At 43.3% G+C, this 230,686-nt stretch carries 217 protein-coding genes (2 of these 217 running past the window's edge); 209 read left to right on the forward strand and 8 right to left on the reverse strand.

All coding sequences use genetic code 11. From position 1 onward, the window contains the following. Positions 1 to 75, forward strand: the end of a protein-coding gene (locus AC0VX7_RS08490; protein ID WP_215031853.1) for a TraR/DksA C4-type zinc finger protein. Its footprint begins 213 nt before the window's first position; only the last 75 of its 288 coding nucleotides appear in the window; its start codon lies off the left edge, out of view; it ends in the stop codon at positions 73 to 75. Between the two features lie 81 nt (positions 76 to 156). On the opposite strand, the gene AC0VX7_RS08495 is transcribed toward AC0VX7_RS08490, so the two are convergent. Further along, positions 157 to 339 (reverse strand): hypothetical protein, encoded by a 183-nt coding sequence (locus tag AC0VX7_RS08495; protein WP_475427467.1) that lies wholly within the window; start codon positions 337 to 339, stop codon positions 157 to 159. A 134-nt stretch (positions 340 to 473) separates the two neighbouring features. On the opposite strand from AC0VX7_RS08495, the gene lspA reads away from it, so the two are divergent. The 13 genes from lspA to AC0VX7_RS08560 all read left to right on the forward strand — a co-directional run bounded on the left by lspA (position 474) and on the right by AC0VX7_RS08560 (position 14,615). Beyond that, the gene (gene lspA, locus AC0VX7_RS08500; RefSeq protein ID WP_023614969.1) at positions 474 to 965 is read left to right on the forward strand and encodes a signal peptidase II; all 492 of its coding nucleotides are present in this window, start codon (positions 474 to 476) and stop codon (positions 963 to 965) included. Next, a complete protein-coding gene (locus tag AC0VX7_RS08505) occupies positions 937 to 1,848 on the forward strand; it encodes an RluA family pseudouridine synthase (RefSeq protein WP_215031849.1) in 912 nt (303 codons plus the stop codon). The genes lspA and AC0VX7_RS08505 overlap by 29 nt, the downstream gene beginning before the upstream one ends. A gap of 230 nt (positions 1,849 to 2,078) precedes the next feature. Beyond that, positions 2,079 to 2,621 (forward strand): bifunctional pyr operon transcriptional regulator/uracil phosphoribosyltransferase PyrR, encoded by a 543-nt coding sequence (gene pyrR / locus AC0VX7_RS08510; RefSeq protein ID WP_215031847.1) that lies wholly within the window; start codon positions 2,079 to 2,081, stop codon positions 2,619 to 2,621. 145 nt (positions 2,622 to 2,766) lie between these two features. Further along, on the forward strand, positions 2,767 to 4,086 hold the full coding sequence (locus tag AC0VX7_RS08515; RefSeq protein WP_475427468.1) for a solute carrier family 23 protein: 1,320 nt from the start codon (positions 2,767 to 2,769) through the stop codon (positions 4,084 to 4,086). A 177-nt stretch (positions 4,087 to 4,263) separates the two neighbouring features. After that, on the forward strand, positions 4,264 to 5,208 hold the full coding sequence (locus AC0VX7_RS08520) for an aspartate carbamoyltransferase catalytic subunit (protein ID WP_475427469.1): 945 nt from the start codon (positions 4,264 to 4,266) through the stop codon (positions 5,206 to 5,208). Further along, positions 5,171 to 6,454 carry a dihydroorotase gene (locus AC0VX7_RS08525; RefSeq protein ID WP_475427470.1) on the forward strand — a complete coding sequence of 428 codons (1,284 nt, stop codon included), beginning with the start codon at positions 5,171 to 5,173 and terminating at the stop codon, positions 6,452 to 6,454. Before AC0VX7_RS08520 ends, AC0VX7_RS08525 begins: the two co-directional genes overlap by 38 nt. Next, positions 6,451 to 7,548 (forward strand): carbamoyl phosphate synthase small subunit, encoded by a 1,098-nt coding sequence (locus AC0VX7_RS08530; protein ID WP_475427471.1) that lies wholly within the window; start codon positions 6,451 to 6,453, stop codon positions 7,546 to 7,548. Before AC0VX7_RS08525 ends, AC0VX7_RS08530 begins: the two co-directional genes overlap by 4 nt. Further along, positions 7,535 to 10,747 carry a carbamoyl-phosphate synthase large subunit gene (gene carB / locus AC0VX7_RS08535; protein ID WP_475427472.1) on the forward strand — a complete coding sequence of 1,071 codons (3,213 nt, stop codon included), beginning with the start codon at positions 7,535 to 7,537 and terminating at the stop codon, positions 10,745 to 10,747. The genes AC0VX7_RS08530 and carB overlap by 14 nt, the downstream gene beginning before the upstream one ends. Further along, positions 10,744 to 11,517 carry a dihydroorotate dehydrogenase electron transfer subunit gene (locus AC0VX7_RS08540; RefSeq protein WP_475427473.1) on the forward strand — a complete coding sequence of 258 codons (774 nt, stop codon included), beginning with the start codon at positions 10,744 to 10,746 and terminating at the stop codon, positions 11,515 to 11,517. The genes carB and AC0VX7_RS08540 overlap by 4 nt, the downstream gene beginning before the upstream one ends. Next, a complete protein-coding gene (locus tag AC0VX7_RS08545) occupies positions 11,514 to 12,455 on the forward strand; it encodes a dihydroorotate dehydrogenase (protein WP_475427474.1) in 942 nt (313 codons plus the stop codon). Before AC0VX7_RS08540 ends, AC0VX7_RS08545 begins: the two co-directional genes overlap by 4 nt. After that, entirely contained in the window at positions 12,427 to 13,143 is a 717-nt protein-coding gene (gene pyrF, locus AC0VX7_RS08550; protein ID WP_475427475.1) for an orotidine-5'-phosphate decarboxylase, read from the forward strand. The genes AC0VX7_RS08545 and pyrF overlap by 29 nt, the downstream gene beginning before the upstream one ends. Further along, the gene (gene pyrE / locus AC0VX7_RS08555; RefSeq protein ID WP_475427476.1) at positions 13,140 to 13,778 is read left to right on the forward strand and encodes an orotate phosphoribosyltransferase; all 639 of its coding nucleotides are present in this window, start codon (positions 13,140 to 13,142) and stop codon (positions 13,776 to 13,778) included. Before pyrF ends, pyrE begins: the two co-directional genes overlap by 4 nt. 189 nt (positions 13,779 to 13,967) lie before the next feature. Then, positions 13,968 to 14,615: a VTT domain-containing protein gene (locus AC0VX7_RS08560; RefSeq protein WP_475427477.1), complete on the forward strand. Its 648-nt coding sequence runs from the start codon at positions 13,968 to 13,970 to the stop codon at positions 14,613 to 14,615. 54 nt (positions 14,616 to 14,669) lie between these two features. Here the strand turns inward: AC0VX7_RS08560 and AC0VX7_RS08565 are convergent, their stop codons facing one another. Further along, entirely contained in the window at positions 14,670 to 16,379 is a 1,710-nt protein-coding gene (locus AC0VX7_RS08565; RefSeq protein ID WP_475427478.1) for an Rqc2 family fibronectin-binding protein, read from the reverse strand. A 155-nt stretch (positions 16,380 to 16,534) separates the two neighbouring features. On the opposite strand from AC0VX7_RS08565, the gene AC0VX7_RS08570 reads away from it, so the two are divergent. The 17 genes from AC0VX7_RS08570 (at position 16,535) to spoVM (ending at position 35,161) form a co-directional block, all read left to right on the forward strand. Continuing rightward, complete coding sequence (locus tag AC0VX7_RS08570) at positions 16,535 to 19,225, forward strand: calcium-translocating P-type ATPase, SERCA-type (protein WP_475427479.1); 2,691 nt, start codon at positions 16,535 to 16,537, stop codon at positions 19,223 to 19,225. Between the two features lie 410 nt (positions 19,226 to 19,635). Then, the gene (locus tag AC0VX7_RS08575) at positions 19,636 to 20,511 is read left to right on the forward strand and encodes a YicC/YloC family endoribonuclease (RefSeq protein WP_475427480.1); all 876 of its coding nucleotides are present in this window, start codon (positions 19,636 to 19,638) and stop codon (positions 20,509 to 20,511) included. A 56-nt stretch (positions 20,512 to 20,567) separates the two neighbouring features. Next, positions 20,568 to 20,831 (forward strand): extracellular matrix/biofilm regulator RemA, encoded by a 264-nt coding sequence (remA, locus tag AC0VX7_RS08580; protein ID WP_023614949.1) that lies wholly within the window; start codon positions 20,568 to 20,570, stop codon positions 20,829 to 20,831. A 9-nt stretch (positions 20,832 to 20,840) separates the two neighbouring features. Next, positions 20,841 to 21,455, forward strand: a complete 615-nt coding sequence (gene gmk / locus AC0VX7_RS08585; RefSeq protein WP_102262146.1) for a guanylate kinase — start codon at positions 20,841 to 20,843, stop codon at positions 21,453 to 21,455. Then, positions 21,456 to 21,680, forward strand: coding sequence for a DNA-directed RNA polymerase subunit omega (gene rpoZ, locus AC0VX7_RS08590; protein ID WP_041965989.1), 225 nt, complete (start codon positions 21,456 to 21,458; stop codon positions 21,678 to 21,680). It begins immediately after the preceding gene. 631 nt (positions 21,681 to 22,311) lie between these two features. Further along, on the forward strand, positions 22,312 to 23,523 hold the full coding sequence (gene coaBC / locus AC0VX7_RS08595; RefSeq protein ID WP_475427481.1) for a bifunctional phosphopantothenoylcysteine decarboxylase/phosphopantothenate--cysteine ligase CoaBC: 1,212 nt from the start codon (positions 22,312 to 22,314) through the stop codon (positions 23,521 to 23,523). Beyond that, positions 23,520 to 25,934 (forward strand): primosomal protein N', encoded by a 2,415-nt coding sequence (priA, locus tag AC0VX7_RS08600; protein ID WP_475427482.1) that lies wholly within the window; start codon positions 23,520 to 23,522, stop codon positions 25,932 to 25,934. Before coaBC ends, priA begins: the two co-directional genes overlap by 4 nt. A 139-nt stretch (positions 25,935 to 26,073) precedes the next feature. After that, positions 26,074 to 26,559, forward strand: a complete 486-nt coding sequence (gene def / locus AC0VX7_RS08605; protein WP_041965986.1) for a peptide deformylase — start codon at positions 26,074 to 26,076, stop codon at positions 26,557 to 26,559. Beyond that, on the forward strand, positions 26,556 to 27,509 hold the full coding sequence (gene fmt, locus AC0VX7_RS08610) for a methionyl-tRNA formyltransferase (RefSeq protein WP_475427483.1): 954 nt from the start codon (positions 26,556 to 26,558) through the stop codon (positions 27,507 to 27,509). Before def ends, fmt begins: the two co-directional genes overlap by 4 nt. Further along, positions 27,502 to 28,851 carry a 16S rRNA (cytosine(967)-C(5))-methyltransferase RsmB gene (rsmB, locus tag AC0VX7_RS08615; protein ID WP_475427484.1) on the forward strand — a complete coding sequence of 450 codons (1,350 nt, stop codon included), beginning with the start codon at positions 27,502 to 27,504 and terminating at the stop codon, positions 28,849 to 28,851. The genes fmt and rsmB overlap by 8 nt, the downstream gene beginning before the upstream one ends. A 1-nt stretch (position 28,852) precedes the next feature. Further along, positions 28,853 to 29,944, forward strand: coding sequence for a dual-specificity RNA methyltransferase RlmN (gene rlmN / locus AC0VX7_RS08620; RefSeq protein ID WP_475427485.1), 1,092 nt, complete (start codon positions 28,853 to 28,855; stop codon positions 29,942 to 29,944). Between the two features lie 4 nt (positions 29,945 to 29,948). Next, a complete protein-coding gene (locus tag AC0VX7_RS08625; RefSeq protein ID WP_475428110.1) occupies positions 29,949 to 30,701 on the forward strand; it encodes a Stp1/IreP family PP2C-type Ser/Thr phosphatase in 753 nt (250 codons plus the stop codon). Positions 30,702 to 30,706: 5 nt separating this feature from the next. Then, positions 30,707 to 32,656: a Stk1 family PASTA domain-containing Ser/Thr kinase gene (gene pknB, locus AC0VX7_RS08630; protein ID WP_475427486.1), complete on the forward strand. Its 1,950-nt coding sequence runs from the start codon at positions 30,707 to 30,709 to the stop codon at positions 32,654 to 32,656. 18 nt (positions 32,657 to 32,674) lie between these two features. Then, positions 32,675 to 33,556, forward strand: a complete 882-nt coding sequence (gene rsgA / locus AC0VX7_RS08635) for a ribosome small subunit-dependent GTPase A (RefSeq protein WP_475427487.1) — start codon at positions 32,675 to 32,677, stop codon at positions 33,554 to 33,556. Between the two features lie 2 nt (positions 33,557 to 33,558). Continuing rightward, positions 33,559 to 34,203 (forward strand): ribulose-phosphate 3-epimerase, encoded by a 645-nt coding sequence (rpe, locus tag AC0VX7_RS08640; RefSeq protein ID WP_475427488.1) that lies wholly within the window; start codon positions 33,559 to 33,561, stop codon positions 34,201 to 34,203. 93 nt (positions 34,204 to 34,296) lie between these two features. Further along, positions 34,297 to 34,944, forward strand: a complete 648-nt coding sequence (locus AC0VX7_RS08645; protein ID WP_475427489.1) for a thiamine diphosphokinase — start codon at positions 34,297 to 34,299, stop codon at positions 34,942 to 34,944. Between the two features lie 136 nt (positions 34,945 to 35,080). Then, positions 35,081 to 35,161, forward strand: coding sequence for a stage V sporulation protein SpoVM (gene spoVM / locus AC0VX7_RS08650; protein ID WP_144475002.1), 81 nt, complete (start codon positions 35,081 to 35,083; stop codon positions 35,159 to 35,161). Positions 35,162 to 35,358: 197 nt separating this feature from the next. On the opposite strand, the gene rpmB is transcribed toward spoVM, so the two are convergent. Beyond that, the gene (gene rpmB / locus AC0VX7_RS08655) at positions 35,359 to 35,547 is read right to left on the reverse strand and encodes a 50S ribosomal protein L28 (RefSeq protein WP_023614934.1); all 189 of its coding nucleotides are present in this window, start codon (positions 35,545 to 35,547) and stop codon (positions 35,359 to 35,361) included. A gap of 293 nt (positions 35,548 to 35,840) precedes the next feature. On the opposite strand from rpmB, the gene AC0VX7_RS08660 reads away from it, so the two are divergent. The 125 genes from AC0VX7_RS08660 to AC0VX7_RS09280 all read left to right on the forward strand — a co-directional run bounded on the left by AC0VX7_RS08660 (position 35,841) and on the right by AC0VX7_RS09280 (position 169,049). Beyond that, positions 35,841 to 36,203 carry an Asp23/Gls24 family envelope stress response protein gene (locus AC0VX7_RS08660; RefSeq protein WP_041965977.1) on the forward strand — a complete coding sequence of 121 codons (363 nt, stop codon included), beginning with the start codon at positions 35,841 to 35,843 and terminating at the stop codon, positions 36,201 to 36,203. Between the two features lie 15 nt (positions 36,204 to 36,218). Then, complete coding sequence (locus AC0VX7_RS08665) at positions 36,219 to 37,889, forward strand: DAK2 domain-containing protein (protein ID WP_475427490.1); 1,671 nt, start codon at positions 36,219 to 36,221, stop codon at positions 37,887 to 37,889. Positions 37,890 to 38,380: 491 nt separating this feature from the next. After that, complete coding sequence (gene recG / locus AC0VX7_RS08670) at positions 38,381 to 40,429, forward strand: ATP-dependent DNA helicase RecG (protein ID WP_475428111.1); 2,049 nt, start codon at positions 38,381 to 38,383, stop codon at positions 40,427 to 40,429. A 169-nt stretch (positions 40,430 to 40,598) separates the two neighbouring features. Further along, positions 40,599 to 41,168: a transcription factor FapR gene (gene fapR / locus AC0VX7_RS08675; protein WP_475427491.1), complete on the forward strand. Its 570-nt coding sequence runs from the start codon at positions 40,599 to 40,601 to the stop codon at positions 41,166 to 41,168. 13 nt (positions 41,169 to 41,181) lie between these two features. Continuing rightward, positions 41,182 to 42,162, forward strand: a complete 981-nt coding sequence (plsX, locus tag AC0VX7_RS08680; RefSeq protein ID WP_475427492.1) for a phosphate acyltransferase PlsX — start codon at positions 41,182 to 41,184, stop codon at positions 42,160 to 42,162. 62 nt (positions 42,163 to 42,224) lie between these two features. Beyond that, a complete protein-coding gene (fabD, locus tag AC0VX7_RS08685; protein ID WP_215031766.1) occupies positions 42,225 to 43,172 on the forward strand; it encodes an ACP S-malonyltransferase in 948 nt (315 codons plus the stop codon). After that, entirely contained in the window at positions 43,169 to 43,912 is a 744-nt protein-coding gene (gene fabG, locus AC0VX7_RS08690) for a 3-oxoacyl-[acyl-carrier-protein] reductase (RefSeq protein WP_475427493.1), read from the forward strand. The genes fabD and fabG overlap by 4 nt, the downstream gene beginning before the upstream one ends. A 328-nt stretch (positions 43,913 to 44,240) precedes the next feature. Beyond that, on the forward strand, positions 44,241 to 44,474 hold the full coding sequence (locus tag AC0VX7_RS08695) for an acyl carrier protein (protein ID WP_041964501.1): 234 nt from the start codon (positions 44,241 to 44,243) through the stop codon (positions 44,472 to 44,474). A gap of 370 nt (positions 44,475 to 44,844) precedes the next feature. After that, positions 44,845 to 45,618, forward strand: coding sequence for a ribonuclease III (rnc, locus tag AC0VX7_RS08700; protein ID WP_475427494.1), 774 nt, complete (start codon positions 44,845 to 44,847; stop codon positions 45,616 to 45,618). Between the two features lie 62 nt (positions 45,619 to 45,680). Then, complete coding sequence (smc, locus tag AC0VX7_RS08705) at positions 45,681 to 49,247, forward strand: chromosome segregation protein SMC (protein WP_475427495.1); 3,567 nt, start codon at positions 45,681 to 45,683, stop codon at positions 49,245 to 49,247. Between the two features lie 107 nt (positions 49,248 to 49,354). Then, positions 49,355 to 50,359, forward strand: coding sequence for a signal recognition particle-docking protein FtsY (gene ftsY, locus AC0VX7_RS08710; protein WP_475427496.1), 1,005 nt, complete (start codon positions 49,355 to 49,357; stop codon positions 50,357 to 50,359). A 100-nt stretch (positions 50,360 to 50,459) separates the two neighbouring features. Continuing rightward, a complete protein-coding gene (locus AC0VX7_RS08715) occupies positions 50,460 to 50,789 on the forward strand; it encodes a putative DNA-binding protein (protein ID WP_215031751.1) in 330 nt (109 codons plus the stop codon). Between the two features lie 13 nt (positions 50,790 to 50,802). Beyond that, on the forward strand, positions 50,803 to 52,155 hold the full coding sequence (gene ffh / locus AC0VX7_RS08720) for a signal recognition particle protein (RefSeq protein WP_041964496.1): 1,353 nt from the start codon (positions 50,803 to 50,805) through the stop codon (positions 52,153 to 52,155). A gap of 109 nt (positions 52,156 to 52,264) precedes the next feature. Next, positions 52,265 to 52,537: a 30S ribosomal protein S16 gene (rpsP, locus tag AC0VX7_RS08725; protein WP_041964495.1), complete on the forward strand. Its 273-nt coding sequence runs from the start codon at positions 52,265 to 52,267 to the stop codon at positions 52,535 to 52,537. 14 nt (positions 52,538 to 52,551) lie between these two features. After that, a complete protein-coding gene (locus AC0VX7_RS08730) occupies positions 52,552 to 52,782 on the forward strand; it encodes a KH domain-containing protein (protein ID WP_023614919.1) in 231 nt (76 codons plus the stop codon). Between the two features lie 266 nt (positions 52,783 to 53,048). Then, complete coding sequence (locus tag AC0VX7_RS08735) at positions 53,049 to 53,441, forward strand: YlqD family protein (protein ID WP_475427497.1); 393 nt, start codon at positions 53,049 to 53,051, stop codon at positions 53,439 to 53,441. 7 nt (positions 53,442 to 53,448) lie between these two features. Continuing rightward, positions 53,449 to 53,967 carry a ribosome maturation factor RimM gene (rimM, locus tag AC0VX7_RS08740; protein WP_475427498.1) on the forward strand — a complete coding sequence of 173 codons (519 nt, stop codon included), beginning with the start codon at positions 53,449 to 53,451 and terminating at the stop codon, positions 53,965 to 53,967. Further along, positions 53,967 to 54,707, forward strand: coding sequence for a tRNA (guanosine(37)-N1)-methyltransferase TrmD (gene trmD, locus AC0VX7_RS08745; protein WP_475428112.1), 741 nt, complete (start codon positions 53,967 to 53,969; stop codon positions 54,705 to 54,707). Before rimM ends, trmD begins: the two co-directional genes overlap by 1 nt. 130 nt (positions 54,708 to 54,837) lie before the next feature. Continuing rightward, positions 54,838 to 55,182, forward strand: a complete 345-nt coding sequence (gene rplS, locus AC0VX7_RS08750; protein WP_102262175.1) for a 50S ribosomal protein L19 — start codon at positions 54,838 to 54,840, stop codon at positions 55,180 to 55,182. Positions 55,183 to 55,349: 167 nt separating this feature from the next. Further along, entirely contained in the window at positions 55,350 to 55,904 is a 555-nt protein-coding gene (gene lepB / locus AC0VX7_RS08755) for a signal peptidase I (RefSeq protein WP_102262176.1), read from the forward strand. A gap of 60 nt (positions 55,905 to 55,964) precedes the next feature. Beyond that, complete coding sequence (ylqF, locus tag AC0VX7_RS08760; RefSeq protein WP_475427499.1) at positions 55,965 to 56,852, forward strand: ribosome biogenesis GTPase YlqF; 888 nt, start codon at positions 55,965 to 55,967, stop codon at positions 56,850 to 56,852. 78 nt (positions 56,853 to 56,930) lie between these two features. After that, entirely contained in the window at positions 56,931 to 57,701 is a 771-nt protein-coding gene (locus AC0VX7_RS08765; RefSeq protein WP_475427500.1) for a ribonuclease HII, read from the forward strand. Between the two features lie 22 nt (positions 57,702 to 57,723). Then, positions 57,724 to 59,580, forward strand: coding sequence for a hypothetical protein (locus tag AC0VX7_RS08770; protein ID WP_475427501.1), 1,857 nt, complete (start codon positions 57,724 to 57,726; stop codon positions 59,578 to 59,580). Next, positions 59,577 to 59,861, forward strand: a complete 285-nt coding sequence (locus tag AC0VX7_RS08775) for an EscU/YscU/HrcU family type III secretion system export apparatus switch protein (RefSeq protein WP_215031736.1) — start codon at positions 59,577 to 59,579, stop codon at positions 59,859 to 59,861. The genes AC0VX7_RS08770 and AC0VX7_RS08775 overlap by 4 nt, the downstream gene beginning before the upstream one ends. 322 nt (positions 59,862 to 60,183) lie before the next feature. Next, entirely contained in the window at positions 60,184 to 61,344 is a 1,161-nt protein-coding gene (gene sucC, locus AC0VX7_RS08780; RefSeq protein WP_475427502.1) for an ADP-forming succinate--CoA ligase subunit beta, read from the forward strand. Positions 61,345 to 61,366: 22 nt separating this feature from the next. Further along, positions 61,367 to 62,269: a succinate--CoA ligase subunit alpha gene (gene sucD, locus AC0VX7_RS08785; RefSeq protein WP_475427503.1), complete on the forward strand. Its 903-nt coding sequence runs from the start codon at positions 61,367 to 61,369 to the stop codon at positions 62,267 to 62,269. A 62-nt stretch (positions 62,270 to 62,331) separates the two neighbouring features. Then, the gene (gene dprA, locus AC0VX7_RS08790) at positions 62,332 to 63,186 is read left to right on the forward strand and encodes a DNA-processing protein DprA (protein ID WP_475427504.1); all 855 of its coding nucleotides are present in this window, start codon (positions 62,332 to 62,334) and stop codon (positions 63,184 to 63,186) included. Positions 63,187 to 63,763: 577 nt separating this feature from the next. After that, positions 63,764 to 65,839: a type I DNA topoisomerase gene (gene topA / locus AC0VX7_RS08795; RefSeq protein WP_475427505.1), complete on the forward strand. Its 2,076-nt coding sequence runs from the start codon at positions 63,764 to 63,766 to the stop codon at positions 65,837 to 65,839. Between the two features lie 294 nt (positions 65,840 to 66,133). Further along, positions 66,134 to 67,441: an FADH(2)-oxidizing methylenetetrahydrofolate--tRNA-(uracil(54)-C(5))-methyltransferase TrmFO gene (gene trmFO, locus AC0VX7_RS08800; protein WP_475427506.1), complete on the forward strand. Its 1,308-nt coding sequence runs from the start codon at positions 66,134 to 66,136 to the stop codon at positions 67,439 to 67,441. A gap of 60 nt (positions 67,442 to 67,501) precedes the next feature. Beyond that, positions 67,502 to 68,404: a tyrosine recombinase XerC gene (xerC, locus tag AC0VX7_RS08805; protein ID WP_475427507.1), complete on the forward strand. Its 903-nt coding sequence runs from the start codon at positions 67,502 to 67,504 to the stop codon at positions 68,402 to 68,404. 20 nt (positions 68,405 to 68,424) lie between these two features. Continuing rightward, on the forward strand, positions 68,425 to 68,967 hold the full coding sequence (gene hslV / locus AC0VX7_RS08810; RefSeq protein ID WP_215031698.1) for an ATP-dependent protease subunit HslV: 543 nt from the start codon (positions 68,425 to 68,427) through the stop codon (positions 68,965 to 68,967). A gap of 19 nt (positions 68,968 to 68,986) precedes the next feature. After that, positions 68,987 to 70,393: an HslU--HslV peptidase ATPase subunit gene (gene hslU, locus AC0VX7_RS08815; RefSeq protein ID WP_475427508.1), complete on the forward strand. Its 1,407-nt coding sequence runs from the start codon at positions 68,987 to 68,989 to the stop codon at positions 70,391 to 70,393. 128 nt (positions 70,394 to 70,521) lie between these two features. Continuing rightward, on the forward strand, positions 70,522 to 71,301 hold the full coding sequence (codY, locus tag AC0VX7_RS08820; protein ID WP_041964478.1) for a GTP-sensing pleiotropic transcriptional regulator CodY: 780 nt from the start codon (positions 70,522 to 70,524) through the stop codon (positions 71,299 to 71,301). Between the two features lie 502 nt (positions 71,302 to 71,803). Further along, on the forward strand, positions 71,804 to 72,199 hold the full coding sequence (flgB, locus tag AC0VX7_RS08825) for a flagellar basal body rod protein FlgB (protein ID WP_475427509.1): 396 nt from the start codon (positions 71,804 to 71,806) through the stop codon (positions 72,197 to 72,199). Positions 72,200 to 72,201: 2 nt separating this feature from the next. Next, positions 72,202 to 72,651 (forward strand): flagellar basal body rod protein FlgC, encoded by a 450-nt coding sequence (gene flgC / locus AC0VX7_RS08830; protein ID WP_475427510.1) that lies wholly within the window; start codon positions 72,202 to 72,204, stop codon positions 72,649 to 72,651. A gap of 45 nt (positions 72,652 to 72,696) precedes the next feature. Then, positions 72,697 to 72,975, forward strand: coding sequence for a flagellar hook-basal body complex protein FliE (gene fliE / locus AC0VX7_RS08835; RefSeq protein ID WP_233435016.1), 279 nt, complete (start codon positions 72,697 to 72,699; stop codon positions 72,973 to 72,975). 76 nt (positions 72,976 to 73,051) lie between these two features. Next, entirely contained in the window at positions 73,052 to 74,647 is a 1,596-nt protein-coding gene (gene fliF, locus AC0VX7_RS08840) for a flagellar basal-body MS-ring/collar protein FliF (RefSeq protein ID WP_475427511.1), read from the forward strand. Between the two features lie 11 nt (positions 74,648 to 74,658). Beyond that, complete coding sequence (gene fliG, locus AC0VX7_RS08845; RefSeq protein WP_023614895.1) at positions 74,659 to 75,675, forward strand: flagellar motor switch protein FliG; 1,017 nt, start codon at positions 74,659 to 74,661, stop codon at positions 75,673 to 75,675. Continuing rightward, a complete protein-coding gene (gene fliH, locus AC0VX7_RS08850; RefSeq protein WP_475427512.1) occupies positions 75,659 to 76,429 on the forward strand; it encodes a flagellar assembly protein FliH in 771 nt (256 codons plus the stop codon). Before fliG ends, fliH begins: the two co-directional genes overlap by 17 nt. Further along, entirely contained in the window at positions 76,429 to 77,742 is a 1,314-nt protein-coding gene (fliI, locus tag AC0VX7_RS08855) for a flagellar protein export ATPase FliI (RefSeq protein WP_475427513.1), read from the forward strand. The genes fliH and fliI overlap by 1 nt, the downstream gene beginning before the upstream one ends. Positions 77,743 to 77,749: 7 nt before the next feature. Then, entirely contained in the window at positions 77,750 to 78,196 is a 447-nt protein-coding gene (gene fliJ, locus AC0VX7_RS08860) for a flagellar export protein FliJ (RefSeq protein WP_475427514.1), read from the forward strand. Between the two features lie 5 nt (positions 78,197 to 78,201). Next, a complete protein-coding gene (locus AC0VX7_RS08865) occupies positions 78,202 to 78,789 on the forward strand; it encodes a MotE family protein (protein ID WP_475427515.1) in 588 nt (195 codons plus the stop codon). 29 nt (positions 78,790 to 78,818) lie between these two features. Continuing rightward, positions 78,819 to 80,045: a flagellar hook-length control protein FliK gene (locus tag AC0VX7_RS08870; protein WP_475427516.1), complete on the forward strand. Its 1,227-nt coding sequence runs from the start codon at positions 78,819 to 78,821 to the stop codon at positions 80,043 to 80,045. 10 nt (positions 80,046 to 80,055) lie between these two features. Then, positions 80,056 to 80,685 (forward strand): flagellar hook assembly protein FlgD, encoded by a 630-nt coding sequence (flgD, locus tag AC0VX7_RS08875; protein ID WP_475427517.1) that lies wholly within the window; start codon positions 80,056 to 80,058, stop codon positions 80,683 to 80,685. A gap of 17 nt (positions 80,686 to 80,702) precedes the next feature. Continuing rightward, positions 80,703 to 81,092 (forward strand): TIGR02530 family flagellar biosynthesis protein, encoded by a 390-nt coding sequence (locus AC0VX7_RS08880; RefSeq protein ID WP_475427518.1) that lies wholly within the window; start codon positions 80,703 to 80,705, stop codon positions 81,090 to 81,092. A gap of 81 nt (positions 81,093 to 81,173) precedes the next feature. Next, the gene (locus AC0VX7_RS08885) at positions 81,174 to 82,376 is read left to right on the forward strand and encodes a flagellar hook protein FlgE (protein ID WP_475427519.1); all 1,203 of its coding nucleotides are present in this window, start codon (positions 81,174 to 81,176) and stop codon (positions 82,374 to 82,376) included. A 54-nt stretch (positions 82,377 to 82,430) separates the two neighbouring features. Next, the gene (locus AC0VX7_RS08890) at positions 82,431 to 82,652 is read left to right on the forward strand and encodes a flagellar FlbD family protein (protein WP_475427520.1); all 222 of its coding nucleotides are present in this window, start codon (positions 82,431 to 82,433) and stop codon (positions 82,650 to 82,652) included. Next, positions 82,642 to 83,070, forward strand: coding sequence for a flagellar basal body-associated protein FliL (gene fliL / locus AC0VX7_RS08895; protein ID WP_475427521.1), 429 nt, complete (start codon positions 82,642 to 82,644; stop codon positions 83,068 to 83,070). Before AC0VX7_RS08890 ends, fliL begins: the two co-directional genes overlap by 11 nt. Before the next feature lie 44 nt (positions 83,071 to 83,114). Then, positions 83,115 to 84,116, forward strand: a complete 1,002-nt coding sequence (gene fliM / locus AC0VX7_RS08900; RefSeq protein WP_041967241.1) for a flagellar motor switch protein FliM — start codon at positions 83,115 to 83,117, stop codon at positions 84,114 to 84,116. Continuing rightward, the gene (gene fliY, locus AC0VX7_RS08905) at positions 84,103 to 85,374 is read left to right on the forward strand and encodes a flagellar motor switch phosphatase FliY (RefSeq protein ID WP_475428113.1); all 1,272 of its coding nucleotides are present in this window, start codon (positions 84,103 to 84,105) and stop codon (positions 85,372 to 85,374) included. The genes fliM and fliY overlap by 14 nt, the downstream gene beginning before the upstream one ends. 18 nt (positions 85,375 to 85,392) lie before the next feature. Continuing rightward, complete coding sequence (locus AC0VX7_RS08910; RefSeq protein ID WP_023614882.1) at positions 85,393 to 85,755, forward strand: response regulator; 363 nt, start codon at positions 85,393 to 85,395, stop codon at positions 85,753 to 85,755. 21 nt (positions 85,756 to 85,776) lie between these two features. After that, entirely contained in the window at positions 85,777 to 86,442 is a 666-nt protein-coding gene (locus AC0VX7_RS08915; RefSeq protein ID WP_475427522.1) for a flagellar biosynthetic protein FliO, read from the forward strand. Further along, positions 86,435 to 87,100, forward strand: coding sequence for a flagellar type III secretion system pore protein FliP (fliP, locus tag AC0VX7_RS08920; protein ID WP_475427523.1), 666 nt, complete (start codon positions 86,435 to 86,437; stop codon positions 87,098 to 87,100). The genes AC0VX7_RS08915 and fliP overlap by 8 nt, the downstream gene beginning before the upstream one ends. 14 nt (positions 87,101 to 87,114) lie before the next feature. Next, a complete protein-coding gene (gene fliQ, locus AC0VX7_RS08925; protein ID WP_023614879.1) occupies positions 87,115 to 87,384 on the forward strand; it encodes a flagellar biosynthesis protein FliQ in 270 nt (89 codons plus the stop codon). A gap of 4 nt (positions 87,385 to 87,388) precedes the next feature. Beyond that, on the forward strand, positions 87,389 to 88,165 hold the full coding sequence (fliR, locus tag AC0VX7_RS08930) for a flagellar biosynthetic protein FliR (RefSeq protein ID WP_475427524.1): 777 nt from the start codon (positions 87,389 to 87,391) through the stop codon (positions 88,163 to 88,165). Continuing rightward, positions 88,166 to 89,251 (forward strand): flagellar biosynthesis protein FlhB, encoded by a 1,086-nt coding sequence (gene flhB, locus AC0VX7_RS08935; RefSeq protein WP_475427525.1) that lies wholly within the window; start codon positions 88,166 to 88,168, stop codon positions 89,249 to 89,251. Positions 89,252 to 89,285: 34 nt separating this feature from the next. Continuing rightward, on the forward strand, positions 89,286 to 91,322 hold the full coding sequence (flhA, locus tag AC0VX7_RS08940; protein WP_215031624.1) for a flagellar biosynthesis protein FlhA: 2,037 nt from the start codon (positions 89,286 to 89,288) through the stop codon (positions 91,320 to 91,322). Positions 91,323 to 91,436: 114 nt separating this feature from the next. Then, complete coding sequence (gene flhF / locus AC0VX7_RS08945; RefSeq protein ID WP_475427526.1) at positions 91,437 to 92,495, forward strand: flagellar biosynthesis protein FlhF; 1,059 nt, start codon at positions 91,437 to 91,439, stop codon at positions 92,493 to 92,495. Then, on the forward strand, positions 92,488 to 93,354 hold the full coding sequence (locus AC0VX7_RS08950) for a MinD/ParA family protein (RefSeq protein WP_475427527.1): 867 nt from the start codon (positions 92,488 to 92,490) through the stop codon (positions 93,352 to 93,354). The genes flhF and AC0VX7_RS08950 overlap by 8 nt, the downstream gene beginning before the upstream one ends. 7 nt (positions 93,355 to 93,361) lie before the next feature. Further along, complete coding sequence (locus AC0VX7_RS08955) at positions 93,362 to 94,450, forward strand: protein-glutamate methylesterase/protein-glutamine glutaminase (RefSeq protein ID WP_475427528.1); 1,089 nt, start codon at positions 93,362 to 93,364, stop codon at positions 94,448 to 94,450. 19 nt (positions 94,451 to 94,469) lie between these two features. Next, a complete protein-coding gene (locus tag AC0VX7_RS08960) occupies positions 94,470 to 96,527 on the forward strand; it encodes a chemotaxis protein CheW (protein WP_475427529.1) in 2,058 nt (685 codons plus the stop codon). A gap of 45 nt (positions 96,528 to 96,572) precedes the next feature. After that, the gene (locus AC0VX7_RS08965) at positions 96,573 to 97,028 is read left to right on the forward strand and encodes a chemotaxis protein CheW (RefSeq protein ID WP_475427530.1); all 456 of its coding nucleotides are present in this window, start codon (positions 96,573 to 96,575) and stop codon (positions 97,026 to 97,028) included. Positions 97,029 to 97,045: 17 nt separating this feature from the next. Next, positions 97,046 to 97,687: a chemotaxis protein CheC gene (locus AC0VX7_RS08970; RefSeq protein ID WP_475427531.1), complete on the forward strand. Its 642-nt coding sequence runs from the start codon at positions 97,046 to 97,048 to the stop codon at positions 97,685 to 97,687. Next, the gene (locus AC0VX7_RS08975) at positions 97,680 to 98,177 is read left to right on the forward strand and encodes a chemotaxis protein CheD (RefSeq protein ID WP_475427532.1); all 498 of its coding nucleotides are present in this window, start codon (positions 97,680 to 97,682) and stop codon (positions 98,175 to 98,177) included. Before AC0VX7_RS08970 ends, AC0VX7_RS08975 begins: the two co-directional genes overlap by 8 nt. 61 nt (positions 98,178 to 98,238) lie before the next feature. Next, a complete protein-coding gene (locus AC0VX7_RS08980; RefSeq protein ID WP_102262212.1) occupies positions 98,239 to 99,000 on the forward strand; it encodes a FliA/WhiG family RNA polymerase sigma factor in 762 nt (253 codons plus the stop codon). A 19-nt stretch (positions 99,001 to 99,019) separates the two neighbouring features. Further along, positions 99,020 to 100,402, forward strand: coding sequence for a DUF342 domain-containing protein (locus AC0VX7_RS08985; protein ID WP_475427533.1), 1,383 nt, complete (start codon positions 99,020 to 99,022; stop codon positions 100,400 to 100,402). Position 100,403: 1 nt separating this feature from the next. Next, entirely contained in the window at positions 100,404 to 100,718 is a 315-nt protein-coding gene (locus AC0VX7_RS08990) for a hypothetical protein (RefSeq protein ID WP_286180754.1), read from the forward strand. A 9-nt stretch (positions 100,719 to 100,727) separates the two neighbouring features. Beyond that, positions 100,728 to 101,312 carry a DUF6115 domain-containing protein gene (locus AC0VX7_RS08995; RefSeq protein ID WP_475427534.1) on the forward strand — a complete coding sequence of 195 codons (585 nt, stop codon included), beginning with the start codon at positions 100,728 to 100,730 and terminating at the stop codon, positions 101,310 to 101,312. A 144-nt stretch (positions 101,313 to 101,456) separates the two neighbouring features. Continuing rightward, positions 101,457 to 102,167 carry a 30S ribosomal protein S2 gene (rpsB, locus tag AC0VX7_RS09000; protein WP_041967225.1) on the forward strand — a complete coding sequence of 237 codons (711 nt, stop codon included), beginning with the start codon at positions 101,457 to 101,459 and terminating at the stop codon, positions 102,165 to 102,167. Positions 102,168 to 102,316: 149 nt separating this feature from the next. Beyond that, positions 102,317 to 103,201, forward strand: a complete 885-nt coding sequence (gene tsf, locus AC0VX7_RS09005; RefSeq protein ID WP_475427535.1) for a translation elongation factor Ts — start codon at positions 102,317 to 102,319, stop codon at positions 103,199 to 103,201. A 129-nt stretch (positions 103,202 to 103,330) separates the two neighbouring features. Continuing rightward, on the forward strand, positions 103,331 to 104,056 hold the full coding sequence (pyrH, locus tag AC0VX7_RS09010) for a UMP kinase (RefSeq protein ID WP_041967223.1): 726 nt from the start codon (positions 103,331 to 103,333) through the stop codon (positions 104,054 to 104,056). Beyond that, positions 104,056 to 104,613, forward strand: a complete 558-nt coding sequence (frr, locus tag AC0VX7_RS09015) for a ribosome recycling factor (protein WP_041967222.1) — start codon at positions 104,056 to 104,058, stop codon at positions 104,611 to 104,613. The genes pyrH and frr overlap by 1 nt, the downstream gene beginning before the upstream one ends. Before the next feature lie 422 nt (positions 104,614 to 105,035). Further along, the gene (locus AC0VX7_RS09020) at positions 105,036 to 105,812 is read left to right on the forward strand and encodes an isoprenyl transferase (RefSeq protein ID WP_475427536.1); all 777 of its coding nucleotides are present in this window, start codon (positions 105,036 to 105,038) and stop codon (positions 105,810 to 105,812) included. Between the two features lie 19 nt (positions 105,813 to 105,831). After that, positions 105,832 to 106,620, forward strand: a complete 789-nt coding sequence (locus AC0VX7_RS09025) for a phosphatidate cytidylyltransferase (RefSeq protein WP_215031588.1) — start codon at positions 105,832 to 105,834, stop codon at positions 106,618 to 106,620. Positions 106,621 to 106,728: 108 nt separating this feature from the next. Next, positions 106,729 to 107,871 (forward strand): 1-deoxy-D-xylulose-5-phosphate reductoisomerase, encoded by a 1,143-nt coding sequence (gene dxr / locus AC0VX7_RS09030; protein WP_475427537.1) that lies wholly within the window; start codon positions 106,729 to 106,731, stop codon positions 107,869 to 107,871. Positions 107,872 to 107,922: 51 nt separating this feature from the next. Further along, positions 107,923 to 109,185 (forward strand): RIP metalloprotease RseP, encoded by a 1,263-nt coding sequence (rseP, locus tag AC0VX7_RS09035; protein ID WP_215031582.1) that lies wholly within the window; start codon positions 107,923 to 107,925, stop codon positions 109,183 to 109,185. Positions 109,186 to 109,474: 289 nt separating this feature from the next. Next, on the forward strand, positions 109,475 to 111,178 hold the full coding sequence (locus AC0VX7_RS09040) for a proline--tRNA ligase (protein WP_475427538.1): 1,704 nt from the start codon (positions 109,475 to 109,477) through the stop codon (positions 111,176 to 111,178). Positions 111,179 to 111,526: 348 nt separating this feature from the next. After that, positions 111,527 to 115,852, forward strand: a complete 4,326-nt coding sequence (locus AC0VX7_RS09045; RefSeq protein WP_475427539.1) for a PolC-type DNA polymerase III — start codon at positions 111,527 to 111,529, stop codon at positions 115,850 to 115,852. Between the two features lie 203 nt (positions 115,853 to 116,055). Further along, on the forward strand, positions 116,056 to 116,526 hold the full coding sequence (rimP, locus tag AC0VX7_RS09050; RefSeq protein ID WP_475427540.1) for a ribosome maturation factor RimP: 471 nt from the start codon (positions 116,056 to 116,058) through the stop codon (positions 116,524 to 116,526). 203 nt (positions 116,527 to 116,729) lie between these two features. Then, entirely contained in the window at positions 116,730 to 117,839 is a 1,110-nt protein-coding gene (nusA, locus tag AC0VX7_RS09055) for a transcription termination factor NusA (protein WP_475427541.1), read from the forward strand. A gap of 16 nt (positions 117,840 to 117,855) precedes the next feature. Then, the gene (gene rnpM / locus AC0VX7_RS09060; protein WP_041967254.1) at positions 117,856 to 118,137 is read left to right on the forward strand and encodes an RNase P modulator RnpM; all 282 of its coding nucleotides are present in this window, start codon (positions 117,856 to 117,858) and stop codon (positions 118,135 to 118,137) included. Beyond that, complete coding sequence (locus AC0VX7_RS09065) at positions 118,137 to 118,439, forward strand: YlxQ family RNA-binding protein (protein ID WP_041967213.1); 303 nt, start codon at positions 118,137 to 118,139, stop codon at positions 118,437 to 118,439. Before rnpM ends, AC0VX7_RS09065 begins: the two co-directional genes overlap by 1 nt. Before the next feature lie 19 nt (positions 118,440 to 118,458). Beyond that, positions 118,459 to 120,750 (forward strand): translation initiation factor IF-2, encoded by a 2,292-nt coding sequence (gene infB / locus AC0VX7_RS09070; RefSeq protein WP_475427542.1) that lies wholly within the window; start codon positions 118,459 to 118,461, stop codon positions 120,748 to 120,750. Next, positions 120,750 to 121,031 carry a DUF503 domain-containing protein gene (locus tag AC0VX7_RS09075; protein ID WP_041967211.1) on the forward strand — a complete coding sequence of 94 codons (282 nt, stop codon included), beginning with the start codon at positions 120,750 to 120,752 and terminating at the stop codon, positions 121,029 to 121,031. Before infB ends, AC0VX7_RS09075 begins: the two co-directional genes overlap by 1 nt. 19 nt (positions 121,032 to 121,050) lie before the next feature. After that, positions 121,051 to 121,431 carry a 30S ribosome-binding factor RbfA gene (rbfA, locus tag AC0VX7_RS09080; RefSeq protein ID WP_215031564.1) on the forward strand — a complete coding sequence of 127 codons (381 nt, stop codon included), beginning with the start codon at positions 121,051 to 121,053 and terminating at the stop codon, positions 121,429 to 121,431. A gap of 256 nt (positions 121,432 to 121,687) precedes the next feature. Beyond that, a complete protein-coding gene (gene truB, locus AC0VX7_RS09085; RefSeq protein ID WP_475427543.1) occupies positions 121,688 to 122,605 on the forward strand; it encodes a tRNA pseudouridine(55) synthase TruB in 918 nt (305 codons plus the stop codon). 87 nt (positions 122,606 to 122,692) lie between these two features. Then, on the forward strand, positions 122,693 to 123,646 hold the full coding sequence (gene ribF / locus AC0VX7_RS09090) for a bifunctional riboflavin kinase/FAD synthetase (protein WP_475427544.1): 954 nt from the start codon (positions 122,693 to 122,695) through the stop codon (positions 123,644 to 123,646). Positions 123,647 to 123,768: 122 nt separating this feature from the next. Beyond that, positions 123,769 to 124,038, forward strand: coding sequence for a 30S ribosomal protein S15 (rpsO, locus tag AC0VX7_RS09095; RefSeq protein WP_023614845.1), 270 nt, complete (start codon positions 123,769 to 123,771; stop codon positions 124,036 to 124,038). Positions 124,039 to 124,332: 294 nt separating this feature from the next. Beyond that, positions 124,333 to 126,450 carry a polyribonucleotide nucleotidyltransferase gene (pnp, locus tag AC0VX7_RS09100; protein WP_475427545.1) on the forward strand — a complete coding sequence of 706 codons (2,118 nt, stop codon included), beginning with the start codon at positions 124,333 to 124,335 and terminating at the stop codon, positions 126,448 to 126,450. Positions 126,451 to 126,701: 251 nt separating this feature from the next. Further along, positions 126,702 to 127,667: a polysaccharide deacetylase family protein gene (locus tag AC0VX7_RS09105; protein ID WP_475427546.1), complete on the forward strand. Its 966-nt coding sequence runs from the start codon at positions 126,702 to 126,704 to the stop codon at positions 127,665 to 127,667. Positions 127,668 to 127,751: 84 nt separating this feature from the next. Then, positions 127,752 to 128,984: a M16 family metallopeptidase gene (locus tag AC0VX7_RS09110; protein WP_475427547.1), complete on the forward strand. Its 1,233-nt coding sequence runs from the start codon at positions 127,752 to 127,754 to the stop codon at positions 128,982 to 128,984. Between the two features lie 606 nt (positions 128,985 to 129,590). Beyond that, positions 129,591 to 129,836, forward strand: coding sequence for a YlmC/YmxH family sporulation protein (locus AC0VX7_RS09115; protein WP_023614840.1), 246 nt, complete (start codon positions 129,591 to 129,593; stop codon positions 129,834 to 129,836). Between the two features lie 690 nt (positions 129,837 to 130,526). Further along, positions 130,527 to 131,429 (forward strand): dipicolinic acid synthetase subunit A, encoded by a 903-nt coding sequence (gene dpaA, locus AC0VX7_RS09120; protein ID WP_475428114.1) that lies wholly within the window; start codon positions 130,527 to 130,529, stop codon positions 131,427 to 131,429. Beyond that, on the forward strand, positions 131,426 to 132,022 hold the full coding sequence (locus AC0VX7_RS09125; protein WP_475427548.1) for a dipicolinate synthase subunit B: 597 nt from the start codon (positions 131,426 to 131,428) through the stop codon (positions 132,020 to 132,022). Before dpaA ends, AC0VX7_RS09125 begins: the two co-directional genes overlap by 4 nt. A 396-nt stretch (positions 132,023 to 132,418) precedes the next feature. After that, complete coding sequence (asd, locus tag AC0VX7_RS09130) at positions 132,419 to 133,468, forward strand: aspartate-semialdehyde dehydrogenase (RefSeq protein ID WP_475427549.1); 1,050 nt, start codon at positions 132,419 to 132,421, stop codon at positions 133,466 to 133,468. 41 nt (positions 133,469 to 133,509) lie between these two features. Further along, on the forward strand, positions 133,510 to 134,754 hold the full coding sequence (gene dapG / locus AC0VX7_RS09135; protein ID WP_475427550.1) for an aspartate kinase: 1,245 nt from the start codon (positions 133,510 to 133,512) through the stop codon (positions 134,752 to 134,754). 58 nt (positions 134,755 to 134,812) lie between these two features. Continuing rightward, positions 134,813 to 135,679: a 4-hydroxy-tetrahydrodipicolinate synthase gene (dapA, locus tag AC0VX7_RS09140; protein ID WP_475427551.1), complete on the forward strand. Its 867-nt coding sequence runs from the start codon at positions 134,813 to 134,815 to the stop codon at positions 135,677 to 135,679. Between the two features lie 359 nt (positions 135,680 to 136,038). Continuing rightward, positions 136,039 to 137,709, forward strand: a complete 1,671-nt coding sequence (locus tag AC0VX7_RS09145) for a ribonuclease J (protein WP_475427552.1) — start codon at positions 136,039 to 136,041, stop codon at positions 137,707 to 137,709. A gap of 128 nt (positions 137,710 to 137,837) precedes the next feature. Continuing rightward, on the forward strand, positions 137,838 to 138,578 hold the full coding sequence (locus tag AC0VX7_RS09150; RefSeq protein ID WP_192473270.1) for a ClpP family protease: 741 nt from the start codon (positions 137,838 to 137,840) through the stop codon (positions 138,576 to 138,578). After that, positions 138,575 to 138,784: a YlzJ-like family protein gene (locus tag AC0VX7_RS09155; RefSeq protein ID WP_215031505.1), complete on the forward strand. Its 210-nt coding sequence runs from the start codon at positions 138,575 to 138,577 to the stop codon at positions 138,782 to 138,784. The genes AC0VX7_RS09150 and AC0VX7_RS09155 overlap by 4 nt, the downstream gene beginning before the upstream one ends. Positions 138,785 to 139,042: 258 nt before the next feature. Next, positions 139,043 to 141,379 (forward strand): DNA translocase FtsK, encoded by a 2,337-nt coding sequence (locus AC0VX7_RS09160; RefSeq protein WP_475427553.1) that lies wholly within the window; start codon positions 139,043 to 139,045, stop codon positions 141,377 to 141,379. A 307-nt stretch (positions 141,380 to 141,686) separates the two neighbouring features. After that, complete coding sequence (locus AC0VX7_RS09165) at positions 141,687 to 142,412, forward strand: GntR family transcriptional regulator (RefSeq protein ID WP_475427554.1); 726 nt, start codon at positions 141,687 to 141,689, stop codon at positions 142,410 to 142,412. Positions 142,413 to 142,498: 86 nt separating this feature from the next. Further along, a complete protein-coding gene (locus tag AC0VX7_RS09170) occupies positions 142,499 to 143,593 on the forward strand; it encodes a BMP family lipoprotein (protein WP_475427555.1) in 1,095 nt (364 codons plus the stop codon). Positions 143,594 to 143,861: 268 nt separating this feature from the next. Next, entirely contained in the window at positions 143,862 to 145,385 is a 1,524-nt protein-coding gene (locus AC0VX7_RS09175; protein WP_475427556.1) for an ABC transporter ATP-binding protein, read from the forward strand. Continuing rightward, positions 145,382 to 146,461: an ABC transporter permease gene (locus AC0VX7_RS09180; RefSeq protein ID WP_475427557.1), complete on the forward strand. Its 1,080-nt coding sequence runs from the start codon at positions 145,382 to 145,384 to the stop codon at positions 146,459 to 146,461. Before AC0VX7_RS09175 ends, AC0VX7_RS09180 begins: the two co-directional genes overlap by 4 nt. Before the next feature lies 1 nt (position 146,462). Next, positions 146,463 to 147,416, forward strand: coding sequence for an ABC transporter permease (locus tag AC0VX7_RS09185; RefSeq protein WP_475427558.1), 954 nt, complete (start codon positions 146,463 to 146,465; stop codon positions 147,414 to 147,416). Positions 147,417 to 147,797: 381 nt separating this feature from the next. After that, complete coding sequence (locus AC0VX7_RS09190) at positions 147,798 to 148,886, forward strand: GGDEF domain-containing protein (RefSeq protein WP_475427559.1); 1,089 nt, start codon at positions 147,798 to 147,800, stop codon at positions 148,884 to 148,886. A 212-nt stretch (positions 148,887 to 149,098) separates the two neighbouring features. Continuing rightward, positions 149,099 to 150,376, forward strand: coding sequence for an EF-P 5-aminopentanol modification-associated protein YfmF (gene yfmF, locus AC0VX7_RS09195; RefSeq protein ID WP_475427560.1), 1,278 nt, complete (start codon positions 149,099 to 149,101; stop codon positions 150,374 to 150,376). Beyond that, positions 150,376 to 151,671 (forward strand): EF-P 5-aminopentanol modification-associated protein YfmH, encoded by a 1,296-nt coding sequence (yfmH, locus tag AC0VX7_RS09200; RefSeq protein WP_475427561.1) that lies wholly within the window; start codon positions 150,376 to 150,378, stop codon positions 151,669 to 151,671. Before yfmF ends, yfmH begins: the two co-directional genes overlap by 1 nt. 72 nt (positions 151,672 to 151,743) lie before the next feature. Beyond that, positions 151,744 to 152,466, forward strand: a complete 723-nt coding sequence (gene ymfI / locus AC0VX7_RS09205) for an elongation factor P 5-aminopentanone reductase (RefSeq protein ID WP_475427562.1) — start codon at positions 151,744 to 151,746, stop codon at positions 152,464 to 152,466. 101 nt (positions 152,467 to 152,567) lie between these two features. Then, positions 152,568 to 152,825, forward strand: a complete 258-nt coding sequence (locus tag AC0VX7_RS09210) for a DUF3243 family protein (protein ID WP_475427563.1) — start codon at positions 152,568 to 152,570, stop codon at positions 152,823 to 152,825. A 209-nt stretch (positions 152,826 to 153,034) separates the two neighbouring features. Next, on the forward strand, positions 153,035 to 153,826 hold the full coding sequence (locus tag AC0VX7_RS09215) for a DUF3388 domain-containing protein (protein WP_041966667.1): 792 nt from the start codon (positions 153,035 to 153,037) through the stop codon (positions 153,824 to 153,826). Between the two features lie 20 nt (positions 153,827 to 153,846). Beyond that, a complete protein-coding gene (locus AC0VX7_RS09220; RefSeq protein WP_475427564.1) occupies positions 153,847 to 154,725 on the forward strand; it encodes a helix-turn-helix domain-containing protein in 879 nt (292 codons plus the stop codon). Between the two features lie 210 nt (positions 154,726 to 154,935). After that, positions 154,936 to 155,514 (forward strand): CDP-diacylglycerol--glycerol-3-phosphate 3-phosphatidyltransferase, encoded by a 579-nt coding sequence (pgsA, locus tag AC0VX7_RS09225; RefSeq protein WP_041966666.1) that lies wholly within the window; start codon positions 154,936 to 154,938, stop codon positions 155,512 to 155,514. 24 nt (positions 155,515 to 155,538) lie between these two features. Continuing rightward, positions 155,539 to 156,789 (forward strand): competence/damage-inducible protein A, encoded by a 1,251-nt coding sequence (locus AC0VX7_RS09230; RefSeq protein WP_475427565.1) that lies wholly within the window; start codon positions 155,539 to 155,541, stop codon positions 156,787 to 156,789. Positions 156,790 to 157,065: 276 nt separating this feature from the next. After that, positions 157,066 to 158,106 carry a recombinase RecA gene (gene recA / locus AC0VX7_RS09235; RefSeq protein ID WP_215031472.1) on the forward strand — a complete coding sequence of 347 codons (1,041 nt, stop codon included), beginning with the start codon at positions 157,066 to 157,068 and terminating at the stop codon, positions 158,104 to 158,106. Positions 158,107 to 158,437: 331 nt separating this feature from the next. After that, complete coding sequence (rny, locus tag AC0VX7_RS09240) at positions 158,438 to 160,000, forward strand: ribonuclease Y (protein WP_475428115.1); 1,563 nt, start codon at positions 158,438 to 158,440, stop codon at positions 159,998 to 160,000. 225 nt (positions 160,001 to 160,225) lie between these two features. Beyond that, positions 160,226 to 161,023: a TIGR00282 family metallophosphoesterase gene (locus AC0VX7_RS09245; RefSeq protein WP_475427566.1), complete on the forward strand. Its 798-nt coding sequence runs from the start codon at positions 160,226 to 160,228 to the stop codon at positions 161,021 to 161,023. 635 nt (positions 161,024 to 161,658) lie between these two features. Continuing rightward, positions 161,659 to 161,919, forward strand: coding sequence for a stage V sporulation protein SpoVS (spoVS, locus tag AC0VX7_RS09250; protein WP_079508506.1), 261 nt, complete (start codon positions 161,659 to 161,661; stop codon positions 161,917 to 161,919). 131 nt (positions 161,920 to 162,050) lie between these two features. Next, positions 162,051 to 162,986, forward strand: a complete 936-nt coding sequence (locus tag AC0VX7_RS09255) for a dipeptidase (protein ID WP_475427567.1) — start codon at positions 162,051 to 162,053, stop codon at positions 162,984 to 162,986. A 297-nt stretch (positions 162,987 to 163,283) separates the two neighbouring features. Then, complete coding sequence (locus AC0VX7_RS09260) at positions 163,284 to 165,017, forward strand: 2-oxoacid:acceptor oxidoreductase subunit alpha (RefSeq protein ID WP_475427568.1); 1,734 nt, start codon at positions 163,284 to 163,286, stop codon at positions 165,015 to 165,017. Between the two features lies 1 nt (position 165,018). Then, on the forward strand, positions 165,019 to 165,885 hold the full coding sequence (locus AC0VX7_RS09265; RefSeq protein ID WP_215031462.1) for a 2-oxoacid:ferredoxin oxidoreductase subunit beta: 867 nt from the start codon (positions 165,019 to 165,021) through the stop codon (positions 165,883 to 165,885). 353 nt (positions 165,886 to 166,238) lie between these two features. Continuing rightward, positions 166,239 to 167,783, forward strand: a complete 1,545-nt coding sequence (gene miaB, locus AC0VX7_RS09270; protein ID WP_475427569.1) for a tRNA (N6-isopentenyl adenosine(37)-C2)-methylthiotransferase MiaB — start codon at positions 166,239 to 166,241, stop codon at positions 167,781 to 167,783. Between the two features lies 1 nt (position 167,784). Next, positions 167,785 to 168,222, forward strand: a complete 438-nt coding sequence (locus AC0VX7_RS09275) for a YlbF/YmcA family competence regulator (RefSeq protein ID WP_102262259.1) — start codon at positions 167,785 to 167,787, stop codon at positions 168,220 to 168,222. Between the two features lie 284 nt (positions 168,223 to 168,506). Then, positions 168,507 to 169,049: an outer spore coat protein CotE gene (locus tag AC0VX7_RS09280; RefSeq protein ID WP_041966656.1), complete on the forward strand. Its 543-nt coding sequence runs from the start codon at positions 168,507 to 168,509 to the stop codon at positions 169,047 to 169,049. Positions 169,050 to 169,182: 133 nt separating this feature from the next. On the opposite strand, the gene AC0VX7_RS09285 is transcribed toward AC0VX7_RS09280, so the two are convergent. Continuing rightward, entirely contained in the window at positions 169,183 to 170,064 is an 882-nt protein-coding gene (locus tag AC0VX7_RS09285; RefSeq protein ID WP_475427570.1) for a 4Fe-4S binding protein, read from the reverse strand. 337 nt (positions 170,065 to 170,401) lie between these two features. Between AC0VX7_RS09285 and AC0VX7_RS09290 the strand changes: the two genes are divergently transcribed. From AC0VX7_RS09290 to AC0VX7_RS09310, 5 genes are all read left to right on the forward strand, one after another. Further along, the gene (locus AC0VX7_RS09290) at positions 170,402 to 171,031 is read left to right on the forward strand and encodes a TorD/DmsD family molecular chaperone (RefSeq protein WP_475427571.1); all 630 of its coding nucleotides are present in this window, start codon (positions 170,402 to 170,404) and stop codon (positions 171,029 to 171,031) included. A 214-nt stretch (positions 171,032 to 171,245) separates the two neighbouring features. Next, the gene (locus tag AC0VX7_RS09295; RefSeq protein ID WP_475427572.1) at positions 171,246 to 173,441 is read left to right on the forward strand and encodes a molybdopterin-containing oxidoreductase family protein; all 2,196 of its coding nucleotides are present in this window, start codon (positions 171,246 to 171,248) and stop codon (positions 173,439 to 173,441) included. Further along, positions 173,441 to 173,977 carry a 4Fe-4S dicluster domain-containing protein gene (locus AC0VX7_RS09300; RefSeq protein WP_041966653.1) on the forward strand — a complete coding sequence of 179 codons (537 nt, stop codon included), beginning with the start codon at positions 173,441 to 173,443 and terminating at the stop codon, positions 173,975 to 173,977. The genes AC0VX7_RS09295 and AC0VX7_RS09300 overlap by 1 nt, the downstream gene beginning before the upstream one ends. Positions 173,978 to 173,982: 5 nt before the next feature. After that, positions 173,983 to 174,879 carry an NrfD/PsrC family molybdoenzyme membrane anchor subunit gene (gene nrfD / locus AC0VX7_RS09305; protein WP_475427573.1) on the forward strand — a complete coding sequence of 299 codons (897 nt, stop codon included), beginning with the start codon at positions 173,983 to 173,985 and terminating at the stop codon, positions 174,877 to 174,879. Positions 174,880 to 175,256: 377 nt separating this feature from the next. Beyond that, the gene (locus tag AC0VX7_RS09310) at positions 175,257 to 175,766 is read left to right on the forward strand and encodes a hypothetical protein (protein WP_475427574.1); all 510 of its coding nucleotides are present in this window, start codon (positions 175,257 to 175,259) and stop codon (positions 175,764 to 175,766) included. Between the two features lie 99 nt (positions 175,767 to 175,865). Here the strand turns inward: AC0VX7_RS09310 and AC0VX7_RS09315 are convergent, their stop codons facing one another. After that, on the reverse strand, positions 175,866 to 177,320 hold the full coding sequence (locus AC0VX7_RS09315) for an aldehyde dehydrogenase family protein (protein WP_475427575.1): 1,455 nt from the start codon (positions 177,318 to 177,320) through the stop codon (positions 175,866 to 175,868). Positions 177,321 to 177,468: 148 nt separating this feature from the next. Here AC0VX7_RS09315 and AC0VX7_RS09320 point away from each other — a divergent pair, with 148 nt between their 5' ends. From AC0VX7_RS09320 to AC0VX7_RS09370, 11 genes are all read left to right on the forward strand, one after another. Further along, positions 177,469 to 177,924, forward strand: coding sequence for an NUDIX domain-containing protein (locus tag AC0VX7_RS09320; RefSeq protein ID WP_475427576.1), 456 nt, complete (start codon positions 177,469 to 177,471; stop codon positions 177,922 to 177,924). A gap of 217 nt (positions 177,925 to 178,141) precedes the next feature. Beyond that, positions 178,142 to 178,285, forward strand: a complete 144-nt coding sequence (locus AC0VX7_RS09325) for a hypothetical protein (protein ID WP_214902193.1) — start codon at positions 178,142 to 178,144, stop codon at positions 178,283 to 178,285. 28 nt (positions 178,286 to 178,313) lie between these two features. Beyond that, on the forward strand, positions 178,314 to 178,640 hold the full coding sequence (locus tag AC0VX7_RS09330; RefSeq protein ID WP_475427577.1) for a hypothetical protein: 327 nt from the start codon (positions 178,314 to 178,316) through the stop codon (positions 178,638 to 178,640). Between the two features lie 259 nt (positions 178,641 to 178,899). Beyond that, a complete protein-coding gene (locus AC0VX7_RS09335; RefSeq protein ID WP_475427578.1) occupies positions 178,900 to 179,943 on the forward strand; it encodes a sensor histidine kinase in 1,044 nt (347 codons plus the stop codon). Continuing rightward, positions 179,921 to 180,547, forward strand: a complete 627-nt coding sequence (locus AC0VX7_RS09340; RefSeq protein ID WP_475427579.1) for a response regulator — start codon at positions 179,921 to 179,923, stop codon at positions 180,545 to 180,547. The genes AC0VX7_RS09335 and AC0VX7_RS09340 overlap by 23 nt, the downstream gene beginning before the upstream one ends. A gap of 531 nt (positions 180,548 to 181,078) precedes the next feature. Continuing rightward, on the forward strand, positions 181,079 to 182,020 hold the full coding sequence (locus AC0VX7_RS09345; RefSeq protein WP_475428116.1) for an ABC transporter ATP-binding protein: 942 nt from the start codon (positions 181,079 to 181,081) through the stop codon (positions 182,018 to 182,020). A gap of 13 nt (positions 182,021 to 182,033) precedes the next feature. Next, a complete protein-coding gene (locus AC0VX7_RS09350; protein WP_475427580.1) occupies positions 182,034 to 183,224 on the forward strand; it encodes an ABC transporter permease in 1,191 nt (396 codons plus the stop codon). Then, complete coding sequence (locus AC0VX7_RS09355) at positions 183,217 to 184,347, forward strand: ABC transporter permease (RefSeq protein WP_475427581.1); 1,131 nt, start codon at positions 183,217 to 183,219, stop codon at positions 184,345 to 184,347. The genes AC0VX7_RS09350 and AC0VX7_RS09355 overlap by 8 nt, the downstream gene beginning before the upstream one ends. A 504-nt stretch (positions 184,348 to 184,851) precedes the next feature. After that, entirely contained in the window at positions 184,852 to 187,512 is a 2,661-nt protein-coding gene (mutS, locus tag AC0VX7_RS09360) for a DNA mismatch repair protein MutS (RefSeq protein WP_475427582.1), read from the forward strand. Between the two features lie 212 nt (positions 187,513 to 187,724). Next, positions 187,725 to 189,656: a DNA mismatch repair endonuclease MutL gene (mutL, locus tag AC0VX7_RS09365; protein WP_475427583.1), complete on the forward strand. Its 1,932-nt coding sequence runs from the start codon at positions 187,725 to 187,727 to the stop codon at positions 189,654 to 189,656. A 281-nt stretch (positions 189,657 to 189,937) separates the two neighbouring features. Beyond that, positions 189,938 to 190,285: a hypothetical protein gene (locus AC0VX7_RS09370; RefSeq protein WP_286180738.1), complete on the forward strand. Its 348-nt coding sequence runs from the start codon at positions 189,938 to 189,940 to the stop codon at positions 190,283 to 190,285. A 254-nt stretch (positions 190,286 to 190,539) separates the two neighbouring features. On the opposite strand, the gene mreBH is transcribed toward AC0VX7_RS09370, so the two are convergent. Further along, a complete protein-coding gene (gene mreBH / locus AC0VX7_RS09375; RefSeq protein WP_475427584.1) occupies positions 190,540 to 191,547 on the reverse strand; it encodes a rod-share determining protein MreBH in 1,008 nt (335 codons plus the stop codon). A 278-nt stretch (positions 191,548 to 191,825) separates the two neighbouring features. Here mreBH and miaA point away from each other — a divergent pair, with 278 nt between their 5' ends. The 5 genes from miaA (at position 191,826) to AC0VX7_RS09400 (ending at position 196,717) form a co-directional block, all read left to right on the forward strand. Next, on the forward strand, positions 191,826 to 192,779 hold the full coding sequence (gene miaA / locus AC0VX7_RS09380; protein WP_475427585.1) for a tRNA (adenosine(37)-N6)-dimethylallyltransferase MiaA: 954 nt from the start codon (positions 191,826 to 191,828) through the stop codon (positions 192,777 to 192,779). 29 nt (positions 192,780 to 192,808) lie between these two features. Next, entirely contained in the window at positions 192,809 to 193,039 is a 231-nt protein-coding gene (gene hfq, locus AC0VX7_RS09385) for an RNA chaperone Hfq (protein ID WP_041966638.1), read from the forward strand. Between the two features lie 1,028 nt (positions 193,040 to 194,067). Further along, positions 194,068 to 195,027 carry a stage V sporulation protein K gene (gene spoVK / locus AC0VX7_RS09390; RefSeq protein ID WP_215031414.1) on the forward strand — a complete coding sequence of 320 codons (960 nt, stop codon included), beginning with the start codon at positions 194,068 to 194,070 and terminating at the stop codon, positions 195,025 to 195,027. 84 nt (positions 195,028 to 195,111) lie between these two features. Beyond that, positions 195,112 to 195,342 (forward strand): glutaredoxin family protein, encoded by a 231-nt coding sequence (locus AC0VX7_RS09395; protein WP_041966636.1) that lies wholly within the window; start codon positions 195,112 to 195,114, stop codon positions 195,340 to 195,342. 355 nt (positions 195,343 to 195,697) lie between these two features. Continuing rightward, positions 195,698 to 196,717: an STAS domain-containing protein gene (locus AC0VX7_RS09400; RefSeq protein WP_475427586.1), complete on the forward strand. Its 1,020-nt coding sequence runs from the start codon at positions 195,698 to 195,700 to the stop codon at positions 196,715 to 196,717. A 201-nt stretch (positions 196,718 to 196,918) separates the two neighbouring features. Here AC0VX7_RS09400 and AC0VX7_RS09405 read toward each other — a convergent pair whose 3' ends face one another. Beyond that, positions 196,919 to 197,524 (reverse strand): trimeric intracellular cation channel family protein, encoded by a 606-nt coding sequence (locus AC0VX7_RS09405; protein WP_475428117.1) that lies wholly within the window; start codon positions 197,522 to 197,524, stop codon positions 196,919 to 196,921. A 181-nt stretch (positions 197,525 to 197,705) separates the two neighbouring features. Here AC0VX7_RS09405 and hflX point away from each other — a divergent pair, with 181 nt between their 5' ends. The 19 genes from hflX (at position 197,706) to AC0VX7_RS09500 (ending at position 216,954) form a co-directional block, all read left to right on the forward strand. Further along, a complete protein-coding gene (hflX, locus tag AC0VX7_RS09410; RefSeq protein ID WP_475427587.1) occupies positions 197,706 to 198,962 on the forward strand; it encodes a GTPase HflX in 1,257 nt (418 codons plus the stop codon). A 412-nt stretch (positions 198,963 to 199,374) separates the two neighbouring features. Further along, on the forward strand, positions 199,375 to 200,646 hold the full coding sequence (locus AC0VX7_RS09415; protein WP_475427588.1) for a methionine gamma-lyase family protein: 1,272 nt from the start codon (positions 199,375 to 199,377) through the stop codon (positions 200,644 to 200,646). A gap of 144 nt (positions 200,647 to 200,790) precedes the next feature. Beyond that, positions 200,791 to 201,195, forward strand: a complete 405-nt coding sequence (locus AC0VX7_RS09420) for a MerR family transcriptional regulator (RefSeq protein WP_102262287.1) — start codon at positions 200,791 to 200,793, stop codon at positions 201,193 to 201,195. Between the two features lie 45 nt (positions 201,196 to 201,240). Beyond that, entirely contained in the window at positions 201,241 to 202,581 is a 1,341-nt protein-coding gene (glnA, locus tag AC0VX7_RS09425) for a type I glutamate--ammonia ligase (protein ID WP_475427589.1), read from the forward strand. 460 nt (positions 202,582 to 203,041) lie between these two features. Next, positions 203,042 to 204,367, forward strand: a complete 1,326-nt coding sequence (locus AC0VX7_RS09430) for a phenylacetate--CoA ligase family protein (RefSeq protein WP_475427590.1) — start codon at positions 203,042 to 203,044, stop codon at positions 204,365 to 204,367. A 19-nt stretch (positions 204,368 to 204,386) separates the two neighbouring features. Continuing rightward, positions 204,387 to 205,346, forward strand: a complete 960-nt coding sequence (gene paaA / locus AC0VX7_RS09435) for a 1,2-phenylacetyl-CoA epoxidase subunit PaaA (protein ID WP_475427591.1) — start codon at positions 204,387 to 204,389, stop codon at positions 205,344 to 205,346. 49 nt (positions 205,347 to 205,395) lie between these two features. Then, positions 205,396 to 205,743: a 1,2-phenylacetyl-CoA epoxidase subunit PaaB gene (gene paaB / locus AC0VX7_RS09440; protein WP_215031395.1), complete on the forward strand. Its 348-nt coding sequence runs from the start codon at positions 205,396 to 205,398 to the stop codon at positions 205,741 to 205,743. Continuing rightward, positions 205,740 to 206,558 (forward strand): 1,2-phenylacetyl-CoA epoxidase subunit PaaC, encoded by an 819-nt coding sequence (gene paaC, locus AC0VX7_RS09445; protein WP_475428118.1) that lies wholly within the window; start codon positions 205,740 to 205,742, stop codon positions 206,556 to 206,558. Before paaB ends, paaC begins: the two co-directional genes overlap by 4 nt. A gap of 6 nt (positions 206,559 to 206,564) precedes the next feature. Next, entirely contained in the window at positions 206,565 to 207,047 is a 483-nt protein-coding gene (gene paaD / locus AC0VX7_RS09450; RefSeq protein ID WP_475427592.1) for a 1,2-phenylacetyl-CoA epoxidase subunit PaaD, read from the forward strand. A 115-nt stretch (positions 207,048 to 207,162) separates the two neighbouring features. Continuing rightward, on the forward strand, positions 207,163 to 207,471 hold the full coding sequence (locus tag AC0VX7_RS09455; RefSeq protein WP_041966625.1) for an EthD family reductase: 309 nt from the start codon (positions 207,163 to 207,165) through the stop codon (positions 207,469 to 207,471). Then, the gene (locus AC0VX7_RS09460) at positions 207,464 to 208,243 is read left to right on the forward strand and encodes an enoyl-CoA hydratase-related protein (RefSeq protein WP_475427593.1); all 780 of its coding nucleotides are present in this window, start codon (positions 207,464 to 207,466) and stop codon (positions 208,241 to 208,243) included. Before AC0VX7_RS09455 ends, AC0VX7_RS09460 begins: the two co-directional genes overlap by 8 nt. A 14-nt stretch (positions 208,244 to 208,257) precedes the next feature. After that, on the forward strand, positions 208,258 to 209,031 hold the full coding sequence (locus tag AC0VX7_RS09465; RefSeq protein ID WP_475427594.1) for an enoyl-CoA hydratase-related protein: 774 nt from the start codon (positions 208,258 to 208,260) through the stop codon (positions 209,029 to 209,031). A 37-nt stretch (positions 209,032 to 209,068) separates the two neighbouring features. Further along, positions 209,069 to 210,586: an aldehyde dehydrogenase family protein gene (locus AC0VX7_RS09470; protein WP_475427595.1), complete on the forward strand. Its 1,518-nt coding sequence runs from the start codon at positions 209,069 to 209,071 to the stop codon at positions 210,584 to 210,586. Positions 210,587 to 210,652: 66 nt separating this feature from the next. Continuing rightward, the gene (locus AC0VX7_RS09475; RefSeq protein ID WP_475427596.1) at positions 210,653 to 211,516 is read left to right on the forward strand and encodes a 3-hydroxyacyl-CoA dehydrogenase; all 864 of its coding nucleotides are present in this window, start codon (positions 210,653 to 210,655) and stop codon (positions 211,514 to 211,516) included. A 12-nt stretch (positions 211,517 to 211,528) separates the two neighbouring features. Next, positions 211,529 to 212,737 carry a 3-oxoadipyl-CoA thiolase gene (gene pcaF, locus AC0VX7_RS09480; RefSeq protein ID WP_475427597.1) on the forward strand — a complete coding sequence of 403 codons (1,209 nt, stop codon included), beginning with the start codon at positions 211,529 to 211,531 and terminating at the stop codon, positions 212,735 to 212,737. Continuing rightward, positions 212,738 to 213,514 (forward strand): enoyl-CoA hydratase-related protein, encoded by a 777-nt coding sequence (locus AC0VX7_RS09485; RefSeq protein ID WP_475427598.1) that lies wholly within the window; start codon positions 212,738 to 212,740, stop codon positions 213,512 to 213,514. It begins immediately after the preceding gene. Positions 213,515 to 213,645: 131 nt separating this feature from the next. Further along, the gene (paaX, locus tag AC0VX7_RS09490; RefSeq protein WP_475427599.1) at positions 213,646 to 214,521 is read left to right on the forward strand and encodes a phenylacetic acid degradation operon negative regulatory protein PaaX; all 876 of its coding nucleotides are present in this window, start codon (positions 213,646 to 213,648) and stop codon (positions 214,519 to 214,521) included. A gap of 652 nt (positions 214,522 to 215,173) precedes the next feature. Then, positions 215,174 to 216,217 carry a DmpA family aminopeptidase gene (locus AC0VX7_RS09495; RefSeq protein WP_475427600.1) on the forward strand — a complete coding sequence of 348 codons (1,044 nt, stop codon included), beginning with the start codon at positions 215,174 to 215,176 and terminating at the stop codon, positions 216,215 to 216,217. A 62-nt stretch (positions 216,218 to 216,279) separates the two neighbouring features. After that, positions 216,280 to 216,954, forward strand: a complete 675-nt coding sequence (locus AC0VX7_RS09500; protein WP_475427601.1) for an NAD(P)H-dependent oxidoreductase — start codon at positions 216,280 to 216,282, stop codon at positions 216,952 to 216,954. 51 nt (positions 216,955 to 217,005) lie between these two features. Here the strand turns inward: AC0VX7_RS09500 and AC0VX7_RS09505 are convergent, their stop codons facing one another. Further along, positions 217,006 to 217,527 (reverse strand): gamma carbonic anhydrase family protein, encoded by a 522-nt coding sequence (locus tag AC0VX7_RS09505; protein WP_286180729.1) that lies wholly within the window; start codon positions 217,525 to 217,527, stop codon positions 217,006 to 217,008. Between the two features lie 73 nt (positions 217,528 to 217,600). Between AC0VX7_RS09505 and AC0VX7_RS09510 the strand changes: the two genes are divergently transcribed. From AC0VX7_RS09510 to AC0VX7_RS09570, 13 genes are all read left to right on the forward strand, one after another. After that, complete coding sequence (locus AC0VX7_RS09510) at positions 217,601 to 218,548, forward strand: NAD(P)H-dependent flavin oxidoreductase (RefSeq protein WP_475427602.1); 948 nt, start codon at positions 217,601 to 217,603, stop codon at positions 218,546 to 218,548. Positions 218,549 to 219,001: 453 nt separating this feature from the next. Next, positions 219,002 to 220,000, forward strand: coding sequence for an ABC transporter substrate-binding protein (locus AC0VX7_RS09515; protein ID WP_475427603.1), 999 nt, complete (start codon positions 219,002 to 219,004; stop codon positions 219,998 to 220,000). 18 nt (positions 220,001 to 220,018) lie between these two features. Beyond that, a complete protein-coding gene (locus AC0VX7_RS09520) occupies positions 220,019 to 221,050 on the forward strand; it encodes an ABC transporter permease (protein ID WP_215031323.1) in 1,032 nt (343 codons plus the stop codon). Continuing rightward, positions 221,025 to 221,819: an ABC transporter ATP-binding protein gene (locus AC0VX7_RS09525; protein WP_215031320.1), complete on the forward strand. Its 795-nt coding sequence runs from the start codon at positions 221,025 to 221,027 to the stop codon at positions 221,817 to 221,819. Before AC0VX7_RS09520 ends, AC0VX7_RS09525 begins: the two co-directional genes overlap by 26 nt. 194 nt (positions 221,820 to 222,013) lie before the next feature. After that, on the forward strand, positions 222,014 to 222,403 hold the full coding sequence (locus tag AC0VX7_RS09530) for a thioesterase family protein (protein WP_475428119.1): 390 nt from the start codon (positions 222,014 to 222,016) through the stop codon (positions 222,401 to 222,403). A 61-nt stretch (positions 222,404 to 222,464) separates the two neighbouring features. After that, a complete protein-coding gene (locus tag AC0VX7_RS09535) occupies positions 222,465 to 223,571 on the forward strand; it encodes a Leu/Phe/Val dehydrogenase (protein ID WP_475427604.1) in 1,107 nt (368 codons plus the stop codon). A 33-nt stretch (positions 223,572 to 223,604) separates the two neighbouring features. Then, positions 223,605 to 224,672 (forward strand): pyruvate dehydrogenase (acetyl-transferring) E1 component subunit alpha, encoded by a 1,068-nt coding sequence (gene pdhA / locus AC0VX7_RS09540; RefSeq protein WP_475427605.1) that lies wholly within the window; start codon positions 223,605 to 223,607, stop codon positions 224,670 to 224,672. Continuing rightward, on the forward strand, positions 224,672 to 225,667 hold the full coding sequence (locus AC0VX7_RS09545; protein ID WP_475427606.1) for an alpha-ketoacid dehydrogenase subunit beta: 996 nt from the start codon (positions 224,672 to 224,674) through the stop codon (positions 225,665 to 225,667). The genes pdhA and AC0VX7_RS09545 overlap by 1 nt, the downstream gene beginning before the upstream one ends. A gap of 11 nt (positions 225,668 to 225,678) precedes the next feature. After that, complete coding sequence (locus AC0VX7_RS09550) at positions 225,679 to 227,055, forward strand: dihydrolipoamide acetyltransferase family protein (RefSeq protein ID WP_475427607.1); 1,377 nt, start codon at positions 225,679 to 225,681, stop codon at positions 227,053 to 227,055. 128 nt (positions 227,056 to 227,183) lie between these two features. Further along, entirely contained in the window at positions 227,184 to 228,299 is a 1,116-nt protein-coding gene (hppD, locus tag AC0VX7_RS09555) for a 4-hydroxyphenylpyruvate dioxygenase (RefSeq protein ID WP_475427608.1), read from the forward strand. Between the two features lie 71 nt (positions 228,300 to 228,370). Further along, positions 228,371 to 229,462, forward strand: a complete 1,092-nt coding sequence (gene hisC, locus AC0VX7_RS09560; RefSeq protein WP_475427609.1) for a histidinol-phosphate transaminase — start codon at positions 228,371 to 228,373, stop codon at positions 229,460 to 229,462. A 3-nt stretch (positions 229,463 to 229,465) separates the two neighbouring features. Beyond that, positions 229,466 to 230,077, forward strand: coding sequence for a flavin reductase family protein (locus AC0VX7_RS09565; protein WP_475427610.1), 612 nt, complete (start codon positions 229,466 to 229,468; stop codon positions 230,075 to 230,077). Between the two features lie 8 nt (positions 230,078 to 230,085). Beyond that, positions 230,086 to 230,686: the 5' portion of a fumarylacetoacetate hydrolase family protein gene (locus AC0VX7_RS09570; RefSeq protein ID WP_475427611.1), read on the forward strand. It continues 323 nt past the right edge of the window; 601 of the gene's 924 nt are visible here — the first part of the coding sequence; its start codon is at positions 230,086 to 230,088; its stop codon lies off the right edge, out of view.

Below are 230,686 nucleotides of genomic sequence, written 5' to 3' on the forward strand. Positions count from 1 at the left end.
AGAATTCCTACAGCTAGATCAGCGAGTGAATTGGAGCAAATAGAACAATACTGTCGAAAACCAATCTATTCGTGAGTTTTCATGCATTCCGAATTTATTGGTTCAAGAAAAAATGCTCGGCAAGAAAGCTTTTAAAGCTGAGTATTTAGATTTCACTCAAAGTGTACTGGAAAAAATCATTGAAAATTTCCAAGTCGCCAATAAAAATTGATTTTCGCCAATAAACAGCTCATTATCGCCAATAAAAACAATTTTTCGCCAATATAAATTGAAAATCGCCAATAAAAATATTTTTTCGCCAATAAACCATTTTGACAGTTCAGTTTCTGTTAAAATCATGATCCTAAACCGCTATTTTTAGTTATAACTTTTCTGTTAGTAGGTGTTTTTTTACTAAAACTTATAATATCTGTCGTTTTAAACTTATATGTGCTAAAATTCAAAGGTAATGAATTGATGTGGAGGTTACCTTTGTGTTTTATTACATAATTGCACTGTTTGTTATTTTGCTTGACCAGGTTACTAAATGGTTTATTGTCAAAAACATGGAGCTTGGAGAGAGCATAAAGGTCATAGAGAATTTCTTGTATATTACTTCGCACCGTAACCGTGGTGCTGCATGGGGAATCCTGCAGGGACAAATGTGGTTCTTCTATGTCATTACCATTATCGTGGTAATTGGCCTTGTCGTCTATATTCAAAAAGCAGCTAAAGGTAAACTTCTGCTGGGTGTTTCGCTTGGTTTCATGCTGGGCGGGGCCATTGGGAATTTTATCGACAGGGTATACCGAAAGGAAGTTGTTGATTTCATCAACACCTATATTTTTGGATACGATTTTCCTATCTTCAATATCGCGGATTCTGCGCTGGTGATCGGTGTAGGATTACTGATGATTGACATGATCAGGGAAGAGAGAGAGGCGAAAAGAAAAGCTTATGGAGAAAATGGAACACATCATCAGTGAGGAACAGGCTGGTGACAGAATAGATAAAGTAATTTCGACACTTGATGCAGAATGGTCGAGGAGCCAGGTGCAGCAATGGATCAAGGATGGAAGCGTCCTTGTCAATGGAGCTAAAGTCAAAACAAATTATAAATGCAGCTTGAATGACAAGCTGGAAATTACCATTCCGGAGCCAGAAGTGTTAGATGTAATTGCTGAGGAAATGGACCTTGAGATTTATTATGAAGATGCAGATGTTCTTGTTGTGAACAAACCTAAGGGAATGGTCGTCCATCCAGCGCCTGGACATATGACGGGAACGCTTGTTAACGGGCTGATGGCGCATTGCAAGGATTTATCAGGCATTAATGGCGTTCTCCGCCCGGGAATCGTCCATAGGATTGATAAGGATACATCTGGACTCTTGATGGTTGCCAAAAATGATATGGCACACGAGAGCCTGGTAAACCAGCTCGTAGCCAAAAGTGTTACTCGCAAATACAAGGCACTCGTTCATGGAATTATCCAGCATGATCATGGTACAATCGATGCTCCGCTTGGGCGCGATCAAAAAGACCGCCAGAGCATGACAGTAGTCGATAATGGCAAACATGCTGTCACACATTTCAATGTACTCGAACGTTTTAAGGACTTTACTTTTGTTGAGTGCCAGCTTGAGACAGGCAGGACACACCAAATTCGTGTTCATATGAAATACATCGGTTATCCCCTGGCCGGTGACCCTAAATACGGCCCGAAAAAGACGCTCGATCTTGGCGGACAGGCATTGCATGCTGGACTGCTTGGTTTTGATCACCCAAGGACAGGGGAGTATATAGAGTTTGAAGCTCCGCTTCCTGGATATTTCGTTGAGCTTTTAAACGATTTCAGAGAAAATCGTTGACAAAGTTCAACATCTATTTTAAGATGACTATAGTTTAATAAGTCCTTTAAAGACAGTCCCGTGAGGCTGAGAAGGAAACGGATTTGCAACAGGCATATTGTATGCTTTGCTGCATGCTAACACCACACGTTTACCCTCTTGCCGATGCAGACAAGAGGGTTTTTTATATGAAACATAAGACGTGCTGAACTTCCGTTTTCATACCACAGACAGAGAAGGAGTGAAAACAAATGGCTGAAAAAGCGGTTGTGCTCGACAACCAGGGAATCCGCAGGGCACTGACGAGGATTGCCCATGAAATCATCGAAAGAAACAAAGGGATCGAAGACAGCGTCATTGTCGGTATCCGAACCAGAGGGATTTATATCGCCCAAAGGCTTGCGGAAAGGATCCGTGAGATCGAAGGTGCAGATATCCCGGTAGGTGAGCTTGATATCACCCTGTATCGCGATGACCTGACGAAGAAGACGGATGACCAGGAGCCTGAGGTAAAAGGCTCGGATATCCCAGTCGACATCTCGAATAAAAAAGTGATTCTGGTGGATGATGTCCTTTATACAGGCAGGACAGTCCGTGCGGCGATGGATGCATTGATTGACATCGGCCGGCCGGCGACGATCCAGCTTGCTGTGCTGGTCGACAGAGGACACCGGGAGCTGCCGATCAGAGCAGACTTTGTGGGCAAGAACATCCCGACCTCAAGTGCGGAAAGAATTGTCGTTGAACTGCAGGAAGTAGATGAAGAAGAACGCGTAAGCATCTTTGAAAAATAAATAAAGCCCTTTTAAATGCAGTCCAGAGAGGCTGAAAAGGGGGAACGCATCGCTGATGGCTTTGTGCGGGTTTTTTTAGACCCATACCCTCTTTGTATCTACTGGCAAAGAGGGTTTTTTTGTACAAAAGAGAGGAGATATAAAAATGAATAAACCAATCCTAGACATAAAAGATGTACCATCACCATTCCAATGGTTCACACTTAGTCTTCAGCACTTATTCGCCATGTTTGGCGCGACAATCCTTGTACCTTATCTGGTCGGCTTAAGCCCGGCAATCGCTTTGATCTCAAGCGGACTTGGAACGATCGCATTCCTGATCATCACAAAATTCCAGGTTCCGGCTTACCTTGGATCATCCTTCGCTTTCATTGCTCCTGTAATAGCGGCTAAAGCAGGCGGCGGTCCCGGTGCCGCGATGATCGGAACATTCCTTGCTGGACTGGTTTATGGAGTTGTAGCTCTAATCATCAAGAAGGCGGGCTACCGCTGGATCATGCGCTTGTTGCCGCCAGTTGTAGTCGGCCCGGTCATCATTGTCATCGGACTCTCACTGGCAGGAACAGCTGTCAGCATGGCAATGAATGTCCCTGGAACTACAGAGTATAGCTTGATTCATTTCTCTGCGGCTTTAGTAACTCTTGCAGCGACAATCGTCTTCTCGATTTACGGAAAGGGAATGCTCAGCATGGTCCCAATCCTTGCCGGAATCATTGTGGGTTATCTTTACTCAATGGCAATAGGCATCGTAGACTTCAGCGGAGTAAAAGAAGCAAATATTTTCGAGATGCCAGACTTCATCTTCCCATTCGTTCATTACAATGTAAGCATCAGCTGGGAAATTGTCATGCTGATGGTTCCAGTAGCAATCGTTACATTGTCCGAGCATATCGGCCACCAGCTTGTCCTGAGTAAGGTTGTCGGCAGAGACTATATTAAAGAACCGGGTCTTCATCGCTCCATCATGGGTGACGGAATGGCTACGATGATTTCGGGTTTGATTGGCGGACCGCCAAAGACTACTTACGGCGAAAACATTGGTGTCCTTGCGATTACGAGAGTGTACAGCGTGTATGTCCTGCTTGGCGCAGCAATTATCGCGACAATATTCGGATTCATCGGTAAAATTACGGCATTGATTAGCTCAATTCCAACACCTGTGATGGGCGGCGTCTCAATCCTGTTATTCGGGATCATCGCTTCATCGGGTCTGCGTATGCTTGTGGACAGCAAGATCGACTTTGGCAACACAAGAAACCTGGTCGTGTCATCAGTCATCCTCGTAATCGGGATTGGCGGCGCATTCATTAAGCTGAATGAGAACTTTGAAATACATGGGATGGCTTTAGCGGCACTAATCGGTGTCATTCTTAACCTGGTACTGCCTGGCCGTCCAGAATTAGAAGAAGATATGTTTGAAGTGGAAGAAGAAAAAAAAACTGAGAAAAAGAACGATGTAGCATAGTACCACCTTTTAATATAGTCCAGAGAGGCTTCAAAGGGTGTTATGAGCGAACCGGCTTATTCAAGATGCACGCAAACCCGGTATAACCGGGATTATGCCGGCAAGCTCATAGTCAAGCACCCTGTTGAACATAAAACAGGGTGCTTTTTTTCTTGAAAAAATGGAGGGGAATCAGCCATGAAATGGGATTTACTGACGACTTCACAGCTTAGTGCAACAGAAATACAGGAAATTATTTTGTCCGCAAGGGAATTTGCCGGAGGGAAGATTTGGCAGCCAAAAGAGAGGCTGTTCATCAGCAATTTATTTTACGAGCCAAGCACGAGGACGAAGTCGAGCTTTGAGATGGCTGAACGCAAGCTAGGACTTGAGGTGATCCCGTTTGAGGTCCAGACATCCAGCGTACTAAAAGGCGAAACATTGTACGACACCGTTAAAACACTTGAAGCGATTGGCACCGACGCTGTAGTCATCAGGCATAGTGCAGAAAATTATTTTTCAGAACTTGAAAATGGAATTTCTGTTCCGATCATCAATGCCGGCGACGGAAAAGGGCATCATCCAACACAATCATTGCTCGACCTTATGACAATCCAGCAAGAATTCGGAAGTTTTACAGGTCTTACAGTCACGATCATCGGTGATATCCTCCACAGCCGTGTTGCGAGGTCCAATGCAGATGCGCTTGTGAGACTTGGAGCAAAAGTTGTTTTTTCAGGACCAGAGGATTGGGTGGATCAAAGTGAGCTTCCTGCTGGCTGCTGCTATATGTCAGTAGACGAGGCGATCGAGTTGGCTGATGTGGTCATGCTCCTTCGAGTCCAGCATGAACGGCATGATGGCAAGCTTCTGTTTGATAAAAATGAATACCATAAATCGTATGGTTTAACGCTTGAAAGAGAAAGGATGATGAAGAAGGGTAGCATTATTCTCCATCCAGCACCGGTCAATCGCGGCGTCGAAATTGCAGATGAATTAGTTGAAAGTCAGAAGTCACGAATTTTTAAACAAATGGAAAATGGTGTGTACATTAGGATGGCAGTATTAAAAAGAGCACTTGAAAATAGGAATGGGGGAATGGAGTATGTCGATGCTAATCAAAAATGGCAAACTAGTTACTGAAAACGGGTTTGAATCAGTAGATATTTTAATAGAAAACGGAAAAATCACAAAAGTTGGTCCTCAAATCTCTGCAGATGCTAAGCAAATTATTGATGCAGAAGGTAAGCTGGTATCTCCAGGGTTAGTAGACCTGCATGTTCATCTGCGCGAGCCTGGTGGAGAGAAGAAAGAAACAATTGCAACAGGGACACTGGCTGCTGCTAGGGGCGGCTTCACAACAGTAGCTGCAATGCCGAACACAAGACCTGTTCCTGACTCAAAAGACCAGATGGAATGGCTTCAGAGAAAAATTGAGGAAACAGCCTCCGTAAGAGTTCTGCCATATGCGTCAATTACAGTTCGTGAACTAGGTCAGGAGCTAACAAATTTTGCAGAATTAAAGGAAGCCGGTGCCTTTGCTCTGACTGATGACGGTGTGGGAGTCCAGTCAGCAGGAACGATGCTTAAAGCAATGAAAAGGGCTGCAAAGCTTGATATGGCAATCGTCGCACATTGCGAAGACAATACATTGATCAATAAAGGCTCTCTCCATGAAGGTAGGAAAGCCGCTGAACTGGGACTCAACGGAATCCCGTCAGTGTGTGAATCTGTACATATAGCAAGAGACATCCTGCTTGCAGAAGAGGCAGGCTGCCACTACCATGTCTGCCATATTAGCACGAAAGAATCGGTCAGGGCAGTCCGAGACGCAAAGAGATATGGCATAAAGGTCACAGCGGAAGTAACTCCGCATCATTTGCTTTTAAATGAAGACGACATAACAGGAAATGATGCCAACTATAAGATGAATCCACCACTTAGAAGCAAGGCGGACCAGGAGGCATTAATCGAAGGACTGCTTGACGGGACAATCGATTTTATCGCCACTGACCACGCACCGCATACGATCGAGGAAAAAGCAGAGGGAATCCAGCTTGCGCCTTTTGGGATTGTCGGGCTTGAAACAGCGTTCCCGCTTTTATATTCGCATATGGTCAAAACAAACATCATTACCTTAAAACAGTTGCTTGAGTTTTTGACTGTCAAACCAGCGAAAGCATTTGGATTGCCTTATGGAGAACTGAAAGCTGGCGCGCCGGCCGATGTGGTATTGATTGATCTTGATGAAGAAAAGGAAATCAATCCAGATGAATTTTTATCAAAAGGAAAAAATACACCATTTGCAGGCTGGAGCTGCAAGGGTTGGCCAGTAATGACGATTGCTGAAGGAAAAATAGTCTGGGAAAAGGGAGTTGTGACGGCATGAAAAAGCAGTTGATCTTAGAGGATGGCACGGTATTTGTTGGAGAAGGCTTTGGAAGTGAGACGGCGACGATTGGGGAAGTTGTCTTCAACACAGGAATGACTGGCTACCAGGAAATCCTGTCAGATCCATCATACTGCGGGCAAATTGTCACCCTGACATATCCGCTAATCGGAAATTATGGAATCAACAGAGATGATTTTGAATCAATCAGTCCTGCTGTCCGGGGTCTCATCGTGAAGGAAAATGCCGAGTATCCATCCAACTGGCGCTCAGAACTGTCTTTGGACGCTTATCTTAAAATGAAAGACATTCCGGCCATAGCTGGAATTGATACTAGAAAGCTGACAAAAATCATTCGTAAACACGGAACCTTGAAGGGTTCAATTTGCGGGATCGATGAAAATCCCCAGGAGATTATTGCGGCTCTTAAAAGCAAAACACTGCCGAACAATCAGGTGATGGAAGTATCAACGAAAACAGCTTATCCGAGTCCAGGTCGCGGCCACAGGGTTGTGCTTGTTGATTTTGGCCTGAAGCATGGGATTTTGAGAGAACTGAATAATCGTAATTGTGATGTGGTTGTCGTCCCTTACAATACGACTGCACAAGAAATTCTCAGTCTGAGTCCGGATGGCATCATGCTGTCAAATGGGCCTGGGGACCCGAAGGATGTTCCAGAAGCAATCGAAATGATCCAGGGCTTGCTGGGCAAGGTTCCATTGTTCGGGATTTGTCTCGGCCACCAGCTGTTCGCACTTGCTTGCGGTGCAAATACAGAGAAAATGAAATTCGGACATCGCGGCTCAAACCATCCTGTGAAGGATTTGCGAACAGGGAAAGTAGCGATGACCTCGCAAAACCATGGATATACAGTTACTGAAGACTCTGTCGCAGGGACCGAGCTTGGGGTTACGCACATGGCTTTAAATGATGGAACGGTTGAGGGTCTGGCCCATAAAACCGCGGCGGCATTCACTGTCCAATATCACCCGGAAGCGTCACCAGGGCCGGAGGATGCGAACGGATTATTCAACCAATTCATCGAGCTAGTAGAAGCAGAAAAAAAGGAGGCTGTCACAAATGCCAAAGCGTAAAGATGTTAACAGTATTTTAGTCATAGGATCAGGACCAATCATCATCGGCCAGGCAGCAGAATTCGATTATGCAGGAACACAGGCATGCATCGCACTGCGGGAAGAAGGCTATAAGGTCATCCTCGTCAATTCGAATCCTGCAACCATCATGACTGATACGGAAATCGCAGATGTCGTATACATAGAGCCGCTTACTCTTGAGTTTGTGGCAAGGATCATCCGAAAGGAGCGCCCGGATGCCATCCTTCCAACTCTCGGAGGGCAAACAGGATTGAACCTGGCTGTTGAACTGGCCAAATCAGGTGTTTTGGATGAATGCGGCGTGAAGATCCTCGGTACAAAGCTAGAAGCGATCAACCAGGCGGAGGACAGGGAGTTATTCAGGAACCTGATGAACGAGCTCGGACAGCCGGTCCCTGACAGCGACATCATCCATAATCTTGAAGAGGCTTATACCTTTGTGGAGAGAGTCGGATATCCAGTAATTGTCCGCCCTGCTTTTACGATGGGAGGAACAGGCGGAGGCATCTGCAGCAACGAAAAAGAGTTGATTGAGATTGTTACAAGCGGAATTAAAAACAGTCCAGTCGGTCAATGCCTGCTTGAAAAGAGCATTGCTGGATTCAAGGAAATTGAATATGAAGTGATGCGTGACAGCAATGATAATGCCATTGTAGTATGCAATATGGAAAACTTCGATCCGGTCGGAGTCCATACAGGAGATTCCATCGTCGTAGCGCCAAGCCAGACATTGAGTGACCGCGAATACCAGCTGCTCAGGAATGCCAGCCTGAAAATCATCAGGGCCCTGAAAATCGAAGGTGGCTGCAATGTCCAGCTCGCACTTGACCCTGACAGCTTTAACTATTATGTAATCGAAGTGAATCCGCGAGTCAGCCGATCCTCTGCCCTGGCATCGAAAGCGACGGGCTATCCAATTGCCAAGCTTGCAGCGAAAATCGCTGTTGGATTGACACTTGATGAAATGCTCAATCCGGTTACCGGTAAAACATATGCCTGCTTTGAACCTGCGCTTGATTATGTTGTAACAAAGATCCCACGCTGGCCATTCGATAAATTCGAATCAGCAAACCGGACACTTGGAACGCAAATGAAAGCAACCGGTGAAGTTATGGCAATCGGCCGTACTTTCGAAGAGTCACTGCTAAAAGCAATTCGTTCGCTGGAAGCCGATGTGATCCACCTTTCTTTGAATAATCAAAGCGAAATCAACGATGAATTGCTTGAAAAGAGAATCCGCAAAGCTGGTGACGAGAGATTATTTTACCTTGCAGAGGCAATCAGAAGAAGCATTTCCATTGAAACTCTTCACAGCTGGAGCAAAATCGATTTATTCTTCCTTCATAAATTAGAGAGAGTAATAGCTTTTGAGCAAGAGCTTGCTGAAAAGAAGTTTGACCTGGAAACAGCCAAATCAGCAAAGCAGAAAGGATTTTCTGATAAGGTAATAGCCAATCTGTGGAATGTGCAAGAACAGGAAGTATACCAGTGGCGGATTGAGAACAGTCTGACCCCTGTTTTTAAAATGGTGGATACCTGTGCGGCTGAGTTCGAGTCGGAAACGCCGTACTTCTATAGCACATATGAAGAAGAAAATGAATCAGTAGTGACAGAAAGAAAAAGCGTCATTGTACTGGGCTCCGGGCCAATAAGGATCGGTCAGGGCATCGAGTTCGATTATGCAACTGTCCACTCCGTAAAAGCGATCAAAGAAGCAGGTTATGAGGCCATCATCGTCAACAACAACCCTGAAACGGTCTCCACCGATTTCAGCATCTCGGATAAATTGTACTTTGAACCGTTAACCATTGAGGATGTCATGAACATTATCAATCTCGAAAACCCAATTGGCGCTGTCGTCCAATTCGGTGGCCAAACAGCGATTAATCTGGCTTCAAAGCTTGTCGACAGGGGGGTGAAGATTCTCGGAACGAGCCTGGAGGACTTGGATCGTGCTGAGGACCGCGACAAGTTTGAACACGCACTAACTGATCTTAAAATCCCGCTGCCGAAGGGAAGCACGGCTAAGTCAGTTGAAGAAGCAGCGTTGATTGCGGCTGAAATCGGCTACCCAGTTCTTGTCCGTCCATCCTATGTACTTGGCGGAAGGGCAATGGAGATTGTCTATAAGGAAGAAGAACTTCTGCATTATATGAAAAACGCGGTGAAGGTCAATCCGGAATATCCGGTGCTAATCGACCGTTATCTGACTGGAAAAGAGGTAGAGGTCGATGCGATTTCAGATGGTAAAAGCGTCCTGATACCGGGAATCATGGAACATATCGAAAGAGCTGGCGTCCACTCGGGTGATTCAATCGGCGTCTATCCGCCACAAAGCCTTAGCGAGGAAATTAAACAGAAGCTGGTGAACTATACAATCGATTTGGCAAGAGGGCTGAACATTGTCGGATTGCTAAATATTCAATATGTCATTGCAAATGAAGAAGTTTATGTGCTCGAGGTAAACCCGCGCTCTAGCCGTACGGTACCATTTCTAAGCAAAATCACGAATGTTCCGATGGCGAAAATCGCTACGAAGGTCATCCTTGGCCAGAGCCTGCCTGAGCAGGGGTACGAAACCGGACTTGTACCTGAGCAGGATGGAGTTTTTGTAAAGGTACCAGTGTTCTCTTTTGAAAAATTACGCCGCGTAGACATCACGCTCGGACCTGAAATGAAGTCTACCGGGGAAGTTATGGGCAAGGATACAACACTTGAGAAAGCTTTGTATAAAGGCATGATTGCGGCTGGTATGAAAATACAGGAATTCGGTACAGTCCTGCTTACAGTCGCAGATAAGGATAAAGAAGAGACATTGGCACTTGCGAAAAGATTCTCGAATATAGGCTACCAATTGATGGCGACAGAAGGTACAGCACAATACCTGGAAACTGCCGGCATTAAGGTGAAAACAGTCGGAAAGATCGGCTCTGAAGGCCTGAACCTGATTGATGTGATTCGAAAGGGAGAAGCACAGATGGTCATCAATACACTGACAAAAGGAAAGCAGCCAGAGCGTGATGGTTTCAGGATCCGCCGCGAATCTGTGGAAAATGGAGTACCTTGCCTGACTTCACTGGATACTGCAAAAGCGATTTTAAGAGTCATTGAATCTATGACATTTTCAGCTGATGCCCTAAAGCCGATGGAGTCGGCCAAAGAAGGTGTGCTTTCATGATCAAGCAGGAAAACTGCAAGATAGTCAGCAACAAGCAAGTTGCAGACAACATTTTTGAACTAGTCGTGGAAGGTAAGCTTTCCGCTGAAATGACACAGGCCGGCCAGTTTGTTCATGTAAAGGTGGCAGACGGATTCGATCCCTTGCTGCGGAGGCCGATAAGCATCGCTTCAATCAATGATGGGTCGTTCACGATAATTTACCGGAGGCAGGGAAAAGGAACCTCCCTGCTTGCCGATAAATCCATAGGTATGAGTGTCGATGTCCTGGGACCATTAGGCAATGGCTTTCCTGTAGAGGAAGCGAAGCTGGGACAGACAGCTGTCCTGGTGGGCGGCGGCGTAGGTGTTCCACCGATGTATGAGCTTGCTAAGCAGCTGGCACGTAAAGGAGTAAACGTCATAAGCATTATCGGATTCCAGTCATCTAGCGCTGTTTTTTACGAAAAAGAGCTAGCTGAATTCGGAGAAGTTTATGTGGCGACTGTTGATGGATCATATGGAAGAAAAGGATTTGTCACTGATATTCTTGATGGATTAGAGGTTCAAGCAGATATTGTCTTTGCTTGCGGTCCGACACCGATGTTGCGGGCAATCGAGAATGGTCAGTATGCACCGAAAACATATTTGTCGCTAGAAGAGCGGATGGGATGCGGAATTGGAGCTTGCTTTGCATGTGTCTGCCATACGAAGGATGATCCACAAGGTTTCACGTATAAAAAGGTCTGCAGCGATGGACCAGTTTTTCAAGCAGGGGAGGTTGTCATATGAGTTCGCTATCGATCGAGCTGCCAGGGCTAAATTTAAAAAACCCGGTAATGCCGGCTTCAGGATGCTTTGGTTTTGGGAGAGAGTTCAGCCAATTATATGATTTGAGTGGGCTTGGGGCAATCATGGTAAAAGCGACGACTCCTGAACCGCGATTCGGGAATCCAACTCCAAGAGTTGCCGAGACGCCGGGCGGAATGTTGAATGCAATTGGCCTGCAAAACCCTGGACTCGAAAAAGTCTTCAATGAAGAGCTTCCATGGCTAGAGCAGTTTGATGTGCCAGTCATTGCGAACATCGCTGGTTCAACAGAGGATGATTACGTAAAAGTAGCAGAACAATTGTCAAAGGCTCCGAATGTCCATGCACTTGAACTAAACATATCATGTCCAAATGTCAAAACAGGCGGGATCGCATTTGGCACGGACCCGGTGACGGCCAAGGCTCTTACCCGAAAGGTAAAAGAAGTGTCTGAAGTGCCTGTGTATGTGAAGCTTTCTCCCAATGTATCTGACATTGTAAAGATCGCCAGGGCAGTTGAGGATGGCGGTGCGGATGGACTTACGATGATCAACACTTTGCTTGGCATGAGAATCGACCTTTCGACAGGGCAGCCGATTCTTGCGAATAAAACCGGCGGCTTGTCGGGCCCTTCCGTGAAGCCAGTCGCCATCAGGATGATCTATGAAGTCAGTCAGCACGTATCGATCCCAATTATTGGAATGGGAGGAATACAATCCGCTGAAGATGTCATCGAGTTTTTCCTTGCCGGTGCAAGTGCTGCTGCCGTTGGAACACAGAACTTTGTTGATCCATTTATTTGTCCAAAGATTATTGATGAATTGCCAGAAATGCTGGCTAAGCTGGGGGCAGACCATATTTCTGAATTAACGGGAAGGAGCTGGAAGAAGAATGAAAGACTCGCTTATTATCGCCCTTGATTTTCCTGGAAAAAGCCAGGTCATGGAATTCCTGAAGCCTTTTGAGCAGGAGCAGCTATTTGTGAAAGTCGGAATGGAGCTTTTTTATGCAGAAGGACCGTCAATCATTGAGGAGTTAAAGAAGCAGAATCATAAAATCTTCCTTGACCTGAAACTCCATGACATTCCTAATACGGTAAAAAGTGCGATGAAGGTGCTCGCTGGACTGGGATGTGACCTTGTCAATGTCCATGCTGCTGGAGGTTCGGAAATGATGGCGGCAGCAATCGAAGGTCTTGACGCAGGCACTCCGGCAGGTCTCAAGCGTCCTGAATGCATTGCGGTCACCCAATTGACAAGTACATCAGAAATCCAGGTCAATTCTGAACAACTCATCAGGGTATCATTACAGGAGTCCGTATTAAATTACGCCGCACTAGCGAAAAAGTCCGGACTGGATGGAGTTGTCTGTTCCCCTTATGAAGCCAGGTCCATTCACGGCCAATTGGGAACGGAATTCTTGACCGTCACACCGGGTATCCGCCCAGTAGCCAGCAACCAGCAGGACCAGAAGCGTACGGCAACTCCTGAGTTTGCAAGAGAGCAAGGAATTTCGGCGATCGTCATCGGCAGGCCGATTACCCGTGCTGCCAATCCGCTTGAAAGCTATTTTAAGATTAAAAATGAATGGAAGGGTGTTTACCAATGAAAAAAGAAATAGCAGAAGCATTGCTTGAAATCGAAGCCGTCAGCTTGCAGCCTGACAATCCATTTACATGGTCTTCGGGAATGAAGTCGCCGATCTACTGTGATAACCGACTCACGCTGTCCTATCCTTCGATTCGCAGAAAAGTGGCTGAAGGGCTGAAGGGTTTGATTGTTGAGCATTTTCCAGAGACTGAAATGATTGCGGGGACGGCTACTGCTGGTATACCTCATGGCGCTTGGGTAAGCGAACTGCTTGATTTGCCGATGTGCTATGTTCGTTCCAAGGCAAAGGGGCACGGAAAAGGAAATCAGATTGAAGGAAAAGTGAGCGAAGGCCAGAAGGTCGTCGTTGTCGAGGATCTAATTTCAACGGGAGGCAGCGTCATTGAGGCTGTCGAGGCATTGAGAGAAGCAGGCTGCGAAGTACTCGGGGTTGTATCGATTTTTACATATGGATTGGAAAAAGGTGTGCAGCAGCTTAAGAATGCTAATATCACAGCATATTCTTTAACTGATTTCACTGTACTGGCAACTATTGCTGAGGAAAAAGGGTTGATCACCGGAGAAAACCATAAAAGTCTGGTTCAATGGCAGAAGAATCCAGCAGAATGGCTAGCTGTAAAAAGTGATATTTAAAAAGTATAAACAGTAAAAACTTAGTTTATTATTTGCGTATCCTTGTCTGAGGGTACGCTTTTTTCATGAATGAGAATACATTAATAAGATATTATGCGTTTCATACAGTGGCAAAGCAGCCAATGTATGTGTTTCAATATAATTAGAAAGTTGTTGATTTTATGAAAAGTAGAGGGGATGGGGGAAAGCATGGACGAAATCATTCAATTGCTCAAAAATATTGATAATAGTCTCCACTACTATATTGATGAATTTGGAGCAGCGATATACATCATGCTGTTTTTGATCGTTTATTTTAAAACGGGTTTTGTCATCCTCACTTTTTTGCCAGGAGATTCAATGGTCTTTGCAAGTGGTACTCTAGCCGCGACTGGAGACCTGAATTTTAAAACCTTGTTTATCCTCTTTGTAGCTGCAACGATCCTAGGTGACAGCCAGAATTTCTTCATTGGCAAGCTGTTAAGGAAGTTAAACTCCAAAAAACATTCTCTAAACCGCTTAACATCAGATAAATCTATTGGCAAGGCGAAGGATTTCTTGTCTGATTACGGCAGGGTAGCCATTTCTGCCTCGAGGTTTGTTCCGCTCATGAGAACTTCGGTGCCATTTGTTTCTGGATACACCGGATATGAATATAGGACATTCTTATGCTTCAACCTTATCGGGGGATTGATCTGGACGTCGCTCTGGCTGGCAGCAGGGTTCATCCTAGGGAATATTTCATGGGTAGTAGAAAATTTATTCCTTACTTTAATGCTAGTATCTTTAACGGCATTCATACCTGCTATCATTGGTTTTATACAACAGTATAAAAAGAAAAAAGAGGCATTAGCCTGAGATGGATATAGAATCTAAAACCCGCCTTTGGGAATGAAGGCGGGTTTCATAATATTACTGTTTCAATTTTAGGATCATATCTTCATCAGGTGTCACGTATACTGTCTGCTGCTGTTCATAAATAACGAACCCAGGCTTTCCTCCGGCTGGCTTCTTCACATGACGCACCTTGGTAAAGTCGACAGGAACTGAGCTGGAATTCCGTGCTTTGCTGAAGTAGGCCGCAATCTGTGCTGCTTCGAGAATCGTTTCTTCGGATGGCTCTTTACTGCGGATGACCACATGCGATCCCGGGATATCTTTTGTGTGGAGCCATATTTCATCGCGTGCAGCTACCTTGTTTGTTAGGTAATCATTTTGCTTATTATTTTTCCCGACAAGGATTTCGGTATCATCGGAAGAGCGGTATTTTTCAAGAAGCGGCTTTAGGTTTTGCTTGTTTTTATTTCCCTTTTTCTGACGGGCGCGTATATATCCGCCCTCAATCAACTCTTCCCTGATCTCTTCAATATCCTTTGGTGAAGCGGCTTCAACCTGCTGTAGGAGGGAATCGAAGTAGGAAACCTCGGCTCTGGCTATTTCAATTTGTTCTTTTACAATATTGACGGATTTCTTTGCCTTTTGATACTTTGTGAAGTATCTTTGGGCATTTTCCGAAGGTGTTTTCCTAGGCTCCAGCGGAATCGTGATTGATGCACCATCTTCGTCATAATAATTAACAACGGTAATTTCCTTCATGCCCTTTTCGACCATAAAAATATTAGCGGTCAGCAGCTCTCCATATAATTGATACTGTTCAGCCTTTTTTGCATCTTCAAGAGTTTTTTCTAGTTTTAAGATTTTCTTCTCATTCTTCTCTTTTTCATTAGCGATCAGACGCTCTAGGTCATTGCCCTGCTGCTTGACGCGGTCCCGTTCCGCTTTGCCAAAATAATAACGGTCGAGCAGGCTGCTCAGCGAATCAAAGGATTTTGCTTCACCCTTCAAATGTTCAATCGGAATCAGGTAAAATGCTTCTTTATTGCTCCCATTAGTAATGGAAGGTTTGTAATGGTGTTCTCTGAACTCACTCATCACGGAGGTGACGGCCTTTGGAAGAGTCGTGCGGTTTGCAAGGCCAGCTTTAAAGACTATTTCTCTGGCCAATACCGGTGAGACTCCAGCAAAATTTGACACTAGCTGCTTATCGAGTTTGCCTGCATTAAAATCGATTACCCTTAGCACATCTTCTTCCTGGGCTTCAAACGGGTTCATTTTCTCCTGTTGGGGAGGCAAGACATACTCTTGCCCAGGCATAATTGCCCTGTGCGTATTCACGGCAAATGAAACATGCTTGATGCTGTCAAGGATCATGTTCCTGTTTTTATCGACGATGATAATGTTGCTGTGGCGTCCCATGATTTCAACAATCAACTGCTTGTAGGATATATCGCCTATTTCATTTCTTCCTTTTACTTCAAAAATAATCATCCGATCAAGGCCGGCCTGTTTGATATCTTCTATTATGAACCCTTCAAGGTGTTTGCGCAGAAGCATGCAGAACATTGGTGGTTCGTTAGGGTTATCATATTGCTCGTTTGTGATTTGGACTCTGGCGTAGCTTGGGTGAGCAGACAATAGCAGCTTATGGTTAACTCCGTTTGCCCTCACAGCCAGGATAATTTCATTTTTATAAGGCTGGTGAATTTTATTGATTCGTCCCCCTTTAAGAAGGGAGGAAAGTTCGTTTGTGATGGCTCTTGTAAACAATCCGTCAAATGACATATGAAATACATCCTTTTCTATTTATCTGAGGCCTTGTCTGGTCTGACCAAGGCGCTTCCGCTTTTATATCTATTAAACATCTTATCATTTTTTTGGACAGGGCTGAATAAGCTTTCTTTAGAGTAGGACAAACAAGGAGGAAGTGTGATGGCCCCATGAAGTTCCATGAGATGAATGAAAATGAAATAGCTAGTGCCTTAAGAACAGATTTTACAGAAGGATTGGAAGAAAAGGAAGTAAAACGCAGACGTGAACAGCATGGATATAATGCATTGGCCGAGGGGGAGAAACAATCGGCCCTGTTATTATTCTTCAGCCAGTTCAAGGATTTCATGGTACTGGTGCTCCTTGCAGCAACTTTGATATCAGGCCTTCTCGGTGAAATGGTCGATGCAATCGCCATCATAGCCATTGTTCTTGTAAATGGAATTTTAGGTTTTTTCCAGGAAAGAAAGGCGGAAAAATCGCTTGATGCCCTGAAAGAGCTTTCTGCTCCGCAGGTCCATGCTTTGCGTGATGGAGAGTGGACCAAGATTCCGTCAAAGGAAGTCGTACCTGGAGACATCCTTAAATTTATAAGCGGGGACAGGATTGGTGCGGATATCCGCTTGATTGAATCCAGAAGTCTGGAAATTGAAGAGTCAGCGCTTACGGGAGAGTCAGTCCCAGTACAAAAAAACACAAGTCCGTTGAGGATTCCTAACCCGGGTCTTGGTGATATGGAAAATATGGCGTTCATGGGCACGATGGTTACAAGGGGAACTGGAACCGGTGTTGTTGTTGCTACAGGAATGAAAACAGCAATGGGCCAGATCGCTGACTTGCTCCAGACGGCCGAAACACAGGAAACACCGCTGCAGCGTAGACTGGAACAGTTGGGGAAAATCCTGATTACAGCAGCTCTTTTCTTAACACTTTTGGTAGTAGGGATTGGAGTGCTCCAGGGGCATGATCTATATACGATGTTCCTTGCGGGTGTCAGCTTGGCGGTAGCCGCCATCCCGGAAGGGCTTCCTGCAATTGTAACGGTGGCATTGTCACTTGGTGTCCAGAGAATGATCAGGAAGAATGCGATCGTCAGGAAGCTGCCGGCTGTGGAGACACTTGGCTGTGCGTCTGTCATTTGTTCTGACAAAACAGGGACGATGACGCAAAACAAGATGACGGTCACTCATCTTTGGAGTGGCAATAAAACTTGGACAGTCGACGGTGTAGGGTACTCACCGACAGGGTTGTTCTTTCATAATGATAAAAGCGTGGACCCGCAAAATGAAAAATCTCTGCAGCAGCTGCTGACATTTGGCATGCTTTGCAACCACGCTGAAATGATTGACAAAGATGGTGAGTACGCAATTGATGGTGACCCAACTGAAGGTGCTCTGCTGGTTGCCGCAATGAAAGCCGGCTACAGAAGAGAGAATTTGCTCAACCAGTTTGAAATTGTAAATGAGTTCCCATTCGATTCCCAACGAAAAATGATGAGCATGATTGTGAAAGATCATACGGGACGTAAATTCGCTGTTGTAAAAGGCGCACCGGATGTCCTGATTGGATTAAGTGATTCAATCCTTTGGGACGAAAGACAACAGCACCTCACAAAGGATTTGACTGCCAAAGTTCAGGGGGCGATTGACGAGCTGGCTGGCAACGCATTAAGAACGATTGCAATTGCCTTCAAACCAATTCCTCAAAACACTGTAGTCCTTCATGAAAATGAAGCTGAAAAAGACCTGGTTTTCATCGGATTGCAAGGTATGATTGACCCGCCGCGACCTGAAGTGAAGACAGCTGTAAAAGAATGCCGCGATGCAGGGATCAAAACGGTGATGATTACTGGTGATCACGTCATTACAGCAAAGGCGATTGCGAATCAGTTAGGTATTTTAACCAAAGGCAGCAAAGTATTGGATGGAAAAGCGTTATCAGAGATGTCCGTTTCTGAGCTGGAGGATATCGTCGATGATGTCTCCGTTTTTGCGCGAGTTTCGCCAGAACATAAACTAAAGATCGTCAAGGCCCTGCAAAACAGAGGACATATCGTCGCTATGACAGGCGATGGCGTAAACGATGCGCCAGCAATTAAAGCTGCAGATATTGGGGTGGCTATGGGGATTGCTGGTACAGATGTGGCGAAGGAAGCATCTTCACTCGTACTTCTGGATGATAACTTTGCCACAATTAAAGCAGCAATAAAAGAGGGCAGGAACATTTATGAAAATATCAGGAAGTTCATCAGGTACCTTCTGGCTTCCAATGTTGGGGAGATATTGGTCATGCTCTTCGCGATGATCATAGGTTTGCCGCTGCCGCTAGTGCCGATTCAAATCCTGTGGGTCAACCTGGTAACAGATGGTCTGCCTGCGATGGCATTAGGGCTGGACCAGCCTGAGGAAGATGTAATGAAAAGGTCTCCGCGCCATCCTAAAGAAGGGGTATTTGCCAGGGGGTTAGGCTGGAAAGTCGTTTCAAGAGGCTTCTTGATTGGATTAATGACTTTGTTCGCATTTATGATTGTCTATAATAGAAATCCGGATGACCTGGTATATGCCCAGACGATTGCATTTACTACACTCGTGATGGCACAGCTGATCCATGTATTCGACTGCCGAAGCGAGAAATCAATCTTTGCCCGCAACCCGTTTGAGAACAAATATTTAGTTTGGGCTGTCATTTCATCGTTGGCCATGGTCCTTGTGGTTATTTATTCACCTGCCCTGCAGCCAATATTCCATACCGTACCAATCCTGGCCGGTGACTGGTTATTAATCCTTGGCTTATCGGCAATTCCTACATTTTTGCTTGCAGGAACATTTTTTGCAAGAAAAACAAAGAGAAATATGATATAATCCGTTAGGTAATAGAGAAGGCTCTATTGCCTTTCTTTTTTTCGTAATACTTTCTTGCACTTACTGCTTAAAGTTTTATGAAAATGGATACGGTCCTGGGCTCGAGATTCCCTCTCGAGGTGAGGGCGAGAAAAAAACAAGTATAAGAGATTACATAAATGGATAAGTCTGTTCCACGGGTCTACAGGAAACTCGACTTTTTAGAAGGCTCTTTTCTCAAATTGTTGCTATTGGCTACAAAATAGGATTAAATGACCTATGTTTCTTCACAAATAAAGATTATTAAGAGAAAAGAGCTAGCACACTTAATATCGAACTACAAAATGGCATTTATCACGTTAAAATCGGCGTTAGGATTTTAACAACAATCTTACGAAAACAGCCTTTTAGCAAGAATGGATGTGTCTGAAATGGTCGTCAGTATGACTGGGTTTGGAAGGAGCAGGGCTGAATCAGAGAGGTTCAGTGTCACAGTCGAGGTAAAAACGGTCAATCACCGTTTTTGTGAATTCCATATTCGCATGCCCCGACAGCTCCTGAAAACGGAAGAAAAAATAAAGAAGAAATTTGGCGAACACATAAAAAGAGGGAGAGTCGAAGTATTTGTAACTTTGGAGGGCGAAGGCATAGTTAGCCGAAGTGTACATATTGACTGGAAAGCCCTTGACGAATTAGTCCATCACATATCAGAAATTAAAAACAGGTACAGCATAACGGGGGATATTGAGCTCCGTGATATTGTCAGCAGGGAAGAAATCATCCATATTGAGGAAATAGAAGCTGAAAATGAAGAACTTGAACTTCTTGTCCTTTCTGCCGTTGAGGATGCAGGCAACCAGCTAGTCCAAATGCGCAGGCTGGAAGGGTCAGCACTTGAAAAGGATGTATTGCAGCATATCGGACAGCTAAAAGAGAACATTTCGAGCGTGAACAAGCTGGCGCCGAATGTTGTAGAGCAGTACCGCGAGAGGCTTCATAAGAAAATGGCTGAATTTTTGGATAGCCAGGCAGATGAGGACAGAATCCTCACCGAGGTTGCCTTCTTTGCAGATAAAGCGGATATCAGTGAAGAGATTTCTCGGCTTGAAAGCCATGTAAGTCAATTCCAAGAAATAGTGAAGGCGAATGAGCCTCTTGGAAGGAAACTTGATTTTCTGCTTCAGGAAATGAATCGCGAGGTCAACACGATCGGTTCCAAGGCGAATGATTCAAGAATTGCCAGGGAAGTTGTCGAAATGAAAAGCCTCCTGGAAAAGGTTAAGGAACAAGTGCAAAATATAGAGTAGCGTTTAGAAAGGGTTTTTAAAGGCCAAAATAAATAACTGATGATTGGGGGACCATCATGGCAATAAAGCTTATAAATATAGGCTTCGGCAATATTGTTTCAGCTAACAGGATCATTTCGATCGTAAGTCCTGAATCAGCTCCAATAAAACGGATCATCCAGGACGCTCGCGACCGAGGATCGTTAATAGATGCTACATACGGAAGAAGGACGAGGGCTGTCATCGTCATGGACAGCGACCATGTCATTCTCTCTGCGGTACAGCCGGAAACGGTAGCTCACCGCCTGAATGACCGTGATGATATTATTGATGAAGGGTAGGACTATTTAATGCAGGAAAAAGGATTGTTGATTGTTCTTTCAGGACCATCAGGAGTTGGCAAAGGCACAGTCCGGAAAGAATTATTTTCCCAGCACGATACAGCTTTTGAATATTCCGTGTCCGCGACAACGAGGCTGCCTCGTGAAGGTGAGCAAAATGGAGTGGATTATTTCTTCAAGACAAGGGAAGAGTTTGAAGAGATGATCAGAGAGGACCAATTGCTAGAGTATGCGGAGTTTGTTGGCAATTACTATGGAACTCCAGTTGAGTACGTCCGCGAAACGCTTGATGCGGGAAGGGATGTTTTCCTTGAAATTGAAGTTCAGGGAGCAAGCCAGGTAAGGAAGAAATTCCCTGAGGGACTTTTCATTTTCCTTGCACCGCCCAGCCTTTCAGAGCTTGAAAACCGGATCGTGACACGAGGCACTGAAACGGAAGATATCATCAAAGGCAGGATGAAAGCTGCAAGAGAAGAACTTGAAATGATGGAATTATATGATTATGTGGTTGAAAACGATCATGTTGAAAACGCAGCCGATCGAGTTAAGTCAATCGTTGTAGCGGAACACTGCCGCAGGGAACGCGTTCAACATCGTTATAAAAAAATGCTGGAGGTAGAATAAATGCTTAATCCTTCTATTGACTCTTTAATGACTAAAATCGATTCAAAATATTCATTGGTATCGGTTGCTGCAAAGCGCGCGCGCAGCATGCAGGTGCACATGGATGCTAAATTAGATAAGTATGTTTCCCACAAATTCGTCGGCAAGGCACTTGAAGAAATCAACGCAGAAAAGCTTCACTTCAAGACAGCAGGAAGCCATGAAGAGTTAAATATCAACGAATAACACCGCGATAACAACCTATTTATTGGGTTGTTATTTTTTATTTTGCTCTGTTAAACTCGGCTGTTGATTTTCGTTCCAGGCGCTTCGCTTTCCGCGGGCAGTCGGGGAGCCTCCTCGGCGCTTTAAGCGCCTGCGGGGTCTCCCCATGACTTGCTAATCCCGCAGGAGTCTTCGCGCCTTCCACTACAATCAACAGGACATTAAAACATCATTGGGCTATAACAGAGCCTTTTGTTTAGGTTTACTGGCAAAAGTTCTATAAGCCCGAAACGGGGTTTTTGCTAGTAAAAGGTCCTGTAGAAACATTCTATAAGCCCGAATTGGGGTTTTTGCTAGTAAAAGGTCCTATAGAAACATTCAATAAGCCTGAATTGGGATTTTTGTTTGTAAAAGGTCCTATAGAAAAGGTCTAAAAGCCCAAACCTGGAATTTTTTTCGCAAAAAGGTCACATAGACAAACACAATAACCTAATAAACAGTGACCCAGTCAAGGTAGGTCATTATGTAAGGCTCTGTTCATGTCCCAGCGATATATTAAAGTAGCTACCTTGCCTATTCCATGCTTAATCTGTGAAAAAATGTTATAGTTCAATCATAATGATAGTTTGTTGTAAAATGGGGGTTCTCTGACATGCTGAACGGTAAAAAAATTCTATTGTGCGTGACCGGTGGGATCGCTGTATATAAGGGTGCTGCGCTGACGAGCAAGCTTACCCAGGCTGGCGCTGAAGTGAAGGTAATCCTTAGTGACTCAGCTGCTAAATTCGTAACTCCGCTCACTTTTCAGGCATTGTCCAGAAGTGAAGTTTATACAGATACATTCGACGAGAAAAATCCTGAAAATATCGCCCATATCCATTTAGCCGATTGGGCTGATTTGATTATAATTGCTCCGGCAACTGCCAACATCATCGGCAAGCTTGCAAACGGGATCGCTGACAATATGATATCTACTACGCTCCTGGCTGCGACTGCACCGGTATGGGTTGCACCAGCGATGAATGTACATATGTATCAACATCCTGCTGTCAAGAAAAACATGGAAACTCTAAGGAGCTTCGGTTATGAATTTATTGAACCGGGAGAAGGGTATTTAGCATGTGGATACACAGGCAAGGGCCGTCTTGAGGAACCTGAGACAATCGTAGAGCTTGCACGCCAATTTTTTAATAACCAGGGCGGGGAACTTTCGGGGAAAACTCTTTTGATTACCGCGGGCCCTACAAGGGAGAAGATCGACCCTGTCCGTTTCCTCACCAACCATTCAACTGGCAAGATGGGGTATGCAATAGCAGGAGAAGCTGTGAAAATGGGAGCAAGAGTGTTCCTTGTTTCTGGTCCAGTCAACCTGGAACCTCCAAGTGGAGCTGAATTGATCAAAGTTGAAAGTGCCGAGGATATGTACCTGGCTGCGCTGGAACATTTTGATGAAGCAGACGTCATGATTGGCACCGCAGCAGTGGCGGATTACCGGCCGAAGTATATATATGAAGAGAAAATGAAGAAAAAAGAAGGCAACCAGGCTCTTGAGCTTGAAAGAACGAAGGATATCCTTTTTGAGCTTGGTCAAAGGAAAAAGGACCAGGTGATTGTGGGATTTGCGGCTGAAACAAATAATGTCGAAAACCATGCAAAGGGCAAGCTTGCCAGAAAAAACGCAGACATGATTGTGGCGAATAACGTTAAGCAGGAAGGGGCTGGCTTTGGTGCTGATACGAATATCGTCACCATTTACAAAAAAGATGGTACGAACATCGAACTGCCTTTGATGCCAAAAGCAGATGTAGCCCGAAATATCCTTACCGAAGTTGTCCAATTGTTAAAAAAGGATGAAAGCTTATGAATATAGCAAGTGTTATTGTCGATGTGCCTGCAAAGCAAACCGACAAAACTTTTGACTATAAAATTCCTGAAAAATACAAAGATGTGATCAAGCCTGGGACAAGGGTGATCGTCCCCTTCGGTCCAAGGAAAATCCAGGGTTTTGTCAGGGACCTTAAGGGAGAGTCCAGTTTTTCGAAGCTGCGGGCAATCATCGAACCTCTTGATTTGACACCGGTATTGAATGAGGAGCTTCTACAGCTGGGTGACTGGTTGACTGAGCATACATTAAGCTATAAAATCTCCTCTTATCAGGCAATGCTTCCAGCAGCATTAAAGGCTAAATATGAAAAGAAAATTGTCCTGGCAAAAGGAACAAATATAACCGACCTATCTGGAAATTTAATAGAGTTATTCAGAGAAAATAGGGAAATTAAATGGGAGGATGCCGTTTCGAAGGGGCTTGTCCAGCAACTCCAAAAGGAGGCGGCCTCTGGCAGGGTAGATGTTGTTTACCAGGTGAAGGACAGGGTACGCAAAAAGCTGCTCAAGCATGTTTCCCCAGCAATCGATACTGATCAGCTGAAGGAGACACGGGATAAACTTCCACCACAGGCGTCAGGGCAACAATCTGTGCTCGACTTCTTCCTTGAACATCCGGAGCCTGTGGAACAGAGGCTGATACTCTCCACTCTCGGAATCTCCCAGGCATCAATTCAATCACTTGTTAAAAAAGGTATACTGAAAGTTGAAGAGCTGGAGGTATACAGAGACCCATATTCAGAACGGAAATTTGAACGGAAGGTTGCTCTGGAACTGACAGAAGAGCAAGAAAAGGCTATTAGCCCGATCCTTTCTGCAATTGAAAAGGATTTGCATGAAGTCTTCCTATTGTATGGTGTTACAGGCAGCGGGAAGACAGAGGTCTATTTGCAATCCATCCAGGAGGTCTTAAGGAAAGGCAAGGAAGCGATTGTGCTTGTGCCTGAAATTTCATTAACGCCGCAAATGGTCACGCGATTCAAAGAGCGGTTTGGTGATTTGGTGGCTGTCATGCATAGCGGCCTGTCGGCTGGGGAGAAGTATGATGAATGGCGGAAAATCCAGCGGAAGGAAGTAAAAGTTGTTGTAGGTGCGAGGTCAGCGATCTTTGCTCCATTTGAGAATATCGGGATCATCATCATCGATGAAGAACATGAAACGAGCTACAAACAAGAGGAGAACCCGAGATACCATGCAAGGGACGTGGCGATCCAGCGGGCTAAAACAAATGCTTGTCCAGTTGTCCTTGGCAGTGCAACACCTTCACTTGAATCATTCGCACGGGCGCAAAAAGGAAGGTACACTCTGCTATCGCTGCCAAAGAGGATGAACAATCAGGCGCTCCCAACAGTTGAAATCGTCGATATGCGTGAAGAATTGCGGACCGGAAACCGGTCTATGTTTTCGGTAAACCTTTTTGAAAAGATAAAAGACAGGCTGGAGAAAAAAGAGCAGACTGTCCTGTTTTTGAATAAACGCGGGCATTCGTCGTTTGTGATGTGCCGTGATTGCGGTTATGTCATGAACTGCCCACATTGCGATATTACGCTGACATACCACCGTTATAATGAGCAGATGAAGTGCCATTATTGCGGTTATGAAGACAGGGTGCCGACAATTTGTCCTGAATGCAACAGTGAGCATATCCGCTATTTCGGGACCGGAACTCAAAAGGTTGAGGAAGAATTGTTAAAATTGATTCCTGAAGCGAGAATTATCAGGATGGATGTCGATACAACCGGCAGGAAAGGTTCACATGAAAAGTTACTGACTGCTTTTCAGGAGGGCCAGGCAGACATTTTACTCGGAACGCAAATGATTGCGAAAGGGCTGGATTTTCCAAACATTACATTAGTAGGTGTTCTTTCAGCAGACACAATGTTGAATCTGCCTGATTTCCGGTCCTCGGAAAAAACATTTCAGCTTTTGACGCAGGTTAGCGGAAGGGCTGGAAGACACAAGCTTCCTGGAGAGGTAGTGATCCAAACTTATACTCCTGAGCATTACAGTGTTGAGCTTGCCGGGACACAGGATTACGACCGGTTTTATCAGCAGGAGATGCTAATCCGTAAGGTTCATCAGTACCCGCCATTTTATTACCTTTCCCTGGTAACTGTCAGCCATGAAGAATTGATGAAAGTCGTATCAGTTACTGAAAAGATCGCAAAATTCATCTCCTCAAGGCTGACGAATGAAGCAGTCGTTCTGGGTCCTGTAGCATCACCAATCCCACGGATCAACGATAGATATCGCTATCAATGTCTGATAAAATACAAAAAGGAACCAGAACTTAAAAATGCCTTAAAAACAATACTGGATCATTACCAGCAGGAAACTGGTACAGGAGCGTTGCAGATTTCTGTCGACCTGAACCCTTATATTCTGATGTAAGGATATTTTTAAACTTTTGCATGGATTGCTGCTTTCCGAGCAATAAAGTTTACGGAATGAGCCTTCAGGAAAGTTTACGAAAAAAGATGATTGAACAAGCTAATACTAATATTTAAATGGATTTATTGGAGGATTTATTTTGGCAGTAAGAAAAATAGTTAATTACCCAGCAGACATTTTGGAGCAGGAATGCGAAAAGGTCACAGCTTTCGATAAAAAACTGGCAAAGCTGCTGGATGACATGTATGATACAATGATTGAATTTGATGGTGTTGGTCTGGCTGCCCCTCAAATAGATATAAAGAAGCAGATTGCGATTGTCGATATTGATGATGAGCACGGTACGATTGAATTGATCAACCCGGTGATTCTCGAGACTCGCGGTGAGCAGACTGGACCTGAGGGATGCTTAAGTTTCCCGGGATTATACGGAGAGGTCACTCGCCCCAACTATGTGAAGGTAAAGGCACAGGATCGCAAAGGGAAAAGCTATGAATTAGAAGCAGAGGAGTTTTTGGCAAGAGCGATCCTGCATGAGATTGACCATCTGCACGGTGTGTTATTCACCACTAAGGTGTCAAGATATATCGAAGAAGCTGAGTTAGAGGAGTTGAACCAGGAATGACAAGAATCGTATTTATGGGGACTCCGGACTTTTCTGTCCCGGTTTTGAGAAGATTGGTCGACGAGGGCTATGACGTCATAGGAGTCGTTACCCAGCCCGACCGCCCAGTTGGCAGAAAAAGGGTCCTGACACCGCCTCCAGTAAAATCAGAAGCGTTGAAACATGGCATCCCTGTTTATCAGCCAGAGAAAATCCTCCAGCAGGAAGAGCTGGATAAAATCCTGGCACTTAATCCGGATTTAATTGTCACTGCTGCTTTTGGTCAAATCTTACCAAATCAGCTCCTCGAGGCGCCGAAGTATGGATGCATCAATGTCCATGCATCCCTTCTGCCAGAGCTTCGCGGTGGTGCACCAATTCACTATGCCATCATTGAAGGGAAAGAAAAAACAGGAATAACTATCATGTATATGGTTGAAAAACTGGACGCTGGCGATATCCTGACCCAGGTGGAAGTACCAATTACCGAAACAGATACAGTTGGATCATTGCATGATAAAATGAGCACAGCTGGTGCAGACCTTTTGTCAGAGACGCTCCCAATGCTGTTAAAAGGAGAAATCACTCCTGTTCCACAAAACAATGAAGAAGCTACATTTGCATGGAACATCAAGCGCGAACAGGAAAAAATCGATTGGAACAGAGCTGGCGCCGATATATATAACCATATCCGCGGCATGAATCCTTGGCCTGTTGCCTATACCACTATGGATGGATCGGTAATGAAGCTATGGGGTGCCGAAAAAGCAAGCCATAAAGGAAGCGACCAACCTGGGACGATCGTAAAAGTTGAAGAAGATGGTTTTGTTGTTGCGACTGGTGATGAAACCGCAATAAAAATCACAGAACTTCAGCCAGCCGGCAAGAAAAAGATGGATGCGAAGCAATTCTTGCTTGGGGCAGGGGCAAACTTAGAGCCAGGTGTTAAGTTAGGAGACATCAATGAGTAAAAAGAAAAATGTAAGAGATACTGCCTTGCAGCTCCTGGAAACAATTGGAAAGAACCAGGCGTACAGCAATCTGCTCTTGAACAGCGCGATAGATAAAAATGAAATCAGTCCGATCGATGTAGGGCTGCTTACAGAATTGGTATATGGCACGCTTCAGCGCAAAATGACCATCGATTTTTATCTAAAGCCTTTTATCGAGAAAAACAAAAAGCTTCAAAGCTGGGTCATCAATCTGCTTCGCATGACAGTTTACCAGATGGTTTACTTAGATAAGATTCCGGAAAGAGCGGCAATTTTTGAAGCGGTGGAAATCGCAAAACGCAGGGGACATAAGGGCATTGCCAGTCTTGTGAATGGTGTGCTCAGGAGCATCCAGAGAAATGGATTACCTTCACTTGATTCCATTGCGGATCCTGCGGAAAGAATATCCATTGAGACCAGCCATCCATTGTGGCTTGTAAGTAGGTGGGTAGACCAATTCGGTGAGGAAAAGACACGGGAAATGTGTGAAGTGAATTTAACTGCACCGCTGCAGACAGGCAGAGTCAATCTGACGAGAATTTCTCGTGATGAGTGCCTCGAGCTTCTGGAGGAAGAAGGTTTTGAGGTAGAGCCGAGTCCAATTCTGCCAGAAGCAGTCAAGTGTCTGAGAGGCAATCTGGCCTCATCTAAAGCTTTCAAATATGGGTTGTTGACCATCCAGGATGAAAGCTCCATGCTGGTTGCCAACGCACTAGGCATTAAAGAAGAAGAAGTGATTCTTGATGCATGTGCTGCACCTGGAGGGAAAACTACTCATATCGCCGAGAAGCTTGGAAATAGCGGGAAGGTGATATCACTTGACCTTCATGAGCACAAGGTGAAGCTTATCTCTGAGAATGCTGAGCGTTTGGGTCTCGAAAATATTGAAGTTCAAAAAATGGACAGCCGCCAGGCAGCCACCCATTTTGAAAAAGAATCAATTGACAGGGTATTGCTGGATGCTCCCTGCTCTGGTCTTGGAGTAATGAGACGAAAGCCGGATATGAAGTATACTAAGAAAGAACAGGATTTATCACAGTTGCAAACCATTCAGCTGAGCCTGCTCGAATCAGTCGCCCCTCTTTTGAAAGCTAAGGGTACACTGGTATATAGTACATGCACGGTTGACCGTGAAGAAAACCAGGAAGTAATCGAAAAATTTTTACGCGAGCATCCGGAATTCGAAGGAGATACAACATTTGCAGAAAGAATGCCAGAGGCTATCAAACCATTGATCAATGGCTATGATGTGCAAATTCTTCCGCAGGACTTTGGCTCTGATGGGTTTTATATTGCTTGTTTAAGAAAGAAGGTGGAATAACATGGATCAAGAAAAAACAGCTAGAAATGAAGCAACCGAGGATATAGCAAAAAAGTCCATTTATTCACTTCAGCTTGAAGAACTGAAGGATTGGCTGAAGGATCAAGGAGAAAAACCGTTCAGGGCAGAACAAATATATGACTGGCTCTACAAAAAAAGAGCAGCTTCTTTTGAAGATATGTCCAATTTGCCTAAGCCTTTAAGGGACAAGCTAGACGAGCATTTTGTCCTGACAACCCTGAGTACAATCATTCAGCAGACATCATCTGACGGAACAATCAAGTTTTTATTTGAATTGCAGGATGGAGTATCAATTGAAACGGTGCTCATGCGGCATGAGTATGGAAACTCTGTCTGTGTAACCACACAGGTTGGCTGCAGGATCGGCTGTACTTTCTGTGCTTCTACCCTTGGCGGTTTGAAGAGGAACCTGGAAGCAGGAGAAATCGTTGCCCAAGTCGTAAAGGTACAACAGGCACTAGACGAGACAGACGAGAGAGTAAGTTCGATTGTTATCATGGGAATCGGTGAACCATTCGACAACTATGACCATATGCTTTCATTCTTGAAAATTATGAACCATGACAAAGGCATGAACATTGGTGCACGACATATAACCGTATCCACAAGCGGGATCATCCCTAAGATCTATCAATTTGCGGATGAAAATATGCAAATAAACTTTGCGATTTCCCTGCATGCTCCAAATAATGAATTGCGCAGCAGGCTGATGCCGATCAACCGCGCATACAAGCTTCCTGATTTAATGGACGCAGTCCGTTACTATGTGAATAAGACAGGAAGAAGAATCAGCTTTGAATACGGTCTGTTCGGGGGTGTCAATGATCAGGTTGAGCATGCTGAAGAGCTTGCACAACTGGTTAAAGGTTTGAAATGCCATATCAATTTGATTCCGGTCAACTATGTACCTGAACGTGATTACGTAAGGACACCAAAGAGCCAAATCTTCAAGTTTGAACGTACTCTTCGCGACCGTGGAGTGAATGTAACAATCAGAAGAGAACAAGGGCATGACATTGAAGCAGCTTGCGGACAACTTCGGGCGAAAGAAAGAAAAGAAGAGACGAGGTGACAAGATGAAAGCTGTTTTCATGACAGACAGGGGAAAAGTCCGCCTGCATAATGAAGACAATGGCGGCATCTTTGTAAATCCTCACGGTCAACGCCTTGCCATCGTAGCAGATGGCATGGGCGGCCACCGTGCGGGGGATGTTGCCAGTGAAATGACTACCAATCACTTAAAAGACCTTTGGGAGAAATCAACTCAGATACATACAGCAGAAGAAGCAGAAAAATGGATGGAAAAAGCGGTGTTGCAAGTTAACAAGGAAATATTCGAGCACTCTATGAAAAACACCGAATGTGAAGGCATGGGCACGACAATCGTGGCAGCCATTTGTACGAATCTGTTTGCTACCATCGTAAACATAGGGGACAGCCGTGGTTACTTATTAAACGAAACGGGATTCAAACAGTTAACTGAAGATCACTCTCTTGTTAACGAACTCGTTCGTTCTGGACAAATTTCCAGAGAAGATGCAGAGCATCATCCGCGGAAAAATGTCCTTCTAAGGGCGCTCGGAACTGAAGAGTCAGTTGAGATGGACGTGAGAACAATCATCTTTGAAGAGGAAGATGCATTGCTGCTTTGTTCAGATGGCCTTTCCAATAAAGTAAGCCAGGAAGAAATGGAAAGTGTCATAACTAACAAAGAAATGTCACTTGAAGATAAGGCAGCTGAATTTATCAAAAGGGCAAATCAGTACGGCGGCGAAGATAATATTACTCTTGCTATCGTCGAATACCAGGAATTCAACGAGGGCAGGTGAAGAATATGATTATTGGAAAAAGAATCAGCGGGCGTTATAAGATCAAGGATATGATTGGCGGCGGAGGCATGGCGAATGTCTACCTTGCTCATGATATGATTCTCGACAGGGATGTAGCGGTCAAGATGCTTCGTCTTGATTTTGCCAATGATGATGAATTCATCCGCAGGTTCCATAGAGAAGCGCAATCCGCAACTAGCCTTGCCCATCCGAATATCGTCAGTATTTATGATGTCGGTGAAGAGGACGGGCTATACTATATTGTGATGGAATATGTCGCTGGACAGACATTGAAGCAGTACATACAGCAACATGCACCTGTTCAAGTTGAAGAAGCCCTGGACATCATGAAGCAGCTTACATCGGCAATTTCAGATGCCCACCATAATCATATTGTCCACCGCGATATCAAGCCACACAATATCCTGATCGACAGTAACGGTACAGTGAAAATTACCGATTTCGGTATCGCGATGGCTTTAAGTGCGACCAGTATTACTCAAACCAATTCAGTGCTGGGTTCTGTTCATTATCTTTCTCCTGAACAAGCAAGAGGCGGCATGGCGAATAAGAAATCGGATATTTATTCGATTGGGATTGTCATGTTCGAATTGCTCACCGGCAGGCTGCCGTTTTCAGGTGAATCTGCTGTTTCCATCGCCCTTAAGCATTTACAGTCCGAAACTCCTTCCTTAAAAAGGTGGAATCCGCAAATTCCTCAAAGCGTTGAGAATATTGTTCTCAAGGCGACTGCGAAGGATCCATTCCATCGGTATGATAATGTCGATGAAATGGAAGATGATTTGCGAACAGCGCTTGACTCAAAGCGTTTGAATGAAGGAAAGTTCGTCATTCCGGAAGATGATGAAGCTACAAAAGCGATACCAATCATAACGAATGACCGGCCTTATCATAATCTTGATGAAACAATCGTAAGGAAAGATGCTCCCGCTTCACAGGAACTAAATGGAAAGCCTGAGAAAAAAAAGAAAAAGAAATGGCCAATTATCATGACGGTTTTGTTTTTGTTGATCCTGACTGCGGGAATAGTAATGGTGACAATGGGTCCTGACTTATTCGGTCCGAAGGAAAAGGAAGTGCCTGATGTAAGTGGCATGGAATTAGAAGAAGCAGTCGCTGAACTCATGTCCGCTGGGTTTATCATTGGAGATAAGAAAGAAATCAGTGATGATGAAGTCGAAGAGGGAAATGTTATCCGTACAAATCCTAAAGCGGGAAAGATGATTAAAGAAGGCAATGAAATTGACTTATATATCAGTACCGGCAAAGAAGAATTAGAACTATCAGATTATACTGGCAGGACGTATGACGATGTCGTCAAACTGCTTGAAGGAAAAGGCTTCAAGGATATCAAAAAAACCGAAGAGCATGATGATGATAGTGAGCCAGGTGAAATCCTTGAACAATATCCTCCTGGTGGGGAATCTGTCGTCCCAGAGGATACAACTTTGGAATTTAAGGTCAGCATGGGGCCTGAAATGGTAACTTTGCGTGATTTAAAAGAATACAACCAAAGTAACCTCGATATTTATGCTGAAAGCACTGGGCTGGTTATTGAAAGTACTGAGGCGTTTCATGATACGACCCCTGCTGGATTGGTTATTTCCCAAAAACCTGAAGCGGGAACTGAACTGCCACCAGGCGGTAAGGTAAGTGTTGTCATTTCGATAGGACCTGAGCCGGTACCGAAAAAGGAAACAAGAGATGTGCCCATACCCTATCAGCCTACAGAAGAAGGAGTACCTCAAGAAGTCAAAGTCTTCATAGGTGATATGAACAACAAGGAAGATGTTCCTGCAGACACCTTTGAACTCACTGAGGATATAATTCTTAATCTTGATTTTCTGATTGCTCCTGGTGAAAAGGCTACCTATAAGATTATGCGGGATGGGAAAATCATTGATAGTGGCACCGTGGATTATCCACAAGACTAACAGACAGGGAGTGTTGCTATGCCTGAGGGCAAAATTATCAAGGCGCTGAGCGGTTTTTATTATGTTGCGAATGAGGATGGAGTTGTCCAATGCCGAGGCCGCGGTGTTTTTCGCAAAAACAAGGTAACGCCGCTTGTAGGTGACGAGGTCGTATTCCAGGCTGAAAACGACACGGAAGGCTATATCATGGAGGTCAAACCCCGGAAGAATGAGTTAGTTCGGCCGCCAATCGCGAATGTAGACCAGGCAATCCTAGTTTTTTCAGCAGTAGAACCCGACTTCAGTACGGCCCTGCTCGACCGGTTTTTGGTACTTGTTGAATATAACCAAATCGAGCCACTCATCTGCATTACGAAAATGGATTTGACCAGTGAAGAGCAAAAGTCCCGACTTGAGGAATATGCGGAAGATTATCGGAAAGCAGGCTATGAAGTTATTTTTACATCGTCTGAAACTTCAGAGGGTCTGGAAAAATTAAAACCCCATATTGAGGGAAAGATTTCTGTATTTGCCGGGCAATCGGGAGTTGGGAAGTCATCACTGCTCAACGCAATCCGTCCAGATCTGGAATTGAAAACCGATGATATCTCCTCACATCTGGGGAGGGGTAAGCATACAACAAGACATGTTGAGCTGATTACAATCAATAATGGACTTGTAGCCGACACACCTGGCTTCAGTTCTCTGGAATTTACCGAAATTGAGGCAGAAGAGTTGAATTCATGCTTCCCGGAAATTTCTGAAATCAGCGAGGATTGCAAATTCCGGGGATGTCTCCACATGGCTGAACCTAAGTGTGCAGTTAAAGCGGCAGTCGAGTCTGAAACACTGCCTGAATACAGGTATTCACACTATAAGGACTTCTTGCTAGAAATCAAAGATAGAAAGCCGAGGTACTAAACATGGTGAAAATAGCACCTTCAATTTTATCAGCTGACTTTGCTCGTTTAGGCGAAGAAATCAAGGACGTCGAGAGAGGCGGAGCTGATTATATTCATGTGGATGTAATGGATGGCCATTTTGTGCCGAACATTACGATTGGCCCATTAATTGTCGAGGCAATCAGGCCAGTAACGAAGCTTCCGCTTGATGTACACCTGATGATTGAAAATCCGGACCAATACATTGAAGCATTCGCTAAAGCTGGAGCTGATTACATCACGGTCCATGTAGAAGCAAGCAGGCATCTGCATAGGACAATCCAGCTAATTAAATCCACTGGTGTTAAGGCAGGGGTTGTCCTGAATCCTGCAACTCCAGTGGATAGCCTGAAGCATATCATCGAGGATATAGATATGGTGCTGCTTATGTCTGTCAATCCGGGCTTTGGCGGCCAAAAATTCATTTCCTCAGTACTTCCGAAAATCAGGCAGGTAAAAGAGCTAGCAGATTCACTGAATCCCGCTCTTGAAATTGAAGTCGATGGCGGAGTGAACGAAGAAACCGCCAAGCTTTGTGTAGAAGCAGGGGCGAATGTACTCGTTGCAGGTTCAGCTGTTTTCAATAAGGAAGACAGAGGAGCAGCCATCGCAAGCTTAAGACCATAAAATAAAGCCAGCCGTCACATGCGGCTGGCTTTATTTAGCTTATTGATTTTAGACAATTTCCTATCTTTATTAGGCCAAAAAGGAGATGTTTTTATGAAAATAAATTTAGTAGCAGGAGGCCCGGCAAACCTGATACCAGATTTCCATTTATATGATGAAATGAATGTTACCTGGATTGGGATTGATAGAGGTGTATTTTACTTATTGAAGGCGGGTATCAAGCCATCAGCAGCTTTTGGGGATTTTGACTCTGTTTCAGAAGCAGAAATGGCTGAAATAGAAAAAGTGGTTACTGACCTGAAAAAATTCAAACCTGAAAAAGATGAGACAGATATGGAACTAGCTTTAAACTGGGCTCTTGAGCAGGAACCAGAATCCATAACGATATTTGGCGCAACCGGGGGAAGGCTTGACCACTTAATGGCTAACATCCAGCTGCTGGTCAAACCTCTCCAGCAGGGTTCTGCACTCCATATCGAAATGATTGATGCAAAAAACATTTTATTTGTTAAAAAACCAGGAAGCTACACCGTCAGCAAATTGGATGAATATAAATATATTTCCTTCCTCCCTGTTACACCAGCAGTCTCCGGAATGACACTGAAAAATTTTAAATACCCATTAAATGACTGTCATATTCCTATGGGATCGACACTATGTATTAGTAATGAACTTATTAGAGGTCATGGTACTTTTTCATTTTCTGAAGGCATATTATTAGTTGTAAGGAGCAGGGATTGAAGGTCTTCTTACACAGCTCTATTCATGATTTGAATTCACGGATTCACATGTAAGGAGCAATTTTTGCATACCCGCGAATATACTATACGGATGCAGAAAGTAGACTGGTTTGCGAGAGATGGTGAGGAGGGACGGTATGAGATTCTATACAATCAAACTACCTAGGTTTTTAGGTGGCCTCGTTCGGGCAATGTTAGGTGCGTTTAAAAAAGATTAGAACTGATTACAAAGAATTAGAAGGAAAGTATACTCTTGGGCACCCTGGAAACGGGGTGCTATTATTTTGCCGCCATTGGGGAAGAATGAGCATAGAGAAATAAAAATCCATTACAAAATAAAAAAGGCACCCACATGGATGCCGTGCAGTTTCCTGCCGGCTACTCGAGCCAGGCAGAAGGTCTGCAACTTTTTTAATTATACGCGTTCAACTTTACCTGATCTTAGAGCTCTTGCAGATACCCAAACACGCTTAGGCTTACCGTCTACAAGAATACGTACTTTTTGAAGGTTAGCACCCCATGTACGCTTGTTAGCGTTCATTGCGTGAGAGCGTGCGTTACCAGAACGAGTTGATTTACCAGTTACTACACATTTACGTGGCATATGATTTCCCTCCTAACTGACAAAAGCTGAAACTATTTTTTGCTGCAATTATTTGCATATCGTCAGAACTGCGATTTAACAGGATAACCTTTTCTCTGACATACTTTAATAATTTATCATAGAAATTTCCCATTTGCAATAGTTCTAGCGAAAGCTATAAAGAAAAAAACCTTGACATATAGTTGGGATTCTTGCTGAATAATAAAGGGAAGTGCGGAATAACTTTAAAAATTGATTGGTTTATAGTAAAATAACTGTAGCATAACGCTATTTTTCCAAAGGGGGAACGAATCATGTCCATCGAGCTAAAAACGAAGTACGGACAAATTGATATATCAAATGATGTCATTGCAACGATTGCAGGCGGCGCAGCAGTCGATTGTTATGGTATTGTCGGGATGGCTTCAAAGAATCAGATCAAGGACGGATTAACAGATATTTTGCGCAGGGAGAATTTCACTCGCGGAGTAATCGTTCGCCAGGAAAACGAAGAAGTACATATCGATATGTATATTATTGTGAGCTATGGGACGAAAATTTCCGAGGTTGCCCACAATGTCCAGTCAAAGGTAAAGTACACTCTTGATAAAACTGTAGGGCTGGCAGTTGACTCGGTCAATATTTACGTTCAGGGAGTTCGTGTAACGAACCCGTAAGAGGAGGAAAGATTTGTGTCTATTAATGTTCTAGACGGAAAACGTTTTGCGGAGATGATCATCCAGGGCGCCAACCATTTGGGGGCGAATGCCAAGTATGTCGACGCGCTGAACGTCTTCCCTGTTCCTGATGGAGATACGGGAACAAATATGAATTTATCCATGACTTCCGGAGCTAAGGAAGTAAAGAACAATGTACAGGAGCATATCGGGAAGGTGGGTTCCGCGCTTGCTAAGGGCCTGCTTATGGGAGCAAGAGGAAACTCCGGTGTTATCCTTTCCCAGTTATTCCGCGGGTTTGCAAAAGCAATCGAAAGTAAGCCAACTGTGAACTCTGTAGAGTTTGCCGCTGCGTTGAATGCAGGTGTTGAAACAGCTTATAAGGCTGTCATGAAACCTGTGGAAGGCACGATTTTAACAGTAGCAAAGGATGCTGCCAAGCATGCTGTAGCTGTTGCCAAGAACCATGAAAGCCTTATTGGTTTGATGGAAGAAGTGCTGAAAGAGGCGAAGGCATCATTAAACCGCACGCCAGACTTGCTGCCAGTCCTAAAGGAAGTAGGAGTAGTCGATAGTGGCGGACAGGGTCTTGTATTCGTTTATGAAGGTTTCCTTGCAGAATTGAAGGGCGAAAAGCTTCCTGATTCCCCATCTGCAATGCCGAACATGAATGAGCTTGTCAGCGCTGAGCACCATAAGAGCGTTCAGAGCCACATGAATACTGCAGATATCGAATTCGGCTATTGTACTGAATTCATGGTTAGGCTTGAAGGGAAAGAAGCATTTTCTGAGGAAAATTTCCGCCAGGACTTGAGCAAATATGGAGATTCTCTTCTCGTTATTTCAGATGACGAGGTTGTAAAGGTACATATCCACTCGGAACAGCCTGGAGAGGTTCTGACTTATGGACAAAGATACGGAAACCTGATCAATATGAAAATTGAAAATATGCGACAGCAGCATACTGATATTGTCGGAGAATCGACAACCCCTCTTCGAACACAGGCTAGTGAGCCAAAGAAAGAAAAGCGGGAATACGGAATCGTCGCTGTCTCAATGGGTTCCGGAATTGCTGAGCTTTTCCGCAGCATTGGTGCCAATGCGGTAATCGAAGGCGGCCAGACAATGAATCCGAGCACAGAGGATATCATTACGGCAATCAAAGAAGTAAACGCGCGCAAGATAATCATACTGCCGAACAATAAAAACATCATCATGGCCGCTGAGCAGGCTGCTGAGGTAGCGGAAGAAGAAGTGGTTGTCATTCCTTCAAAGACTGTTCCTCAGGGAATGACAGCGTTGCTATCCTTTAACCCATCAGCTGAAGCTGGTGACAACAAAGAAGCGATGACTGAAGCCATGCAGCATGTGAAAACGGGTCAGCTGACATATGCTGTCCGTGATACAAGTATTGACGGTCTTGAAATTTCAACAGGTGATTTCATGGGTCTTGCCGATGGGAAGATCATCCTGAAGGATCAGGATAAAGTCAAGGCGGCCAAGGACCTATTGGATCAGATGCTTGATGAAGACTCTGAAATCCTGACGATCCTAAAAGGTGAAGACGCTTCAGATGAAGATGTCGATTCAATCGTCGAGTTTGTTGAAAGCAATTACGGCGATGTGGAAGTTGAAGTCCATAATGGAGAACAGCCATTATACGCCTTTATTTTCGCGATCGAATAAATTAATCCAGCTATGGAAATTCTCTCGCTGGACAAGTAAAATTGTAATATGGTACTAAGAAATAGAAGGGGACTCCCCTTCTATTTCATTTTGTATATAAAGAGGTTTTTATAGGTTATTTCACAATTTTAGATAAACGTAATAGCAGCTGCTTTACCCGAAAATGAGTGGCATAGGAGAAAACAGTAAAAGCAGAGGCCCTGCATTGCCCGAAAATGAGCTGCATAGGCGAAAAAGGTAAAAGCAGAGGCCCTGCATTGCCCGAGACTGAGCTGCAAAGGTGAAAAAGGTAAAAGCAGAGGCCCTGCATTGCCCGAAAATGAGTGGCATAGGAGAAAACGGTAAAAGCAGAGGCCCTGCATTGCCCCAAAATGAGCAGTGCAGGCAATAAAGGTAAAAGTAAGACTCCAGAAACAGCGTGAGGAGGGGAGCGGCAACACCGATTGGCCGGGAGCTGGAGGTCAGAATTTTCGGTATACCGCTTGATAATCGTGAATGAGCAACTAAAGCAATCAGTAACAGCAGTTAAAGGAATCGGCAATGAAATGGCGGATACTCTGGCGGATATGCAAATCAGGACTGTCGGTGACTTGCTTGAATACTTCCCGTACCGTTACGAGGATTATCGCCTAAAGGACCTGGCTGAAGTCAAGCATGAAGAGAGAGTCACAGTTGAGGGGAAAGTTCACAGTGAACCTTCTGTTGTTTATTATGGCCGTAAAAAAAACCGCCTTACTGTCAGGCTGCTTGTAGGCCGGTACTTAATCATTGCCACTTTCTTTAACCAGCCATATTTAAAGCAAAAAATAACTGTCGGAGAAACCATCACTGTAACCGGCAAATGGGATCAGCACAGGCAGACGATTACCGCTACTCAAATGACGGTGGGAGAGCAAGCAAACAGTCAGGATTTTGAACCTGTTTATGCTGTTAAAGGGAAAATGACCGTAAAAACGATCAGAAGGCTGATCAAGCAAGCATTTTCGCAATTCGGCCATGAAATAGGTGAAATACTTCCATCAGAGCTTCTGCAGAAATATAAGTTGATTAACCGAAGAGATGCATTAAGGATCATGCATTTTCCATCAGGGTCTGATGAAATGAAGCAGGCGAGAAGAAGATTTGTTTACGAGGAGTTTCTCTTATTCCAGCTTAAAATGCAGTCATTGAGGAAGCTGGAACGTGAACAGAGTCCGGGAATTGCCATTTCATATGAATTGGACAACCTAAAGGCGTTCATCACAGGACTGCCTTTTCCATTAACAGGGGCACAAAAACGAGTGGTAAATGAAATCCTTGGTGATATGAAGTCGCCTTACCGAATGAACCGTCTCCTTCAAGGGGATGTTGGCTCAGGTAAAACAGTAGTTGCTGCGATAGCTCTCTATGCAGCAAAGTCCGCTGGTTATCAAGGTGCATTAATGGTCCCGACCGAAATCCTGGCTGAACAGCACTCGCAGTCACTGACACAGTTGCTTGAGCCGTTTGGAATAACAGTTGCTTTGCTGACTAGCTCTGTTAAAGGCAAGCGAAGAAGAGAGATGCTTGAACAGCTAAAACTTGGTGAAATTGACGTATTGATTGGGACACATGCTTTGATTCAGGATGAAGTGGATTTTCAAAACCTTGGTCTCGTGATTACGGACGAACAACACCGTTTTGGCGTTGAACAAAGACGGGTTCTTCGGGAAAAAGGGGAAAACCCTGATGTTCTGTTCATGACTGCGACTCCAATACCAAGGACTCTGGCAATTACTGTATTCGGTGAAATGGATGTCTCCGTGATCGACGAAATGCCTGCTGGCCGTAAAACAATCGAAACATATTGGGCCAAACATGAGATGCTTGAGAGAGTACTAGCCTTCATGGAAAAAGAGCTCGCTAAAGGAAGACAGGCCTATGTCATCTGTCCCCTTATCGAGGAGTCTGATAAGCTGGACGTCCAGAATGCAATTGATGTCCATAGCACATTAAGTTTTTATTTTAAAGAGCGCTACAAGGTCGGACTTATGCACGGGCGTCTTCATTCAGATGAGAAAGACGAGGTCATGAAAGCTTTTAGCGAAAATGAGGTGCAAGTCCTGGTTTCGACTACAGTTGTCGAGGTAGGAGTCAATGTCCCGAATGCGACTGTCATGCTCATTTATGATGCTGAGAGATTTGGTCTCGCACAGCTTCATCAATTAAGAGGCAGGGTCGGCCGTGGCAGTGACCAATCGTACTGTATATTGCTTGCAGATCCTAAAAGCGAAGTCGGAAAAGAGAGAATGAAAATAATGTCCGAAACGAATGATGGGTTTGTTCTTAGTGAAAAGGATTTAGAGCTCCGGGGTCCCGGCGACTTCTTTGGTAAAAAGCAAAGCGGACTGCCGGAATTCAAGGTAGCAGATATGGTCCATGATTACCGCGCGTTAGAAACAGCAAGGAATGACGCGACCTTGCTCGTCCAGTCAGAAGCTTTCTGGCAGGGTGAAAAATATAGATTATTGCGGGAGTATCTAGCGGAAACAGGAGCTCTTGCCAATGAGAAACTGGATTGACCTGACTGAATCTATTTACTCTTACAAGATTCATAGCATGGACGGAAGCAGATTCAGTTGTGAGTCTGCTTTCGTTTATTTGAGGTATATTTTTATCTTGCAATCTTTTTTTATAATATATATACTACTATTAGTACCTAGTCTTAATAGCTCGGGCGGTGTTAAATAAATGAAACGCAACAAAAGAGAACGGCAGTCAATGTTGACTGAGACGATAAAAGAAAATCCTTTTATAACAGATGAGGAACTGGCTGAAAAATTCACTGTCAGTATCCAGACTATAAGGCTGGATAGACTAGAACTATCTATTCCAGAACTTAGGGAAAGAATAAAGAACGTGGCAGAAAAACGTTTTGAAGATGAAGTCCGTTCATTGCCGCTTGAAGAAGTAATTGGAGAAATCATTGATATCGAACTTGACCAAAGTGCTATATCAATACTTGATATAAAAAGTGAACATGTATTTAGACGAAATAAAATCGCCCGGGGGCACCATTTGTTTGCGCAGGCGAATTCATTGGCGGTAGCAGTCATAAATGATGAATTGGCATTAACGGCTAAAGCGAATATCCAATTCACAAGATCGGTAAAAGAAGGTGAACGGGTAATAGCCAAAGTGAGAGTCGAAAAAATCGATGATGACAATGGCCGGACCCATGTAGAAGTGAAGAGTTATGTGAACAATGAGCTTGTTTTTAAAGGTGAATTTGAAATGTACCGTTCTAAAAATGAAAAGTAAGGGATGAAATGCGATGAGGCTAGCAGTAGATGCGATGGGCGGAGACAATGCACCAAAAGAAATCGTCCTCGGAGCAATGAAAGCTATAGAAAAATATAATGACATACATATCGTGCTTATCGGCGACGAGAGTAAAATCAGGGAGCATCTGACGAATGAAGAGAGGATTGAAATACATCATACAGAAGAAGTAATCCTCGGAACAGATGAACCTGTCAGAGCAGTGCGCCGAAAGAAAACAGCTTCTATGGTCCTTGCAGCCCAGCTAGTTGCAGACGGAAACGCAGATGCCTGCATTTCTGCCGGAAATACAGGGGCATTGATGGCTGCTGGTTTGTTCGTGGTTGGAAGAATAGAAGGGATCGAAAGGCCGGCACTTGCGCCGACTCTCCCTACAATTGGTGGAGAAGGCTTCCTTCTTCTTGATGTAGGAGCTAATGCTGACGCTAAGCCTGAACATCTCGTCCAATATGCGATCATGGGATCGATTTACAGCGAGAAGGCAAGAGGTATCACAAATCCGCGTGTTGGCCTGTTGAATATTGGCACAGAAGAAAAGAAGGGCAATGAGCTTGTACGTAACACGTATGAATTATTGAAGGATGCAGACATCAACTTCATAGGTAATGTGGAATCAAGGGACTTGCTGGATGGAGTAGCTGACGTTGTAGTGGCAGATGGCTTTACCGGAAATATGGTCCTGAAGACGATTGAAGGTACTGCAATGTCGGTGTTTAAAATGCTTAAATCAGCTTTGACTTCCAGTCTTAAAAGCAAGATGGCTGCCGCTGTTCTGAAGCCGGACCTGACAGTGCTCAAAAATAAGATGGATTACACGGAATATGGCGGTGCTGGTCTTTTCGGCCTTAAGGCTCCCGTAATCAAAGCTCATGGATCATCTGATGCAAATGCGGTGTTTAATTCGATCCGCCAGGCGAGAGAAATGGTTGAAAAGGATGTTTCCGGAACAATCAAAACTGCCGTAGAAAAATGATAAAGTGAAAAGTAATTGAAGCTATGATGAACATTAAATAACGAGTTAAAGGGGAATCTTTCATGGGGAAAATCGCGTTTTTGTTTCCAGGACAGGGATCGCAGACAGTTGGGATGGGACAGGCCCTTGCAGGTTCAGAACAATCAGTCTCAGAAACTTTTAAAAAAGCGGACGAGGTTCTGGGTGAAAGCTTAAGCAGCTTGATTTTTGAGGGACCGCAAGAAAAGCTGACGCTCACAACAAATGCTCAGCCTGCTCTTTTGACGACTAGTATTGCAATCTTGAATTATTTCAGCCAGTTTGGAATCAAGCCGGATTACACTGCCGGACATAGCCTGGGTGAATATTCTGCATTGGTCGCTTCTGGTGCTATCTCGTTCGAAGACGCAGTGTATGCAGTCCGTAAACGTGGTGAATTCATGGAAGAAGCTGTACCGAATGGAGAAGGAACCATGGCTGCTGTCCTCGGCATGGACCGGCAGAAGCTAATGGATGTAACCGAAACAGTTTCAGCAGGCGGAAAACCTGTTCAGCTAGCTAACTTGAATAGTCCAGGACAAATCGTAATTTCCGGTTCAAAAAGTGGTGTGGAAGAAGCTTCAGTAAAAGCAAAGGAAGCTGGGGCTAAACGGGTTATTCCTCTTGATGTCAGCGGTCCATTCCATTCAGCGTTAATGAAGCCGGCAGCAGAAAGATTTGAAGCTGTATTGGACAAAATTGCAATAAAGGATGCGACGGTCGCGGTGATTGGAAATGTAACTGCTGAACCGATGACAGAAGCTTCCGAGTTCAAAAAAAGACTAGTGGAACAACTTTATTCTCCGGTTCTATGGGAGGATTCAGTGTCGAAAATGCTGGAACTCGGCGTCGATACTTTTATCGAAATCGGCCCAGGTAAGGTTTTGTCAGGACTGGTTAAGAAAGTTGATCGCTCGGCAAAGACGTTCGCAATATATGACGCAGAAACTTGTGCAGCAGCCGTTGCTGCTCTGAAGGAGGAGAAGGAATGAGACTAGAAGGTAAGGTGGCGCTGGTAACAGGTGCATCACGTGGGATTGGGCGCGAAATTGCTTTAGAACTTGCCAGGGAAGGCGTGTCTGTTGCTGTCAACTATGCAGGCAGTGAAGCAAAAGCGCTTGAAGTGGTTGATGAGATCAAGGCGATGGGACGGGATGCTTTTGCCATCCAGGCAGATGTTTCCAACTCTGAATCAGTGACTGATATGGCCAAAGAAACAATCGAGCGTTTCGGAAAGATTGACATACTTGTTAACAATGCGGGTATAACAAAAGACAACCTATTGATGAGGATGAAAGAGTCCGAATGGGATGATGTAATCAATATCAATCTAAAAGGTGTCTTCTTGTGTACGAAAGCAGTTACAAGACAAATGATGAAGCAGAGAAGCGGCAGAATCATCAACATCTCTTCAATTGTAGGCGTCAGTGGGAATCCAGGTCAGGCAAACTATGTTGCTGCAAAGTCCGGAGTAATCGGCCTTACAAAAACAACCGCGAAGGAACTTTCGTCTAGAGGCATCACAGTGAACGCAGTAGCTCCAGGCTTTATTACGACAGACATGACCGATAAGTTAAACGAGGATGTAAAAACAGAAATGTTGAAGCAAATACCGTTAGCCCGTTTCGGAGAGCCTAAAGACATTGCAAGAACCGTCATATTCCTGGCATCCGAAGACAGTGCATATATGACAGGCCAAACCCTCCACGTAGATGGCGGCATGGTGATGTAGGATTTATTTGAAACTTTCCGGAAAGTTCTAAACGATAAGATCTCAAGGGTTTTATCCTAAGTTGGGCTCTGTTATAATCAACTTTTGATTTATAAAACCTGTTGATTGTAGTGGAAGGCGCGTAGACTCCTGCGGGATCAGCAAGTCCTGGGGAGACCCCGCAGGCGCATAAGCGCTGAGGAGGCTCCCCGACTGCCCGCGGAAAGCGAAGCGCCTGGAACGAAAATCAACAGACTAGTTTAACAGAGCCGTAATATTAAAAAGTTATTACAGCCATTTATTAATTAAATAAAATCAACTATAATGGCTTGAGGGGAGGTGAACAAGCATGGCAGACGTTTTAGAACGCGTAACAAAAATTATTGTTGACCGTTTGGGAGTAGAAGAATCTCAAGTAACTTTAGAGGCATCTTTTAAAGATGATCTTGGTGCTGATTCCCTTGATGTTGTTGAATTGGTTATGGAATTAGAGGACGAGTTCGACATGGAAATTTCTGATGATGATGCTGAAAAAATCGGTACAGTTGGTGACGCTGTTAACTACATAAATAGCCAAGTGTAATTGTTCGATTTACTAAGAAGCTCCGTTTTTATAAACGGGGCTTTCTTCTGTACATGGTCATCTCATGCTCGGCTGCCGGATTAGAACGTGTATAAGGCTATGGCGGTCATGAAGAAGAAGCATGTTTATCCGGCAAATGTTTTTATACGAAAAGCGACCATCCCCGCGAAAATAGCTTCTGTATAAAAAAACTCCCTATGTTTTCCTTATAATTAAGTAATCTGCTGGAATTAGTCCAAGTTTTTTTGCTTTATATACGTTATTTTTTGTAAACTGTTATTAGTCTGTATTGTTTTGTAAAATGCATAATCATTTCAAACAACAATTCATGCAATCGCAGCTTTAAATTATGAGCAAGGTGGAATAAATCATGCGCAACAATGGAAGAGAAAGAGAAAAAAAGAATATCCGCGCAAAGGAGCAGAAATTCAAAGAATTCCAGGATAATATTGGTATTCATTTTGATAGTGATAAGCTTTTAAAACAAGCTTTTACACATTCATCCTATGTGAATGAGCATCGCAGGAAGCCCCATGAAGATAATGAGAGGCTAGAGTTTCTTGGTGACGCTGTTTTGGAACTGACTGTATCCCAATTCTTGTATAAAAAGTATCCAATGATGAGTGAGGGAGAGCTTACAAAGCTGCGCGCAGCTGTAGTTTGTGAGCCATCGCTGGTGGCCTTTGCCAACGAGCTGAGCTTTGGTGAAATCGTATTGCTTGGCAAGGGGGAGGAAATGACTGGCGGAAGAACAAGGCCGGCTCTTTTGGCTGATGTCTTTGAGGCCTTCATCGGTGCCTTATACTTGGACAAGGGAATTGAAACAGTCACTACCTTTCTAGAGGAAATTGTGTTTCCGAAAATCAATGACGGTGCTTTTTCTCATGTGATGGATTTTAAGAGTCAGCTTCAGGAGCTCGTACAGCGGGATGGTGCAGGCTCACTTGAATACCGGATTATGAAGGAGATTGGTCCTGCGCACAGCCGTGAATTCGAATCCCGTGTCTTCCTTAATGAGCAAGAATTAGGAACAGGGACAGGGCGCTCGAAAAAGGAAGCGGAGCAGCATGCAGCCCAGATGGCACTTGAAAAATTGAAGTCCCATATGGAAGCGAACATGGAAGCGGACGATAAAAAGCAATAAGGTAAATAGCGATATTAACAGACAACTTAGAGAAATAGTTTAACTGGAAAGGGAGAGCCATATTGTTTTTAAAACGATTAGATGTGGTCGGCTTTAAATCGTTTGCCGAGAGAATTTCAGTAGAATTCGTTCCTGGTGTGACCGCTGTCGTAGGTCCTAATGGAAGCGGGAAAAGCAATATTACTGATTCCATCCGCTGGGTTTTAGGGGAACAATCAGCCAAGTCGCTCCGTGGCACAAAAATGGAAGATATCATCTTTGCAGGAAGTGATTCGCGGAAGCCGCTGAATTTTGCGGAAGTAACTTTAACCCTCGATAACGAAGATCAATCATTGCCGCTCGATTACAATGAAGTGAGCGTAACAAGGCGTGTCTACCGTTCAGGTGACAGTGAATATTTGATCAATAAACAGAACTGCAGACTTAAGGATATTGTTGATTTATTCATGGACTCCGGACTTGGCCGTGAAGCTTTCTCCATCATCAGTCAGGGCAGGGTTGAAGAAATTCTCAACAGCAAGCCGGAGGATCGCAGGACGATATTTGAAGAAGCTGCTGGTGTTCTTAAATATAAATCCCGGAAGAAAAAAGCAGAAAGTAAGCTTTTTGAAACGCAGGAGAACTTAAATCGTGTAACAGACATCATACACGAATTAGAAGGCCAGGTAGAGCCGTTGAAGATTCAGGCTTCGATTGCAAAGGATTATCTACAGCAAAAGGAAGAGCTTGAACAGATTGAAGTTGCGCTTACTGCTTATGAAATCGAAGACCTGCATGGCCGATGGGAACAGCTGTCCAAGCAGCTTGAACAGCATAAAGAAGATGAAATCAAGCAGTCTGCAGTCCTTCAGAAAAAAGAAGCAGAAATTGAAAAAATGAGAGACCAGCTTGCAGCGCTTGATGAATCGGTAAGCGACTTGCAGAACGTGCTCTTGCATGCCAGTGAGGAGCTTGAAAAGCTGGAAGGCAGAAGAGAAGTTCTAAAGGAACGAAAGAAGAACGCTTCACAGAACAAAGGTCAACTCGAAAAGAATATCGAGGAACTGACTTCTGCTGTTGCCTTGCTGGAAAAACACAAGGCTGAGTACCAAGAATCTGTAGCTGTATTATCAGCGGAAGCTTCTGCTCTTCAGAAAGAACTTCAGGAGAAACAAGAGCAACTAAAGCTTTACAGTGAAGATGTCGAGCTTAAGATCGATTCAATCAAAAGTGACTACATCGAGGTGCTGAACGAACAGGCCGGCGCTAAAAATGAAAAAATCTATATCGAACAACAGCTGCAGCAGCAAGCAGCCAAAGGGTCAAAGCTGGATAATGAAAATGATCGCTTTGTCTCGATTCGCGATGAAATCAATGAAAAGAAAGCAGAAATAGAGAAAAAGGTCGTTTCTTCTCAGCAGGAATTGGAGGAACAGGCAAGGATCTATTATGAAGAACAGAAGAAGCTTGAATCTTTTAAAAATAACTATGAGAAGCAAGAGAAAACACTCTATCAGGCATATCAGTACCTCCAGCAAGCTAAATCAAAGAAGGAAATGCTTGAAGAAATGGAAGAAGATTATTCTGGCTTTTTCCAGGGTGTAAAAGAAGTGCTGAAAGCCAGGGACACTCGCCTTCAGGGAATTGAAGGAGCGATTGCAGAATTAATCCATGTTCCTAAACAATATGAAACGGCAATTGAAACAGCTCTTGGCGGTGCAATGCAGCATATTGTTGTCCAAAACGAAGAGAATGCCAGAGCTGCAATTCAGTTTCTGAAGCAAAAATCCTTCGGCAGGGCAACCTTCTTACCTCTCAGCATCATCAAAGGCAAATATCTCGCCTCATCACAGCTCGCGCTTCTTTCAGGGAATAGTGCGTATATCGGCACTGCAGCTGATTTGATTCAATTCGATCAAAAGTATGCTGAAGTCGTAAAAAGCTTGCTTGGCAATGTTGTGATTGCCAGGGATTTAAAGGGTGCCAATGAAATTGCCAAAATGCTGCAATACCGCAGCAGAATCGTCACGCTTGATGGAGATGTGGTCAACCCTGGTGGGTCTATGACTGGAGGGGCAGTAAAACAAAAATCGAGTTCATTGCTTAGCCGTAAAGGCGAATTAGAAGAATTAACAAATAAGCTAGCTGATATGGAAGAAAAGACAAACTTGCTTGAATCGAAAGTGAAATCATTAAAGTCTGAAACACAATCCAGTGAAGCAAGGTTGGAAGAGTTGCGAAAAACTGGTGAAGAGCTCCGTTTTAAGCAGCAAAGCTTGAAGGGTGACTTGCGGGAAGTGGAGCTGGAACAAAAGAATATCAATGAACGCTTATCGGTATACGATTCCGAAAAGACCCAGCTCGACTCAGACAAGGAAAAGCTAGAATCCAGACTGGTTGAACTCGACGGCTTATTAGCTAAGTATCGGCAGGACCTTGTTCAATTTGATAAAGAAATAGTGCGTTTGACTGAGCTGAAGAACTCGAATTCTACTTCCAAGGATACTCTTATTTCGGAAATCAGTGAATTGAAGATCAGCCTGGCATCCAAGAGAGCTCAGCTTTCCCATGTGAAGGAAAAGCTGGATTCTGCAGTTTTACAGGCAGAAGAGCAGTCCAAAAAATTGGATATTCTTAAAGAAGATTTATCTCTTCTATCCTCTGAAATGACCGATAGCTCCTCCGGGGAAACGCAACTGGAGGAAGCTGCAAAAAGTAAGCTCCAGGATAAAAATGAAACGCTTAAGCTGATTTCTTCACGGAGAAATGACCGGCTTGACCTTCAGAATAAGCTGGAAGATCAGGAGTTAGAATCCAAGGAGCTTAGGAGATTGCTTAAGGGCATTAATGAAGTGCTCAAGGACGAAGAAGTGAAGCTGAACAGGCTTGATGTAGAATTGGACAATAAGCTTGCCCATCTTCGCGAAGAATACCTGCTTTCATTTGAAGCTGCAAAGGAACAGTATCCTTTGTTAATTCCTGCTGATGAGGCAAGAAGAAGAGTGAAGCTCATCAAAATGGCGATAGAGGAACTGGGAACGGTAAATCTAGGTGCGATTGAAGAATACGAGCGTGTATCTGAGCGTTATGAATTCCTGTTGGAGCAGAGGAATGATCTCCAGGAAGCAAAGGACACATTATTCCTTGTCATTGAGGAAATGGACCACGAGATGAAAAAACGATTTGAACATACATTCACTGCCATCCGCTCACACTTTGAGTCTGTGTTCCAGGCGTTGTTCGGTGGTGGAAGAGCGGACCTGCGGCTGACACAGCCTGAAGACCTGCTGAACACAGGGGTCGAAATTGTCGCCCAGCCTCCAGGAAAGAAGCTGCAAAACCTCGGGCTATTATCAGGCGGTGAGCGGGCGTTGACCGCGATTGCTTTATTGTTCTCCATCCTGAAGGTCCGTCCAGTACCATTCTGTATCCTTGATGAGGTTGAGGCTGCATTGGATGAAGCCAATGTATACCGTTTCGCTCAATACCTGAAGAAATACCGTGATGAAACACAATTTATCGTCATCACACACCGTAAGGGTACAATGGAGGAAGCAGATGTCCTATATGGTGTAACCATGCAGGAGTCAGGAGTATCCAAGCTGGTATCCGTCCGGCTTGAGGATTCAAAAGAACTAGTGAAAACATAAGTAAAACGCAATCACCTCGTTCCGTTTCGAGAAGTCAGGAGCTGCAATTGGTCCATTCTTGAAGCGGAACGAGATATTTTTGAATTAAGTAGGAAGGCGATGGAACCATGAGTTTTTTTAAGAAATTAAAAGAAAAGTTTTCGACACAGACTGAGAGTGTCACAGAGAAATTCCGAGATGGCTTGACGAAAACTAGGGATAATTTCTCTAACAAAGTGAATGATCTCGTATCACGATACCGGAAAGTGGATGAAGAATTTTTCGAAGAACTTGAAGAAATCTTGATCCAGGCAGATGTAGGCTTTGACACAGTAATGGAACTTGTCGAGGAGCTGAAAAAAGAGGTTAAGCGCCGCAACATTCAGGACACAAAAGATGTTCAGTCTGTTATTTCCGAGAAGCTAGTTGATATCTATGAGGCCGGAGCTGATGATGACTCCTTCCAGTTGAACATCCAGGAAGATGAGCTGACAGTCATTTTATTCGTCGGTGTCAATGGTGTCGGCAAAACAACGACAATCGGCAAATTAGCCCATAAATTCAAAAGTGAGGGAAAGACGGTCCTTCTTGCGGCAGGAGATACATTCCGCGCCGGTGCAATCGAACAGCTTGAAGTCTGGGGTGATCGCGTTGGTGTCGACGTCATCAAGCAGGCAGAAGGTTCTGACCCCGCTGCTGTTATGTATGATGCTGTCCAGTCTGCGAAGTCACGAAAGGCAGATATTCTAATTTGCGATACTGCCGGCAGATTGCAAAATAAGGTCAATCTCATGAAGGAGCTTGAGAAGGTAAAGCGGGTAATTGAGCGCGAGGTTCCGGGTGCTCCTCATGAAGTCCTGCTTGTGCTTGATGCAACGACTGGCCAGAACGCCCTGATACAGGCTAAAACCTTCAAAGAAGCAACTGATGTGAGCGGCATCGTCCTGACTAAGCTTGATGGAACGGCGAAAGGCGGAATTGTACTCGCGATCCGCAATGAGCTGAACATTCCGGTTAAATTTGTAGGACTAGGCGAAAAAATGGATGATCTCCAGGAATTTGATGCTGAAAGATATGTTTATGGACTGTTCGCTGACCTGGTTGAGGAAGAGGAAGCAGCCGAGGAATCTTGATATACCAACAAATCACTGTAAAGAACTTTTCTTGACAGGGAAGATGATCGTGTGTAAACTCTTAATGTAAAGGTATTTCACTTAACATGGGGGAATTCACATGCTTGAGAAAACGAACCGCATGAATTATTTGTATGACTTTTATCAGGCATTGCTTACTCCAAAACAAAGCAGTTATATGGCTCTATACTATCTTGATGACTATTCGCTCGGGGAAATTGCTGAAGAGTATGATGTTAGCCGGCAGGCTGTATACGACAACATCAAACGGACGGAAGCGATGCTTGAGGAGTACGAAGAGAAGCTGTTGTTGTTCGAGAAATTCCAGAAAAGAAGTGAGCTTATTTCAAAAATGAAAGAGTTTATGGACAATGGAGAAAACAACCACGATTTTAATGAAATGATAGCCGAGCTTGAGAAATTAGACTAGGGAGGCACATTATATGGCATTTGAAGGATTGGCCGACCGACTGCAAAATACGATGCAAAAAATCCGCGGAAAAGGCAAGGTATCTGAAGCGGATGTAAAAGAAATGATGCGAGAGGTCCGTCTGGCTCTACTTGAGGCTGACGTTAACTTTAAAGTTGTAAAAGACTTCGTTAAGAAAGTCACTGAAAGGGCAGTTGGCCAGGAGGTTGTAAAAAGCCTGACGCCGGGCCAGCAGGTCATCAAGGTTGTTAAAGAGGAACTCACCGAGTTAATGGGTGGCGAGCAAAGCAAGATTGCTGCTGCAAATCGCCCGCCGACAGTCATCATGATGGTCGGACTTCAAGGTGCAGGTAAAACGACTACAACCGGAAAGCTTGCGAATCTCCTGCGTAAAAAATACAACCGTAAGCCATTGCTTGTAGCGGCGGATATCTATCGTCCAGCTGCCATCAAGCAGCTTGAGACGCTCGGCAAGCAATTGAGCATGCCAGTTTTCTCACTTGGAGACCAGGTCAGCCCTGTTGAAATCGCAAAGCAGGCAATTGCCAAAGCGAAGGAAGACCATAATGACTATGTTCTGATCGATACAGCTGGTCGTCTTCATGTTGATGAAAACTTGATGGATGAGCTTAAGCAGATCAAGGAGCTTTCAAAGCCTGATGAGATCTTCCTTGTCGTCGACGCGATGACAGGACAGGATGCCGTCAATGTTGCCCAGAGCTTCAATGAACAGTTAGGCTTGACTGGTGTCGTCCTGACAAAGCTAGACGGTGATACACGAGGCGGTGCCGCGCTGTCAATCCGCGCTGTTACCAATACTCCAATCAAATTTGTCGGTCTCGGTGAAAAGCTTGATGCTCTAGAGGCTTTCCACCCTGAAAGAATGGCTTCAAGAATTCTCGGTATGGGTGATGTCTTAACGCTAATCGAGAAGGCCCAGGCAAACGTCGATGAAGAAAAAGCGAAAGAGCTCGAGAAGAAAATGCGTACAGCATCATTTACCCTTGATGACTTCCTGGACCAGCTTGGCCAGGTAAGGAAGATGGGACCGTTGGATGAGATCCTAAAAATGATGCCGGGTGCGAATAAAATCAAGGGCATGAACAATCTTCAAATCGATGAAAAACAGATTTCGCATGTTGAGGCGATCATTCAGTCTATGACAGCAAACGAAAAGACTCATCCGGAAATCATCAACGCCAACAGGCGGAAACGGATTGCAAAGGGAAGCGGAACATCCATACAGGAAGTCAACCGTCTGCTTAAGCAGTTTGAAGATATGAAAAAGATGATGAAACAGATGACGAACATGCAGCAAAAAGGCAAGAAAAAAGGCGGTTTCAAGATGCCGTTCAATCCTTTTTAACTTGTAAATTCAGGAATTTTCAGTCTGTAAAGAAAAAACCCTTTACAAGCTGTTTTCAATTTGATATTATTCTATCTTGTGTGAAACTATTCGGAGGTGCTTATTTAAAATGGCAGTAAAAATTCGTTTAAAGCGTATGGGAGCTAAAAAGTCTCCTTTCTATCGTATTGTAGTAGCTGATTCCCGTTCACCACGTGACGGTCGTTACATCGAGTCTATTGGAACTTACAACCCGGTTGCTCAACCAGCGAAGGTTGAACTTAACGAAGAGTTAGTTCTTAAGTGGTTGAACGACGGTGCAAAACCATCTGATACAGTGCGTAACTTGTTCTCTAAGCAAGGTATCATGGAAAAATTCCACAACGCTAAGCTAAGCAAGTAATTGTGGACACGCCCATGAAAGAATTAATCGAGACGATCGTGAAGCCACTTGTTGATTTTCCTGAAGATGTCCATGTAAATGAACATGAAGAGGATCAGCGCGTTACCTATAAGCTTTCCGTCAACAAAAGTGATATGGGCAAAGTAATTGGTAAGCAGGGACGCGTTGCAAAGGCGATTCGAACAGTAGTCTATGCAGCAGGTTCATCACAGCAAAAGAAGATTTTCTTGGAAATCGTCGAATAACAATCAGATACGATAATACAATATGATTGTTTGAAAAGGGAGGGGTAACCCTCCTTTTTTCTATTTGTAGAAATTAAGGTATAATAGATACTTGGAATAATGATAAGTATTAAGATGCAATTGTAATCTGGAACCAGCCTTGAGAAAGGTCTGGAACCTGTCTTGCAAAAGGTCAGGAACCAACATTGAAAAGGTCTGGAAAAACCAGCTCGGAAAAGGTCTGGAAAATAATGCTGTGATAAGGTTGGCTTTAAGGAGGAAATGCTTTGAAGGTACTGCAAACCATCATTGTCAAACAGGTGCTGACAGAAGAAAGCAAGGAAAGAATCCACCAAAAATATCACTCCAGAAAGCTTCAGCTGCAGAAAGAATGCGATCAACTTAGATTTGAATTGAAGAAGCTGGAAAAATCCAGGAAGTTTCCGCCTGAAACATTGAAGAAGCATTTTGAACAAGAAATTAAAGTCCATAAAGAAAAAATCAAGCTCCTGGATTTTCAAATAGAACAACTACATATTCTTCCGCTTGGGAGTGAAATTAAAGAAACGGAGTTGCAGGGTGTCGTCGAAGTAAGTGTAGGTGACCAATGGGATGAGTTTCTTTCAGGAAAGACTATTATTGTGAAAGATGGCATTGTGGCCGAAATTCGCGAGAGGTGATTGAGCAATGGAAAAGTATTTTAATGTCGGAAAAATTGTAAATACACATGGGATACGCGGGGAAGTTAGGGTGATATCCAGGACTGACTTTCCTGAGGAACGCTACAAGATAGGGAATTCTTTACTTTTATTCATGCCTGGTTCAAAGGATCCGGAGGAATTGGTAGTGAAAAGCCATAGGACTCACAAGAATTTCAACCTGCTGACCTTTGAAGGTTTCGAAAATGTCAACGAGGTAGAAAGAATGAAGGGTGGCATCCTCAAGGTTCCAGAAACGCAGCGAGGTGAGCTGGAGGAAGGTGAGTTCTATTTCCAGGATGTTATCGGCTGTAACATGGTAACAACGGAAGGTGAAGAACTAGGCAAGGTAATCGAAATCCTAACTCCCGGTGCCAATGATGTCTGGGTTGTCAAAGGAGCAAATGGAAAGGAACTCTTGATTCCTTATATCGAGGACATAGTGAAAAAAGTCGACGTCAAGGAAAAGCATATTGTAATTGAGCCGATGGAAGGGCTCCTTTCATGATGAATATCGATGTCCTGTCTATTTTTCCAGAAATGTTTGAGGGTGTGTTCGGCTCTTCAATCCTGAAAAAGGCTGCTGAAAAAGGGGCAGCCGGGTACAATGTCGTCAATTTTCGGGACTTTGCCGATAACAAACACCAGACGGTGGATGACTATCCATATGGCGGCGGTGCTGGCATGGTGTTAAAGCCTCAGCCGATTTTTGATGCTGTGAGTGATTTGAAAGAGCGCGCAAAAAGCACTTCCCCGAGAGTGATCCTCATGTGCCCTCAGGGTGAACGGTATACACAGAAGAAAGCGGAAGAACTGGCAAAGGAAGAACATTTGATTTTTATCTGCGGCCATTATGAGGGATATGATGAGCGGATCCGTGAACATGTCATCACCGATGAGATTTCGATCGGAGATTATGTGCTGACCGGCGGAGAGCTTGGAGCGATGGTCGTCATTGACAGTGTCGTGCGCCTGCTTCCAGGTGTACTGGGCAGCGAAGAGTCGCATATCCAGGATTCCTTCAGCACCGGCCTGCTCGAGCATCCCCACTATACAAGACCCGCTGACTTTCGCGGATTAAAGGTCCCTGATGTTTTGGTTTCCGGGAACCATAAACTGATTGATGAGTGGCGGATGAAAGAAAGCCTTAGAAGGACCGTGCAGCGAAGGCCCGATCTTCTCGAAGAAGCAGAGCTGACAGAGCAGCAGAAAAAATGGCTTGGTGAACTGATAAAACTTAATGAATAATATTGCAGTCAGGCCCTGTTTATGTTAAGATATTTCTTGTGGCTAAAAGCAAACGTGCTGAATGCCGCTTATAACAATGTTCCGCTGCAATGAAAGTGTGCAAGAGCATTCGTGGGAGGAGTTGAATACGATGCAACAATTAATCGAAGAAATCACAAAAGCACAACTTCGCACTGATCTTCCATCTTTCCGTCCTGGTGACACAGTACGTGTACACGTTAAGGTTGTCGAAGGAACTCGCGAACGTATCCAGTTGTTTGAAGGTGTAGTGATTAAGCGTCGTGGTGGTGGAATCAGCGAAACTTTTACAGTTCGTAAGATTTCTTACGGAGTAGGCGTTGAGCGTGCTTTCCCTGTTCACACACCAAAAATCGCGAAGCTTGAAGTTATCCGTCGCGGTAAAGTACGCCGTGCGAAACTTTACTACCTACGTAACCTGCGTGGTAAGAAAGCTCGTATTAAAGAAATTCGATAAGAATGAATGTCAAAAAGGAGCTTGCCTAGCCAAGCTCCTTTTTCATTACTAAATGTCATTATTAAATTTATTTTAAAAATCATTGCCCATCGTGTTTATCTTGTCTGACTTATGTAAAATAAAGTTATGTACTCAAACAACATATATTTTGGAATGGTGGGAAAAGAATGGCCGAGAAAAAGAAGAATGAACTATGGGAATGGACGAAGGCGCTTCTGATTGCTGTCGTACTGGCAGCGGTTATTCGATACTTTTTATTTGCACCAATCGTGGTGGACGGTTTATCGATGATGCCTACACTCCACGACCAGGACCGAATGATCGTGAACAAGCTTAGCTATAAAGTTGGGGAGCCCGAAAGATTCGATATCATCGTCTTTCATGCACCCGAAAACAAAGATTACATAAAAAGAGTAATCGGCCTTCCAGGCGATAAAGTAGAATATAAAAATGACACATTATATGTGAATGGGAAAGCATACGAAGAACCATACTTGGAAGAATATAAAAAACAGGTGATTGATGGGCCGCTGACAGATCCTTTCACACTGGAGGAGAAGATCGGCAGGGAGACTGTACCTGAGGGCCATCTTTTCGTTATGGGTGATAACCGCCGTTTCAGCAAGGATAGCCGCCACATTGGCACTGTACCTTTTGAAGAGGTGCTGGGAAAGACCAGCATCATCTATTGGCCTATTGAAGATATTCGTACAATAGACTAGGACATGACAAGATCCCAACAGGCATACGGGAGATTGCTAAACAGATAGGAGGTGGCTGCTTTGACGATCCAATGGTTTCCAGGCCATATGGCTAAGGCTCGCAGAGAGGTCACGGAAAAATTAAAGCTCGTGGATGTTATCTTTGAATTGGTGGACGCGCGGATACCGTATTCGTCCAGGAACCCTATGATTGATGAAATCATCCAGCACAAACCAAGAATTGTTTTACTGAATAAAGCAGATATGGCGGATAAAGCCGTTACAGAACAATGGCTGCGCCACTACCGTCAAAAAGGAATTACCGCACTGGCAATCAACTCACAGGCCGGTACTGGTCTAAAGCAAATCGTCCAGGAGTCCAAGGTCCTCCTAAAAGACAAGTTTGACCGGCTGAAATCAAAAGGTGTCAAGCCAAGAGCTATTCGGGCAATGATTGTCGGTATCCCAAATGCTGGTAAATCGACCTTGATCAACAGGCTTGCCGGTAAAAATATCGCCCAGACCGGGAATAGGCCAGGAGTGACGAAATCACAGCAATGGATCAAGGTAGGGAAAGAACTTGAACTATTAGATACACCGGGGATCCTATGGCCAAAGTTTGAGGACCAGCAGGTTGGAGTCAAGCTCGCAGTTACCGGTGCGATTAAAGACACGCTCCTTAATCTTCAGGACTTGACTGTATATGCGCTAAGGTATTTGGAAAAACACTACCCAGAGCGCCTGCAAGAAAGATATAAGCTGTCTGAATTGCCGGAAGACATTGTGGAGCTTTTTGATCAGATTGGCGATTTTCGCGGCTGCAGAATGCCTGGTGGATACGTTGACTATGACAAAGTCGCAGAGCTTGTGATCAGGGAAATACGGACAGAAAAAATGGGTCCGCTATCCTTTGAACGCCCTGAGGATTTGACCTCTGTGGAAGAAATAGAAAAAGACACTCAAAAATAAAGGTCCTGAGTCCAGGGCCTTTATTTTTGATTTAAACTGCCGATACATAAATAAAGAAGTATTACTAGGAGAAATTTTATGGAGAAATATACAATTGGTGAAATTGAACAACAGCTTTTCGGGAAAGAGGAAGTAAACAATGAATTCCTGAAAGCCCTAAAAAAAGATAGTCGCAAGGGTGTGCAAAAACTTGTCCTGAAATGGGAAAGGCAGGAAGAGCAAAAGAAACAAGTCCATGAACAATTCGTCAATATGACTTCCTTTGAAAGAAAATATCGATCGGAAGGGTTCGAGTATATTGCCGGGATTGATGAGGCCGGACAAGGACCTTTAGCTGGTCCAGTGGTTGCAGGGGCAGTCATCCTGCCGGGGAACTTTTATCTTCCAGGTCTCAATGATTCTAAGAAACTGACAGAATCAAAAAGGGATGAATATTTTGAGGTCATTATGTCTGAAGCCCTGGCTGTCGGAGTAGGACTGATCAGCGCTGCGGAAATAGATGAAATCAATATTCTCCAGGCCAGCAAGAAAGCGATGCTTTCAGCTGTGAATCAACTAGGGATCACTCCCGATTTTCTTTTGATTGATGCCGTCAAGCTGGACACACCTTATCCGTTTGAAGCGCTGATTAAAGGTGATTCCAGAAGCATATCCATTGCGGCAGCTTCCATTATTGCCAAAGTAACGAGGGACAGGCTGATGAAAGAACTCAGTATCGAATTCCCGCCCTATGGATTCGGGGCAAATATGGGGTATGGAACCGCGGAACACTTAAGAGCTATCAAGGAGCATGGTGTCACAGATCATCACAGGAAGACATTCGCTCCCGTAAGAGAGTATATTCAGTAGAACTTGGTAAAGCAGGTGAACCATGGAAACAGGAGCGCTGCAAGGCTTATTTAACCAAAAAACAACACAGCAAGTTAAAACAGCTGAATTCCGGCCCGGCCAAATCATTAATGGGAAAATCCTGAAGCTCTATCCTGATCAAGTAGCAGAAGTGCAAGTCGGCAACCAAAAAATGATTGCAAAATTAGAAACTCCATTATCTGCAAATGAGCGGTACTGGTTCCAGGTTCAGCCTGGTGAAGGAAAGGTTCATTTGAAGGTGATTGGATCAGGTAGTGAGGATAAGGCCCAGCCGGGAAGCATGGCAAAGATTCTCGGAGAATTTGCGATGCACCCGACAAAGGAAACCATTGAACTTATCCGTTTTTTTATCAAGGAGCAGCTTCCAGTAAACCGAGAACTTCTAAAGCAGGCGGCAGAGTGGCTGAGTATGGCGGATTCCCGCAGTGCTGGTCAAGATGCTATAAAATTGATCCTTACTAGAGGGTTTCCTGTTACACAGGCCTCGTTTGATGCCCTCTACACCACCACCAAAGAACAATCTCTGGTCCAGCTGTTAGATAAACTTGAAAAGACTTTAGACACGGCGTGGAGTTCTGCGGCAAGTACAAATCTTAAAAAACTTTTGAATGAAATGCTGCCATCCAGTAAAATAATGAATTCTGAAGCAGCCGTGAATAATCTAGCGGCAATATGGCTTAAACGGGAAGGCCAGGAAAGCCAAGTCGCTCTGGAACTGCTTAAACAGTTTGGTGCGATTGCTTCGAAAAGCAGTGAAAGCAATCTTTTACAGCAGATGCTGGTCAGGCTGCAAAGCTCAGGCACAGTCGGAGATGAACTGCCGGATGGGCTGAATTTCGCCAAAAATATCATAACACTCATAGGAAATGGCGACAGTTCTACAGCCAGACAGATGATTTCAAATTTCGTTCCTGAAAAAACATTCCCAGCTAATGAGCTGGCAGAATCACTTAAATTGTTATTCTACCGAACTTCTGGAAAAGAAGCGGAGGCAAAGCAAGGACTTCAGGCTTTCAAGCAGTTAATCTCAATGGTGAGTGATGGAGAGTCCCTATCCGTCCTGATGGGAGAAAAGGATACGTGGCGACAAGCTGGAGTAGACTTGCTTAAGGTTGCGGGACAGCCTCAATCCGGCAATTTAACAGGCCTGCATGCACAGCTGCTCTCTGAAGCAGTTGCCAAAGCAGAACAGCCAGCTCCGTTGCAAGAAACTGGCACAGCACTGCTCACCGATACAAGGATAAAACAATTCCTATCAGCCCTGGGTCTGTCTTACGAACAACAGCTTAGCGAAGTTTTAAAAGATGGAGAGATTGGCAAGGCACAAGTATCAGAAACACTTAAATCCCTTGTTCTGCGCCTGTTGAACGAAAATCCTCCGCCTGCTGTTAAAGAAGCTGCAGAGTTGGTCTTAAACAAACTCACCGGATTCCAGCTGCTTTCCCAGGAAGCGGGTCCGATCCAGCAGCTCGTTGTGCAAATACCCTTTATGCTGGGTGGAAAAACGAATGAACTTACGATGCAATGGAGCGGGAAGAAGACTGAAGACGGAAAAATAGACGCTGATTTTTGCCGTGTGCTCTTTTACCTGAAACTTAAGCATTTAGATGATGTTATCGTTGATATGCAAGTACAGAATCGAATTATGAGTGTCCAGATTTTTAACGAAAATCCCACTCTGAGAAAAATGGCAGAAGAAATGACACCGATACTGAAATTGAAGCTAGCGGAAATTGATTATCATCTGTCCTCTGTTCACTTCCATGTTCCTGGCCAATCCCAGACAGGGAGAAATCAACGTAGCCTGGCAGATTTATATGGGCAAAAAGAATATAGCGGAGTGGATATTAAAATATGAAACCAGCTAAGCATACAAGAAAATCAGCTGTTGCCCTGGGTTATAACGCTGGAAATATGGACGCTCCTAAAGTAATGGCGAAGGGTAAGGGTCTTGTTGCTGAACAAATCATTGAAAAAGCGAAGAATCATGAAATCCCGATCCAGGAAGATCCTTCACTCGTTGAAGTCCTGAGCCAACTGGAACTAAATGAGCGAATTCCAGAAGAACTGTATCAAGCAGTAGCCGAAGTATTTTCCTTTGTCTATCATTTGGATAAACAAGCAGGAAAACAAAAATAATATTTTCACAATGAAAACCAACAGAATGAATATAGCTTTTTTAGCATGGATTTTTATTGTCAAAGCCGGGAAACGCAATGATTCCGGCTTTTTATATTCGTAAGCTTTATCTTCGTTATTTTTTTGCAATATTTAAAATGGCGAAATATTTAAATCATAAAGGTAGACAATCAATAATTCATTATATAAAATGAAAGCGCAGTCTATTTTTAGTAAATTTAAATGAATTATATTTTCTACTTAGGAAAATGAAATTACGGAGCGGGTCGCTTGGCGATTCTCTATTTTTTGTTCGTTTTTCTAATAGATAGGAGGATGGGAAATGAATGTCCATGAGTATCAAGGAAAAGAAATCCTCAGAAAATATGGGGTAAAAGTACCGAATGGGAAGGTTGCTTTTACAGTCGATGAAGCTGTTGAAGTAGCTAAAGAACTTGGCTCGGCAGTAGTTGTCGTAAAAGCTCAAATCCATGCTGGCGGAAGGGGTAAAGCCGGCGGTGTCAAGGTTGCAAAGAATCTTGATGAAGTACGTACATATGCATCTGAGATTTTAGGAAAGACACTGGTTACTCACCAGACTGGTCCAGAAGGCAAGGAAGTAAAACGCCTATTGATTGAGGAAGGCTGCGACATCAAGAAGGAGTACTATGTAGGCCTTGTGCTTGACCGTGCTACTTCACGTGTTGTCCTTATGGCTTCTGAAGAAGGCGGAACGGAGATCGAAGAGGTTGCAGAAGCGACTCCTGAAAAAATCTTCAAAGAAGAAATCGATCCTGTAGTAGGTCTTATGCCATACCAGGCTCGCCGTATCGCATTCAACATCAACATCCCAAAGGAACTAGTCAACCAGGCTGTAAAGTTCATGATGGGCTTATATAGCGCTTATGTCGAAAAGGATTGCTCAATCGCTGAAATCAACCCATTGGTTGTGACGGGTGACGGACAGGTTATGGCACTTGACGCTAAATTGAACTTTGATTCAAATGCGCTATACCGCCAGAAGGATATCGTTGAGTACCGCGACCTTGAAGAAGAAGATCCAAAGGAAATCGAAGCATCGAAATATGACCTCAGCTATATTTCTTTAGATGGAAATATTGGCTGCATGGTTAACGGTGCCGGTCTTGCGATGGCAACTATGGATATCGTGAAGCACTATGGCGGAGACCCCGCTAACTTCCTTGATGTTGGGGGCGGCGCAACTGCTGAGAAAGTAACGGAAGCTTTCAAAATTATCCTTTCAGATCCAAACGTAAAAGGAATCTTTGTTAATATCTTCGGCGGCATCATGAAGTGTGATGTAATTGCTACCGGTGTTGTGGAAGCTGCCAAGCAGGTTGGACTACAAGTTCCCCTTGTCGTTCGTCTTGAAGGTACTAACGTTGATCTTGGAAAACAGATTCTTAATGAGTCTGGGTTAAATATCATTGCTGCTGAATCTATGGCAGACGGCGCTGAAAAAATCGTTTCATTAGTTAAGTAGGATCGAAAGGAGAGAATTTGACGTGAGCGTATTCATTAATAAAGATACAAAGGTCATTGTTCAAGGGATTACGGGTTCTACAGCCCTTTTCCATACAAAACAAATGCTTGAATATGGTACAAAAATTGTTGGAGGAACATCTCCAGGCAAGGGCGGTACAGAAGTAGAAGGCGTTCCTGTATTCAACACAGTACAGGAAGCTGTTGATGCAACAGGCGCAAATGCGACAGTAATCTATGTACCAGCACCATTTGCTGCAGATGCGATTGTCGAAGCTGTTGATGCAGACCTTGATTTGGCAATCTGTATTACCGAGCATATCCCAGTATTGGATATGGTCAAGGTTAAGCGCTACATGGAAGGAAAGAAAACTCGCCTTGTTGGTCCTAACTGCCCGGGTGTTATCACTCCTGATGAGTGCAAGATCGGTATCATGCCTGGATATATCCATACTAAAGGCCATGTTGGCGTTGTATCCCGTTCTGGAACGCTGACATATGAAGCGGTACACCAGTTGACTCAAGCTGGTCTCGGCCAGTCTACAGCTGTGGGAATTGGCGGAGATCCAGTTAACGGAACGAACTTCATCGATGTCCTGAAGGCATTCAATGAAGATCCTGACACATATGCTGTCATCATGATTGGTGAAATCGGCGGCACGGCTGAAGAAGAAGCAGCTGAGTGGGTCAAGGCTAATATGACGAAACCAGTTGTTGGCTTCATCGGCGGAAGAACTGCACCTCCAGGGAAGCGCATGGGCCATGCTGGTGCGATTATTTCTGGCGGAAAAGGAACAGCAGACGAAAAAATCCGCGTAATGAACGAATGCGGCATTCAGGTTGCTGAAACTCCATCCGTAATGGGCGAAACGCTAATCCGCGTTTTGAAGGAGCAAGATCTTTACGACAAGTGCAAAACACACTAAAACTTTCAATCAGACAGTCCCTCTAAACAGAGGGGCTGTTTATTAATCCCAGGGGGAAGCATATGGATGAATTAAAAAAGAAACTGATTCAGCTTGTCCATAGCAGGTATGCTAGCTGGAAAGCGATTTACTCAATCCTCAAAGCAAATTCTGCAATAAGTAATAATGAAGCTGCAAATTATTCCTCTATTCATCCTCGAGTAGAACGACTCAACAAAGACCATCAATTTATTTCCACCGACAAACTTCTCAATGACTACACCACACAGAATATTCACCTAATCACTATTTTTGACGAAGACTACCCAGACAGGCTTAAGACTATCTATCAACCTCCATGGATGCTGTTTGCCAGAGGAAATCTATCTTTGTTAAAGAACAGAGAAAGTCTTGCTGTGGTTGGGTCAAGGGACGCCACAGCATATGGCATTGGAGCGATCGACTATTTATTTCCCTCATTAATACATAAAAATGTATTGATTGTTAGTGGTCTCGCAAGGGGGATTGATGCCCATGCCCATAAAGCGGCTATTAAATTGGGCGGGAAAACAATAGGTGTCATAGCTGGCGGGTTTCATCATCTTTATCCGAAGGAAAATGTTAAATTGGCAGAGTATTTGATGGAAAAACAACTGGTGATATCAGAATATCCACCAGCAACAATGCCTGCGAAATGGCAATTTCCAATGCGAAATAGGATTATCAGCGGTCTTTCACAGGGTACACTTGTTGTTGAAGCGAGGAAAAAGAGCGGTTCACTGATCACGGCAGATTTTGCATTGAATGAAGGCAGGAATGTATTTGCTGTCCCCGGTAGCATTTTGAGTCAGGATTCTGATGGAGTCCATTATTTAATCCAGCAAGGAGCCAAACTGGTTAAAAGTTCAGAGGATATTTTAGAGGAACTCGGGATGTAATGTGGAATAATATTGAGATAACTGTATAAAATGCAAAAAGCAGTAACCTAAAACGAATTGATATAATTTTTTGGAGTGAGGTTTATTAAAGAGGTTGATGGACAGAGAATATAGGCAGAAGCTTAACAGTTTCATTGGTCCAAAATGGTAGTGTTGAGTTGGAAAAAGTTTTGAAAATATACTTTTTTAGCAAGTTATTTTTATATTTTAATTAGGCTCTTTTCACTAACTTTTGTTGCTATTGACACCAAAATAGGATTGAATGACCTATGTTTCTTCACAAAATTAAAGATTATTAGGAGAAAAGAGCTTGCACACTTAATACTGACCTGCAAAATAGCGTTTTATCACGTTAAAATCGGCTTTAGGATTTTAACAACACTCTTACGAAAACAGCTTTTAATTAAAATATGCATCAAAAAGGTTGAAATAATTTTCAATCTGTTATACATTTTGCATCAGGTATTTTAAAATTTATAAGTTGGATGAAACCGTTTACTTTAATGGTTGATTTGACAACATTATGATATGTTGATAATAATTAATGTAATTTTATACCTCTAAGGAGGACAATTGGATGTCAGATTTTTTAGTCATCGTCGAATCGCCTGCAAAGGCTAAGACGATTGAGCGTTACCTTGGAAAAAAATATAAAGTGAAAGCCTCTATGGGGCATTTGATAGATTTGCCTAAGAGCCAGATGGGAATTGATACGAAAAATAATTACACCCCTAAGTACATTACAATCCGGGGTAAGGGACCGGTACTGAAGGAACTGAAATCTGCAGCTAAAAAAGCAAAGAAAGTCTATCTCGCGGCTGACCCCGACAGAGAAGGGGAAGCAATTGCATGGCACTTGGCCAAAAGTCTTGACGTTGATGTCCATTCTGATTGCAGGGTTGTATTTAATGAGATAACCAAGGATGCCATCAAGGAATCTTTTAAACATCCCCGGGCGATCAATATGGACCTCGTAGATGCCCAGCAGGCACGTCGTGCTCTGGACAGACTAGTAGGGTATAATATCAGCCCGCTGCTTTGGAAGAAGGTCAAGAAGGGGTTGAGCGCAGGACGCGTACAATCTGTTGCCTTAAGGATGATCATTGATCGTGAGAAGGAAATCGCTGCGTTTGTTCCAGAAGAATATTGGACAATCGGTGCAGAATTCCTGAAAGGAAAAAGTGCTTTTGAAGCTTCTTTTTACGGAATTGGCAAACAAAAAACTGAATTGAAATCAGAAGATGATGTCAAGAACATCCTTAAACAAGTAAAAGGGAACAAATTCACTGTTGAGTCGGTGACGAAGAAAGAACGTAAACGTAATCCTGCACCGCCGTTCATTACTTCTTCTTTGCAGCAGGAGGCAGCGCGAAAGCTTAACTTCCGTGCCAAAAAGACAATGATGCTTGCGCAGCAGCTTTATGAAGGTATCGACCTGGGAAAAGAAGGCACAGTCGGTTTAATCACCTATATGAGAACGGACTCTACCAGGATTTCTGAAGTTGCACAAGGCGAAGCAAGGGAGTATATCACTGGTCAGTATGGAGAAAAGTTCATTCAGACAGAGGCAAGGAAAGAGAAGAAACAGTCCAATGCTCAAGATGCCCACGAAGCGATCCGGCCAACAAGTACAATGAAGGTTCCTGAGACGATAAAGCAATTCCTTTCAAGGGATCAATACAGGCTTTACAAACTTATTTGGGAACGGTTCGTCGCGAGCCAGATGGCTTCCGCTATTATGGATACGATGAGTGTTGACTTAAAGAACGGCGAAGTTACTTTCCGTGCGACTGGCTCGAAGGTTAAATTTCCAGGCTTCATGAAGGTTTATGTAGAAGGTTCAGATGACCAGGTGGAAGAAAAGGATAAATTGCTTCCTGACCTAAAGCAAGGTGACGAGGTCACGAAGAAAGATATCGAACCGAAGCAGCACTTTACACAGCCGCCTCCAAGATATACAGAAGCTAGGCTCGTCAGGACGCTTGAGGAAATGGGGATTGGACGGCCATCAACATACGCGCCAACCCTGGATACAATCCAAAAGAGAGGCTATGTATCACTTGATAATAAACGATTCGTGCCCACCGAACTTGGCGAAGTAATCCATGAGCTGATGCTGGAATTTTTCCCGGAAATACTTGACCTTGAGTTCACCGCCAAAATGGAACAGAATCTCGATAATGTCGAAGACGGGAAAATCAATTGGGTCAAAGTCATAGACGAATTCTACCGTGATTTTGAAAAGAACCTTGAAGTAGCGGAAAAAGAAATGCAAGAAATTGAAATCAAGGATGAACCCGCTGGAGAAGATTGTGATCAGTGCGGTTCACCGATGGTATTCAAAATGGGGCGCTACGGCAAGTTCATGGCCTGCAGCAATTTCCCTGACTGCCGGAACACGAAGGCAATAGTCAAGGAGATAGGGGTCAAATGCCCTAAGTGTGAAGAAGGCAATATCATTGAGCGGAAGAGCAAGAAACGCCGGATTTTTTACGGGTGTGACCGTTTCCCTGAATGCGATTTCCTTTCATGGGATAAACCACTTGCAAGGAAATGCCCTAAATGCGAAAATATGCTAGTTGAAAAGAAGCTTAAAAAGGGCGTCCAGGTTCAGTGTACAGAATGCGACTATAAAGAGGAACCACAAAGCTAGAGTGAGCCCTTGGGCTCACTCTTTGATTTTGTTTACCGTTAAATTGAGAATTTAACCCGATTGTGAAACTTTTTTCTTTCTTTTTCGTAAAGTAAAGTGCAAAATGGTACAGGAATCAGGGTAAAGTAAGTAAGATTGAGTATATAATAGAAGCTTTATGTCAAGGCAGATGTTATAATAATTCTTTTGGAAAGGCAGTTGCTTATTTTTGCCTGTTAAGATGATATTAGACATGGCAACTTGGATTAGAATAAGCAAACGCGTAACTCTTAATAGCTACTGGAGGAAATAGAAATGACTGAAGCTACAGTAAATGTAGTTGGTGCCGGCTTAGCCGGAAGTGAAGCCGCATGGCAGCTTGCCGAAAGAGGCATCAAAGTGAACTTATATGAGATGAGACCGGTAAAGCAGACGCCTGCTCACCATACAGATAAATTTGCTGAACTGGTATGCAGTAACTCTTTACGTGCAAATACATTAACAAATGCGGTTGGTGTATTAAAAGAAGAGATGAGAAAGCTTGACTCTGTCATCATTGGCGCAGCTGATGCATGTGCTGTGCCTGCAGGCGGAGCTTTGGCAGTTGATCGCCATGAGTTTGCGGCACATGTTACTAGAAGTGTTAAGGAACATCCTAATGTTACTGTATTTAATGAAGAAATCACTGAAATTCCACAAGGGCCGACCATCATCGCTACCGGGCCTTTGACAAGCCAGGCGTTGTCCCAACAACTGAAGGAGCTTACAGGGGAAGAATATTTATATTTTTATGACGCGGCAGCTCCTATTATTGAAAAAGATAGCATCGACATGGATAAGGTCTATCTGAAATCCCGGTATGACAAAGGGGAAGCAGCATACCTTAACTGTCCGATGACAGAGGAAGAATTCGACCGTTTTTATGAAGCGTTGATCTCTGCTGAAACAGTTCCGCTTAAGGAATTTGAAAAAGAAATCTTTTTTGAAGGATGTATGCCAATTGAGGTCATGGGCCAAAGAGGAAGGAAGACAATGCTTTTCGGACCGATGAAGCCGGTTGGCCTGGAGGATCCTAGAACTGGAAAGCGTCCTTATGCCGTAGTCCAGCTTCGCCAGGATGATGCTGCTGGTACACTTTACAATATTGTAGGCTTCCAGACTCATCTTAAGTGGGGACCGCAAAAGGAAGTCATTCAACTGATTCCTGGTTTGGAAAACGCTGAAATTGTACGGTACGGTGTCATGCATCGTAATACCTTTATCAACTCACCTAAGGTTTTAAAAGCAACATATCAATTCAGGAATAGAGAAGATTTATTCTTTGCAGGACAAATGACTGGGGTCGAAGGGTATGTAGAATCAGCAGCGAGCGGTATGATTGCTGGAATCAATGCTGCACGTCTTGTAAAAGGTGAAGAGCCGGTGGAATTCCCGCATGAAACAGCAATGGGAAGCATGGCCAGATATATTACAACAACGAACGCGAAAAACTTCCAGCCGATGAATGCAAACTTCGGGCTTTTCCCTGATCTTCCAGAGAAAATCAAGGCTAAGCAGGAACGTAATGAGAAGCATGCTTCCAGAGCATTGGAAACAATTCAGAAATTTGTGAAAAATTTGTAATTTATATTGCGAGGGCTATATAAATATGATACTATTTAGTAGCCCTTGTGAGGTGACGAGATGGATGCAAATGTGAACAATTCTTTAAACTTATTTATTGAATATTTACAAATTGAAAAAAATTACTCACAATATACAATTGAACATTATCAACATGATATTAGGGGATTTTTTTTGTTCATGTCTGAACAAGGACTGACTAGCCTTGATGCTGTTGAGTATGCTGATACAAGGATTTACCTCACGAAATTATTTGACCAGCAGCTCTCCAGAAAGTCTGTCGCCCGCAGGATTTCATGTATGCGCAGCTTTTATAAGTTTTTGCTTCGTGAAAAAATGGTAGGAGATAATCCTTTTTCCCTGGTATCCATACCCAAACTGGAAAAGCGACTGCCAGATTTTTTTTATGAAGAGGAACTTTCCCAGCTGTTTAACGCATGTGAAACCGAAACTGCGATTGGGAAAAGGAACAAAGCCCTTTTGGAACTGCTTTACGCTACAGGAATCCGTGTAGGTGAGTGCTGTAAAATCCAGATGAAGGATATAGATTTATCTCTATCCACAGTTTTAGTTCATGGAAAAAGGAAAAAGGATAGATATGTGCCTTTCGGAAGTTTTGCTCAGGATGCGATTGAAGACTACATAAAGAATGGAAGACCAGAGCTTCTGAAGACTAAAGATGATCATGGCCATTTGTTTTTGAATTTCCGGGGTGGGCCTCTCACGGACAGAGGAATCAGGGAAATACTGAATAAGCTGATCGAAAAGTCTGCCCTGACTGGGAAAATCCATCCTCATAAACTGCGCCATTCCTTTGCTACACATATGATGAGCAATGGAGCAGATATGAGGACTGTCCAGGAGCTAATGGGCCATGCGTTCCTGTCTTCAACGCAAGTCTATACCCATGTTACGAAAGAGCACTTGCGCAATATTTATATGTCACATCATCCGAGGGCTTAAGCCAAAAGGAGGACGAAGGTATGTCAGAATTCCATGCCACAACGATATTTGCTGTTCAACATAAAGGCCAATGCGCAATGTCAGGCGATGGCCAGGTGACCTTTGGAAATGCTGTAGTGATGAAACACACAGCAAAGAAAGTCCGAAAGTTGTTTAATGGTAAAGTAATTGCAGGATTTGCCGGTTCAGTCGCAGATGCGTTCACCCTGTTTGAGATGTTCGAAGGTAAGCTCGAGGAATATAACGGAAATCTCCAAAGAGCCGCGGTCGAACTTGCAAAGCAATGGAGAAGTGATAAAGTCCTAAGGAAGCTCGAGGCAATGCTGATTGTATTGAATGAGACTGATATGCTTCTTATTTCCGGAACAGGCGAAGTCATTGAACCTGATGATGGCATTCTGGCGATCGGTTCTGGAGGTAATTATGCTTTGTCTGCTGGCCGTGCATTAAAGCAATATGCTGGAGACCATTTAACAGCAAAAGAAATCGCGAAGTCTTCATTGGAAATTGCTGCTGACATTTGTGTTTACACAAACCACAATATTATCGTGGAAGAACTGTAACGGAAAAGGAGTGTTGAGTGTGAAACAAACGACAAATTTAACTCCAAGGCAGATCGTGGAAAAGCTGGACCAGTATATTATCGGTCAAAAGGATGCTAAAAAAGCTGTTGCAGTTGCTCTCAGGAATAGATACCGCCGTGGCTTGCTCGCTGAAAATATCCGGGATGAAATCATCCCTAAGAATATCCTGATGATTGGACCTACTGGTGTAGGTAAAACTGAGATTGCCAGAAGGATGGCTAAGTTAGTTGGCGCTCCTTTCGTAAAGGTGGAAGCGACTAAGTTCACTGAAGTCGGTTATGTTGGCCGTGATGTCGAATCCATGGTTCGGGATCTTGTTGAAACCTCAATCAGGCTTGTAAAAGAGGAAAAAATGGAGCGTGTCAAGGAACCGGCAGAAGAAAATGCAAACCGCCGTCTTGTCGAACTGTTAGTCCCTTCAGCGAAAAAATCAGTGAATTACAAAAACCCACTTGAAATGTTGTTCGGTGGAAGCCAGCAGCAGCCTGATCAAGAGCAAAACCAATCAGAAGATTTAGGGTTATTCGAAAAGCGTAAAGTCATCAAGGAAAAGCTCGAAAAAGGTGAACTTGAGGATGAGTTGGTAACCGTCGAAGTCGAGGAGCAGACGCCTTCTATGTTCGATATGCTCCAGGGTTCTGGAATGGAACAAATGGGAATGAATATGCAGGATGCTTTGAGTGGCTTGGTGCCTAAGAAACGCAAGAAACGAAAGCTGCCTGTACGTGAGGCCAGGAAGTTATTAATCAATGAGGAAGCCCATAAGCTGATTGATATGGATGAGGTGACTCAGGAAGCTACATACCGTGCTGAGCAGGCAGGCATCATTTTCATTGATGAAATTGATAAAATTGCCAGCAAGAATACGGGTGGCTCCAGTGCAGATGTTTCGCGTGAGGGTGTTCAGAGGGACATACTTCCTGTTGTGGAAGGGTCGACAGTCAACACGAAGTACGGTCCTGTAAAAACAGACCATATCTTGTTCGTCGCTGCAGGTGCGTTCCACATGGCGAAGCCTTCCGATCTGATACCTGAATTGCAAGGGCGTTTCCCAATCAGGGTAGAGCTTACTAAGCTGACAGTTGAGGACTTTTACAGGATTCTTGTTGAGCCTGATAATGCACTTACAAAGCAATATGAAGCTTTATTGGAAACAGAAGGTATACAAATTGAATTTTCTGACGATGCTATTCGTAAGATAGCTGAAGTCGCTTATGATGTGAATCAGAATACGGATAACATCGGAGCGCGAAGACTGCAGACAATTCTTGAGAAGCTGCTTGAAGACCTGAGCTTTGAAGCTCCAGATATCAATTTGGAGAAGGTAGCGATTACTCCACAATATGTAGAAGAAAAACTTGGCGCTATCTCAAGAAACAAAGATTTAAGCCAGTTCATATTATAATGGTTAATCGTTTTAATGCATACTCAATAGGGTAGACAAATAAAGACTACTTATTGTGCTTAAGTATTGAAACTAGCCAGGATTAAAATAAATGTATTTTTTGTTGAAGCAAATAGGAGGAAGAAACAATGGACTTACTATCAAAAACTAGAAAAATTAATGCCCTGCTCCAAAAAGCTGCCGGTAAACCGGTAAACTTTAAAGAAATGTCAGAAACACTAAGTGAAGTAATCGAGGCCAACATCTTTGTTGTAAGCCGCAGAGGAAAGCTTTTAGGTTTAGGAATCAATCAGCAAATTGAAAACGAGCGTATGGTAAAAATGCTCGAAGACCGCCAATTCCCTGAAGAGTATACGAAGAATCTTTTCAATATCCAGGAGACATCACCGAACCTGGATGTTGAGAGTGAGTACACAGCATTCCCTGTTGAAAACAAAGAACTTTTCAAAAACGGCTTAACAACAATCGTGCCGATCATCGGCGGTGGTGAACGTCTGGGAACATTGATCCTTGCCCGTCTTGAAGAACAATTCCACGACGATGACCTTATCCTTGGAGAATATGGCGCAACCGTTGTAGGAATGGAAATCCTTCGTGAAAAGGCAGAAGAGATTGAGGATGAAGCAAGAAGCAAGGCTGTAGTTCAAATGGCAATCAGTTCATTATCCTACAGTGAACTTGAAGCGATCGAGCACATCTTTGAAGAACTTAACGGAAAAGAAGGCCTTCTAGTTGCTTCCAAAATCGCTGACAGAGTCGGAATCACACGTTCCGTAATCGTCAACGCACTACGCAAGCTTGAAAGCGCAGGCGTTATCGAGTCCCGTTCCCTTGGAATGAAAGGAACTTATATCAAGGTATTAAATGACAAGTTCCTATTTGAACTTGAAAAGTTAAAAAGTAACTAAAGCAAAAATCCGCTGATCTTCAGCGGATTTTTTTGTGTTTTTTTACATCTTGTCTAACAGGACCGTAAAATAGCGGCGGCAGGACAATAAGGTTTTTAACAGATAAATATTACAATTTTGTTTCGGGTTTTTTACACGCTTCTAATTTTACTGTCAAAAGTTATGCTTATTTGGTAGAAAAAAATGGAAAAAATGACATTTTATATAGGTTTTTTTACCTAATGAAAAATAACAAACAAACCATTTTGTGATTCTTTTTTCTTATATTTTTTAAAAAACTTTACAGAAACATAGGGTTAATTGGTGAAAAAAATAAATAAAGCAAACTTATAGGTCTTTTATACCATTTTTAAAAATGAGCATTATGCATGATAAAAATTAACCGAAAGTACATAGACAGATTATTTCAGATTCTTTACAATTAGGAATATAATGACGAAATTCAACAAGGAATTACAAAATTCACCAAAATAATCCAGTGTGGCAATTGTGAGGTGCAAAAATGAAGTTGTTTTCAAACACTGTATCAACCCTAGAACATGCGTTGAACTATTCTTCTGCGAAGCAAAAAGTCATTTCGCAGAATATCGCGAATGTTGATACACCGAACTATAAAGCAAAGGACGTGTCCTTCAAGGCTGTATTTCAGGATGTGATGGGCAAATCCTTTCAAGCGAATAGATCAGATGCCCGCCATTATGATTTCAGCAGCAAAGCGAGTCGTTTGCCTGGAGTCGTTACTAATGCGAACGTGAATTATAACGAGAATGGGAATAGTGTTGATTTGGATAAAGAAATGGCCGATTTGGCTACAAACCAAATTTACTATAATGCGCTGACCGAGAGGATTAATGGAAAGTTCAACTCTCTCCAAACAGTCATTAGGGGAGGTAAATAAGCATGAGCATGTTTCATAGCATGAACACGACAGCATCTGCTTTAACCGCCCAGCGCCTCAGAATGGATGTCATTTCTTCCAACATGGCGAATGTAGATTCTACAAGAGGCGTAAATGGAGAGCCGTACCGCAGGAAAATGGTCGTCCTGCAACCTAAGGAAGGAAATTTTTCTTCATTCCTAAATAAAGCAATGGGGAAAACAGACGGATCAGGGACGGGAAATGGAGTTAAAGTATCAAGAATAATAGAGGACAGGGAAAATCCTCTTAAGATGGTATATGACCCTGAACACCCGGATGCAAATCAAGAAGGGTATGTTGCGTATCCCAATGTCGATCCATTAAGGGAAATGGTGGATTTAATAAGCGCGACACGATCTTATGAAGCAAATGTCACAGTTTTCAACGCTTCCAAGGGCATGATGATGAAAGCCCTCGAAATAGGAAAATAAGGAGAGAACTAAATGAACTCAGCTGGGATTAATTCTGTTAGCCAAATGGTCAGGCCATTTGATACAAAAGTGTCTACTCCCACACCTACACCATACGAAGCACAAAAGAGTTTTTCGTCCGTACTTAAGCAATCTATTGATAATTTAAATAAAACACAGCTTCAGTCAGATGCAATGACGGAAAAACTAGCTCGTGGGGAGAACGTTGACCTCCATCAGGTAATGATTGCGAGCCAAAAGGCGAGCATTACCCTGCAGGCTACAATGGAAGTCAGAAACAAAGTGGTTGAAGCATATCAGGAAATGATGAGAATGCAAGTTTAATAAATTAGCTAAAAACTAAGATTAGATCGGTTATTAGCTGTATAAAAAGAAGAGACTTAATAACCGGGGGATTGAAATGAAAGAAACCGTTCAAAAGTATATACATACAATGAAGGATTTCTGGCAAGGGCGCACCAGAAAGCAAAAAATCACTCTTGGTGCGTCTATATTCTTTGTTTTGACAGTTGCCGTCCTTACAGCCTTTTTTACCTCGAGGACATCCCTTGAGCCGCTTTATAGCAATCTTTCTCCAGCCGAGACAGGAAGTATCAAAGAAAGCCTTGATGCAAGGGGCATAAAATCTGAAATCGCAGATGGAGGCAATACCATCCTTGTTCCGAAAGAATCGGTTGATAGCTTAAAAGTTGAGCTGGCAGCTGAAGGAATTCCTAAATCAGGAAGTATCGATTATTCATTTTTCAGCCAGAATGCCGGCCTCGGTATGACAGATAATGAATTCTTTGTTTTAAAACTGGATGCTATGCAAACAGAGCTTGCTGATTTGATGAAAGGAATCGATGGCGTCAATGATGCGAAGGTAATGATTAACCTGCCTGAAAAAGGGATTTTTGTTAGCGATAATGAGCAGCCTGCATCGGCATCCATCGTGCTAAATACAAATCCAGGTTATCAATTCAAGGAAGATCAAATAAATGCACTCTATCACTTAGTGGCTAAAAGTGTTCCCAACCTTCCTACAGATAATATCGTCATCATGAATCAATATTTTGAGTACTTTGATCTAAAAAATGAAAATAATTCCAGTGGAGCATCCTTTGCTTCTCAGCATCAGATCAAACAGCAAATAGAGAGAGATGTGCAAAGGCAGGTCCAAAATTTGCTTGGCACTCTTATGGGGCATGATAAAGTAGTTGTTTCCGTTACCGCCGATGTAGACTTTACCCAGGAAAACAGAGAAGAAAACATCGTTGAGCCTGTTGATAAAGAAAATATGGAAGGAATCGCAATCAGTGCCCAGCGAATTACTGAAACTTTCACTGGGAATGCAGATCAGGCAGGTGGAATTCCCGAGGGAGGAAACCCTGGTGAAACCACTGGATCTCAATACCTTGAAGGCGCCAACGGTAACGGAGATTATGAGAGAGTCGAAGAAACAATTAATAATGAGGTCAGCAGAATTCGTAAGGAAATCACCGAGAGTCCATACAAGGTGAGAGATCTTGGGATTCAGGTGATGGTCGAACCGCCAACTCCAGATGACCGTAATTCATTGCCGCAGGAACGTGTAGAGGATATTACAAAAATTCTTGGTACCATCGTTAGAACGACCATTGATAAAGATTCGTTAGGCGAAGAACTGACAGATGAAGTGATTGAAGACAAGGTCGTTGTATCAGTGCAGCCGTTCAATGGTAAAGTCACCTTCGATAATAATAATACTGTAGAGAAGCTGCCTTGGTGGGTATACCTTGTTGGCGGATTATTGCTAGCAGGTATTGTAGTTTTATTACTACTATTTATGAGATCGAGAAAGAAAGAAGTAGAAGAAGAATATGTAATGGAAGAAAAATATGAGCAAATTCGTGTTCCTGATGTGAACAAGGAATTTGAGACAGAAGGCACAATGAAGAAAAAGCAGCTGGAAAAAATGGCGAAAGAAAAGCCAGAGGATTTCGCAAAGCTATTGCGAACTTGGATTTCTGAGGATTAGGAGGAGGACCAATGGTGAGGAAAGACCAAAAGGAATTAACAGGAAAACAGAAGGCAGCAATCCTCCTGATCTCGCTTGGCCCAGATGTTTCTGCTTCGGTTTATAAGCATTTAAGTGAAGAAGAAATCGAGAAGCTTACACTTGAAATATCAGGTGTGAAGAAGGTTGACTCTCTGGCAAAGGAAGAAATTCTGGAAGAATTCCACAGCATCGCGCTTGCGCAGGATTATATCACGCAAGGTGGAATCGGTTACGCGAAGACGGTGTTAGAAAAAGCATTAGGGACCGACCAGGCCGCTGTGATTATCAATAGATTGACCTCATCACTGCAAGTAAGGCCGTTTGATTTCGCTCGAAAAGCGGATGCTGGGCAAATTCTCAATTTCATTCAAAACGAGCATCCACAAACAATTGCACTTATACTTTCTTATTTAGATTCGGCACAAGCAGGCCAGATTTTATCTGAACTGCCGCAAGACGTCCAGGCAGATATTGCACGCCGTATTGCAGTGATGGACAGCACATCACCAGAAATTATCAATGAGGTCGAGCAAATCCTGGAAAGAAAGCTTTCAGCCACTGTTACTCAAGACTATACGCAAACTGGCGGTATTGAGGCTGTAGTGGATGTATTGAACGGAGTGGACCGTGCAACCGAGCGCACGATTCTTGATGCTCTAGAAATCCAGGACCCTGAGCTTGCAGAGGAAATCAAAAAGCGGATGTTCGTGTTCGAAGATATCGTTACACTTGATAACCGTGCAATCCAGCGTGTTATCAGAGACTGTGAAAATGAAGATCTCATGCTTGCTCTTAAAGTTTCAAGTGATGAAGTGAAAGAAATTGTCTTTAAAAATATGTCTAAGCGTATGGTCGAAACCTTCCAGGATGAAATGGAATTCATGGGCCCTGTAAGGCTTCGCGATGTTGAAGAAGCACAATCCAGGATTGTAGCAATTATCCGTCGTCTAGAAGAAGCTGGTGAAATCGTCATTGCCCGTGGCGGAGGAGATGATATTATTGTCTAGGCTTATCAAATCCCAATACACCAGTAATATTCCTGCAGAAAAGAAGGTCATCTCTATACGGGTGTTAGAATCATCGGAACAACAAGAAGTCCCACAGGTCTTCACTCATACAGAAGATGAAAGAAGGCGGATTCTCGAGGGTGCTGTGGCAGAGGCGGATAACATTGTGTCAAAGGCCATTGAGGAAGCAGAGCAGATCCGGCAGCAAGCCCAACTGGAACAGCAAGAATGGGATCAGCAAAAATCTTTATTGGCCGAAGAATCCAGGCAGTTGGGCTTTGAACAAGGCTATCAAGAAGGTAGAACCCAGGGGTATGAAGAGTACCGTCAAACAATCATGTTTGCCCAGGAAACAGTAGATGCGTCGAAAAGAGATTATGAGAATCATATTGAATCATCAGAAAAGGTGATTCTTGATCTCGGAGTGAAAATAGCTGGGAAGATCATCGGGGAAAAATTGGCTGCAGATGAAGCGTTCCTTCCCCTGGTAAAAAGGGCGTTAAAAAACTCCAGGGATTATAGGGATATTCAGCTTCATGTACATCCGAAACACTATCAAGATCTGCTTAATCAAAAGGATGAACTGATTGCCATCTTTCCAAAGGATATTGATTTCTATATTTACCCGGATGAAGACCTTGAGGAGACATCGTGCATCATCGAATCTGAAAATGGCAGGGTCGACGCAAGTGTAGACAGCCAATTGGAAGAAATCAAAAATAAGCTGTTTGAAATGCTGGAGAGTGAACAATAGTGAAGGCCAAAGATTTATTGGAACATGTCGACTTTCTGGATAGTTTTAAACGGTATGGACGTGTAAAAAGAGTTGTTGGCTTGATGATTGAGTCACAAGGGCCTGAAAGTTCAATAGGCGATGTCTGCTTTATTCATGTGGGTACAAAGAAAAAGCGGAAAATCCAGGCGGAGGTTGTCGGTTTTAAAGATGAAAACGTCATTTTGATGCCGTATACATCTCTACATGATATATCACCAGGAAGTCTCGTTGAAACGACAATGAAACCACTTGAAATTAAAGCAGGACCGGGATTGATTGGCAAAGTCGTTGATTCGCTAGGTGTTCCATTGGATCAATCCAGCCTGCCAAAAGGATTGGCGTCAGTTCCTACAGAACAAGACCCTCCCAACCCTTTGAGCAGACCGCCAATCTTGGAACCGATAGAAGTCGGAGTCAGGATGATTGACAGCCTGCTGACAGTTGGCAGCGGCCAGCGTGTTGGGATATTTGCCGGGAGTGGTGTAGGGAAAAGTACTTTGCTGGGAATGATCGCGAGAAATACTACAGCAGACCTGAATGTTATTGGGTTGATTGGAGAACGGGGTCGAGAAGTCAGGGAGTTCATCGAACGTGATCTAGGTCCTGAAGGACTAAAGCGTTCGATAGTAGTTGTTGCCACTTCAGACCAGCCTGCATTAATGCGGATCAAAGGAGCCTATACAGCAACAGCCATCGCAGAGTATTTTCGTGATAAAGGATTGAATGTCATGCTGATGATGGATTCAGTTACTCGAGTGGCTATGGCGCAGCGTGAAGTAGGTCTCGCAGTGGGAGAACCTCCTACCACGAAAGGCTATACTCCATCAGTGTTCGCCATCCTTTCAAGGCTTCTTGAAAGGACAGGGACGAATGAATTTGGATCAATAACAGGCTTTTATACCGTCCTTGTAGATGGTGACGACATGAATGAACCTATTGCTGATACAGTAAGGGGAATACTGGATGGCCACTTTGTATTAGACAGGGACTTAGCCAATAAAGGCCAGTACCCTGCAGTGAACGTGTTAAAAAGCATAAGCCGAATCATGAACAATATTGTCGCCGATGAACATGTCAAAGCGGCTGAAAGATTGAGGGAATTACTTAGTACCTACATCAATGCTGAGGATTTAATTAATATCGGGGCATATAAAAAAGGTACTTCTGCGGAGATAGATGAAGCGATTATGAGATACCCTCAAATCCTTAATTTCTTAAAGCAAGGCACCAATGAAAAAGTCTCAATAAATGAGAGCGTTCAGGCTTTATTGCAGTTAGTAAGGAAAGGTTGATGGATCAATGCGGTATCAATTCAAGTTTGATAAGATCCTTTCACTCAAGTCGAGAGAAGTGGACGAAGCACAAGTCGTATACCAGGATTCAGTAAAAAAGTTCGAAGAGGCGGCTGACAGACTCTACCATCTTCTGAAGAAAAAAGAAGATCTTGAGAGCTTTCAATCAGACCGGCTGCTAGATGGTTTGCCGGTCCAGGAAATACGACACCATCAACAGTTTATCAGCAATCTTGAAAAATCGATTACCCACTATCAGAAAGTCGTGATGAATGCGAGAAACATCATGAATTATCAACAAGTGCAGCTGATGGAAAAAAATCAGGAAGTGAAAAAGTATGAAAAAATCAAAGAGAAAGACCATCTTCAATTTCTTGCTGCTGAAAAATATGCAGAGAGCAGGATGATGGACGAAGTCTCGATTCAGCAATACATGAACCGGGAAATTAGGTGATCAGCGTGGAGGAAAAAGAAAATCAGGATGGAAACAAGTTTCAATGGTTTTTATATGTGATAGCAATTCCAACCTTGTTTGCAATTGTTATTGCTTTGGTTGCACTTTCGATTCTAGGTGTCAATATTTTTGACACGGCGAAGGACATCGGCGGCAAAGTACCCTTCATATCTCAGTATGTTAAGGAAGAAAAGCCACTATCCATTGAAGAATTTGAAAAAGATATCATCAGCCTTGAAGCAGAAATTAAAGACCGCGAAGCAAAAATGGAACAACTGCAGTCAAAAGTCGACAGCAAAGATACACAGCTAAAACGAATGGAACTGGAAAAAGCACAGCTGCAAGCACAAATAGAGGAATTGACCGCGATCCAGGAGGAAAACAAGCGAGCCTTCCGGGAAATCGTCAAAACCTATGAAACGATGTCAGCAAAGAGTGCCGCTCCGATTATTTCTAAAATGGATACGGAGGAAGCAGTGAAGATTCTGACAAACATTAAGCCAGAATCACTTGCTGCCATTATGGAAAAGCTCCCTGCCGAAGAAGCAGCAAAGTATACAGAATTATTGACAAACGAAACGAACGGAAATTAGTCTGACGAAATCTGAGAGGAGGTGAAAAAATGGAAATAGGAGGTCTTGGATTTTTTAATACCATTGCCACGGGAAATCAGAAACTGTCCGATAAGGCAGGGAATGGGGGAAGCTTTGCCGGGTTAATGTCAACAGTTTTATCCGGAAAAGCAGCTTCAACACCCTCAACTGAATCCGCGCAGGGTGAAAAAAAACTTGAAAGTCTGGGTGCCTTGGCAGAAATGATCAACATAAATGATCTTTTAGACTTGGAAGATGGAATGAAGTTGCTGGATGTATTGAATTCAGACTCTGAAAATCTATTAACTAAGGCGCTGGCCCATTTTGGAATCAACAAAGAAGATTTGAAGCTTTTTATCCAAAAATGGACCGGTAACGGTGAAGGTGATATCGAGAGTGCCTCTGAAGATGAGCTATTGTCATCCTTAGCGGCAATAATAACGGGAATTGCCAATCAAAATGGAAATCAATTACTGGTGAAGTTAGAACAAAATGATTTGCAGACATTAAAGGCATTAAAGCTTTTGGAGTTAATGACTAGATATGCTGATGGGACCGTATATAAAAGCTCTGATTCTGTTAAAGAATCACTGAAAAATCTTGGTGAAGAATTAAAGAACCTCTTAGATACGGGTAAACCAAATTCTCATACAGATTATTTACAAAAAAGATTTACCCAGTTAGCGAGTGATCTAAACCTTGCAAACTCAAAAAAAATAACTTTTACAGAGAGTAGCTCAGGATTAAAGACGGACGGTCCAGCAGGAACTGTTGCTTATCTCCCACAGATGACAAAGGCTGAGCAATTGATGTTAACGATGAATAGCCCTGAAAGACCGGTTTCATCTGAACAGTTAATGAAACAATTTGAATCGATTCTTTCAAAATCGCATTTCATGAACAGTGGGGGAACACAAAAACTATTCATTAAACTATACCCTGAGCACCTTGGCAGCATCCGGATAGAGCTCTTCCAAAAGGATCAAACGATGATGGCGAGAATCATAACTACTTCTGGCACGGCAAAAGAAACGCTGGAATCACAGATTAATGGTCTCAAACAGGCTTTTGCGGCACAAAATCTTTCAGTAGAAAGAATTGAAGTGACTCAGCAGCAGGCCCAGCAAGAACGTTTCTTGAATAGAGATTCTCAGCAACAGGAGAGGCAGCCTGACAGAGGAAAGCAGGAAAAGAAAGAAGAAAAAGGAGATTTTAACCTTTCCTTCGAAGAAGCACTGTTAAATACTGAAGTATAGGAGACAGACAATGGTGAATAGTATTAATTCTTCTTATCTGCTGTCGAATCTTCAAAAGGACAGGAAAGCTGGTTCAGATATTCTTGGGAAAGATGATTTTTTAAAAATCTTGATGACCCAGCTCCAGAATCAGGATCCTATGAATCCGATGCAGGATAAAGATTTTATAGCCCAGATGGCAACATTTTCGACACTTGAGCAAATCACGAATATGGGGAAGTCAATAGACCGATTTGTACAAGCTGAACAGCAAAATAAAATGATTTCCTATAGCCAGTTTGTGGGCAAAGAGATTACATGGCATAAGATTGAAACAGCAAATGGCGAGGAAACCGTTCAACAGGGAAATGGGAAGGTAGCCTCTGTGCAGTTCAAGGAAGACACCGTTTCTTTTGTGCTTGAGGACGGCACGACCCTGGAACCGGCGAACATTTCCCAAATCAATGAGTTATCAAGTGAAAATCATATGTTGCAGGCGAGTATGCTGATTGGGAAAACAATTACCTATCTTGATGAAAATAAACAAGAAAAATCTGCTAATGTCCTGTCTGTTTCATTTAAGAATGGCAAAACATCTTATTTACTAGATGATGAGAATAAAACAAGCATCATTTCTTCACAAATCACCAAAATTCAATAACGTAAGGAAGTGATGTAATGGATAAAACAAACTTTCATCCAATTCATTCACTGCCTGTTAACAGGACAAACCATAAACCTGTTAAAGCCAACAAATTAACACAAACACCTTTTTCCTTGCAATTGCAAAGTGCGATCCAATCAAAGAATGGACTAACAATAAGTAAGCATGCAACTGAACGGCTGGAGCAGCGTGGAATCAATATATCGCAGGAGCGCTGGAACAGGATTGAGGAAAAAGTTAGTCAGGCTAAGGCCAAGGGCGTGAGTGATTCGCTTGTCCTGCTGAAAGACGCGGCGTTGATTGTCAGTGCGAAAAACAACACAGTTATTACCGCAATGGGAAGGCAGGAAGCAGCTGAACAAATATTCACCAATATAAATGGAACCATCGTTATGGAAAATTAAAAATAAAAAGGCTGGACCTTCACGGAGGCCTGGGCTGTGGACCGATTGAAGCAGCCCCCAAATCGAAAGGAGTTTTAAAAAATGCTTCGTTCAATGTACTCAGGAATCAGTGGGATGAAAAACTTCCAAACAAAACTTGATGTGATTGGAAACAATATTGCCAATGTAAATACATACGGCTTCAAAAAGGGCCGTGTTACTTTTAAAGATACTATGAATCAAACAATCTCGGGCGCAAGTGCTGCTACAGAGAACAAGGGCGGCAAGAACCCAATGCAGGTGGGGTTGGGCTCCACGATTGCGACCATCGATATGATCGACACTCAATCAAGCTTGCAAACAACAGGACGCGCACTTGACCTTGCAATTTCAGGCGATGGATATTTTGTTGTAAAACAAGGACAGTCCCAAATGTATACCCGTGCAGGAAACTTCTATCTAGATGATAATGGGACATTGGTTACTGGTGAAGGTAATAAAGTGCAATCACTGAATGCGAATGGCCAGTTAGAGGATATAACAGTGAATGTAAATGCATTATTACCTGCAAAGGTTACAACTGAATTAGTCATGAAAGGTAACCTGCCAAAAGATGCTAAAGGGGCTTCTGAACTGCTTCAGCAACTAAAAATAGTCGATAATGATGGAATAGAGCATGTTATTGACATGAAAATTTCCCCTGTAACTGCGTCTACAGGTGACTGGAAATTGTCGTTCGTAGATAAATCATTACCTGTTGATCCCAACGATCCTACCGCAAATGTAGTAGAAGTAGATATTAAAGTACCAACAAATGATATTGAAAGTGCTGGCCTGCTGATTAACAAAGGAGGCGTAGCAACACCCTTCACAGTAGCCCTGCCATTAAATGCTCTGACTATTGATGGGGGCAGCCTAGACGCCAACGCCTACCCTGACGGCAACACTCAGGGCGCTCTCGAAAGCTTCAACATCGGCTCAACGGGTGAGATAAATGGTGTATTCTCAAATGGTTTAGTATTGACGCTTGGACAGCTTGCACTGGCTAAATTCAGTAACCCATCAGGACTTTCCAAAGTAGGAAATAACACATTCCAGGAGTCAGTCAACTCTGGAACAGCCAATATCAATGTTGCTGGTGAAGGCAGGGGTTCCATCGCAGCGGGAGCACTTGAAATGTCCAATGTAGACCTTTCGGAAGAGTTTACCGAAATGATCACGGCTCAGCGTGGTTTCCAGGCAAATACCAGAATCATTACAACATCTGATGAAATCCTCCAGGAGCTCGTAAACTTAAAACGATAGACTAGGAGAGGAGCAGGGCTGAAAGGGTAATCCTTTTAGCCCCTGTGAATTATTGTGATTAAAGTAACTAAATTAAACGGTAAAGCATTTAGAATTAATTCATTATTTATCGAAGTGGTTGAAGCTTTTCCGGACACAACGATTACATTAACCAATGGGCGAAAGTATGTCGTAAGGGAAAGTGAAGATGAAGTGAGTAAATTAATCCAGGAATTTTATCAGAGTGTCGGCCTTCTTGGAGGGCGAGTGTTGGAGGATCAGAATCATGAAGAATAATAAGCTGGTAATGATTATGTCGGTCATGCTGGTAGCCATATTGCTCGTAGGGACTATAGCAGTTGTAGCGGTTATGAAGCTTAGTGCTGAGGATGGCGAAAAAGAACCAAGCATCGATGAGGTGCTGGAAGCTTCGGTGGACATCCCAGAAGTAACTACGAATTTGGCATCAAATGATTTTATTAAAATTTCTTTTAAAATTGAAACAGACGGCAAAAAAGCAAAAGAAGAGTTGCAAAAGAGAGATTTTCAGGTGAAAAACCTGATTATTTATGAATTATCCGAGAAAAAGGCAGAAGAGCTGCAAGGCAAGGAAGGCAAGATGAACCTTGAAGAAACCCTCAAAGCAAAGCTGAATGACCTGATGCTGGATGGAAAAATCAATAAGGTCTATATAACGGGTTCTCTCATCCCATAAAACAGAATGAATTAAACTACCGTAACCACATGGAGGTGAAGAGAATGTCGGGAGAGGTATTATCGCAAAGCGAAATAGATGCTTTGTTATCCGCTTTATCAACAGGAGAAATGGATGCGGATGAATTAAAGAAAGAACAAGTAGAAAAAAGGGTTAAAGTATATGATTTTAGAAGAGCTTTGCGTTTCTCGAAAGACCAGATCCGCAGCCTTACCCGAATTCATGAAAACTTTGCCCGGCTATTGACGACCTTTTTCTCAGCTCAGTTAAGGACCTATGTCAATATTAGTGTCGCATCAGCTGATCAGATTCCTTATGAGGAATTCATCCGGTCCATTCCCAAGATGACAATCTTGAATGTATTCGATGTAGAACCTCTGGAAGGCAGAATCCTGATGGAGGTTAATCCGAATATTGCATACGCGATGATGGACAGGCTGCTTGGTGGAAAAGGGACAAGTCATAATAAAGTCGATAGCTTGACTGAAATCGAAACCAGGATCATGTCCAATATGTTCGAGAAAGCTTTTGAAAATTTCCGGGAGGCATGGAGCTCGATTTCTGATATCGATCCGCAGCTTTCAGAATTCGAAATCAATCCGCAGTTCTTGCAGATGGTTTCGCCAAATGAAACCGTCGTGGTCATTTCACTGAATACCACGATCGGAGAAGCAAGCGGAATGATCAATATCTGTATTCCTCACGTGGTCCTTGAGCCGATCATTCCTAAGTTGTCAGTGAAATATTGGATGCAGTCCGATAAGAAACAAAGCTTGCCAATCGAAAATTCAGTATTGCAAAGTGAAATCCAGAAAGCTGATGTTTCAATTACGGCTGAAATTGGTTCATCTGAAATATCGATCCAGGACTTCTTAATGCTTGAGATCGGCGACGTGATTGAATTGAATCAGCAGATTGATAAACCATTACTGATAAAAGTCGGAGATATCCCTAAATTTGTAGGACAGCCAGGGAAAATCAACAAAAAATTAGCCATTCAAGTGTTTGATACATTTAAGGGGGGAGACGATGATGGTGAGCGATGACATGTTATCTCAAGATGAAATTGATGCGCTTCTAAGAGGAAGCTCTGATGAAGCAGAAGAAACAGAAAGTACCATTAATGTAGATGACTATTTTTCTTTTATGGAAAGAGATGCGTTAGGAGAAATAGGCAATATATCATTCGGTAGTTCAGCTACCGCGCTATCAACTTTATTGAACCAGAAGGTGGAAATTAATACCCCTACGGTTACAGCTGTGCATAGATCAAAACTTGAAGATGCTTTTCCAGATCCTTATGTGGCCGTTCAGGTTTATTACACAGAAGGATTTACCGGCAGCAATATGCTTGTGATCCAGCAAAATGACGCTGCGATTATCGCCGATTTAATGCTGGGTGGCGATGGATTGAACCCAAGGGATTTACTTGATGAGATTCAGCTGAGTGCCGTACAAGAGGCAATGAACCAGATGATGGGATCTGCGGCAACCTCGATGTCGACTGTATTTAGCAAACGAGTCGATATTTCACCACCAAATATCAATCTGTTGAATGTAGCTGAAGGAGAAGGCACTGAATCGATTCCTGAAGATGATATTTTGGTAAAAGTATCGTTCTCGCTAAAGATTGGCAATTTAATAGATTCGAATATTATGCAACTTTTGCCCGTCAGTTTCGCTAAAAGTCTGGTTGATGAATTATTGAATCCCGGTGGAGCACATGTTCCGGAAACTGCACCTGAAACCCAAGCACCACCTATACCGCAAAGCAATCAGGTTGAACTTAATCATTCAATTACATCACAAGAACAGCCAAACTACGCCAAAACTCAGCCGATGCAGCAGCCAGAATACCAGGTGCAGCAGGAGCCGGCTTTTTATCAGCCACAAACCAATCAGGGCGTTCAACAAGGATACGGCTATTCACAGCCGATTCAGCCAGTACCACAGCATATTGGCCATGTGATGCCGGGTGCGCAGCCAACTGTTCAACCTGCAGTATTCTCTAGTTTTGAGACAGTACAGACACAGCAGGCGGAGACAAAGAACCTGGATATGCTGCTTGATATCCCGCTGCAGGTCACAGTTGAACTTGGCAGAACGAAACGTTCGGTTAGGGACATCCTCGAACTGGGGTCGGGTTCAATTATCGAACTAGACAAACTAGCTGGAGAACCAGTCGATATTCTTGTTAACAATCGCCTGATTGCGCAGGGTGAAGTAGTTGTTATTGATGAGAATTTTGGAGTCCGTGTTACTGATATAATCAGCCAGAGCGATCGCATTAAAAAATTGAAATAACCTACAGGAGGAATTCCAATGGCAAACAAGATCTTAGTCGTAGACGATGCGGCTTTCATGAGAATGATGATTAAGGACATTTTGACAAAGAACGGCTTTGAAGTTGTCGCAGAAGCAGCAGACGGTGCACAGGCACTTGAAAAATATAAAGAATTCCAGCCTGACCTTGTCACAATGGATATCACAATGCCGGAAATGGACGGCATCACTTCTTTAAAGGAAATCAAGAAAATCAATCCGAATGCAAAGGTCATCATGTGTTCAGCAATGGGCCAGCAAGCGATGGTCATTGATGCAATCCAGGCAGGAGCCAAAGATTTCATCGTAAAGCCATTCCAGGCTGACCGCGTTATTGAAGCGATTTCAAAAACATTAGCTTAGTGAACTTTTATCATATAGAGGGTGCGGCAATTGTTAAAATTAATCCGAACTGCCTCGACAATTCTTTTCTTATTAGCTGCTCTGTTCAGTCCAATTGGTTTGGCGAGCGCAGAGCAGCTTAATAAAAGCGTGCAGGATTGTATGAAAACCCCTGAGTCGTGTGATGATGGACAGGCAGATAAGACAACGAAGCAATCAGACGATAAGAAATCCCAAGTAGGGGTCGGTTTCCTTGATTTTCTCAAGATGATTCTTGCTACAGTATTTGTGGCAGCATTAATCTACTTCCTCCTTAAATTCATCAATAAAAAGAGTATTGTATATAAAAGCTCGCAGCTTGTAGAGAATCTTGGAGGCACGAGTCTTGGAGCCAATAGGTCAGTCCAGATCGTTAAAGCGGGCAATAAGCTGCTCATCGTTGGTGTGGGAGAAAATATACAGCTTTTAAAAGAAATAGACGACCCGGAAGAGTACAGCCAAGTCATCCAGGAATATAACAATAAAATGGAGCAGCTCGTACAGCCAAGCGATATTGTGACAAAGTTGCTTAAAAGAGCGAAAAAAGATGGCGGCAATCAGCGTTCAGAATTTTCCGCGTTACTGAAGAATCAACTGAGTGATATGGCGAGCGGAAGAAAGAAAATGCTTGAGGAGATACAAATGAAAGGGTCAGAAAAAGATGAATGAGTTTATGGAGTTTTTCAACAGCAGTGCTCCTGAGAGTGTATCGACATCCGTAAAGCTGATGCTCCTGCTGACTGTACTTTCAATTGCGCCAGGCATCCTGATTTTAATGACAAGTTTTACGAGGATCATCATCGTTCTTTCCTTTGTCAGAACGGCGCTTGCAACACAGCAAATGCCGCCCAACCAAGTGTTGGTCGGACTTGCGATGTTCCTGTCATTCTTCATCATGGCCCCTACTTTCCATGAAGTGAATGAACAGGCTCTGACGCCTTTATTCAATGAAGAAATCAATTTGGAGCAAGCATATGAGAGGGCATCTATCCCTTTTAAGGAATTCATGAGCGCTCACACGAGGCAGAAGGATTTAGCGTTATTCCTTGAATATTCAAAGGCTGAGACGCCCGAATCTGTTCAGGATATCCCTCTGACAGCCCTTGTCCCGGCATTTGCCATCAGTGAAATCAAAACAGCTTTCCAAATCGGGTTTATGATCTTCATCCCTTTTTTGGTAATTGATATGGTTGTGGCTAGTGTCCTGATGTCCATGGGTATGATGATGCTGCCGCCAGTCATGATTTCCCTTCCATTTAAAATTTTGCTTTTTGTCATGGTAGATGGATGGTATTTAGTCGTGAAATCATTATTACAAAGTTTTTAAGCAGGTGAATGAAAATGACATCAGAAGCGGTTATTTCGATAGCTGAACGAGGAATTTATACGGTATTAATGATTTCAGGCCCATTGCTGATCCTAGCGCTGGTAGTTGGTTTGATCGTCAGTATTTTTCAGGCAACTACGCAAATCCAGGAACAGACACTGGCTTTTGTCCCAAAGATTGTGGCCGTCCTGGTCGGAGTCGTTTTCTTTGGTCCGTGGATGTTAAGTTATATGCTGAGCTATGCGAGTGAAATATTTTCAAATCTTACAAGGTTTGTAGGCTGATGAGATGCTAGATTTTATTCCAGCGTTTCCGGCATTCCTGCTGATTTTTGTAAGGGTGACGTCCTTTTTCTTGATGATGCCTTTATTTTCATATCGGACGATCCCTGCATCACATAAAGTAGGGCTGGGATTCATGCTTTCTATCATCATGTTCACCGCAATAGGTGCTCCAGAAATCGCAGTAGATAGCACGTATTTCATGCTGGTCATCAAGGAAGCAATGGTTGGGTTATTGATAGGCTTCATTGCGGCGTTAATGATGGCTGCCATCCAGATTGCCGGGGGATTCATTGATTTTCAGATGGGGTTTGCGATTGCGAATGTCATCGATCCACAAACAGGGGCACAAAGCCCGCTGATGGGACAGTATTTATATACCATTGCTCTGTTGTTTCTGCTTACAGTCAATGGCCATCATTTATTGATGGACGGAATATTTTACAGTTATGATTTTATCCCGATTGATCAGGTGATGATTCCGTTTGGGAACGAAAATATTGCAGAGTTCATCATCCTGGCTTTTAACAAAATGTTCATTATTGCCTTCCAAATGTCCTTGCCGGTTGTCGGGAGCTTGTTCCTGGTTGATGTTGCGCTCGGGATTGTAGCGAGAACCGTCCCGCAATTGAATATATTCGTTGTCGGACTGCCGGTTAAAATTGCTGTCAGCTTCCTCGTCCTTATTGCGGTAATGGGCGTGCTGATCATGGTTATAACGGATCTATTTTCCACCACTCTTGCGACAATGAGAGGATTGATGGAATTGATCGGAGGAGCTTAAATGGAATTTTTAAGATTAGACCTGCAATTTTTTGCAGGCGAGAAGACAGAAAAAGCGACTCCTAAAAAGAGACAGGACGCACGGAAAAAAGGACAGGTTGCCAAAAGCCAGGATGTCAATACAGCTATTGTCCTCCTTGCTGTGTTTTTGTTTTTGATGTTTTTTGGCAGTGTGATGATGGAGAGACTTATCGGAATTCTTCGCCACTCCTTGCAGAATTATATGTTGATGGATTTGACAGCAAATAACATTGAATCCATTGTAATTGAAATTTTGGGTGAACTGGTCATTTTCCTTGGCCCGGTCATGATCGTTGCGTTGATTGCAGGGGTGGCCGCCAACTACATCCAAGTCGGCTATATGTTTTCTACTGAAGCAATACAAATGAAACTTGAAAAAATTAATCCGATCAGCGGCTTCAAGAGGATCTTTTCCATGAGGGCTATCGTTGAATTGCTAAAATCAATCCTCAAAATCACCTTTGTAGGAGTGATTGCATTCTCGGTTCTATGGCTGAGATTGGACGAAGTCCTGCTGCTCGCTAATAAGAGTGTAGGTGCTGCAATTGCCACTATTGCCGGGCTGACGCTCCAAATGGGCCTTTTTGCTTCCGGAGCATTGCTATTTTTATCATTATTGGACTATCTTTACCAAAAATATGATTATGAGAAAAGTATCCGTATGTCAAAACAAGACTTGAAGGATGAGTATAAAAATATCGAAGGTGACCCTCTGATCAAGTCGAAAATCAAGCAGAAGCAAAGAGAGATGGCAATGCGGCGGATGATGCAAGAAGTGCCAAAAGCGGATGTGGTCATAACAAACCCGACCCATTTTGCGATTGCGTTAAAGTATGACGAACAGAAGTCCGATGCCCCGATTGTTGTAGCAAAAGGTGTCGATTTTGTCGCACAGAAGATTAAATTGATTGCCAAGGAAAATGATATTATTTCTGTCGAGAACCGTCCTCTGGCAAGGGCTTTATACAGCCAGGCTGAAATCGGGGATGCCATTCCTGAGGAATTTTTCAAAGCGGTGGCAGAAATCCTGGCCTTTGTGTATCAAACAAAAAATAAAGTGCTGTAATTCTTAGGTATGCAGTGTTTAGGAGAGAAGTACTATGTCAGCAAGAGATCTGTCCGTCCTGCTTAGTGTCATATTAATCGTAGCCATGTTGATCATTCCTTTTCCACCATGGCTATTAAGTGTACTAATCATGGTAAACATCTCAATTGCACTCCTGGTGCTATTGAACACAATGAATATGACCGAGCCGCTCCAGTTTTCTGTTTTTCCTTCACTGCTGCTGTTGTTAACTTTATTCAGGCTTGGCCTGAATGTATCGACAACACGTTCAATTCTGTCAAAAGGTGAAGCTGGCGGGGTGGTTGAGACCTTCGGTACCTTCGTTGTCGGAGGGAATGTGGTTGTCGGGATGGTTGTGTTCCTGATCTTGATCATTATCCAATTCATCGTTATCACGAAAGGTTCAGAGCGTGTGTCAGAGGTTGCAGCAAGGTTTACACTTGATGCGATGCCTGGTAAACAAATGAGTATTGATGCTGATTTAAATGCCGGGATGATTTCTGAACAGCAGGCACGTGAACGACGCGAAAAAGTAAGTCGTGAAGCCGATTTTTACGGCGCGATGGACGGTGCGAGTAAATTCGTAAAAGGAGATGCGATCGCGGGAATCATCATCGTTCTGATCAACTTGATTTTTGGGATTGTCATCGGCATGACTCAATTAGGGTTAAGCATTGGAGAATCAGCTGAAAAATTCTCACTATTGACCGTAGGGGATGGGATTGTCAGCCAAATTCCAGCACTTCTGATTTCGACAGCGACGGGTATAGTGGTTACTCGAGCTGCTTCTGACGGGAATCTTGGAATTGATATTACCTCACAGTTACTTGCTTATCCTAAAATGCTTTATGTCGGGGCAGCAACGATTTTCCTTTTAGGGCTGTTTACGCCGATCCACGATATGCTTACGATTCCAATCGCGGCATTGATGGCTTTTGGCGGCTATTCCTTCTCCCGTGTTCCAGAGCCGGATAAGCAGCAGCTGCAGGAAATGGAAGAAGACATTCAGATGGACGAGATGAAGAGTCCTGAAAGTGTTGTCAATCTATTAAATGTTGATCCGATTGAGTTTGAATTCGGGTATGGGTTGATCCCCCTTGCAGACGCTAACCAGGGAGGAGACCTGCTCGACCGGATTGTCATGATCAGGAGGCAGCTGGCCATTGAGCTGGGACTGGTCATTCCGGTGGTCAGGATCCGGGACAATATCCAGCTCCAGCCTAATGAATACAGACTGAAAATCAAAGGAAACGAAATGGCGAGGGGAGAATTGCTTCTCGATCATTATCTGGCAATGAGTCCTGGTATAGATGATGATTCAATTGAAGGAATCGATACTATCGAACCAAGTTTTGGATTGCCTGCTAAATGGATCACGGAAGAAATGAAGGAACAGGCTGAAATCTTCGGCTACACCGTTGTCGATCCTCCTTCAGTTGTGTCGACACATATTACAGAAGTGATCAAGGCTAATGCACATGAACTGCTGGGAAGACAGGAAACGAAGCAGCTGATCGATCATCTTCGTGAAAGCTATCCAATCCTTGTCGAGGAAGCAACACCTAATCCATTATCAGTTGGTGAAATTCAAAAAGTACTTGGCAAGCTGCTTAAGGAGAATGTATCAATCAGGAATTTGCCAATTATCTTCGAAACACTTGCAGATTACGGAAAAGTAACAACAGATACAGACATCCTAGCTGAATACGTTCGCCAGGCACTTGCTAGGCAAATCACGAACCAGTATTCAAGAAACGGAGAAACCTTAAAGGTGATTACACTCTCAGGACGAGTAGAAAAGGTAATTGCAGATGGTGTTCAGCAAACAGAGCACGGTAACTACTTATCTCTTGACCCCGCCGTTTCTCAAGGTATCTTGGAATCTGTGGCAAACCAGGTGGAGCAATTGAGCATAATGGAACAAACACCAATCATATTATGCTCTCCTGCGGTCAGGATGTATGTGCGCCAGTTGACTGAAAGGTATTTTGCACAGATTCCTGTATTGTCTTATAACGAACTTGAAGCAAATGTTGAAGTCCAAAGTGTCGGAGTGGTGAATGTAGAATGAAAGTGAAAAAGTATACAGCTTCATCCATGCCGGAAGCAATGAAACTAGTCAGAAGGGGAATTGGGAAGTGATGCAGTAATCTTGAATTCTCGTGTCGTCCAGACAGGAGGGTTCATGGGATTTTTTAAGAAAAATAGCATTGAGGTAATTGCCGCCATTGACCCGGACACTGAAGTAAGTCAAAAGCCTGTCAGTATGGATAAACCAAATAAATATAAACCGTCCGTAAAAGATGACGAATCTAAAAAGGACTCACAAACTGTAAGGATGAATCCTATAACTGAAACACCTCCAAAAGCCGACAAGGATCTTTTAAAAGAAATTTCACAGCTTAAGGAAATGTTAAAGGGGACGGGTAAATCCGAAGGAGTCTTTTTGCCAGAACCAGTGAGCAGGCAAATCCAATACTTGAGAGATCAGGAAGTAGACCATGAAATCATTGATGAATTGGCTGCAGTCCTTCTTGAAAAGTGGTACCTCGGCGGAGCGAAAGCAAGTGATGAGGAAATCACCGAATGGATTACGGCTGCTATTGGACACAGGCTTTCTCCACTTTCATTTGAAGGTGTTTCTTTTAAAAAGAAGTTCGTCAATGTCATTGGACCGACTGGAGTAGGGAAGACGACAACGCTGGCAAAGGTTGCTGCTGAATGTGTATTGAAGCACCAGAAGAAGGTGGCTTTTATTACGACAGACACCTATCGAATTGCGGCAATTGAGCAGTTGAAAACATATGCAAAAATCCTCGATGTCCCAATCGAAGTTTGCTACAACTTGGATGATTTCAAGGCTGCAACAGATAAATTCGCTGAGTATGACCTTGTCTTTATTGATACAGCTGGACGGAATTTCAGAAATCAAAAATATGTAAACGATTTGAAAAATGTGATTGATTTTGGTAAGGACATGGAAACCTACCTTGTCCTCGCTTTGACGGCGAAACAAAAAGATATGGAAGAAATACGCAAGCAATTTTCGCTGATTCATATTGATCAATTCATTTTTACTAAATTGGATGAAACGGCGGTTTACGGGTCGATGCTTAATATGGCAATAAAGTTCTCGACTGGAATCGCCTATCTGACCAATGGACAAGATGTGCCAGATGACCTGATCGAGGCAAATCCTGAAATGATTGCAAATACTATTCTTGGAGCAAGAACCTATGAATGACCAGGCAGAAAAATTAAGAAACCGTCTTAAAATGGACATTCCAGCGAAGGAAGCGAAAACACTTGCAGTGGTCAGCGGTAAGGGTGGAGTCGGCAAATCGAATTTTTCACTTAACTTCTCCATTTCTCTGGCCAAAAAGGGCTTTAAGGTATTGCTGTTTGATCTTGATATCGGAATGGGGAATATCGAGATTTTAATGGGTAAAAATTCTTCGCTCTCCATTGCCGATTTTCTTTCAGGCAAATCATCAATGGAGGAAGTTATTTTTCAAGGGCCTCATGGAGTTGAATATATTTCAGGCGGTACAGGTTTAAGCCAGTTGGTCAGGATGGATCGTGATAGCGTCGAATATTTTACTTCCAGCTTAAGTGAAGTACTAAGAAAATATGATTATCTTATTTTTGATATGGGAGCAGGATTGAACGAAGAAACATTATCAATCCTGCTGTCTGTCAATGAAATATTCGTAATTACTACGACTGAACCAACTTCATTGATGGATGCATACGCCACTATGAAATACATCCATCTTGCAGATTCAGAATTGCCTTTCTATTTAGTGGTCAACAGGGCGGGTTCTGCCAAAGAGGGCAATGACACGATGGCAAGGCTCGAGGGTGTTCTTGTTAAATTTCTAGGCAGGACGCCTACCAAGCTTGGGATACTGCCAGATGATAAAACAGTCCAGGAAGCTGTGAAACGCCAAATACCTTTTACAATGTTCAATGAAAGGTCACAAGCTTCTAAAGGAATGGCAGCGATTATCGAAAAATATATCAATAAAGAGAGCTACAATGCCGAAAAGAGAGATAACAGGAGTTTTACAGCAAGATTGAAGCAATTCCTTTTCGAAAGGTAGTGGTCGAGTGGCAAAAATTAGAGTTCTCATCGTAGATGATTCGGCTTTCATGCGTAAGCTGATCAACGACTTTCTATCAGAACATCCAGAAATTGCTGTTATTGGCACGGCTCGTAACGGAGAGGATGCCATTAAAAAATGGCGGGAATTACGTCCTGACGTTATTACACTTGATGTCGAAATGCCGAAATTAAACGGGTTAGAAGTTTTGAAGACGATTATGAAAGAGCAGCCGCTTCCGGTTGTTATGCTTTCAAGCACTACGAATGAAGGCGCAGACACGACTCTGCAGGCGATTCAAGCCGGAGCTGTGGATTTTGTGGCAAAGCCATCAGGCTCCATTTCTATTGATTTACATAAAATCAAAACGGAGTTAATCCAGAAAGTTTTATCAGCCAGTAAAGCCAATTTAACCAAAATAAACTTTCTTGAAGACTCCAAATCTGTTGGAAAGAAACAGAACAGTTCAATAGATTCAGAGATCAAAGTAGCTGGGCATGTAACAACCAGGGGATTTACCCGTGAATCCAAAAAGATTGTCTGCATCGGAACATCTACCGGGGGCCCACGGGCATTGCAGCAGGTTATAGCTTCATTGCCAAAAGATATTGATGTACCTGTACTTGTCGTCCAGCATATGCCGCCTGGTTTTACAAAGTCCCTTGCCAATCGACTAGATTCCCTAAGCCAGATTAAAGTCAAGGAAGCGGAAGATGGGGAGCTTTTACAAAAAGGGACGGCTTATATAGCTCCAGGTGGATTTCATATGGAGGTTAAGAATTTAGGATCAACGCTGGCTGTCAGCCTTAGCCTATCGCCGCCACGAAATGGCCATCGACCTTCAGTGGATGTGATGTTCGAGTCCATCAGTAGCGTCAAGAACTACGCTAAAATTGCTGTTATCATGACAGGAATGGGGTCAGATGGCTCCAGAGGACTGGTTGAGATGAAAAAAAATGGCACAGTTAAAGCAATTGCCGAATCGCAGGATACATCAATTGTTTTCGGGATGCCGAAAGCAGCGATTGCAACGAACATGGTTGATGAGGTAGCGAATGTAGAAAACATCGCTCAATCAATCATGAATTATATTTGAGGCCGGAGGTGCTGAGCACATGGAATTGAATCAATATCTTGAAGTCTTTATTGAAGAAAGTAAAGAACATTTACAGGCCTGCAATGAACAGTTGTTGGAATTAGAGAAGAACCCACAGGATTTATCGATCATAAATGAAATCTTCAGGTCAGCCCATACTCTTAAAGGAATGTCAGCGACAATGGGTTATGAGGATCTGGCAAGCCTTACTCATCAAATGGAAAATGTACTGGATGCAATCCGGAATAACAGATTGACAACAACACCAGAAATTGTCGATGTTATTTTCATGGCTGTCGACCACCTAGAAGATATGGTTCAGTCGATCGCGTCCGGGGGCGATGGCAAAAAGGACGTTACTGAAACAGTCGAAAAGTTGAAATTGATTGAAAAAGGGGAACCTATCTCAGGTTCTGCTAAGAATGAGGTAGCTGCTACAGCAGTTTTAGAAGCCAATAATGAATCCCACTATGATGAATTTGAATTGACCGTATTAAAGCAGTCCAAAGAACAAGGATTCGGCGTTTATGAAATTGCCATCGCTCTGCGCGAAGATTGCTTACTGAAAGCTGCCCGGGTCTATATGGTTTTTGAGGTACTGGAGAAGATCGGAGAAGTAATCAAAGCAAACCCATCAGTAGAGCAGCTGGAGGAAGAACAATTTGACCATGAATTTACTGTCACAATTGTCTCAAAAGATGATCCAGAGGATATTAAAGGCAAGATCATGAAGGTGTCAGAAGTTGTCAAAACTGACTTAAGATCCTTAGAATTTGATGACAAAATTAATGAAGAAACTATTGAAGCTCTGGATACTTCAAAAGCTCCAGGTGAATCCGATTCTCCTACCCTTGATCAATCAGAACCCATTGCATCTGAAGTTTCTCCGGTTATAGAAAAAAAAGGCAGTGTCAAACAGCAAAGTAATAGCAGTAAAACGATAAGGGTAAACATTGAACGTCTTGATATTTTAATGAATTTATTCGAAGAGCTTGTAATCGACCGCGGCAGACTAGAGCAAATTTCCAAAGACCTTGAAAATGGTGAGCTTACTGAAACGGTCGAAAGGATGTCCAGGATCTCTGGTGACCTGCAAAATATCATTTTGAATATGCGGATGGTCCAGGTAGAAACGGTATTCAACCGATTCCCGAGAATGATTCGTCAATTAGCTAGAGACTTAAATAAAAAGATCAACCTTGAAATCGTAGGTGCTGAAACAGAATTGGATCGCACCGTAATTGATGAGATTGGTGATCCGCTTGTACATTTATTGAGAAACTCAGTTGACCATGGCATTGAATCACCTGAAGTGCGCAGGGCAAAGGGTAAGAACGAAGAGGGTACTGTCGTACTTCGCGCGTTCCATAGCGGAAATCATGTGTTCATTGAAATTGAAGATGATGGTGCTGGAATCAGCAGGGATAAGGTATTAAAGAAGGCTATCAGCAAGGGAATCATTACCGAACAATCCGCTGCTGGCTTTACTGATAAACAAGCGTATGAATTAATTCTTTCATCTGGCTTCTCTACCGCTGAAACAATATCCGATATTTCCGGACGCGGGGTAGGATTGGATGTTGTAAAGAATACGATCGAGTCATTGGGAGGATCAATTTCTATCGATTCAAAGGAAAATGAGGGAACAATTTTCTCGATTCAGCTTCCGCTGACATTATCGATCATTTCTGTGATGTTAGTCGAAATCCAGAAAGAAAAATTCGCTATTCCTTTGTCTTCGATCATTGAGACAGCCATAATCAAAGACACTGACATCATGAATGCGCATAATCAAAAGGTGATTGATTTTAGAGGCAAGGTCGTGCCGCTGCTGTTCTTAAAGGATATCTTCGAGGTACCGTCAGAGCAAGTTGATGATCAATTCCACTCTGTCATTATCGTTCGAAAAGGAGATAAAATGGCTGGTTTGATTGTAGATTCCTTCATCGGCCAGCAAGAAGTAGTCCTTAAATCACTAGGAAATTATTTAACGAATGTTTTTGCGATTTCCGGAGCTACGATCCTTGGAGATGGACAGGTAGCCTTGATTGTGGATTGCAATGCCTTAATTAAATAGATTCCTGCTTAACTCAATGACGATGATATTTTAGGAGTGATGAAAATGGCTGAAAATCTGGTTTCAGACTTGAAAGTAATCGTGTTCCAGCTGAATGATAAAGAGTATGGTGTCCCAGTAAGCCAGGTGAAATCTATTGAAAAAATCATGCATATCACAAGGGTCCCTCATACAAATCCTTTTGTAAAAGGGGTAATGAACCTCCGAGGAGTAGTGACTCCGCTTTTGGATTTGCGTGTCAGGTTTGGCATTGGGGAACAAGCATACAACGAAGGTACTCGTGTAATCATTGTTTCTGTAGAAGATAAAGAAGTTGGCTTGATTGTAGATGGCGCAAATGATGTCATTGATATCCCAACAAGCGTGATTGAACCACCGCCTGAAGTCGTTGGGATAGCAGCTGAAGGTTTTATTGATGGAGTAGCCAATCTGGATAAGAGGTTATTGATTTTAATAGACTTGAACAAAATCCTTGAGTCCGATGAAGTTAAAGCTTTGTAAGTGAAGGGAATATAACTATGACTTTTCTAAAAAGCATTTCGGACATTCACCTTGATATATTAAAAGAGGTAGGAAATATTGGGGCAGGACATGCTGCAACGGCTTTATCAACTTTATTGAATAAAAAAATTGATATGAAAGTTCCCAGTGTCAGGGTCGTATCCTTTGACGAAGTGATGGACCTCGCCGGTGGACCCGACAATGTGGTAGCAAGTGTTTTTCTTCGGATAGAGGGCGATGCTCCAGGGAGCATGTTCTTTATCCTACCGCTTCCACAGGCGGAGAAATATATCGGTCAACTTACAAAAAACCAATCATTCTCGTTTTCCGAAGAACATGATAATGAACTGGCATTGTCCGCTCTCCAGGAATTAGGCAATATTTTATCAGGGTCATATTTATCTTCTCTCTCGGATTTTACGAAACTGAGCTTGTACCCTTCAGTACCGGCTTTATGCTTAGATATGGTAGGGGCAGTCATCAGTTTTGGACTGCTGGAATTGTCTCAGGTGAGTGATTATGCAATCGTGATCGATACGGCTTTGGATGAAGAAGAAGCCCAGCTGCCTGACAGTGTGAATGGCCATTTCTTTCTATTGCCAGATCCGGATTCGTTCCATATCATTTTTTCTGCACTAGGAGTAAGGGTTGATGCATAAAACAGCAGAAATCATCAAAGTTGGCATTGCTGATATGAATATCGTTAAGGTTCCGGATTTAATAAGGACTACCGGTCTTGGTTCCTGTGTTGGTGTGGTTTTGTATGATCAGGCAAGGGAAATCGCTGGTATGGCACATATTATGCTGCCAGATTCATCATTATCTCGAGCGGAGCCGCTGAATAAAGCTAAATTCGCTAATACTGCCATTAAGGAACTGTTAAATGCCTTGATAAAAATAGGAGCAAGACCTTCAGGAATAAAAGCGAAGATTGCAGGTGGCGCGCAAATGTTCCAGTTTTCCGGAAGCAGCGACATGATGAGAATTGGACCTAGGAATGTCGAAGCAGTTTTACAAGAATTGAAGGAACTCAGGATTCCGATTATTGCCCAGGATGTAGGCGGGAATAGTGGAAGGACAATTGAGTTCGACCCAAAAACTGGTTTGATGCAAATCAGAACTGTTAATAAAGGGAATAGTGAAATTTAATGGAAGTTGATGATCTAATAGCTTCAAAGAATAATGCGTAATGCGCGTGAGGAGGATTACAATGGTACGAGGATCCACTTCGGAAGAACAGGTAACATGGGATAAATGGGTACAGTTCCGTGATCCGGATGCAGGTAATTTGCTGATAAAAAAATATATGCCACTTGTTTCCTACCATGTGCAAAGAATTTCAGTGAGTCTTCCGAAAAGTGTGTCTAGAGATGATCTAAAAAGTCTAGGAATGATTGGTTTATATGATGCTCTAGAAAAATTCGATCCAAACAGGGATCTGAAATTTGATACATATTCTTCTTTTCGAATTCGCGGAGCGATTTTAGATGGATTAAGAAAGGAAGACTGGCTGCCAAGAAGTACCCGGGAAAAAGCCAAAAAGATTGATGCAGCGATCGAGAGACTTGAACAGCGATTTATGAGAAATGCGACGATCGAAGAAATTGCCAGCGAACTGAACATGGATGAAACAGAAATTTACACAACAATAAATGAACACTTTTTTGCGAATGTATTATCCATAGATGAACACCCAAGTGAAAATGATGAACGCGATAACCAATCATTTGTGATCAAGGATGAAAAGGCTGAAATTCCTGAAGATAAACTCATTAAATCTGAATTGCTGGAAGAGATAGCTGAAAAAGTTTCAAAATTAAATGATAAAGAACAACTCGTATTGAGTTTGTTTTATAAAGAAGAATTAACACTAACAGAGATTGGACAAGTCATGAATTTATCTACATCAAGGATCTCACAAATTCATTCAAAAGCGATATTTAAACTGAGAAAATGGTTAGAGACAGCTTAATAGAAGGCAGGAGATCAACTTGGCGACGGAATATAAGGTGAAGTTATCCCATGACAGGCTTACAGCTGAATTGATTCTGGATATCGGAAGTAAGGACAAAGCTTTTTCCGTTGACGAATTAATGAATATTTTAAAAGAAGAAAAGATCGTGTTCGGTGTTAAGAGGGATGTTGTAACAAAAATCTCAGCAGATCCTAATTCTATCGAGTATCCGATCACTATTGCTGTAGGAGAATCCAAAGTGGATGGTGCAGATTCATATTTGCGCAACGAACTCCAACAAAATAGTCTTGAGGACCATAAAGTCTTTAATTTTCGTTCTGTCATCCATATTCCCTCAGTTAGAAAGGGTCAGTTATTGGCATCTGTGGTCCCGCCTATGAATGGACGACATGGGACAGATGTCACCGGGAAGACCATTCCCGCCAAGCCTGGCCGTCCCCTCAGGATCAAGCCGGGGAATAATGTGGTTTTGGAATCCGAACAATTCTTTGCAGCATGTGATGGGCAGGTCAGCATTACTCAAAAATCAATCTCGGTCAATCCTGTATTCGAAGTCAAAGGTGATCTTGATTTAAGGACAGGCAATATTGACTTTGTGGGAAATATCGCCATTAGAGGGAATGTGCCAAGCGGGTATGAATTGAAAGCAGGGGGAGACATCGTAGTTGATGGACTTGTTGAGGCAGCCAATCTCTATGCAGAAGGCAATATCATCATCAAGGGTGGTGTAGCCGGAGCGATGAAGGGTAAGGTTTCAGCGGGGGGGAATGTCCTGGCGAATTACCTGAACCAGGCCAATGTAAAAGCAGGACAGGATATTATCGTGAAGTCCTCCATACTGCACAGTAAACTTACTGCTGCCGGTAATGTAGAATGCCGTACTGGAACAATCATCGGGGGGACAATCTCTGCTGGTCGAAATATTTCCGTCAAGGAATTAGGCAATGAGCTTTTTACCAAAACCGAATTAGCCGTTGGCTGGGATCCATTGCTGGAAAAAGCTGAGCTCGAAACTCTCCAATCCATTGAAACAGCAAAAGCCAATATTAGAAAACTTACTGAAATAGAAGTGAAGCTTGCTGAAATTGGCAACCGGTCAGGTGCACTTACTGCTGAACAAAAACAGATGATTGCGAAACAGCGAAATACAAGGCGGAATGTTGAAGCTGGTTTAGCTGAATTGCTGTCTGAACTCGAGTTTTTACAAATTGAAAAACAAGATAGATTATTCTCGTCCTTATATGTATACGATAGAGTATTCCCAAATACAAAGGTGTTTTTCGGGAAGTATGCGATCCTGACAAATCAGTTTTACAAGAAAGTTAGCTTTCATCTGGAAAATAGCGAGATTTCTATTCATACGATTGTTGATAAAGAAAGTCCACTAGTTAGGAAGTGACATGATGAGCCTCAAAGCAATCGAAATGCAGATTGCGCTTCCGAGGACACATGATGCCGGCAAGATACAGGAACAACTTCAGCAGCGGGGACAGCATCTTCAGGAGCATGCCGCACAAAGTGTGACAAAGGAAGATGATTTAAAGCGCAAGACGGTGGTTAAAAATAACCAAAAGCAAGAAGCCCGTCTAAATCAGGAGGGCGGCCAATCAGGCCACCAGGAGCAAAATGGCAGGGAAGATAAAAGGAACAAGAATGACCAACCTGCACAGCACCACCACCCTTATAAAGGGAAGGTGATTGATTACAGCGGATAGAGGGATGTTATGACCACTTTTCTACTACTTTTAAGCCTCATATTAAACGGTGCAGCAATCTTCGCAATTATCCTATTATATTTACGTCAAAATCGGCTTGTAGAAGCAGAGAAAAAGCAGGAAAAAATCATCAATGAGATTGAAGAGGTATTTTCAGCTTACCTCTTTGAATTAAAAGAGGAAAATGATAAATTCCTCGAATTAATGGCAAAAACAAAAGTTCAAAATCAATCTGGTGATAAAGAAACGGCTGCCCTCAAGGCATCAGATAAGGAGCCGGAAAAAGGCTCCGATCAAATAGCACAGGAAAAACAGCCGAGTCGACTTGGCAAAGGCATTGCCTACCAGGCCGCCAGGAAGGCGTACAAGCAAAACCGTGAACAAGTATCGCCCGACTTGGATTTGCCTGAGGATGATATAATTGCAGTGGATTCACAGGAAAATAACGTTGAATTAAAACAGTTAAGTTTTATTGACCAGGTTATGCACATGAAAAAACAGGGTTTAACGATCGAAGAAATTGCCAGGGACTTGGATAAAGGAAAAACAGAAATAGAACTTTTGCTTAAATTTCGGCAAAAAACGCAAGAATAACTTGAATGTCCATTTTATTTATGCTATATTATCTCATGGTGTTAATACACACGTTCATTGATTTGGCCAGATGGTGCTGTTATGTCAGTTCCTGGCTGAAGATGATTTGGACGGAGGAAATCAAAACCATTAGGAGGAAACACAATGTCAGTAATTTCTATGAAGCAACTGCTTGAAGCTGGTGTACACTTCGGTCACCAGACTCGCCGTTGGAACCCTAAGATGAAGAAATATATCTTCACTGAGCGTAACGGCATCTACATCATCGACCTTCAAAAGACTGTTAAGAAGGTTGAAGAAGCATACAACTACGTGAAAGAGCTAGCTGGTAACGGCGGAACTGTTCTTTTCGTAGGTACTAAGAAACAAGCTCAAGATTCTGTTAAAGAAGAAGCAGCTCGTTCTGGTATGTACTATGTTAACCAACGTTGGTTGGGTGGTACTCTAACTAACTTTGAAACAATCCAAAAGCGTATCTCTCGTCTTAAGAACATCGAAAGAATGTCTGAAGATGGAACTTTTGAAGTGCTTCCTAAGAAAGAAGTAGTTCAATTGAAGAAAGAGCAAGAGCGTTTAGAAAAGTTCTTGGGCGGAATCAAGGACATGAAGGGCCTTCCAGATGCTCTTTTCATCATTGACCCACGCAAAGAGCGCATCGCTGTTGCTGAAGCACGCAAATTGAACATTCCTATCGTTGGAATTGTTGATACAAACTGTGATCCAGACGAAATCGACGTAGTTATCCCTGCGAACGATGACGCGATCCGCGCTGTTAAATTGCTAACTTCTAAAATGGCTGATGCTATTATCGAAGCTAAGCAAGGCGAAGAAACTACAGAAGCTGTAGAAGCTTAATTTAAAATAAGGTGATATAGGGAAGCACCCTTTATCACCTTTTTTTAAGACTTATATTCCAGATAAATTCCATTGGGGTTTATATTGGCGAAATCAAGTTAAAATAAAGTATAGTTACATATAACCAAGATTTTAGGAGGAATTTCATTATGGCAATTACTGCACAAATGGTTAAAGAATTGCGCGAAAAAACTGGCGCTGGAATGATGGACTGCAAAAAAGCACTTCAGGAAACAAATGGTGATATGGACCAGGCGATCGATTTCCTTCGTGAAAAAGGAATCGCTAAAGCAGCTAAGAAAGCTGACCGCATCGCTGCAGAAGGTACAACTTATATCCTTGCAGAAGGTAATGAAGCTGTGGTCCTTGAATTGAACTCTGAAACAGACTTCGTTGCAAAGAACGAAGGCTTCCAGGTTCTTGTTAAGGAAATCGCTGAGCACTTGCTAAAGAACAAGCCTGCAACTGTTGAAGAAGCTAACGCTCAAACAATGGAAAATGGCGATACTGTAGAAACTCGCATCAACAATGCAATTGCAAAAATCGGTGAGAAGCTTTCACTTCGCCGTTTTGAAGTAAAAACTAAGACTGATAGCGATGCATTCGGTGCATACCTTCATATGGGCGGACGCATTGGAGTACTTTCAGTTCTTGAAGGTACAACTGATGAGGCAGCTGCTAAAGATGTTTCCATGCACATCGCTGCATTGAACCCTAAATATGTATCACGTGACGAAGTATCTCAAGAAGAAGTTGAGCACGAGCGTCAGATCCTTACTCAACAAGCCCTTAACGAAGGCAAGCCTGAAAATATCGTTGCTAAGATGGTTGAAGGCCGCCTAAGCAAATATTTCGAAGACGTTTGTGTTCTTGACCAGGCTTTCGTTAAGAACCCTGATCAAAAAGTACGCCAGTTTGTTGAATCAAAAGGCGGAACACTTCGCGAGTTTACTCGTTACGAAGTAGGCGAAGGTATCGAAAAGCGTGAAGACAACTTTGCTGAAGAAGTAATGAACCAAGTAAACAAGAAATAATTTTAACTAGCCTATGTAATTGCAGGGAACACTCTAGTGTTCCCTGTTTTTGGACATAGCTTTAATTAGGCTTTCAGTTAAGCATACACATGCTTTTGAGAGGCCTTAAATTACATATGGAGGTACCCTATGACGAGCCCTAAATACAAAAGAGTTGTTTTAAAGTTAAGTGGAGAAGCATTAGCCGGAGAACAAGGATTTGGCATCAATCCGTCGGTAATCAAAAATGTTGCAGACCAGGTGAAAGAGATTGCGGAACTGGGTGTGGAGGTCGCTGTTGTTGTGGGCGGAGGAAACATCTGGAGAGGCAAAATCGGTGAAGAAATGGGAATGGACAGAGCGACGGCAGACTATATGGGCATGCTTGCTACCGTCATGAATTCACTGTCATTACAGGACAGCCTGGAACAAGCGGGAATCGAGACAAGGGTTCAAACTTCCATCGAAATGCGCCAGGTGGCAGAGCCATACATCAGAAGAAGAGCAATCAGGCATCTGGAGAAGACGCGCGTCGTCATTTTTGCTGCTGGAACAGGAAATCCGTACTTCTCAACGGATACAACAGCTGCTTTGCGTGCTGCTGAGATTGAAGCAGATGTTATCCTTATGGCGAAGAATAACGTTGATGGCGTTTATTCTGCAGACCCGCGAGTTGACAAAAACGCAACAAAATATGAAGAATTATCATACCTGGATGTGCTGAAGGAAGGTCTAGCAGTCATGGATTCAACAGCTTCATCCCTGTGTATGGACAATGATATCCCGTTAATTGTATTCTCTATTATGGAAAAAGGTAATATTAAACGAGCAGTAATGGGTGAAACAATCGGAACAATCGTGAGGGGGAAAAACTAATGCCAAAACAAGCAATTGCTAACGCGAAAGAAAGAATGTCAAAAGCGATCCAAGCTTATACCCGCGAACTTGCCAGCATCCGTGCAGGGAGAGCAAGCGCCTCTCTTTTAGACAGAGTACAGGTGGATTACTATGGAGCACCAACTCCGGTCAATCAACTTGCTGGTATTTCTGTACCGGAAGCGCGTCTTTTGGTTATCCAGCCATATGATAAGACAATCCTTGGTGAAATAGAAAAAGCGATCTTAAAGTCTGATCTTGGACTGAATCCTTCAAACGATGGATCAATCATCAGGATCGCAATTCCTCAGCTGACTGAAGAGCGACGCAAGGAGCTTGCAAAGCAGGTTAAAAAGGAAGCTGAAGAAGCAAAGATCGCTATCCGCAATATTCGCCGCGATGGCAACGAAGACCTGAAGAAGCTAGAGAAAAACGGAGAAATCACAGAAGATGACCTCCGTGGATACTCTGACGATATTCAAAAGCTAACGGATGAACATATCGCAAAAATCGATCAGATTACAAAAGACAAAGAAAAAGAAATTATGGAAGTGTAAGGCTTCCAATGTAGTCAACATCGAAAACCCTCTGTTTTCCAGGGGGTTTTTTCTCTATACATATACCGGGTGAATAAAAGTTTTGAAAAACAAAGAGTTTACGAAAACGGCCTGAATGATAGAATATAATAATATTGGCTGTTATATTCTGTTTTACTACTAAACAACATATTCTGTATATAAGGCTCCTTTTGTTTAGGAACAGGCTGGGATTGAAGAATATTAAGGTGTAGTCCAACGGTTTATAGAGATATCTTTTTTCTTTTTTGGTATGATAGTGGCATATGGAATTGAAAGAGAAAAGAAAAGGATTGCTTTTAATGAGCACTCCGGCTTCAGCGCCAAACGAATGCCAGGCATAGTTAGTGCCTGGATGAATGACTCATTGGAGCTAAAGATAATCTTTTGGGGGAGCTGTCCAAATGTTAAATAAAATGAATCCGTGGAAGAAGGATCAAAATCCTTCCAGTTTCCGTGATCGCGTACTTCAAATAAAAGATCATGAAGTCCCTTCCCATGTTGCCATTATCATGGATGGTAATGGGCGTTGGGCAAAAAAACGCGCTTTGCCCCGGGTTGCTGGCCATCATGAAGGTATGAAGGTTGTCCGCAAAATAACCAAGCTGGCCAATGACCTCGGTGTTAAGACACTTACTGTTTATGCTTTTTCAACAGAAAACTGGAAAAGGCCCAAAATGGAAGTTGATTTCCTGATGAAACTGCCCGAAGAATTCCTTGGCACCTTCCTTCCTGAATTAATAGAAGAAAATGTCCGTGTCGAAATGATTGGATATATGGATAAGCTTCCAGAGCATACGAAAAGGGCAGTCGGAAAAGCAATGGAAGATACAAAGAATAATACCGGCCTTGTCCTGAATTTTGCCCTTAACTATGGTAGTCGGGCAGAAATCATTGACGGTGTTAAAAGGGTCATGGATGATGTGAAAAATGGTATTATTACCGAAAGTGAGCTGAACGAAGAAGTCTTCTCTTCTTATCTCATGACAAAGGATTTGGATGATCCTGACCTGTTAATCAGGACAAGTGGTGAAATCCGCTTAAGCAATTTTATGCTTTGGCAGCTGGCATACACAGAGTTCTGGTTTACTGATGTACTGTGGCCAGATTTTGATGAAGAACATTTTGTCGAAGCAATTGAAGTATTCCAGGGCCGACAACGGCGTTTTGGAGGAGTATAAAAAAGGTGTGAATAAATAAATGAAGCAAAGAATCATTACAGCAGTCATAGCAGCGGCTATTTTTCTTCCAATCGTTATTTTTGGAGGCTGGCCATTTATTGCAATGGTTTACCTAATAGCTTCGGTAGCATTATATGAAGCACTCAAGATGAAGCAATTAAAGCTTTTCTCCGTTCCGGGGATTCTTTCTTTGTTATTATTATGGATTTTCTTGATTCCCGACCAATATAGTGGCTTTCTTAATCAAATTGATTATACAAAACTGGAGCTTTTCTTTCTTGGAGTGCTTTTATTTCTGACCTATACGGTCATAACTAAAAACCGCTTCACTTTTGAGGAAGTTGCTTTTTCAATCATGTCGACACTTTACGTTGGACTTGGTTTTTATTTCTTCATTGAAACTAGAGAAGCAAGCCTAACATATGTGTTTTATTCACTATTCATTATATGGGCCACCGATTCAGGAGCTTATTTTATCGGACGGGCAATTGGCAAACACAAGCTTTGGCCTGAAATCAGTCCGAACAAGACAACAGAAGGCTTTTTTGGCGGAATAGTTTCTGCACTTGTAGTTGCCGTGCTGTTCAGTGTGTTTGGAGATATGAAAGTACCAACTTTGATCCTTCTTATGGCGACTGCATTTTTGTCTGTGTTTGGCCAAGTAGGGGATCTTGTCGAGTCAGCACTAAAACGACATTACAATGTTAAAGATTCAGGAAACATCCTTCCAGGTCATGGGGGCATGCTTGACCGCTTTGACAGCCTGTTGTTTGTCTGGCCGTTAATTCACTTATTCCATTTGTTATAATAGTGCCGCCAAGGTTGTTATGCTTTTGGATAAAACTGACAAAAACACCGAATTTTGACTATACCGGGTACATACCGTTTCCCGTTGGAGATATTAGGAGTGAAATTTGTGAAAAGAATCAGTTTGTTGGGAGCGACAGGATCGATAGGAATCCAAACGCTTGATGTAATCAGGGAGCATCCTGATGAATTCAAGCTAGTATCGATGTCTGCTGGCAGGAACATGGAACTTACCAGGAAGATCATAACTGAATTTTTGCCTGAACTGGTTTCTGTGCAAGAGAAAGACGATGCTGAACGGTTAAAGGCAGATTTTCCACAGGTGAAGATTGTGTATGGACTAGAAGGTCTCGAGGAGGCTGCAGTTTTTCATAAGGCAGATATACTCGTAAATGCAGTACTCGGCAGTGTTGGACTCGGACCGACACTGGGAGCGATCAGATCCGGTAAGACGATTGCGATCGCGAATAAGGAAACACTGGTCACTGCAGGCCATATCGTGATGGAAGAGGCAAAGCGGCATAACGTGCCCATCCTTCCAGTTGATAGTGAGCATTCTGCGATCTTTCAGGCCTTGCAGGGTGAAAAAGAAAAAAATATTGAGAGACTGATCCTCACTGCATCGGGAGGAAGCTTCAGAGATCGGACCAGGGAAGAACTGCAGGGCGTTACAAAAGCAGATGCATTGAACCACCCTAACTGGTCGATGGGGGCAAAAATTACGATTGATTCCGCAACAATGATGAATAAAGGGTTAGAGGTCATTGAGGCGCATTGGTTATTCTCTCTCCCTTATGACGATATTTCTGTCATCCTCCATCGCGAAAGTATCATTCATTCGATGGTAGAATTCCATGACACGAGTATTATGGCCCAGTTGGGAACACCAGATATGAAAGTGCCAATTCAATACGCTCTTACATACCCAGACAGGCTCCCGTTAGTTTCGGGGAAAAGGCTGAATCTGGCGGAAGTTGGCCGGCTTCACTTTACAGAAATGGATTTCGCCCGGTTCCGCTGCCTTAAGTTTGCTTATGAAGCTGGTCGGGCAGGAGGCACAATGCCTGCGGTCATGAATGCTGCAAATGAAGCAGCGGTAGCATCCTTTTTGGACGACAGAATCACTTTCCTCCAAATTGAAGACTTGATAGAGAGAGCAATGGAAAGCCATAGCATCATAGAAAATCCTGACCTTGAAACAATTCAAGAGGTTGACAAAGAGACAAGAAGGTATGTAAAGTCACTACTATAATTTTAAGTCTCAAGAGTGGATTCTTATCCTATTAAAAGGTGGTTAGAAAATTTGAATACAGTTATTGCCTTTATCGTCATTTTTGGCGCCCTCGTATTCTTTCATGAACTTGGGCATTTGATCTTCGCCAAAAGAGCAGGGATTCTCTGCCGTGAATTTGCAATTGGATTCGGTCCAAAGGTCTTTTCTTTTAAGAAAAATGAAACGACTTATACCATCCGCCTCCTTCCAATCGGAGGGTTTGTCAGAATGGCTGGCGAAGACCCTGAAATGATTGAGATCAAGCCAGGGCATAGAATAGGTTTGCTTTTTAACAAGAGTGAAGAAGTTCAAAAAATCATTCTGAATAATAAGGAGAAGTATCCTGATGCACGAATAGTAGAAGTGGAAAGAGCCGATATTGAACACGAACTTTTTATTAAAGGTTATGAAGAAGGGGAGGACGACAGCAAGCTGACAACCTTCCCAATTAGTAAAACAGCGGTTCTTGTCGAGAACGGGGTAGAGACGCAGATTGCTCCATTTGACAGGCAATTCGGTTCCAAGACGCTTGGGCAAAGAACATTGGCAATCTTCGCTGGGCCGATGATGAACTTTATCCTGGCGATGGTTATTTTCATTATTCTAGCCATCTTCCAGGGGATTCCTTCCAATGAACCTGTTCTAGGAAAGCTGACTCCAGATGGAAGTGCGCTTAAGGCGGGGTTGCAAGAAGGTGACGTTGTAAACAGCATCGAGGGATCAGAAGTCTCAAGCTGGCAGGATGTTGTTGAAATTATCCGCAAGAACCCAGGGAATGAGCTTGATTTCTCAATAGTACGTGAAGGTCAGAGTATGGATCTGCCAGTTACACCTGAAGTTAAGGACGTTGAAGGCGAAAAGATCGGATTGATTGGCGTATACAGTCCTGTTGAGAAGTCGCCATTAAAATCGATTTCTTACGGTGTGAAAGAAACTTATTTCTGGACAATAGAAATATTCTCTATGCTAGGGAAATTGTTGACCGGCCAATTTTCGATAGATGCATTATCAGGACCGGTAGGCATTTATGTTTCTACTGACACGGTTGCCAAATCCGGAATCTTCTATCTTATGAAATGGGCCGCGATCCTAAGTATCAACCTGGGAATCATGAATCTACTTCCATTCCCGGCACTTGATGGCGGCAGGTTGACCTTCTTTGCGGTTGAAGCGCTAAGAGGAAAACCAATCGACAAGCAAAAGGAAGGAATGGTCCACTTTGTTGGCTTCGCATTATTAATGCTGCTGATGCTTGTGGTAACCTGGAACGATATTCAAAGATTCTTCCTGTAAGTGTTCATATCCACTGACACATTTAACTTCCTGCCCGGACCGCACCGGGCAGGAACGTTTTTTAATAATGCTCTTTTCTCAAACTTTGTTGCTTTCGAATGCAAAATTGGATTGAATTGCCTATATTCCTTCGTAAAGTTGACGCTTCTTAAGAGAAAAGAGCATGCAAACTTAATACCGACCTGCAAAATGGGTATATATTACGTTAAAATCGGCTTTAGGATTTTAACAATCATCTATACAAAAACAGCCTTTATAAAACATGAAATAATCCTATGAGGTGTAATCAATGAAGCAAAGTATGTCGCTTATTCCTACTTTAAGAGAAGTACCATCAGATGCAGAAGTCAAGAGTCATCAGCTGTTGCTCAGGGCTGGATTCATCCGCCAAAACGCAAGCGGTGTTTATACATACATGCCTTTAGGGCGCAAGGTACTGCACAAAGTCGAGGCAATCATCAGAGAAGAAATGAACAATGCTGGTGCTGCTGAGTTATTCATGCCAGCATTGCAACAAGCGGAACTATGGCAGGAATCGGGCCGCTGGTATTCATATGGTCCGGAGCTTATGAGATTAAAAGACAGGCATGACCGTGAGTTCGCCCTTGGTGCGACTCATGAAGAGGTCATCACTAGCCTTGTCCGTGATGAAGTAAAATCTTATAAACGTCTTCCGTTGACACTTTACCAGATTCAGACTAAATTCCGGGACGAAAAACGACCAAGGTTTGGTCTCCTTCGCGGCCGTGAATTCATCATGAAGGACGCATACTCTTTCCATGCGACACAAGAGAGCTTGGATGAGGTTTATGAACGTCTCTTCCAGGCTTATTCCAATGTGTTCAGACGTTGTGGCTTGAACTTCCGTGCCGTTATCGCTGATTCGGGCGCAATGGGAGGAAAGGATACTCATGAATTCATGGTCCTTTCAGATATCGGGGAAGATACGATTGCTTATTCCGATACGTCTGAATATGCGGCCAATGTTGAAATGGCGCCAGTAACTGCTGTTTATGAGAAGAGCGGTGAACCCGCAAATGAACTTGAAAAAGTACACACAGAAAACAAGAAGACCATTGAAGAAGTCTCTTCCTACCTTAATGTAGAGTCTAAAGATTGCATCAAATCTTTGCTCTTTAAAGTGGATGATCGCTATGTACTTGTATTAGTGCGTGGAGACCATGATGTGAACGATATTAAATTAAAGAATCATTATGAGGCTTCAGTTGTTGAACTAGCAGACACAAAGACGACGAAAGAGGTTCTGGGCTGCTCAGTTGGTTCTCTTGGCCCGGTGGGAGTCGATAGCGTTGAAGTCATCGCGGACAATGCCGTGCAGGCAGTGGTCAACGGAGTTTGCGGAGCAAATGAAGAAGATTACCATTTTAAGAACGTGAATCCAGAGCGTGATTTCAAGGTAACTTCATATACAGACTTGCGCTTCATCAGAGAAGGAGATCCTTCTCCAGATGGCCAGGGAACTATTGTCTTTGCGAAAGGCATTGAAGTCGGACATGTTTTCAAGCTTGGTACCAGATACAGTGAGGCAATGAATGCCGAGATCCTTGACGAGAATGGAAGAACAAAGCCAATGATCATGGGCTGTTATGGAATTGGCGTTTCCCGGACAATGGCCGCTGTAGCAGAACAATTCAATGATGAAAATGGCCTTGTATGGCCTACCAACATTTCACCATTCGATGTCCATCTCATTGTGGTGAACATGAAAGACAGCGCCCAGGCAGAATTGGCTCAAGAGCTTTACTCAAGCCTGCAGGCAGCAGGAATGGAAGTACTCATGGATGATCGCCAGGAAAGACCTGGAGTGAAATTCGCGGATTCAGACCTAATTGGTTTGCCTGTAAGAGTTACAGTCGGTAAGAAAGCCGGCGAAGGAATCGTCGAAGTCAAAATCCGTAAAAACGGCGAAATGCAGGAAGTCCAAAAAGATGAATTAGCAGTTACTTTGAAGAATATTTTAAAAGAACTATAATCAATCGGCGGATCCTTTAATAGGGTCCGCTTTTTAACGATTTAGAATCCTCCTGATTTATCGTCACATTAAAAATCATCACGCAGTCGTCTAGAAAAAATGTTGTTGTCGCCTGTGTATCGTGTAGGTAAGTTGGGTTCTCGAAAAAACGCAGCTGAAAGTGTCCGACACCGCATGAATTATATTCCTAATATAACACCGAAATGGTAATATCAAACACAGGTAACGGGACATTCATTTTATGTTATAATAACCTTTGCTATTAAACACGTTTTGATACAATTAAACAAACGGGTAATTTGCCCCGATAGATAGAATTCAAGCTTTTCAGATGGGAGAGAAATAACCATGGGTGATCTTTCTTCAGGGAAAAAAGAAAGGTTTCAGCTCCTGCTGCAACAGCTGCAGCTAACAGAAGATGCAATTGTCACTCATTTTCAAAATGCTGAAATTGACAGGGTAGTGATTGAAAAACAGGCAAGGAAATGGCATTTCTTTTTCCAGTTTGAAAGAATCATTCCTTGTCAGCTGTATAACACATTCATAGGCAAGCTGGAACAAACTTTCTCACATATTGCGAAAATATCATACTCGGTAAGAGTACTTGAACAGGCAATCAGCGACGAGAAAATCCTTGATTACTGGAAGTCGTGCATTAAAGAAATAGATGGCATCGCTCCGCCTTTGTTAAAACTCCTGAATGAACAAGTTCCACAAATCCAGGGAACAAAAATCATATTAACAGCAAGAAACGAAGCCGAAGGGCTAGCGCTTAAGCGTAAATATGGTGGCATTATTGCTGAGATCTACCAGAGCTTCGGTTTTCCTTTACTGACGATCGATACGGTTGTAAGTGAAGAAAGTTCTTCAGATGAATATGAAAAATTCATGAAGGCAAAAGAGAAGGAAGACCAGGAACGCGGTCTGATGGCAATGATCGAGATGCAGAAGAAGGAAGCTGAACAAGCCAAGGGAGATGGCGCGCCGCAGGAGGGACCTGTTAATATTGGGCTTACGATTAAAGACGATGCTGACTTCCGCAAGCTTGAAGACATCGTTGATGAGGAACGCCGCGTAGCCGTTGAGGGATATGTATTCTTTGCCGAAACGAAAGAACTTCGCAGCGGCAGGACGCTTTTGACATTTAAGATCACTGATTACACAAGCTCTATCATGGTAAAAATGTTCTCGCGCGATAAAGAAGACGCAGCTATTTACCAGCGTGTCACAAAAGGTATGTGGCTAAAGGTAAGAGGAAGCATCCAAAACGACACATTTGTCCGCGATCTTGTCATGATTGGAAATGACGTTAATGAAATCAAACCTAAGGGAAGAATTGATTCAGCGCCTGAAGGTGAGAAAAGAGTCGAACTTCACCTTCATTCACCAATGAGTCAGATGGACGCGGTGACTCCTGTCAGCGCACTGGTTGCCCAGGCAGCAAAGTGGGGTCACAAAGCTGTGGCCATCACGGACCATGCAGTCGTGCAATCCTATCCAGAAGCCTTTGGCGCAGGAAAGAAAAATGATATTAAGATTCTGTATGGTGTGGAAATAAACCTTGTTGATGATGGTGTGCCGATTGCCTATAATGACGCGCACAGGGTGCTTGCAGACGATACGTATGTCGTATTCGACGTCGAAACAACAGGTCTGTCAGCTGTATACGATACCATCATTGAACTGGCTGCTGTTAAAATACGCGGCGGAGAAATCATTGACCGGTTCGAGTCATTCGCAAACCCGCACCACCGTTTGTCAGCGACGACCATAAACCTTACCGGGATTACCGATGATATGGTCCGCAATGCACCGGAAGTGAGTGAAGTCCTGCAAAAGTTCCAAGAATGGACAGGCGATAGTGTCCTGGTTGCCCACAACGCATCATTCGATATGGGCTTCCTGAATGTCGGTTACAAGAAAATAGGGTTTGGCAAAGCGCCAAATCCGGTTATTGATACACTCGAACTTGGCCGTTTCCTTTATCCGGATATGAAGAACCATAGATTGAATACATTAGCCAAGAAATTCGATATTGAATTGACACAGCATCACCGTGCGATCTATGATGCCGAGGCTACGGGTTATCTATTGCTCCGTATGCTGAAGGATGCCGCTGAAAAAGGTCTTGAATACCATGACCAGCTGAATGACAATATGGGCCAGGGTAAAGCCTACCAGCGTGCACGTCCTTACCATGCAACATTGCTGGCTCAGAATGAAGTTGGCATGAAAAATATCTTTAAATTAGTATCAATAGCACATATTGATTATTTTTACCGTGTGCCACGAATCCCGAGGTCTGTTTTGAATAAACACCGTGAAGGAATCCTGATTGGTTCTGGATGTGACAAAGGTGAAGTTTTTGAGGGCATGATGCAGAAGGGACCTGAAGAGGTCGAAGAAGCAGCACAGTTTTATGACTACCTCGAAGTCCATCCAAAGGCTGTTTATGCACACTTGCTCGAGCTGGAACTAGTCCGGGACCAGAAGGCACTTGAGGATATCATTAACAATATCGTCAAGCTTGGGGAGAAGCTGGACTTGCCAGTAGTTGCTACAGGCAATGTTCACTACTTGAATGAAAATGATAAAATATACCGCAAAATCCTGGTCAATTCCCAGGGCGGCGCCAATCCGCTGAACCGTCATGAGCTTCCTGACGTGCATTTCAGGACAACGAATGAAATGCTTGATGCCTTTAAGTTTCTGGGTGAGGAAAAGGCAAAAGAGATTGTTGTGGAAAATACAAACAAGATTGCTGACATGATCGATGTCATCAAGCCGATCAAGGATGATCTATACACGCCTAAAATTGAAGGCGCCGATGAAGAGATGCGCAGCATGAGCTATGGAATGGCACGCAGTATTTACGGGGACGACCTTCCTGAAATCGTTGAGGCGCGTCTTGAAAAAGAATTGAAAAGTATCATAGACAACGGATTTGCGGTTATCTACCTGATTTCCCATAAACTTGTTAAAAAATCACTGGATGACGGCTATCTAGTAGGTTCACGTGGTTCGGTTGGTTCTTCTTTCGTCGCGACGATGACGGAAATCACCGAGGTTAATCCGCTGCCGCCGCACTATGTATGCCCTAAGTGCAAAAAATCAGAGTTCTTCAATGATGGATCAGTCGGTTCAGGGTTTGACCTTCCAGACAAGGATTGTCCTGATTGCGGAATCAAATATAGAAAAGACGGCCATGATATTCCCTTTGAGACCTTCCTTGGTTTCAAAGGGGACAAGGTTCCCGATATCGATTTGAACTTCTCGGGCGAATATCAGCCACGTGCCCATAACTATACAAAAGTATTGTTCGGGGAGGACTATGTTTACCGCGCGGGAACGATCGGTACTGTTGCGGATAAGACGGCCTATGGTTATGTAAAAGGCTACCAGGGTGACAATAACCTGCAGCTTCGCGGTGCGGAAATTGACCGTCTGGCATCCGGCTGCACAGGTGTAAAACGGACGACCGGCCAGCACCCCGGCGGAATCATCGTTGTTCCCGATTACATGGATATTTTTGATTTTTCACCCATCCAGTTCCCGGCAGACAGCAGCACATCTGAATGGAAAACAACCCATTTTGATTTCCACTCGATTCACGATAACTTGTTGAAGCTAGATATTCTTGGGCATGATGACCCAACCGTAATCAGGATGCTTCAGGATTTAAGCGGGATCGACCCGAAGACCATTCCGACTGACGACCCTGAAGTCATGAAGATTTTCAGCGGGACAGAATCTATCGGTGTGACTGAACAACAAATCATATCGAAGACGGGTTCATTGGGTATTCCAGAATTCGGTACGCGCTTTGTTCGCCAGATGCTTGAGGATACGAAACCAACGACATTCTCGGAACTCGTACAGATATCGGGTCTTTCTCACGGTACGGATGTATGGCTCGGAAATGCGCAGGAATTGATCCATAACAATATCTGTAACCTTAGCGAAGTAATCGGCTGCCGTGATGATATCATGGTATACCTGATTTACCAGGGACTTGAGCCGGCATTTGCTTTTAAGATCATGGAATCAGTCCGTAAGGGTAAAGGGCTGACAGATGAAATGGAAGAAGAAATGCGCAAGAATAAAGTGCCGGAATGGTATATCGATTCTTGTAAAAAGATCAAGTACATGTTCCCTAAAGCCCACGCGGCTGCTTATGTTTTAATGGCGGTGAGGATTGCGTATTTCAAAGTGCACCATCCGCTTATGTATTATGCAGCATACTTCACAGTCAGGGCAGATGACTTCGACGTCGATGCAATGGTCCGTGGTTCAGAGAGCATCCGGGCGGTGATTGAGGAAATCAACGCTAAGGGACTTGAAGCTTCGACAAAAGAAAAGAACTTGATGACCGTCATGGAACTCGCGCTTGAAATGTGTGAGCGTGGATTTGGATTCGCTAAAGTCGATTTATACAAATCTAGCGCGTCAGAATTCATCATCGAGGGCGATAAGCTGATCCCGCCGTTCAATGCGATACCTGGACTCGGAACGAACGCGGCGATTAATATCGTTAAAGCTCGAGGAGAAGGGGAATTCCTGTCTAAGGAAGACCTGCAGCAGCGAGGAAAGATCTCCAAGACTATTCTTGAATACCTGGACAACCATGGCTGCCTTGAGGGCATGCCAGACCAGAACCAGTTATCATTGTTCTAATTTAGCTTATTGGAAAGACAAGCTATAACTGCCGTTTGTTTGCAATAAATATCTGGTTATGTTATATTTTTATTGGAAATACTAAGGATATCTCTGGCAGATGAGAGTGGGGCAACCCGCTCTTTCTTGTTTGTTAGGCACTTTTACGGGGATAAAAACCAAATAGTGATTAAGTAATGAGGTTGTGTCAAAGGAGGGATTTTATGAGCAAGGTTACCGAAGTTGTGGAAGAGCTAGTAACTCCCATCTTAAATGAAAACGAACTAGAATTGGTAGACATCGAATATGTCAAAGAAGGAAAGAACTGGTTCCTGCGCGTATACATTGATAAGGACAACGGAATTGATATCGAAGAATGCGGCATCGTCAGTGAGCGCCTTAGCGAAAAGCTCGATGCCATTGATCCAATCCCGCATAACTACTTTTTGGAAGTCTCCTCACCAGGTGCAGAACGTCCGCTGAAAAAGGAGAAAGATTATCAAAAAGCAATTGGCAAGAATGTCTTCATTAAGACCTATGAACCAATCGATGGGGAAAAGGCTTTTGAAGGGGTCTTAACTGATTATAATGGGGAAACTGTCACTGTTGATGTGAAGATTAAAACTCGCAAGAAAACAGTCGTTATCCCATTTGATAAAATTGCCAGCTCGAGACTCGCTGTCACTTTTTCATAATCTGTCCAGAAAATATCTTCAGTTAATTAATTAAAGGATCGTTTCGGACCTGTTGTTTTTTAGGCAAAGCTCAAGCGTGCTTAAACGCTATCCTCCCCTTGGTGGCAGATGAAAACGTTTAAGGTTTGAGCTGGTGGACAGAGGGCAGAGTTTCGAAAAGAGCCTTACAAAGTAGGGTAGTAAAAAAGGGGGATTTATATCTCATGAGCAGCGAATTGATGGATGCTCTTACGATTCTTGAAAAAGAAAAAGGAATTTCCAGGGACATCTTAATTGATGCAATCGAGGCGGCGCTTATTTCAGCGTATCGACGTAACTTTAACCAGGCGCAAAACGTCCGTATTGATTTAAACCTTGGCAATGGTTCCATGCGCGTTTTTGCGAGGAAAGAAGTAGTCGATGAAGTTTTCGATCCGCGTTTGGAAATCTCTCTTGAAGAGGCACAGAAAATTAATCCGAATTACGTGGTTGAAGATGTCGTTGAACTTGAAGTCACGCCTAAGGATTTCGGAAGGATTGCTGCGCAGACTGCCAAGCAGGTAGTTACTCAGCGTGTCCGTGAAGCAGAAAGAGGAATTATCTATTCTGAGTTCATTGATCGTGAAGAAGATATCATGACAGGTATCGTTCAGCGTCAGGATCCTAAGTTCATCTATGTAAGCCTGGGGAAAATCGAGGCGATCCTGCCAGCGAATGAACAGATGCCGAACGAACATTATAAGCCTCACGACCGCATCAAAGTATTTATCACCAAGGTTGAAAAAACCACTAAAGGTCCACAAATCTTCGTTTCCAGAACCCATCCGGGACTGTTAAAGAGACTTTTCGAGATTGAAGTTCCTGAGATTTATGATGGAACTGTTGAAATTAAATCAGTTGCTCGTGAAGCAGGGGACCGTTCTAAGATCTCTGTTCACTCAGACAATCAAGAAGTGGATCCAGTTGGTTCATGTGTCGGACCTCGTGGAAATCGTGTCCAGGCTGTCGTCAATGAGCTTAAGGGTGAAAAAATCGATATAGTAAAATGGTCTGAAGATCCAGTCGTATTTGTTGCCAACGCGTTGAGCCCATCAAAGGTTCTTGATGTCATTGTCAACGAAGAAGAAAAAGCGACTACGGTTATTGTTCCTGATTACCAGCTATCGCTTGCAATTGGAAAGCGCGGGCAAAATGCGCGTCTTGCCGCAAAGTTGACTGGTTGGAAGATTGACATCAAAGCAGAAACTGAGGCAAGGGAGATCGGGATTTATCCTCGTGACAATGAGCCGCTTTTAACTGCAGATGACGATTTTGAAGATGAAGACATCGATTAAGGTGAGGTGAATGATCGTGAACAGCCGCAAAAAGGTTCCTATGCGAAAATGTGTCGCTACCGGTGAAATGAGACCGAAAAAAGAACTAGTTCGCATCGTTCGCTCCAAGGAAGGGGAAGTCTCCATCGACCTGACAGGCAAAAAATCAGGCCGGGGCGCTTATCTTTCTAAAGAAAAAGAAGCAGTGCAATTAGCAAAGAAACGAAATATATTGTCCAAACAGCTTGAAACACAAGTGGACGATGCAATATACGATGAGTTGAATGACCTCATCGAAAAGGAGAGCAGACTATCCTGATGAACTCAAATCAATGGATGTCATTGCTTGGCTTAGCCAATCGAGCACGGAAAATTATTTCAGGGGAAGAGCTTTCCGTCAAAGAAATCAGAAGCGGGAAGGCGAAGCTCATTTTGCTTTCTGCGGATGCATCCGCAAATACTACAAAAAAGATTACCGACAAGTGCAAATCTTATAATGTGCCTTACAAAGTGGTCCCGGACCGGTACCAGCTTGGCCAGGCGATTGGCAAGGAAGCACGTGTTGTAGTAGCCCTGTTGGACGAGGGTTTTGCAAAAAAACTGTTGACGTTGCTCGATTAATTCTAGCGGGGGTGAAGATATGAGTAAAACACGCGTTTATGAATATGCAAAGAAGCATAATTTATCGAGTAAAGACGTGATTATAAAATTAAAAGAAATGAACATTGAGGTTTCTAATCATATGACTACAATGGAAGATGATACCATAAAGAAACTCGATGCTGTCTATAATAAAAAAGAAGATAAGCCACAAGCACAGGCAAAGCCTCAAGCGCAAAGCCAGCAAAAGGCTTCACAGGGACAGAACCAGAATCGCAACCAAGGCCAAAAGCCTAACCAGGGACAGAATCGCAATCAATCCCAAAATCAGCAAAAAAACAACCAGGCACAGCCAAAAGCTCAGCTTAAGACAACAGCTAGCGCTTTTTCAGACGACGAGCGTCGTGCAACAACTCCTGAGAAAGTGAAAACTTCAGCAGTTGCTAAAAAGCCTGGGAACTCCCAGCCTTTCAACAAAAACAATAAGAACAAACAAAATAAGAATAGAAACCAGCAAAACCAGAATAAGGGCAGACAGAATCAGCAGCAGGCTCCACAACAGCCTAAGAAGGTTAAAGAGCTTCCTTCAAAGATTACTTTCAGTGAATCTTTGACAGTAGCTGAATTAGCCAAGAAGCTTAACCGTGAGCCGTCTGAGATCATCAAGAAGCTCTTTATGCTTGGTGTAATGGCTACGATCAACCAGGATCTTGATAAGGATGCAATTGAACTGATTGCAACTGATTATGGAGTAGAAGTTGAAGAAACAATCAAGATTGACACAACTGACCTTGAGGTTTATTTCACAGAGGATGATGAAGCATCTATGGTTGAAAGACCGTCAGTTGTAACGATTATGGGTCACGTTGACCATGGTAAAACAACCTTGCTTGATTCAATCCGCAACACGAAAGTGACTGCAGGAGAAGCAGGCGGCATCACTCAGCACATCGGTGCATACCAGGTAGAAGAAAACGGCAAAAAAATCACATTCCTTGATACACCTGGTCACGCAGCGTTCACAACAATGCGTGCTCGAGGTGCAAAGATTACCGATATCACAATCCTTGTTGTAGCTGCAGATGACGGTGTTAAGCCACAGACTGTGGAAGCATTGAACCATGCTAAAGCTGCCAATGTACCTATTATCGTAGCAGTTAATAAAATGGATAAACCAACTGCAAATCCGGATCGTGTTATGCAGGAGCTAACTGAATACGGACTTGTTCCAGAGGCATGGGGCGGCGAAACAGTGTTTGTTCCGATTTCTGCCTTAACAGGAGAAGGTCTTGATAACCTGCTGGAAATGATTTTGCTTGTTGGTGAAGTTGAAGAATATAAAGCAGATCCTAATCGAAATGCTATCGGGACTGTAATCGAAGCGCAGCTGGATAAAGGCCGTGGATCTGTTGCTACATTGCTTGTCCAGAACGGTACACTGAAGATTGGTGACCCAATCGTGGTTGGAAATACTTTCGGCCGAGTACGTGCAATGGTCAATGATCTTGGCCGCCGTGTCAAGGAAGCTGGCCCTTCAGCTCCTGTAGAAATCACAGGCTTGAACGATGTTCCTCAAGCAGGCGATCGTTTTGTAGTATTCGATGATGAAAAGACAGCCCGCCAGGTTGGAGAAATCCGTTCACAACAGGCTGTACAGGCACAAAGAAGCGAAAAAGCGCGCGTCAGCCTCGATACTTTGTTTGAACATATGAAACAAGGGGAAATGAAAGACCTAAATCTAATTATTAAAGCCGACGTCCAAGGTTCAGTTGAAGCACTTGCAGCAGCATTGCAAAAACTGGATGTGGAAGGTGTAAATGTAAGAATCATTCACACTGGTGTTGGTGCGATCAATGAGTCTGACATCACACTTGCAGCAGCTTCTAATGGTATCGTCATCGGTTTCAACGTCCGTCCGGACAATAATGCGAAGCGCGCTGCAGAGTCAGAGAGCGTCGATATTCGACTTCACCGCATTATTTATAAAGTGATCGAAGAAATCGAATCAGCGATGAAGGGTATGCTTGATCCGGTTTATGCCGAAAAGGTCATCGGCCAGGCTGAAGTCCGCCAGACCTTCAAGGTATCGAAAATCGGAACGATTGCCGGCTCATATGTTACTGATGGCAAAATCACCCGTGACAGCGGTGTTCGTTTGATTCGTGACGGAGTCGTCATCTTTGAAGGGGAAGTCGATGCATTAAAACGTTTCAAGGATGATGCCAAAGAAGTAGCTCAGGGCTATGAATGCGGTATTACCATTAAAAACTTCAAAGACGTCAAGGAAGGCGACGTCATTGAAGCATATATCATGGAAGAAGTGGAACGTTAATGGTAGTAGGCTTAGCAGCCTGTGAGTGCATCATCTATGATGCTCATTCTCTAAAAGAAAAGAGAGCTGTCTTGCAGCGGATTATTACAAGGCTGAAGCAGAAGTACAATATTTCGGTTTCTGAAGTAGACCATCATGATGTTTGGCAGCGGACAACAATTGCAGTTGCAGCCGTATCGGCATCGAAGGTGTCCACAGAAAGAGAGCTTCAGAATGCCTTGAAAATGATTGATTCTTTTCCGGAGATCGAACGTACCATCACCGAAATAGAATGGCTTTGATAGAACGAGGTGATTGAAAATGGGTCATAGAGTAAATCGTGTTGGCGAACAAATGAAGAAAGAAATAGGCGATATCATCAGCCGTAAAATCAAGGATCCGCGAGTAGGTTTCGTAACAGTAACGGATGTCGAGGTTACAGGGGATCTTCAGCAGGCAAAGGTGTATATATCTGTTTTAGGCGACGAACAACAGAGGGAAGACACTCTTAAAGGATTAGCGAAGGCCAAGGGCTTCATCAGGACAGAAATTGGCCAGCGAATCCGCCTGAGAAAGACTCCTGAACTGATCTTTGAATTTGATGAAACGATGGCTTACGGTAATCGTATCAATACGTTAATCCATGAGCTGCACAGGGATGAGCAGCCTGGAGAAGAAGGGCAAGAAAAGGACAATGATTAAACGGATAGACATAATTGTCTGAACCGTTGATCTTGATATGAAAAATGGATAGACACTTTTGTCTATCCATTTTTTTCGATAAGAGTCGTAAAAGATAAAAAGCCATTTTGTAGGTCGGTATTAAGTTTGCAAGCTCTTTTCTCATAATATGCTTTAATTTTGTTAGAAACATAGGTCATTCAATCCTATTTTGTAGCCAATAGCAACAAAGTTTGAGAAAAGAGCCTAATACATAAAAGAATCGAGGAAAAAGAAAATGGAAGGGATTCTGCCTCTTTTTAAACCAGCGGGAATGACTTCGCATGATTGTGTATTTAAACTCAGGAAACTGTTAAGAACGAAGAAGGTCGGGCATACAGGCACACTTGATCCTGATGTGACTGGAGTATTGCCAATATGTGTTGGCAAGGCGACAAAAATCGCCGAATACATTACAGATGCAGGAAAGGCATATGAGGGTGAAGTCACCCTTGGATTCACGACCACTACAGAAGATGCTTCGGGTGAGAAGGTCGAGGAAAAACAAGTGGACAGGGTCATAACAAGAGACGAGATCCTAAAGGTCCTCCAGTCGCTGGAGGGTGAAATTGAACAAACACCACCAATGTATTCAGCTGTAAAAGTAAATGGAAAAAAATTATACGAATACGCGAGACAAGGGATTGAAGTCGAAAGGCCAACCAGGAAGGTCACTATTTATGGCATAGAGCTTCTTGATGACAGGGATTCGTTTGAAGGTCAGCAGGTTAGCTTTAAATTCCGGGTAACATGCAGCAAGGGCACGTACATTCGAACATTGGCAGTGACGATTGGGGAAAAATTAGGCTATCCTGCACATATGTCTTCCCTTGTGAGGATACAATCCGCTGACTTCACTATTGAGGACTGCTATACTTTTGAACAGCTTGAAGAATTGGCACAAGAAAGCGAGCTGGAAACTGCTCTGCACCCATTGGAAGCTGGTATTTCTTATTTGCCGAAATATCGCATTAATGATAAAGTAGCAGAGAAAGTGAAAAATGGGGCACTGCTTACGATCCCAGAGGATTTTAAGGGGATTGACGGTCCTATCGTAGTAGAAACAGAAGACGAAAAAGCGCTCGCGATCTACAGGGCACACCCAACCAAAATTGGGATGATGAAGCCTGATAAAGTACTAAGAAATGAGCAGTAGTCTATCTTTTGCTTTTTCTTATAAATAAGCAATTATTGCAATTGTCTTGATAAATGAGCAGCTGGGTCAGAAAAGGTGAGTAATATCGTGAAATTGATTAAGCTAAACCACCCTCATGAATATAGAAGAGAAGATTTTCCAGCGATGGCTATGGCACTGGGCTATTTTGACGGAGTACATTTAGGGCATCAGCAGGTCATCAAAGAAGCAAAAAAAGAGGCTGAAGCCAAAGGCCTGAAGAGTGCGGTCATGACCTTTGATCCTCATCCTTCTGTAGTTCTTGGCAAGAGCGTACAACACATGGAATATATAACACCCTTGGATGAGAAAACTCGAATAGTCGAGGATATGGGTGTGGATTACTTATTTGTTGTCAACTTCTCAATCGAGTTCTCAAGTCTTTTGCCCCAGGAATTTGTCGATCAATATATCATCGGGTTGAATGTACACCATGTTGTAGCAGGTTTCGACTATTCTTACGGCAAAATGGGGAAAGGGAATATGGAGACAATCCAGTTCCATTCGAGAGGTAAATTCGAGTTTACAGTAGTATCAAAGCTGTCCAATCAAGAAGAAGAAAAGGTTAGCTCTACTTTGATCCGTACCCTTTTAAGGGACGGAAAGGTGGAGGAGATGCCTACATTGCTAGGGAGATTTTACACCACTAAGGGAACAGTTATAAATGGGGAACGCCGCGGGCGCACAATCGGTTTTCCGACGGCGAATGTTCAGATGGAGGACCAGTACATTCTTCCTCCTACAGGTGTTTACGCCGTAATGATCCAAGTTGAAGGAGCATGGCATGAAGGTGTATGCAATGTCGGCTACAAACCAACCTTCCACAAGGAGAAAAAGGACAAACCATCAGTGGAAGTCCACATCTTCAATTTTAATAAAGAGATCTACGGGGAGTCAGCAGCGATAAAGTGGCACCTGCGTCTTAGAAGTGAGCGGAAATTCGAGGGAATACAGCAGCTTGTCGCCCAAATCGAAAAAGATAAGCAAGAAGCATTGCTCTACTTTGAAAAAAACAAGGGTTAGACTTGCTTTTTGTCGTAAAAAGATGTATTCTTATTAACGTATCAAAAAAGAACCTTTGCTTGGCAAGTCGAGTCACCGACGCTTGCTCGGTAACAGGGGATTACTAATTGGAGGTGAAACGGATGGCAATCACAAAAGAACGTAAAAACGAACTTATCAACGAATTCAAGACTCACGAAAGTGATACTGGATCTCCAGAAGTTCAAATCGCTGTCCTTACTGCAGAAATCAACACATTGAACGACCACTTGCGCGTTCACAAGAAGGACCACCACTCACGTCGCGGTCTTTTGAAAATGGTAGGTAAGCGTCGTAATCTTTTGACTTACCTTCGTAACAAGGATGTTGCTCGTTACCGCGAGTTAATCAACAAGCTTGGTCTACGTAGATAGTCTGTAAAAGCGGGATTTATCCCGCTTTTTTATTAGGCAAAATTTTTGAATGTACATAACATTATATTGATATTAAGCGCTGTGTTTTGGCGCATACTATAACATAAAAAGTCTTCTCCTGAAGCAGGACAGGCAATTTAAAACGATGTCTGATGAACCAGACTCGTCTTATGTGTTTTAATCTCTTTTATAAAGGTATATTTGTTATAAGACAGGCAATGGTACTGTTTTTTAAATAATTTTCCCAGATAGTAAATCTGGATGGATTTTCATGGTAGAGAGGGGCTTAAATGTATGGAACAAGAAAAACAAAGTTTTTCCTTTGACTGGGCAGGCCGTAAGCTGACAGTTGAAATAGGGCAGCTTGCTAAGCAGGCAAATGGAGCTGTACTTGTCCGTTACGGCGATACAGCAGTACTAAGTACTGCAACTGCTTCAAAAGAACCGAAGAATTTAGACTTTTTCCCGCTAACAGTAAATTATGAAGAAAGATTATATGCTGTTGGTAAAATCCCAGGCGGTTTTATTAAGCGTGAAGGACGTCCAAGTGAGAAGGCTATTCTTGCCAGCCGCTTGATTGACCGTCCAATCCGTCCGTTATTCGCTGATGGTTTCCGTAATGATGTCCAGGTAATCAGCATTGTCATGAGTGTGGATCAAAATTGTTCATCTGAAATGGCTGCAATGTTTGGTTCATCACTGGCGCTATGTGTTTCCGATATTCCGTTTGAAGGGCCAATCGCTGGTGTGACAGTTGGAAGAATTGATGGAAAGTTCGTCATTAATCCATCTGTTGAAGAAACTGAAAAGAGCGATATGCATCTTGTCGTTGCAGGTACAATGGATGCGATCAACATGGTTGAAGCTGGTGCTGATGAGGTTCCTGAAGAAGTAATGCTTGAAGCGATCATGTTTGGACATGACGAAATCAAGCGTCTCATTGCTTTCCAACAGGAAATCGTGGCACAGGTTGGTAAAGCGAAGCGCGAAATTACTCTCTTTGAAATAGACAAAGAGTTAGAAGCAGAAGTGCGCGGAATTTGCGAGCAAGACATGCTGGCTGCAATCCAGGTACAAGAAAAGCATGCACGTGAAGACGCAATCAAAGAAGTGAAAAATTCCGTTGTTGCTCGATATGAAGAGCAGGAAGCGGATGCAGACCAGCTTAAAATGGTGAAACAGATCCTTGATAAAATCGTCAAAGGTGAAGTGCGCCGCTTGATTACGGAAGAAAAAGTACGTCCAGATGGCCGTGGAGTCGACGAAATCCGCCCACTTTCTTCAGAAGTAGGCTTGCTTCCGCGAACTCATGGTTCAGGCTTATTCACAAGGGGACAAACACAGGCTTTGAGCATCTGTACACTTGGAGCTATGGGGGATGTCCAAATCCTTGATGGCCTTGGAATCGAAGAAGAAAAACGTTTTATGCACCATTATAACTTCCCATTATTCTCTGTAGGTGAAACTGGACCGATTCGCGGACCAGGCCGACGTGAAATTGGGCACGGTGCACTTGGTGAACGTGCGCTTGAACCTGTTATCCCTAATGAAAAAGACTTCCCATATACAGTACGCCTTGTATCCGAGGTTCTTGAATCAAATGGTTCTACTTCACAGGCGAGTATTTGTGCAAGTACATTAGCTTTGATGGATGCTGGTGTGCCGATTAAAGCACCGGTAGCTGGTATTGCTATGGGTCTAATCAAATCAGGAGAACACTACTCTATTCTCTCTGATATCCAGGGTATGGAAGACCACCTTGGTGACATGGACTTCAAAGTAGCCGGAACGGCAAAAGGTGTTACGGCATTGCAGATGGATATCAAGATCGATGGGTTATCCCGTGAGATTCTTGATGAAGCTTTACAACAGGCGAAAAAAGGGCGTATGCATATTCTTGAATCTATGCTTGCCACTATCAAAGAACCACGTGAGCAGCTTTCACAATATGCTCCGAAAATCATTACGATGTGGATCAAGCCGGATAAAATTCGCGACGTCATTGGGCCAAGCGGAAAACAGATCAATAAAATCATTGAAGAAACTGGCGTAAAAATCGATATCGAACAAGATGGTACGGTATTTATTGGTTCAGTAGACGAAGAAATGATCCAAAGGGCCAAGAAAATCATCGAAGATATCGTCCGTGAAGTCGAAGTCGGAGAGATGTATCTTGGCAAAGTCCGCCGCATAGAAAAGTTTGGTGCGTTCGTGGAAATCTTCCCTGGAAAAGACGGTTTGGTGCACATTTCCGAGCTTGCTGAAGAGCGGGTAGGAAAAGTTGAAGATGTCCTTAAGCTGGGAGATGAACTTCTGGTCAAGGTCACTGAAATCGACAAGCAAGGAAGAGTCAATCTTTCACGCAAGGCAGTGTTGAAAGAACAGCGCGAAAAGGCTGAAAAACAATCATAATTTGTGAAGGCCGGGGGCAATCCCGGTCTTTTTTTGATTTTCTCACAAATTATTTTTAACAACCTAAGCTCATTCGAAGCATGTTCCACGCATGCCAGTAGTCATGCCCAACGCTTTTCTTTGATGGCTCACAATTGTCTTCCGTTCTACCTTGTCCTTCTGTTTCATAAAATAAAATAAGGCCTTGTTTGTACATCCTAGACTCAAAGCCAATTTTATGAAGAGACCTTACAGAAGAGGAGGCACATTAAATGAGAAAGTTTATATTAATTTCTGTCATGTTGATTGCAGGCTGGACCATGGTGAATAATCCATTCTCACATACATATGTAACAGGACTTAAAACGGGGACACTTGCGGTGACAGGGAATGAGAATTCATTGATGTCAGAAATCGAAATGAAAGCAAAAGAATACGAAATTGAACCTTCGGATGCCAGGAAGGATCCGGTCTGGAAGGTAATCCCCGGCTACAACGGTCTTAAAGTAGATGTGAAAAAATCATTTAGCAAGATGGAGAAGGAAGGGAAATTTGACCCGGAAAAGCTGGTCTTTAAGCAGGTTCCTCCTGAAATCCATCTAAGTGATTTGCCGCCCATGGCAATTTACAAAGGACATCCTGAAAAGCCAATGGTCAGCTTTATTATCAATGTAGCATGGGGAAATGAGTATTTGTCCGGGATGCTGGCGACATTGAAGAAGCATAATGTGACCGCAAGTTTTTTTCTTGAAGGCAGATGGGTAAAGAATAATCCAGGTATGGCGAAAATGATTGCTGATGCAGGCCATGAGATAGGAAACCATTCATTTACGCATCCAAACATGAAGCAGCTTTCTGCTCCTAAAATCAATGAAGAGATTAGGAGGACAAATGAAGTTATTGAAGCAGTGACCGGGGTGAAAACCAAATGGTTCGCTCCACCGAGCGGGTATTACAAGGACGAGGTAGTTGAAATTGCTGCAGCCCATAAATTAGGGACTGTCATGTGGAGTGTTGATACAATCGACTGGCAGAAGCCTTCGCCAGAAAAACTGATCAACAGGGTGATGGGTAAGGTTCATAATGGCGCAATGATTTTAATGCATCCAACAGAGTCGACGGCTGCCTCACTCGACCAATTAATCACACAAATAAAAGATAAAGATCTACAAATTGGAACTGTATCAAATATGCTGAGTGAAAATCGGATAGTATCTGCAAAAAAAATGAAAGAATAGCATTGTATTTGGAAAAAGTAAGTTAAATGGACTATACTAAGTAAATGCAGAAGTTTTAGCAGCAGGTTCCAGAGGAGGAATATAATGATAAAGAAATATACATGCCAAAACGGTGTAAGAATCGTACTAGAACAAATCCCAACTGTCCGTTCTGTCGCAATCGGAGTTTGGATCGGAACGGGCTCCCGTAATGAAAACCCAGAGAATAATGGGATTTCCCATTTCCTTGAGCATATGTTCTTCAAGGGCACCAAAACAAGGTCTGCAAGAGAAATCGCAGAGTCTTTTGACAGCATTGGCGGCCAGGTGAATGCGTTCACTTCCAAGGAATATACCTGCTATTACGCTAAGGTGTTAGATAATCATGCACAATATGCACTTGAAGTTTTAGCCGATATGTTCTTTAATTCTACCTTTGACTCAGAGGAGCTAAATAAAGAGAAGAACGTTGTAAATGAAGAAATCAAGATGTATGAAGATACACCTGATGATATCGTGCATGATTTGCTTAGTCAGGCTGTTTATGGTGACCATCCACTGGGGTACCCAATCCTTGGTACGGAAGAAACGCTCCAAAGTTTTACTGGAGAAAAATTGGAGCAGTATATGCATGATACTTACAGACCGGAAAACGTGGTCATTTCCATTGCTGGGAACGTTCCGGAATCTTTCATTAATAATGCTGAAAAATTCTTTGGCTCATATGAAGCGAGCAAAGAGAAGATGGAGTATGAGAAACCAGCGTTCCACGCAACACAGGCTTCCCGGAAAAAAGAAACTGAACAAGCACATCTGTGCCTTGGGTTTGAAGGATTGCAAATTGGCCATTCAGACGTCTATAGCCTGATTGTCTTGAACAATGTACTGGGAGGCAGCATGAGCAGCAGATTGTTCCAGGAGGTACGTGAACAACGCGGCCTTGCTTATTCTGTATTTTCCTATCACTCCGCTTATCGCGACAGCGGAATGGTGACTATTTATGGCGGGACCGGTGCAAATCAGCTTGGCGTTTTATATGAAACAGTCCAGGACACACTCGGAAAGCTGCGCGCAGACGGTATTACAGAGAAAGAACTCAACAACAGCAAAGAGCAGCTAAAAGGCAGTCTGATGCTAAGTCTTGAGAGCACAAACAGCCGCATGAGCAGGAACGGAAAAAATGAACTTCTGCTAGGAAGACACCGCTCCCTTGATGAAATCGTCGAACAAATCGACCAGGTGACCAAGGATAGCGTCGACGGCATGGCCAATAAGATCTTCACAGACAAATACTCTGTTTCGTTGATCAGTCCGAATGGCGAACTGCCAAACTTATAAAATCGTCCCATCGACAGCAGCTTCCATGTGAAGCTGCTGTTTTTGATCCATTCAGTAAAGGGCCAGGCGGATAGTAGTATAATCGGGTGATTCTTGACAGCTTTATGATCTTCTTGTGAAAAGCTGTCAAGAAAACGAAGGAATCATGACAGGTTTGGGCTCTTCTTCAGAAAAGCTGTCAAGAAAACGAAGGAATCATGACAGCTTTGGGCTCTGCTGCAGAAAAGCTGTCAAGAAAATGAAGGAATCATGACAGGTTTGGGCTCTTCTTCAGAAAAGCTGTCAAGAAAACGAAGGAATCATGACAGCTTTGGTCTCTGCTGCAGAAAAGCTGTCAAGAAAATGAAGGAATCATGACAGGTTTGGGCTTTTCTTCAGAAAAGCTGTCAAGAAATCAAAGGAATCATGACAGCTTTGATCTCTCCTCCAGAAAAGCTGTCAAAAAAACGAAGCAATCATGACAGCTTGAGCTTCTACCCCTGAAAAGCTGTCTAAATAACAGCAGATTCTTGACAACAATACCCTTTTTTTCATGGATATGTATTCTAAAAGACTTCCCGGATTGATACATATAGAATAAGGACAAAGTGACAGGGGGAGGGCATCATGAAATTAAGTGAACTTGGAGGAAAAGAAATCGTCGATGTAAAGAGGGCAGAAAGATTGGGCGTACTTGGTCAGACAGATTTGGAGATCAATGAACGAACCGGACAAATAGAGGCTTTAATCATTCCGTCTTTAAAGTGGTTCGGCCTTCGCAAACAATCAGGAGAAGTAAGGGTCCCATGGAAGCATATCAAAAAAATAGGATCAGACATGATTATCATTGACATCCCTGATGACGAAGAGTAAAAGCGGGCCCAAAGCCGGCTTTATTTTTTTGCCTCTGTATTTGGGTATTTTTGATTTTAAATCAACAGATGATCCCTTGCTTCATTCAATGAATTTTCAGCGCTGGCCAATGGCCGGCGCTTTTCTTTGTGGTTAAGAATATTAAATTATTGAGTTGTCGATAAATCCATGAAGTTTTCTGAATCCAGCTCCAGCGCATAGCCCCTCGAGTCGCTTGTCTAGCTGCGGCTCCTAACTCCTCGAGACGTTTCGGTCCTGCCAATGAAGTCAAAGAGCGACTTCACTGTCAGGCCCTCCAACGCTTGTCGGAGTTGGGCAGTCGCCTCCGCTTTTCGAATTGTTTAGTTTTGCCTCCTAGAAACTCCGAAACTTCAACTCCGCCGGCAGGGTCGGAGTCTCCAGTTTCTGAGTTTCTGGGCAGTCGGCTACACATTTCAATTTCGGTCCGCCCAATGAAGTCAAAGAACGACTTCACCGGTCGGCCCTCCGAGGCACACGATGTGCTAGACCCGCCAGCCACAGGACGTGGCGTTATCGGCGGGCAGCGCTTGTCGGGGCTGAACGAGACACATGCGCTTTTTGTTCTTGGAAAACTCACCTATTCCAAGTCTGATACATATGATGTTGAAGTAGTTCATATTGAATGAAATATATATTCCAGGATTAATGGAAAAGAAGGTGATTGTTCTCATGCTGACAGGAATGCAAATCGCAGTTATCGGCGGTGATGCGAGACAGCTGGAGATTATTCGCAAGCTGACAGAGCTTGATGCAAAGCTTTCTTTAATAGGCTTCGAGCAGTTGGACCATGCTTTTACAGGTGCCTCAAAAGAAAAGATAGATGAAGTTGATTTTTCCGTACAGGATGCTTTGATCCTGCCTGTTCCAGGTACGAGTATCGAGGGCCAGGTCGAGACCATTTTCTCGAATGAAAAAGTAGTCATTATAAAAGAAATGCTTGAAAAGACTCCTGAACATTGCACAGTTTATTCAGGCATCAGTAATTCCTATTTAACTGGGATTACAAATCAAGCAAACAGGAAACTCGTACAGTTATTTGCTCGTGATGATGTTGCAATATATAACTCGATCCCGACGGTTGAAGGAACGATCATGATGGCAATCCAACATACGGATTTTACCATCCATGGCTCAAAGGTAGCTGTTCTCGGCCTTGGAAGAGTTGGGATGAGTGTCGCGAGAACCTTCCATGCCCTTGGAGCAAAAGTGAAGGTGGGAGCCCGGAAAAGCGAACACATTGCAAGGATTACGGAAATGGGATTAGAGCCGTTCCTTTTATCCGATATAGGCAAGGCGGTCTCAGATTCCGATATTTGCATCAATACGATTCCTCATCAAATCGTTACTGCCTCCGTCATTTCGAGGATGCCTGCTCATACTTTGATCATCGACCTTGCATCCAAACCAGGTGGAACGGATTTTCGCTATGCGGAAAAACGCGGAATTAAAGCATTGCTTGCACCTGGATTGCCAGGAATCGTTGCCCCGAAAACAGCGGGACAAATTTTGGCGAATGTTCTTTCTCAGCTGCTTATGGAAGACTTTATAAACCGAAAGGAGAAAGAAGTATGAGTTTAAAAGGGAAGAAGATTGGTTTTGGATTAACAGGCTCACATTGTACTTATGACGCTGTTTTTCCGGAAATTGAAAAGTTAGTGAATGCAGGTGCTGAAGTTTTACCTGTTGTCACATTCACTGTTAAAAATACAGAAACACGTTTTGGAAAAGGGGAAGATTGGGTACAGCGGATTGAAGAGCTAACAGGTAATAAAGTGATTGATTCGATTGTAAAGGCAGAACCTCTAGGTCCAAAAATCCCTCTGGATTGCATGGTCATTGCGCCGCTGACAGGTAACTCCATGAGCAAGTTTGCAAATGCAATGACAGATTCGCCAGTTTTGATGGCTGCGAAAGCAACATTAAGGAACCAAAAGCCAGTTGTCCTTGGTATTTCTACTAACGATGCATTGGGGCTTAACGGCGTAAACCTTATGAGGCTGATGGCAACCAAAAATATTTACATGATTCCTTTTGGCCAGGATGATCCAGTGAAAAAGCCAAATTCAATGGTTGCAAGAATGGAGATGCTTTCCGAAACAATCGTTGAGGCAATGGATGGAAAACAGTTACAGCCAGTATTAGTCGAGCGCTATAAGGATAACTAAGTCTAATTTAAAGGCTCTTTTCAAAACATTGTTGCTTGCTGGGTCAAAAAATGAAATTTTACACAAGCAAAGCCTTATCAGTTCAAGGCAACTTCGAAAAGAGCCTGGAAGCTTATAAGCGGCGAAGTTCAAGGGAATATACGGATGTCAATAATCAATGCGAAAAGAGTCTTTTTCTCATAAATAACAACACGAATACTGCATATTTGAATTTGGAAATGCTTTTCTCCGGCAGTGAAGCAAAATGTTTCTTTTCTTAATGATTGATTATGATAAAATATAGGATAATATACTAGGCGGTTTTTCTATAGACCGCCGTTTTATACTTATGGTTAATCAGCCTCAGCAAATATGCGGGGTATTAAAACGATAATGGTAGTGGAAGGGGAAACAGCAATGTCAGAGAGAAAAGGTTACCGTGTAGCAGTAGTTGGAGCAACAGGAGCAGTAGGGCAGCAGATGATCCAGACGCTTGAGAGCAGGGACTTCCCTGTGTCTGAGCTATTATTGCTGTCATCATCAAGATCAGCTGGTACAAAGGTCCAATATAAGGGCGAAGAGCTGACAGTACAGGAAGCCAAGCCAGAAAGTTTTGAAGATGTAGATATCGCCTTATTCAGCGCAGGAGGAAGTGTATCCAAGGAACTGGCACCAGAAGCAGTTAAACGCGGAGCAATCGTGGTGGATAACACAAGTGCATTCCGCATGGATGAAAACACTCCACTTGTCGTGCCTGAAGTAAATGAGGAGGATCTGCATTCACATAATGGAATCATCGCTAACCCGAACTGCTCTACGATCCAGATGGTCGTTGCATTGGAGCCATTACGGAAAAAGTTCGGCCTGGAAAAGATTATCGTATCGACGTACCAGGCAGTATCAGGTGCAGGAGCAGCGGCAGTCGAGGAGCTGGAGGAGCAGACTCAGGCAATCCTGAACGGAGAAGAATACGAACCAAAGCTTCTCCCAGTCAAGTCAGCAAAAAAGCACTACCAGATTGCATTCAATGCAATACCGCAGATCGATACATTCGTAGATAACGGTTTTACGTATGAAGAAATGAAGATGATCAATGAAACTAAGAAAATCATGCACATGCCTGGACTGCAGGTAGCGGCAACATGCGTACGTCTGCCGGTAGGCACAGGTCATTCAGAGTCGGTGTATGTTGAAATTGGCCAGCAGGGTGTTTCCGCAGCTGAAGTAAAAGAACTATTGACTGACGCACCAGGAGTTGTCTTGCAGGATGATCCTGATCAGCAGCTTTATCCAATGCCTGCATTCTGCGTTGGCAAAAATGACGTTTTTGTCGGCAGAATAAGGAAGGATCTAGACAATGACAAAGGCTTCCATATGTGGGTCGTTTCTGACAACCTTTTAAAAGGTGCTGCATGGAACTCAGTCCAGATTGCTGAAAGTCTTGTAAAGCTTGGAATAGTAAAGTAAACACAAAATTGATTTAATGACAGAAATTCTGAGGTGTTACGATGAAAATAATCGTTCAAAAATTTGGCGGTACATCTGTCCGAGACGAACAAAGCCGCATCCAAGCGATGAGTCATATTAAGAAGGCGATCGCGGATGGGTACAAAGCGGTGGTAGTCGTTTCTGCGATGGGCAGGAAGGGAGATCCATACGCTACTGACACTCTCCTCAGCCTGCTTGGAGGAAGTGACAGCAAGATAAGCAAACGGGAGCATGATCTGCTGCTATCGTGCGGAGAAACGATTTCAAGTGTCGTTTTTACCAATATGCTGCTTGATAATGGCATTAATGCAACTGCGCTTACAGGTGCCCAGGCGGGATTCAGGACAAATAGTGAGCATACGAACGCAAGAATTCTGGATATGAAGTGCGACCGATTGCTGAGAGAACTGGATCAGGTCGACGTAGTCGTCGTTGCAGGATTCCAGGGTGCTGCAAAAAATGGGGACGTGACAACAATCGGCAGGGGCGGCAGTGACACATCGGCTGCAGCACTTGGCGCAGCGTTAAACGCGGAGTGGATTGACATTTTTACCGATGTCGAGGGAATCATGACTGCTGATCCGAGGATCGCAGAAAACGCACGGCCACTTTCTGTTGTAACGTATACCGAAGTCTGCAATATGGCATACCAGGGGGCGAAGGTAATCCACCCTCGTGCTGTCGAGATTGCCATGCAGGCAAAAGTTCCGATCAGGATCAGGTCCACTTATTCGGAAGGCCTTGGCACACTGGTTACTACCCTTAATCGTGAAAACAAAGGTACTGATATAAAGGAACGACCTGTAACAGGAATTGCGCATGTTTCAAATGTAAGCCAAATAAAGGTTTTTGCAAAAAAAGACCAATACAATCTCCAATCTGAGGTTTTCAAGGCGATGGCCAATGAGAACATTAGTGTAGATTTTATCAATATTTCTCCTAATGGAGTGGTCTATACAGTCTTAGACGAAATGACGGACCGGGCTGTAAGAGTATTAGAAGGATTGGGACACACTCCGCAAATTGAGAGACATTGCGCGAAGGTATCGGTTGTCGGAGCAGGAATGGCAGGAGTCCCAGGCGTAACCTCAAAGATTGTTACAGCTTTATCTGAAAAAGGCATCCGCATCCTTCAGTCTGCTGACAGCCATACAACCATTTGGGTATTGGTCAAACAAGAGGATTTAGGAAAGGCAGTAAATGCATTGCATGATGCCTTTCAGCTCGAAGAGGAAACAGCAGATTTCGAGCGTCAAGATATTTAAAAAGATTTTGCTTCCAGCCTCCTAAGCCGGAAGCCTTTCAGAAGAGGAGTGAACAGGAATGGTTCAATTCGGAAGAGTATCCACTGCAATGGTGACCCCATTTGACCACAAAGGTCACATTGATTTCAATAAAACGACCCAGCTAGTAAACCATTTGATTGATAACGGGACAGATTCGCTTGTTGTTGCAGGGACAACAGGTGAATCCCCGACTCTATCTAAAGAAGAGAAAATCGCATTATTCCAGCACGTCGTGAAGGTTGTTGACAAGAGGGTTCCTGTCATTGCCGGAACGGGCAGCAACAACACTTATGCTACCATTGAACTGACTAGAAAAGCAGAAGAGATTGGTGTGGACGCGATCATGATCGTAGCTCCATACTATAATAAGCCAAACCAGGAGGGCCTTTACCAGCATTTTAAGGCAGCTGCTGAAGCTACCTCACTGCCAGTAATGGTGTATAACATTCCGGGCAGGTCAGTAGTCAACATTCTGCCAGAAACAATCATCAGGCTTGCTGAAATCACGAACATTGTCGCTGTAAAAGAAGCGAGCGGTGACTTGAACGCCATGACGCAAATCATCGCAAATACACCGGACGATTTCCTTCTATACAGTGGAGATGATGGATTGACTCTGCCAGTGCTTGCAATCGGGGGTACTGGAATTGTATCTGTAGCTTCTCATGTAATTGGAAATGAAATGCAAGCTATGGTCGATGCATTCTTCAGCGGAAGGAATGCGGACGCAGCTAAACTGCACCAGCGCCTGCTGCCAATCATGCAAGGACTCTTCGCGGCTCCAAGCCCTGCACCAGTCAAAACGGCATTGCAGCTAAAAGGACTTGATGTCGGATCTGTACGCTTGCCAATGGTACCATTGACTGAACAGGAAAGAACCGCAGTAGCTAAACTATTTCAATAAATTGTGTAAGGCCAACCTTTTCGGGGTTGGCCTTTGATATGTAAAAAAAAGAAATTTTTGACCTGTAGAATTTCCGAAATGTCTAATAGATAATGCTTCTTGGACATTTTGAAAGTGCTCATGCTTTGAAATGTCTAATAAATACAGTTTCTTGGACATTTTGAAAGTGCTCAAGCTCCGAATTGTCTAATAAACACTAATGCTGGTTCTAAAGGATAAAAGCAGATTAATGAAAAATCGGGTTCCCTTCAGCTAGGAAAATAGCTAAGGATATTAAGTTGTCAAGATTTTCTTTCATCAAGTATAATATTATTAATTGGTCACGGACGGAGATATAACAGCATAGGAGGAGCGTAGACTTGAATACGAAGAAAAATGAAAATATAAAAATCATCGCACTTGGTGGAGTAGGGGAAATCGGTAAGAATATGTACGTCACCGAAGTGGACGGTGATATTTTTGTGGTTGATGCAGGATTAATGTTCCCCGAAGATGAGATGCTGGGGATCGATATTGTCATTCCCGATTTTTCTTATTTAACTTCTAATAGTGAAAGGGTAAAGGCAATTCTACTGACGCATGGGCATGAAGACCACATTGGCGCATTAACTTATGTTTTGAGAAAAATAAATGTTCCTGTTTATGGAACAAAGCTTACTATTGCCCTTGCGAAGGAGAAGATGAAAGAACAGGAATTCTCTGGTACAGTTGACTTTCATGAAATCAATGCAGATACTGTTTTGAATTTCGACAGTGTTTCTGTTTCCTTTTTCAAGACCAATCACAGTATCCCTGATTCAGTTGGCATCAGCATCAATACCTCAGAAGGCGCAATCGTACATACCGGGGATTTTAAATTCGATCAGGCTGCTGCCCCACTATACAAGCCTGAAATAGGCAAGATGGCCGCAATTGGTGAAAAAGGAGTTCTCTGCCTGCTTTCTGACAGTACAGAGGCTGAGAGACCAGGATATACTCCATCTGAATCAACCGTGGTTTCTGAGTTGTCTAATGTATTTCATAATGCACAGGGCAGAATCATTGCTGCCTGCTTTGCCTCTGACCTAAACAGAATCCAGCATCTCTTTGACAGTGCGGCGGCAAATGCCCGTAAGGTAGCTGTGGCAGGGAAAAGCCTGAAACGTGTCTATGACATAGCATTACAACTTGGCTACATACAGGTTGAAAAGGACTTGATTATATCGGTAAATGATTTGGAGAACTATGAAGATAATCAGGTAGTTATTTTAACCACGGGAAATCAGGGCGAGCCAATTGAAGCCCTTCAAAAAATGGCTAAACAAGTACATCCCCAGGTGAAAATCCAGGAAGGGGACACAGTATTGTTTGCTGCATCTCCATTAAGGGGAAGTGAAGTATTTATTTTTAAGACAATGGATATGCTTTACCGAGCCGGAGCAAACGTAGTATCAAGCAAAAAGAATGTTCAGGTTTCAAGCCATGGAAGTCAGGAAGAACTGAAATTCATGATCAATTTGATGAACCCAAAATTTTTCATTCCTGTTCACGGTGAATACAAAATGCTCAAGGCCCACAAAAAGTTAGCGCAGTCATGCGGAATTTCGGAAGAGAATATTTACATCCCGGACCGCGGTGACGTTATTGACATTTCTGGTGGAAAACTAAAGTCCACAGAGAAGGTACAGGCAGGGAATACATTGATTGACGGAATCGGAGTAGGAGATGTAGGCAATATTGTTCTACGTGATCGCAGGCTGCTCTCGCAGGACGGTGTTTTAATTGTAGTCGTCACACTGAATAAAGCAGACAGAAAAATTGCTGCCGGTCCTGAAATTATATCCCGCGGTTTCGTCTATGTACGTGAATCAGAAAAGCTGATGGCGGATTCAACTACCCTGGTAAAAGAGGTCGTAGAGAAAAATACAAATAAAGAGTCATTCGATTGGAACAGTCTAAAACAGGATATACGTGATTCACTGAGCCAATACTTATATGAAAAAACAAAACGCCGCCCAATGATCATGCCAATCATAATGGAAGTTAAATAAGCACGATAAAGTACTGGCTCATTGCCAGTGCTTTTTAATTATAAATGTTTATGTCTCTTGTCGCTCTGGAATGAAATTGATGATGATGTTCATACTAAAATTATCATGCCTGAAGGGAGCATAAGGATATGAATAAATTCAGTTCAGAAAACCAGGAAGGTCAGCAAGGGGATAAGGAGAACAAACCATCTGGTCTTCTTGAGAAGATCCAACAGCTTGGTCAGACGAATGTACCCCAGCTGTCTCAGGATTCGAAAATTCATTGTTTGACGATTGTCGGTCAAATCGAAGGGCATATGCAGCTTCCGCCTCATAATAAAACGACGAAATATGAACATTTGATTCCTCAAATTGTTGCCATTGAACAAAACCAGAATATTGAAGGGTTGCTTGTTATCTTGAATACTGTTGGAGGGGATGTGGAGGCAGGATTGGCTATATCGGAGATGCTGGCTTCACTCTCAAAGCCGACAGTTTCAATTGTCCTGGGCGGCGGACATTCCATCGGAGTGCCAATAGCGGTTTCATGTGATTATTCGTTCATTGCGGAGACGGCCACAATGACGATTCATCCGATCAGGTTGACTGGACTTGTCATTGGAGTGCCGCAAACTTTTGAATATCTCGATAAAATGCAGGAAAGAGTCGTTAACTTTGTTACGAAGCATTCCAATATCCCTGAAGAAACCTTCAAAGAGTTGATGTTTGCCAAAGGAAACCTGACAAGGGACATTGGAACGAACGTTGTCGGCCATGATGCAGTAGAGACCGGTCTCATCCACGAAGTTGGCGGCATAGGACAGGCGATGAAGAAGTTAAATGAATTAATTGATTTGAATAAACAAAAGTCTGAAGTGATTGTACAATGATCCTTTATACTATGATGCCGCATGAACAGGTATTCCCTCCAGAAGAGGGAGCCGTAAATCAGGTTATGGTTAGTTATAATGGAATCCCTATCATGGCTGAATTGACCGAGAATCACGAGTATCGGGTAGTTAGGGTAATGAGTACTGATCCAAACCATTACATGGAACCTACATGTTTACCGGGTTCGACAATTACACTATCTTAGATAAGTTGATTTCTTGACTTAAGTAAAACGGTCACTACGAGTGCTAAAAATGTAAACAGTTTAGATGCAACCTCGAAAAGTGCTTCAGCACCAGCTATTTAAAAAAACGATTGTGCCGATTCTACTGGCAAATATGATATAATATGGTTACACTAAAGCATTGGCAGCCGAATAGGGCTGCTTTTCTTCTTACTGAAGTTTGAGAACAGGACTCGTTGTTTATGCTGATAGTGAAGCTATAAATATTCAGGTGATAAAATGGCCAAAAAGAAAAGACGGCAATCGAGAAAGAAGAGTACATTGAAAACAACAGTTCAATATGAACTTGCCGGGTTAGCACTGCTCGCGTTGGCCATCATAGCGATGGCGGATTTGGGTGCTGTAGGAAGGGCGGTCGTTATGTTTTTCCGCTTTTTCTTCGGGGAATGGTATATGCTCAGTCTGGTAGGGCTGGTCGTGTTCAGTATCTATATTATGTGGAAACGCAGTCTCCCATTTATATTCCATACCAAATTGCTTGGTACATATCTGATTGTTGGTGCAATCTTGTTATTAAGTCACGTGACGTTATTCGAACTATTATCCAATGGAGGCAAGTTTGAGGATCCTAGTGTCATTAAAAATACTTTTGAGCTATATGTCATGGAAGCAAAAGGAGAGACAAGCACGACAGACCTCGGAGGCGGGATGATCGGGGCTGTGATGTTTGCGCTGTTTTACTTTTTGTTTGATGCAGCAGGATCTCAATTGATTGCTTTTCTACTAATCATCATTGGAGCGATTCTCGTTACAGGGAAAACCTTTAGTGAAGTTGCGGGGAAAATACTTACACCGATTGGCAGTTTTATCAGAGGTCAATGGATTTCATTCATTGATGATCTAAAACAGTGGAAAGAAGATCAACAGCATAGAAGGGAAGCCAAGACGCTCGAAGCGAAACAGGCAAAAACCGAGAGCAAACAGGCTGATACGCGGGAAGCGTCTGTTGAAGAAACAATTGACCTTAACTCGGAACCAGCTCCGGAGCCAATCATCTCCAGCTTTGCGGAGCGAGCTTATGCAAACTCTGCTGAAGCACAGCCACAGCAGCCGGAAAAGAAGGCTAAACCTGCAACTGACAAAGAAGATGACGGTGACGAATTGCCACAGCCCATTACTTTTACTGAGGTAGAGAATACCTCATATGAGCTGCCGCCGATCGACATATTGAAGCTGCCGAATAAAACCGACCAGAGTGGAGAATACGAAATGATCCATGCCAATGCGGCCAAGCTCGAACGTACATTCCATAGCTTTGGTGTAAAGGCAAGGGTTACCCAGGTGCACCTTGGTCCTGCTGTTACGAAATATGAAGTGCACCCGGACGTCGGTGTCAAGGTCAGCAGAATTGTAAGTCTGAACGATGATCTGGCACTAGCTTTGGCGGCGAAGGATATCAGGATTGAAGCGCCTATACCAGGGAAATCAGCCATTGGAATAGAGGTGCCTAATTCCGAGGTGGCAATGGTTTCTTTACGGGAAGTTATTGATTCAAAGCAGCACAACAAACCTGGGTCAAAACTGCAAATTGGTTTAGGACGCGATATTACCGGTGAAGCCGTGCTTGCAGAATTGAATAAAATGCCCCATCTTCTTGTTGCTGGTGCTACGGGAAGCGGTAAGAGTGTATGTATTAACGGTATTATCACAAGTATTCTCATGAAGGCAAAGCCTCATGAAGTCAAACTGATGATGATTGATCCGAAAATGGTAGAGTTGAATGTTTATAATGGAGTTCCGCATCTGCTGGCACCGGTTGTCACCGATGCTAAGAAAGCATCGCAGGCACTGAAAAAAGTGGTCAGTGAGATGGAAAGGCGCTACGAGCTCTTCTCACACACTGGTACAAGGAACATAGAAGGCTACAACGAATATATTAAGAAGTATAATAGCGAAGAAGAAGCTAAGCAGCCTCTGCTTCCATTCATTGTCGTAATTGTGGACGAGCTAGCGGACTTGATGATGGTCGCATCTTCTGATGTTGAAGATTCAATCACCAGACTCGCTCAGATGGCACGAGCTGCGGGGATCCACCTGATCATTGCTACGCAGAGACCGTCTGTAGATGTCATTACAGGGGTAATCAAAGCAAATATTCCGTCTAGAATTGCATTTGCAGTTTCTTCGATGACAGACTCACGGACGATTCTTGATATGGGCGGCGCCGAAAAGCTGCTAGGAAGAGGAGATATGCTGTTCCTGCCGGTCGGTGCATCCAAGCCTGTCAGGGTGCAGGGAGCTTTCTTATCCGATGAAGAGGTTGAAGAGGTTGTAAACTTCGTCATTGGCCAACAAAAGGCACAGTATCAGGAGGAAATGATTCCAGAAGATATACCTGAGAACACGTCTGAGGTTGAAGATGAATTGTACGGTGATGCTGTAAACCTTGTGGTGGAAATGCAAACAGCTTCTGTATCCATGCTGCAAAGGAGATTCAGGATAGGATATTCACGCGCGGCAAGGCTGATTGATGAAATGGAGCTGCGCGGTGTCGTTGGCCCTTATGAAGGAAGTAAACCAAGGACCGTACTGGTGGCTAAGTCAGAAGAAGCATAAGATCGATATTTGAAAAGAGACAAAAGCCGGATGGTCACATCCGGCTTTTGCTTATCATATAGGACATAACTCCTGCAGTAGAAATAATAGTGTCATACTATTAAAACCGCTTACAAATTACTATTATATCAAAAACATAGGTTTATTGTCCCGGAAAAAGTGACAATTTTGGTTATTCTAGCTTTTTTCGACAAAATGATGAAACACTATTTATTTATGTCAGAAAAAGTGTTATAGTATTTTCGATTAGTAGGAATGCTATACATCAGATGTCTGATGTCTTGAGCAAAGGTTGGAGGAACGCCTCATGTCGATCAAGTCAGATAACCGGCACCTGTATTTACAAGTAATCGATCACCTGAAGCAAGATATTCAAAAAGGTATATATAAAGAAAGAGAGAAATTACCTTCAGAATTCGATCTTGCCAAACAGCTTGGAGTTAGCAGAGCGACTCTCCGTGAAGCATTGCGAATCCTTGAAGAAGAAAACGTCATTGTTCGCAGGCATGGTGTAGGAACCTTTGTCAACGCAAAGCCATTGTTTGAATCAGGAATTGAACAGCTTAACAGCGTGACGGGCATGATTGAACAGGCAGGGATGAAGCCTGGTACAATCTTTTTAAACTCAACGACCACTGGGCCAACCGAAGAAGATATTCGTCGTTTTTCATGCTCGCTTGATGATGAAATCACACTCGTCGAAAGGGTCAGAACCGCAAACGGGGAACCTGTTGTCTATTGTCTGGACAAGATTCCTGCAAGCATCCTGCCGGAAGATACTTCTTTTGAAGATGAATCATTGCTTCATCTTCTTGAGGTCAAATCGAACCGGAAGGTGACATATGCAGTGGCCCAAATCGAGCCAATTGGCTACCATGAGAAGATTTCACCAATCCTTGAATGCGAGCCGGAAACAGCATTGCTTGTACTGAAGCAGATGCATTTCGATGATAACGATGTTCCAATTCTTTATTCGGTCAATTACTTTAAAGCCGACAAGTTCAGTTTTCATGTCCTTAGAAGAAGAATTTGATTTTTTTAATGAAATGAAAACGCTAACTGATTGGTTTTTCAGAACATTCCTGCGAAATCACAAACATTCTCTGGGGGGTACAAACCTTGAAAAAGCGTAAATTTGGTTTGGTAATGTCATTGCTTTTAGCGGCAGGTACAATGTTGGCAGGTTGCGGAAGTGACGAAGGCGACAGTTCTAAGGGCAAGGAGTCAGACTTAAGAGTTGGTATGGTTACTGACGCAGGTACGATTGATGACAAATCTTTCAACCAGGGCACTTGGGAAGGAATCCTGATGGCTGAGGAAGATCTTGGCGTTAAGACAAAGTACCTTAAGCCAGCTGGAACGACTGAAGCTGAATATCTAAAAGAAATCGGCAACTTATATGATGCAGAATATAAGTTTATCATTACACCGGGCTTTAAATTCGAAACAGCAGTTTTCCAAGCCCAAGATAAATATGAAGATGCTAAATTCGTCATCATTGACGGAAACCCACACAATGGCGACTATAATCCAGTCGTGAAAGACAACACTGTTGCAGTATTCTTTGCTGAGCATGAGTCTGGTTTCCTAGCTGGTGTCGCTGCAGCGGTTGAATTGAAGGAAGGCGAAGCTGGATTCATCGGTGGTATGGAAATTCCAGCAGTACAAAAGTTCAACTGGGGTTTCCAGCAAGGACTTAAGTATGCAAATGAAAATCTTGACACTAATGTAACAATGAAAGCTGAGAACGTTGTATATCAAGGTTCATTCGACAACGCGGCTGCTGGTGGACAAATCGCGGCTCAATTCTATGACCGTGGCGTAGATGTCATCTTCACTGCTGCAGGTGGTGTTGGTGTTGGAGCGATCAACGAAGCTAAGAACCGTGCAAAGGCTGGAGATAACGTCTGGATCGTTGGTGTTGACGTTGACCAGTTTGAAGATGGTAAGTACGATGGCGATAAGTCAGTTATCCTGACTTCAGCAATGAAGAAGCTTGACCAGGTTGCTTTCGACATGGTCCAAGCTGAGATTGATGGCGAATTCCCAGGCGGAAAAACATTGACTTTCGATGCTAAGAACGATGGAATTGGTCTTCCTGAGAAGAACCCTAACCTAAGCGAAGAAACTACTGGCAAGGTAAAGGAAGCTTACGAAAAGATCAAGTCTGAAGAAATCAAGGTTTCTGCTGAACAAGGAGATTTATTCAAGTAAAAAAGTGCAAAAGAGACGGTCTCTTCCGTCTCTTTTGTCTATCAAACTCAAAACGGAAAATTTTAGAAAATATCGATAATGTATTTAGCAATTTTCCATTTCGATATAGAAATGTACAGCTCCAGAGCCTGGCTTCCAATCGATCGGCCTTCCCAGGGATTTGTTTCATCACTTCCCCATGGTATCCCGGCCTATTCTTATGAAGCTGATCAAGGCGCTTACGCTATTCTTAATAGGTATAGAGTCTAATACAAAGGTGAGTGCTACTATGAGTTATGTAGTTGAGATGTTGAATATTCGGAAAGAGTTTCCGGGTATCGTAGCCAACGATAATATTACCCTTACCCTAAAAAAAGGGGAAATACATGCACTACTAGGTGAAAACGGTGCAGGGAAGTCAACCCTGATGGGTGTTCTGTTCGGCATGTATCAGCCTGAACGAGGATTAATAAAAGTAAATGGCGAAGAAGTGAAGATAACTAATCCTAATGTTGCAAACCGTTTGGGAATTGGGATGGTTCACCAGCATTTTAAGCTGGTTGAAAATTTCACTGTAACAGAAAACATCATATTGGGCAGTGAGCCTCTTAAGGGCATGGTACTCGATATTGATAAAGCTGCAAAAAGAATTGCAGAATTATCAAAGCATTACGGTTTGAATGTAGATCCTCATGCGAAAATCGAGGATATTTCAGTAGGTATGCAGCAAAGGGTAGAAATTTTGAAGATGCTTTATCGCGAAGCCGATGTACTGATTTTGGATGAGCCAACAGCTGTTCTTACACCAGCAGAAATCGATGAATTGATGAAAATCATGCGGAATCTTATTAATGAAGGTAAGTCTATTATTATTATCACACATAAACTGAAGGAAATTAAAGCAGTTGCTGACCGCTGTACGGTAATCCGTCGCGGAAAAGGAATAGGCACTGTCAATGTGGCAGAATCGAGTGAGGCAAGTCTTGCCGAAATGATGGTCGGACGTCATGTCTCTTTCAAAGTGGATAAGAAAGAAAGTACTCCTGGTGAAGTGGTACTTAAAATAGATTCTTTATCAGTCAAGAATAATAGAAAAGTTATGGGTTTGAAGGACTTTTCATTGGAAGTCAGAGCTGGCGAAATAGTCGGTATTGCTGGTGTTGAAGGCAATGGACAGACAGAAATTGTTGAAGCGGTCACTGGCTTAAGGAAAGCTGAGGCTGGGACGATTTTAATCAGTGGTGAAGAAATCACAAACCTTCCAATCCGTCAGCGTAATGAAAAAGGAATTAGCCACATTCCAGAAGACAGGCAAAAGCGCGGTCTTGTCTTGGATTACTCACTTGTATCAAATATGGTGCTTCAAATTTATAACAAGCAGCCTTTCTCAAAGCGCGGACTATTAAATTTCCCTGCTATGAAAGCGTATGCTCAAAATATCATCGAAAATTTCGATGTGCGTTCAGGTGAAGGTGCTTCATCGATTGCCAGGACTCTTTCTGGTGGAAATCAACAGAAAGCAATCATCGGCCGCGAGCTCGAACTCGATCCAAAGCTGTTGATTGCAGTACAGCCGACTCGCGGTTTGGATGTAGGTTCCATTGAATATATCCATAGAAGGATTATTGAGCATCGGGACAAAGGGAATGCAGTACTGCTTATTTCATTGGAGCTTGACGAGGTTCTGCAGCTTTCAGACCGTATCGCCATCGTAAATAATGGTGAGCTGGTAGGCGAGGTAATCGCTGCGGAAACAAATGAAAATGAAGTTGGTCTTATGATGGCAGGCGTGGCTAAGGAGAGAAGCATATGAGAAATACCATCGTATCATTAATATCTATTATTCTAGGTCTGGTGGCCGGTGGCATTTTGATGCTGTTCATCGGCAGCAATCCGATTGAAGGCTATTCTTACTTGCTTCAAGGAGCATTGAAAAACCTGGAGCGTATCGGTAATACTTTAGCAACAGCAACTCCGCTTATATTCACTGGTTTGTCTGTTGCGTTTGCTTTCCGTACAGGTCTTTTTAACATTGGGGCATCAGGACAGATGCTGGTTGGGGGCCTTGCTGCGACAGCAGTTGCCTTGACTTTTGATTTTTCCAGACCAATCCTTCTATTGGTAATGATCCTTGCAGGACTTGTCGCCGGTGCTTTATGGGCATTCATTCCAGGTTTGCTTAAAGCAAAGTTCAACGTTCATGAGGTTGTTTCGACAATCATGATGAACTGGATCGCCTACTGGACGATTTATTATATTGTACCAGGTTATTTTAAGGGAGAATTCCTTGAGACAGAGTCTAAGAAACTAGCAGAATCAGATACTTTGAGAACTCCATTCCTTACAGAGATGTTTGATGGATCATATATTAACTTAGGTCTGTTTCTTGCAGTCATCGCAGTAATCATTATTGCCTTCATCATCGAAAAGACAACTCTTGGATTTGAATTGAAGGCAGTTGGATTTAACAGGTTCGCTGCGGAATATGCGGGTATGAAAGTAAACCGCAACATCATTCTGTCCATGTTGATTTCAGGTGCCCTTGCTGGAGTCGGCGGGGTAGCATTGTACACAGGAAATGCTTCAAGCATTCAAATTGGTATTCTGCCTGCGCAGGGTTACGATGGCATCGCGGTCGCTCTTCTCGGCGCAAATCATCCTGTAGGTGTATTCTTCGCGGCAGTGCTGTTCGGGATTCTTTACTCAGGTACTGGGTTCATGAACGCTATGACTGAAATTCCACCTGAATTGGCAAATACCATTATCGCGATCATCATTTATTTTGCTGCAACAAGTGTAATGATTGAACGTCTGTTGAACAAATTCAAGACGAGAAAATCAAACAAAGAAGATAAAAGTGGTCCTGTAGTCGAGAAGGGAGATTCATAAGATGTGGTCAATAATAGAACAAATTTTTCCTTACGCGATTATCTTTACAATTCCTCTTCTAATTACGGCACTAGGCGGACTTTTTAGTGAAAGAAGCGGTATTGTTAATATTGCCCTCGAAGGATTAATGGTCATTGGTGCCTTCTCTGGCGCTCTGTCCATCCATTACCTGAGCGGCGTATTGGACAACCACACATTGGTACTCTGGCTTGGATTGCTGGCTGCTGTACTTGCTGGTATACTTTTCTCCATCTTGCATGCGTTTGCGAGCATTAATCTGAACGCAAACCAAATCATCAGTGGTACGGCAATCAATATGATTGCCACTGCCCTGACCGTGTTCCTAGCACGCAATATCACTGGAAGTGGAAATATAAGGATCTCAAGCGGTTTCTCACCATCAAATGTTCCTTTTCTATCTGATATCCCAGTGATTGGAGATTTATTTTTCACTAAAACATATCCTACAACATGGTTTGTATTAGCTATTCTTTTCGTAAGTTCATTCGTTTTATATAAAACAAGATTTGGACTTCGTTTAAGATCTTGTGGTGAATTCCCGCAGGCTGCTGAAGCAGCAGGAATCAATGTCAGGAAAGTCCGTTACAGCGGGGTACTGATCTCTGGAGCTTTCGCTGGATTGGGCGGAGCCTTGATTATTGTCACGCAGTCAGGTGAATTCACAGGGACTGTTGCAGGTCTGGGCTTCCTTGCACTGGCTTCCTTGATTTTCGGTCAGTGGAAACCGCTAGGCGTGCTGGCAGCGACATTATTCTTTGGATTTGCCAGTACGATTGCAAACGTCTCTCAAGTAATTCCTGAGTTGGCTGTTATTCCACCGATCTTGTTAAAGATTTTCCCATATGTAGTGACGCTAATCGCACTTGTTATATTCTCCAAGTCATCACAAGCACCAAAGGCTGTTGGAGAAACATTTGACAGTGGCAAACGTTAATATTGTATACTGCAAAAAGAGGTACCTCGAATGGGTGCCTCTTTTAATATTATGACTAGGTTAATGGCGAAAATAGTGTTAAAGCACTGTTGATTGTAGTGGAAGGCGCGTAGACTCCTGCGGGATGAGAAAGTCATGGGGAGACCCCGCAGGCGCATAAAGCGCCGAGGAGGCTCCCCGACTGCCCGCGGAAAGCGAAGCGCCTGGAACGAAAATCAACATTTGAAATAAATAAACACACAGTAATATTTTTTTTAGTATGAAAATATTAATCATAGTATTTTCATAAGAATTTGAACATTCTTTTTAGAATAAATCTTCCATATGTGTTAATATAAAGGAAAAGTTTGCTAAAAATAATATCGTCAAGAGGGCATGCATATGAAACTATCATTATATATGGATGATCGTGAAACAGAAAAAATCTTTTCTTATTTACGCTGGATATTCTTGTTGGTAGGGATTATGGTATTTTATTTCCCCCCTCTGGCGGACAGGCTTAATTTCACTAAAGAAACCTTTCCCTTATTGTTGGCGATAGGATTTGTCTACATGGCCGTGACTCAGGTTGCTTTGATTAAAATGTCGGCGGGAAACGAGTATTTCAATTTGCTTACGAAAGCCGGAATCGTATTTGATTATATTGCGCTGATGTGGCTTCTTGCCTTGACGAACGGAGTCTTGTCGCCGCTTTTTCCGATTGCTTATTTGGTTGTCATGCATGCGACCATCTACTGGAGGACGAAAGGGGCAATTATATCCTCGATTTCGTTGACAGCAGGATACTCAACTATTTTTGCTGTACAGGCTCAATTCGATTTTAATACAACGTTTGTCTTTATTTTAAATCTCGTTTTCATTTGGATCATCGGTGTGTTTGGGTCGTTAATCGTCATTCGTGAAAGGAAACATTTGAAACAGAAGGAAATTTTTCATGAATTGATGTTCACTGATTACTTAACAGGCTTATACAATCATCGACATTTCCAGGAACAACTAAGGATTATGACAAGCGCACGGCAAAATTTCTTGCTTGTCATGGGAGATATCGATCACTTTAAGCAAATCAACGACCAGTTTGGCCATTTGACTGGAGATGAAATCTTAAAAAATTTAGGTGTGATTTTTCGGGATCTGGCTGATGATTACGATGCACAGGCCTTCCGTTATGGTGGAGAAGAGTTTGCCTTTCTATTGCCGGACACAGAGGAAAACAGGCAGATTTGCTTTTTTGATGACTTGTATGGAAGGTTATCATCTGAGAAGTTTAGTGAAGAATGCATTAGTGTCACAATGAGCTTTGGGATTGCTGCTTCAAAAGCTGGAGTTTTGCCGGATAAACTTCTTGGATACACAGACCAGCTTTTGTACAGGGCAAAAGCAAACGGAAAAAATCAGGTGAAATTTGAATCAGGATATACATATTATTATTCGAAAGCTAAAGAAGAAATAGCTGCTTCAAAGCAATAAAAGCTTCCCAATTGGGAAGCTTTTGCCGTATTGGCTGCCAATTCCTTGAATTAGTCTGAATGTCAAAGGTATAGTTAGAGTATATTTATTGGAATATTAAATATAGACTTCACAACGTATACATAACAGAGAATGATGTTTTATTTTCATCAATGATGTGAAGAAGAATGATTGTAAGCAAGTCCTGGTGTTATAAATAAAGGAGGATTTCAATGGCTGTCATTTCAGAAAGTATCAAGGATATGAAAGGCTACAAGCTCCATATTGTTAAAACCGAAAAATTCAAGACGAATACAATTGTTTGGAAGATGAAGGCACCGCTTACCAGTGAGGATGTAACAAAAAGAGCACTGCTCCCTTACGTACTGCAAAGCAGCTCTAAGGCTTACCCTTCCACTTCAAAGTTTCGTTCCTACCTTGATGAGCTATACGGAGCAAATTTATATGTTGATGTTTCGAAAAAGGGAGAATATCAGGTCATTAGTTTTTCATTGGAAATCGCCAATGAAAAATTTTTAAGCGACCGTGACCCTTTACTGAAAAAAGGAATGCAATTGATGGCGGAAATTTTGGTGAATCCGCTTGCAGACAATGAAGCTTTTGACAAAGAAACTGTCGAAAAGGAAAAACGAACGTTAAAGCAGCGAATCCAGGCTGTCTATGATGATAAAATGAGATACTCCAATTTCAGGCTCGTCCAGGAAATGTGCAAGGATGAACCGTATGCGCTCCATGTCAATGGCGAGATTGATGACATTCCGCAAATCGACGAGAAGAATCTCTATGAATACTATAATAAAGTCTTTGCAGAAGATGAGCTTGACTTGTTCATTATCGGAGATGTTGATGAGACAGAAGTCCAGTCGATTGCCGAAGAACTCCTGCAATTTAACCAGCGTACACCGAAACTCGTTGAGCCTGCTAAAGATGCCCATGTTGAAGAGAAAACTGTCAAGGATCAGGAGGATGTCAAACAAGGGAAGCTGAATATAGGCTACAGAACAAATGTACTTTATGGTGATAACGATTATTATGCTCTCCAGGTTTTCAACGGAATTTTTGGAGGCTTTTCACATTCCAAGCTTTTCTTGAATGTCCGGGAGAAAAATAGCCTTGCCTATTATGTCGCAAGCCGACTTGAAAGCCATAAAGGTTTGATGATGGTTATGTCAGGCATTGAATTTGAAAATTTCGAACTGGCTGTAAAAATAATTCGTGAACAAATGGAAGCAATGCAAGCAGGCGATTTTACTGACCAGGAAATCGAACAAACAAAGGCAGTGATTGAAAACCAAATGCTGGAAACAATGGATACAGCAAGAGGGATGGTAGAGGTCCTGTATCATAATGTTGTATCACGACAAAGTGTCAGCCTCGATGACTGGCTTCAGGGCATGAGTAAAACCACAAAAGAAGAAATCGTTGATGTAGCCAAAAAGGTTCAGCTTGATACGGTCTACTTCTTAACTGGATTGGAGGCGGACAAATAATGGAGAAAATCACTTTTGAACAGCTTCAGGAAGAAATGTACTACGAAAAGCTGAATAATGGGCTTGATGTCTACATCCTTCCGAAAAAAGGCTTCAATAAAACATATGCTACTTTTACAACTAAATACGGGTCGATCGATAATCACTTCCTTCCGCCGGGAAAGGATGATTATGTGAAGGTGCCCGATGGCATCGCTCATTTCCTTGAGCATAAATTGTTTGAAAAGGAAGATGGGGACGTCTTCCAGCAGTTCAGCAAACAGGGTGCGTCTGCGAACGCATTCACCTCCTTCACGAGGACAGCTTATTTGTTCTCAAGTACATCCAATGTAGAGAAAAACCTGGAGACGTTGATTGACTTTGTTCAGGAACCATATTTTACAGAGAAGACAGTTGAAAAAGAAAAGGGAATCATCGGGCAAGAGATCACGATGTATGATGACAACCCTGATTGGAGATTGTACTTTGGCCTGATCCAGAATATGTATAAGAACCATCCGGTGAGCATTGATATCGCAGGTACGATTGAATCGATTTCCCATATTACAAAAGATATGCTCTATGAATGCTATGAAACCTTTTACCATCCAAGCAATATGTTATTGTTCGTAGTTGGTCAAGTTAACCCTGATGAAATTATGGGCTTGATCAAAGAGAGCCAGGGGAAGAAGGAATACAAAAACCAGCCAGAAATCAAGCGGGTATTTGATGAGGAACAGGCAGGGGTTGCTGAAAAGAAACAGGTTCTGAAAATGAATGTCCAGACGTCCAAGTGCCTTGTTGGCATCAAGGCGGCCGACCCAACTGAATCAGGCAAGGAGATGCTGAAAAAAGAGCTGTCAATCAATGTGATGCTTGATATTCTTTTTGGAAAAAGTTCTGAAAACTACACCGAGTTATATGGTTCAGGTTTAATCGATGATACGTTCTCATACGATTATACCGAGGAGCAAGGCTTTGGTTTTGCAATGGTTGGCGGTGATACAAATGAGCCTGATGTCCTTGCCAGCAAGTTAGAAGCCATGCTGTTGGATGCAAAGGCAGGCCGAGGATTGACAGATGACAACCTCGAAAGAACAAAAAAGAAAAAAATAGGAGCTTTCCTCAGGGCGGTCAATTCACCTGAGTATATTGCAAACCAGTTCACACGCTATGCATTCAATGATATGGATCTGTTTGATGTTGTGCCGGTACTTGAAAGCCTTACACTGGAGGACATTAAGCAGGCTGCCAGCAAGCTGATTGCCGAAGAACGGTTCACGGTTTGTCAGGTAGTTCCAAAGGATAAGAAATAACACACCATTTCAATAAGATGTGCGCCGGTCCTAACCGGCGCATTATTTAATGGGTATTTGGAGAGGAAGAATATGAAGAAATTCGCACTCGTAACAGGAGCAAGTGGAGCGATTGGCAAGGCGATTTCCATGAGGCTTGCATCAGAAGGTTATTCGCTTTACCTGCACTTTAACCAGAATGAAAAAGGGATAAAAGAACTTGTGGACCAGATTGAACACCTTGGCGGTGAGTATTTACCAATCAAGGCAAATCTGGCATCAAAATCAGGATACTTGGAATTAGCTGCAAACATCTTTTCGCTTGATGCAATTGTACATAATGCGGGTAATGCCTTATACGGCCTTGTTGAGGACTTAGAGGAAAATGATGTAGAGGAACTTATACAGATTCACGTTACATCCCCGCTGATGCTGACAAAAGAGCTTATTCCAAAGTTAAGGGCCAAGGGGAGCGGAAGTATCGTCATCGTGTCATCGATATGGGGACAGACAGGTGCATCCTATGAAGTAGCTTACTCGACTGTGAAGGGCGCGCAAATAGCCTTCGCCAAAGCTCTGAGCAAAGAGCTGGCAAGCTCCAATATCAGGGTGAATGCCATAGCTCCAGGTGCCATTCAAACCCCGATGGTTGAAGGGTTCACCCATGCGGAGATCAAGGGCATTATCGAGGATATTCCATCAGGACGTTTGGGTTCAGCGGAAGAAGTAGCAAGTAGTGTTGAATTCCTATTATCTGAAAAATCCTCCTATATAACTGGACAGGTCCTTGCAGTGAATGGTGGCTGGCTAACGTGACGAACAGGTGACAATTTTTCAAAACATGTACTGTAATGAATAATAATTGTCGTACGTATGCAAAATAACCTTGTACTATTTTAGACAAGGAGGTTGTCAATATGTCCGTATTGGATAATTGGAATCAGTGGAAGGATTTCTTGGGAGACCGCCTTCATCAGGCGGAGGAGCAAGGAATGAACAAAGAAGTAGTGGGTGACCTTGCATACCAAATTGGGGACTATCTTGCAAAGAATGTAGACCCTAAAAATGAGCAGGAAAGAGTCCTCACTGATCTTTGGTCAGTTGCAAGCCCAGACGAACAGCATGCGATTGCGACAATGATGGTTAAACTTGTACAGAACAACGGCACTAAATAATATGTTAGATTTGAGAGGGGACTTCCAGAATCCTCTCTTTTTTTATTGTCCCTTCCTTGAAATAGAAGCATATACACGGCTTTTTTTTACTTTTAACTTCTGGCTTGTTTTTCCTTTCATCTTCCTTGAAAATCATATAATATAGTAGCTAGATATTTGATGTCAAAATGTGTCGCAATCAAGTGACCTTATAGCAGAGGAGGAGAACGATGGAAAAGAAAGAATGGTACTTGGAATATGAAATAGTGATTAACCGTCCAGGACTGCTAGGTGATATATCCTCTTTGCTTGGTATGCTGTCAATCAACATTGTTACGATCAATGGAGTCGATGAAGGTAGACGTGGTCTGTTGATCCTTGCGAAAGATGATGACCAAATTGAGCGTTTAGAGTCAATTTTGAATACAATGGATACAATAAGGGTAATTAAAATCCGTGAACCCAAGCTTCGTGACCGAATGGCGGTCAGACACGGCAGGTATATACAGCGTGACGCAGATGATAAAAAAACATTCCGGTTTGTAAGGGATGAGCTTGGACTACTCGTCGATTTTATGGCAGAATTGTTTAAGCAGGAGGGGCACAAGCTGATTGGGATCCGCGGGATGCCGCGAGTTGGCAAGACAGAATCGGTTGTGGCTTCAAGCGTTTGTGCAAATAAGCGCTGGTTGTTTGTTTCTTCAACATTATTGAAACAGACAATCCGGAATCAATTGATTGAAGATGAATATAACGCAGAAAACCTATTTATCATTGACGGAATCGTTTCCACAAGGAGGGCAAATGAAAAGCACTGGCAGCTTGTCAGGGAAATTATGCGCCTGCCTGCGGTGAAGGTTGTGGAACATCCGGATATTTTTGTCCAAAACACAGAATATACAATGGATGATTTTGATTATATTATTGAACTTCGCAATAATCCTGATGAAGAAATCGTTTATGACATGGTTCAGAAGAATCACATGTTTACCGATTCTGATTTTGGAGGATTTGATTTTTAACAGTATTGGAAGGTGTTATCGTGACTGAGTTAGGAAATATTTTAAAGGAAGCACGTGAAGCTAGAGGCCTCAGCCTGGACGAACTGCAGTCCATCACGAAAATACAGAAGCGCTACCTTCTTGGTATTGAAGAGGGCAATTATTCAATGATGCCAGGAAAGTTTTATGTCCGTGCATTCATCAAGCAATATGCTGAAGCTGTCGGGCTTGATCCAGAACAGCTGTTTGAGCAGCACAAAAATGAAATTCCATCTACATACAACGAAGAGCTGCCTGACCAGCTTTCCCGTGTCCAGTCGAGGAAAAGCATCTCTCCGGAGACTTCGAAAGTCTTAGACTTCTTACCGAAAATACTAATTGCCATATTCATGATTGGTGCCATTGCCCTGGTTTGGTATTTGATCGTCAAGTATGCCGGAGATGACGCTGACCAGCCTGCAAATACCGATAAAGGCCAGCCGATAGTCGAAGAGACTGAAAAGTTTGCAGATGATAGCGAGGACGAGGGTACAGGCGAGGAAGAAGATGTTGCTGAAGAGGAACCAGTTGAAGAGGAAGCCGAGCCTGAAACACCTGCGCAGGAGCTTACCGTCGCCTCGAATACCGGCAGCAATACGGTATATGAACTAAAGGGTGCCGATGCGTTTGTCATTAAAATTGTATCGCTTGGACAGACTTGGGTTGGTCTATCGAATGGTTCTAAATCCATCTTTCAAGAAACCCTTGTTAAAGGAAAGAATGAAAGCAGGACGGAAGATTTATCCAATGAGACTAAAGCAGTCATCAATATCGGACGAGCACCAGATACCGAAATCTATGTCAATGACCAAAAACTCGAATACGCAGTGCCGCCTGAACAAGACATGACCCAGGTGATTACGATTAATTTTGTGAAATAGGTTCCCAGCGGAAAGCGAAGCGACTGGAACGGAAATCAACAGACTTGTTTTTTCTAGTTAAATGGATGATTTGCCAAAATGCCCGTATGGACTTTTGTTTATACGGGCTAAAATTATACTAGGCATATTTAATGATGATTTATACATATTGGATATAATGAAAGAAGTCAAATTAATGGCTTTGTAATTTTTCATCTGGAGGAAAAGGATATGAACTTGCCAAATAAAATTACGGTTTCACGAATTTTGTTGATTCCGTTATTCATGATTATTATGATTGTCCCATTTTCATGGGGGGAGATTTCCCTTCTTGGTACCACCATGCCGGTGACACATTTTGTTGGAGCGCTAATTTATATATTTGCGTCTGTGACAGACTGGGTTGACGGCTATCTGGCACGAAAGCATAATTTAGTTACCAATCTTGGGAAATTTCTTGACCCCCTCGCGGATAAACTGCTTGTCTCTTCTGCATTGATTGTGTTGGTTGAACTAGGGTATGCCCCTGCATGGATTGTCATCATAATTATCAGCCGCGAGTTTGCTGTCACAGGACTTCGTTTACTGCTCGCAGGCGGTGGTGAGGTTGTTGCAGCAAAAATGCCTGGCAAAATCAAAATGTGGGCACAAACAGTGGCAATTTCCGCGTTGTTGTTGCACAATATCATTTTTGAAGCATTCTCAATCCCGTTTGCAGATATTGCATTATGGGTGGCGATGATCTTTACAATTTGGTCTGGATGGGATTACTTCGCTAAAAATATGCAAGTGTTCCGTAATTCCAAATAATTGATTTTGTCAGGGGGACAAGATATGAATGCCGAAATCATTGCTGTGGGATCTGAATTGCTCCTTGGGCAAATCGTCAATACAAACGCCAGATTCCTTTCCAGGCAGCTTGCCGACCTGGGAATCAATGTCTTCTACCATACGGTCGTGGGGGATAATCCTGATCGATTGAAGAACGCGATGGGAATTGCACGGGAACGCGCAGACCTGATTATCTTCACTGGCGGTTTAGGTCCAACTAAAGATGACCTGACAAAAGATACAATTGCTGGGCAGCTTGGAAAACAGCTTGTTCTTGATGAAGAAGCGATGAGGTCCATCGAATTGTATTTCGAAAAAACGAACAGGGTAATGACTGAAAATAACAGGAAGCAAGCTCTCGTGATTGAGGGATCAACCGTCCTGAAAAATGAACATGGCATGGCACCTGGAATGTTCCTGGCAACAGCAGACAACAAGTTCATGCTTCTGCCAGGACCACCATCCGAGATGGAGCCAATGTTCTTGAAATATGGCCAGCCGGCTATAGAAAGCATGACCGGAAATCAGGCTAAAATTGAATCGAGAGTCCTGCGGTTTTTTGGGATAGGCGAGGCAGCCCTTGAATCGGAAATAGAAGAATTAATTGACAAGCAGAGCAACCCAACCATCGCCCCTTTGGCTGGTGACGGGGAAGTTACACTGAGGCTTACGGCCAGGGATGATTCCAAAGACACAGCACAAGCATTGATTGATAGAGTGGAAGCAGAAATCATGGACAGAGTCGGTGAGTATTTTTATGGTTACGATGAAACTTCGTTAATGATCGAGCTTTCGAAACTATTGAAAAACAAAAACTTGACGGTATCAGCGGCTGAAAGCTTGTCAGGCGGAATGTTCCAGCAGGAATTGACTTCAGTCTCCGGTGCAAGCAGCCTTTTCAAAGGCGGCTTAGTTTGTTACTCGAATGAAGCCAAAATAGGACTTGTTAAGGTTAACCCGGAAACAATTGAGAAGTATGGGGCTGTCAGCGCTGAATGTGCGGAAGAGCTAGCAATGAATGCTGCAGCGCTTACCAACTCTGACATCGGCATCAGTTTTACCGGAGTAGCTGGTCCCGATAGCCTGGAAGGTCATCCTCCAGGGACTGTATTTATCGGGCTACACGTAAAAGGCCAACCAGTCCATTCAGAAAAACTTAACCTGAGTGGCTCCCGCACCGCGATCAGGAAAAGGGCTGTAAAGTTTGGCTGTCAGATTATAATTAATAGATTATCAGGAACACGGAAGCAATAGTTTCCGTGTTTTATTTTTTGCTTAATCCGGTTCTTAAATAGAAAGTTTTCTTGCGAAAATCCTGTTTTAAAGGGTATAGTCTGTTTGAAAACTAGTGAAACATTCACGTGAAATTCAATTTTCTCAATTTCCCTTGTTCTAAAAAAAACGAATAAATGTTCGATTTTTTAATAGACAAACACCCAGGAAAAAGGTATAGTAATAGTAGGCTTTAAATAAGAGATTTGCGGCCAAGCAGTATGCTGGTTCGTTTTTATATAATAAGGAGGAATTTGAGTGAGTGATCGTCAAGCTGCCTTAGATATGGCGTTAAAACAGATTGAAAAGCAATTTGGTAAAGGCTCAGTTATGAAATTAGGAGAGAAGACAGACACAAAGATTTCTACTTCTCCAAGCGGATCCCTTGCACTGGATGTCGCACTGGGAATAGGCGGATACCCTCGCGGACGTGTTGTTGAAATCTACGGACCTGAAAGTTCAGGTAAGACAACTGTTGCGCTTCATGCGATTGCAGAAGTACAGGCTAATGGCGGTCAGGCGGCATTCATTGATGCTGAACATGCTCTGGATCCTGTATATGCACAGAAGCTTGGTGTAAATATCGATGAACTTCTTCTTTCACAGCCGGACACAGGAGAACAGGCTTTGGAAATCGCAGAAGCACTTGTGCGAAGTGGAGCAATTGACATTATTGTTGTTGACTCCGTTGCAGCTCTTGTTCCTAAGGCTGAAATCGAAGGTGAGATGGGTGATGCCCACGTTGGTCTTCAGGCTCGTTTAATGTCCCAGGCATTGCGTAAGCTTTCTGGTGCAATCAACAAGTCAAAGACTATTGCAATCTTCATTAACCAGATTCGTGAAAAAGTCGGTGTTATGTTCGGTAACCCTGAAACAACACCAGGCGGCCGTGCATTGAAGTTCTATTCAAGCGTGCGTCTTGAAGTGCGCCGTGCAGAAACATTGAAGCAGGGTAACGACATGGTTGGTAACAAAACAAGGATTAAAGTTGTTAAGAACAAGGTAGCTCCTCCGTTCCGTACAGCAGAAGTGGACATCATGTATGGTGAAGGGATTTCCCAAGAGGGAGAAATCATCGACATGGGTTCAGACCTTGATATCGTCGATAAGAGCGGTTCATGGTATTCCTATAATGGTGAGCGTCTTGGACAGGGAAGGGAAAATGCGAAGCTTTTCCTTAAAGAGAATCCGTCCATTCGTCTTGAAGTCAAACAGAAGATCCGTAATCACTATGGTCTTGATGGCGAGATCACTGTAACTGAAACTGATGAAGATCAGGAAGAACTCAAATTGGATTAATAGATTATCTATGTTTATGATCAAGGTCTCCTGAAAGCTAGGAGACCTTGTTTGTGTTTTTGCTTACAGTGAAGTACCTGGAACGAAAATCTTCCGGCGCAGCACAAAAATAACAATTGATTGAATAATTAATCAAACCAATAGAACCGTTATGGGACAAACCCTTGACAATAAAATTTGACAGCTTTACAATTAAAAATGTATATTTTACATTTTCATGGTATTAAAAACGTTTAAAAGCATTTGAGCTGTATATTGATGCTTGTAACAATGTACATGCCGACACTTTAAAAAACGTAACACAAGTTCATAGCAAGAGGAGGTGAAAATGATGGATCTAATTATTTCAATCATCTCCATTTTGCTTGGCCTATTCGTCGGTGCAGTTGTTGGCTATTTTTATCGTAAATCCGTTGCGGAAGCAAAAATTGCAGGTGCCAAAAACGCCGCAGAACAAATTGTTGAAGATGCGAAGCGTGAAGCAGAGGCTATGAAAAAAGAATCCCTGCTGGAGGCTAAGGATGAAAATCACAAACTGCGTTCAGAAGCAGAGCGTGAAATTCGTGAACGAAGAAATGAACTGCAAAAACAAGAAAATCGTTTATTGCAAAAAGAGGAGAATCTTGATCGTAAAGATGAGTCGTTGAACAAACGTGAGAATCTTTTAGAGAAAAAAGATGACGCTCTTTCCAAAAGACAACAGCATATTGAAGAGATGGAAAGCAAAGTGGACGAGATGGTACGAAATCAGCAGACTGAACTAGAACGCATCTCGGGCTTAACGCGTGATGAGGCTAAATCCATCATTTTGGAGCGAACTGAGCAAGAACTTGCTCACGACATTGCACTAATGATTAAGGAAAACGAAAACAGGGCGAAAGAAGAATCCGATAAGAAAGCGAAAGAAGTACTTTCACTGGCCATTCAAAGATGTGCAGCAGATCATGTTGCTGAAACGACTGTATCAGTTGTAAATCTTCCGAATGATGAAATGAAAGGGCGTATTATCGGACGTGAGGGACGGAATATCCGCACCCTGGAAACGTTGACGGGAATTGATCTCATTATTGATGACACTCCGGAAGCCGTTATCCTTTCTGGATTTGACCCAATCAGACGTGAAACAGCCCGTCTAGCTCTAGACAAGCTTGTCCAGGATGGACGTATTCATCCGGCTCGAATTGAGGAAATGGTTGAGAAAGCGCGCCGTGAAGTAGATGAACACATTCGTGAGGTTGGGGAACAGACAACCTTCGAAGTGGGAGTGCACGGACTGCATCCAGATCTTATTAAAATTCTTGGCCGCTTGAAATATCGTACAAGTTACGGACAGAATGTACTTAAGCATTCAATGGAAGTAGCCCAATTGTCCGGATTGCTTGCCGCTGAGTTAGGTGAAGATGAGACATTAGCTCGACGCGCAGGACTCCTGCATGACATCGGAAAGGCGATTGACCATGAGGTAGAAGGAAGCCACGTTGAAATTGGCGTAGAGCTAGCTACCAAGTACAAGGAACATCCTGTTGTTATCAACAGTATTGCTTCCCACCATGGTGATACTGAGCCAACTTCGATCATTGCAGTACTTGTTGCTGCTGCTGATGCATTGTCAGCTGCAAGGCCTGGTGCCCGCAGCGAAGCTCTTGAAAACTATATCCGCCGTCTCGAAAGGCTGGAAGAGATTTCTGAATCCTATGAAGGAGTCGAAAAATCATTCGCAATTCAGGCGGGTAGAGAAATCAGGATCATGGTTAAGCCTGATCAAATCGATGACTTGCAGGCACACCGCCTCGCACGTGATATCCGTAAGAAAATCGAGGAAGAGCTCGATTATCCTGGACATATCAAAGTTACAGTCATCCGTGAGACACGGGCAGTTGAATATGCAAAATAAAGCGGTGCTTCGGCACCGCTTTTTATATTGGTCCGGTAAGTTCTGTTCCGATGGTTTTCCTCTAATCTCGATATTATGGTACAATTTTAATAATGGTTGTTTTACATGTGTTAAAGGTTCGGGGCTTTAATTTCAAGGCGGCCCATAAGATCTGGATCTTAATACGATAGTGTTTAAGAAGAGTACATTTTAATATCTTAATTTATAGACAGGAAAGTGAATGCAATGAGAATTTTATTCGTAGGGGATGTTGTAGGTTCCCCGGGCAGGGATATGGTTACGGAATACCTGCCAAAGTTAAAGGGGAAATTTCGTCCGACTGTCACGATCATAAATGGTGAGAATGCAGCGAGTGGTAAAGGGATTACCGAAAAGATTTATCGTCAGTTTCTTGAGCAGGGTGCTCAGGCGGTAACTCTAGGAAACCATGCATGGGATAATCGTGACATTTTTGAATTCATCGATAATGCTAAATACCTGGTCAGGCCCGCGAATTTTCCAGAAGAAGTCCCTGGAACTGGGATTGTCTATTTAAAGATTAACCAGGAAGAGCTGGCAATAATCAACTTGCAAGGCCGTACTTTCTTGACGCCAATTGATTGCCCATTTAAAAAAGCAGATGAATTGATTGAAGAAGCAAGAAAGCGCACATCCCTCATTTTTGTAGATTTCCATGCAGAGGCAACTAGCGAAAAGCAGGCTATGGGCTGGTATCTTGATGGAAGAGTTTCCGCTGTAGTAGGAACACATACTCATGTACAGACAGCAGATGAGAGAATTTTGCCATCTGGAACAGCTTTTTTGACCGACGTTGGCATGACTGGGCCGTATGATGGAATATTGGGAGTGGAAAAAGAAGCGGTGCTTAGAAGGTTCATGACGAGTCTCCCAACCCGATTCGAAGTGGCTAAGGATGGAAGGAATCAGCTATCTGCAGTATTGATAGATTTGGATAAGAAGACCGGTAAAGCAGTGAAAATCCAGAAGATCCTTGTTAATGAAGACCATCCTTTTTATGACTAGAATATATGGATAACCTTTTTTAGGCTGCAGGTGAACTCATTTGAGTTTTTCTGCAGTCTATTTATTTGCACGGGATTAGTTATGGGAGGCGTTTTCAGTTTGAGTTGGCAATAACAGGGGGCAGCGGGAGTAAAGGTACCCTTATGAAAAGGAAGAAGAGCGCATAAGGGTGCTTTTCCCGCTGAAAGGTACCCTTATGAAAAGGAAGAAGAGCGCATAAGGGTGCTTTTCCCGCTGAAAGGTACCCTTATGAAGAGGAAGAAGAATGCATAAGGGTACTATTCCTGCTGAAAGGCACCCTTATGAAGAGGAAGAAAAGCGCATAAGGGCACTATTCTTGCTGAAAGGTACCCTTATGACGCATCAGAAGCCCACATAAGGGTACCATTCCAGTCCCATTGAAGGCAGCTTGAAAAAGAGACAAATCTATGCAAGAGGGAAGTACTAGACAAAAGGGTTCTTTCCTCAAAAAAACAATTCACTCTAACAAACAGGATCATTATCATCAATTGCAATCCTTTTTTCTAATGAAGGTCATATGTGGGCCTCCTCCTGAATATAGTAGCAGTGGAACAGACTAAACTGGATGTCCAGCTAAGACGTCCAGGACGGGATAAAATAAGGAGGAGCCAGGAATGGATATATTAAAAGTTTCAGCAAAATCTAATCCTAATTCTGTAGCTGGTGCGCTTGCTGGAGTACTGCGCGAAAGAGGGGGCGCAGAAATTCAGGCTATCGGGGCGGGTGCATTGAATCAGGCCGTTAAGGCAGTAGCGATCGCAAGAGGGTTCGTAGCACCTAGCGGAGTCGATTTAATTTGCATCCCGGCATTTACTGATATCCTGATTGATGGCGAGGAACGTACAGCCATTAAACTGATTGTTGAACCCAGATGAAAGCGTAATCGAGCTTATAGATAGCTTGCCATTCTAAAGAATCTTTAAAGATTACATTCAGCCTGTTTGCTTATGCAAGCAGGTTTATTTTATTGAATAGAGTATTATGAATGTAAAGAGGAGGTATTTTCGTGAAAATCTATGACGCTCATTGTGATGTTCTATTTAAATTATTCATGAACCCAACGCTTGATTTTGCCAAATCCCCTGAATTGCAAGTCAATCTTGAACGGCTGAAGGCATCGTCTACCAAAATCCAATTATTCGCCATCTATGTACCTGAATCAGTTCACCCTGATCTGAAATTTGAAGCAGCACTGCGAATGGCGGATTTATTTTATGAAAAAGTCTTAAGGCCTCATCCTCAAATTAGGCTGATTAAGGACAAGTTGGACATTGACCTGCTAGCCGATGATGAAATTGGTGCAGTGCTGACCCTGGAAGGTTGTGATGCGATTGGGCAGGATTTATTGAAATTACGCACTTTGTTGAGGTTGGGAGTACGGTCTGTGGGATTAACATGGAACTTTGGGAATTATGTGGCTGATGGTGCCCTGGAGGAACGAGGAGCGGGTCTTTCAAGGTTTGGACGTCAGGTTGTCCAGCTTCTGAATGAAACCAGTACAATCTGCGATGTTTCACATTTATCTGAACAGGGCTTCTGGGATGTAATGGAAGCAGCTGACCGGGTATTCGCATCCCACTCAAACTGTTATTCACTTTGCCACCATCCGCGCAACCTTAAGGATAATCAGATCAAAGCGCTGATTGACCGAGATTCAGTCATTGGTGTTACCTTTGTGCCAGAATTCTTATCAGGTAAAAAGGATTCTGCTTCAATAGATGATGTCATCCGCCACCTTGATCACATTTGTTCTCTTGGGGGAGAAAATCATGTGGGATTTGGATCAGACTTTGATGGAATTGAATTCTCTGTAAAAAGTCTCAAAGGTAACGAACAATATGAAAACCTTTGGAACGAATTGCAAAAATATTATTCTGATATACAAGTGAGTAAGTTCCTATATGGGAATATGGCTACCAGATTATCTGTGCAAAGGTCGTAAATTCCCTGGAGACAGAGAATTTCTGCATAGTAATCGAAGGGTTGCAGTGTAAGAAACTTATAATATTTTAATAAATAAAAAAATATTCATATTTTCGTCAATAATTATTCTGAAAGGGTTGCTTTTTTTTACACATAGGTCTAGAATTGTAAGCGTTTAGTACCATCCATTTGCTAGATTTCAGCAATAAATGCGAGATATAAACCGCTTATTTCTAGTGAATTACTTGGAAAAGTGCTACACTTAATAACGAAGCGTTTTTACATATTTTTTTACGTATCTAAAGGGGTGTAAGAGATGATCAATCAACTTTCATGGAAAGTTGGCGGACAGCAGGGAGAAGGAATTGAATCTACCGGGGAAATTTTCTCTATTGCGTTGAACCGTCTAGGCTACTACTTGTATGGCTACCGTCACTTTTCATCACGTATCAAGGGCGGACACACAAATAACAAGATTCGAGTAAGCACTACTGAGGTTCGATCTATTTCTGACGATTTAGATATTCTTGTAGCTTTCGATCAGGAAACAATCGATGTAAACTACAAAGAATTGCATGAGAACGGCGTAATTATTGCTGATGCGAAGTTTGACCCGAAAAAGCCTGAGGATACTCAAGCTGCGATGTATGCGGTTCCATTTACGGAAATGGCTACTGAATTGGGAACATCTCTTATGAAAAACATGGTTGCCATCGGTGCAACTAGTGCAGTTCTAGACTTGGATATCCAAGTTTTTGAAGAAGTCGTCCAGGAGATTTTCGGACGCAAAGGACAACAAGTTGTCGATAAAAATATGGAAGCCATCAAAGCTGGCTACGAATATACGAAAGAACAATTAGGCGGCACTGAGACAATGCAGCTTGAAAAGGCTGATGGCCAGAAACGCCTGTTCATGATTGGCAATGATGCAATCGCTCTTGGAGCAGTAGCAGCAGGATGCCGCTTCATGGCTGCATATCCAATCACACCTGCTTCTGAAATCATGGAATATCTGATCAAGAAACTACCTGCTCTTGGCGGAACAGTTATCCAGACTGAAGATGAAATCGCTGCTGTGACTATGACAATCGGCGCTAACTATGGCGGCGTACGTGCCATTACAGCTTCTGCTGGACCAGGTCTTTCATTGAAGATGGAAGCAATCGGTCTTTCAGGTATCACTGAAACACCGCTTGTCATTGTTGATACACAGCGTGGCGGCCCATCAACAGGACTTCCTACAAAACAGGAACAGTCAGATTTAATGGCGATGATTTATGGAACTCACGGTGAGATTCCTAAAATCGTCTTTGCTCCAAGTACTGTTCAGGAAGCATTCTACGATGCAGCGGAAGCATTCAACCTTGCTGAGGAATATCAGTGTCCTGTCATTATGCTGACTGACCTGCAATTATCTTTAGGAAAGCAGACAGTTGAACCGCTTGAGTTTGATAAAGTGGAAATCCGCCGCGGTAAATTGGCTACAGAAGCTCTTCCTGAAATTGATAATAAAGGCTACTTCAAGCGTTATGAAGTGACTGAAGATGGTGTTTCACCACGTGTTATCCCAGGAATGAAGAACGGTATCCACCATGTTACTGGTGTTGAGCATGATGAAACTGGAAAACCTTCGGAATCTGCTGCTAACCGTATTGCGCAAATGGATAAGCGTATGCGTAAAATCAGTAATCTGAAGTTCAATACGCCAATCCACAAGAATGCTCCGCATGAGGAAGCTGATCTGTTGATCGTAGGTTTCAACTCTACAAGAGGTGCAATTGAAGAGGCAATGGGAAGACTTGAGAAGGATGGCCTGAAAGTAAACCACGCACATGTGCGCCTGGTACATCCATTCCCGGCTGATGAGATGATGCAGCTTGTAAAATCTGCAAAGAAAGTTGCAGTTATTGAAAACAATGCGACAGGACAGCTGGCAAACATCATGAAGATGAATGTCGGAAGTCATGAGAAGATCCATAAGGTCCTAAAGTATGACGGAAATCCATTCTTGCCGCAGGAAGTCCACACAAAATGCAAGGAGTTGTTCTAGGATGGCGACTTTTAAAGAATTTCGCAATAATGTAAAACCAAACTGGTGCCCTGGCTGTGGCGACTTCTCTGTACAGGCAGCCATGCAGCGTGCTGCTGCCAATGTCGGTTTAGAACCTGAGAACCTGGCTGTAATCTCTGGTATCGGCTGTTCAGGCCGAATCTCCGGATATATCAACTCATATGGTTTCCACGGAATCCATGGCCGTGCGCTTCCTATTGCGCAGGGAGTTAAGATGGCTAACCGTGATCTAACTGTTATCGCTTCTGGTGGTGACGGAGACGGCTTCGCGATCGGTATGGGACATACAGTCCATGCGATCCGCCGTAACATCAATATCACATACATTGTCATGGACAACCAGATTTACGGTCTGACAAAGGGACAAACTTCCCCTCGTTCGGCTGCTGGATTCAAGACAAAATCAACTCCTGCAGGTTCCATCGAGCAGGCCATTTCCCCAATGGAATTGGCTTTGACAGCTGGCGCTACTTTCGTGGCACAAAGCTTCTCAACAGACCTGAAAGACTTGACTGCGCTGATCGAGGCTGGAATCAAGCATGAAGGTTTCTCTTTAATCAACGTATTCAGCCCTTGTGTAACTTACAACAAGGTAAACACTTACGACTGGTTCAAGGAAAACTTGACAAAGCTTGGCGACATTGAAGGATATGATCCATCAAACCGTGAAGCAGCAATGCAGACATTGATGCAGCACAACGGTCTTGTTACTGGATTAATTTATCAAAATACAGAGCGTAAATCTTATCAGGAGCTAGTCAGCGGTTATTCTGAAACTCCGCTATCTCAAGCTGACCTGAAGCTAGATCAAGCTCACTTTGATAAGCTAGTTGCTGAATTCATGTAATATAAATCCGGAAATCAAACCGGAATGAAATAAAACCCCAATCGACCAAGATTGGGGTTTTGTTACTTTTAAAACAATTGCTAGAATTAGTGACAAGCATCACTACAAAATAATAATGTGTTAGGTAATATAATTTATTAAGTCGGCTTTTTTTACCAAGAAAGCTGTATTTCCAGTGCCTGCTATTGTGTTCATTGATTGAAGAGTTTATACTATTATAATGTGTATATTTTATATTTTCAGGGTGAAATATAGCCCTTTTAAAAGTAGAAAGCAGAACTGTTTGTGAAGCTAGCACTGGCTCCAGGCTCGATCAATCTGCCTGCTCGCTTTCTAATGAAAGGAGATCTAAAATGAACGAAAATCAACGCTTGGAAGGACAGCAAGTACAAACTGAAAATTCTTCGGACAAAAAATCCAGCAAGGATTACAGCAAGTACTTTGAAACAGTATATACAGCTCCTTCCCTGAAGGATGCAAAAAAACGCGGCAAGGAAGAAGTCCAGTATCATAAAGACTTCGACATCCCTGAAGAATTCATTGGTATGGGACAGGGGCGCAAATTCTACATCCGCACTTTTGGCTGCCAGATGAATGAGCACGACACAGAAGTCATGGCAGGTATTTTCCTTGGTCTTGGCTATGAACCTACTGACAGTGTCGAGGACGCGAATGTCATCCTCTTGAATACATGCGCGATCAGGGAAAATGCTGAGAACAAGGTGTTCGGTGAACTTGGACATTTGAAGCATCTTAAAAGGGAAAAGCCAGATCTTCTATTGGGAGTTTGCGGCTGCATGTCCCAGGAAGAATCCGTCGTTAACAAAATTCTAAAAACGTATAACCAGGTTGATATGATTTTTGGTACGCATAATATTCATCGCCTGCCACATATTCTCCAGGAAGCATACATGTCCAAAGAAATGGTTGTAGAAGTTTGGTCTAAGGAAGGGGACGTAATTGAAAACCTTCCGAAGGTGCGTAAAGGCAATATTAAGGCATGGGTGAACATTATGTATGGCTGTGATAAATTCTGCACATACTGCATCGTTCCTTATACACGAGGCAAAGAACGCAGCCGCCGTCCTGAGGATATCATCCAGGAAGTCCGTCAGCTTGCTGCACAAGGCTATCAGGAAATTACCCTTCTTGGTCAGAATGTAAACGCCTATGGAAAAGACTTGGCAGATATGAAATATGGTCTTGGTGACTTGATGGATGAAATCCGTAAAATCGATATTCCGCGCATTCGTTTTACAACCAGCCACCCGCGTGACTTTGATGATCACTTGATTGAAGTGCTGGCAAAGGGCGGTAACCTTATGGACCACATCCATCTTCCAGTACAATCAGGTTCTACTGATATATTGAAAATAATGGCTCGGAAGTACACTCGGGAACAATATCTCGAACTCGTCCACAAGATCAAAGCAGCAATTCCTAATGTTACATTGACTACCGATATTATCGTAGGATATCCGAATGAAACGGATGAGCAGTTCGAGGAAACAATGTCTCTTGTTCGTGAGGTTGGCTATGAGTCAGCTTATACGTTCATATACTCTCCAAGGGAGGGAACTCCTGCTGCAAAAATGCAGGATAATGTCCCAATGGAAGTGAAAAAGGAGCGCCTGCAACGGCTGAACGCACTTGTGAATGAGCAATCCGCACAGTCTATGAAGAAATATCAGGATCAGATTGTTGAGGTCCTGGTTGAAGGCGAAAGCAAAAACAATCCAGATGTTATTGCAGGTTATACAAGCAAGTTGAAACTTGTCAATTTTGTTGGACCTAAAACGGCAATCGGCAAAATCGTCAAGGTAAGGATTACTGATGCAAAAACATGGTCTTTAAACGGGGAAATGGTAGAAGAAATCGAACCAGTTGAGGTGAACTAAGTTGGCAAAATATAATAAAGATGACATTATCCAGCGTTCAAGAGAAATCGCAAGAATGATTGCAGAAACAGAAGAAGTTGACTTCTTCAAGCGTGCAGAAGCACAAATCCATGAGAATGAAAAAGTGAAAACACTTATTTCTTCTATTAAAGGTCTTCAAAAACAGGCTGTTAACTTCCAACACTATGGAAAAACAGAAGCATTGAAGAAGACTGAAGCAAAAATTGCTTCTCTAGAACAACAACTTGATGAAATCCCGGTGGTCCAGGAATTCAAGCAGTCGCAAATCGATGTAAATGAATTGCTTCAGCTAGTGGCCACAACAATTTCAAATACGGTTACAGATGAAGTAGTAGCATCAACTGGTGGAGATATACTTCGCGGTGAAACAGGAGCAGCTCTGAAAAACGAAGCAAGCTGCCATACACACAACCATTAATTATCGATCAGTAAATGGTACCTGAATATTCAGGTGCCATTTTTTATTTATAGCAGACCATCAAATTCCGAATTTTGATTAGCCTTCGCAAGTACCTCCCCCGTGCGTGTCACTTTAATGCAATCTAAATCCCCACCAACTTTCATCAATCGGGAACATTCAGGGCATATGGGCATACAATGAACTATGCCTAAGTTTTTACCAGCGGTTCTAAAATTAATCGCACACTAGTCTAATATCACGCATAGGATGAATTGAAAAAGATTGAGGAGGTTTCGCTCGCAATGGGAGATTACAGAGAGATTATTACGAAAGCCGTCGTAGCGAAAGGACGCAAATTCACGCAGTCCAATCATACGATCAACCCAGCGCATAATCCGAGCAGCATTCTGGGCGCTTGGGTCATAAACCATAAGTATAAGGCAAAAAAGGTAGGGAAAGTGGTTGAAGTAAACGGGTCTTACGAAGCCAACATCTGGTACTCCTTTGATGATAATACAAAAACTGAAGTAGTGACGGAGAAAGTAACTTACTGCGATGTCATCAAGCTGAAGTACCGTGACCCTGACTGCATGGATGACCATGATGTCCTTGTAGAGGTCCTGCAGCAGCCTAACTGCATTGAAGCAGTCATTTCGCCTAATGGCAACAAAATCATCGTTCACGTCGAGAGGGAATTCCTTGTAGAAGTCATTGGTGAAACGAAGGTATGTGTTGTCACTCATCCAGGCGGATGCGATTGCGATGATGACGAGTGGGGTCATGGCATCGATGATGACGAATTCGAAGACTTGAACCCAGACTTCCTCCTGGGAGAGGAAGAATAACATCGAACTAGGAAGCTTTCACTTCCTAGTTTTTTTTTTGTAAGTGAAAAATGAGAAGGCACAGGTTTCGAAGCTGTTTAGGCGACTGCAGCAGCTTTGGTTCCGGTGCCTCATTCTTTATTTTTAGACGGAGTTACAGGAAAAAATTTGGTTTCTCGATTTTTTTGCAGATTTCACATTCATTTGATTCTTCCCAGGAATAAAAACTGTTTCTGCAAGTAGTACATTCATTTTCATATACATGATAGGCAACTTCACTTACCTTGTGGATCCTATGAGCAACCTGAATTCCGCTGTGCTGACAAATGTCCATGCAAAGGTTGCACCCGGAACAATTTTTATCATCAATGCTTAATGTATCGTTCTCCAGTGTAAAAATCTGTGTAGGGCAGATGTTAAAACAGGCTTCACATAATGTGCATTTCTCCTCATGTATCCTTACTTCATGTAACGACCATTCATTATATAGGTTAGAAGACTTAAAGCTGTCCTCATTGAACCGCCATTTTACTGGCGTTACTGAAGACAGAACAGTTTTTTTGCCATCCATCGAGAGTTTTGTGAAAAAACCACGTCTTGATAGTTTGGGTTGAGCATCTTCCTTAAGTGATAGGGTCTTGGTGATCAATACTGGATCAAGTTCCATGACGTTCAAAACTTCATTGACTTTCCCTATGCGTTTTTCTAACTCCTCATCAGCAGCAGATTTTTGAATAAAGCGTACTCCTTTTTTATGGAAATAAAGCAATTCCAAGAAGCTTGGAAGCGGGGAATCATCTTGTAATAAAAGGTGACCCTGGATGACCTTCCTTGGTGGCGACTGCCCTTTTATTGCCTGCTGCGGGCATACCGTTATGCAGATACCGCAGAGAGAACAAGCCTTTTCATCTAATTTAAGAGTTCCTTCTTCAATAATTAGTGCACCTTGTGGACATTCATCCATACAAGCTGTACAGGTACTCAACGGACTTTTCTTTTTTGAACACGCTTCTGATATTTCCAGTTCATAGCTCAAGCTTTCGAGCCAATTGGTTAGTAGCGACATATAGGTCACCTCAAGAGTGATAATTCATATACCTCTATTCTACGACTAAAGTTCATGATAAGTGGCGAGTTTGCTGGATATTCAAACATATTTAAAGGAATGTTCACATTTTCTGACCGGCTGTAAGCGTTATAAAGCCTTTGTGTCAGTGTCTTTTAATAGTTTTCTATAATCAGCACAAAAAAATAAACAATTAAATTAGGTGAAATCCTTCACATACGCTTGGGGGAATATCCACAGAATGTATATTGTTTCACAAACTTGATTGCCATATAGTGAAGTTGTAATCGAAAGGTGGTGAATCCCGGTGATTGGATTAGATAAAAAAACAGAATGTGCGAATGTTTTTATAGTCCTTGCAGATTTATATAAACAACCAACTAGAGAGATCTGGGATGAGATTCAGCAGCAGGATCTACTGAAGAAGCTGGAAGGATCGGTCAACGAACTTTTTAGTATCGACTTTTCAATAGAGGAAGTCCTGCCAGAGAACTATGAAGAATTTACAGAGTTATACATGACCTCTATTGGCAGCACGCAAAAGGAGGCTGCACTTCCGATTGAGTCTTTATATAAACAGTGGACACTGGATGAAACGTGCACTCTACCCTTTGCTAGGGACAAAGGTTATATATTGGGAGATTCGGCGTTACATATCAATTATCTGCTAGAAAAGCTTAAGATCGAAATCCCTAATGAATTACAGGGTATGCCGGACCATCTGGCAATCCTGTTGGAGTTGTTGGCTTATTTCATTGAGCATGCCCCCGAAAATACCACTGCTGAATTTTTGGATGATCATTTCGATTGGCTCGATGAATTCGAATCGCAGCTTTCGGAAGTAACGGTTCACCCATTTTATCAGAGATTGACGAGAGCATTGATGGAAATATTAAAGGCGCAACGAAATAGTTACCTGCAAGGCTCTAAATCTTAAAGGTGGTGATGCTTTTAGTGAAGGACATCCTTTTAAAAAGAGCTATAATAACAGATTCCATTAAAGGGACCGGATACTCTGCGAAAGAGTCAATGAGTTTTACATTCAGCAGTAATGGAAGAAAGCATCAATCACAAAAATGCCTTGCATAAACGGTAAAGGCAAAAACTACTAAATGTTTTATCGGTCTGGAGTAAAAGGAGGGCTAAAGAAAATGGTGGATACAAAACTATCACGTCGAGGATTCATTAAAGCCTCTGCAGCAACTGCTGCATTGGCATCTGCGGGAACAGTAGGCTTTAATGAATGGTCCAATGAATATGTAAAAGCAGGAGCAAATGCAGAAATAAAGGAAATACCTAGTACTTGCAATGCATGTTCAAGTAAATGCGGGATGATCGGCCATGTCAAAAACGGGCGATTATGGAAGCTGACAGGGCACCCTGATCACCCTTATTCGAAAGGGAAGCTATGTGCCAGGGGGCATGGTTACGCTACAGTTGTCTATTCTCAAGATAGGCTGACACAGCCTTTAAAACGTGTTGGTGAAAAGAAATTTGAGCCGATTACTTGGGAACAAGCATATAAGGAAATTGCAGAAAAATTGAACAAAATCATTAAAGAGCATGGCCCACAGTCAGTAGCACTGACGGAGGACCCACGGGCTTCAGGGAAATTCTATTCTCCTAGATTCATTAATGCGCTTGGTTCGTCGAACTATTATACACACCATGTTGTTTGTTCAAACTCAAGGGATGCAGGTTTCCTTCATACAGTAGGAGTAACGGCAACGAGTGCAGACATCAGTAATGCGAAATACATTATGTTCATAGGCAGAAGCTATGGAGACGGAATTAGACCAAGCTCCGTACAAGCATTGGCATCTGCAAAAGACAACGGAGCTAAAATTGTCATTGTCGATCCACGATTGAATAACACAGGCAATCTTGCGACAGAGTGGCTGGCAATCCGACCAGGCACTGACTTGGCTCTTGTGCTGGCTATGTCACATGTGTTGATTAAAGAAAATCTTCATGATATGGAATTCATTAAGAACTACACAATTGGTTTTGAAGAATACGCAAAAGAACTGAAAAAATATACACCAGAATGGGCAGAAAAAATCACCGGTCTCCCTGCTGATGCAATCACACGGATTGCCATGGATATGGGCAAAGCCAAACCGAAGGCGCTGATTGAGCAATCTTGGAGAGGAGCATTCGGATGCAACTATGAAAATAGTACAGAAACCGGCCGTGCCGTTGCAATGTTCAATGCTTTACTTGGTAACTACCAGCAAAAAGGCGGTAGTATATTTGGCGGAAAACCTTCGCTAGGCAAACTGGATAAAGAAAAACAACCTAATCCAAAGGAACCAGAAGCTCCAAAGGCTGGTTCAAAGGAATTCCCGATTGCTTACCCAAGTAACGGTGTTGCAACAATCGTGGCAAAAGAAGCATTGGAAGGCAAAATGAAGGCGGCAATTTATTACCATTCTAATGCAGCGCTAGGCTATGGAAATCCGAAAGTAATGAAGGAAGCCCTTTCTAAAATGGATCTCGTTGTGGCCATCGATGTACAAATGTCTGAAACGGCACAACTGGCACATTATGTCCTTCCGGAAGTGACTTATATTGAACGTGATGAGGTAATTGAAGGTTTATCAGGAAAAATACCAGGAATTGCGCTCCGTCAACAAATGGTTGAGAAGGTTCATCCGGAGACAAAACCAATACATGAAATTTATACTGAGTTAGCTAAAGTCTGCGGTGTAGGACAATATTTCAACTTCTCCCTTGATGAATTGAACGAAGCGATGCTTGCGCCTACAGGTATTACTTATAAACAGCTAAGGGAAAAAGGAACCATCATGTTTCCTAATGAAGAAATCACCTTAGGTAAGATGAAAGAACTGAAAACGCCTTCTGGCAAGGTTGAGTTTTACAGTGAAACATATAAAGAAGCAGGGTTTAAACCGATCGTTGAATGGATTGAGCCAAAGGTAAGCCCGGCAGACGATTCTTTCCGTCTGATCACTGGTAAACAGGCAATCCACAGCCATACTCAAACTGCGAATATACCAATCTTGATGCAGATTACAAAAGATTATGATTTAGAGAGAATCTGGATCAACCCTATTCGTGCCAAAGCGCTGGGAATCAAGGATGGAGATATGGTTGAGTTGGAATCCAGTGAAGCAACTAGCAAAATTCGAGTGAAGGTAACAGAAAGAATCCACCCAGAAGCGATTTTTGTGCCAAGTCATTATGGAATCACTTCAAAGGATTTAAAGACAGGACAGGGCATAGGATTTGGCTATATGGAACACGTACCATTCGATTTTGAAAAATGGAGTGGCGCAGGAAATATCCACGAAGTAATCGTGAAGGTTAGGAAGGTGAATGGCTGATGGCACGCTATGGAATGGTAATAGACACACGAAAATGCGTCGGCTGTTATGCTTGCCGGGTAAGCTGCCAGATGCAGAATGAGCTTCCGGTAGAAGAGTCATACATTAAGTTTTACGAAAAAGAAACGGGTGTATTCCCAAACGTCAAGAATGAAATCATCCCGGTACAATGCCAGCACTGTGAGGATGCCCCATGTGTGAGTGTCTGCCCGACAAAGGCTACCTACACGACAAAAGAAGGCATCGTGTTAGTTGACGCTGATAAATGTATCGGATGCAAGTATTGTATGGTGGCTTGCCATTATGGGGCCAGAACACAGGATCATAATACCGGGGTAGTTGAAAAATGCCGCTTCTGTGCTGAGCTTGTGGCAGAGGGTAAACAGCCAGCCTGTGTCAGCACATGCATCAGCAATGCCCGTATTTTCGGTGACCTTGATGATCCAAACAGTGAAGTTTCAAAAGCAATCGTTAAAATGAACGCCCAGCCTTTAAGGCCGGACTTAGGCAAGGCAAAAATTTACTACGTGAGGTGATTATAATGGTTTGGGGAACAATTATCGCTGCCTATTTATTCCTTGCTGGACTTAGTGCCGGTGCGTTTTTAACATCTTCCTATGCAGCAAGGAAATATCCTGATGCCAAAACAGTCAGGATTGTCGGAAGGTTAATCAGCCCAATTCTTATGGGGATAGGACTATTGCTTCTTATTGTCGATGCAGAAGCAGGTCTTAAGGATCCTTTGAGGTTCATCTATTTGTTTACAAATTTCAGTTCTGTCATGACAATCGGTACTTATTTCATTAGCTTTTTCATGATGGCTGCAGCTTATATCGCCCTGATGGAATTGCTGAAAAAAGATACAAACAAAATTGTGGAGTACGTCGGCATCGTATTTGCTGTCGCTACAGCCATTTACACCGGATTCCTGATTGGTGTCATTGGGGCTGTGCCACTATGGAATACTGCAATTTTGCCAATCCTGTTCGTCGTGTCGGCATTCTCAACGGGAATTGCCGGTACAATGCTCGTGTCAGCAGTCTTGGATAAAAAGGTGATCCATCATGTGATGTCGATCAAAAAAATCCACTTAACATTGCTGATTTCCGAAGTATTCCTGATTTTCACAATGTTCCTGATCACTTCATCGACCAATGAGTCAGCAGCACAATCCGTTGCCATGATTCTCTCCGGTGAGTATAGCCCTTTATTCTGGGTGGGTCTGATTGTTATCGGATTGATGGTTCCAATTGGTATTGAGGCTCTCGAATTATGGAATTCGCGAAAACTTCATCAGAGCCAGGCGGGAATGGAAGTAGCAGCTTCCGGATCTCACGGAATTACAGCTACCTTGATCACAGAAAGTGCCGTACTCGCAGGCGGTTTCATTCTACGCTATATATTGCTAGCAGCAGCAGTACCGGTAATATTTTTATAAAAAAGCAAGCAGACCTGGACGAAACACGTCCAGGTCTTTTATGTATCAATTGAACTCTTCCGCTTTTTCTTTATAGAAAAATTTATGATTTGAAGCGTTATATTAATGACCACCAAAATCAGGATTGGCATAAAAAAGTATGGACTTCCCTGATTAATCCAGGTTAGCTCAAAAAAGTAATCGACTAAAGAAAATAAAACGAAAATAATTACAATAATGCGAGTTATGCTTTCCAGTCTAATTAACATAGCAAATTATCCTTTCAAATATTTAATCTATTAATTCTTTAAAATATGGAAAAACCCTTCTAATAATCTAAGAACAGATAGCAACCTTCCGAATATACTGCCTATGATGAACGAGGAGGGATTATTAAGATGAGTTTGCCTGCTGCTGATTTAGGAATCATGGCTGAACATTTGCCGACACATGAAGGTGTTATCAGTAAGTTAAGGATATTTAATGATATTGTGGATAATCAGGAATTAAAGAAACTAATCCAGTTGAATATTCAGATGCTCAGGGAGCATGTGAGAGCAATGCTTGAACTTATAGATCCGAAGCGCAAAGGAGAAGTAAAACTGGCTGAAATGCCTGATATTCAAATAAATACAGAAATGCTTAAGCTCACCGAACAGGAAAAAGACATTGTTCTGGAAACAAGGGCGGCTTCAAAACTTATGGGAAGCGATAATTTCAATTCTGCTTTAATGATGAAAGATATGAATGTAAAAAACATCCATATTCAGATGTCCTATCAAGATGTAAGGATGCAGATGCTTTACAATATGGTTGTTGAACATGTGAATGGTGATTTTACGCCGCGCGTTACTGAAGAAATGCAAGCTAAGACACACGAAAAATATAAACATATTTTGAAAGAGTAGGGGATCTAAGAGGCTAAGTGGTTCGGTCAGAGGCTCACAGAAATAGCCATTAACCCCAATAAAACATGCTGAACCTGCCAAGGTTCAGCTTGTAGTTTGTTAAAACGGGTATTTCCGCGGGTTGGTCTGGGCTGATATCCACTGTACGGTAGTGAATTCTTCAAGGGACCATTCACCGCCGAACCTTCCCAGACCTGAATCCTTTTCACCGCCGAATGCTACGAGCGGTTCATCGTTGACGCTTTGGTCATTAACATGGACCATCCCGGATTGTATTTGCTTGGCCACTTCGACACCTTTTTCTACAGAGCCTGCGTGTACGGCCCCGCTGAGCCCATATGGAGTGTCGTTAGCGACGCGAATTGCTTCTTCTTCACTTTCGACAGGAATGATGGTCACGACTGGACCGAACATCTCGTTCTTCGCTGTTGCAACATCATTGCTGCCAGTAAGCACGTAAGGAGTCATCAGCGTACCATTTGCGGAGCCTTCTAAAACCACTTCTGCTCCTTCAGATTTAGCCTTCTCAATATCGCCAAGGATCCGGTCGACTGCTCCACGGTTGATCAGCGGGCCGATTAGAGTATCCTGCTCGCGCGGGTCACCAGTTTTCAGGCTTTGTGTCTTTTCTACAAATCTTTCAACGAATTCATCATAGCGGTCCTTATGCACAATCACCCGGTTTACAGCCATGCAGATTTGTCCATTGTGCATGAATTTTCCGAAGATCGCAGAGTTTATCGCATGCTCTATATTCGCATCCTCAAGGACTACAAGTGCATTGTTCCCGCCTAGCTCCAAGGCCACTTTTTTAATATTTTGGCCGCAAAGCGCCCCGATATGGCGGCCTACACCAGTGGAGCCAGTAAACGAAATCATTCGTGGTATAGGATTCTCTACGAAGGAATCACCGATTTCACCAATGTCAGATACGGTAACATTAAGCAAGCCTTTTGGCAGGCCGGCTTCTTCAAAAATTTTCGCAATAACAGTGCCGCCACTCATCGCAGTCTGCTCATCAGGCTTTATCACGACTCCATTACCAACTGCAAGTGCGGGTGCAACAGAACGCATTGATAAGTACATAGGGAAGTTAAAAGGACTGATGACACCAACAACACCAAGTGGTTTGCGGTACACACGGTTTTCCTTGCCCGGCACGAGTGAAGGAACCATCTTCCCGTCCATTCTTAATGGAAATGAAGCTGACTCTCTTGTGATGGCGATGCAAAAATCAACTTCTACATTCGCCTTGATATGCGTCGAGCCAGACTCACGTACTAGTAAATCAACTAATTCTTTTCTTCTTTCAGTCATAATGCGTACAGCATTTTCCATGATAGTGGAACGCTCAAATGGATTGACATTCTCCCATTCTTTCTGTGCTTTCTTAGCAGATTCATAAGCTTCTATAACATCTTCAATACCAGCCATACGGAATTCGGCCAGCACGTCTTCGTTATACGGGTTTATATCCTTATAGGAGCTTTGGCCAGTTCCATCGCGCCATTCCCCGCTGATATATTGCTTATTCAAATTCATATACTTTTCCATCGTCTCACTCCCAGTAACATAGTCTCTATTTTCTCTTACCCAGGAGACGATAGTTCAAAAGTAATTTGCTGAATTGGAAGGAGATTCTTAAAAAAACACGAAAAGTAAAATGGAGAAAATAGTTCCAAATAACTGAAGGGGTGTAAAAATGATTACTTTTGGAGAAATGGAATCAGGAATAAACTATACCCTGCGGCCGGGTGTCTATGGAATAATTTTTAATGAACATAAGAATTTGATTGCCTTGATTGAGACGGGTGATGGGAAGTACTTCCTTCCAGGCGGTGGGTTGGAAGGAAGTGAAAGTCACAAGGAGTGTCTAGTTAGGGAAGGCATTGAAGAAATGGGTAGTCTGCTGGAAATTGGAGATTGGATTGGAAAAGCACAGCGTTATTTTTTTTCGGAGAAGGATTCTGAATATTATCTTGGTGAAGGGGATTTTTATTTTGCGGAAATAGCCGGAGAGGCGGGGGAACCTGTGGAAGCTGACCATCAACTTAGATGGGTTGAAACTGGGGCAGCGGTGAAAGTGTTATTTCATGAACATCAGAGCTGGGCCCTTCAAAAGGCTTTGGCTTTAATTGAAAAAAATGAGGAAATATAAGGTGAAATATCTCTGCCTTGCTTGATGAAAAAAGTCACCTCGGTACAAGTCTGTATTCAGCTTTGTTGGGAAATTCAAATGAACCAAATTACCTCTTCCCATTCTCGCCTGCTTAATGGTAATGTTAGTTTAATCAAATCCTCATTATTTATTTGTTTGACATTAGGTATAAATGGGAAAATATTTCTTAGAACAGTAAAAAGTAATGAGGGCGATTATGATTAACAACTTTGAGTATCGGATCTTTTACGAGGAACTAAGAAGACTTCATAAAGAATACCAGCGCTGTGAAAGTGCCACACTAAAACAATCAATATCAAAGGACATTGAACTTATAGAGGACGCGCTGGAAACAATCTGAATAATTAAATTAAGCAGGAGATTTTCAAATGAATAAACAATTAACCGATCCAGAATTCCTTTCATTTTGTGAAAACGCTCTGCCAATTGAAGTGGTAGAAAAATTCACTGATAATAACATCCGCGGACTTGAGAATATTGCATTAAGGTCGATTTCAACCCGAAATAAACTACCGGCCAATGTCGTCAATCTATTGGTTGCCTATTTCTACAGCCACTATGGTAATCAGGTATATAATCGTAATGACCTGGCACGTTTATATGATTACTGGGCATCGAAGGATGCCAGGACAATGACTCAGGCAGCTGAAATGACCAATGAAGATATTGAGGAAGTTCTTAAAACGTTGAAATAGTGTTATTACCTTTGAACAGGCTGAGCTCAGCCTGTTTTTTTTGAAGGAATAACATTTGTATTATCGAATGTGAAACAGACCATCACAGTAAATTCGAAAAAAAGGTATTTTCTTAACTCTGACCCTTATTGGGTCTTTTTTTATGGAGACATAAGCAGCTGGAGATTTCACTTAATGTTAATAAACATGGCGAAGGATCATCTGAAATAGAGGTTAAAATGGAGTTGCGACGAAGAGAAGTTTTAGCGAGGGATCAATTATGTTGATGCAAAGAGAATTTTTGGAGGAAATTGTCGACCATCTGCCTGAGGGTATGATTGTTATGGATAAAGATCGTACGATACATTATCTTAATGAAAAAGCAGTTGACATGACCGGCTGGAAGCTTGGAGAGAAGGTTCCTTACTGTACTTATTGCCAGGAAAGAGAACTGGAAGAGGGGGAGAATCGCTGTATCTTAACCTCTGATAATCCTATTCCTTCTTTCAACTCCCATCTGGCAGTGTATGAGGGACTTGAAGAATTTGAGATGTCTTTAAAAAAAATGACAATATCGGAAGAGGTATATTATGTCCTAAGGATACGGCCTCCAGTCCAGAATGAAAATAGTGAGCGGGCACGATTCCATGAGCTGCTTGTACAAGAAACGCTGCTCGCTCAGGAGGCAGAGCGTAAAAGGATTGCCATGGAACTGCATGACCATATTGGACAAAGTGTCTATAGCATATTTCTTGGACTCGAGGTTATTAAACAGAACATTAGCGAAGATAAGTATCAAAATCATGTCACCAACATGGTTAATGTCATGGGAAAAACGCTGGAAGATATTAAACGTCTGACAAAAAGCCTCAGACCTGAGATCGTTTATGACATAGGTTTGGAAAAATCACTTCGGCAAGCAGTGAAGGACTGGAGAAAACTATACCAGATAGAAATCTTTTTGGAGATGGACCTCGATAAGGAACAGAAACTGGATCCAGAAAAAGAACTTCATCTATTCAGGATCATCCAGGAGAGCATCACAAATTCGGTTCGCCACGGCAAAGCAACCTATTTCTCCATTCATTTAAAGACATACTATCAATATATCTTTTTTCAGTTATATGATAATGGCGATGGCTTTAATGCAGGAGGATGTAAAACGAAAGGGCTCGGCTTGAAGCATATGTACGAGCGCTGCAAAATACTTGATGGGGACATTAAGTGGATTAGCAAGGAAGGCGGACCTACACGGGTGGAAGGGTTTGTGTCTTTAACAAAAGTGGAAGGGGAGAGGAAAGATGAACCTAATGATCATCGATGATCATGAAATCGTCAGGGATGGGCTGAGCATGCTTTTGCAGCAATCCTTTTGCATTGATGGGAGAATTTGTGCCTGCGATGGCTATGAAGCTGTTAAAGCTGCGGTTGACTTCCCTGCCGACCTGGTACTTCTGGACCTTTCGATGCCAGGCGGCCTGGATGGAATGACGACATTGGAAAGGCTTCGGAAACTTCTGCCGGACGCAAAAATAGTCATTTTCTCGATGCATGATGATATCGGATATCAAAAGAAGGCTTATGAAGCGGGAGCTGACGGCTATCTAATCAAGCAGCTGAAGCGCGACGATCTGATTCAATCTCTGGATAAAATTTTAGCGAACCAGAAGGTCTTCGATACACATATATGGGAGGATGAGACAGAGGGTGACCAATTCAATCTGGTCGACCTTCCGATCACCAAGCGTGAAAAGGAGGTATTCATCCTTACGGTTAAAGGATATTCCCAGAAAGACATAGCTGAAAGGCTTGATATATCAGTTAAAACAGTTGAAAACCATCGCCAGAAAATTGGTGAGAAGCTCGGAACACACAAGCGATATGAATGGGTAGAGACAGCACGGAAATATAATGTATTTCAACCTTAGAAGCAGGACATACCGATGTCTTGCTTTTTTGTTTACTAGGAAATTATAAAATAATTTCAATGTAAATAACTATACGGGTTTTCTTAATCCAGCTCCAGCGCCTAGCCCCTCGAGTCGCTTGTCTAGTGTCGCCTCCTGGAAACTCCGAAACTTCAACTCCGCCGTCGAAGCAAAAAGCGCTTCTTTGTCGGAGTCTCCAGTTTCTGCGTTTCTGGACAGTCGGCTATACTTTTCGGTTTCGGTCCGCCCAATGAAGTCAAAGAACGACTTCACTGGTCGGCCCTCCGAGGCACACGATGTGCTAGACTCGCCAGCCACAGGACGTGGCGTTTTAGGCGGGCAGCGCTTGTCGGGGCTGAACGAGGGGCTTGCGCTTTTTGTTCTTTGGCCAATGTATACAGATGAAAATTACTGACTTCTAATCCATTAGAATCTTTTCTAAATAGTTTCATATATTAATTGGAATTTATTTCATGAGGCGTGAATTTTTGAGATAATTGAATCGACATAGGATGAAAGTAGGTGTTTGGGTTGGAAGTCTTGAAAGTGAAGCAATTGACTAAGAGGTTTAGAGATTTCGAAGCAGTCAAGAATGTTTCTTTTTCCGTCCAAAAGGGTGAGTCTTTTGGTCTCCTCGGACCCAATGGGGCAGGAAAGACAACAACGATTCAGATGATTACAGGTTTATTTCCCCCGAGTTCAGGAAGCATTGAAATTGCGGGCATTGATATGGTCAGGCAGCCAAAGCGTGGGCAAGGGCTTTTAGGAATCGTTCCTCAGGAAATTGCACTTTACCAAACCATGAGTGCCAGGGAGAACCTGTCGTTCTGGGGAAGAATGTACGGTTTAAGCGGAGACCACTTGCAAAAAAGAATTAATGATGTGCTTGAGATCATCGGATTGGCTGATCGGGCCAAGGAAAAAGTAGAGACTTTTTCAGGAGGGATGAAGCGAAGAGTCAATATAGGAGCTGCGATTTTACATAACCCGGAGTTGTTAATCATGGATGAACCGACCGTAGGGATCGATCCCCAATCTCGCAGTCACATTCTTGAAACGGTAAAAAAGCTAAATGGGGAAGGGATGACAGTTATCTATACAAGTCACTATATGGAGGAAGTTGAGTATCTTTGTGAAAAGATTGGCATTATGGATCAAGGAGAATTCATTGCTTCAGGTACTATTTCGCAATTAAGGGAATCAATCGGGGATCGTTCTCGTATTGTCATGAACTTTTCTGGAGCAGTCGAACTTGAAAGAATAAAATCGATTTTAACTTCAGAGATATCTGAAAAGGACCTGTTAATGAATCAAAATGAGCTTGCCATTTTTCATAAGGAACCACAAAAAATACTAAGTGAATTGATCCAGTCGGTTACAGGGGCCGGTTTTGAAATCGCCTCAGTTGAAATAGTTGAACCCAATCTTGAGAGTGTGTTCCTCCATCTTACTGGCCGAAGCTTAAGGGATTAAGGAGGTTATGAAAATGGGGTTTTGGTGGCTGGCATTGAAAGATGCGCTCCTTATGGGAAGAGACCGGAAGGCGTTGTTAACGCTTGTTTTCATGCCAATCTTATTGATTGGGATCCTGGGGGCAGCCTTTGGCAATATGATGGGAGAAGAAGAAGTGGCCCCCATTGAAAAATTCGAGGTAGGTATTGTCAATCTTGATGAAGGTGAACTAGGCAATGCTTTGGCAGAAGAAGTATTCATGAAAGGTCTTCCTGAACTTATTTCTGCAGAGACAATAACCCAAAAAGAACTGGAAAATAGATTAAAGCAGCAGAAATTGTCCGTCGGAATCATTCTTCCACGGGATTTTTCGGATCATATCATTACGGGTGGAGAATCTGAGGTGAAAGTCATTTCCATTCCGTCCGCTTCGATTCAGTCATCGATTGTCGAGAATGTCGTGCTGCAATTCACTCAGAGTGCTGCCGTAAATGTAATAGCCATGGAGGTTGCTGTACCTTCCGGCATGAGTAAAGCCCTTCCGGCTATGTCTCAATCCACGGATGCTGAAATTAACATAGTTAAAGAAGCTGCGGTAGAACGGGACCAAAAACCAGTTGGGTCATTCCAGTATTATGCCGCTGGTATGGGTGTCATGTTCTTGTTGATGACGGTAATTACCGGAGTAAGCGCCATGATTGATGAAAAAGAGCAAGATGTATACAATCGCCTGCTTGTTACGAAACTGACCGATCTCCATTACTTAATCGGCAAATTTATTGGCCTGTTGTTTTTGTCTTCCATTCAATTTTTAATCATCATTATTGGGACACGGTACCTTTATGATGTTCGTTGGGGAGAATCGATGGCAGGTGTCATGATTGTCGGTCTTTCTTTTGTTTTTAGCGTATGCGGGCTCGGGGTGCTACTTGGTACTCTTGTCAAAACGGAAAAGACATTCAATGCTGCCGGCATGCTCGCCACTCAAATAATGGCGGCTGTAGGAGGGAGCATGGTCCCATTGTATATTTTTCCGGACTGGGTCAATTCTGTCGTGAAAGTCCTTCCCAACGCTCTTGCACTGCAAACATTCCTGGAGTTGATGTCTGGTGCAAACCTTTGGCAAGTATTGATCGAAGCCGGCATTTTAGTTGCGATTGGTCTCGGATCCCTTTTACTTGCATTTGTATCCCTTTCGGCAAAAAGGAGGGCTTACAATGCGTAAGATTATATCCATCGCAATTCTGCATTTAAAAACCTTGTTCAGAACACCATCTGCAATCGTTATGATGTTCATTATGCCAATCATGTTCAGTATTATTTTTGGAGGGATTGGCTCTGAAGGATCTTCACAAGATAAACCTCTCGTCCTGGTGGTTACGGAAGAAAATGAAAGTAACAGCAGGATCGTGGATCTACTGTCTTCAAATGACCAATACACCTGGCTTAAGGCAGATGAAAAACAAGCCCGCAGTTCAGTTGAAAACCAGGAAGCCATTGCAGCGGTGCTTATCGCTGAATCGATAGTTGAGAGTTTGGAATTGGAAAAGCCGCTTTTTCAAATCGTTGTCCAAAGAAAAAGCCAGGAATATCTAGCACTAAGCAGTTATATAGAGGGTGTTGGGAGGACAGTTATTCAAACATTCAAAATGGTTCCCGAACAAGATACAGTCGCCGTCAACGCTATACTTGATAAAGCAGCAGGGCGAGAATCTCTCGAAATAAGCAGTGAAGTAATTCGAAAAGACGAATCAAAAACTGGTTCAGTTGGCATGTTGGCGATCGGCTTTACCATCATGTTCATGATGTTTGGGATTTCTGGAGCAGCTTCAGCCATCCTTGATGAAAAAATCGGAGGAACATGGCAGCGTCTGCTCACGTCACCAACGTCGAAGGTCCAGGTGATGATAGGATATTTATTCTCATATTTCATGATGGGTGCAATCCAATTATTCGTCCTTATGGTCGTGATGAATTTAATTTATGGTTCCATGTGGGGTAATTTGATTTACTTTGTTCCATTTGCAGCACTAGTGATTATAACGATTGTCGGATTTGGCCTGATGATGGCTAGTATCGTGAAGACGAGACAACAGGCAAGTGCACTAAGTGCGGTGTTGATTGTCAGTACATGTATGCTGGGAGGCGTATACTGGCCACTGGAAATTGTTCCGGAATTCATGCAGCAAATAGCCAAGGCTGTGCCTCAGAGCTGGATGATCACAGGATTCCGTGAAATTGTCAGCGGAAGCCTTTATATTCCCGCCATCCGTAATTCAGCTTTAATCTTGCTTGCATTCAGCTTACTATTTTTCACAATTGGCCTGAAAAGAATGAAATATGATTGATGTTTACCAGTCCATTTTTGGACTGGTAATTCTTTTTAAGGGGATTCTATCGAAAATTATATTTTGTCGAGTTATAATAGATATTTAGAGTAAGAGTCGAAAAATGATTTTTGGATTGACCGAATATAAAGGTATTCGGTAAAAGCATACATGTTGCATTACCCGAAAATAAGAGAATGTGGTGAAAAGGGTAAAAGCAGAGGCGCTGCATTACCCGAAAATGAGAGAATAAGGTGAAAAGGGTAAAAGCAGAGGCGTTGCATTGCCCGAAAATAAGAGAATGTGGTAAAAAGGGTAAAAGCAGAGGCTTTGGATTACCCAAAAATGAGAGAATAAGATAAAAAGGGTAAAAGCAAAGGCGCTGCATTGCCCGAAACCGAGAGAATACGGTGAAAAGGGTAAAAGCAGAGGCGTTGCATTACCCGAAATTGATAAAATCAAAAGGGAGAGGCAGAATCTCTGCACACCCCTAACAATAAAGTAAAGTGAATTTTGGAGGATAATATGGCTACATATACCCCTATGATCAAGCAATACCTGCAAGTGAAGGCGGATTACCAGGATGCCTTTTTATTTTTCCGTTTGGGAGATTTTTATGAAATGTTCTTCGATGATGCGTTAAAGGCATCCCAAGAACTTGAAATAACACTGACAAGCAGAGAGGGCGGCGGTGAGGAACGGATTCCGATGTGCGGTGTTCCTTATCATTCAGCTCCTAACTATATTGAACAGCTGATTAATAAAGGCTATAAAGTCGCAATTTGCGAACAGACAGAAGACCCGAAGACTGCCAAAGGTGTCGTTAAGCGGGAAGTTGTCCAGCTGATCACTCCTGGAACAGTAATGGAAGGTCGAGGTCTTTTAGAAAAAGAAAATAATTTCATCGCTACTGTTTCGGTTTTTCCTGGAGACACATATGGCTTTGCCTGCAGTGACCTGTCGACAGGGGAAAGCAGGGCGACATTAGTTAACGGCAGTGTCGAAGAGCTTATTAACGAATTATCGATCTCTGGAGCAAAGGAAGTTGTCATCGAAAGCTCGCTTTCGCCGGAAATCCAGAAGAAGCTGAAGGAGCGTTCTATCCTGGCTCTTTCAATTGAGGATAACACCGATCTCAATGAAAGCTTTTCAGAACTATTTGCTGATCTGGAAAATGAACAATTAAAAAACACAGCTTCCAGGTTATTCAATTATTTGTACCGAACCCAAAAGCGCAGCCTGGACCATTTACAAAAGGTATCTGTTTACAAGGTTCAGCAGTATATGAAAATTGATTATTTTTCGAAGCGCAATCTTGAACTGACAGAGACAATACGATCTACAGCGAAAAAGGGAACGCTTTTATGGCTGCTTGATGAAACGATGACTGCGATGGGCGGCAGGATGCTGAAGCAATGGATCAACAGGCCGCTGATTGACAAAGCAGAGATCGGCCGCCGTCAGGAATTGGTGCAGCTTTTTGTCGGACAGTTTTTTGAACGCCAGGAATTGCGGGAAAAGTTGAGAGAGGTATACGATCTTGAACGTTTGGCTGGAAGAGTTGCTTTTGGCAATTTAAATCCAAGAGACCTGATGCAGCTAAAGAGATCTTTATTACAGGTACCGTCACTAAAGCATATTTTGGAGAGTCTTTCCCATGAGGAAGCTGCCCGTATGGCAGACAGACTTGATCCTTGCGAGGAGGCAGCGGATCTGCTGGAACAGGCAATCGTTGATAACCCTCCGCTTTCTCTCAAGGAAGGGAACATCATCCGTGATGGCTACAATCATCAGCTTGACCAGTATCGCGATGCCAGCCGGAACGGCAAGACTTGGATTGCCATGCTTGAACGTGATGAGCGTGAGAAAACAGGCATAAGATCATTGAAGGTCGGCTATAATCGTGTGTTTGGCTACTATATTGAAGTAACAAAAGCGAACCTCCATCTTTTGCAGGAAGGCCAGTATGAACGAAAGCAGACGTTATCGAATGCCGAGCGCTTCATCACACCTGAACTGAAAGAAAAGGAAGACTTGATCCTTGCTGCCGAGGAAAAAAGCGTCGAGCTTGAATACCAGCTATTTACCGGAATCCGTGAGACGATCAAAGAATATATTCCTAGATTGCAGGGACTTGCCAGGGCTCTTAGTGAACTCGATGTACTTCTTGGGTTTGCAGAGCTCAGCGAACAACGACAGTATGTAAAGCCGATGTTCTCAGCTGAGAGGAAAATCGTCCTAAAGGATGGGCGCCATCCAGTTGTAGAAAAAGTAATGGATGCCCAGGAATATGTGCCTAACGATTGCTATATGGACAATGAACGCGAAGTCCTGCTGATTACTGGACCGAATATGTCTGGTAAAAGCACATATATGCGCCAGGTTGCCTTGACAGCGATCATGGCTCAAATTGGCTGTTTCGTCCCGGCGACCGAGGCGGTAATGCCGATATTTGACCAGGTTTTCACCAGGATTGGCGCGGCAGACGACCTTGTTTCAGGACAAAGTACCTTCATGGTCGAGATGCTTGAGGCAAAGAACGCAATTACCAATGCTACGAAGGATAGCTTGATTCTTTTTGATGAAATTGGCCGGGGTACATCCACTTATGATGGCATGGCACTCGCCCAGGCTATGATTGAATATATCCATGATAAAATTAGCGCAAAGACGCTGTTTTCGACGCACTATCATGAAATGACTTCACTTGAGAATGAACTGCAAAAATTAAAAAATGTACATGTTAGCGCAGTTGAGCAGAACGGCAAAGTGGTTTTCCTTCATAAAATCAGGGAGGGTGCAGCGGACAAGAGTTACGGCATCCATGTTGCACAGCTGGCCGAATTGCCAGCAGAACTGATTGAACGTGCTGCGGAAATCCTGCACATACTTGAGCAAACAGACACACCGGTTTCACTTGGATCTGTGAGTCAAAAGAGCTTAGACTCAGTTCGGGAAACATTGCAAAATGAGCAAGACAAACAAAGCATTCTTCAGGCAGCAGAAACAGCAGCCGCGTCTCAGTTATCATTCTTTGATGAAGAGCCTAAACAGATGAAAGCTAGTGGTGCAAGCAAAAAGGAGAAGCAGGTTCTTGACCAATTAAACGGACTTGAGATCCTGGATATGACCCCTTTGCAGGCAATGAATATGCTTTATGAATTACAGAAGAAGCTGCGTAAGTAAGATTCTATAAACCCTAAATGCGTCAGGAACTGGAAAAAGGGTCTATAGAAAAGTTCTATAAGCCCTAAATGAAAGAAGCTCGATAGAAAGGGCCCATAGAAAGATTCTATAAGCCCGAAATGAGAGAAGATCGAGAAAAAGGTCTGATAGAAAGAATTATGATTGAAAAACCCCGCATTACTTGCGAATAACTAAAAGCTGGAGGTGACAGAATGGCGAAAATTATGCAACTAGATGATGCCTTATCAAATAAGATTGCTGCCGGTGAGGTAGTAGAACGGCCGGCATCTGTTGTTAAGGAATTGCTAGAGAACGCGATTGATGCTAATAGTACCGTAATTGAAATTGATCTTGAAGAGGCTGGACTTGCCCGGGTCAGGATCACAGACAATGGAGACGGGATTGAGGAAGAAGATGTTCTCGTCGCCTTCCAGCGTCATGCCACGAGCAAAATCAAGAATGAAAACGACTTGTTCCGGATCAGGACTCTCGGGTTCAGGGGGGAGGCGTTGCCGAGTATCGCCTCCGTTTCAAGGCTTGAAATGAAAACATCGACCGGAATCGAAGGCAATAAAGTGGTCATCGAAGGGGGCAAGGTCGAGTCTGTTGAGAAAGCAGACAGCCGTAAAGGAACGGATATCATTATCTCAGACCTGTTTTTTAATACTCCGGCACGCCTTAAATACATGAAGACCATTCATACCGAACTTGGCAATATTACGGATGTCGTAAACCGCCTGGCGCTGGCAAATCCAAATATCTCCTTCAGGCTTGTCCATAATGGCCGCCAGCTTTTGAAGACGACTGGAAATGGAGACGTCCGCCAGGTGCTGGCTGCCATTTACGGTATTAATATGGTTAAATCAATGATTCCTATTTCTGGTGAATCTTTGGATTATAGAATAAACGGCTATATATCGATGCCAGAAATCACAAGAGCATCCCGAAACTATATCTCGACCATGATTAATGGCCGTTTTATCAAAAATTATGCGCTGGTTAAAGCGATACAAGAAGGCTACCATACATTACTCCCTATCGGCAGGTATCCGGTTGTTCTTTTAAATATTGAAATGGATCCGCTCTTGATTGATGTGAACGTCCATCCATCAAAGATGGAGGTTCGGTTGAGCAAGGAGCAGGAGTTGAATGAGCTAGTCTCAAGTGTCATAAAGAATGCTTTTAAAACGAAGGAATTGATTCCGGCTGGAATGGTTACTCAGAAGCAGGAGAAACCGAAGTCAGAGCAAACTTTCATGGAACTGGACCATTTGCCTGAAGCAGAAGAAAAACATTCTACTGTGCAACCGACAATTGAACGCAGGCCATTTGTAGAAGAGAAGGCTTTTGAGCTAAGCCGGATCTATAAAGCAGCTGAACCACCAAATAGTCCACAGCAGGGGGCTCCTGACTGGAGGAATGCCTTTGTAGCTCAAGAAAACCCGACCTTCGAGGCCACTGCGCCTGTCCCTGATGAGGAACTCGTTCATGATGAAGAAGAAATCCTCGAGTCAGACACTTCTCCTGCAGCCCAAGAACCTGTTGCAGAAGTACAGGCTTCAAGGGTCCCTCCTCTTTATCCAATTGGGCAGATGCATGGAACCTATATTCTGGCTCAGAATGACCGTGGTTTATATATAATTGACCAGCATGCCGCCCAGGAGAGAATCAAATATGAGTACTTCAGGAACAAGGTAGGCGAGGTGGCGACTGAGCTGCAGGAAATGCTCGTGCCAATCACTCTTGAGTATTCAGCGGATGAGTGCATTAAAATAAATGAACATCAGCATGAGCTCGAAAAAGTAGGAGTCTTCCTTGAGCCATTTGGCTACAACAGCTTCATCGTTCGATCACACCCGCAGTGGTTCCCTCCCGGAGAGGAGAAAGATCTGATTGAAGACATGATTGAACAACTATTGTTGATGAAGAAAGTCGATCTTAAAAAGCTTCGAGAGGAAGCAGCCATCATGATGAGCTGCAAGGCATCGATCAAGGCTAATCACCATCTGCGCAACGATGAGATTCAGGCATTACTCGATGAATTGCGGCGTTCATCCGACCCGTTCACCTGCCCGCATGGCCGGCCAATCATCGTCCATTACTCCACTTATGAAATGGAGAAAATGTTCAAGCGAGTAATGTAAGCAGAAGAAATAGTGTTCCCAATTGGGGGCACTTTTTTTTGTGAAAAATTAACTTCAATTTGATAAAAATTCTTCTTTTTTACCAAATAACGGTGTAAAATTACACTAATAGGAAATTTGTAAAACACCATATTCATTAAATGGATTATAATCTCTTATAATTATTAAAAGGGGGCGATATATTGTTCGTTTTCTCAATATTATTTTTCATACTACCTGTAGTTGTACTGATTTTTATAGTAGCTTTTGCAGTGAAAAATAAAGAGCAAGGGGGAGAGAAAGTGGTCAGACATTTATATACTTATCTAGTATTGTTTGCTACATTGATGATGGTAATTGGCGGCGGGGTATCGATTTTCATGGCGACAGCGGATCTCGTAAGCCCAACAGGTTACTATCAAAGTTTCTCAGATTACAAGCTAAACATGAACCACGGCAAAATTGAAGGTGAAAAGACGGAAATGACAGAGGAAGAACTTCGCAGCAATTATGACATGTACGTCACAGAAGAAAAGGCTCGGCAAAAAGACAGAGCGGTTAATCAAATTATCAAGAGCCTAGGCTTTGTAGTCATACCATTGCCCGTTTTCCTGTACTTTAATAGATTAAGGAAACAGTATAAAGAGTAAGTTCTGACAGATAACGTTACCCTATCAACTTATATACCCGGATTCTGAAGCTAAAAAAGAAAGATTGCCAATTAAAAACTGGCAATCTTTCTTTTTTAAGATAAGTAAGCATAAATTTCACTTCGAGAATGGCCAGCTCCAGCGCCTAGCCCCTCGAGACGTTTCGGTCCGCCCAATGAAGTCAAAGATCGACTTCACCGGCCGGCCCTCCAACGCTTGTCGGGGCTGACCAAGGCGCTTTCGCTTTTCTTATTTTACCTTACAGCTGGCTGAAGTTTATGGATGTATTGTAGTGCTTTACCAGTTCCAATCGCTACGGATTCCAGCGGATTTGGAGCGATGTGTACAGGTACAACCATCTCACTGCCGAGCCAATCCTGAATTCCGTTCAGCAACGCGCCGCCACCGGAAAGGATTACACCGCGGTCAACAATATCACCGCTTAGTTCGGCAGGACAATCTTCAAGAGTGGCCCGGATTGCCTCCATGATATGAAGAAGAGATTCCTTGATTGCATCCCTTATTTCATAAGAATTGAGGGTAACAGTCTTTGGAAGGCCTGTTACAAGGTCACGGCCACGAATATCCAGTTCCATCATTTCATGGTCAACTAGCGCGTACCCAATCTCCATCTTGATTTTTTCAGCCGTTCTTTCACCGATTAACACATTGTACTCTTTGCGGACATATTGAATAATGTCCTCGTCCAATCTGTCGCCAGCTATGCGAATAGAATGGCAAGCAACGACACCGCCGTATGAGATGATTGCGACTTCAGTTGTGCCGCCGCCAATATCAACGACAACGTTTGCTACCGGCTCATCAACAGGCAATCCAGCGCCAATTGCTGCAGCAACTGGTTCCTCGATCAAATGTACCTTCTTTGCGCCTGCATTCCTGACTGCATCCTGGATCGCACGGCGTTCAACACTTGTTGAACCAGAAGGTGTGCAGACGACGACGTCCGGCTTGCGGAGAGAGAAACCGCCCTTTTTGGATGCTTTTTTCATGATGTGTTTCAGCATTTCTGTTGTCACATCAAAATCAGCAATGACTCCATCTTTCAACGGGCGGATGGCCACGATTTTTCCAGGTGTCTTCCCGATCATTTCCTTCGCTTCCTTGCCGACAGCAAGGACAGTTTTTGTCTCAGTATCAATCGCCACGACGGAAGGCTCGTTCAAAGCGACTCCTTTATTTTTACTATATACAAGAGTGTTAGCTGTTCCTAAATCAATTCCTATTTCTGTAGTTGATAACATTTTGTTTTCACCCAGTTCTATATAAATTATTAAACCACTCATAGACTTCTATTAAACTATCATGAATGTGGGGGTGAAAGTGCGTTTGTTACTGAATCGTTATCTAACTGTAAAAGTTAAGGAAAATTTTTTCAAAAGATGATATAAGAGAATAATACTTGTAAAGTTCGGGTATAATGCATAGATGTTCAACTGCTTTCTATTTAATGGTAAAATAAATTAATGAAGTCAGATGCAAAATTGCTGACACGCTCTATGAAAAGGCAGTGTGAAATTTTTTGGAACAAAAACAGAAATTGATTGTGTTAATTGGGCCGACTGCAGTTGGCAAAACGAAGCTGAGCATTGAACTTGCGAAAAAATTCAATGGTGAAATCATCAGTGGCGACTCGATGCAAATTTATAAAGGGATGGATATTGGAACCGCAAAAATCACCCGGGAAGAGATGGAGGGAGTCCCCCACCATTTAATTGATATCAAAGAGCCTGATGAAAGCTTTTCAACCGCAGAATTCCAGGAACTTGTCCGCAAGAAAATAAATGAAGTAAGCTCCCGTGGGAAGATGCCGATGATTGTTGGCGGTACAGGGTTATACATCCAGTCGGTGATTTTTGATTATCATTTCACTGAAGCTCCTTCTGACCCAGTGTTCAGACGCAGCCTGGAGGAAGAAGCAGAGACAAAAGGCCAGGAATTTGTACATGGAAAGTTGAAAGAGGTTGATCCCGAAAGTGCTTCAAGAATTCACCCTAACAATGTTCGGCGTGTCATCAGGGCGCTGGAAATCATTCACTGTACGGGTAAAACTGCGGGAGAACTGCAGGAGAACCAAGCACCCGAACTTTTGTATGATACAGCACTAATCGGCCTGACAATGGATAGAGAGATGCTATACAACCGGATCAACTTTCGTGTCGGGTTAATGTTGGAGCAGGGCCTCCTTGATGAGGTTAAGTACTTTTACGAAAAGGGCTTAAAAGACTGCCAGTCCATCCAGGCAATTGGATACAAAGAGCTTTACGACTACTTTGATGGCAAGATTTCTCTGGAGCAAGCAATCGAGAATTTAAAGCAAAATTCCCGCCGATATGCAAAAAGGCAGCTAACATGGTTTCGAAACAAGATGAATGTGGAATGGTTTGATATGTCAGAGTCTAAAGACGCTGAAAAAAAATTCGCCGAAATTTCCAAGTTCATTGAAGGAAAGCTCGAGATAAAAGCGAATACATAATAATAGAGATAAAAGAGGAGGATCCGCCCATGAAACAAGTGAACATTCAGGACCAGTATTTAAACCAGCTACGCAAAGACAATATCAATGTGACCGTCTTCTTATTAAACGGGTTTCAATTGAGAGGCCAGATTAAAGGTTTTGATAACTTTACCGTGCTTTTCGAATCTGAAGGAAAACAGCAGCTTGTCTATAAGCATGCGATCTCAACATTCGCGCCGCAAAAGAATGTCCAGATCGATTTCGAGGGGCAAGCTTAATTAAATAATGACGAAGGAAACCCGCCAAGTGCGGGTTTTTTCTTTTTATAAGGCTCTTTTCTCAAGCTTTGTTGATATTAACTACAAAATAGGATTGTTTGACTTAATGTTCTTCGCAAAGAAGACTCTTTTTACGAGAAAAGAGCATGCAAATATAATACTGAATTGCAAAATGAATTTTAACAACAATCTTTCCGAGAACGGCTTTATATAAAAGAATTTTATTGCAACCAGTTGTTGGAGTGGGAATGCACCTTGAGCGACATAAGGGTTCCTTTCCAGGATAAATGTATCCTTATTTAGGCAATTCCAACGACATAAGGGTACCTTTCCACGATAAATGCACCCTTATGTAGGCGATTCCAACGACATAAGGGCACCTTTCCAGGATAAATGCACCCTTATGAAGGCAATTCCACCGACATAAGGGCACCTTTCCAGGATAAATGCACCCTTATGAAGGCAATTCCGCCGACATAAGGGTACCTTTCCAGGATAAATGTATCCTTATCAATCCGATGTCAGCCAGATAAGGATGCCGTTCACATCCATGATTCTTTTCCTTTGATAATGATAATTGTTTAATATAGGCTGTTTTCGTAGCGATTGTTGTTAAAATCCTAAGGCCGATTTTAACGTGTTAAAAAGCCATTTTGGAAGTTCGGTATTAAGTGTACAGGCTCTTTTCTCATAATAATCTTTAATTTTTCTCAAGAAACAAGGTCATTCAATCCTATTTTGTAGTCAATAGCAACAAAGTTTGAGAAAAGAGCCTTAATTTAAAAATGAATTTCCACTTCCTTGAATACATATAAATATAGAAGTTTATTTCTTGGGAAAGCGCATAATGTGACAAAAGTAAATAAATGCTGCTGTAGTTTGTCGAACATAAGCGAGTCCTATATAGTGCGGTGGAGGATTCCCGTTTAACTAAAAGTCCTTCGTATTTAACAGGTATGGTGTTATAGTCGAATATCACAAATACAGCATGAATGCGTATACTGTTTCCAGAATGAGAGGTGAAATCTTTGGACCAACCGCTTCGAAAGAAAAACAACGGTCAAATCAGCATTGTTTTGAACGCACAGCAGAGGAAGACGTTGACAAAGGAATTGCCTGAGTCGCAGCTGGTTCCAAAGTCAATCCCGCAGGAGCACGCAGCTTTAAAAGAAATTGAGGAAGAGCTTGGAGCACTTGTGGGCATGGAAGAAATGAAAAGGATGATTAAAGAGATTTATGCCTGGATCTATGTGAATAAGAAAAGGGAAGAAATGGGGCTCAAGGCTGGAAAACAGGCTTTGCATATGATGTTTAAGGGCAATCCGGGAACTGGGAAGACAACGGTCGCCAGGATTATCGGGAAGCTCTTCCTCAAAATGAATGTTCTTTCGAAGGGACATTTAATCGAAGCGGAGAGAGCTGATCTTGTTGGTGAATATATTGGGCATACCGCGCAAAAAACGCGAGATTTGATAAAAAAAGCAATGGGAGGCATCTTGTTTATTGATGAAGCCTATTCCCTCGGCCGTGGTGGTGAAAAGGATTTCGGCAAGGAAGCGATTGATACCCTGGTTAAACATATGGAGGATAAGCAGCATGAGTTTATCTTGATCCTTGCTGGGTATTCGAGGGAAATGGAATTTTTCCTGACTCTGAACCCAGGACTTCATTCAAGGTTTCCGCTCGTCATTGATTTTCCCGATTATTCAATAGACCAGCTTATGGAAATCGGCCAGCGAATGCTGAAGGAGAGAGAATATAGTCTGAGCCACGAGGCTGAACGGAAGTTGCGGGAGCACCTTGTGAATGTTAAATCAACACTTGGTGCCACAGCTTTTTCGAATGGACGCTATGTCCGTAACGTGATTGAGAAATCCATCCGGGCACAGGCAATGCGGTTGTTAATGCAAAATCAATACGACCGACATGAACTCATGACTCTACGCAGCAATGACCTCGTTTTTTCAGATGATCATAAGGGGAAATAATGTCAGCAACTTTGTTGACATTATTTTTTGCTTTTGATAATATACCCATATGGGTATATAAACTAGCTACTGGGGGAATTTAGAATGAACGATATTACAGTTTACACTACAAATACTTGTCCTTACTGCACCATGCTGAAGAACTTTCTCGACGATAAAGGGATCGCATATAAAGAAGTGAATGTACAGCAAGATCCAATCGCCGCACAAAGGCTGGTCAATGCAACTGGCCAAATGGGTGTGCCTCAGTCAAACGTAAACGGAAACTGGGTATTAGGCTTCGATCCTAATTCAGTTATGTCATTCTTAAAATAGTTCCAGAGGATTCCAGTATTACTGGAATCCTTATTTATTTTCTGTAAAATATAAATCCATTCATATTATCCATCCATTTTTGGACGAAGATTCATCGGGATTGGCACACCAAAACTCAGCCATTATTGATGTGCCACTTAACCACGATTTAATAACAAACTGAGGCTGGTAATCAGAATCGTCTAGTGGTGATGTGGAGTTTTTACCTTCTATGTTTTTTTGGGGTTTTAGGTTTGAGGAGTATCAATAAAGGGTAAAACATTGGGGTTTCCTTAAAGATTTTTTGGCAAAACTAATCATTATTATAAATAGGGAGCTTAACGATTTATATAGATAAAAAAGGAGCTAATTATTAATGGGGTATGAGTACAATTACGATATTGCAGGTTATGATTTCGGCTGGGATGTAAATTCCGGTAAGTTCACGTTCGAGGGGCAGGATGCAGTGCTTTTTTGGATCTCTTCGGCAATGAAGACGTTTTTCGATACGATTGAAGAGATTTCTGGAGAAGAGGCTTCAAACCTTGTATTTGAATCGACTGGATTTCGCCAGGGGCTCGTAGTCGGCCAATATTTTGAAAAAATGAAAGAAGTCAACGTAGCTGAAGCTGCTAACATGATTACAAATACATATGCAACCGCCGGGTGGGGGTTGACGATTATAAAGGATTTGGACTTTGAAACGAAAACATTTACAGCATTTATGAAGGACAGCTGGGAGCATAAAGTGAATGTTGCCCAGGGAAAGAAAAAGGGAGGTAGTTTCCTGCCCGCACATTACGCTGGAGTTTTTTCGGGACTGTTCGGAACAAATATCTGGTATGAAATCAAGCAGCATCAGTTAGAAGGACATGAACACAGTGTGATTGAATACTTCCCTTCTGATGTCACAATCGCTGATAATATTCATCAGCTGGCACGAAAGAAAGAATCAGAACAAATCAGGAAACTCGAAGGGCTTGTTGAAGAAAAAACAGCTGAATTAAAAGAATTGGTCAATAAGCTCTCCTCTCCGATCATCCCGGTTCTTGAGGGAATCGTCGTCGTTCCCCTGATTGGAAAATATGAGGAAGATAGGGCGGATCAGCTGATTGTAAACACACTTAATCGACTGCCATCCTATAAAGCCAGCTATCTCGTTCTCGATTTGACAGGCATGGACCAGGAAATCGGACCACATGCGGTCAGTTTGATCGAAAAAATCGGATCAGCAGCAAGACTAATCGGCACGAAAACAATACTGGTTGGGATTTCATCCACTCTTGGGATTGAAATCACCCAATCCAAGATCAACCTATCGAAATTCGATTGCTTCCAGACTCTCCAGCATGGCATCCATTACGCAATCGGGCAGATGGGGAGAAAAATTATATAAATAGAAAAAAACAGAGCTGATTCATAATGAATCAGCTCTGTTTTTTACCAGATAAGAAAGTGTAAATTTTCACTTCGAGAATTGTCTAGCTCCAGTGCCTAGCCCCTCGAGTCGCTTCGGTCCGCCCAATGAAGTCAAAGAACGACTTCACTGGTCGGCCCTCCAGCGCTTGTCGGGGCTGAACAAGGCGCTTGCGCCTTTCTAATGTACTCCAAGTTTACGGACTGGCAAATGCCATTTGTAGGTATAAGACAGTACGCGGAGTGCGGTGATGACGAAGAATAGTCCGTAGAGTTCGACAGCTTGATTAGCCATTCCGAGGCCGATGACAAGTCCGGCAAGAACAGCCCACACTGCATAGATTTCCGCCTTCAATACTAATGGCTTTCTGCCGGCAAGCAGGTCGCGGATTATTCCTCCGCCGCTCCCGGTTAACACAGCTGCAACAATGACGGCGCTTAATGGATGGCCCATATTAGATGCGTAGATCGCTCCCTGGATCGCGAAGGCAGCAAGCCCGATGGCATCGAAAAAGTTGCCCCAGCGCTGCCAGTGTTTTAATAGATTGCTAGGAAATAAGAAAACGATGGTGATTGACAGCAAGGCCAGATTAAAGAATATGCCCTGTTCCCAAATTGCTGAGACTGGAACCCCAATCAGCAGGTTGCGGATTGCCCCGCCGCCGAATGCTGTAACTATTCCTAATATATAAACTCCGAAGATATCATATTCCTCTTCCATTGCAATAAACGCACCGCTGATCGCGAATGCTACTGTTCCAATCATGCTGAGTACTTCCCATGTCATCATGTTTTTCTCCTCTTGTTAAAATGATGCCTGAATACTAAAATAGTTAAATGAAAACATATTGATTTTATCATGTTTATTTCAATTTACAACCATTTTTCCCCCGACTTTCAAAATTTTTGTTTGCGGCTTTATTTTGGTATGATGGTTTTAGCTATATATATGGAAAGAAGGGTGTTATTTGGAACAGGAAAACGTATTTGAAAAAGTGATTCTTGTTGGCTGCCAGACGACTGAAGAAGATCTTCGTTTTCAATATTCGATGGAGGAGCTTGAATCACTTACGGAAACAGCGAAGGGAAATGTCCTGATGCAAGTTGTCCAAAAGCGGCCAAAGGTTCATCCTGCTACATACATTGGCAAAGGAAAGGTGGAAGAGCTTCAAGCACTAGAGGAGGAGCTCGAGCCGGACTTAATTATCTTCAATGATGAACTGTCGCCAAGCCAAAACCGGAATCTTTCTGCCGGCTTAAAGGCGAGGGTTATTGACCGTACACAGCTGATTCTCGATATTTTCGCTCAAAGGGCTCGGTCCAAAGAAGGAAAGCTCCAGGTTGAGCTTGCTCAGCTGCAGTACCTGCTGCCCCGACTTGGCGGAAAAGGGATTGAGATGTCTCGTCTTGGTGCCGGAATCGGAACAAGAGGGCCTGGTGAAACAAAGCTGGAGTCAGACCGCCGTCATATCCGGAAACGAATTGACGATATTAAAACTCAATTGTCAGTAATCGTTCAGCACCGTGACCGCTACCGGGAACGCCGGAAGAAGAACAAGACGTTCCAGATTGCGCTAGTCGGATACACAAATGCGGGAAAGTCGACGCTGTTTAACCGGTTGACCGAAGCAGAGTCATTTGAAGAAAATCAATTGTTCGCTACGCTTGATCCAATGACTAGGAAAGCGATTTTACCTAGCGGCTTTACGGCTCTCCTGACAGATACGGTCGGATTCATCCAGGACTTGCCGACAACATTGATCGCTGCTTTTCGTTCGACACTGGAGGAAGTCCGGGAGGCGGATTTGCTTCTGCATGTAGTGGACATGTCGAATGAAGATTATTTTTCACATGAACAGACTGTCAATAAATTGCTGGAGGACCTTGAAGTCCACCACATCCCGCAGATTACCGTTTATAACAAACGGGATATCGCACACCAGGATTTTGTGCCAAATGCCAAAAATGAAACGGCCTTTATAAGCGCGTTCAGTGAGGAAGACCGAAGAAATCTCCTTTTAAAAATCGAACAGTCCATTATTGGTATGATGGAGCCATTTCATGTCCTTGTGCCGTCCGATGAGGGGAAACTGCTGGCACAACTGAAAAATGAGACCATTCTTCGTGAGCTTGCTTTTGATGAAGAAAAGCAAGGCTATGTCTGCAAGGGATACTCTCTTGCTGACCACCAGATTACCGGCCAACTGAAACGATTCTCAGTATAAACGGATTTTTTTCTAAGGCTCTTTTCTCACACTTTGTTGCTATTGACTACAAAATAGGATTGAATGACCTATGTTTCTTCTCGAAAAAATTAAAGCTTATTATGAGAAAAGAGCTTGCACACTTAATACCGAATTACAAAATGGCTTTTTATCACGTTAAAATCGGCTTTAGGATTTTAACAACAAGCTTTACGAAAACAGCCTTTTATAAAGCTCTTTTATCAAGCTATTGACTACAAAATAGGATTGAATGACCTATGTTTCTTCACAAAAAAATTAAAGCATATTATGAGAAAAGGGCTTGCACACTTAATACCGAATTACAAATGGCTTTTTATCACGTTAAAATCGGCTTTAGGATTTTAACAACAATCTTTACGAAAACAGCCTTTTATACAGATAGGAGAGCAACATGTTTACACAATTAAAAAACGGGCAAATGCTGCAGCCGCTTGTCAGCGAAATTGAGCAGCAAATTGCACCTGTGCACAAGAAAATCGATGAACGGATTGATTCAAACCAGTTCAGAGTATTGCAAAGTTTCCAGAAACATCGTGTGAGTGATTCTCATTTCATCCCGACCACCGGTTATGGTTATGACGATGCTGGCAGGGAAACACTCGAGAAAATATACGCCGAGGTGTTTGGAGCTGAAGCCGGACTAGTTCGCCCACAAATCATCTCCGGAACTCATGCAATTTCTATTTCTCTATTTGGGATTCTTCGACCTGGTGATGAGCTTTTGTACATTACAGGAAAACCCTATGACACGCTAGAAGAGATTGTCGGGATACGAGGTAACGGGAACGGCTCATTAAAGGAATTTGGAATCTCTTATAATACTGTCGATCTTACTGAAAAAGGAGAAATCGATTGGAGTGCCGTCGAAAAAGCAATTAAGCCTGAAACAAAAATGATCGGAATCCAGCGCTCAAAAGGTTATGCAACGAGGCCATCTTTCACTGTTGAGCAAATTGGCGAAATGATCAAATTTGTTAAGGAGATCAAACCAGACGTCGTTGTGTTTGTTGATAACTGTTATGGTGAGTTTGTTGAGGAACTTGAACCTTGTCATGTCGGCGCTGATTTGATGGCTGGCTCTTTGATTAAAAATCCTGGCGGCGGTATTGCCAAAACAGGCGGGTACATCGTAGGTAAGGAAGAATATGTAGAGTCATGTTCCTACCGGATGACATCCCCGGGAATCGGGGCAGAGGCCGGCGCTTCATTATATTCATTGCAGGAAATGTACCAAGGATTCTTCATGGCGCCGCATATTGTTGCACAGGCCTTGAAGGGTGCAGTTTTCACAGCCGCAATGCTGGACCGTTTAGGGATGAATTCATCGCCTAAATGGAATGCGGAACGGACTGATCTAATTCAGGCAGTCCAATTCGACGACCGGGATAAAATGGTTGCTTTTTGCCAGGCGATTCAGTATGCCTCGCCAATCAATTCCCATGTAACGGCACATCCTGCTTATATGCCGGGATATGAGGATGATGTGATTATGGCTGCTGGTACATTCATCCAGGGAGCGAGCATTGAATTAACTGCTGATGGACCGATCAGACCGCCTTATGTCGCGTATGTTCAGGGGGGCTTAACCTATTCCCATGTGAAGATGGCCGTTTGTATTGCAATCGATTCTTTAATCGAAAAAGGTTTAATTCTTATAAAATAGGTAAATATACAACAGGACGCTTGCTAAATAAGTCCTGTTCTTTTTTTATGATTTTTCATGTAAGATAATCTTACATATGATTGACAGGACACCTAACATTGAATATAATGAGATTATCTTAATAGGGAAGGAGGAGAAATCAAAATGGGCGGAAGTGAAATTCGCCGGAATATGCCGCTCTTTAGCATCGGGATTGTCATGCAGCTAACAGATTTAACCGCAAGGCAAATTCGTTACTATGAAGAGCATGAATTGATTTCTCCGGCAAGAACAGAGGGCAATAAACGACTCTTTTCCTTAAATGATATTGACAAGCTCCTCGAGATCAAAGACTTGATTGACCAGGGAGTCAACATGGCAGGCATCAAGCAAATTTTTAATGTTAAACAACAGACAGCCATTAGTGCTGCTGAGAAAAAACAAGCTGAAAAAACGAGACGTGAGCTATCTGATGCAGATTTGCGGAAATTGCTTCGCAAGGAATTACAGCAGGCAGGACGCTTTAACCGATCTGGCAATCACGGAGACATGTCGAGATTTTTCCATTAGTAATCCAAATTATCTATCATTAAAATTCTAGGAGGAACTTTAACAATGGCTAGGACGTTTACAAGAGAAGACATTATAAGATTATCAAAAGAAGAAAATGTAAAATTCATTCGTTTGCAGTTCACAGACATTTTAGGAACAATCAAGAATGTTGAAATTCCGATCAGCCAGCTTGAAAAAGCGCTTGATAATAAAATGATGTTTGATGGCTCTTCAATTGAAGGCTTTGTTCGTATCGAAGAATCTGATATGTACCTGATCCCTGATTTGGATACATGGGTAATCTTCCCTTGGACAGCTGAAAAAGGTAAGGTTGCACGTTTGATCTGTGATATTAAAAATGCTGATGGCACACCATTTGCAGGTGATCCACGCGGTAACCTGAAACGTGTTCTGAAGGAAATGGAAGAGCTAGGCTTCACTAACTTCAACCTTGGACCAGAACCTGAATTCTTCCTGTTCAAGCTCGATGTGAACGGTGAGCCAACACTGGAATTGAATGACAACGGCGGTTACTTTGACCTTGCGCCAACAGACCTTGGTGAAAACTGCCGCCGCGATATCGTGCTTGAGCTTGAAGAAATGGGCTTTGAAATTGAAGCATCTCACCACGAGGTTGCACCTGGACAGCACGAAATCGACTTCAAATATGCTGATGCTTTGACAGCTTGTGACCAGATTCAGACTTTCAAGCTAGTTGTTAAAACTATTGCACGCAAACACGGTCTGCACGCAACCTTCATGCCAAAACCATTGTTCGGAGTGAACGGATCCGGAATGCACTGCAACATGTCATTGTTCCGCAACGGCGAGAACTCATTCTATGATCCATCAGATAAGAAACTTGAGCTAAGCGAAACTGCATACCAGTTCATCGCTGGAACGCTTAAGCACGCATCAGGATTTACAGCTGTAACAAACCCAACTGTAAACTCTTATAAGCGTCTCGTTCCTGGCTATGAAGCACCTTGCTACGTTGCATGGTCTGCAAAGAACCGCTCACCACTAATCCGTATCCCTGCATCACGCGGTTTGAGCACACGTGTTGAAGTCCGCAGCGTTGACCCTGCAGCAAATCCGTACCTTGCAATGGCAGTATTGCTTGCAGCAGGTCTTGACGGAATCAAGAACAAAATGAATCCACCTGCATCAGTAGACCGCAACATCTACGTGATGAACAAGGAAGAACGTGTTGAAGAAGGAATCGATGATCTGCCACCAACATTGGCAGCAGCTCTTGACCAGCTGAAAAAGAACGAAGTAATCAGCGCAGCTCTTGGCGACCATATCCTCGAACACTTCATCGAAGCAAAAGAGATCGAATGGGATATGTTTAGAACTCAGGTTCACCCATGGGAGCGCGAACAGTACATGAGCATGTATTAATAGGAAAGAAAAGGCCTCTTGATTGCAATCAAGAGGCCTTTTTTAGATGTAAAGAGTAAAAGTTAGAAAAAATTTAATTAAATTTTATTCATCGTGCCTCATTCTACAATCACTACAAAAATTGTATTATCACAACGAAATGATCATGCATGCATCACTACTTTTTTATGCTTAATCACTACGCTTTTTGCCACTATCACTACGAACTTCACATTAATCACTCCGATTTTCCCAATAATCACTACGAATACCACAATAATCACTACGAATACCACAACAATCACTACTTTTACCATCTGCAACCAGAAAAATCACCGCTAAATATTAAAATTTTCAGAAAAATAATTGACTTTTTCCTATATTCACGTTATCTTTGTTTTAAAATATATAACACATTTATTGTATTACGGTAATATAACGTTATATAAATAAAATTTTATGTAATACAGGGGGCGTAATCTTGATTTTACATGAAATCGAAACAAGTAGTCGTGAGTTCATAGAAGAAATTCAAATCCAAAGACTCAAGACAGTAGTTGAGAAGGTCGCTCAAAAGGTGCCATTTTACAAAAAGAAGTTTGAGAGCGCCAATTTTTCTCCTGAAATGCTAACTAGTCTTGAAGATTTGGAAGCGCTTCCTTTTACAGAGAAGCAGGACTTGCGAAACCACTATCCATTCGGGTTGTTCGCTGTTCCGCAAAGTGAATTGGTCAGGGTACATGCCTCATCAGGGACGAGCGGCAAGCCGACGGTGGTTGGCTATACACAGAAGGATATTGAAATGTGGGGGGAGATTGTCGCCAGGGCGATTTCTCTTGGCGGTGGTCAACCAGGGAATTTCCTCCACAATGCCTATGGCTATGGACTTTTCACAGGTGGATTGGGACTGCATTACGGAAGTGAACAGCTGGGAATGGTCACAGTACCGGTTTCCGGAGGGAACACCCAGAGACAAATCATGTTAATTGAAGATTTTAAACCGCAAGTCATATGCGGGACTCCTTCTTATATTTTGAATATCGCTGAAACAATGGAGGAAATGGGCAAGGACCCTCGCAATACTTCATTGAAGTACGGTATTTTCGGGGCTGAGCCTTGGTCCGAAGAAATGAGAAAGACGCTCGAAGAAAAGCTGGGAATCAAGGCATGCGATATTTATGGGCTGAGCGAAGTGATCGGGCCTGGTGTCGCAAGTGAATGCCACGAAGCACAGGCAGGGCTCCATGTTGCCGAGGATCATTTCTATGTTGAAGTAATTGATCCTGAAACTTTAAAAACTGTTCCTGATGGTGAAGAGGGGGAACTGGTTTTCACCAGCCTTACGAAGGAAGCCTTTCCGGTCATTCGCTACCGGACGGGGGATATCGCATCTCTGACGAAGGAAAAATGCAGCTGCGGACGGACGACAGTGAGAATGTCACGAGTCAAAGGACGAATTGATGACATGCTGATTATCAATGGAGTCAATGTGTTTCCGTCACAGATTGAACATTGTCTGCTGGCAGTACCTGAACTTGCCCCGCATTACCAGATTCAAATTTTACAGAAGCGCACGTTGAAGGTCCTTGAGCTGCATGTTGAGATGAATGAGGAGTATTTCACGATGATCGGGGAGGATCCGATTTCGGATTCGGTCTATCAGCTGGAGCAAAGGATTCAGTCATTACTCAAGAGCCAGTGCCTGATTTCAATGGAGGTGCGTGTGCATCGTCCAAAAACAATCCCGCGCTCTGAAGGCAAGGCAGTAAGAATTGTTGATAAAACAAAAGAACCGATTGGAACTTAAATCTAAGGAGGTAGGCAGCATGGAAAACACAATTTCCTTCGACCAGCTGACCGAAGAAGCTAAATACGAGCACTTCATGAAGCGAATCGAAGCTGGCGATAAAATCGAGGCAGAAGATTGGATGCCGGATGACTATCGAATGACACTGATCAAGCTTATTTCGATGCATGGCATCAGTGAGATCATGGGTGCGCTCCCAGAAAAGGAGTGGGTGCCTAAGGCTCCTTCTTTGAAACGAAAGCTGGGGATCATGGCAAAGGTGCAGGATGAGATGGGGCACGGGCAACTGCTGTTAAGGGTGGCTGAGGATTTGATGAAGCCGCTCGGAAAATCACGCGAGAACATCATTCAGGATTTGCTCTCCGGCGACCTGAAATTCCACAATGTCTTCCATATGGAAGCAAAAACATGGGGAGATGCCGGATTGATCGGCTGGCTTGTTGATGGTGCAGCAATCATATCCCAGACAAATATGCTGGATGCTTCTTATGGGCCATATGCAAGAGCGTTGAAGCGTATCTGTGCCGAGGAGGTTTTCCACGCCCAGCATGGCGAGGCGATCATCATGGCGCTTGCTGAAGGAACAGACGAGCAGAAAGCGATGATCCAGGATTCGTTAGACCGCTGGTGGGAAGCACTTCTTATGTTTTTCGGTCCTGCAGATGCGACTACCACTGGTACTTCCAAACAGGATACAACAATCAAATACAGAATTAGAACGAAAACGAACGAAGAGCTCCGACAGGACTTTTTTACAAAATACATTCCGAGGGTCCTGTCGCTAGGTCTGAAGCTTCCGGATGAAACAATGCATTTTGACCAGGAGTCAGCCATGTGGCAATACAAGCAGCCAGATTGGAGCAAGTTCAAGCAAATCATCAAGAACAATGGCCCTAAATCAAAGGACCGGTTAAGGCTAAGGGAGATTTCCTACAGTAATAACAAGTGGGTCATCGACGCACTGAGCGTTAAAGCATAAGCCTTAGGGGACAGCTGTCCCGGAATACCACAGGAGAGGAGAGAAAATCATGTCTGGGAATGGATTTTATCAGGAATTTGAAGTGTTCAGCAAGCGGAGTGCCACTTCTCCGATGCAGTACCAGTTCTCATTGCTGGCTCCGAACCATGAGCTAGCTCTTGTGATGGCACAGGAAAATTTCATGCGACGCGAACCGGTTGCCGATATTTGGGTCGTAAAGCGTGATGATATCAGGAAAATGTCGCTTGAAGAGCGCCAAACATTGCAAAGGCTCGATAACAAAGATTACCGCAATACAAAAGGCTATGGCTATTTGAAAAAGAAATGGCGCCACTATGAGCAGGAAATGCTTGATGAAAAAGAGATTTTGTCATGGGGAGGGAAGCAGGAGAAATGAAATATGAACTTGAAGATGCGTTGAAAAATGAAGCCCTTCGCGACGCTGCAGTTGAGCTCCTGTTCCAGCTTGCGGATGATGATTTCATGATCGCCTACCGTGGTTCCGAGTGGCTTGGACTCGCTCCTCATATTGAAGAGGATGTCGCTTTTTCCTCAATCAGCCAGGATACAATGGGCCACGCGGCTATGTTCTATCAGCTTCTAAGCGACCTGGGAGCCGGTGATCCTGACCAACTCGCACATGCAAGGCCAGCTGCAGAACGGAAGAATGCGATTTTACTAGAAAAAGTGAACGGCCCGGGGACGTATTTGACTGAGCCGCATTATGACTGGGCATTCGCGGTCGTGAGAAACTACTTTTACGCCCAGGCAAAGAAAGTGAAAATGGAAGCTCTGAAGAATTCATCATACCAGCCACTGGCGGAAGCTGCGGTAAAGATCAATATGGAACTTTACTACCATCTGTTGCACTGGAAGACGTGGTTCTCCCAGCTTGTGAGTGCTGGTGGAGAAGCGGGGACCAGGATGGAAGCCGCGATGCAGAAGGTTTTTGAAGAACTTGAAGGGTTGTTCTCCACGGGGGCTCAGGGAGAAGGGTTCACAAAGCACAATTTGGTAGATTCAGAGGATGCTTTGAGAACGAAATGGCTGCAAATGATGTCACCTGTTTTTGAATCCCTGGACCTCAAGATGCCGGATAAATTTGGGATGAACAGTGGAAATGGGCGAAATGGCGAGCATACATCCGAATTGCAGACTGCTCTTGATACATTAGGTGAGGTCTACAACTCCGATCCGGCAGCGAGCTGGTGATGATTGATGCTAAGAGATAAAATCATCGAAGCATTGCAAGCTGTCAAAGACCCTGAGATTGACAGTGTATCGATAGTTGAACTGGGTATGCTCGAAGAACTCGTAATCCAACAGGATGGAGTCTTGATAAAGTTATTGCCGACCTTCATGGGCTGCCCTGCGCTTGATATCATCAAAAACAATGTTGTCAAAGCGGTATCATCCATTGACGGAGTTGAAAAGGTCGATGTGAAATTCATCTTCCATCCGCCTTGGACATCAGATCGGGTAACTGATTTGGGCAGGGAAAAGCTGAAGGAATTCGGCATCGCCCCGCCGCCAAGGCATATTGCCGAAACTGGCGAGTGGCAGGCTGATTGCCCTTACTGCGGATCTACCTATACGACGATGGAAAACCTCTTTGGTCCAACTGCATGTCGCAGCATTTTATACTGCAAGTCTTGCAAAAACCCATTCGAGGCAATGAAACCAGTATCAACTTTGATGTGAGAGCAAAGTCGAAAAATGATTCCCTGTTGTCATATCAATTGATTAATAGCTTCAAGATGAAAAGCATATATTCTATTTGGTCTATAAACTTTAGAAGAAAAGGGAGAGATTTTTAATGGTAAAACTAATCGCGATCTACAAGCATCCGCAGGACAAAGAGGCATTTGACAAGCATTATTTTGAAACGCACGCTCCGTTGACAGCAAAGATTCCTGGTCTACGCAAAATGGAAGTGACACGCATCGTCGGCAGCCCAATGGGTGGAGAAGGCAAATATTATTTAATGTGCGAAATGTACTATGACGACCATGAAGCATTAAAAGCCGGCATGAAATCTGCTGAAGGCAAGGCTTCTGGAAAGGATGTTATGAGCTTTGCGGGTGATCTGGTCACGATGATGATCGGTGAAGAAGTGAATGAATAAAAATTATGAAATGATAGAAATGTCTGTAAAAGGCCAAGTCGGATTAATCGAGCTGAATCGCCCGAAGGTCCTGAATGCCCTGAACAGGCAAATGGTTTCTGAGGTGCTTTCGGCGATGGAAGCATACGATAATGACCCCGCTGTTAAAGTGATTGTGCTAGCAGGGAAAGGTCGTGCTTTTGCTGCAGGCGCCGATATCGATGAAATGATGGATGCTGACGCGGTCTCAATGGAAACGTTGAACCAGTTTACTGATTGGGATCGGCTTGCGTGGATTAAAAAACCGGTCATCGGGGCTGTACACGGGTTCGCTCTTGGCGGTGCCTTTGAATTGGCACTTTGCTGCGATATGCTGTTCGCTGCCGAAAATGCGGAGTTCGGGTTCCCGGAAGTCAATCTAGGTGTCATGCCGGGAGCAGGCGGTACGCAAAGGCTGACAAAGCTCGTCGGCAAAACAAAAGCGATGGAATGGATTCTTAGCGGCAAGCGCATAACCGCAAAAGAGGCCTTGCATTATGGAATCATCAATTCAACTTTTGCAGAAGAAGTTCTGATGGAGGAGACGCTGAAATTTGCGGACACAATCGCGAATCAGGCCCCAGTCGCAGTAAGGCTGATCAAGGAATCCGTTTTGAAGGCGGTTGATTATCCTTTATATGAAGGAATGCAATACGAGCGCAAAAACTTCTACATGCTTTTTGCCACAGAAGATCAGAAGGAAGGCATGAGGGCTTTCAAGGAAAAACGGAAGCCGGATTTTAAAGGGAAATAAGGGGGTACATAGCTGTGTTTGAAACCGTTTTATATGAAGTGCGGAATCAGGTAGCCTACATTACCCTGAACCGTCCTGATAAATTGAATGCCTTCACAGAGCAGTTGAATAAGGATATCCAGAGTGCAATCAAGTCTGCTTCCCGTGACAAAGAGGTAAGAGCCCTGGTCATCACTGGTGCAGGCCGGGCATTTTGTTCAGGAGAGGATTTGGCTGGGGTTACGGATGAAATGGATCATGGCGAGGTGCTTCGCAAACGTTATAATCCGATGCTGCTGGAACTTGACCGTTGTGAAAAGCCAGTGATTGCTGCAGTAAATGGAGTCGCGGCAGGAGCTGGAATGAGCCTTGCACTTGCCTGTGATTTCCGGATCGCATCGGAAAAAGCAAGTTTTGTAGAAGCATTTATCCATGTCGGCCTTGTGCCGGATGCAGGCAATCTCTATTATCTGCCACGGCTTATCGGCCATGCGAAAGCGATGGTGCTTGCAGTGTTTGGAGAAAAAATACCGGCAGATAAGGCAAAGGATTTTGGTCTGGTTACGGAAGTCTACTCATTGGACAACTGGAACGACAATGTTGCTGCATTTGCAGAAAGACTTGCCAATATGCCAACGAAGGCAATCGGCCTGATCAAAAGGAACCTGAAGGCAAGCTGGCATTCCAATCTCGAAGACTATCTGGAGAGGGATGCCCAGAGCCAGCGAATTGCCGGGCAGACTGCCGACCATAAGGAAGGCGTCCAGGCGTTCATGGAAAAAAGAAAACCGGTTTTCAAGGGTGAATAAATTCGATCAATTAATCTACTAAAAGGAGATGTTACGCGTGACAACAGTAAAAGAGCAAAAATTCGAAGCAATGGCAGTAAAACGCGAGACATATCAGCTAATCATCAATGGAGTTCGCCAGGACAGTGTCAATGGTGAAACGCACAAAGTCTACAATCCAGCGACAGGCGAGGAAGTTGCAACTGTGGCGAAGGCTTCAAAAGAAGACGCAGAGCTTGCGGTACAGGCGGCAAGAAATGCATTCGATTTCGGGAAGTGGCGCCATTTCCCAGTGAACAAGCGTTCCCGCACACTGAATAAGATCGCTTCAATCATGCGCTCCCGTTTCAATGAGCTAGTAGAATTGGAGATTCTTGATACAGGTAAATCTCTTGCTGCTGCTCAGGGACAGGTAATGCAGGCAATTGAGGATTTCGAATTTTACGCAGGTGCGATTGTCAGCCACCGCGGTGCTGTGAACAGCATGCCTGGTGCATTCCAGAATATCACTGAAAAAGAGCCTGTCGGCGTTTGTGCCCAGATCATTCCTTGGAACTATCCGATGATGATGGCAGCATGGAAGATCGCTCCGGCAATCGCTGTTGGGTGCTCCGTTATTGTCAAACCGGCTTCCTTGACACCTCTGACAGCTATCGTCCTTGGTGAAATCTGTATCGAAGCTGGCGTCCCGGAAGGAGTTGTCAACGTCATTCCTGGGTCAGGGTCTGTAGTCGGAAACTACCTTGTTGAACATGAAAAAGTAGACAAAGTTGCGTTCACAGGCTCAACTCCGATCGGCAAGGATATCATGGCAAGAGCTTCCCAGACATTAAAGCGTGTGACTCTTGAACTTGGCGGAAAGTCACCGAGTATCGTCTTTGAAGATGCGGATGTTGATGCAGCAGTAGCGGGCTCACTATTCGGGATCTTCTATAATACAGGCCAATCATGCGAAGCACGTTCTCGTTTGTATGTCCATGAGGATGTATATGATGAGTTCATGGAGAAGTTCGTGGCAAAAACAAAGCAGCTGAAGCTAGGCAACCCGTTTGATAAAGAAACACATGTCGGTGCTGTCATCAGCCAGGACCAAATGGACGTCATCGATGGATACGTGAAATCAGCGGTTGCTGATGGAGCACAAGTTTTAACAGGTGGAAAGGCTGCTAATCTGGAAGGCTATGAAAATGGCTATTGGTATGAGCCTACAATCATCGCTGAAACAGACCACAGCATGAAGGCTGTTAAAGAAGAAATCTTCGGACCGGTTGTCGTGGTCATGAAGTTCAAGGATGAAAAAGAAGCTGTCAAACTCGCAAATGACAGTGAATATGGACTGGGATCTGCCATCTGGACGAAGGACTACGGACGTGCGACAAGGGTTTCCAAGCTGATCCAGGCAGGAATCGTCATGATCAACTGTCCATTCTCGGCATTCCCGGGCACACCTTTCGGAGGATACAAGCAATCCGGATTCGGCCGTGAACTCTGCATCGAAACACTAGATTTATATACAGAAACTAAGAGTATCGTCTCTTATTACGGCAGCCGCCCGCTTAACCCGTTTAACGTATAAAAAAGAGGCGAGCACTCCTCGATTCGGGTGCTCGCCTTTCAATGTTTATTACAGGAGGTATATATAATGAAGAAACTCGTCGTAATTGGTTCAGGCGTCATGGGAAGGGGAATTGCCTACGTTAGCTGCCTGGGCGGTTTTGATACCGTACTGATTGATGTTGATGAAAAACAACTCCGTAACGCCGAACAGGAAATCAACAACATTTTTGAAAAAGGGATCGCAAGGGGCAAAATCATGCAAGAAGACGCAGAATTGGCGAAAGCAAGACTCAATTACTCGAATTTCCTCGCTGATAATGTAAAGGACGCTGACCTTGTTATCGAAGCGGTTCCGGAAAAAATAGATATCAAGAAAACGATTTTTGAGGTGATTGACCAGCACGCACCTGAACATTGCCTGTTTGCGTCCAATACTTCAACAATGAGCCCTACTGAAATCGCCTCTTTTACAAATCGTCCTGAGAAGGTCATCGCCATGCACTTCTTCAATCCTGTCCACAAAATGCCGCTCGTTGAAATCATCCGCGGCCTGGAAACAAGCGATGAAACAGCTGGAGAGATCCAGAAGGCCGCAATCCAGATGGGCAAGGAAACCGTCATAGTCAACGAATTCCCTGGTTTTGTCACAAGCCGGATCAGCGCCCTTGTCGGGAATGAGGCATTTTACATGCTGCAGGAAGGCGTAGGGACTGCGGAAGAAATCGATAAAGCGATCAAGCTGGGACTGAATTATCCGATGGGACCATTCGAGTTGGGTGACCTGGTTGGATTGGACACCCGTTTGAATAACTTGAAGTACCTGCATGAGAAGCTTGGGGAAAAATACCGCCCTGCACCATTGCTTGAAAAATATGTGAAAGCGGGCCGTCTCGGCAGGAAGACCGGGCGCGGTGTGTACGATTATAGAGAGTCGGTTAACACTAAATAAAGGAGGATGGCAATGAAAGAAGTTGTAATTGTCGATGCAGTCAGGACGCCGATTGGTAGATATAATGGCAGCCTCCGAAATATCCGCCCGGATGATTTAGGTGCGGTTGTCATCAAAGCATTGGTCGATCGCAATCCAGACGTGCCAGTAACTGAAATTGAAGAAGTAGTTTTGGGTAATGCGAACCAGGCAGGCGAAGATAATCGAAACGTCGCAAGGATGTCAGGCCTGTTGGCTGGTCTGCCGGTCGAGGTTGCCGGTACAACAATCAACCGTTTGTGCGGATCCGGACTTGATGCCGTCAACTATGCGGCAAGAGCGATTTTAGCAGGTGAAGGCGACATCTTCATCGCAGGAGGAACGGAAAGTATGACAAGGGCGCCATTCGTGATGGCAAAGCCTAACGCTGAATTCCCGCGAGGCAATATGGAAATGTTCGATACAACCATTGGCTGGCGTTTTGTGAACAGCAAGCTAAAGGAAATGTACGGTACGGACAGTATGCCTGAGACGGCAGAGAACGTGGCAAAAAAGTATGGCATCTCCAGGGAAGCCCAGGACGAATTCGCTGCAGAAAGTCAGCTTCGCGCTCAAAAAGCGGTTGAGGCAGGGCGTTTTGAAAATGAAATCGTTCCAGTTGTTTACGAAGATAAAAAGGGTAATAAGACAGTGATTGATACTGACGAACATCCACGGCCAGGCACTACAGCCGAAAAGTTGGCAAAACTGAAGCCATTGTTCAAGGATGGCACCGTTACAGCAGGAAATGCTTCGGGAGTCAATGATGGTGCATCCGCATTGCTGCTGATGAGCCGTGAAAAAGCGGAGGAGCTTGGCTTGAAGCCGCTGGCAAAATATATTGTATCGGCTACAGCGGGATTAGAGCCTTCCATCATGGGCATGGGGCCTGTATATGCAGTTCAAAAGGCTCTGAAGCGTTCTAACCTCTCCGTTGATGATATGGACTTGATTGAATTGAATGAGGCATTCGCAGCCCAGTCAATAGGATGCATCCAGGAGCTGGAGCTGGATCAGGCAAAGGTGAATGTCAATGGCGGAGCTATCGCATTTGGACACCCGCTGGGGGCTAGCGGCGCGAGAATTTTGACAACCCTTTTATATGAAATGAAAAAGCGGGATTCCAAGTATGGACTTGCGACCATGTGTGTAGGTGTCGGCCAGGGAATCGCCACGATTATCGAGAATATAGGAGAGAGATAAATGAACAACATCAAATTCCAGAAAGAGCAGCATATTGCATATGTAACGATTGACCGTCCGGAGTCGTTAAACTGTTTCAATTATGAAACACTTCAGGAGCTTGGGGAGTATGTGGACAAGTTGCATACAGATTCAGACGTGAGAGTCGTCATTTTTACCGGAGCAGGGGAGAAAGCCTTCAGCGCTGGTGCGGACTTGAAAGAAAGGAAGCATCTTACCGAGGAAGAAGTGCGTCGGAATGTAAAAAAGATTCGCGATGTTTTCAGTGCGATTGCTGAACTGCCTCAGCCGACGATTGCCGCTGTGAACGGTTTTGCTTTTGGTGGCGGATTTGAATTGATGCTTGCCTGTGACTTCAAAATTGGAGCAGACAGTGCATTAATGGGCATGACAGAGGTGAGCTGGGGCATCATTCCAGGTGCAGGCGGCACGCAGCGTCTATCAAGGCTGGTTGGTGAGATGAAGGCGAAGGAATTGATTTTTACAGCAAGGAAGATTTCTGCCGAGAAGGCTTTTGAGCTTGGTATTCTAACAGCTGTTAAACCTAAAGAAGATGTAATGACTGCCTGCAAGGAGCTTGCGGAGGAAATCCTCCAGAATGCGCCGATTGCCGTAAGACAGGCAAAGTATGCGATCCAGCATGGCAGCAGCACAGACCTCCAGACAGGGCTGGCAATTGAATCCAAAGCTTACGATGTTACCATTCCTACAAAAGATCGCGTGGAAGCGTTGAACGCGTTCAGCGAAAAACGTAAGCCTATATTTACCGCGCAATAAATCCATAGGGAGAAATCCCTATGGTTTTTCGCTTTTTAAGTAAATTGTTTTTGCAAAATAATGATAATACTGTAAAATATTCTATAACGGTTTTATTACGTACAACAAAAACGGATGAGGATGACATAAGCTTGAATACAAGATCAATGATTTTTACCTTATACGGTGACTATATCTCCCATTATGGAAGCAAGATTTGGATTGGCAGCCTGATTCGGCTTCTGAATGAATTTGGACACAATGATCAGTCAGTGCGAGCGGCGATTTCCCGAATGAATAAGCAGGGCTGGGTCCAGGCTGAGAAAATCGGGAATAAGAGCTATTATTCACTGACGCCGCGTGGCCAAAAGAGGATTGATGAGGCAGGAAAGCGTATATTTAAATTGAAGCCTGAAGACTGGGACGGAAAGTGGAGAATACTGATGTATACGATTCCCGAGGAAATCCGCAATGTTCGTGACGAGCTGCGTAAGGAATTAATCTGGAGCGGCTTCGGATCGATGTCGAACAGCTTCTGGATTTCAGCCAATAATCTCGAGAGACAGGTAAGGGACTTGATCGAGAAATATGAAATCGAAGAATATGTCGATTTCTTTGTAGCAGAGTACAAGGGTCCGCATGAAAATCAGCGCCTCGTTGAAAAAAGCTGGGACCTGCAGGAAATCAACGCGAAATATCAGGAATTCATCAGTGAGTACAGCCAGAAATACATCATTGATAAAAACAAGATCCAGAAGGGCAGCATGTCTGACGCGGAATGCTTCGTTGAACGCACGAAGCTGGTGCATGAATACAGGAAGTTCCTCTTCTTTGACCCAGGCCTTCCTGAAGAACTTTTACCTGAAAAGTGGCTGGGAAGCCATGCCGCCGCATTATTCAGCGAATACTACAAAGAACTCGCAGAACCAGCATCCCGCTTCTTTGAGTCCGTCTTCAAAGAAGGAAATGAAATCAAGTATAAAGACGTGGACTATAATGTAATGGACCACCCGTATATTTTAGAATAGTATCAAGCCATCCTTGCACAGCCTTGGGTGGCTTTCTTCTATCATTTACTTGAGTGAGATGTGAGAAGTGGCTAGAGGTTCAGACAGGTTTGCAGGGGGGAAAGGAAAAGCTGTCAAAAGTAGCCCTAAGTTCAGACAGCCTGGTGCGTAAAGAAGAAAAGCTGTCAAAAGTAGCTTAAAGTTCAGACAGCTTTGGTGCGTAAAGAAGAAAAGCTGTCAAAAGTAGCTCAAAGTTCAGACAGCTTTGGTGCGTAAAGAAGAAAAGCTGTCAGAAGTAGGTCGAAGTTCTGACAGGTTTGATGCGAAAAGAGGAAAAACTGTCAGAAGTAGCTCGATGTTTTGACAGGTTTTGTGCGAAAAGAGGAAAAGCTGTCAGAAGTAGCCCCAAGTTCGGACAGGTATAGAGGTAGAAGTGGAAAAGTTGTCTGAAGTAGCCCGAAGTTCGGACAGGTATAGAGGTAGAAGTGGAAAAGTTGTCTGAAGTAGTCCCGAGTTCGGACAGGTTTATAGGTGAAACAGGAAAAGCTGTCAGAAGTAGCCCCAAGTTCAGACAGGTTTGGAGGAAAAGCAGGAAAAGCTTTCCGAAGCCAAAGCCAGCTTAAGTTTGTAATCAGGATAATGGAATTTCTGCACAATAAGGTGATCTAGGAGGATGAACATGAAAGTACGCGATAGAGGGATTGTGGTGGGCAGGATGTCCCCCGGGACCCATAATTGTATAACAGATGTACCGGGTGTAAAGGTCGGCCAGGTAACACTCGATTTTCCATTGGATGACAAAGGTGAAGATTATGCCTGTACTGGAGTGACAGCTATCCTGCCGCATGGGGGGAATTTGTTCAAAGAGAAAGTTACGGCGGCTAGCTACGTCCTTAATGGATTTGGGAAAACGACTGGCCTCGTCCAAGTGAATGAGCTCGGAACGATCGAGGCTCCCATTATGCTGACAAATACATTTGCTGTACCCGCTGTCACTCAGGGTACGCTGGAGTATATGCTTTCCGAAAATGAAGAGATTGGTGAGACGACCGGTACCATTAATATTGTCGTCGGTGAATGCAATGACAGCTATTTAAACTCAATTCGTCATTTTCCAGTCAAACCTGAACATGCAAAACAAGCGATTAAAAAAGCTTCCAACGTGCCAGCAGAGGAAGGTGCAGTCGGAGCGGGAAAAGGTATGGTGTGCTTCGGTCATAAAGGCGGTATCGGAACAGCATCAAGAATTATCGAAGCAGAGGACCCGTATACGATTGGCTGTCTCGTGCTCAGCAATTTCGGCAAAAAAGAAGAGTTCATGGCAGAAAAATATGGGATTGATTCAATAAAATCAGGACTATCCGATACAGCAGACGGTTCCATCATCATCATCCTTGCGACAAATGTCCCGTTAAGTGACCGCCAGCTGCTGCGCCTGGCAAAGAGATGTGGAATCGGACTGGGCCGGACCGGCAGTCATTTTAGCCATGGAAGCGGTGATATTGTGATTGCTTTCTCAACTGCCAATCAAACAATGCATTATACCGACGAATTTATTCAATCAACCAGCCAGATTAGGGATGACCATCCATTGATGAACGAGCTCTTCACCGCTGCTGCAGAAGCAACCGAGGAAGCAATACTGAATTCATTATCACAGGCTGAAACGACTAAAGGGAAAAAAGGCAGAGTGGTTGAGGCGTATCCTTTTTTGTAGGCAATTTTAAAAGAAATATGATAAGTTTAAAAAAACAAAACTTGGAAGGAGAGATAATACATATGCGTGACAAAGAAACTAAGAAGCAGGAGATTCTTGACGCTTTCCATTTTAGGCATGCCACAAAGGAATTTGATCCAAGCAAAAAGATTCCAGAGGATGACTTCCGTTTTATCCTGGAGACCGGCCAGTTATCACCAAGTTCTTTTGGCTTTGAACCTTGGCGCTTTCTAGTTGTCCAGAGTGAAGAGCTTCGCGAAAAAGTTAAAAATGCCGCGTGGGGAGCATTTGGCAAGCTTCCGGAAGCAAGCCATTTTGTGATTATCCTTGCGAGGACTAAACTTGATACAAAATACGATTCTGAATATCTGCAGGATCATTTTAAAAATAAGAAGAAAATGCCTGAGGAATTCATGGCCAATTACCTCAAGCGAATCGAGGAATTCCAGAAGTCTGATTTTAAATTGCTCGACGGAGACCGCCCACTATTTGATTGGGCGTGCAGGCAGACGTATATCGTTCTGGCCAATATGATGACCGCGGCAGCGCAAATTGAAATTGATTCATGTCCGATTGAGGGTTTCAATTTCGATAAGATGAACAAACTTCTGGCGGAAGAGGGATTGCTTGATGATGGCCATTTCGGAATTTCCGTCATGTGTGCATTCGGCTACCGTGTAAAAGAGCCTAATCCAAAAACAAGAAGACCATTGGATGACATAGTTAAATGGGTATAGTGTAGCCTTTATTAAAGCAAAAGAGCCAGGCGGCTGCCTGGCTCTCACTTTTTATTTGATATCTTTTAAAGTTTCACGGTATTCCTTTCCCTTTTGAACATATGTATCGATCGATAGCTGAATCAGCTCCAAATCCTTATCGCCGATTTCCCTCACAACTTTTCCAGGTGCTCCGACAACAAGTGAGCGCGGTGGTATTTTTTTGCCCGCAGGAATCAACGTATTGGCACCGATGATGCATTCCTCGCCGATTTCAGCTCCGTCAAGGATTGTTGAACCCATGCCGATAATGCATCTTTTTTTGATGGTGCATCCATGCAGGATCGCATTGTGGCCGACGGTGACCTCATCTTCAATGACAAGCGGAGAGCCTTCATACAGATGGCATGTTACGTTATCCTGGATACTGCAGCTTTCTCCTATGGTAATCGTATCTTCATCCCCACGTAAAACTGCATTGAACCACACGCTGGAATTTTTGCCGATTTTCACGTCACCGATGATGTAGCTCCCGGGTGCCTGGAAAACTGTTTCATCAACGACCGGTTTTTTATCTAAATAACTTAGAATCAATGAAAAATCCCCCTTTTCAATTGTCATAATTTTAGAACTAGTATAACATTAATTTAACGAAGGGGGAATTTTTGTGAATGGAATTACTTCTGTTCTGGGCATAAAATATCCAATCATCCAGGGTGGAATGGGTAACATCAGCAATGCCATTTTAACAGCGGCTGTTTCCGAAGCGGGCGGCCTGGGCACAATAGGTGCCGGGACGATGAATGCTGAAGAAGTAGAGCAAATTATTCTTGAGACAAAATCGAGAACATCAAAGGCTTATTCTGTGAATGTAGCCTTAAGTGTTTCTCCGAATGTGGTGGAGATCCTGCGCTTGGCAGTGAAACATAAGGTTCAAGTAGTAACTTTATCAGCGGGTAATCCTGCGCCTTTCATTCCTAAGCTAAAAGAGGCTGGAATCAAGATTATTACTGTTGTAGCGTCTGTAAAGCAAGCAAAAAAAGCGGAAGCTGCAGGTGCGGATATTTTAGTGGCTGAGGGATATGAAGCTGCAGGGATTAACTCGAACCTGGAAACGACGACATTGACGCTGATTCCTCAAATTGTCGCCCAGGTAAATATACCGGTTGTTGCGGCAGGGGGAATTGGGGACGGAAAGGGCCTTGCAGCCATGCTTGCACTTGGAGCGAGCGGTGTACAGATGGGAACGAGGTTCATCGCCACAAAGGAGGCTCCGTTCCATGAAAAATATAAGCAAAAGCTTTTGCAGGCAAGCGACCATGAAACGGTCATAGTCGGCAGGTCTGTCGGAAGAATCCGCAGGCTGCTGAATACTTCTTATGCAGGAAAACTGCTGGAAGCTGAAAAGCGGGGAATTACCGTAGAAGAGTTTGCCGAATTGACGACTGAGGAATTACATAAAAAAGGTGCACTGGAAGGAAGCGAAGAAAACGGGTTTATGAATGGAGGCCAGGTATCTGGACTGGTTTCTGATATCCCGACCGTCCAGGAATTACTGGATCGAATGGTAAAAGAAGCGAAGGATCGGCTTAGAATTGCGGAAAACTTACTATAATTTCTACAAAGTGTGCTTCTATTTAGAAGCATGCTTTTTTAAATTATTGTTTTTATATTATGTCTCCACTCTAGGGTATTTAAAATGGGAAAAGGAAAAAAAGCTTATAAATACTGAGTTTTATAGACGCTTTCGTGCATAAAAGCGAAAAAGTTTTATTATTTCTAAAAAATGTCTTGATAGTTTTCTAAAGTGGTGGTTTAATAATTAGAAATCATAACATACTAAATTTTCGGAATTTTATTGACTTTAAATTATAGCTGGTGTTAATATAACGTTATATTTACGGTGTCTATAGTGAATATCATACTTTTTGGAATCGCTTTCAAGGATTCAACAGCTTTTTACCCAACAAGAGAGAAGACAGGTTCAAAATGGTGCGTTCCGGCTGCCTGCTAGTTAAATATCTACATAGTTTCATTGCCGGTTTATAAATAATCAAGGGGGATTTTTATGAAAAAATCAGTAAAAGCTATTTCTCTTGTCCTGGCTAGTGCATTGCTTTTGGCAGGATGCGGAGGAAATGAAGCATCAAACGGTTCATCTGACAAAAAGCAATACAAGATTGGCTTGACTCAATTCGCGGAACATCCATCGCTTGATGCCGCAACTGAGGGCTTCAAGAAAGCACTTGAGGACAAAGGATTCAAAGAGGGAGACAATGTAAAGTATGACTTCCAGAACGCACAGGCAGACATGAATAACACGGCAAGTATTGCGAACAACTTTGTAGGTGATAAGGTCGACCTCATTTTCGCTAACGCTACACCGAGCGCTGTTGCAGCACTTAATGCGACAAAGAACATCCCAATCATCTTCACTTCGGTGACTGACCCTGTCGGAGCAGGACTTGTTGAAGCATTCGATAAGCCTGGGGACAATATCACAGGTACTACAGATAACCATCCTGATGCGACTAAAAAGACGATCGACTTCATGACGAATGAAATAGGTGCCAAGAAAATCGGCGTAATTTACAACGCTGGTGAACAGAACTCAGAGGTCCAGCTGAAGGAAGTCAAGAAGCTTGCGGAAGCGAATGGAGCGAAGGTTGTTGAAGCGTCAATCTCTACATCAGCTGAAGTTAAGCAGGCTGCAGAATCCCTAGTTGGACGTGTGGATGCCATCTATGTTCCTACAGATAACACGGTCGTTTCTGCACTTGAATCTGTCATTTCTGTAGCTAATGGCAAAAAGATCCCGTTATTTGTTGGCGAGCTAGATTCCATGAAGCGTGGAGCAGTTGCAGCCAGTGGCTTCAACTACTATGACATTGGTTACCAGTCTGGCTTGATGGCTGCAGAAATTTTATCAGGTAACAAGAAAGCCTCTGAAATCCCGGTTGAGCTTCCTAAATCATTGACACTGACAATCAACAAAAAGGCCGCTGAGGAACAGGGCGTTGAAGTCAAGGAAGAGTGGGGAGAGGACGCAGAGTTTTACGAAGAATAAGAGAAAGGATGATTCAACTTGTTTACTTCAATATTTGGAGCATTTGAGTCAGGCATTATCTATGCCATCATGGCTCTGGGCGTATACTTATCCTTTCGGGTACTGGACTTTCCAGATTTAACGGTCGACGGCAGCTTCGTAACTGGAGCTGCGGTCGCTGCCATCATGATTGTGAATGGCGCTAATCCATTTGCTGCTACAATGGTAGCCCTTGTTGCCGGATTCATCGCTGGATGCTTAACAGGCATCATCCATACGGTCGGGAAGGTGAATGCGCTTCTATCAGGTATTCTGATGATGATTGCCCTGTATTCTATAAATCTAAGAATCATGGGTAAATCGAATGTCCCCCTGTTGAACACGGATACTGCAATGACTGCAGTGAGGGACTTTTTCGATAAGACGGGAATCGATGGATTTTTCAATGGCATTTTAACGGCTGTCGGGCTGGGAGACAGTCTTCCGCGGACTTGGGGGATCCTATTGTTCATGATTGTCGTGACATTGGCAATTAAATTCCTTACTGATGCGTTCCTTAAGACAGAACTTGGACTTGCAATCAGGGCAACTGGTGATAACAAAAGGATGATCCGCAGTTTCTCTTCCAATACAAACCTGATGATTATCCTTGGCCTTGGCCTTTCGAATGCAATGGTTGCCTTTTCTGGAGCATTGATTGCACAGCAGGGCGGCTTCGCAGACGTCGGTATGGGTATCGGGATGATTATTATCGGTCTAGCTTCTGTCATTATTGGTGAGGCCCTATTCGGTACAAAATCGATTGCTAGAACAACGCTTGCGGTCATTGGCGGGGCTATCATCTATCGAATCGTAGTCACACTGGCACTAAGGGTAGAGTTCCTTGAGCCAGGCGACATGAAGCTGATCACAGCGATTATCGTCATATTGGCACTGACTGCGCCGAAAATGATAGAAAGCTACAAAGAGAAAAAACGGAAGGTGAAAAGACAGCTTGAAAACATGCAAATGGCAGCTGTTCCTTCTGAGGGAAAGGGTGAGGCTGGTGCTGCACTTAAATCAGATTCATAGAGTCTTCAATGAGGGTACTCCAGATGAGAAAATCGCCCTGGATGATATTAATTTAACACTTGAAAAGGGAGATTTTGTTACCGTTATCGGAAGTAATGGTGCCGGCAAATCTACCTTGATGAATATCATTTCCGGCGTAATGCTCCCTGACCATGGGCAAGTGTCGCTCGATGGCAAGGACGTTACCTATATGTCAGAATACAACCGCTCAAAAATGATCGGTCGTGTCTTCCAGGACCCAATGGCTGGCACTGCTCCGAGTATGACAATTGAAGAAAACCTTGCGATTGCTTATTCACGGAACAAGCGTCGTTCGCTTCGCCTAGGCGTTACAAAGAAACGCCGTGAGCTTTTCCAGGAGGTGCTTGAGTCGCTGCACCTCGGGCTTGAGGATCGGCTGAATGCCAAGGTTGGGATGTTATCAGGCGGTGAGCGGCAGGCGCTTTCCCTGCTGATGGCGACATTCACGGAACCATCGATCCTATTATTGGATGAGCATACCGCGGCACTCGATCCTTCACGTGCCGAGTTGATTACCAATTTAACAAAAGAAATCGTCGACAAATACCATCTTACTACACTGATGGTTACGCATAACATGCAACAGGCACTTGACCTAGGCAACAGGCTGATCATGATGGACAAAGGCCAGATCATCCTCGAAGTCAATGAAGAACAAAAAGCAAAGCTGACAATCGAAGACTTGCTTAATGAGTTCCAGCGCATTCGCGGAACAAAAATGGCAAGCGACCGGGCTTTATTAAGCTAGACAAAAAACAACCAGCTCAAAGTAGCTGGTTGTTTTTTGTTTATTCTTCAAAAGAGGGATTAATTATTATATCAAAATTATTTTTAAGAAAATACCAAAATTTCTTACAATTTATTGACCGTTTATTTAACGAAATGTTATGATAACGTTAAATAAACGTTATACATATTTGCAACTTGGAAAGGTGGGATATGATGCGAGATGGTTTGATAGCTGGGCGAACGGCCTCCATCGATGTCATTGTTACACCAGAAATGTTTGCCCGCTTTGAGGGAAAAGTCGTCCATCCAGTATACTCCACCGTATCAATGGTGTATCACATGGAGTGGGTATCGCGGCAAATTATCGTTCCCTTTTTAGAGGATCATGAAGAAGGTATGGGCGGCGCGGTAACAGTTAAACACATAGCTCCTTGTATTGAAGGGGCCGAGGTTACCGTAACTGCAACCGTCACAGGCCTTCAAGCCAATACCATTCTTACCAATGTACGGGCAGAAAGCAAGGGTCGCCTTATAGGAGTGGGGGAAGTAAAGCAAGTGATCCTTCCTAAAGAAAAGATAACTGAATTACTCACAGGCAGCTAAAAATTTTTGCGCAAAAATGTAAGCGCTAACATGGTTTAACGGAATAAAGGGGGAAAGAATAATGGATATGTTTGAACAAATTCGTGAGCACGAGCAGGTAGTATTTTGTAATGATGAAGCAACTGGATTAAAGGCGATCATTGCGATTCATAGTACACGGTTAGGGCCGGCATTGGGCGGTTGCCGTATGTATCCTTATAAATCAGTTGACGATGCATTAGAAGACGTACTGCGGCTTTCAAAAGGCATGACCTATAAATGCGCTGCGGCTGATGTGGATTTCGGTGGAGGAAAGGCAGTTATCATTGGCGATCCTACAACAGATAAGAGTCCTGAATTGTTCAGGGCATTTGGCCAGTTTGTTGAGTCGATCCAGGGTCGTTTCTATACAGGAACAGACATGGGCACAGATCCAGAAGATTTTGTCCATGCACTAAAAGAAACAAATTGCATCGTTGGTGTAGATGAAGTATATGGCGGAAGCGGTGATTCATCAGTACCAACGGCTCAGGGTGTCATCTTTGGATTGCAGGCAACAAGCAAAGCTCTTTGGGATACGGATGATTTGTCCGGAAAATCCTATGCGATCCAGGGGCTGGGAAAGGTAGGCTACAAGGTAGCAGAGTATCTTCTTGATAATGGCGCAGACCTGTATGTTACGGACATTAATCAAAAAGCAATCGACCAGATCGTTAAGAAAGCGGAAGAAATGGGAGCAGGAATCAAAGTCGTTAACAGTGACGAAATTTATTCCCAGCCTGCTGATATTTTCATACCGTGCGCTATGGGCGGAATCATCAATGATGACACAATTCCACAACTTCAGGTAAAAGCAGTCGTTGGCTCTGCGAACAATCAGCTCAAGGAAGAACGTCATGGTCACATTCTTCAGGAGAAGGGTATCCTTTATGCGCCTGACTACATCGTCAATGCTGGCGGATTGATCCAGGTGGCGGATGAGCTGTATTCACCAAATAAGGAACGGGTCTTGATGAAGACGAAGGCTATCTATAATTCTCTTTTAAATATTTATAAGCAGGCAGAGCGGGAGGGAATCACGACTGTTGAAGCCGCTAATAAATTTTGCGAAAACCGGATTGAAGCCAGAACAAGACGTAACAGCTTCTTCTCTCATATGAAGCGTCCAAAATGGGCAGTGAGAATGTAATAGAATCATAGACTTTTAAAAAAGGGTGAGCCGATGGAAAAGGATTTTCCGATTTTTCAAGTGATGGACCAAAACGGAAACATTGTTTCCGAGGAATATAAGGATTTGGTGACCGAAGAGCGAGTGAAGAAGTTCTATTCGGAAATGGTAAGGATCCGGACGCTGGACAGGAAGTCTATCAGTCTTCAGCGCCAGGGGCGTATCGGGACGTACGCGCCGTTTGAAGGGCAGGAGGCTTCCCAGGTTGGAACCGCTCTTGCACTAGAAAGTGATGACTGGATGTTCCCGACGTACCGAGATCACGGTGCTGCCATGGTGTTCGGGCACTCTCTGAGGAATATATTGCTGTTCTGGAATGGACGAAATGAAGGCTGTGTCCCGCCGGATGGGAAAAAGATCTTCCCGCCAGCCATCCCGATTGCAACCCAGATTCCACATGCTGCAGGGGCAGCTTTTGCTGAAAAACAAAAAGGAACAAAGAATGCGGCGATTTGTTATTTCGGTGATGGAGCGACTTCGGAAGGTGATTTTCATGAAGGCTTGAACTTTGCAAGTGTCTTCAAATCTCCGGTCGTATATTTTTGCCAGAATAACCAATACGCAATTTCTGTCCCGATAAGCAAGCAGATGAACTCCGCAACCATTGCGCAAAAAGCTCTTGCGTATGATATTCCTGGAGTAAGGATTGATGGGAACGATATTTTTGCCGTTTTTGCTGAAACAGAAAAGGCACTTGAGCGCGCCCGCAATGGCGAAGGCCCGACACTGATTGAAGCGATGACGTGGCGGTATGGATCACATACAACTGCGGATGACGCATCGAAATATCGTGACCAGGGAGAAAGTGCGCTGAAGCGTATGGAAACTGATCCTTTGTTAAGGCTTGAACGCTGGATGAAAAACGAAGGACTTTACGATGAAGCATGGGTGAAGGAAATAGAAGCGCAGGCAGCTGCTGAAATTGATGCAGCTGTACAGGAAATGGAAAAGTTCCCTAAAGCTGACCCGGCAGTGATCTTTGATTATGTTTTCGAAAAGCCTACATGGACAATTGAGAAGCAAAAGCGGGAATACCTTGAGCTGATCGGAGGTGAGGCGTGATGAATACGGCAATACAGACAAAGACCTTGACGCTTGTCCAGGCAATTACTGATGGACTGGATACGATGCTCGGTGAAAGCAAGGATGTCATCCTCCTTGGTGAGGATATCGGGAAAAATGGCGGGGTATTCCGTGCGACTGATGGTCTTCAGGAGAAATATGGAGAGGACCGCGTGGTAGACACTCCTTTGAGTGAAGCAGGCTTTGTAGGGGCAGCGATCGGCATGGCCGTTAATGGATTCCGTCCCGTGGTGGAAATCCAGTTCCTGGGCTTTATTTATCCTGCCTATGAACAAATCATGACCCATGCTTCAAGACTGCGAATGAGGACGCTTGGGCATTTTACTGTGCCCATGGTGATTCGCGCTCCATATGGCGCCGGTGTACGCGCGCCTGAAATCCATTGTGACAGCACGGAATCCCTTTTTACCCATATGCCGGGAATGAAGGTGGTCTGTCCATCCAATGCCTATGACGCCAAAGGTCTGATGATTGCAGCGATTGAAGATCCGGACCCTGTGCTTTTTTTAGAGCCAATGAGAAGTTATCGGTCCTCACGCGGTGAGGTTCCGGATGGGAAGTATACAGTTGAAATAGGAAAAGGAAAGAAATTAACCGAAGGCGACGATGTGACGGTTATTGCCTGGGGCGCGATGATACCGGTAGCGATGAAGGCTGCTGAAGATATGAAACAAAAGGGTGTCCAGTGTGAGGTCCTTGATCTGAGAACACTTTATCCGATTGACAAAGACCTTGTCATAGAGTCAGTCCAGAAGACAGGACGAACGGTGATTGTCCATGAAGCACATGCAACGGGAGGCACTGGCAGTGATTTGATCTCACTGATCAATGATGAGGCATTCCTTTATCAAAAGGCTCCGGCCGAAAGAGTGACAGGTTATGATACGCCTGTGCCGTATTTTGGGTTTGAAGATCATTATCTGCCGACCCCGAAAAGAGTCGCAGCTGCAATCGAAAAAGTAATGAAGTTTTAGGAGGCGTGCCGATGGTTGAAGTAAAGCTCCACGACATTGGGGAAGGCATGACCGAAGCGGACATCAATTGTTACCTGGTGAAACCAGGAGATTTCGTCAAGGCGGATGATCCATTGGTTGAAGTCCAGACTGACAAGATGACCGCAGAGATTCCCGCTCCCCGTTCAGGTGTCATTAAAGAACTATTGTTAACCCCGGGGCAAACGGTAAAGGTAGGGACTACCCTGCTGATTATGGAGGATCGTTCCAGCGGAGTTCAAACTAGCGAGTCTCAGAAGGTCGCTGATGTTGTAAAAACAGAAGCCGAACCTGCAGAAGCTGCAGTAGCTGTGTTGGACAGACCAGCTGAAGTCAAGGTGCCTGTAGGTGTAAGCGCGCGACTTGGGCAGATTCTGGCATCTCCCTATACGCGGAAAGTTGCCAGGGAAAAAGGCGTCAACATTATGGAAGTCAAAGGAACTGGACCAGCAGGCCGGATTACCGAAGAAGACATATTGGCATTTGTTAAATTAAGAGATCATGGGGGTGCGAGCACTTCGGAAACAGGTTTCGAACAGCAGGTTCCGAATGTTTCGCAGCATGGTTTCGAACGAGAGGTTCCGAACGTTTCAAAACCTGCTTCCGAATCGAAGGCTCCGAATGTTTCGGAAGTGGGTTCTGAAGAAAGGGCTCCGACCGAGAAAAAGCTCAGCCACCAGGATATACTGCCATTCCGCGGCCGCCGCAAGCAGATTGCGAAAAAGATGGTTCAATCCATGTATACGATCCCTCACTGTACCCACTTTGAGGAGATTGATGTTAGCGAATTGATTGCTTTGCGAGAAGAGATCAAGGGTTCCGGAAGCTCCATATCTGCGACGGCCTTTTTCATTAAAGTCCTGTCCATTGCATTAAAAGAATTCCCGGTATTTAATGCGAAACTAGATGAAGAAAACGAAAGCATCCAGCTGTTGCGCGAGCATCATATCGGAATTGCCGTGGACACTCCAGAAGGCCTGATTGTGCCGGTTATCAGGAATGTTGAACAAAGGAATTTAAAGCAAATTCATGATGAAATGAAGCGTCTAACAAAACTTGCACTTGATGACAAGCTTACGGTAAAGGATATTTCGGGCGGTACATTTACTATTAGCAATGTCGGTCCGCTGGGCGGCAGTATTGGAGCAACACCAATCATCCAGCATCCGCAGACAGCGCTCGTTTCTTTCCATAAAACAAAGAAACGGCCAGTTGTCACAGATCAAGATGAAATTGCCATCCGTTCAATCATGAATCTGTCAATGGCGTTTGATCACAGAGTCGCAGACGGGGCAACGGCTGTTGCTTTTACAAACCGTTTCGCACAGTTGATCGAGAATCCAAAAATGATGCTGCTGGAATTGATGTAACTGGTATTTAGAGGCGATACTTTACCACACAAAAGCATTATAGCTTTACACCGCGCTCTTGAGAGGGCAGGGATAAGTACTATAAAATAATTTTAAATATTATAAATATTATTCCAGGAGGTTTTACAATGCAAGAGAAAGTTATGGTATCTGGCCAAAGTACGGAGGATTTTTTCCCGGTTCAGGATGTTGACTATTTAGAGCTTTATGTAGGAAACGCCAAGCAGGCGTCTCACTTTTTCCAGACTGCTTTCGGCTTTAAGGTCGTGGCATATTCAGGTCTTGAAACAGGCAACCGCGAAACCACATCCTATGTACTACAGCAACGCAAGATCCGTCTGGTTGTGACTGGAACATACAACGATTCATCTCGTGTTGCACAGTTTGTCAAGACTCATGGCGATGGCGTCAAGGATATCGCGCTGGCAGTCGATGATGTCGAAAAGGCATACGAGGGAGCAGTTAAGCGAGGCGCAATCGAAATCCAGCCGCCGCATGAGATTTCTGATGAGCAAGGTACTTTAAAGAAAGCCGTCATCGGTACATATGGAGATACAATCCATACACTGGTTGAAAGAAAAAATTACAAAGGCCTTTTTATGCCAGGCTTTGTTGAGCACGAAACGACTGTTCCTGTGAATGACGCAGGTTTCATCGGCATCGACCATGTTGTCGGCAATGTTGAGAGAATGGAAGAATGGGTTAACTATTATGCGAATGTTATGGGCTTCAAGGAAATGAAGCACTTCACTGATAAGGATATCGTGACTGAGTATTCAGCGTTGATGTCCAAAGTAATGCACAATGGCGGCCGAATCAAGTTCCCGATCAACGAGCCGGCAGAAGGAAAGCGCAAATCACAGATCCAGGAATACCTTGAATTCTACAACGGACCAGGCGTCCAGCACCTTGCGATTTTGACAGAGGATATTGTCAGCACAGTAGCACAACTCCATGAGAATGGAGTGGAATTCCTGAGCACACCGGATTCATACTATGAAATGCTGTCAGAGCGTGTTGGCGAAATTGACGAAGAGATTGATAAGTTAAAAGAGCTTAGTATTCTAGTAGACCGGGACGACGAAGGCTATCTGCTGCAAATCTTCACAAAGCCAATCGTAGACCGTCCGACGCTGTTCATTGAAATCATCCAGCGTAAAGGCGCAAGAGGATTTGGCGAAGGAAACTTCAAGGCTCTATTCGAATCAATCGAGCGTGAACAGGAAAGACGCGGCAACCTTTAATAGCCGGGACAGAAGGGGGCGATTCGCTCCCTTTTCGTTATAAACGGCGGCAGAGAAAATGGGGGATGAATATGAATATTAAAGCAAGAGCAGAACTTGAAGGGATCACACCATATGCCCTCGGCCAGACAATTGAGGAAATTAAAGAACAGTATGGAATTACAACAGTAAGAAAGCTTTCGGATAATGAAAATGTATATGGCACTTCACCAAAGGTCAGAGAAGCAATCATGCAGTCATCTGCTAATCTGGCATTCTATCCAGATGGAATGACATCAGGGATCGTAGAGAAACTGTCATCGCATTATAAATTAGACCAGAAGCATTTTCTTGTTTCGAACGGTTCAGAAGAAATCATTCGCCTGCTTACCCGGGCTTATATCGATAAAAATGATGAAGCCGTCATGGCGGAGGTAACTTTTCCTCGCTATAAAACGAATGTACTGATTGAGGGCGGCGTATCTGTCACCGTTCCGATGATTGATGGCAGGCATGATCTCAAAAAAATGCAGGAAGCCATCAACGAAAAAACAAAAATGGTATTCGTCTGCAATCCGAACAATCCGACTGGGACGATCGTCGCCAAACAGGAGTTGCTTTCGTTTATCGACAATGTGCCGTCAAACGTCCTGATCATTATGGATGAGGCTTATTTTGAATATGCGGATTCTGATGAATATCTTGATACGATGCCGTTGCTTGATCAATATCAAAACATTGTCATCCTCAGGACTTTTTCAAAAATCTATGGCCTTGCGAGCCTGCGTGTTGGCTACGGCATCATGCATGAGGAAATTGCTAAGGAGCTTCACAAAGTCAGGGATGTTTTCAATGTTAACCAGCTTGCGCAAGCAGCAGCGGTGGCTGCGCTGGAAGACCAGGCTTTCGTCCAGGACTGTTCCGCTAAAAATAGTGCGGAAAGAGACTTCCTGAGTGAGAAGTTCAAAGAGTTGGAGATTGATAGTTTCCCATCCCAATCCAACTTCCTGTTTGCCTTCACGAACAGGCCGATCATCCAGACGCTGACGAAAAATGGCGTCCTTGTCAGGCAAATGCAGCTTCCGGGCTACAAGGAAGCATTCCGGATTACTCTCGGCACTCGCGAAGACCATGAGTTCATTCTCCAAATCGTCAGCCAGCTTTTTCATGAAAGGGCGGTGTAAGCCTTGGAAATCAAAACAGATACACTTGAATGGAGAGACGCATACAAGCTTTTGCAAGGCTCTGTCCTGCCACGGCCAATCGCCTTTGTTTCCAGTCAGGATGAAAACGGGAATGCCAATTTGGCTCCATTCAGTTTCTTTACAGTGATCAGCGCGAATCCGATGATGGTGTGCTTTTCGCCAATGAGAAGAGGGACTGATGGCGCGAAAAAAGATACGCTGAAGAATATTGAAGGAACAAAGGAATTTGTTATCAATATTGTCAGTGAGGAGTTTGTTCAGCAGATGAATGACTGTGCCACTGAATTCGCTTCAGATGTGGATGAATTCGAGGCATCGGGGCTGACCAAGGTCGACAGTGTGGCGGTAAAACCGTCACGGGTCAAGGAGTCTAAGGTTCATCTTGAGTGTGTTCTCGATCAGGTCCTCCATTTTGGAGGGGAAGAAGCAGGAGCTGGGAGCCTTGTTATTGGCAAGGTGGTCCATGTCCAAGTCGCCGATGAACTTTACGAAAATGGCCGTATCAATTCAGAAAAGCTGAATCCGGTAGGCAGGCTGGCAGGAGCGACATACACCCTGCCGCTGGCAAAAACCTTTGAGCTGCAAAGGAAATAGGTGATGATATGAAGTTCATAACTTTTATGAAAAAAGACGGTTCAATCCGTGCAGGCTGGATTAATTCGCAGACTCAGGCTGTAGATATGCACGAAGCATCGAACGGTACATTGCCTGACAATATGCTGGCATTCATCGAGAACCATGATGTATTCATGGAGTATATCGAGAAAAATAAAGGTCTGATTGAAACTGGCAGTGGTTCCTATTCTTTGGATGAAGTCAGTTTAAAATCGCCGCTGCCGAATCCGAAGAGTGTCCGTGATTTTTACGCATTCGAGCAGCATGTAAAAACAGCAAGGGAAAACCGAGGCCTTGAAATGATTCCTGAATGGTATGAGATTCCGGTTTTTTATTTTACCAACCATCTTGCCATTAAAGGTCCTGAGGAAGACATCAGTCGGCCACAGAACTGTGAATGGATGGATTACGAACTGGAAATCGCCTGTGTCATCGGCAAGGAAGGCCGTAATATCAAAGCGGAGGATGCCGAACAGCATATTTTTGGCTTTTTTATCATGAATGACTGGAGTGCCCGCGACCTGCAGCGACAGGAAATGAAGGTCGGACTTGGTCCGGCGAAGGGGAAAGATTTCGCTACTTCATTCG

It is taken from the genome of Mesobacillus sp. QJM3NY_10 (assembly GCF_056173465.1).

Coding starts and splice junctions, on each gene's coding strand:
- AC0VX7_RS08495 (WP_475427467.1), bottom strand. CDS start 339: ATGATTTTAACAGAAACTGAACTGTCAAAATGGTTTATTGGCGAAAAA.
- AC0VX7_RS08505 (WP_215031849.1), top strand. CDS start 937: ATGGAGAAAATGGAACACATCATCAGTGAGGAACAGGCTGGTGACAGA.
- pyrR (WP_215031847.1), top strand. CDS start 2,079: ATGGCTGAAAAAGCGGTTGTGCTCGACAACCAGGGAATCCGCAGGGCA.
- AC0VX7_RS08515 (WP_475427468.1), top strand. CDS start 2,767: ATGAATAAACCAATCCTAGACATAAAAGATGTACCATCACCATTCCAA.
- AC0VX7_RS08520 (WP_475427469.1), top strand. CDS start 4,264: ATGAAATGGGATTTACTGACGACTTCACAGCTTAGTGCAACAGAAATA.
- AC0VX7_RS08525 (WP_475427470.1), top strand. CDS start 5,171: ATGTCGATGCTAATCAAAAATGGCAAACTAGTTACTGAAAACGGGTTT.
- AC0VX7_RS08530 (WP_475427471.1), top strand. CDS start 6,451: ATGAAAAAGCAGTTGATCTTAGAGGATGGCACGGTATTTGTTGGAGAA.
- carB (WP_475427472.1), top strand. CDS start 7,535: ATGCCAAAGCGTAAAGATGTTAACAGTATTTTAGTCATAGGATCAGGA.
- AC0VX7_RS08540 (WP_475427473.1), top strand. CDS start 10,744: ATGATCAAGCAGGAAAACTGCAAGATAGTCAGCAACAAGCAAGTTGCA.
- AC0VX7_RS08545 (WP_475427474.1), top strand. CDS start 11,514: ATGAGTTCGCTATCGATCGAGCTGCCAGGGCTAAATTTAAAAAACCCG.
- pyrF (WP_475427475.1), top strand. CDS start 12,427: ATGAAAGACTCGCTTATTATCGCCCTTGATTTTCCTGGAAAAAGCCAG.
- pyrE (WP_475427476.1), top strand. CDS start 13,140: ATGAAAAAAGAAATAGCAGAAGCATTGCTTGAAATCGAAGCCGTCAGC.
- AC0VX7_RS08560 (WP_475427477.1), top strand. CDS start 13,968: ATGGACGAAATCATTCAATTGCTCAAAAATATTGATAATAGTCTCCAC.
- AC0VX7_RS08565 (WP_475427478.1), bottom strand. CDS start 16,379: ATGTCATTTGACGGATTGTTTACAAGAGCCATCACAAACGAACTTTCC.
- AC0VX7_RS08570 (WP_475427479.1), top strand. CDS start 16,535: ATGAAGTTCCATGAGATGAATGAAAATGAAATAGCTAGTGCCTTAAGA.
- AC0VX7_RS08575 (WP_475427480.1), top strand. CDS start 19,636: ATGGTCGTCAGTATGACTGGGTTTGGAAGGAGCAGGGCTGAATCAGAG.
- remA (WP_023614949.1), top strand. CDS start 20,568: ATGGCAATAAAGCTTATAAATATAGGCTTCGGCAATATTGTTTCAGCT.
- gmk (WP_102262146.1), top strand. CDS start 20,841: ATGCAGGAAAAAGGATTGTTGATTGTTCTTTCAGGACCATCAGGAGTT.
- rpoZ (WP_041965989.1), top strand. CDS start 21,456: ATGCTTAATCCTTCTATTGACTCTTTAATGACTAAAATCGATTCAAAA.
- coaBC (WP_475427481.1), top strand. CDS start 22,312: ATGCTGAACGGTAAAAAAATTCTATTGTGCGTGACCGGTGGGATCGCT.
- priA (WP_475427482.1), top strand. CDS start 23,520: ATGAATATAGCAAGTGTTATTGTCGATGTGCCTGCAAAGCAAACCGAC.
- fmt (WP_475427483.1), top strand. CDS start 26,556: ATGACAAGAATCGTATTTATGGGGACTCCGGACTTTTCTGTCCCGGTT.
- rsmB (WP_475427484.1), top strand. CDS start 27,502: ATGAGTAAAAAGAAAAATGTAAGAGATACTGCCTTGCAGCTCCTGGAA.
- rlmN (WP_475427485.1), top strand. CDS start 28,853: ATGGATCAAGAAAAAACAGCTAGAAATGAAGCAACCGAGGATATAGCA.
- AC0VX7_RS08625 (WP_475428110.1), top strand. CDS start 29,949: ATGAAAGCTGTTTTCATGACAGACAGGGGAAAAGTCCGCCTGCATAAT.
- pknB (WP_475427486.1), top strand. CDS start 30,707: ATGATTATTGGAAAAAGAATCAGCGGGCGTTATAAGATCAAGGATATG.
- rsgA (WP_475427487.1), top strand. CDS start 32,675: ATGCCTGAGGGCAAAATTATCAAGGCGCTGAGCGGTTTTTATTATGTT.
- rpe (WP_475427488.1), top strand. CDS start 33,559: ATGGTGAAAATAGCACCTTCAATTTTATCAGCTGACTTTGCTCGTTTA.
- AC0VX7_RS08645 (WP_475427489.1), top strand. CDS start 34,297: ATGAAAATAAATTTAGTAGCAGGAGGCCCGGCAAACCTGATACCAGAT.
- spoVM (WP_144475002.1), top strand. CDS start 35,081: ATGAGATTCTATACAATCAAACTACCTAGGTTTTTAGGTGGCCTCGTT.
- rpmB (WP_023614934.1), bottom strand. CDS start 35,547: ATGCCACGTAAATGTGTAGTAACTGGTAAATCAACTCGTTCTGGTAAC.
- AC0VX7_RS08660 (WP_041965977.1), top strand. CDS start 35,841: ATGTCCATCGAGCTAAAAACGAAGTACGGACAAATTGATATATCAAAT.
- fapR (WP_475427491.1), top strand. CDS start 40,599: ATGAAACGCAACAAAAGAGAACGGCAGTCAATGTTGACTGAGACGATA.
- plsX (WP_475427492.1), top strand. CDS start 41,182: ATGAGGCTAGCAGTAGATGCGATGGGCGGAGACAATGCACCAAAAGAA.
- fabD (WP_215031766.1), top strand. CDS start 42,225: ATGGGGAAAATCGCGTTTTTGTTTCCAGGACAGGGATCGCAGACAGTT.
- fabG (WP_475427493.1), top strand. CDS start 43,169: ATGAGACTAGAAGGTAAGGTGGCGCTGGTAACAGGTGCATCACGTGGG.
- AC0VX7_RS08695 (WP_041964501.1), top strand. CDS start 44,241: ATGGCAGACGTTTTAGAACGCGTAACAAAAATTATTGTTGACCGTTTG.
- rnc (WP_475427494.1), top strand. CDS start 44,845: ATGCGCAACAATGGAAGAGAAAGAGAAAAAAAGAATATCCGCGCAAAG.
- ftsY (WP_475427496.1), top strand. CDS start 49,355: ATGAGTTTTTTTAAGAAATTAAAAGAAAAGTTTTCGACACAGACTGAG.
- AC0VX7_RS08715 (WP_215031751.1), top strand. CDS start 50,460: ATGCTTGAGAAAACGAACCGCATGAATTATTTGTATGACTTTTATCAG.
- ffh (WP_041964496.1), top strand. CDS start 50,803: ATGGCATTTGAAGGATTGGCCGACCGACTGCAAAATACGATGCAAAAA.
- rpsP (WP_041964495.1), top strand. CDS start 52,265: ATGGCAGTAAAAATTCGTTTAAAGCGTATGGGAGCTAAAAAGTCTCCT.
- AC0VX7_RS08730 (WP_023614919.1), top strand. CDS start 52,552: ATGAAAGAATTAATCGAGACGATCGTGAAGCCACTTGTTGATTTTCCT.
- rimM (WP_475427498.1), top strand. CDS start 53,449: ATGGAAAAGTATTTTAATGTCGGAAAAATTGTAAATACACATGGGATA.
- trmD (WP_475428112.1), top strand. CDS start 53,967: ATGAATATCGATGTCCTGTCTATTTTTCCAGAAATGTTTGAGGGTGTG.
- rplS (WP_102262175.1), top strand. CDS start 54,838: ATGCAACAATTAATCGAAGAAATCACAAAAGCACAACTTCGCACTGAT.
- lepB (WP_102262176.1), top strand. CDS start 55,350: ATGGCCGAGAAAAAGAAGAATGAACTATGGGAATGGACGAAGGCGCTT.
- AC0VX7_RS08765 (WP_475427500.1), top strand. CDS start 56,931: ATGGAGAAATATACAATTGGTGAAATTGAACAACAGCTTTTCGGGAAA.
- AC0VX7_RS08770 (WP_475427501.1), top strand. CDS start 57,724: ATGGAAACAGGAGCGCTGCAAGGCTTATTTAACCAAAAAACAACACAG.
- AC0VX7_RS08775 (WP_215031736.1), top strand. CDS start 59,577: ATGAAACCAGCTAAGCATACAAGAAAATCAGCTGTTGCCCTGGGTTAT.
- sucC (WP_475427502.1), top strand. CDS start 60,184: ATGAATGTCCATGAGTATCAAGGAAAAGAAATCCTCAGAAAATATGGG.
- dprA (WP_475427504.1), top strand. CDS start 62,332: ATGGATGAATTAAAAAAGAAACTGATTCAGCTTGTCCATAGCAGGTAT.
- topA (WP_475427505.1), top strand. CDS start 63,764: ATGTCAGATTTTTTAGTCATCGTCGAATCGCCTGCAAAGGCTAAGACG.
- trmFO (WP_475427506.1), top strand. CDS start 66,134: ATGACTGAAGCTACAGTAAATGTAGTTGGTGCCGGCTTAGCCGGAAGT.
- xerC (WP_475427507.1), top strand. CDS start 67,502: ATGGATGCAAATGTGAACAATTCTTTAAACTTATTTATTGAATATTTA.
- hslV (WP_215031698.1), top strand. CDS start 68,425: ATGTCAGAATTCCATGCCACAACGATATTTGCTGTTCAACATAAAGGC.
- codY (WP_041964478.1), top strand. CDS start 70,522: ATGGACTTACTATCAAAAACTAGAAAAATTAATGCCCTGCTCCAAAAA.
- flgB (WP_475427509.1), top strand. CDS start 71,804: ATGAAGTTGTTTTCAAACACTGTATCAACCCTAGAACATGCGTTGAAC.
- flgC (WP_475427510.1), top strand. CDS start 72,202: ATGAGCATGTTTCATAGCATGAACACGACAGCATCTGCTTTAACCGCC.
- fliE (WP_233435016.1), top strand. CDS start 72,697: ATGGTCAGGCCATTTGATACAAAAGTGTCTACTCCCACACCTACACCA.
- fliF (WP_475427511.1), top strand. CDS start 73,052: ATGAAAGAAACCGTTCAAAAGTATATACATACAATGAAGGATTTCTGG.
- fliG (WP_023614895.1), top strand. CDS start 74,659: ATGGTGAGGAAAGACCAAAAGGAATTAACAGGAAAACAGAAGGCAGCA.
- fliH (WP_475427512.1), top strand. CDS start 75,659: ATGATATTATTGTCTAGGCTTATCAAATCCCAATACACCAGTAATATT.
- fliJ (WP_475427514.1), top strand. CDS start 77,750: ATGCGGTATCAATTCAAGTTTGATAAGATCCTTTCACTCAAGTCGAGA.
- AC0VX7_RS08870 (WP_475427516.1), top strand. CDS start 78,819: ATGGAAATAGGAGGTCTTGGATTTTTTAATACCATTGCCACGGGAAAT.
- flgD (WP_475427517.1), top strand. CDS start 80,056: ATGGTGAATAGTATTAATTCTTCTTATCTGCTGTCGAATCTTCAAAAG.
- AC0VX7_RS08880 (WP_475427518.1), top strand. CDS start 80,703: ATGGATAAAACAAACTTTCATCCAATTCATTCACTGCCTGTTAACAGG.
- AC0VX7_RS08885 (WP_475427519.1), top strand. CDS start 81,174: ATGCTTCGTTCAATGTACTCAGGAATCAGTGGGATGAAAAACTTCCAA.
- fliL (WP_475427521.1), top strand. CDS start 82,642: ATGAAGAATAATAAGCTGGTAATGATTATGTCGGTCATGCTGGTAGCC.
- fliM (WP_041967241.1), top strand. CDS start 83,115: ATGTCGGGAGAGGTATTATCGCAAAGCGAAATAGATGCTTTGTTATCC.
- fliY (WP_475428113.1), top strand. CDS start 84,103: ATGGTGAGCGATGACATGTTATCTCAAGATGAAATTGATGCGCTTCTA.
- AC0VX7_RS08910 (WP_023614882.1), top strand. CDS start 85,393: ATGGCAAACAAGATCTTAGTCGTAGACGATGCGGCTTTCATGAGAATG.
- fliP (WP_475427523.1), top strand. CDS start 86,435: ATGAATGAGTTTATGGAGTTTTTCAACAGCAGTGCTCCTGAGAGTGTA.
- fliQ (WP_023614879.1), top strand. CDS start 87,115: ATGACATCAGAAGCGGTTATTTCGATAGCTGAACGAGGAATTTATACG.
- fliR (WP_475427524.1), top strand. CDS start 87,389: ATGCTAGATTTTATTCCAGCGTTTCCGGCATTCCTGCTGATTTTTGTA.
- flhB (WP_475427525.1), top strand. CDS start 88,166: ATGGAATTTTTAAGATTAGACCTGCAATTTTTTGCAGGCGAGAAGACA.
- flhA (WP_215031624.1), top strand. CDS start 89,286: ATGTCAGCAAGAGATCTGTCCGTCCTGCTTAGTGTCATATTAATCGTA.
- flhF (WP_475427526.1), top strand. CDS start 91,437: ATGGGATTTTTTAAGAAAAATAGCATTGAGGTAATTGCCGCCATTGAC.
- AC0VX7_RS08950 (WP_475427527.1), top strand. CDS start 92,488: ATGAATGACCAGGCAGAAAAATTAAGAAACCGTCTTAAAATGGACATT.
- AC0VX7_RS08960 (WP_475427529.1), top strand. CDS start 94,470: ATGGAATTGAATCAATATCTTGAAGTCTTTATTGAAGAAAGTAAAGAA.
- AC0VX7_RS08965 (WP_475427530.1), top strand. CDS start 96,573: ATGGCTGAAAATCTGGTTTCAGACTTGAAAGTAATCGTGTTCCAGCTG.
- AC0VX7_RS08970 (WP_475427531.1), top strand. CDS start 97,046: ATGACTTTTCTAAAAAGCATTTCGGACATTCACCTTGATATATTAAAA.
- AC0VX7_RS08975 (WP_475427532.1), top strand. CDS start 97,680: ATGCATAAAACAGCAGAAATCATCAAAGTTGGCATTGCTGATATGAAT.
- AC0VX7_RS08980 (WP_102262212.1), top strand. CDS start 98,239: ATGGTACGAGGATCCACTTCGGAAGAACAGGTAACATGGGATAAATGG.
- AC0VX7_RS08990 (WP_286180754.1), top strand. CDS start 100,404: ATGATGAGCCTCAAAGCAATCGAAATGCAGATTGCGCTTCCGAGGACA.
- AC0VX7_RS08995 (WP_475427534.1), top strand. CDS start 100,728: ATGACCACTTTTCTACTACTTTTAAGCCTCATATTAAACGGTGCAGCA.
- rpsB (WP_041967225.1), top strand. CDS start 101,457: ATGTCAGTAATTTCTATGAAGCAACTGCTTGAAGCTGGTGTACACTTC.
- tsf (WP_475427535.1), top strand. CDS start 102,317: ATGGCAATTACTGCACAAATGGTTAAAGAATTGCGCGAAAAAACTGGC.
- pyrH (WP_041967223.1), top strand. CDS start 103,331: ATGACGAGCCCTAAATACAAAAGAGTTGTTTTAAAGTTAAGTGGAGAA.
- frr (WP_041967222.1), top strand. CDS start 104,056: ATGCCAAAACAAGCAATTGCTAACGCGAAAGAAAGAATGTCAAAAGCG.
- AC0VX7_RS09020 (WP_475427536.1), top strand. CDS start 105,036: ATGTTAAATAAAATGAATCCGTGGAAGAAGGATCAAAATCCTTCCAGT.
- AC0VX7_RS09025 (WP_215031588.1), top strand. CDS start 105,832: ATGAAGCAAAGAATCATTACAGCAGTCATAGCAGCGGCTATTTTTCTT.
- AC0VX7_RS09040 (WP_475427538.1), top strand. CDS start 109,475: ATGAAGCAAAGTATGTCGCTTATTCCTACTTTAAGAGAAGTACCATCA.
- AC0VX7_RS09045 (WP_475427539.1), top strand. CDS start 111,527: ATGGGTGATCTTTCTTCAGGGAAAAAAGAAAGGTTTCAGCTCCTGCTG.
- rimP (WP_475427540.1), top strand. CDS start 116,056: ATGAGCAAGGTTACCGAAGTTGTGGAAGAGCTAGTAACTCCCATCTTA.
- nusA (WP_475427541.1), top strand. CDS start 116,730: ATGAGCAGCGAATTGATGGATGCTCTTACGATTCTTGAAAAAGAAAAA.
- AC0VX7_RS09065 (WP_041967213.1), top strand. CDS start 118,137: ATGAACTCAAATCAATGGATGTCATTGCTTGGCTTAGCCAATCGAGCA.
- infB (WP_475427542.1), top strand. CDS start 118,459: ATGAGTAAAACACGCGTTTATGAATATGCAAAGAAGCATAATTTATCG.
- AC0VX7_RS09075 (WP_041967211.1), top strand. CDS start 120,750: ATGGTAGTAGGCTTAGCAGCCTGTGAGTGCATCATCTATGATGCTCAT.
- rbfA (WP_215031564.1), top strand. CDS start 121,051: ATGGGTCATAGAGTAAATCGTGTTGGCGAACAAATGAAGAAAGAAATA.
- truB (WP_475427543.1), top strand. CDS start 121,688: ATGGAAGGGATTCTGCCTCTTTTTAAACCAGCGGGAATGACTTCGCAT.
- rpsO (WP_023614845.1), top strand. CDS start 123,769: ATGGCAATCACAAAAGAACGTAAAAACGAACTTATCAACGAATTCAAG.
- pnp (WP_475427545.1), top strand. CDS start 124,333: ATGGAACAAGAAAAACAAAGTTTTTCCTTTGACTGGGCAGGCCGTAAG.
- AC0VX7_RS09105 (WP_475427546.1), top strand. CDS start 126,702: ATGAGAAAGTTTATATTAATTTCTGTCATGTTGATTGCAGGCTGGACC.
- AC0VX7_RS09110 (WP_475427547.1), top strand. CDS start 127,752: ATGATAAAGAAATATACATGCCAAAACGGTGTAAGAATCGTACTAGAA.
- AC0VX7_RS09115 (WP_023614840.1), top strand. CDS start 129,591: ATGAAATTAAGTGAACTTGGAGGAAAAGAAATCGTCGATGTAAAGAGG.
- dpaA (WP_475428114.1), top strand. CDS start 130,527: ATGCTGACAGGAATGCAAATCGCAGTTATCGGCGGTGATGCGAGACAG.
- AC0VX7_RS09125 (WP_475427548.1), top strand. CDS start 131,426: ATGAGTTTAAAAGGGAAGAAGATTGGTTTTGGATTAACAGGCTCACAT.
- asd (WP_475427549.1), top strand. CDS start 132,419: ATGTCAGAGAGAAAAGGTTACCGTGTAGCAGTAGTTGGAGCAACAGGA.
- dapG (WP_475427550.1), top strand. CDS start 133,510: ATGAAAATAATCGTTCAAAAATTTGGCGGTACATCTGTCCGAGACGAA.
- dapA (WP_475427551.1), top strand. CDS start 134,813: ATGGTTCAATTCGGAAGAGTATCCACTGCAATGGTGACCCCATTTGAC.
- AC0VX7_RS09150 (WP_192473270.1), top strand. CDS start 137,838: ATGAATAAATTCAGTTCAGAAAACCAGGAAGGTCAGCAAGGGGATAAG.
- AC0VX7_RS09155 (WP_215031505.1), top strand. CDS start 138,575: ATGATCCTTTATACTATGATGCCGCATGAACAGGTATTCCCTCCAGAA.
- AC0VX7_RS09160 (WP_475427553.1), top strand. CDS start 139,043: ATGGCCAAAAAGAAAAGACGGCAATCGAGAAAGAAGAGTACATTGAAA.
- AC0VX7_RS09165 (WP_475427554.1), top strand. CDS start 141,687: ATGTCGATCAAGTCAGATAACCGGCACCTGTATTTACAAGTAATCGAT.
- AC0VX7_RS09175 (WP_475427556.1), top strand. CDS start 143,862: ATGAGTTATGTAGTTGAGATGTTGAATATTCGGAAAGAGTTTCCGGGT.
- AC0VX7_RS09180 (WP_475427557.1), top strand. CDS start 145,382: ATGAGAAATACCATCGTATCATTAATATCTATTATTCTAGGTCTGGTG.
- AC0VX7_RS09185 (WP_475427558.1), top strand. CDS start 146,463: ATGTGGTCAATAATAGAACAAATTTTTCCTTACGCGATTATCTTTACA.
- AC0VX7_RS09190 (WP_475427559.1), top strand. CDS start 147,798: ATGAAACTATCATTATATATGGATGATCGTGAAACAGAAAAAATCTTT.
- yfmF (WP_475427560.1), top strand. CDS start 149,099: ATGGCTGTCATTTCAGAAAGTATCAAGGATATGAAAGGCTACAAGCTC.
- yfmH (WP_475427561.1), top strand. CDS start 150,376: ATGGAGAAAATCACTTTTGAACAGCTTCAGGAAGAAATGTACTACGAA.
- ymfI (WP_475427562.1), top strand. CDS start 151,744: ATGAAGAAATTCGCACTCGTAACAGGAGCAAGTGGAGCGATTGGCAAG.
- AC0VX7_RS09210 (WP_475427563.1), top strand. CDS start 152,568: ATGTCCGTATTGGATAATTGGAATCAGTGGAAGGATTTCTTGGGAGAC.
- AC0VX7_RS09215 (WP_041966667.1), top strand. CDS start 153,035: ATGGAAAAGAAAGAATGGTACTTGGAATATGAAATAGTGATTAACCGT.
- pgsA (WP_041966666.1), top strand. CDS start 154,936: ATGAACTTGCCAAATAAAATTACGGTTTCACGAATTTTGTTGATTCCG.
- AC0VX7_RS09230 (WP_475427565.1), top strand. CDS start 155,539: ATGAATGCCGAAATCATTGCTGTGGGATCTGAATTGCTCCTTGGGCAA.
- rny (WP_475428115.1), top strand. CDS start 158,438: ATGGATCTAATTATTTCAATCATCTCCATTTTGCTTGGCCTATTCGTC.
- AC0VX7_RS09245 (WP_475427566.1), top strand. CDS start 160,226: ATGAGAATTTTATTCGTAGGGGATGTTGTAGGTTCCCCGGGCAGGGAT.
- spoVS (WP_079508506.1), top strand. CDS start 161,659: ATGGATATATTAAAAGTTTCAGCAAAATCTAATCCTAATTCTGTAGCT.
- AC0VX7_RS09260 (WP_475427568.1), top strand. CDS start 163,284: ATGATCAATCAACTTTCATGGAAAGTTGGCGGACAGCAGGGAGAAGGA.
- AC0VX7_RS09265 (WP_215031462.1), top strand. CDS start 165,019: ATGGCGACTTTTAAAGAATTTCGCAATAATGTAAAACCAAACTGGTGC.
- miaB (WP_475427569.1), top strand. CDS start 166,239: ATGAACGAAAATCAACGCTTGGAAGGACAGCAAGTACAAACTGAAAAT.
- AC0VX7_RS09280 (WP_041966656.1), top strand. CDS start 168,507: ATGGGAGATTACAGAGAGATTATTACGAAAGCCGTCGTAGCGAAAGGA.
- AC0VX7_RS09295 (WP_475427572.1), top strand. CDS start 171,246: ATGGTGGATACAAAACTATCACGTCGAGGATTCATTAAAGCCTCTGCA.
- AC0VX7_RS09300 (WP_041966653.1), top strand. CDS start 173,441: ATGGCACGCTATGGAATGGTAATAGACACACGAAAATGCGTCGGCTGT.
- nrfD (WP_475427573.1), top strand. CDS start 173,983: ATGGTTTGGGGAACAATTATCGCTGCCTATTTATTCCTTGCTGGACTT.
- AC0VX7_RS09310 (WP_475427574.1), top strand. CDS start 175,257: ATGAGTTTGCCTGCTGCTGATTTAGGAATCATGGCTGAACATTTGCCG.
- AC0VX7_RS09315 (WP_475427575.1), bottom strand. CDS start 177,320: ATGGAAAAGTATATGAATTTGAATAAGCAATATATCAGCGGGGAATGG.
- AC0VX7_RS09320 (WP_475427576.1), top strand. CDS start 177,469: ATGATTACTTTTGGAGAAATGGAATCAGGAATAAACTATACCCTGCGG.
- AC0VX7_RS09325 (WP_214902193.1), top strand. CDS start 178,142: ATGATTAACAACTTTGAGTATCGGATCTTTTACGAGGAACTAAGAAGA.
- AC0VX7_RS09330 (WP_475427577.1), top strand. CDS start 178,314: ATGAATAAACAATTAACCGATCCAGAATTCCTTTCATTTTGTGAAAAC.
- AC0VX7_RS09335 (WP_475427578.1), top strand. CDS start 178,900: ATGTTGATGCAAAGAGAATTTTTGGAGGAAATTGTCGACCATCTGCCT.
- AC0VX7_RS09340 (WP_475427579.1), top strand. CDS start 179,921: ATGAACCTAATGATCATCGATGATCATGAAATCGTCAGGGATGGGCTG.
- AC0VX7_RS09350 (WP_475427580.1), top strand. CDS start 182,034: ATGGGGTTTTGGTGGCTGGCATTGAAAGATGCGCTCCTTATGGGAAGA.
- AC0VX7_RS09355 (WP_475427581.1), top strand. CDS start 183,217: ATGCGTAAGATTATATCCATCGCAATTCTGCATTTAAAAACCTTGTTC.
- mutS (WP_475427582.1), top strand. CDS start 184,852: ATGGCTACATATACCCCTATGATCAAGCAATACCTGCAAGTGAAGGCG.
- mutL (WP_475427583.1), top strand. CDS start 187,725: ATGGCGAAAATTATGCAACTAGATGATGCCTTATCAAATAAGATTGCT.
- mreBH (WP_475427584.1), bottom strand. CDS start 191,547: ATGTTATCAACTACAGAAATAGGAATTGATTTAGGAACAGCTAACACT.
- hfq (WP_041966638.1), top strand. CDS start 192,809: ATGAAACAAGTGAACATTCAGGACCAGTATTTAAACCAGCTACGCAAA.
- AC0VX7_RS09395 (WP_041966636.1), top strand. CDS start 195,112: ATGAACGATATTACAGTTTACACTACAAATACTTGTCCTTACTGCACC.
- AC0VX7_RS09400 (WP_475427586.1), top strand. CDS start 195,698: ATGGGGTATGAGTACAATTACGATATTGCAGGTTATGATTTCGGCTGG.
- AC0VX7_RS09405 (WP_475428117.1), bottom strand. CDS start 197,524: ATGACATGGGAAGTACTCAGCATGATTGGAACAGTAGCATTCGCGATC.
- AC0VX7_RS09415 (WP_475427588.1), top strand. CDS start 199,375: ATGTTTACACAATTAAAAAACGGGCAAATGCTGCAGCCGCTTGTCAGC.
- AC0VX7_RS09420 (WP_102262287.1), top strand. CDS start 200,791: ATGGGCGGAAGTGAAATTCGCCGGAATATGCCGCTCTTTAGCATCGGG.
- glnA (WP_475427589.1), top strand. CDS start 201,241: ATGGCTAGGACGTTTACAAGAGAAGACATTATAAGATTATCAAAAGAA.
- paaA (WP_475427591.1), top strand. CDS start 204,387: ATGGAAAACACAATTTCCTTCGACCAGCTGACCGAAGAAGCTAAATAC.
- paaB (WP_215031395.1), top strand. CDS start 205,396: ATGTCTGGGAATGGATTTTATCAGGAATTTGAAGTGTTCAGCAAGCGG.
- paaC (WP_475428118.1), top strand. CDS start 205,740: ATGAAATATGAACTTGAAGATGCGTTGAAAAATGAAGCCCTTCGCGAC.
- paaD (WP_475427592.1), top strand. CDS start 206,565: ATGCTAAGAGATAAAATCATCGAAGCATTGCAAGCTGTCAAAGACCCT.
- AC0VX7_RS09455 (WP_041966625.1), top strand. CDS start 207,163: ATGGTAAAACTAATCGCGATCTACAAGCATCCGCAGGACAAAGAGGCA.
- AC0VX7_RS09460 (WP_475427593.1), top strand. CDS start 207,464: ATGAATAAAAATTATGAAATGATAGAAATGTCTGTAAAAGGCCAAGTC.
- AC0VX7_RS09475 (WP_475427596.1), top strand. CDS start 210,653: ATGAAGAAACTCGTCGTAATTGGTTCAGGCGTCATGGGAAGGGGAATT.
- pcaF (WP_475427597.1), top strand. CDS start 211,529: ATGAAAGAAGTTGTAATTGTCGATGCAGTCAGGACGCCGATTGGTAGA.
- AC0VX7_RS09485 (WP_475427598.1), top strand. CDS start 212,738: ATGAACAACATCAAATTCCAGAAAGAGCAGCATATTGCATATGTAACG.
- AC0VX7_RS09495 (WP_475427600.1), top strand. CDS start 215,174: ATGAACATGAAAGTACGCGATAGAGGGATTGTGGTGGGCAGGATGTCC.
- AC0VX7_RS09500 (WP_475427601.1), top strand. CDS start 216,280: ATGCGTGACAAAGAAACTAAGAAGCAGGAGATTCTTGACGCTTTCCAT.
- AC0VX7_RS09515 (WP_475427603.1), top strand. CDS start 219,002: ATGAAAAAATCAGTAAAAGCTATTTCTCTTGTCCTGGCTAGTGCATTG.
- AC0VX7_RS09530 (WP_475428119.1), top strand. CDS start 222,014: ATGCGAGATGGTTTGATAGCTGGGCGAACGGCCTCCATCGATGTCATT.
- AC0VX7_RS09535 (WP_475427604.1), top strand. CDS start 222,465: ATGGATATGTTTGAACAAATTCGTGAGCACGAGCAGGTAGTATTTTGT.
- pdhA (WP_475427605.1), top strand. CDS start 223,605: ATGGAAAAGGATTTTCCGATTTTTCAAGTGATGGACCAAAACGGAAAC.
- AC0VX7_RS09545 (WP_475427606.1), top strand. CDS start 224,672: ATGAATACGGCAATACAGACAAAGACCTTGACGCTTGTCCAGGCAATT.
- AC0VX7_RS09550 (WP_475427607.1), top strand. CDS start 225,679: ATGGTTGAAGTAAAGCTCCACGACATTGGGGAAGGCATGACCGAAGCG.
- hppD (WP_475427608.1), top strand. CDS start 227,184: ATGCAAGAGAAAGTTATGGTATCTGGCCAAAGTACGGAGGATTTTTTC.
- hisC (WP_475427609.1), top strand. CDS start 228,371: ATGAATATTAAAGCAAGAGCAGAACTTGAAGGGATCACACCATATGCC.